The sequence below is a fragment of the uncultured Bacteroides sp. genome, from assembly GCF_937912035.1.
GTDB lineage: Bacteria > Bacteroidota > Bacteroidia > Bacteroidales > Bacteroidaceae > Phocaeicola.
Map to the genome: position 1 here is coordinate 1 of NZ_CALDPF010000031.1, position 230,686 is coordinate 230,686.

Annotated in this window: 196 protein-coding genes, 2 tRNA genes, 2 pseudogenes and 1 CRISPR repeat array; of the genes and pseudogenes, 126 read left to right on the plus strand and 74 right to left on the minus strand. The window is 39.0% G+C overall.

The window, feature by feature from the left end; translation table 11 throughout:
• Positions 1-206: 206 nt before the first annotated feature.
• The 7 genes from miaA to Q0486_RS05685 all read left to right on the plus strand — a co-directional run bounded on the left by miaA (position 207) and on the right by Q0486_RS05685 (position 9,634).
• Positions 207-1,121 carry a tRNA (adenosine(37)-N6)-dimethylallyltransferase MiaA gene (gene miaA, locus Q0486_RS05655; RefSeq protein ID WP_299231067.1) on the plus strand — a complete coding sequence of 305 codons (915 nt, stop codon included), beginning with the start codon at positions 207-209 and terminating at the stop codon, positions 1,119-1,121.
• 42 nt (positions 1,122-1,163) lie between these two features.
• Positions 1,164-2,096 (plus strand): YegS/Rv2252/BmrU family lipid kinase, encoded by a 933-nt coding sequence (locus Q0486_RS05660; protein WP_299231069.1) that lies wholly within the window; start codon positions 1,164-1,166, stop codon positions 2,094-2,096.
• A gap of 67 nt (positions 2,097-2,163) precedes the next feature.
• Positions 2,164-3,375, plus strand: a complete 1,212-nt coding sequence (locus Q0486_RS05665) for an OprO/OprP family phosphate-selective porin (protein ID WP_299231071.1) — start codon at positions 2,164-2,166, stop codon at positions 3,373-3,375.
• An 89-nt stretch (positions 3,376-3,464) separates the two neighbouring features.
• The gene (serS, locus tag Q0486_RS05670; RefSeq protein WP_299231073.1) at positions 3,465-4,739 is read left to right on the plus strand and encodes a serine--tRNA ligase; all 1,275 of its coding nucleotides are present in this window, start codon (positions 3,465-3,467) and stop codon (positions 4,737-4,739) included.
• A 243-nt stretch (positions 4,740-4,982) separates the two neighbouring features.
• The gene (locus tag Q0486_RS05675) at positions 4,983-6,926 is read left to right on the plus strand and encodes a glycogen debranching enzyme N-terminal domain-containing protein (RefSeq protein WP_299231075.1); all 1,944 of its coding nucleotides are present in this window, start codon (positions 4,983-4,985) and stop codon (positions 6,924-6,926) included.
• Between the two features lie 15 nt (positions 6,927-6,941).
• Positions 6,942-8,210, plus strand: coding sequence for a glycosyltransferase family 4 protein (locus Q0486_RS05680; protein WP_204393049.1), 1,269 nt, complete (start codon positions 6,942-6,944; stop codon positions 8,208-8,210).
• A gap of 20 nt (positions 8,211-8,230) precedes the next feature.
• Positions 8,231-9,634, plus strand: coding sequence for a glycoside hydrolase family 57 protein (locus Q0486_RS05685; protein WP_299231088.1), 1,404 nt, complete (start codon positions 8,231-8,233; stop codon positions 9,632-9,634).
• Positions 9,635-9,787: 153 nt separating this feature from the next.
• Here the strand turns inward: Q0486_RS05685 and Q0486_RS05690 are convergent, their stop codons facing one another.
• A complete protein-coding gene (locus Q0486_RS05690; protein ID WP_299231090.1) occupies positions 9,788-11,170 on the minus strand; it encodes a DUF4270 domain-containing protein in 1,383 nt (460 codons plus the stop codon).
• A gap of 69 nt (positions 11,171-11,239) precedes the next feature.
• Positions 11,240-12,061: a glycogen/starch synthase gene (locus Q0486_RS05695; RefSeq protein WP_299231092.1), complete on the minus strand. Its 822-nt coding sequence runs from the start codon at positions 12,059-12,061 to the stop codon at positions 11,240-11,242.
• Between the two features lie 289 nt (positions 12,062-12,350).
• On the opposite strand from Q0486_RS05695, the gene panC reads away from it, so the two are divergent.
• The gene (panC, locus tag Q0486_RS05700) at positions 12,351-13,196 is read left to right on the plus strand and encodes a pantoate--beta-alanine ligase (RefSeq protein WP_299231094.1); all 846 of its coding nucleotides are present in this window, start codon (positions 12,351-12,353) and stop codon (positions 13,194-13,196) included.
• Positions 13,197-13,209: 13 nt separating this feature from the next.
• Positions 13,210-13,560, plus strand: coding sequence for an aspartate 1-decarboxylase (gene panD, locus Q0486_RS05705; protein WP_299231096.1), 351 nt, complete (start codon positions 13,210-13,212; stop codon positions 13,558-13,560).
• A 78-nt stretch (positions 13,561-13,638) separates the two neighbouring features.
• Here panD and Q0486_RS05710 read toward each other — a convergent pair whose 3' ends face one another.
• From Q0486_RS05710 to Q0486_RS05735, 6 genes are all read right to left on the minus strand, one after another.
• Positions 13,639-15,630 carry a fructose-1,6-bisphosphatase gene (locus Q0486_RS05710; protein WP_299231098.1) on the minus strand — a complete coding sequence of 664 codons (1,992 nt, stop codon included), beginning with the start codon at positions 15,628-15,630 and terminating at the stop codon, positions 13,639-13,641.
• A 33-nt stretch (positions 15,631-15,663) separates the two neighbouring features.
• Positions 15,664-17,325, minus strand: a complete 1,662-nt coding sequence (locus Q0486_RS05715) for a putative transporter (RefSeq protein ID WP_299231100.1) — start codon at positions 17,323-17,325, stop codon at positions 15,664-15,666.
• Positions 17,326-17,640: 315 nt separating this feature from the next.
• Entirely contained in the window at positions 17,641-19,983 is a 2,343-nt protein-coding gene (locus Q0486_RS05720; RefSeq protein WP_299231102.1) for a glycoside hydrolase family 20 protein, read from the minus strand.
• A gap of 99 nt (positions 19,984-20,082) precedes the next feature.
• Positions 20,083-21,897: a RagB/SusD family nutrient uptake outer membrane protein gene (locus tag Q0486_RS05725; protein WP_299231103.1), complete on the minus strand. Its 1,815-nt coding sequence runs from the start codon at positions 21,895-21,897 to the stop codon at positions 20,083-20,085.
• Between the two features lie 13 nt (positions 21,898-21,910).
• Positions 21,911-25,108, minus strand: a complete 3,198-nt coding sequence (locus Q0486_RS05730; RefSeq protein WP_299231807.1) for a TonB-dependent receptor — start codon at positions 25,106-25,108, stop codon at positions 21,911-21,913.
• 372 nt (positions 25,109-25,480) lie between these two features.
• A complete protein-coding gene (locus tag Q0486_RS05735) occupies positions 25,481-26,089 on the minus strand; it encodes a tetratricopeptide repeat protein (protein ID WP_299231105.1) in 609 nt (202 codons plus the stop codon).
• A gap of 208 nt (positions 26,090-26,297) precedes the next feature.
• On the opposite strand from Q0486_RS05735, the gene Q0486_RS05740 reads away from it, so the two are divergent.
• The 10 genes from Q0486_RS05740 (at position 26,298) to Q0486_RS05785 (ending at position 35,252) form a co-directional block, all read left to right on the plus strand.
• The gene (locus Q0486_RS05740) at positions 26,298-27,377 is read left to right on the plus strand and encodes an aminoglycoside phosphotransferase family protein (RefSeq protein ID WP_299231107.1); all 1,080 of its coding nucleotides are present in this window, start codon (positions 26,298-26,300) and stop codon (positions 27,375-27,377) included.
• A gap of 339 nt (positions 27,378-27,716) precedes the next feature.
• Positions 27,717-28,145 carry a SoxR reducing system RseC family protein gene (locus Q0486_RS05745; RefSeq protein ID WP_299231108.1) on the plus strand — a complete coding sequence of 143 codons (429 nt, stop codon included), beginning with the start codon at positions 27,717-27,719 and terminating at the stop codon, positions 28,143-28,145.
• Between the two features lie 17 nt (positions 28,146-28,162).
• Positions 28,163-29,128: a Fe-S cluster domain-containing protein gene (locus Q0486_RS05750; RefSeq protein ID WP_287677970.1), complete on the plus strand. Its 966-nt coding sequence runs from the start codon at positions 28,163-28,165 to the stop codon at positions 29,126-29,128.
• Positions 29,129-29,164: 36 nt separating this feature from the next.
• Positions 29,165-30,502, plus strand: coding sequence for an electron transport complex subunit RsxC (gene rsxC / locus Q0486_RS05755; RefSeq protein WP_299231111.1), 1,338 nt, complete (start codon positions 29,165-29,167; stop codon positions 30,500-30,502).
• 24 nt (positions 30,503-30,526) lie between these two features.
• Positions 30,527-31,516, plus strand: coding sequence for an RnfABCDGE type electron transport complex subunit D (locus Q0486_RS05760; protein WP_299231113.1), 990 nt, complete (start codon positions 30,527-30,529; stop codon positions 31,514-31,516).
• Positions 31,513-32,154 (plus strand): RnfABCDGE type electron transport complex subunit G, encoded by a 642-nt coding sequence (locus Q0486_RS05765; protein ID WP_299231116.1) that lies wholly within the window; start codon positions 31,513-31,515, stop codon positions 32,152-32,154. Before Q0486_RS05760 ends, Q0486_RS05765 begins: the two co-directional genes overlap by 4 nt.
• A gap of 18 nt (positions 32,155-32,172) precedes the next feature.
• Positions 32,173-32,757 carry an electron transport complex subunit E gene (locus Q0486_RS05770; RefSeq protein ID WP_287677965.1) on the plus strand — a complete coding sequence of 195 codons (585 nt, stop codon included), beginning with the start codon at positions 32,173-32,175 and terminating at the stop codon, positions 32,755-32,757.
• A gap of 19 nt (positions 32,758-32,776) precedes the next feature.
• The gene (rsxA, locus tag Q0486_RS05775; RefSeq protein WP_235336935.1) at positions 32,777-33,376 is read left to right on the plus strand and encodes an electron transport complex subunit RsxA; all 600 of its coding nucleotides are present in this window, start codon (positions 32,777-32,779) and stop codon (positions 33,374-33,376) included.
• Positions 33,377-33,538: 162 nt separating this feature from the next.
• Complete coding sequence (galE, locus tag Q0486_RS05780) at positions 33,539-34,573, plus strand: UDP-glucose 4-epimerase GalE (RefSeq protein WP_299231122.1); 1,035 nt, start codon at positions 33,539-33,541, stop codon at positions 34,571-34,573.
• Positions 34,574-34,778: 205 nt separating this feature from the next.
• Complete coding sequence (locus Q0486_RS05785; protein ID WP_299231124.1) at positions 34,779-35,252, plus strand: DUF456 domain-containing protein; 474 nt, start codon at positions 34,779-34,781, stop codon at positions 35,250-35,252.
• A 491-nt stretch (positions 35,253-35,743) separates the two neighbouring features.
• Here the strand turns inward: Q0486_RS05785 and Q0486_RS05790 are convergent, their stop codons facing one another.
• Positions 35,744-35,977, minus strand: coding sequence for a hypothetical protein (locus Q0486_RS05790; RefSeq protein ID WP_299231126.1), 234 nt, complete (start codon positions 35,975-35,977; stop codon positions 35,744-35,746).
• A gap of 191 nt (positions 35,978-36,168) precedes the next feature.
• Here Q0486_RS05790 and Q0486_RS05795 point away from each other — a divergent pair, with 191 nt between their 5' ends.
• The 13 genes from Q0486_RS05795 (at position 36,169) to Q0486_RS05855 (ending at position 52,803) form a co-directional block, all read left to right on the plus strand.
• Positions 36,169-38,373: a sodium-translocating pyrophosphatase gene (locus Q0486_RS05795; protein ID WP_299231128.1), complete on the plus strand. Its 2,205-nt coding sequence runs from the start codon at positions 36,169-36,171 to the stop codon at positions 38,371-38,373.
• A 32-nt stretch (positions 38,374-38,405) separates the two neighbouring features.
• Complete coding sequence (locus Q0486_RS05800; protein WP_154044794.1) at positions 38,406-38,891, plus strand: ferritin; 486 nt, start codon at positions 38,406-38,408, stop codon at positions 38,889-38,891.
• Between the two features lie 195 nt (positions 38,892-39,086).
• Complete coding sequence (locus Q0486_RS05805) at positions 39,087-39,992, plus strand: WYL domain-containing protein (protein ID WP_299231131.1); 906 nt, start codon at positions 39,087-39,089, stop codon at positions 39,990-39,992.
• A 4-nt stretch (positions 39,993-39,996) separates the two neighbouring features.
• Entirely contained in the window at positions 39,997-40,530 is a 534-nt protein-coding gene (locus Q0486_RS05810) for a 3'-5' exonuclease (RefSeq protein ID WP_299231133.1), read from the plus strand.
• 23 nt (positions 40,531-40,553) lie between these two features.
• Entirely contained in the window at positions 40,554-42,449 is a 1,896-nt protein-coding gene (locus tag Q0486_RS05815) for a DUF262 domain-containing protein (protein ID WP_299231135.1), read from the plus strand.
• Between the two features lie 3 nt (positions 42,450-42,452).
• Positions 42,453-44,825 carry a DUF262 domain-containing protein gene (locus Q0486_RS05820; RefSeq protein WP_299231137.1) on the plus strand — a complete coding sequence of 791 codons (2,373 nt, stop codon included), beginning with the start codon at positions 42,453-42,455 and terminating at the stop codon, positions 44,823-44,825.
• A gap of 135 nt (positions 44,826-44,960) precedes the next feature.
• Positions 44,961-45,182, plus strand: coding sequence for a DUF6140 family protein (locus Q0486_RS05825; protein WP_258323406.1), 222 nt, complete (start codon positions 44,961-44,963; stop codon positions 45,180-45,182).
• A gap of 80 nt (positions 45,183-45,262) precedes the next feature.
• Positions 45,263-46,234, plus strand: coding sequence for a hypothetical protein (locus Q0486_RS05830; protein ID WP_299231140.1), 972 nt, complete (start codon positions 45,263-45,265; stop codon positions 46,232-46,234).
• Between the two features lie 10 nt (positions 46,235-46,244).
• Complete coding sequence (locus tag Q0486_RS05835) at positions 46,245-47,510, plus strand: RtcB family protein (RefSeq protein WP_299231142.1); 1,266 nt, start codon at positions 46,245-46,247, stop codon at positions 47,508-47,510.
• A 94-nt stretch (positions 47,511-47,604) separates the two neighbouring features.
• Positions 47,605-48,237 (plus strand): YqiA/YcfP family alpha/beta fold hydrolase, encoded by a 633-nt coding sequence (locus Q0486_RS05840; RefSeq protein ID WP_299231143.1) that lies wholly within the window; start codon positions 47,605-47,607, stop codon positions 48,235-48,237.
• A complete protein-coding gene (locus Q0486_RS05845; protein WP_299231145.1) occupies positions 48,222-49,526 on the plus strand; it encodes a PD-(D/E)XK nuclease family protein in 1,305 nt (434 codons plus the stop codon). Before Q0486_RS05840 ends, Q0486_RS05845 begins: the two co-directional genes overlap by 16 nt.
• Before the next feature lie 133 nt (positions 49,527-49,659).
• Positions 49,660-51,345, plus strand: a complete 1,686-nt coding sequence (locus Q0486_RS05850; protein WP_299231147.1) for a putative transporter — start codon at positions 49,660-49,662, stop codon at positions 51,343-51,345.
• Between the two features lie 81 nt (positions 51,346-51,426).
• On the plus strand, positions 51,427-52,803 hold the full coding sequence (locus tag Q0486_RS05855; protein WP_299231149.1) for an MFS transporter: 1,377 nt from the start codon (positions 51,427-51,429) through the stop codon (positions 52,801-52,803).
• A 159-nt stretch (positions 52,804-52,962) separates the two neighbouring features.
• Here Q0486_RS05855 and Q0486_RS05860 read toward each other — a convergent pair whose 3' ends face one another.
• The 4 genes from Q0486_RS05860 to Q0486_RS05875 form a co-directional block, all read right to left on the minus strand.
• Positions 52,963-53,682 carry a hypothetical protein gene (locus tag Q0486_RS05860; protein ID WP_299231151.1) on the minus strand — a complete coding sequence of 240 codons (720 nt, stop codon included), beginning with the start codon at positions 53,680-53,682 and terminating at the stop codon, positions 52,963-52,965.
• A gap of 73 nt (positions 53,683-53,755) precedes the next feature.
• On the minus strand, positions 53,756-54,148 hold the full coding sequence (locus Q0486_RS05865) for a hypothetical protein (RefSeq protein ID WP_299231153.1): 393 nt from the start codon (positions 54,146-54,148) through the stop codon (positions 53,756-53,758).
• 159 nt (positions 54,149-54,307) lie between these two features.
• Entirely contained in the window at positions 54,308-55,081 is a 774-nt protein-coding gene (locus Q0486_RS05870; RefSeq protein WP_299231155.1) for an inositol monophosphatase family protein, read from the minus strand.
• 55 nt (positions 55,082-55,136) lie between these two features.
• Positions 55,137-57,062 carry an AAA family ATPase gene (locus Q0486_RS05875; RefSeq protein ID WP_299231157.1) on the minus strand — a complete coding sequence of 642 codons (1,926 nt, stop codon included), beginning with the start codon at positions 57,060-57,062 and terminating at the stop codon, positions 55,137-55,139.
• A 657-nt stretch (positions 57,063-57,719) separates the two neighbouring features.
• Between Q0486_RS05875 and Q0486_RS05880 the strand changes: the two genes are divergently transcribed.
• Genes Q0486_RS05880 through Q0486_RS05895 form a run of 4 tightly spaced genes read left to right on the plus strand, consistent with a single transcriptional unit; the run spans position 57,720 to position 60,075 of the window.
• Positions 57,720-58,649 carry a CsgG/HfaB family protein gene (locus tag Q0486_RS05880; RefSeq protein WP_299231808.1) on the plus strand — a complete coding sequence of 310 codons (930 nt, stop codon included), beginning with the start codon at positions 57,720-57,722 and terminating at the stop codon, positions 58,647-58,649.
• A gap of 8 nt (positions 58,650-58,657) precedes the next feature.
• The gene (locus tag Q0486_RS05885; RefSeq protein WP_299231159.1) at positions 58,658-58,999 is read left to right on the plus strand and encodes a hypothetical protein; all 342 of its coding nucleotides are present in this window, start codon (positions 58,658-58,660) and stop codon (positions 58,997-58,999) included.
• Positions 59,000-59,020: 21 nt separating this feature from the next.
• Positions 59,021-59,386 (plus strand): DUF4810 domain-containing protein, encoded by a 366-nt coding sequence (locus tag Q0486_RS05890; protein ID WP_299231161.1) that lies wholly within the window; start codon positions 59,021-59,023, stop codon positions 59,384-59,386.
• Positions 59,383-60,075, plus strand: a complete 693-nt coding sequence (locus Q0486_RS05895) for a GNA1162 family protein (RefSeq protein WP_299231163.1) — start codon at positions 59,383-59,385, stop codon at positions 60,073-60,075. The genes Q0486_RS05890 and Q0486_RS05895 overlap by 4 nt, the downstream gene beginning before the upstream one ends.
• Before the next feature lie 55 nt (positions 60,076-60,130).
• On the opposite strand, the gene cas2 is transcribed toward Q0486_RS05895, so the two are convergent.
• From cas2 to Q0486_RS05950, 11 genes are all read right to left on the minus strand, one after another.
• Positions 60,131-60,433: a CRISPR-associated endonuclease Cas2 gene (gene cas2, locus Q0486_RS05900; protein ID WP_299231165.1), complete on the minus strand. Its 303-nt coding sequence runs from the start codon at positions 60,431-60,433 to the stop codon at positions 60,131-60,133.
• Entirely contained in the window at positions 60,427-62,757 is a 2,331-nt protein-coding gene (gene cas1, locus Q0486_RS05905; protein ID WP_299231167.1) for a CRISPR-associated endonuclease Cas1, read from the minus strand. The genes cas2 and cas1 overlap by 7 nt, the downstream gene beginning before the upstream one ends.
• Positions 62,758-62,783: 26 nt before the next feature.
• A CRISPR array of direct repeats spans positions 62,784-64,625; the repeat unit is 35 nt; unit sequence GTCTCAATACCGCCGTAGCAGTAGCTAATGTAATC.
• 456 nt (positions 64,626-65,081) lie between these two features.
• Complete coding sequence (gene cmr6 / locus Q0486_RS05910; RefSeq protein WP_299231169.1) at positions 65,082-66,428, minus strand: type III-B CRISPR module RAMP protein Cmr6; 1,347 nt, start codon at positions 66,426-66,428, stop codon at positions 65,082-65,084.
• A gap of 26 nt (positions 66,429-66,454) precedes the next feature.
• Positions 66,455-67,246, minus strand: a complete 792-nt coding sequence (cmr4, locus tag Q0486_RS05915; protein WP_299231171.1) for a type III-B CRISPR module RAMP protein Cmr4 — start codon at positions 67,244-67,246, stop codon at positions 66,455-66,457.
• A gap of 18 nt (positions 67,247-67,264) precedes the next feature.
• Positions 67,265-68,284, minus strand: coding sequence for a type III-B CRISPR module-associated Cmr3 family protein (locus tag Q0486_RS05920; RefSeq protein ID WP_299231173.1), 1,020 nt, complete (start codon positions 68,282-68,284; stop codon positions 67,265-67,267).
• A gap of 6 nt (positions 68,285-68,290) precedes the next feature.
• On the minus strand, positions 68,291-69,763 hold the full coding sequence (locus tag Q0486_RS05925; RefSeq protein WP_299231175.1) for a type III-B CRISPR-associated protein Cas10/Cmr2: 1,473 nt from the start codon (positions 69,761-69,763) through the stop codon (positions 68,291-68,293).
• Between the two features lie 16 nt (positions 69,764-69,779).
• A complete protein-coding gene (locus tag Q0486_RS05930) occupies positions 69,780-71,030 on the minus strand; it encodes a hypothetical protein (protein WP_299231177.1) in 1,251 nt (416 codons plus the stop codon).
• On the minus strand, positions 71,027-71,980 hold the full coding sequence (cas6, locus tag Q0486_RS05935) for a CRISPR system precrRNA processing endoribonuclease RAMP protein Cas6 (protein WP_299231179.1): 954 nt from the start codon (positions 71,978-71,980) through the stop codon (positions 71,027-71,029). The genes Q0486_RS05930 and cas6 overlap by 4 nt, the downstream gene beginning before the upstream one ends.
• Positions 71,981-72,271, minus strand: a complete 291-nt coding sequence (locus tag Q0486_RS05940; protein ID WP_299231181.1) for a hypothetical protein — start codon at positions 72,269-72,271, stop codon at positions 71,981-71,983.
• Between the two features lie 140 nt (positions 72,272-72,411).
• On the minus strand, positions 72,412-73,944 hold the full coding sequence (locus tag Q0486_RS05945) for a CorA family divalent cation transporter (RefSeq protein WP_299231183.1): 1,533 nt from the start codon (positions 73,942-73,944) through the stop codon (positions 72,412-72,414).
• Complete coding sequence (locus tag Q0486_RS05950) at positions 73,931-74,710, minus strand: hypothetical protein (protein WP_299231184.1); 780 nt, start codon at positions 74,708-74,710, stop codon at positions 73,931-73,933. The genes Q0486_RS05945 and Q0486_RS05950 overlap by 14 nt, the downstream gene beginning before the upstream one ends.
• A 190-nt stretch (positions 74,711-74,900) precedes the next feature.
• On the opposite strand from Q0486_RS05950, the gene Q0486_RS05955 reads away from it, so the two are divergent.
• The 17 genes and pseudogenes from Q0486_RS05955 to Q0486_RS06035 all read left to right on the plus strand — a co-directional run bounded on the left by Q0486_RS05955 (position 74,901) and on the right by Q0486_RS06035 (position 95,884).
• Complete coding sequence (locus Q0486_RS05955; RefSeq protein ID WP_299231185.1) at positions 74,901-75,596, plus strand: histidine phosphatase family protein; 696 nt, start codon at positions 74,901-74,903, stop codon at positions 75,594-75,596.
• 28 nt (positions 75,597-75,624) lie between these two features.
• The gene (locus Q0486_RS05960; protein WP_299231186.1) at positions 75,625-76,248 is read left to right on the plus strand and encodes an NYN domain-containing protein; all 624 of its coding nucleotides are present in this window, start codon (positions 75,625-75,627) and stop codon (positions 76,246-76,248) included.
• A 49-nt stretch (positions 76,249-76,297) separates the two neighbouring features.
• A complete protein-coding gene (locus Q0486_RS05965) occupies positions 76,298-76,723 on the plus strand; it encodes a DUF1810 domain-containing protein (protein WP_299231188.1) in 426 nt (141 codons plus the stop codon).
• 277 nt (positions 76,724-77,000) lie between these two features.
• Positions 77,001-78,278, plus strand: coding sequence for a pentapeptide repeat-containing protein (locus Q0486_RS05970; protein WP_299231190.1), 1,278 nt, complete (start codon positions 77,001-77,003; stop codon positions 78,276-78,278).
• A 313-nt stretch (positions 78,279-78,591) separates the two neighbouring features.
• Positions 78,592-79,665 carry an HNH endonuclease domain-containing protein gene (locus tag Q0486_RS05975; protein WP_299231192.1) on the plus strand — a complete coding sequence of 358 codons (1,074 nt, stop codon included), beginning with the start codon at positions 78,592-78,594 and terminating at the stop codon, positions 79,663-79,665.
• Positions 79,666-79,669: 4 nt separating this feature from the next.
• Complete coding sequence (locus tag Q0486_RS05980) at positions 79,670-80,767, plus strand: bifunctional class I SAM-dependent methyltransferase/HIT family protein (protein WP_299231194.1); 1,098 nt, start codon at positions 79,670-79,672, stop codon at positions 80,765-80,767.
• A gap of 49 nt (positions 80,768-80,816) precedes the next feature.
• Positions 80,817-81,620, plus strand: a complete 804-nt coding sequence (locus Q0486_RS05985) for a patatin-like phospholipase family protein (protein WP_299231196.1) — start codon at positions 80,817-80,819, stop codon at positions 81,618-81,620.
• The gene (locus tag Q0486_RS05990) at positions 81,617-82,831 is read left to right on the plus strand and encodes an exonuclease SbcCD subunit D (protein WP_299231198.1); all 1,215 of its coding nucleotides are present in this window, start codon (positions 81,617-81,619) and stop codon (positions 82,829-82,831) included. Before Q0486_RS05985 ends, Q0486_RS05990 begins: the two co-directional genes overlap by 4 nt.
• Before the next feature lie 15 nt (positions 82,832-82,846).
• The gene (locus Q0486_RS05995; protein ID WP_299231200.1) at positions 82,847-86,251 is read left to right on the plus strand and encodes an AAA family ATPase; all 3,405 of its coding nucleotides are present in this window, start codon (positions 82,847-82,849) and stop codon (positions 86,249-86,251) included.
• 45 nt (positions 86,252-86,296) lie between these two features.
• Positions 86,297-86,653 (plus strand): annotated as a pseudogene (locus Q0486_RS06000) ((deoxy)nucleoside triphosphate pyrophosphohydrolase); the annotation flags it as partial.
• Between the two features lie 57 nt (positions 86,654-86,710).
• On the plus strand, positions 86,711-87,757 hold the full coding sequence (locus Q0486_RS06005) for an alcohol dehydrogenase (protein WP_299231810.1): 1,047 nt from the start codon (positions 86,711-86,713) through the stop codon (positions 87,755-87,757).
• An 87-nt stretch (positions 87,758-87,844) separates the two neighbouring features.
• Positions 87,845-88,759 carry a DUF368 domain-containing protein gene (locus Q0486_RS06010; RefSeq protein ID WP_299231202.1) on the plus strand — a complete coding sequence of 305 codons (915 nt, stop codon included), beginning with the start codon at positions 87,845-87,847 and terminating at the stop codon, positions 88,757-88,759.
• Between the two features lie 219 nt (positions 88,760-88,978).
• On the plus strand, positions 88,979-90,658 hold the full coding sequence (locus tag Q0486_RS06015; RefSeq protein ID WP_299231204.1) for a glycogen/starch synthase: 1,680 nt from the start codon (positions 88,979-88,981) through the stop codon (positions 90,656-90,658).
• A 22-nt stretch (positions 90,659-90,680) separates the two neighbouring features.
• Complete coding sequence (gene glgP / locus Q0486_RS06020) at positions 90,681-93,248, plus strand: alpha-glucan family phosphorylase (protein ID WP_299231206.1); 2,568 nt, start codon at positions 90,681-90,683, stop codon at positions 93,246-93,248.
• Between the two features lie 134 nt (positions 93,249-93,382).
• On the plus strand, positions 93,383-94,060 hold the full coding sequence (locus Q0486_RS06025) for a response regulator transcription factor (protein WP_299231208.1): 678 nt from the start codon (positions 93,383-93,385) through the stop codon (positions 94,058-94,060).
• Positions 94,057-95,322: a HAMP domain-containing sensor histidine kinase gene (locus Q0486_RS06030; RefSeq protein ID WP_299231211.1), complete on the plus strand. Its 1,266-nt coding sequence runs from the start codon at positions 94,057-94,059 to the stop codon at positions 95,320-95,322. The genes Q0486_RS06025 and Q0486_RS06030 overlap by 4 nt, the downstream gene beginning before the upstream one ends.
• Before the next feature lie 124 nt (positions 95,323-95,446).
• A complete protein-coding gene (locus tag Q0486_RS06035; protein ID WP_204393803.1) occupies positions 95,447-95,884 on the plus strand; it encodes a PepSY-like domain-containing protein in 438 nt (145 codons plus the stop codon).
• A 74-nt stretch (positions 95,885-95,958) separates the two neighbouring features.
• On the opposite strand, the gene guaA is transcribed toward Q0486_RS06035, so the two are convergent.
• From guaA to Q0486_RS06080, 9 genes are all read right to left on the minus strand, one after another.
• The gene (guaA, locus tag Q0486_RS06040) at positions 95,959-97,512 is read right to left on the minus strand and encodes a glutamine-hydrolyzing GMP synthase (RefSeq protein ID WP_154042579.1); all 1,554 of its coding nucleotides are present in this window, start codon (positions 97,510-97,512) and stop codon (positions 95,959-95,961) included.
• A gap of 111 nt (positions 97,513-97,623) precedes the next feature.
• On the minus strand, positions 97,624-98,421 hold the full coding sequence (gene nudC / locus Q0486_RS06045) for an NAD(+) diphosphatase (protein WP_299231214.1): 798 nt from the start codon (positions 98,419-98,421) through the stop codon (positions 97,624-97,626).
• Positions 98,422-98,424: 3 nt separating this feature from the next.
• Positions 98,425-99,111 (minus strand): SGNH/GDSL hydrolase family protein, encoded by a 687-nt coding sequence (locus Q0486_RS06050; protein ID WP_299231215.1) that lies wholly within the window; start codon positions 99,109-99,111, stop codon positions 98,425-98,427.
• Positions 99,112-99,143: 32 nt separating this feature from the next.
• Positions 99,144-99,704 (minus strand): hypothetical protein, encoded by a 561-nt coding sequence (locus Q0486_RS06055; protein ID WP_299231216.1) that lies wholly within the window; start codon positions 99,702-99,704, stop codon positions 99,144-99,146.
• Positions 99,705-99,730: 26 nt separating this feature from the next.
• On the minus strand, positions 99,731-100,363 hold the full coding sequence (locus Q0486_RS06060) for a DUF1847 domain-containing protein (protein WP_299231217.1): 633 nt from the start codon (positions 100,361-100,363) through the stop codon (positions 99,731-99,733).
• A gap of 218 nt (positions 100,364-100,581) precedes the next feature.
• Complete coding sequence (locus Q0486_RS06065) at positions 100,582-101,628, minus strand: hypothetical protein (RefSeq protein WP_299231218.1); 1,047 nt, start codon at positions 101,626-101,628, stop codon at positions 100,582-100,584.
• 332 nt (positions 101,629-101,960) lie between these two features.
• A complete protein-coding gene (locus Q0486_RS06070) occupies positions 101,961-104,096 on the minus strand; it encodes a Tex family protein (RefSeq protein WP_299231219.1) in 2,136 nt (711 codons plus the stop codon).
• A gap of 28 nt (positions 104,097-104,124) precedes the next feature.
• Positions 104,125-105,402 carry a GTP-binding protein gene (locus tag Q0486_RS06075; RefSeq protein ID WP_299231221.1) on the minus strand — a complete coding sequence of 426 codons (1,278 nt, stop codon included), beginning with the start codon at positions 105,400-105,402 and terminating at the stop codon, positions 104,125-104,127.
• Complete coding sequence (locus tag Q0486_RS06080; RefSeq protein ID WP_299231223.1) at positions 105,395-107,059, minus strand: AMP-binding protein; 1,665 nt, start codon at positions 107,057-107,059, stop codon at positions 105,395-105,397. The genes Q0486_RS06075 and Q0486_RS06080 overlap by 8 nt, the downstream gene beginning before the upstream one ends.
• A gap of 149 nt (positions 107,060-107,208) precedes the next feature.
• Here Q0486_RS06080 and Q0486_RS06085 point away from each other — a divergent pair, with 149 nt between their 5' ends.
• The 3 genes from Q0486_RS06085 (at position 107,209) to Q0486_RS06095 (ending at position 109,603) form a co-directional block, all read left to right on the plus strand.
• Positions 107,209-107,514 carry a DUF4286 family protein gene (locus tag Q0486_RS06085; protein WP_289089760.1) on the plus strand — a complete coding sequence of 102 codons (306 nt, stop codon included), beginning with the start codon at positions 107,209-107,211 and terminating at the stop codon, positions 107,512-107,514.
• The gene (ruvC, locus tag Q0486_RS06090; RefSeq protein ID WP_204393176.1) at positions 107,511-108,080 is read left to right on the plus strand and encodes a crossover junction endodeoxyribonuclease RuvC; all 570 of its coding nucleotides are present in this window, start codon (positions 107,511-107,513) and stop codon (positions 108,078-108,080) included. Before Q0486_RS06085 ends, ruvC begins: the two co-directional genes overlap by 4 nt.
• A gap of 77 nt (positions 108,081-108,157) precedes the next feature.
• Positions 108,158-109,603, plus strand: coding sequence for an ATP-binding cassette domain-containing protein (locus Q0486_RS06095; protein ID WP_299231226.1), 1,446 nt, complete (start codon positions 108,158-108,160; stop codon positions 109,601-109,603).
• Here the strand turns inward: Q0486_RS06095 and Q0486_RS06100 are convergent.
• Positions 109,600-110,763: a dicarboxylate/amino acid:cation symporter gene (locus Q0486_RS06100; protein ID WP_299231228.1), complete on the minus strand. Its 1,164-nt coding sequence runs from the start codon at positions 110,761-110,763 to the stop codon at positions 109,600-109,602. The two genes, Q0486_RS06095 and Q0486_RS06100, sit on opposite strands and share 4 nt — an antisense overlap.
• An 18-nt stretch (positions 110,764-110,781) precedes the next feature.
• Positions 110,782-111,270 carry a pyridoxamine 5'-phosphate oxidase family protein gene (locus tag Q0486_RS06105; protein WP_299231230.1) on the minus strand — a complete coding sequence of 163 codons (489 nt, stop codon included), beginning with the start codon at positions 111,268-111,270 and terminating at the stop codon, positions 110,782-110,784.
• Between the two features lie 82 nt (positions 111,271-111,352).
• On the opposite strand from Q0486_RS06105, the gene Q0486_RS06110 reads away from it, so the two are divergent.
• The 7 genes and pseudogenes from Q0486_RS06110 (at position 111,353) to Q0486_RS06140 (ending at position 119,372) form a co-directional block, all read left to right on the plus strand.
• Positions 111,353-113,020, plus strand: a complete 1,668-nt coding sequence (locus Q0486_RS06110; RefSeq protein WP_299231232.1) for a formate--tetrahydrofolate ligase — start codon at positions 111,353-111,355, stop codon at positions 113,018-113,020.
• Between the two features lie 155 nt (positions 113,021-113,175).
• Positions 113,176-114,456 carry a TolC family protein gene (locus Q0486_RS06115; protein WP_299231234.1) on the plus strand — a complete coding sequence of 427 codons (1,281 nt, stop codon included), beginning with the start codon at positions 113,176-113,178 and terminating at the stop codon, positions 114,454-114,456.
• A gap of 97 nt (positions 114,457-114,553) precedes the next feature.
• On the plus strand, positions 114,554-115,444 hold the full coding sequence (locus tag Q0486_RS06120; protein ID WP_299231236.1) for an HlyD family efflux transporter periplasmic adaptor subunit: 891 nt from the start codon (positions 114,554-114,556) through the stop codon (positions 115,442-115,444).
• Between the two features lie 29 nt (positions 115,445-115,473).
• Positions 115,474-116,388 (plus strand): ABC transporter ATP-binding protein, encoded by a 915-nt coding sequence (locus tag Q0486_RS06125; protein ID WP_299231237.1) that lies wholly within the window; start codon positions 115,474-115,476, stop codon positions 116,386-116,388.
• A gap of 5 nt (positions 116,389-116,393) precedes the next feature.
• Positions 116,394-117,131, plus strand: a pseudogene (locus Q0486_RS06130) (ABC transporter ATP-binding protein); the annotation flags it as partial.
• A gap of 5 nt (positions 117,132-117,136) precedes the next feature.
• On the plus strand, positions 117,137-118,243 hold the full coding sequence (locus Q0486_RS06135) for an ABC transporter permease (protein WP_204508664.1): 1,107 nt from the start codon (positions 117,137-117,139) through the stop codon (positions 118,241-118,243).
• 7 nt (positions 118,244-118,250) lie between these two features.
• Complete coding sequence (locus Q0486_RS06140) at positions 118,251-119,372, plus strand: ABC transporter permease (protein WP_299231241.1); 1,122 nt, start codon at positions 118,251-118,253, stop codon at positions 119,370-119,372.
• Positions 119,373-119,499: 127 nt separating this feature from the next.
• Here the strand turns inward: Q0486_RS06140 and gcvP are convergent, their stop codons facing one another.
• Genes gcvP through Q0486_RS06160 form a run of 4 tightly spaced genes read right to left on the minus strand, consistent with a single transcriptional unit; the run spans position 119,500 to position 124,539 of the window.
• Positions 119,500-122,349: an aminomethyl-transferring glycine dehydrogenase gene (gcvP, locus tag Q0486_RS06145; RefSeq protein WP_299231243.1), complete on the minus strand. Its 2,850-nt coding sequence runs from the start codon at positions 122,347-122,349 to the stop codon at positions 119,500-119,502.
• Positions 122,350-122,378: 29 nt separating this feature from the next.
• The gene (locus Q0486_RS06150) at positions 122,379-123,017 is read right to left on the minus strand and encodes an MBL fold metallo-hydrolase (RefSeq protein ID WP_299231245.1); all 639 of its coding nucleotides are present in this window, start codon (positions 123,015-123,017) and stop codon (positions 122,379-122,381) included.
• Positions 123,018-123,020: 3 nt separating this feature from the next.
• The gene (gene rsmG, locus Q0486_RS06155) at positions 123,021-123,647 is read right to left on the minus strand and encodes a 16S rRNA (guanine(527)-N(7))-methyltransferase RsmG (RefSeq protein WP_299231247.1); all 627 of its coding nucleotides are present in this window, start codon (positions 123,645-123,647) and stop codon (positions 123,021-123,023) included.
• Positions 123,648-123,684: 37 nt separating this feature from the next.
• The gene (locus tag Q0486_RS06160) at positions 123,685-124,539 is read right to left on the minus strand and encodes a DUF3298 and DUF4163 domain-containing protein (protein WP_299231249.1); all 855 of its coding nucleotides are present in this window, start codon (positions 124,537-124,539) and stop codon (positions 123,685-123,687) included.
• A 174-nt stretch (positions 124,540-124,713) separates the two neighbouring features.
• Between Q0486_RS06160 and lipB the strand changes: the two genes are divergently transcribed.
• The 5 genes from lipB (at position 124,714) to Q0486_RS06185 (ending at position 134,343) form a co-directional block, all read left to right on the plus strand.
• Positions 124,714-125,364, plus strand: a complete 651-nt coding sequence (gene lipB, locus Q0486_RS06165) for a lipoyl(octanoyl) transferase LipB (protein WP_299231251.1) — start codon at positions 124,714-124,716, stop codon at positions 125,362-125,364.
• A 197-nt stretch (positions 125,365-125,561) separates the two neighbouring features.
• Positions 125,562-125,634: transfer RNA gene (locus Q0486_RS06170), tRNA-Lys, on the plus strand.
• Between the two features lie 921 nt (positions 125,635-126,555).
• Complete coding sequence (locus Q0486_RS06175) at positions 126,556-129,804, plus strand: helicase-related protein (protein WP_299231253.1); 3,249 nt, start codon at positions 126,556-126,558, stop codon at positions 129,802-129,804.
• A 10-nt stretch (positions 129,805-129,814) separates the two neighbouring features.
• A complete protein-coding gene (locus Q0486_RS06180; protein ID WP_299231255.1) occupies positions 129,815-130,807 on the plus strand; it encodes a virulence RhuM family protein in 993 nt (330 codons plus the stop codon).
• Positions 130,808-130,839: 32 nt separating this feature from the next.
• Positions 130,840-134,343, plus strand: coding sequence for an Eco57I restriction-modification methylase domain-containing protein (locus tag Q0486_RS06185; RefSeq protein WP_299231257.1), 3,504 nt, complete (start codon positions 130,840-130,842; stop codon positions 134,341-134,343).
• Here the strand turns inward: Q0486_RS06185 and Q0486_RS06190 are convergent.
• Complete coding sequence (locus Q0486_RS06190; protein ID WP_299231259.1) at positions 134,336-135,163, minus strand: TaqI-like C-terminal specificity domain-containing protein; 828 nt, start codon at positions 135,161-135,163, stop codon at positions 134,336-134,338. The genes Q0486_RS06185 and Q0486_RS06190 overlap by 8 nt on opposite strands.
• Positions 135,164-135,349: 186 nt before the next feature.
• On the opposite strand from Q0486_RS06190, the gene Q0486_RS06195 reads away from it, so the two are divergent.
• From Q0486_RS06195 to Q0486_RS06205, 3 genes are all read left to right on the plus strand, one after another.
• Entirely contained in the window at positions 135,350-135,949 is a 600-nt protein-coding gene (locus Q0486_RS06195; protein ID WP_299231261.1) for a master DNA invertase Mpi family serine-type recombinase, read from the plus strand.
• Positions 135,950-136,169: 220 nt separating this feature from the next.
• Positions 136,170-136,538 (plus strand): hypothetical protein, encoded by a 369-nt coding sequence (locus Q0486_RS06200; protein WP_299231263.1) that lies wholly within the window; start codon positions 136,170-136,172, stop codon positions 136,536-136,538.
• 311 nt (positions 136,539-136,849) lie between these two features.
• Entirely contained in the window at positions 136,850-137,506 is a 657-nt protein-coding gene (locus Q0486_RS06205) for a hypothetical protein (RefSeq protein ID WP_299231265.1), read from the plus strand.
• A gap of 174 nt (positions 137,507-137,680) precedes the next feature.
• Here the strand turns inward: Q0486_RS06205 and Q0486_RS06210 are convergent, their stop codons facing one another.
• Positions 137,681-138,304, minus strand: coding sequence for a hypothetical protein (locus tag Q0486_RS06210; RefSeq protein ID WP_299231267.1), 624 nt, complete (start codon positions 138,302-138,304; stop codon positions 137,681-137,683).
• Positions 138,305-138,549: 245 nt separating this feature from the next.
• Here Q0486_RS06210 and Q0486_RS06215 point away from each other — a divergent pair, with 245 nt between their 5' ends.
• The 4 genes from Q0486_RS06215 to eptA all read left to right on the plus strand — a co-directional run bounded on the left by Q0486_RS06215 (position 138,550) and on the right by eptA (position 144,037).
• Positions 138,550-139,857 carry an anaerobic C4-dicarboxylate transporter gene (locus Q0486_RS06215; protein WP_299231268.1) on the plus strand — a complete coding sequence of 436 codons (1,308 nt, stop codon included), beginning with the start codon at positions 138,550-138,552 and terminating at the stop codon, positions 139,855-139,857.
• A gap of 174 nt (positions 139,858-140,031) precedes the next feature.
• On the plus strand, positions 140,032-141,228 hold the full coding sequence (gene ilvA, locus Q0486_RS06220) for a threonine ammonia-lyase (RefSeq protein WP_299231270.1): 1,197 nt from the start codon (positions 140,032-140,034) through the stop codon (positions 141,226-141,228).
• Between the two features lie 68 nt (positions 141,229-141,296).
• The gene (locus Q0486_RS06225; protein ID WP_299231272.1) at positions 141,297-142,508 is read left to right on the plus strand and encodes a hypothetical protein; all 1,212 of its coding nucleotides are present in this window, start codon (positions 141,297-141,299) and stop codon (positions 142,506-142,508) included.
• Entirely contained in the window at positions 142,505-144,037 is a 1,533-nt protein-coding gene (gene eptA, locus Q0486_RS06230; protein WP_299231274.1) for a phosphoethanolamine--lipid A transferase EptA, read from the plus strand. Before Q0486_RS06225 ends, eptA begins: the two co-directional genes overlap by 4 nt.
• A gap of 107 nt (positions 144,038-144,144) precedes the next feature.
• On the opposite strand, the gene Q0486_RS06235 is transcribed toward eptA, so the two are convergent.
• On the minus strand, positions 144,145-144,957 hold the full coding sequence (locus tag Q0486_RS06235; protein WP_299231276.1) for a Cof-type HAD-IIB family hydrolase: 813 nt from the start codon (positions 144,955-144,957) through the stop codon (positions 144,145-144,147).
• A gap of 124 nt (positions 144,958-145,081) precedes the next feature.
• A complete protein-coding gene (locus tag Q0486_RS06240; protein ID WP_235328012.1) occupies positions 145,082-145,300 on the minus strand; it encodes a winged helix-turn-helix domain-containing protein in 219 nt (72 codons plus the stop codon).
• Between the two features lie 216 nt (positions 145,301-145,516).
• Here Q0486_RS06240 and map point away from each other — a divergent pair, with 216 nt between their 5' ends.
• The 21 genes from map to Q0486_RS06345 all read left to right on the plus strand — a co-directional run bounded on the left by map (position 145,517) and on the right by Q0486_RS06345 (position 163,435).
• Positions 145,517-146,371 carry a type I methionyl aminopeptidase gene (gene map / locus Q0486_RS06245; RefSeq protein WP_299231281.1) on the plus strand — a complete coding sequence of 285 codons (855 nt, stop codon included), beginning with the start codon at positions 145,517-145,519 and terminating at the stop codon, positions 146,369-146,371.
• A gap of 27 nt (positions 146,372-146,398) precedes the next feature.
• The gene (tsaD, locus tag Q0486_RS06250; RefSeq protein ID WP_299231284.1) at positions 146,399-147,424 is read left to right on the plus strand and encodes a tRNA (adenosine(37)-N6)-threonylcarbamoyltransferase complex transferase subunit TsaD; all 1,026 of its coding nucleotides are present in this window, start codon (positions 146,399-146,401) and stop codon (positions 147,422-147,424) included.
• Between the two features lie 28 nt (positions 147,425-147,452).
• Entirely contained in the window at positions 147,453-147,959 is a 507-nt protein-coding gene (locus Q0486_RS06255; RefSeq protein WP_299231285.1) for a CinA family protein, read from the plus strand.
• 99 nt (positions 147,960-148,058) lie between these two features.
• Entirely contained in the window at positions 148,059-148,319 is a 261-nt protein-coding gene (gene rpmB, locus Q0486_RS06260; protein WP_154042551.1) for a 50S ribosomal protein L28, read from the plus strand.
• A 19-nt stretch (positions 148,320-148,338) separates the two neighbouring features.
• Entirely contained in the window at positions 148,339-148,527 is a 189-nt protein-coding gene (rpmG, locus tag Q0486_RS06265; RefSeq protein ID WP_154042552.1) for a 50S ribosomal protein L33, read from the plus strand.
• 12 nt (positions 148,528-148,539) lie between these two features.
• Positions 148,540-148,695 (plus strand): DUF4295 domain-containing protein, encoded by a 156-nt coding sequence (locus Q0486_RS06270; protein WP_005841293.1) that lies wholly within the window; start codon positions 148,540-148,542, stop codon positions 148,693-148,695.
• A 123-nt stretch (positions 148,696-148,818) separates the two neighbouring features.
• A complete protein-coding gene (gene ftsY / locus Q0486_RS06275) occupies positions 148,819-149,781 on the plus strand; it encodes a signal recognition particle-docking protein FtsY (RefSeq protein ID WP_299231287.1) in 963 nt (320 codons plus the stop codon).
• Entirely contained in the window at positions 149,782-151,083 is a 1,302-nt protein-coding gene (gene rimO, locus Q0486_RS06280; RefSeq protein ID WP_299231289.1) for a 30S ribosomal protein S12 methylthiotransferase RimO, read from the plus strand. It begins immediately after the preceding gene.
• The gene (locus Q0486_RS06285) at positions 151,080-151,370 is read left to right on the plus strand and encodes an HU family DNA-binding protein (RefSeq protein WP_299231291.1); all 291 of its coding nucleotides are present in this window, start codon (positions 151,080-151,082) and stop codon (positions 151,368-151,370) included. Before rimO ends, Q0486_RS06285 begins: the two co-directional genes overlap by 4 nt.
• Positions 151,371-151,373: 3 nt before the next feature.
• Positions 151,374-152,375, plus strand: coding sequence for an HU family DNA-binding protein (locus Q0486_RS06290; protein ID WP_299231293.1), 1,002 nt, complete (start codon positions 151,374-151,376; stop codon positions 152,373-152,375).
• Between the two features lie 257 nt (positions 152,376-152,632).
• Positions 152,633-153,628, plus strand: coding sequence for a MoxR family ATPase (locus Q0486_RS06295; protein ID WP_299231295.1), 996 nt, complete (start codon positions 152,633-152,635; stop codon positions 153,626-153,628).
• Between the two features lie 19 nt (positions 153,629-153,647).
• Entirely contained in the window at positions 153,648-154,517 is an 870-nt protein-coding gene (locus tag Q0486_RS06300; RefSeq protein WP_299231297.1) for a DUF58 domain-containing protein, read from the plus strand.
• A gap of 40 nt (positions 154,518-154,557) precedes the next feature.
• Positions 154,558-155,628 carry a hypothetical protein gene (locus tag Q0486_RS06305; protein WP_299231811.1) on the plus strand — a complete coding sequence of 357 codons (1,071 nt, stop codon included), beginning with the start codon at positions 154,558-154,560 and terminating at the stop codon, positions 155,626-155,628.
• A gap of 19 nt (positions 155,629-155,647) precedes the next feature.
• A complete protein-coding gene (locus Q0486_RS06310) occupies positions 155,648-156,646 on the plus strand; it encodes a VWA domain-containing protein (protein ID WP_299231299.1) in 999 nt (332 codons plus the stop codon).
• A gap of 12 nt (positions 156,647-156,658) precedes the next feature.
• Positions 156,659-157,684, plus strand: coding sequence for a VWA domain-containing protein (locus Q0486_RS06315; protein ID WP_299231301.1), 1,026 nt, complete (start codon positions 156,659-156,661; stop codon positions 157,682-157,684).
• Between the two features lie 3 nt (positions 157,685-157,687).
• Complete coding sequence (locus Q0486_RS06320) at positions 157,688-158,392, plus strand: tetratricopeptide repeat protein (RefSeq protein ID WP_299231302.1); 705 nt, start codon at positions 157,688-157,690, stop codon at positions 158,390-158,392.
• 61 nt (positions 158,393-158,453) lie between these two features.
• A complete protein-coding gene (locus tag Q0486_RS06325; RefSeq protein ID WP_299231812.1) occupies positions 158,454-160,292 on the plus strand; it encodes a BatD family protein in 1,839 nt (612 codons plus the stop codon).
• A 21-nt stretch (positions 160,293-160,313) separates the two neighbouring features.
• The gene (locus tag Q0486_RS06330; RefSeq protein ID WP_299231303.1) at positions 160,314-161,063 is read left to right on the plus strand and encodes a tetratricopeptide repeat protein; all 750 of its coding nucleotides are present in this window, start codon (positions 160,314-160,316) and stop codon (positions 161,061-161,063) included.
• A 19-nt stretch (positions 161,064-161,082) separates the two neighbouring features.
• Positions 161,083-161,793: a phosphatase PAP2 family protein gene (locus tag Q0486_RS06335; protein WP_299231304.1), complete on the plus strand. Its 711-nt coding sequence runs from the start codon at positions 161,083-161,085 to the stop codon at positions 161,791-161,793.
• A 125-nt stretch (positions 161,794-161,918) separates the two neighbouring features.
• Positions 161,919-162,176 carry a DNA-binding protein gene (locus Q0486_RS06340; protein ID WP_299231305.1) on the plus strand — a complete coding sequence of 86 codons (258 nt, stop codon included), beginning with the start codon at positions 161,919-161,921 and terminating at the stop codon, positions 162,174-162,176.
• Between the two features lie 122 nt (positions 162,177-162,298).
• Positions 162,299-163,435: a universal stress protein gene (locus tag Q0486_RS06345; RefSeq protein ID WP_299231307.1), complete on the plus strand. Its 1,137-nt coding sequence runs from the start codon at positions 162,299-162,301 to the stop codon at positions 163,433-163,435.
• Positions 163,436-163,486: 51 nt separating this feature from the next.
• Here Q0486_RS06345 and Q0486_RS06350 read toward each other — a convergent pair.
• The 4 genes from Q0486_RS06350 to trxA form a co-directional block, all read right to left on the minus strand.
• Positions 163,487-163,560, minus strand: a tRNA-Arg gene (locus Q0486_RS06350).
• Between the two features lie 92 nt (positions 163,561-163,652).
• Positions 163,653-165,965, minus strand: coding sequence for a patatin-like phospholipase family protein (locus Q0486_RS06355; protein ID WP_299231309.1), 2,313 nt, complete (start codon positions 165,963-165,965; stop codon positions 163,653-163,655).
• Between the two features lie 186 nt (positions 165,966-166,151).
• A complete protein-coding gene (htpG, locus tag Q0486_RS06360; protein WP_299231311.1) occupies positions 166,152-168,197 on the minus strand; it encodes a molecular chaperone HtpG in 2,046 nt (681 codons plus the stop codon).
• Between the two features lie 250 nt (positions 168,198-168,447).
• Positions 168,448-168,897, minus strand: coding sequence for a thioredoxin (gene trxA, locus Q0486_RS06365; protein ID WP_299231313.1), 450 nt, complete (start codon positions 168,895-168,897; stop codon positions 168,448-168,450).
• Between the two features lie 295 nt (positions 168,898-169,192).
• Here trxA and Q0486_RS06370 point away from each other — a divergent pair, with 295 nt between their 5' ends.
• The 10 genes from Q0486_RS06370 (at position 169,193) to Q0486_RS06415 (ending at position 180,103) form a co-directional block, all read left to right on the plus strand.
• On the plus strand, positions 169,193-170,542 hold the full coding sequence (locus Q0486_RS06370; RefSeq protein ID WP_299231315.1) for a Na(+)-translocating NADH-quinone reductase subunit A: 1,350 nt from the start codon (positions 169,193-169,195) through the stop codon (positions 170,540-170,542).
• Between the two features lie 34 nt (positions 170,543-170,576).
• Positions 170,577-171,743, plus strand: a complete 1,167-nt coding sequence (locus tag Q0486_RS06375) for an NADH:ubiquinone reductase (Na(+)-transporting) subunit B (RefSeq protein WP_299231317.1) — start codon at positions 170,577-170,579, stop codon at positions 171,741-171,743.
• Positions 171,744-171,755: 12 nt separating this feature from the next.
• Positions 171,756-172,433, plus strand: coding sequence for a Na(+)-translocating NADH-quinone reductase subunit C (locus tag Q0486_RS06380; RefSeq protein ID WP_291564497.1), 678 nt, complete (start codon positions 171,756-171,758; stop codon positions 172,431-172,433).
• A 17-nt stretch (positions 172,434-172,450) separates the two neighbouring features.
• The gene (locus Q0486_RS06385) at positions 172,451-173,086 is read left to right on the plus strand and encodes an NADH:ubiquinone reductase (Na(+)-transporting) subunit D (protein ID WP_287679075.1); all 636 of its coding nucleotides are present in this window, start codon (positions 172,451-172,453) and stop codon (positions 173,084-173,086) included.
• 34 nt (positions 173,087-173,120) lie between these two features.
• On the plus strand, positions 173,121-173,744 hold the full coding sequence (gene nqrE, locus Q0486_RS06390) for an NADH:ubiquinone reductase (Na(+)-transporting) subunit E (RefSeq protein WP_204403049.1): 624 nt from the start codon (positions 173,121-173,123) through the stop codon (positions 173,742-173,744).
• A 19-nt stretch (positions 173,745-173,763) separates the two neighbouring features.
• Positions 173,764-175,032, plus strand: coding sequence for an NADH:ubiquinone reductase (Na(+)-transporting) subunit F (gene nqrF, locus Q0486_RS06395; RefSeq protein WP_299231322.1), 1,269 nt, complete (start codon positions 173,764-173,766; stop codon positions 175,030-175,032).
• 326 nt (positions 175,033-175,358) lie between these two features.
• The gene (locus tag Q0486_RS06400) at positions 175,359-175,721 is read left to right on the plus strand and encodes a hypothetical protein (protein WP_299231813.1); all 363 of its coding nucleotides are present in this window, start codon (positions 175,359-175,361) and stop codon (positions 175,719-175,721) included.
• A gap of 124 nt (positions 175,722-175,845) precedes the next feature.
• Positions 175,846-177,201, plus strand: a complete 1,356-nt coding sequence (locus Q0486_RS06405; RefSeq protein WP_299231324.1) for an MATE family efflux transporter — start codon at positions 175,846-175,848, stop codon at positions 177,199-177,201.
• 167 nt (positions 177,202-177,368) lie between these two features.
• Positions 177,369-178,520: a C1 family peptidase gene (locus Q0486_RS06410; protein ID WP_299231815.1), complete on the plus strand. Its 1,152-nt coding sequence runs from the start codon at positions 177,369-177,371 to the stop codon at positions 178,518-178,520.
• A gap of 14 nt (positions 178,521-178,534) precedes the next feature.
• A complete protein-coding gene (locus Q0486_RS06415; RefSeq protein WP_299231816.1) occupies positions 178,535-180,103 on the plus strand; it encodes a peptide MFS transporter in 1,569 nt (522 codons plus the stop codon).
• Between the two features lie 99 nt (positions 180,104-180,202).
• Here the strand turns inward: Q0486_RS06415 and Q0486_RS06420 are convergent, their stop codons facing one another.
• Together Q0486_RS06420 and uvrB are read right to left on the minus strand one after the other, a co-directional pair.
• Positions 180,203-181,324 (minus strand): TlpA family protein disulfide reductase, encoded by a 1,122-nt coding sequence (locus Q0486_RS06420; protein ID WP_299231326.1) that lies wholly within the window; start codon positions 181,322-181,324, stop codon positions 180,203-180,205.
• A gap of 44 nt (positions 181,325-181,368) precedes the next feature.
• The gene (uvrB, locus tag Q0486_RS06425) at positions 181,369-183,396 is read right to left on the minus strand and encodes an excinuclease ABC subunit UvrB (protein ID WP_299231328.1); all 2,028 of its coding nucleotides are present in this window, start codon (positions 183,394-183,396) and stop codon (positions 181,369-181,371) included.
• 142 nt (positions 183,397-183,538) lie between these two features.
• Between uvrB and bamD the strand changes: the two genes are divergently transcribed.
• The 4 genes from bamD (at position 183,539) to Q0486_RS06445 (ending at position 186,184) form a co-directional block, all read left to right on the plus strand.
• Complete coding sequence (gene bamD, locus Q0486_RS06430) at positions 183,539-184,381, plus strand: outer membrane protein assembly factor BamD (protein ID WP_299231330.1); 843 nt, start codon at positions 183,539-183,541, stop codon at positions 184,379-184,381.
• A 26-nt stretch (positions 184,382-184,407) separates the two neighbouring features.
• Positions 184,408-184,743, plus strand: a complete 336-nt coding sequence (locus Q0486_RS06435; RefSeq protein ID WP_154042789.1) for a DNA-directed RNA polymerase subunit omega — start codon at positions 184,408-184,410, stop codon at positions 184,741-184,743.
• An 87-nt stretch (positions 184,744-184,830) separates the two neighbouring features.
• Positions 184,831-185,280, plus strand: a complete 450-nt coding sequence (locus Q0486_RS06440; protein ID WP_299231333.1) for a DUF4293 domain-containing protein — start codon at positions 184,831-184,833, stop codon at positions 185,278-185,280.
• 127 nt (positions 185,281-185,407) lie between these two features.
• The gene (locus Q0486_RS06445) at positions 185,408-186,184 is read left to right on the plus strand and encodes a hypothetical protein (RefSeq protein WP_299231334.1); all 777 of its coding nucleotides are present in this window, start codon (positions 185,408-185,410) and stop codon (positions 186,182-186,184) included.
• Positions 186,185-186,207: 23 nt separating this feature from the next.
• Here Q0486_RS06445 and Q0486_RS06450 read toward each other — a convergent pair whose 3' ends face one another.
• From Q0486_RS06450 to Q0486_RS06470, 5 genes are all read right to left on the minus strand, one after another.
• Complete coding sequence (locus tag Q0486_RS06450) at positions 186,208-186,585, minus strand: VOC family protein (RefSeq protein ID WP_299231336.1); 378 nt, start codon at positions 186,583-186,585, stop codon at positions 186,208-186,210.
• A gap of 19 nt (positions 186,586-186,604) precedes the next feature.
• On the minus strand, positions 186,605-187,330 hold the full coding sequence (locus Q0486_RS06455) for an MBL fold metallo-hydrolase (RefSeq protein ID WP_299231338.1): 726 nt from the start codon (positions 187,328-187,330) through the stop codon (positions 186,605-186,607).
• Between the two features lie 120 nt (positions 187,331-187,450).
• The gene (locus tag Q0486_RS06460) at positions 187,451-187,756 is read right to left on the minus strand and encodes a hypothetical protein (RefSeq protein WP_299231339.1); all 306 of its coding nucleotides are present in this window, start codon (positions 187,754-187,756) and stop codon (positions 187,451-187,453) included.
• Between the two features lie 227 nt (positions 187,757-187,983).
• Positions 187,984-188,415 (minus strand): BT0820 family HAD-type phosphatase, encoded by a 432-nt coding sequence (locus Q0486_RS06465; RefSeq protein WP_299231341.1) that lies wholly within the window; start codon positions 188,413-188,415, stop codon positions 187,984-187,986.
• A gap of 9 nt (positions 188,416-188,424) precedes the next feature.
• Positions 188,425-189,693 (minus strand): DEAD/DEAH box helicase, encoded by a 1,269-nt coding sequence (locus Q0486_RS06470; protein WP_299231343.1) that lies wholly within the window; start codon positions 189,691-189,693, stop codon positions 188,425-188,427.
• Positions 189,694-190,039: 346 nt separating this feature from the next.
• Here Q0486_RS06470 and Q0486_RS06475 point away from each other — a divergent pair, with 346 nt between their 5' ends.
• Positions 190,040-190,534: a thioredoxin family protein gene (locus tag Q0486_RS06475; RefSeq protein ID WP_299231345.1), complete on the plus strand. Its 495-nt coding sequence runs from the start codon at positions 190,040-190,042 to the stop codon at positions 190,532-190,534.
• A 101-nt stretch (positions 190,535-190,635) separates the two neighbouring features.
• Here Q0486_RS06475 and Q0486_RS06480 read toward each other — a convergent pair whose 3' ends face one another.
• A complete protein-coding gene (locus tag Q0486_RS06480; protein WP_299231347.1) occupies positions 190,636-191,823 on the minus strand; it encodes a pyridoxal phosphate-dependent aminotransferase family protein in 1,188 nt (395 codons plus the stop codon).
• 174 nt (positions 191,824-191,997) lie between these two features.
• Between Q0486_RS06480 and Q0486_RS06485 the strand changes: the two genes are divergently transcribed.
• Entirely contained in the window at positions 191,998-193,047 is a 1,050-nt protein-coding gene (locus Q0486_RS06485; RefSeq protein ID WP_299231349.1) for a diacylglycerol kinase family protein, read from the plus strand.
• A gap of 96 nt (positions 193,048-193,143) precedes the next feature.
• Here Q0486_RS06485 and Q0486_RS06490 read toward each other — a convergent pair whose 3' ends face one another.
• Complete coding sequence (locus Q0486_RS06490) at positions 193,144-193,854, minus strand: methyltransferase (protein WP_299231351.1); 711 nt, start codon at positions 193,852-193,854, stop codon at positions 193,144-193,146.
• 149 nt (positions 193,855-194,003) lie between these two features.
• On the opposite strand from Q0486_RS06490, the gene lon reads away from it, so the two are divergent.
• The 7 genes from lon (at position 194,004) to xylE (ending at position 204,459) form a co-directional block, all read left to right on the plus strand.
• Complete coding sequence (gene lon / locus Q0486_RS06495) at positions 194,004-196,475, plus strand: endopeptidase La (RefSeq protein WP_299231354.1); 2,472 nt, start codon at positions 194,004-194,006, stop codon at positions 196,473-196,475.
• A gap of 23 nt (positions 196,476-196,498) precedes the next feature.
• Entirely contained in the window at positions 196,499-197,629 is a 1,131-nt protein-coding gene (tgt, locus tag Q0486_RS06500; RefSeq protein ID WP_235327249.1) for a tRNA guanosine(34) transglycosylase Tgt, read from the plus strand.
• Between the two features lie 43 nt (positions 197,630-197,672).
• Entirely contained in the window at positions 197,673-198,803 is a 1,131-nt protein-coding gene (locus Q0486_RS06505; protein WP_299231357.1) for an LptF/LptG family permease, read from the plus strand.
• Positions 198,804-199,255: 452 nt separating this feature from the next.
• A complete protein-coding gene (locus Q0486_RS06510; protein WP_299231817.1) occupies positions 199,256-199,987 on the plus strand; it encodes an NUDIX domain-containing protein in 732 nt (243 codons plus the stop codon).
• A 17-nt stretch (positions 199,988-200,004) separates the two neighbouring features.
• On the plus strand, positions 200,005-201,486 hold the full coding sequence (locus Q0486_RS06515; protein WP_299231359.1) for an FGGY-family carbohydrate kinase: 1,482 nt from the start codon (positions 200,005-200,007) through the stop codon (positions 201,484-201,486).
• Between the two features lie 61 nt (positions 201,487-201,547).
• Entirely contained in the window at positions 201,548-202,864 is a 1,317-nt protein-coding gene (xylA, locus tag Q0486_RS06520; protein ID WP_299231361.1) for a xylose isomerase, read from the plus strand.
• A 116-nt stretch (positions 202,865-202,980) separates the two neighbouring features.
• On the plus strand, positions 202,981-204,459 hold the full coding sequence (gene xylE / locus Q0486_RS06525; protein ID WP_299231363.1) for a D-xylose transporter XylE: 1,479 nt from the start codon (positions 202,981-202,983) through the stop codon (positions 204,457-204,459).
• Positions 204,460-204,615: 156 nt separating this feature from the next.
• On the opposite strand, the gene Q0486_RS06530 is transcribed toward xylE, so the two are convergent.
• Positions 204,616-205,416, minus strand: a complete 801-nt coding sequence (locus tag Q0486_RS06530; protein ID WP_299231365.1) for a M48 family metallopeptidase — start codon at positions 205,414-205,416, stop codon at positions 204,616-204,618.
• 195 nt (positions 205,417-205,611) lie between these two features.
• Here Q0486_RS06530 and Q0486_RS06535 point away from each other — a divergent pair, with 195 nt between their 5' ends.
• Genes Q0486_RS06535 through Q0486_RS06545 form a run of 3 tightly spaced genes read left to right on the plus strand, consistent with a single transcriptional unit; the run spans position 205,612 to position 208,938 of the window.
• A complete protein-coding gene (locus tag Q0486_RS06535) occupies positions 205,612-207,111 on the plus strand; it encodes a 4Fe-4S binding protein (protein ID WP_299231367.1) in 1,500 nt (499 codons plus the stop codon).
• Between the two features lie 16 nt (positions 207,112-207,127).
• Complete coding sequence (locus Q0486_RS06540; protein ID WP_299231369.1) at positions 207,128-208,504, plus strand: aldo/keto reductase; 1,377 nt, start codon at positions 207,128-207,130, stop codon at positions 208,502-208,504.
• Complete coding sequence (locus Q0486_RS06545; RefSeq protein ID WP_299231372.1) at positions 208,501-208,938, plus strand: DUF1893 domain-containing protein; 438 nt, start codon at positions 208,501-208,503, stop codon at positions 208,936-208,938. Before Q0486_RS06540 ends, Q0486_RS06545 begins: the two co-directional genes overlap by 4 nt.
• 5 nt (positions 208,939-208,943) lie before the next feature.
• Here Q0486_RS06545 and Q0486_RS06550 read toward each other — a convergent pair whose 3' ends face one another.
• Entirely contained in the window at positions 208,944-209,747 is an 804-nt protein-coding gene (locus Q0486_RS06550) for an MBL fold metallo-hydrolase (RefSeq protein WP_299231375.1), read from the minus strand.
• 184 nt (positions 209,748-209,931) lie between these two features.
• Between Q0486_RS06550 and Q0486_RS06555 the strand changes: the two genes are divergently transcribed.
• Entirely contained in the window at positions 209,932-211,278 is a 1,347-nt protein-coding gene (locus tag Q0486_RS06555; protein WP_299231377.1) for a cobyrinate a,c-diamide synthase, read from the plus strand.
• On the opposite strand, the gene bioD is transcribed toward Q0486_RS06555, so the two are convergent.
• The 13 genes from bioD to Q0486_RS06620 all read right to left on the minus strand — a co-directional run bounded on the left by bioD (position 211,267) and on the right by Q0486_RS06620 (position 226,048).
• Positions 211,267-211,920 (minus strand): dethiobiotin synthase, encoded by a 654-nt coding sequence (bioD, locus tag Q0486_RS06560; protein ID WP_299231379.1) that lies wholly within the window; start codon positions 211,918-211,920, stop codon positions 211,267-211,269. The two genes, Q0486_RS06555 and bioD, sit on opposite strands and share 12 nt — an antisense overlap.
• Positions 211,907-212,686 carry a malonyl-ACP O-methyltransferase BioC gene (gene bioC, locus Q0486_RS06565; protein ID WP_299231381.1) on the minus strand — a complete coding sequence of 260 codons (780 nt, stop codon included), beginning with the start codon at positions 212,684-212,686 and terminating at the stop codon, positions 211,907-211,909. The genes bioD and bioC overlap by 14 nt, the downstream gene beginning before the upstream one ends.
• Complete coding sequence (locus Q0486_RS06570) at positions 212,679-213,374, minus strand: pimeloyl-ACP methyl esterase BioG family protein (RefSeq protein ID WP_299231383.1); 696 nt, start codon at positions 213,372-213,374, stop codon at positions 212,679-212,681. The genes bioC and Q0486_RS06570 overlap by 8 nt, the downstream gene beginning before the upstream one ends.
• Entirely contained in the window at positions 213,371-214,558 is a 1,188-nt protein-coding gene (locus Q0486_RS06575; RefSeq protein WP_299231385.1) for an 8-amino-7-oxononanoate synthase, read from the minus strand. Before Q0486_RS06575 ends, Q0486_RS06570 begins: the two co-directional genes overlap by 4 nt.
• 2 nt (positions 214,559-214,560) lie before the next feature.
• Positions 214,561-215,847, minus strand: a complete 1,287-nt coding sequence (bioA, locus tag Q0486_RS06580) for an adenosylmethionine--8-amino-7-oxononanoate transaminase (RefSeq protein WP_299231387.1) — start codon at positions 215,845-215,847, stop codon at positions 214,561-214,563.
• Positions 215,837-216,793, minus strand: a complete 957-nt coding sequence (gene bioB / locus Q0486_RS06585; protein ID WP_299231389.1) for a biotin synthase BioB — start codon at positions 216,791-216,793, stop codon at positions 215,837-215,839. The genes bioA and bioB overlap by 11 nt, the downstream gene beginning before the upstream one ends.
• 29 nt (positions 216,794-216,822) lie before the next feature.
• Positions 216,823-217,200, minus strand: coding sequence for a hypothetical protein (locus Q0486_RS06590; protein ID WP_299231391.1), 378 nt, complete (start codon positions 217,198-217,200; stop codon positions 216,823-216,825).
• A 60-nt stretch (positions 217,201-217,260) separates the two neighbouring features.
• Positions 217,261-218,031: a LytTR family DNA-binding domain-containing protein gene (locus tag Q0486_RS06595; RefSeq protein ID WP_299231393.1), complete on the minus strand. Its 771-nt coding sequence runs from the start codon at positions 218,029-218,031 to the stop codon at positions 217,261-217,263.
• Between the two features lie 13 nt (positions 218,032-218,044).
• A complete protein-coding gene (locus Q0486_RS06600; protein WP_299231394.1) occupies positions 218,045-219,088 on the minus strand; it encodes a histidine kinase in 1,044 nt (347 codons plus the stop codon).
• Between the two features lie 9 nt (positions 219,089-219,097).
• Positions 219,098-220,009: an efflux RND transporter periplasmic adaptor subunit gene (locus tag Q0486_RS06605; protein ID WP_299231395.1), complete on the minus strand. Its 912-nt coding sequence runs from the start codon at positions 220,007-220,009 to the stop codon at positions 219,098-219,100.
• Between the two features lie 9 nt (positions 220,010-220,018).
• The gene (locus tag Q0486_RS06610) at positions 220,019-224,368 is read right to left on the minus strand and encodes a CusA/CzcA family heavy metal efflux RND transporter (protein ID WP_299231396.1); all 4,350 of its coding nucleotides are present in this window, start codon (positions 224,366-224,368) and stop codon (positions 220,019-220,021) included.
• A 225-nt stretch (positions 224,369-224,593) separates the two neighbouring features.
• Complete coding sequence (locus Q0486_RS06615) at positions 224,594-225,571, minus strand: SPFH domain-containing protein (protein ID WP_204393746.1); 978 nt, start codon at positions 225,569-225,571, stop codon at positions 224,594-224,596.
• Between the two features lie 42 nt (positions 225,572-225,613).
• Positions 225,614-226,048: an NfeD family protein gene (locus Q0486_RS06620; protein ID WP_299231398.1), complete on the minus strand. Its 435-nt coding sequence runs from the start codon at positions 226,046-226,048 to the stop codon at positions 225,614-225,616.
• Between the two features lie 122 nt (positions 226,049-226,170).
• Here Q0486_RS06620 and Q0486_RS06625 point away from each other — a divergent pair, with 122 nt between their 5' ends.
• Positions 226,171-226,956, plus strand: a complete 786-nt coding sequence (locus tag Q0486_RS06625) for an EFR1 family ferrodoxin (RefSeq protein WP_299231400.1) — start codon at positions 226,171-226,173, stop codon at positions 226,954-226,956.
• A 76-nt stretch (positions 226,957-227,032) separates the two neighbouring features.
• Entirely contained in the window at positions 227,033-227,476 is a 444-nt protein-coding gene (locus Q0486_RS06630) for a YhcH/YjgK/YiaL family protein (protein ID WP_235339764.1), read from the plus strand.
• Positions 227,477-227,558: 82 nt separating this feature from the next.
• On the opposite strand, the gene Q0486_RS06635 is transcribed toward Q0486_RS06630, so the two are convergent.
• The 3 genes from Q0486_RS06635 to Q0486_RS06645 form a co-directional block, all read right to left on the minus strand.
• Positions 227,559-228,212 carry a cation diffusion facilitator family transporter gene (locus Q0486_RS06635; protein ID WP_299231402.1) on the minus strand — a complete coding sequence of 218 codons (654 nt, stop codon included), beginning with the start codon at positions 228,210-228,212 and terminating at the stop codon, positions 227,559-227,561.
• A gap of 68 nt (positions 228,213-228,280) precedes the next feature.
• Entirely contained in the window at positions 228,281-229,117 is an 837-nt protein-coding gene (locus tag Q0486_RS06640) for a helix-turn-helix domain-containing protein (protein ID WP_299231404.1), read from the minus strand.
• A 1-nt stretch (position 229,118) separates the two neighbouring features.
• Positions 229,119-229,550 carry a transcriptional repressor gene (locus Q0486_RS06645; RefSeq protein ID WP_299231406.1) on the minus strand — a complete coding sequence of 144 codons (432 nt, stop codon included), beginning with the start codon at positions 229,548-229,550 and terminating at the stop codon, positions 229,119-229,121.
• A gap of 204 nt (positions 229,551-229,754) precedes the next feature.
• Between Q0486_RS06645 and Q0486_RS06650 the strand changes: the two genes are divergently transcribed.
• Positions 229,755-230,534: an HAD family hydrolase gene (locus Q0486_RS06650; protein ID WP_299231408.1), complete on the plus strand. Its 780-nt coding sequence runs from the start codon at positions 229,755-229,757 to the stop codon at positions 230,532-230,534.
• The last annotated feature ends 152 nt before the right edge of the window (positions 230,535-230,686 follow it).

A 230,686-nucleotide genomic window follows, 5' to 3' on the forward strand; every position in this document is an offset into this window, starting at 1 on the left:
ATGACAACGAAATCGGTTACTCTAACAAAGTATTGGATTTGATCGCTCACATGGCTTCTGTAAACTGCTAATAAGTAATACGAAACCAAATATGAAGAGCTACTCTGATTTTCAGGGTGGCTCTTTTTTTATGCTCATTTTGTATCTTTAAAGTAAAATAAACTATCTTTGTAGACATAATTTTCAAGAATAAATATAATTACTATATGAAATATGATTTTATAACCATATTGGGGCCTACCGCATCTGGAAAAACAAGTCTGGCTGCTTCTTTAGCCAAAGAAATTGATGCAGAGATTATTAGCGGTGACAGCAGACAGATATATCGTGGAATGGATATTGGTACAGGAAAGGACTTGAAAGATTATGTAATTGGTGGATATACTGTACCATATCATTTGATTGATATAGCTGATCCTGGTTATAAATATAATGTATTTGAATACCAAAGAGATTTCTTAAACGCATTCGGGAATATAACATCCAGAGGTAAGAATGTAATATTGTGTGGAGGTACTGGAATGTATATTGAGTCTGTTTTAAAGGGATACAAGCTTATACCTGTACCTGAAAATAGTGAATTAAGGGAGAAACTTGCTGGTAAATCGTTGGATGAACTAACGGAAATTCTGTCAAAATATAAGAAGTTGCATAATTCTACAGATGTTGATACTACTAAGCGTGCAATAAGAGCTATCGAAATAGAAGAATATTATTTGAAAAATAATGTAGAGGCACGCAGCTTTCCTGCTTTAAATAGTTTAATTATTGGGGTGGACATTGACCGTGAACTTAGAAGAAAGAAAATATCCGACCGTTTACGCCAAAGACTAGATGAAGGGATGGTAGATGAGGTTAGAAGATTATTGGATTCTGGAGTTCTTGCAGAAGATCTTATTTATTATGGATTGGAATATAAGTATCTTACTCTTTATGTGACAGGCAAAATAACTTACAACGATATGTATATGCAGTTGGAAACAGCAATTCATCAATTTGCTAAACGTCAGATGACTTGGTTTCGAGGTATGGAAAGAAGAGGATTTACGATCAACTGGATTAATGCGGAATTGAGTATGAAACAGAAAATTGAGGCAATTAGAAGTCTGATGAATGTATGATGGATATTAGGTAATTTATATTATAATAAAATTTTGAAATTTATGGCAGTTGAACCTAACAGATGGGGAGTAATTTACAATCCCAAGGCCGGAAGTAGAAAAGCTCAAAAGAGGTGGGCTAAGATCCGTGAATATATGGATAGTCAGAATGTAATGTATGACTATGTGCAATCTGAAGGTTTTGGTTCTGTAGAACGTCTGGCCAAAACGTTGGCTAATAATGGGTACAGGACTATTGTTGTTGTAGGAGGTGATGGAGCTATAAATGATGCTGTAAACGGGATAATGCAGTCGGAGGTAGAAAATAAGCATTCAATAGCATTTGGTATTATTCCTAACGGTATCGGAAATGATTTTGCAAAATATTGGGGGCTTGACTCTGACGATTATAAGGGGGCAGTTGATGTGCTTATTAACAGACGTCTTAGGAAGGTAGATGTAGGTGCATTGGAATATTTTAATGGGGAAACTCATGTCATCAGATATTTTTTGAATGCTGTATATATGGGCTTGGGAGCTAGAATAGTGATGATAACTAATGAAACAAAACGTTTTTGGGGAATTCCACTTATATCGTATTTGTCGTCTTTGGTTTTAGTGGCCTTCGAACGAAAATTGCATAGGATGCATATTAAACTTAATAATGAACATATTAAAGGACGAATTATGGCTGTTTGTATCGGCAGTTGTAGAGGGTATGGGCTTACTCCTAGCGCTGTTCCATATAATGGTTGGCTAGATGTATCAGTTATATACAGACCACAACTTAGGGAACTCATTTCCGGGTTGTGGATGCTTCAGCAGGGACGATTGTTGAATCATAAGATTGTTAAGCCGTACAGAACTAAATCGATAAAAATCCTTCGTGCCAGAAATGCAGAAATAAGCATTGACGGACGTATATGGACCGATAAGCATTATCCCTTTGAGGTTTCTATAATGCCTGAGGCACTTACATTGATAATACCACGATAGTCAAATTTTCTGTTGAACATTTTGTACTATACCATTGTTAATTAATAATAATAATCATTTATATTTTATGCTTAAAGTATTCTCTTCCGGTTGTAATTGTTTTTTAGTAATAGTATTGTTTTTGTTCAGTGGAGTAAATGTCGGTTTGAATGCTCAGGATTTTTCTTTAGTGCCTGCTGAAGAGAAAACATTACTTCAGCGTGTGACTGATGGCAGACGTGACATTGACTGGGCTAACATGAATATCCAGTTTTGCACTGCTGCTGATGCGGCATTTACCAATGGCTCATTCGATAATATGGCTTTTAAGGTACATCGTGTCAGATTGGAAGTTCTTGGAGCTTTCAGGGAGAAGTTTTCATATCATTTTAGACAGTCGTTCAATAAATATACAAATCCTAATATTCCGTTGGATAACCTTGCCGGTTCGGTGGAATTAGCTATGGTTGGGTGGCAGCTGAGTGATCGTTGGCATCTCACTGCGGGTAAGCAGCCTGTACAGTTCAGTGGATATGAATGTTGGGTTAATGCGATTAAAGTAAGGCATTATTCTGATTTCAATAATACCATACCAGCCTATCAGGTAGGATTGAATATGGCATATAGTATCAACCAAAATCAGATGTTGAATTTTCAGGTCACAAATAATAGAAATTCGACTATAGAAGATCAATTTATGTATAAACTACCAGTAGGGGTAGAGGATTCTAAAATTCCTGTTTTAGGCACAGTAAACTGGGAGGGTTTTTTTGTTGACCGCGCCATGCAGCTGAGGTATTCACTTTCATACGGACAATTGGCAAAGGGAAAGAATATTTTTTATTTTACTTGTGGAAACGTATGGGATAAAAAGCCTTTTCTCGGATATATTGATTTTATGTATTCTCGCGAAGGTTTGGATTCAAAGGGACTAGTGACATCTGTTTATGATACTGAAGATAATACTGCAGTTACAGCAAGGAATGTTGAGTATTTTACTACGATAGCAAATCTTGATTATAGGGTTTCTCCTCATCTCAACTTATATGTAAAAGGAGCATACGAACTAGGAAATATTTATAAATCATCTGAAGAATTTCAGGCAGGCAACTATCGAAGAACATGGAATGTACAGTTCTGTGCTGAGTATTATCCTATGTCAGACAGCGAATTGATAGTATATCTTCATTTGCTTCACAAAAACATTCATCTGACTGATATTGCAAGAAAGTATGGAGCAAATAGCTATAATCAGCAACGCATTTCTTTAGGATTAGTATATACTTTGCCTGTTTTCTGATTAAAAAGTTTGGTCTCTCTGTATAATTGATAAAAAAAATATATCTTTGCATATCTTTTTATATGGAACGTTTATAAAAGTAGAAAAATATGCTCACTATTAAACAAATTACAGAGGATACCGATAAGGTAATTCGTGGACTTGAGAAGAAACACTTTGCAAATGCAAAAGAAGCGATAGCAAAAGTTTTGGAATGCAACGATAGAAGACGTAACGCTCAGAATCAATTAGATAAAAATCTTGCTGAGGTAAATTCTCTTTCAAAGAGTATTGGAATGCTGATGAAAGAAGGCAAGAAAGAAGAAGCTGAAGCTGCAAAGAATAAGGTTGCCGAGTTCAAGGAAGCTAGCAAGACATTGCAGGCTGAAATGGATAAGGCTTCTGAAGAAATGCAGGAAATTTTATATACTATTCCTAATGTTCCTTACGATGAAGTGCCTGAAGGTTCATGCGCAGAAGATAATGTGGTTGTAAAGCATGGTGGTATGGAAACTGAGCTTCCAAAGAATGCGTTGCCACACTGGGAACTTGCAAAGAAGTATGATTTGATAGATTTCGATCTAGGTGTAAAGATTACAGGTGCTGGTTTCCCTGTTTATAAAGGAAAGGGCGCCAGATTGCAGAGAGCCCTTATTAATTTCTTCCTTGATGAAGCACGCGCTTCAGGATATGAAGAAATCATGCCTCCTACAGTTGTAAATGCTGCTTCTGGTTATGGTACAGGTCAGTTGCCAGATAAAGAAGGTCAGATGTATCATTGTAACCTAGATGATTTGTATTTGATACCTACAGCTGAAGTTCCTGTGACAAATATCTATAGGGATGTGATTCTAGACGAAAAGCAGTTGCCAATAAAGAATTGTGCGTATACTCAATGTTTCCGTCGCGAAGCAGGTTCATATGGTAAGGATGTTCGTGGTTTGAACCGTTTGCATGAATTCTCTAAAGTAGAGTTGGTAAGAATAGACAAACCTGAACATTCAAAACAGTCTCATCAGGAAATGTTGGATCACGTAGAAGGATTGTTGAAGAAGTTGGAACTTCCATATAGAATACTTCGTCTCTGCGGTGGTGATATGAGTTTTACAGCTGCAATATGTTATGACTTCGAAGTATATTCAGAAGCCCAGCAGAGATGGTTGGAAGTAAGTTCTGTTTCTAATTTTGATACTTATCAGGCTAACCGTTTGAAATGTAGATTTAGAAATGCAGACAAGAAGACTGAACTTTGTCATACATTAAACGGTTCGGCTCTTGCTTTACCAAGAATTGTTGCAGCTTTGTTGGAGAATAATCAAACTCCTGAGGGTATTAGAATACCAAAAGCTTTGGTTCCGTATTGCGGTTTCGATATAATAGATTAAAATATATAACATGATGAAATCCCGGTTAATCCGGGATTTTTTTATATTGGTACTTATTATAAATATGCCCGTTAACATATTTATAATAAGTATTTCAGTAATGATTTTTTATTTGCTGGAAAAAAGTAACTATTTTTGAAAAAAAACGTGTTTTACGTTTTGATTTGATTTTTTAATTACTAATTTTGGGGTGAGATTTATAACATATTTATTGAACTATTTAATAACCTTAATATAACATCTATGAGTTATTTACGTTTTGATAAAACTCTTATGACGAATTTGGAAGAATCTTTACCGCGTGAGATTCTTCGTACAAATCGTTCCGGGGCTTACCATTGTTCTACAATAGTAGATTGTAATACTCGCAAGTATCATGGACTGTTAGTTATTCCTGTACCTGAATTGGATGACGAAAATCATGTACTGTTGTCGGCAATGGATGAGACAGTAATACAGCATGGTGCTGAATTTAACCTGGGACTTCATAAATATCATGGAGATAATTTCAGTCCGCGCGGTCATAAATATATCCGTGAATATGAGTGTGAAAAAGTCCCTACAACATGGTATCGTGTTGGTGGAGTAATCTTGAAGAAAGAAAAGGTCTTCGTTCATCATGAAAACCGTATTCTAATAAGATATACTTTAGTTGACGCACATTCTGAAACAATATTAAGATTACGCCCTTATCTGGCTTTCAGAAGTGTAAGAGAATATACTCATGAGAATTCACAGGCTAGTAGGGAATATGATGTGATAGATAATGGAATCAAGACACGTATGTATCCTGGTTATCCTGAGTTGTATATGCAGTTCAGTAAGGAAAACGAATTCCATTTCATTCCGGATTGGTACAGAGGTATAGAATATCCCAAGGAGCAGGAACGTGGTTATGATTTTAATGAGGATCTTTATGTCCCTGGTTATTTTGAATTTAAGATAAGTAAAGGTGAAAGTGTTACATTCTCAGGTGGTATTTCTTCTGTAGATACTTCTAAATTGAATCAGCTGTTTGCAGATGAAGCAGAACAGAGAACTCCTAGGAAAGACTTTAAAAACTGTCTTATCAATGCTGCTCACCAATTTTTGAATAAACAGGATAGTGAATCATATATTTTGGCTGGTTATCCTTGGTTCAAGTGTCGTGCCAGAGATATGTTTGTTTCGTTGCCAGGTCTTACATTGTCTATTGGAGAGGTCTCAAAATTTGAGATGATAATGGAGACTGCCATAAAAGCTATATATGCATTTATGAATGGTGAGAAATCTACATTGAAAGTTTATGAGATTTATCATCCAGATGTCCTTTTATGGGCTGTTTGGACAATACAGCAATATGCAAAGATGGTTTCAAGAGATGCTGCTAAAGAAAAGTATCTTGGATTGTTGAAAGATATCATGACATATTTGCTTGATGGTAGACATCCTAATCTTGAAGTAAGAGATAACGGATTGGTATATGCAAACGGCAGAGACAATGCTATTACATGGATGAACTCTACAGTGAATGGTCGTCCTGTTGTGGGAAGAACGGGATATATAGTAGAATTCAATTCTCTTTGGTATAATGCATTGTGTTTCACCGCTGATATAATGGCTGAAGTTGGAGATAATGACTTCTCTTACCGTTTGAAATCTTTGTCTGAAAAATCCGGAAAATCATTTATTGATACATTCTTGAATGAATATGGTTATCTGTTGGATTTCGTTGATGGTGATATGATGGATTGGAGTGTCCGCCCTAACATGATTTTTGCAGCAGCGTTTGATTATTCTCCACTTGATGCAAAACAGAAAAAGGGTGTAATAGATATTGTTACAAAAGAATTGCTTACTCCTAAGGGACTTCGTTCGTTGAGTCCGAAAAGTGGAGGCTACAATCCTAACTATGTAGGACCTCAGATGCAGAGAGACTATGCATATCATCAGGGTACTGCATGGCCTTGGCTTGAAGGTTTCTACATGGAGGCTTACTTGAAAATATATAAGAGAAGCGCTATCTCTTTCTTGTGGAGACAGTTTGTTAGCTATGAGGATGAAATGACGTGTCACTGTCTGGGAACACTTCCAGAGTTGTTTGACGGTAATCCACCTTTTAAAGGTAGGGGAGCAGTTTCATTTGCAATGAACGTTGCGGAAATTCTTCGTGGCTTGTATTTGTTGGATAAATTTGAGAATCAATAAAGAAGGAGGAGTTTTATGAAAGTTTTAATGTTTGGTTGGGAATTTCCTCCAAAAATATACGGCGGTCTTGCTGTCGCTTCCTATGGTATAACCAAGGGACTAAGTTTACAAGGCGATGTTGAAACAGTGTTTTGTATGCCTAAACCGACTGGCGATGAGGAAGGATTCCTGAAAATAGTTGGTATGAATCAAGTGCCTATAGTATGGCGTGATGTGGATTACGATTATCTTAAATCTCGTCTGCATGCAAAAATGACGCCTGAGGAATATTATGCATACCGCGATAAGATATATGCTGATTTCTCATACATGAATGTCAACGATTTGGGATGTATGGAGTTTGCAGGCGGATATCCTGGAAATTTGCATGACGAAATAAATAATTTCTCAATCATTGCAGGTGTTGTTGCAAGACAGCAGCAATTCGATATTATTCATGCTCACGACTGGTTGACATACCCGGCTGGTGTTCATGCAAAAATGGTTAGCGGAAAGCCTCTATGTATTCATGTTCATGCTACAGATTTTGACCGCTCACGCGGAAAAGTCAATCCTACTGTTTATTCAATTGAAAAGAACGGTATGGATTATGCCGACTGTATAATGTGTGTGTCCGAGTTGACTCGTCGTACTGTCATTAACGAGTATCATCAAGATCCTAGAAAGGTATTTGCCGTGCATAATGCAGTTTATCCATTGTCGCAGGAATATCAGGATATACCACGTCCGGATCACTCTAAAGAAAAGATTGTTACTTTCCTTGGACGTATCACAATGCAGAAGGGACCGGAATATTTTGTTGAAGCGGCAGCTATGGTATTGAAACGTACACGTAACATTCGTTTCGTGATGGCAGGTTCTGGAGATATGCTGAATGCTATGATTAATCTGGTTGCAGAACGAGGTATTGCTGATCGTTTCCACTTCCCTGGATTTATGAAAGGTAAACAGGTATATGAGGTTTATAAAAACAGTGATGTTTTTGTTATGCCTTCTGTTTCCGAACCTTTCGGTATTGCTCCATTGGAAGCTATGCAGTGTGGAACACCTTCTATTATTTCCAAACAGTCAGGTTGTGGTGAAATCCTAAGTAAAGTTATAAAGACAGATTATTGGGATATTCATGCTATGGCAGATGCCATATATTCAATATGTACAAATCAATCACTGTTTGAGTATCTTCAGAAAGAAGGAAAGGCCGAAGTTGACGGAATCACTTGGGAAAAAGTGGGTCTGAAGGTTCGTTCTTTGTATGAAGATGTTCTGAGAAATTATAATAAGTAAAATATTAGTCTTAAGTTGATATGAAAACAATCTGTTTATATTTTGAGATTCATCAAATAATACATTTGAAACGTTACCGTTTCTTTGAAATAGGCTCAGATCATTATTATTATGATGATTTTGCCAACGAACAGGGTATTAATGAGATAGCTGAACGTTCTTACATTCCGGCTTTGAATACCCTTATTCAGATGGCAAAAGAAAATGAAGGAGCATTTAAAGTAGCTCTTTCCATTTCTGGTGTTGCCCTTGAACAATTGGAAATCTATGCACCGTCAGTAATAGAATTATTACATGAATTAAATAATACCGGATGTTGTGAATTCTTGTGCGAACCTTATTCTCACGGGCTTTCTTCATTGGCAAATGAAGATTGTTTCAAGGAAGAAGTTACCCGTATGCGCAAGAAAATCAAGGACTATTTCGGCCAGGAACCAAAAGTATTCCGTAACTCAAGCTTGATTTACGACAACGAGATTGGTGGTATGGTAGCCAATATGGGATTTAAGGGAATGCTTATAGAAGGAGCAAAGCATGTTCTTGGTTGGAAGAGCCCTCACTACCTTTATCATTGCGTAGAGAATCCAAATTTGAAACTTTTGATGAGAGACTTCAAACTTTCTGATGATATAAGTCTTCGTTTCTCTAACAGTGATTGGAGCGAATATCCTCTGTTTGCGGATAAATATATTGGTTGGATTGATTCTATGCCAGAAAGCGAACAAGTGATAAATATATTTATGGAATTGTCAGCTCTTGGATATTTCCAGCCATTGTCTTCAAATATCCTCGACTTTATAAAGGCTCTTCCTATCTGTGCTAAACAGAAAGGTATAACTTTCTCTACTCCTACAGAAATTGTGTCAAAACTAAAATCTGTAGATGCTATGGATGTTCCTTATCCGATGTCTTGGGTTGACGAGGAAAGAGATATCAGTCCATGGTTGGGTAACGTAATGCAGCGTGAAGCTTTCAACAAGCTTTATAGTGTGGCTGAAAGAGTTTACTTGTGTCAGGATAAGAGAATCAAGCAGGATTGGGATTATCTGCAGGCTAGCAATAACTTCCGCTTTATGACAACAAAAGATAGTGGAGTTGCTTTCAATCGTGGAATCTATGATTCTCCTTTTGACGCTTTCACTAACTATATGAATATTCTTGGTGATTTTATTAAGCGTGTAAATTCACTTTATCCTGTTGATATGGATAATGAAGAATTGGGCTCTTTGCTTACAACAATTAAGAACCAGGGTGCGGAATTAGTTCAGCTTAATGATGAAGTTGCAAAATTACAGAAGAAGCTAGCTGATGCTGAAAAGAAACTGGCAAAGTCAGATAAACCTGTTGCTAAGAAGACTGCTTCAACTACCACTAAAAAGACTGCCAAATCAACAGCAAAGAAAACAGTAGATTCTGGTAAGTGATTGTAATAGTGTTAAATGATATTTTAAGGCTGCCTATTTGGGTAGCCTTAATTTTTATGTTTTTACATTAGTAGATTATAATAAAAAAAACATGTGACACAATTTCAAATCTGATGTCACATGTTTTTTTATTATAAAGCTTTATTAAAGTAATTATTTTACAGGTCTTGTGTATATAACCTCAATTTTAAGATCTTCTTCGCTTTCTTCTCCACCAAATAGTCTTGCTGCATTTATTTCCATATCATGCGAAACACCTATGATATTTCCTTCGGCATCAGTTTCTGTAGTTACAGGAATTAGCATTACTTTATTTCTGTCTTCAGAGTCGTTCTCACCAGATCTGATTTCTGTGAAAATATTACTTATAAGACGGTTGAGCTTAGAGAATGTATATGAATTAGTGTTGCTGCTATATGTTCCAAGGAACGATGTCTTATTATCGTAAGTTTTGTTATTTTCAAAGAAGGTGTTCATATCTCCTTTTCTAACCATTAATACATTTTGAGGAATGCCCATTGGATAATTTCCTGAATTTTCATTTCCCGCAAATCTGTATTTTTTTATTGACAGAGTAACAGAATTAAGTGTGTCGTTTTGATGTGTATTATAAATTTCGTCAATAGGTAATTCTATTTCTGTACATAGTCCAGCTGGCGTTTTTAGATATGTATGTCCTTTTTCATTTGCCAGTTCATCAAGTCTTTCTGAATTTTCCAGTCTTGTAGACATCAGAATCTCTTTACTGGCTGCAAGTATAGAATTACCATGAGCTACAGAGTCTAATTCGCCAGTTGATTCTCTTTCAACAAGATAGTCAATATTCAATCTTAACCATATATCTTTTATATACACTACTGAACCGTCGCCCTGAATAGTGTGTACATAAAATCCTTTCAATACATTATTAATAAATGAATAAGCGTCTTTAAAATTATCTTTATTGGCTCTGTACTGGGTTTCTATGTATTTACCGAAATCTTTACCTAAATCTATGTTTATGCTAGGATAGTATGTATCGGTATTTCTTAATGAGTCACTTACCGACAAGTCAACGGCTGCATAAGATTTTGTAGCTAATGGAGTTTTTGTCTCATCGTAAAATCCTTTTGGATCATATGATGTATAGTAAAGTCCAGTATCACTATCTTCTATAATTTTATTCAGCGTATCTACTTGAACAGTAAGTGTAGCAAGTGAATCACCATAAAAATCTGTATAGTACAACTCAAGTGATGCTCCAGTAATTTCCTTCAGATGCTCTGGTAGTTCGAAGTTTTCCGGGCAATTGATTTGGGTTATGAAATCTGCAGAATATTGTCCAAAGTCAGAATCTGTATATTTACCCAAATATGCTTTATTAGTACGTGAATATACTTTTTCCAGTTTGTGAGTTTTCGAGGTAACCTTGTATGTGTCGGAATAAGCTTCTATTTTGTCAATGTTTGAAACGAAATCTCCAATACCTGTTGTGGAGTCATCGCAACTATAGAGTGCCGCTGTAAGAGATAATACAGCCAATAACTTGAATTTCATACTGTTATATATTGGTTATAAAAATGAATCAATGCAGCGTAAATCTACATTGATTCATTATGGATTAATTTATTCATTTTCTTCCAAAACCTTATCATACAGAGAGTTGCATGCATCAGCATAAGCTTCGAATCCCTGTTGGTTTTCCACCACCGGTTTGTTCAAACTTCTAGCATAATCCAGCAATTCAGGATTTACATTCTCACCATTTTGTATTACTCCATCTGAGTACGCAATAGCAAGTTTACATAGTTCTGTGTATGATACAGGATTATTTATCATGCTCAAATCATCGGATGTTATTTCCTTGAACTTTAGTTGTTCATTGAAATTTTCCACAAAGTTTGATTTGAATCCATCATCGTAAATAGAGAATACCACTTTTGAGTCACGGAATGAAGGTTCGTCGTAATACGCTTTTTTTATGTATAGTGGTACTACAGCACTCATCCACCCATGGCAGTGAATAACATCCGGACACCAACGTAGTTTCTTTACAGTTTCCAGTACACCTCTAGCGTAAAATATTGCTCTTTCTCCATTGTCTTCGTATTCATTTCCATTCTCATCTGTTGTCATAAGTCTATGCTGGAAATAATCATCGTTATCAATGAAGTATATCTGTCTGCGTGCTGCTTGTACAGATGCCACTTTTATAATAAGAGGGTGGTCTGTATCATCAATTATCAAGTTCATTCCAGACAGTCGGATTACTTCGTGCAATTGATTTCTGCGTTCGTTTATGATACCCCACTTAGGCATAAATGTTCGTATCTCACGACCTTTGTCTTGAATTGCCTGTGGAAGATTTTGCCCGATAAGCGAAAGCTCGCTTTCAGGTACGTAAGGAGTAATTTCTTGTGTAATGAATAAAACTTTCTTAGCGCTCATGTTATTATTTAATGCTCAAAAATGTTTTGCAAAGGTACAAAAAAAAGGGTATATTTAAAAATGCTGTTTCAAATAAATCCTTATAGTATGTTAATTAGCTTATTGTTTTAATGTAAATGGTATGTTTTTTCTGTGTTTTAAGTGTGGATAGATGATAAATACTGCACTTTTTTATGTTTATCTTTCATTATGTGGTAAATAATGGTTTACTTTGCACCCGATTTCAGGAACTATATAATAGCTCTGTGTATAGACTAATATAGAAGAATAGTATAAACTATAAGAAGAAATGAAGTTAATTCAGACAATCAGTGAACTGCGCAATGAGTTGCAGGCAGTTCGTAAGCAAGGAAAGTCAATAGGTTTGGTCCCTACTATGGGTGCTTTGCACGACGGTCATGCTTCTTTGGTAAAGCGTGCTGTTAAGGAAAATGATGTAGTAGTGGTCAGCGATTTCGTCAATCCGACACAGTTTAATGACAAAAATGATTTGTTGAAATATCCGAGAACTCTCGAAGCGGATTGTGCTTTGTTGGAGAAACATGGTGCGGCATTTGTTTTTGCTCCTTCTGTAGAAGAAATTTATCCAGAACCTGATACACGCCAGTTCTCTTATGCACCGCTTGATACAGTAATGGAGGGTAAGTATCGTCCTGGTCATTTTAATGGTGTATGCCAAATTGTTAGCAAACTGTTTTTGATCGTAGAGCCTGACAGGGCATATTTCGGTGAGAAAGATTTCCAGCAGCTTGCCATTATTCGTGAGATGGTTCGTAAGTATCCTTTCAATCTTCAGATTGTAGGATGTCCTATTGTGCGTGAGGTTGACGGATTGGCGTTGAGCAGTAGAAATGCTCGTCTTTCCTCGGAACAGAGAGTACAGGCTTTACAGATATCTAAAGCCTTGTTCAGTAGTCTTGAATTTGCCAAGAAGCATACATTGGAAGAAACCAGACTGTATGTTGAAAACTATATTGCAGAGGCTGACGGATTGCAGCTGGAATATTTTGAGATAGTTGATGGTAATACTTTACAACCTGTTACAGATTGGAATGATAGTGCTTACATTGTTGGATGTATTACAGTGTTCTGTGGCGATGTAAGATTGATTGATAATATAAAATATAAAGAATAAATTCTATGTAGTTATGATGATAGAAGTTTTAAAATCGAAAATACACCGTGTCACTGTTACTCAGTCAAACCTGAATTATGTTGGTAGCATTACTATTGACGAAGATTTGTTGGATGCTGCAAACATTATTCCTGGAGAGAAAGTACATATTGTTGATAATAATAACGGCGAAAGATTTGAGACTTATGTAATTCCTGGAGAGCGTGGTTCTGGTTGTATTTGTCTTAATGGGGCTGCTGCGCGTAGAGTACAGGTGGGAGATATTGTGATAATAATCTCATACGCTCTTATGGATTTCGAGGAAGCCAAGACTTTCAAGCCTTCGGTTATTTTCCCTGATACATGTTCTAACAAGCTTGTATAATTGTACTTATTGTTTTTATAAAAAGAAATGCGCTTTGATGTCTTTAAGATGTCAAAGCGCATTTTTGTATTTACAGAATCAGATAGCTCTCTCTTTAAGTATACCTGTTCTGTAAGCTATGAGTAGCTTTTTCAGATCTTCAATCTGTATTTTCAGTTCCTCGCCTTTGTCTGTGTCTTTTACCATCATACGCTGAGTGCTGAGCTCTACTATTTGTGTTGTCGATTTAATGTCTTTACCTTCTTCAATCGCAGTCTGAGTAGATGTGAAAGGTTCATGCTGTACAAGCTGGAATCCTCTGGAATGGTATACCAGTGTATATCCGGCAATACCTGTTTCTGGTTGATATGCCTTGGAGAATCCTCCGTCTATCACCATCAGTTTTCCATTTGCCTTAATTGGTTTTTCACCCTGAACAGCTTTAACTGGCACATGTCCGTTTATGATATGTCTATGTTCTCCTGTAACATTGAATTCGTCTAGAATCATATCACACACAGCTTCATCATCTCTTTTTGAATAGTAGTAGCCTTTGATTTCCTTATGTGTAGACTTATCGGTCAGGAAGTATCTTTCGAATGTAGCCATTTTGCTTTTGTCGAAGGCTGGAGAATCCTTACCACACCACAGGTACCAGATGTAGTCCATAGCAAAATCTTTTTCGTCATTGTCATTATCTGCAAAATATGCCGTGCGTATTAATTGTCCCACTTTATTAAGCAGTTCCTTACCTTTATATTTTTTGTCGCCAATACTTATTTCTTTCAGACTTCCATCCTCATTCAGTGGCATTGATGCGTGGAAAAGCAGATTCGAGTTGCATACATTGTACATACACCCGTATCTGAACAGGCATTTCATGTGCTTACGCAATTTTTCGCTTCTGGTGAATGAATCATAAAGCTTGCTCACCACATCAGCTTCTTCTTCCGTAAGTCTGTAAGGATCCATTGGGTCTACTGTTGGCATAAGGCAGTCTCTCATTTCATACTCTTTGTCTCCCAGTCTCAATACCTTTTTTTCGAAGTCTATATGATGAAGGAGCATTCTGTCTTCCATCTTGAACTCTGGTCTGCGTTTGATTATCTCGGCTTCAAGTTTGAATTGTATTATACTTATAGCCTTATGCATTTGAGCTATCATACGCAAAGTCTTGTCACTATATTGAGCGTCATATTCTTTAGGATAGAACTGTGTGCACGGATCGTTAGCGTATGATTCCATAGCAAATGTTGCCAACGGAAGCAGGTTGATACCGTAACCGTCTTCCAGTGCTGGCAGATTGCCATATCTCATAGCCAGACGCAGAACGTTGGCAATACTGCATTTGTTTCCAGCTGCAGCCCCCATCCATAGTATATCGTGATTTCCCCACTGGATATCGAAATTGTGATAGTTACAAAGTGTATCCATTATGATGTGCGGACCAGGTCCCCTGTCAAATATATCACCGAGTATATGCAATGAGTCGATAGTAAGCCTTTGTATCAGATTGCAAAGGGCTATGATAAAATCGTCAGCTCTGTCAGTTTCAATAATAGTACTGATGATAACGTTTATGTATGCCTGTTTATTCTGTGTGGTACTGCTTTCGTGAAGTAGCTCCTGTATTATATAAGAGAATTCTTCAGGCAATGCCTTTCTGACTTTAGAGCGTGTATATTTTGATGAAACGTTCTGGCATACACTAACCAATTGGTTAAGCGTTATCACATACCAGTCGTTCATGTCCTTTTCAATTTCTTTTACTCTTATAAGCTTCTGCTCAGGATAATATATCAGAGTACATAGCTCTTTCTTTTCTGTCTCCCGAAGTGTATTGCCAAAAATCTCGTTTACTTTTCTTTTTATGGCTCCTGACGCATTCCTCAGTACATGATTGAATGCTTCGTATTCCCCATGCAAGTCTGCTAGAAAGTGTTCTGTACCTTTAGGTAAATTTAATATAGCTTCGAGATTTATAATCTCGGTACTTGCCGCTGCTATTGTCGGGAAACTTAGCGACAACAGTTCCAGGTATCTTAAATCATTCTTGATTTCCTCTATTTTCGCCTTGTTTGTTACTGTCATGGCTTTTAGATTTATATTATAATTCGTTTTTTATTATAAAAATAGCATTAGTATTATTTGTATCATAATAACCCTTGTAAACATTCCCAATGGATATACAGTAGCGTAGCTTACAGCAGGGTTGTCATTTGGAATTATGTCATTGGCATAGTTAAGTGCCATAGGGTTTGCCATACTTCCGCACAACATTCCGCACGTACTTCCGAAATCAAGATTGAACACTCTTAGTGCTACTATTGCCATTATCACTACTGGAATAAATGTTATGGCAAATCCTATACCTATCCATAATGCTCCTTCTGGGCGCATTACAGTTTCGAAGAAATGTGCCCCGGCATCAAGTCCCAGACATGCCAGATATAATGAAAGTCCTATACCTCTAAGCATGAGGTTGGCACTTCGTGTAGTGTATGTCACAAGATGAAGTCTTGGTCCGTATGCGCCAATCAGTATACCTACTATAATCGGACCTCCCGCAAGACCTAATTTAACAGGTGAACTTATACCAGGGATGCTGATAGGAATTGCTCCTATTATAAGTCCTAGTACTATACCTATAAATATAGATGCCATGTTTGGGTCTTTCAGAGTTTTTACCGTATTACCTAGAACCTTTTCTACATTTTGTATTGCCGCAGCTTCACCTACAACAGTTAGTCGGTCACCCAATTGCAGCACAAGGCCCGGTGTGGCCAATAGCTGTACCCCGCTACGGGTCACTCGGCTGATGTTAATTCCGTATGAGTTTCTCAATCTTAGGCTGCCAAGCTTTTTCCCGTTTATTTCAGGGCGTGAAACTATTACATGTTTAGAAACTAGCTGGCTGTCTATTGCGTTCCAGTCGATATCTTCCTTATTCCAGTCCCTATTTTCTTGTTCGCCGAAAAGGATAGTCAGGGTAGGAGCATCCTTTTCTGTGGTGATGACCAGTATTCTGTCGTTTTCTTTCAGAATCTTTTCAGATGTAGGAATACTCACATTTCCGTCTCTCCATAATCGTGAGATAACGAATTTCGGGTAGCTTAGTTTAGCTATATCCTGTATGCTTTTGTTGAATATGGCAGGATTATGAACTTGAAATGTTGCGATGTACGTATGGTTTGTATCGTCATGGTCGTGACATTCCATATCTTTAGGTCTGACTATTATTTTTTTCAGTACTACTATTGCCAGAATTACACCTACCACTCCCAAAGGATATGTTATGGCACAACTCAGTGCTGCTCCACTGGTCGGTTCTCCCAACTGTTTCAGAGTCTGCTGTGCTGCACCTAGTGCAGGTGTGTTAGTTGTTGCTCCACACAAGATACCTGCCATGTCCGATAGTGGTATTGAAGCTGTTTTACTTATTATTACAGCCATGGCTGTACCTAGAAGTATCACGCCTAGTCCCAACATATTAAGTTTGTAACCTCCTTTATGGAAGGAACTGAAAAATCCTGGTCCTACTTGCAGTCCAAGTGAATAGACGAATAAAACGAGTCCGAAACTTTCGGCATAGATAAGCATTTGCGGATCAATGGAAAATCCAAGATGTCCGGCAAGGATACCGATAAAGAAAACAAATGTCACTCCGAGTGAAACTCCGAACAGGTGAAGTTTCCCGAATCCTAATCCTATAGCTGTAATAAGTGACAATATAATGACAGCCTGTAAGGCTGAATGCTCAAAAAATAAATCTGTAAACCATTCCATGCCGCAAATTTACACACTTTTTTTGAGGATTGTTTATTTTATGTTATTTTATTTTTCTGAAATCTGTTCTATTTCAATTTAGGCTATATCTTGATAAACTAAATTTATAGACCATTTAAACGCTAATTAAACACTGTTTAAATATCTTCTAAGATATGATTAATACTCTTCTGTCTTTACCGTTCCGGAATAAGTTTATGGGGAGGTTATTATCAATAACATATTTATATAAGCATACCAGAATATATAAAAATTGGGTTGTCCGGTAAATCCGAACAACCCGTATGTTTGTTGTTTTGACAAATTCCAATGAACTTATCTGACACCCAGCTCATCTACAAATATATAACAAGTATTTCCTGCACCACCATGCCATTTTGGAAGAACAGCTGTAGATTTTCCGACGATTCGCACAAATCTTGTTTTAATCTTATCGAAATCTACCGAATATTCTTTGGCTACATTGTTTTTACTTCCTTTTTCCAAAACAGGAAAATCCTTAGATATAACTTTATTAAATTTTTTTGCATCTATGGAAGTATATATGTCTATACCTTTAATACCGAAAATATAGTCACCAGGAACGAGATACGTGCTTATAAATGCCGAAGATATTTCTTTTTCGGACTGAAGGTCTATTGTCACGTCAAGGTCTTCTCCGTAAAAGCCCAGGTAACGTCCGGATCTGTAGTTCCCGTCACCATACAAACCGTCATTAATAATGGATTTACCTTTATATGTATAGTTTGGGGCAGGTGAAGTATTGAGGGTGATAGGGCGCATTGTTACTGAATTATATTTTATACTTTCTTCAGACACATCACTTATCCTGTCGCTTTTTCCTTCGGTATCACTAAAACTCTTTCTTACGGCAATTGCTTTAATTGTACAGTCTTTGTCAATAGGAAATGGCTTTTCGTATTTTAAGGACGTTTTGTTAGGTTCGGAGTTGTCTGTTGTGTAATAAACATCTGCATTGTCAAAAGTAGAAAAACTTATTTCAGCTGTTCCATCTTCTTTTGATTTAATCTCGATATTTACATCGTCAATATCTTTCTTATAGTTATAACCATAGGCTCTATAGATTTCAATCTGATGTCCAAGACGTTTCAAGAAACTGTCTAGATTCTTTTTTTCAGGTGATGTCCATTGGATTTCCGAGAGTGCGGCTATACGTGGCATCATCTGCCATTCCATTTTCACACTGTCTTTTGTCCATTCTGTCCATATACATCCTTGTGCTCCAATCAATTTTCCTTTCTGTTCTTCGGTTACTTCTTCAGGAACAGGTTCGAAGTTATATACTCGGGCTACGCTGCTAACCCCTTTAAGACGGTTGTATCCTGGATTGCTGAAATACAGATGAGATATAGGACATGCAATGGTATTGTGTCCTTGTTCAACAGATTTAATTCTGGCCTTAGGACCGGTCCATGCCATAACAGTCGTGCTTTTGGCGGGATCTCCTTCCAAGATTTCATCCCATGCAAGCATCTTTCTACCTCTAGCCTGAATTTCTTTCTCTACTTCTCCCATGAACCATGCCTGTAACTGGTTTTCCTTTGTATGTTGTTTTGTATCCTTCAGGCGAAGTTCTTTTATCTTACTTTGACATTTAGGGCAAGTTTTCCAGAATTTCTTAGGGCATTCATCTCCACCTATATGGATATAGGGTGAAGGGAAAATATCCATGATTTCGTTTACAACATCCTTTGCAAACTGTAACGTCTTTTCATTACCTCCACAAAGTACTTCATTGAATACACCGAACTTTGTTGCCACCTCGTATGGACCACCGGTACATCCAAGTTCCGGATAAGATGCAAGTGCCGCAAGCATGTGCCCCGGCATATCTATTTCTGGAATAACAGTAATATATCTTTCAGCAGCATATTCTACAATCTCTCTGGCTTCTTCCTGAGTGTAGAAACCGCTTACAGGTTTACCGTCGAACTCCTTGCTTCCAGGAGCTGTTATGGTTTCCTTTCTTTTAGAACCTATTTCAGTGAGTTGAGGATATTTCTTTATCTCTATTCTCCAACCTTGATCTTCGGTGAGGTGCCAGTGGAAATAATTGATATTGTGAAGAGCCAGCATATCAATAATCTCTTTCAGATATTCAGTTGTGAAATAATGTCTTCCCACATCAATCATGAATCCTCTGAATCCGAACCGTGGATAGTCTTTAACTTTTCCGCACGGAATAGCAGCCAGAGCACTTCCGTTTGTTATTGGCAAAGCCTTGTGAATGGTCTGTATGCCATAGAAGACGCCGGCCTCTGTGCTTCCTTTTAATACAATATTGTCTGAATTTACAGTCAGTTCATATCCCTCATTTTGTTCTACAGAAGTGTCAATTTTAAGTATAATGGAATTCTTGGTTTCAGATGTTGTAAGTTTTACTTTTACTCCTGTCAGTTTATTGATGTAAGATGCTAGGAACTCTGCATTTCTTTTCATCTTCTCATTGCCCTCAGGATATGAAATGGAGGTTGATGAGTTTATTACAAACGCTGAACCATTCTGATTCTCAACCACTTCCTGTGGCAAAGGGATAACATTAAGATTACCTATTATGGTCTCTTTTTGTGAGCATGAAGAGAAACAAAGCATTAGCATAGAACATAATGCTATTGATTTGATCTGATTTTTTCTCATACAATTTATGATTTGATATTTAAGAATAATAAAATAATTGAAGGTTTTCCATACCAAATTTGATATGGAAAACCTTGTTGGGTAATGTTTACAGGTTGATTACCATCCAGGATTCTGTTTCCACAGTCCATCCATTATTCCCAACATATCTTCCTTTATAGGCTGTAGATAATCCCTGTTAGGTTTGAATTGCCAACCCTGAGGCATTGAAGAAGGTTGAACAGGTAAAATATAGCGAAGAGCCTCTCCTGTATTTCCTGATAGATTAATTTTCAAATTATTCCCATAGTGCTCTGGTAAGTTGCTTCCAATAAACAATACTCCCATTGGACGTTTTCCTATGATTAGTTCTTCTGCGGCAGCCCAACGGAGAATATCCTTGAAGCGTTTTCCCTCCAAGGCTGTCTCAACTCTTCTCTCACGGCGGACAGCCTGAATATACTTGTCAAGACCGGCGAAAGGATAATTTGGATCATCATTATATTCTCTGTCGAAATCTACAGCGGGCATACCTGCACGGTCACGCAACGGTTGTAGAACTCTTACAATTTCCGCAGCGTTTGCGGCACCGTTCTGTTCTGCCAGCGCTTCCGCGTGATTTAAAAGTACGTCAGCATATCTGAACTGTATTGCCGGGGTTGTTCCTTTAAATTCACTGATATAATCACCCTCGCAGTCAATCTGTACATGCTTCAACATTACATAACCTGTAATATTAGTACCGAAAGCAGTTCCGTCTCCAGCCAGGGCTGGCCATTCCAATATATATGGGTTCTTGTCTCTTTCAGGCTTCATACGTTGGCCAGGGAAAGCTACTGTCTGAGCCAATCGTGGATCTCGGTTTGTGGGGTCTAACTCGTCAGGATAGTTTTTCTTAAGATTCAACAATTCCTCGCCATACAATGCCCTTCCATCTTTTGAAAGGTAATCGTCTACCAGTGAGGCACATATACCAATATTACCACCACCTGTATTCAGGTATCGTGTCACACTGTTACCAACTTTGTCTCCATCATACATTTTGAACCACAAGACTTCAGGATTTGTTGAAAGATTCTGAGTGTCGAACAATTTACGGTAACTGTCGGCTCCTGCTGAGGTATAAATCTTCCATACACCACGGCTTTCAATTTCCTCACAGGCTGTAATTGCTGTTTCAAGATACTTTGCAATTTTAGCGTTCAAATCAGACTCACTTAATGTATAATCGTAGAACTTTTCTGATTTGTCCTTTTCTTTTGCATAATGATAACGTTCCCATGTAGCCTCAAACAATGCGACTTCACTTATCAAAGCACGGGCTACATCTTTATGGAGTCTCATTGAAGAAGAATTGCTCTGTTCTCCCATAAGATCTCTGGCATTTCCCAAATCCTCCAGGATTTTATCTACAATGAAAGTACGACTCTCACGAGGAAGCATCATCACTTCCATATTGGGCTCCAAAGGTTTATCTACCCATGCCAACTCTCCATAATTGATAAGCATTCTATAATAATACCATGCACGGAAATACAGTGCCTCACCTTTTAATTGATTAAAATCCTTGCTTCCCTTTTCGGGACAATTGTCTATATTGCTTAGCAAAAAGTTTATATCCCTTACGTATGTATAGTTTTCAATTGAGACGGCATTGCTCAATGATGATTGCCCCATTAGTCTTGTGTTTGCAGACGGACCTGTCATATTATCACTGTCGTAATCCTGTCCTGCAATACCGCCGCCACCGCCGGCCATGAATCCCTGTCCAATCAGTCCGCTTTCATAATAACGGTCTACATAGTTTCTTATTTCACCGACGCTCTGAAATGGGTTTGATGTTGAAAGTACCCCTTCCGGCATCTTATCCAAATCGAAACATCCGGACAAACCTATGGTAAAAGCCATAGCTAAAAGTATATTTATTCTTTTCATATATGTCAAAATATTATAAGTTAACAATCAGACCTACAGATAATACCTTATTCATAGGATAGTTCTTACCACCTTCAACTGTATATGTGTTTGAAGTGAATATTGCCTCAGGATCAAACATTCCTTTCAATTTTGTGAATGTCAGCAGGTTCTCTCCTGAGAAGAACACCTGCACTTTCTGCAATGAAGCCTTTTTAACCCATGCCTCAGGCAAAGTATAGCTCAAAGTAAGATTCTTCAGTCTGCAATATGCGGCATTCTGCATATAGCGGTCGGTAGGCTGTATGTTCTTGTTCTGGAATGGTGCGACACCACCTGCACTGTTGATGTATGGTTTCGGATAGTATGCGTCTGTATTATCCGGTCTCCAGTAATCCATGTGTTCCTTGAACACAGTAACCTGTGCGAATGAACTGAATCCCCAGAAATATACACCGCTAGGCATCCAGTCGCGTTTACCCACTCCCTGAAACATCATGCTTAGGCTCAGACCTTTCCAGCTGATAGATCCGTTTACTGTATATTGATATCTAGGAGTTTTGTTACCGATTACAGTCATGTCTCCCATATCGCTAACCATGTTTGCTCCTCTGTCAATAACCTTTCTGCCGTCTTTACCAACTTTACCGTCAAGGTCAATGTATTTGACGTCTCCCGGTTCCCAAGGCTTTCCGCTTATATATGTCAAATCATATTCCTTGTTGTATGCGTCGGCCTCTTCCTGAGTCTGAATCAATCCATCTGTACGGTAGCCCCAGATTTCTCCGTATGTCTTGCCTGTGTACCAAGAACCATTAGGGTCAATCTTGTCTTTATTCGAGTATGCTGTTACTTTGGTTACAGCATCTGAGATTGAACCACCAATACTGTAGTTTATGTCACTGCCTATTTTACCTCTATAGTTCAGCGAAAGTTCCCAGCCTCTGTCACGAAGATTTGCATTATTCTCTTGAGGAGCTGCAGCACCGAAAAAATCAGGAAAATCGCGTCCCGGTCCAAGCATATCTCTTGTGTCTCTTTGGAAGACATCCACACTACCAGTCAATGCATTACCGAAGAATCCGAAATCAAGACCTATGTTCTTGCTCTCTACTTTTTCCCATGTTGTGTATGGATTTACTACTGCTGGTGGAAGAGTATACATGTGACGACCGTCATTGAAAATATACTGTCCCAGATTTTTATTTATACTCATTGTCGATGCGAATGTGTATAAGGCAGCATTAGCCTGGTTACCTAATAATCCGTATGAAACCCTCAACTTGAGATTAGACAGGAAATCTTCTGTTTTTTGCATGAAATTCTCACGATGAATGTTCCAGCCTAAAGATACTGAAGGGAAGAATCCCCAACGGTGGTCTTTTGCAAAACGTGAAGAACCGTCATATCGTCCGTTCAACTCTAACAGGTATTTACCATCGTAGTCATAATTTATACGTCCGAAGAAACCACGTGTCGCCCATCCGGTACGAGTATCTACAACAACCTTGTCTCCTGTACCCATACCAACATTAGGGTTTGAAGTAGAATACAACCCAGTGACTGAGTTTTTCATCCAACTATAATCATTGTTTTCTTCCTGATAACCAGCCATAACAGTGAAATTATGTTTGTCTGCCAGCGAGAATATATAGTTGGTATAAAGATTTATGCTCTGATATCTTGTTGTAGAATACGCACGTGTAAATTGACCGTCGGCGGAAACACCTAATTCCGAGCGCGCCACTTTGGTCATTGTAACACCGTCTTGTTCATAAATATATGGAGCTACATTCAATGCTTCATACTCCATATTATTTTGCTTGTACGTATAGTCGAAGAAAATGAACCAGTTTTTCACAGGTTGGAATTCAAGACCAGTAGTTATATTGAATCTGTCTCTTTGTGTATCTGTATAAGTCCCGCTTTGCAAATAAGGAACCAATGATAGTTCAGTAAAGTGCCCATTAGGATCTATAGGAGAAACGGTAGGGCGGAAACGAGCCAAACTGTGATAGAATCCTTCAGATAAACCACCATCAAGAGGAATACCGTTTATTGTACCTTGATTGAATGGTGTCTTATTATCCGAATGCATATATTTTGCATTGAATTTTACTTTCATCCATTTGGTTAGTTCCGAAGAAATATTGGCATTAAGAGTGTAACGTGAGTAGTCCATATCCGCGTATTTCAGAATACCGTCTTCATTATAATATCCGGCAGAAATATAATATTGAGCCTTCTTGTTACCACCGCTAAAACTTAGATTATGATTATGCTTGAAAGCGAAGTTCTTATAATGCAGGTCAAAATAGTTTGTATTACCCAAACCAAGTTCAGAATTTTCGAAAGCGGCATTTAGTGACTGTCCAGGTTTTAACTCTGCCCATGGGTTAAGGCTTGAAGGGTCGCGCATATACTGTTCCAACTGAGCTATTTTCTCTGCTGAATAGGCTCTGTTTCCTGCACCGGCATTAGTTACACCATCATTCCAAAATTTCACGAAGTCCAGTGAATTGACCATGTCAGGTAATACAGTAGGTGTACTCCAACCTACAGTTCCTTGATAATTAGCTCGCATTTTTCCTTCCTGTCCTTTTTTTGTAGTGACAAGTATAACACCGTATGCGGCACGTGCGCCATATATAGAACATGCTGCAGCATCCTTTAGTACGGAAATGTTCTCAATATCATTAGGATTAACATCAGAAAGTTCCATTTCTACACCATCTACCAGAACATAAGGATTAGCATTCCCTGACAGGTTTCCCTGACCACGCAGTGTCAATGTTCCTGATGCTCCAGGCCTTCCTGAACCACTATTGCTTACTGTCAAGCCTGGAACCATACCCTGAAGTCCTTGTGTAGCATCTACCACGGGACGGGTCTCGAATGCATCACCTTTAACAGAAGATACAGCACCCGTAAGATTAACCTTTTTCTGAACACCATAGCCGACAACTACTACTTCATCCAATACTTCGGTATTGGTCTTAAGAACAATTTTTAGATCTGCACCATTCCATACAGTCTCCACATCTTTATAACCGACATAGGATATAACGATGATATCTCCATTTTTTACGTTTGGAATTGAAAAATCACCATCCAAACCAGTAATGGTACCGTTTGTAGTTCCTTTAACCAATACTGAGGCACCGATAATAGTTTCACCGGCCTCGTCTACAACAATTCCTTTACATTGATTTTCTTGCTGGGATATAAACATCCTGACTGCCTCCGCATGCGTTTCCGCATGGATGTAACCTCCCGAAAAACCTGACAACAACATAGTCATCGTCAAGAACTTAAACTCTGTTTTTTTCATAACTGGTTATTAAAGTTAACAAATATGTAATCTAAGAGCTTTTGGGACTCTTTTGATTAAATTTTATCATTTATTTGTATGGAGGAATCTATTTACTCCCCCTACGTATGTATAATGTAGTTTCAAATATATATAATAAAAATTAATATTCCTATTTTGTTTGTAATGATTAACTGTAATTGGTTAATTTTTGGTTTTTTTGAATTTTCTGTCTTTGTGAGTGTAGTAGTAGAACGGCTAACGGGTGTTAATCAAATACAATTTGTACAGTTTTTATTTCTGTGACATCAGTCCCATAATGTTTGTCACTTTATCTGCTAGTTCTTCTGTTGGTACATATTGGATAAGTTTCATCATCAGGTCAGTAACATCAGCATTTTTGTCAAGGGAGATAACCTTGTTCAAGTCTTCAATAGCTTCTTCGTAGTGCTTTGTGTTTATATACATTTCGGCCCTTGTCTTGAAACTTTCAGCATCATTTGGATTCAGTTTGATTGATTCGCTCATGTCATTTATTGCATTATCCCATTTGCCAAGGTTACCCCAAAGAATACTTCTTGTATAATATGCAAATGAGCGATACTCTTTGTCGTCTTCAGGGATAAGTTCCAAACTTGAGTTTGCAGCTTTCATAGCCAGAACTATGTCGTTACAGGCATTGCAAATAAGAGACATATAGCAATGTGCATATCCGTTTTCAGGGTTCCTTTCTATTTCTGTATTGAGCAGACTATAAGCAGTTTCAATGTCTCCATTGTTGAGCGCTGTTACTCCGTTGATGTAATTTTCGGATTCAGGACGATTGAAATTTTTTGCGTATAAAGTTTCGCACGCGAACATTATAATTAATAATGTGATGATAGTTTTGCTAGTGGTTTTCATGTTGTTCTAAAATTTTAAAGTTTAGGCACAAAACTATAGAGTTTTATTTTACCGGCAAAGAAAAGCGGACAAAAAATACGATAATATATAAAAAACTTCTATCTTTGTCGCATCTAAATGAAATCTAAAACTAAAAATAAACCTTGTTTTGCTATCTGGTGATGGCAATCTAAATGTAGAATGAAAATTTTTTAAACTTGTTATAACCATGAATTCATTAAATCAAATCATTGAAAAATTTCCGGAAATTAAAAATGTAGAGTCTGTCAAACCTTTGACAGCGGGTCTGATCAACCAGACTTATCTTGTAACAACTCAGGAAGGTACTCCTAATTTTATTCTCCAGTGCATAAATCATAATATTTTCAAGAATGTCGATTTGCTGCAGAATAATATAGAGTGTGTAACTAATCATATACGTAAGAAACTTGAAGCAGCCGGTGAAAAGGAACTTGACAGAAAAGTCCTTCGTTTTGCTGTTGCAGACAATGGTAAAACTTATTATTTCGACGGCGAGAAGTATTGGCGCGCTTGCGTGTTTGTTGAAGGTTCACTCACTCTTGATGCTGTTACTCCTGAGTCTTCATATCTGGTAGGACTTAAGTTCGGTGAATTCGAAGCTATGTTGTCCGATCTGCCTTGTCAGCTTGAAGAAACAATTCCGGATTTCCATAATATGGAGTTCAGATTGAAGCAACTGCATGATGCTGTTGATGCTAATGCTGCCGGACGTCTTGATAAGGTAAGCGATCTGGTGGCTGAAATAGAAAAAGATGCGTATGATATGTGTTGTGCCGAAAGATATTATCGTGAAGGAAAGCTTCCTAAACGTATCTGCCACTGTGATACCAAAGTGAGCAACATGCTCTTTGATAAAGAGGGAAATGTTCTTTGTGTTATTGATCTTGATACTGTGATGTCAAGTTTCGTGTTCTCCGATTTCGGCGATTTCCTTCGTTCGGCTGCTAATACCGGTAAGGAAGATGATGAGAACCTTGACAACGTGAAGTTTAATTTCGAGATTTTCAAGTCCTTTGCAAAGGGCTATATTGAATCGGCAAAATGTTTCCTTACTCCGCTGGAAATAGAACTCCTCCCGTATGCTGTAACATTGTTCCCATATATGCAGGCTGTGCGTTTCCTTACTGATTATATCAATGGCGATACTTATTATCAAACCAAGTATCCTGAACATAATTATGTAAGAACTCTTGCGCAATATAAATTGTATAAGGAAGCAAAGGCTGCAATGGGGGATATGAAAGACTATATAAATTCACTTGTATAACTTTGCGTAACACGGGCGTGTTACGCGTGTGACACGTTGGTGTTACGACCGTTACACGGCCGTGTTACGCGCGTTACACCTTCGTGTAACAGTTTCTTTTTCTAAGCATCTTTGTATAGGACTGCTGATATTTAATATAAAAAGAGCTTTATCCTCTAAACGTACGGTATATTTGCCTGTTTGTTCATTGGATATAGTTCTTTTTTGTATTTTTTTATCATAATGCTCTGTACGTACTTCTGAATTGGATTTTTTTTACAAAAAAAATCCCGTTAACGATAACGGAAATTGAAAATTTGTTGTACATTTGCCGCATATTTGTAATGTGTGGTTTGCAAAATGAATAACAATATAAAACACCTTGGTATTGTGGAAAGCATAGACGGTTCTCATGTGAGAGTCAAGATTCTTCAGAGCTCGGCTTGTTCGTCGTGCAGCGTGAAAGGTCACTGTAATATTTCGGAGACCAAGGAAAAAATAATAGATATACATGATAAAGAAAGTGCGGAATGTTGTTCAGTAGGGCAGCAGGTGATGGTATGTGGTACAACTTCTATGGGCATGAAAGCGGTTTTTCTGGCATTTGTTCTGCCTTTTGTTGTGCTCTTGGCATCTTTGTTTGTTACTATGCGAGTCACAGATGGTGATGAGGCTACATCTGCTTTAGTCTCTTTATGCACCCTTATACCTTATTATATAATCATATATCTGTTGAGGAATAAAATCAGTCGCACATTCTCATTTACATTGGAAACAATAAATAATTAATAAACTAACTTTAATTTATGGATTTAATTTTAATTGCAGTAATTTCATTGGGAGCCATTGGCTTGGTTGCAGCAGTAATTCTGTATGCAGCATCAAAGAAATTCGCTGTGTACGAAGATCCGCGAATTGCTCAGGTAAGCGAAGTGCTTCCTCAGGCTAACTGCGGTGGATGTGGTTATCCGGGATGTTCTGGTTTTGCCGCTGCTTGCGTTAAAGCCGGTTCACTTGAAGGTAAACTGTGTCCTGTAGGCGGACAGCCTACAATGGAAAAAGTAGCTGCCATTCTTGGTCTTGAAGCTGCCGCTTCAGAACCTAAGGTAGCTGTAGTGAGATGTAACGGTACATGTGCCAACCGTCCTAAACTTACTAAGTACGACGGTGTACGCTCATGTGTAGTGGCTAACTCTACTTATGGTGGAGAGTCAGGATGTACATTCGGATGTCTTGGCTGTGGCGACTGTGTGTCGGCTTGTACATTCGGTGCCATCAAGATGAATCCTGAAACAGGACTTCCTGAAGTAGATGAAAGCAAGTGTACTGCCTGCGGTGCTTGTGCCAAGGCATGTCCTCGTTCAATCATCGAAATCCGTCCGAAAGGAAAGAACAATCGCCGTGTTTACGTTCAGTGCGTCAACAAAGATAAGGGTGCAGTTGCCCGCAAGGCTTGTACTGCAGCATGTATCGGTTGCGGCAAGTGTGTCAAGGTTTGTCCGTTCGAGGCTATCACTCTTGAAAACAATCTTGCTTACATTGATCCTGCAAAATGTAAGTCATGCCGTAAGTGCGAAATGGAATGTCCTCAGAATGCAATCATTGCTGTGAACTTCCCTCCTAGAAAGGCAAAACCTGCTGAAGAAACTGCTCCAAAGGCAGAAGCTGCTGCTCCTAAAGCAGAAACAGTAGCTCCAAAGGTAGAAAAACCTGCAACAGAGCAGCCAAAAGCAGAAACTCCTGCACAGGAAGCTCCAAAGGCAGAAGCATAATTAATCCGATTAATAACAATATTAAACGATATAAACGTGAAAACATTTAGAATAGGTGGAGTCCATCCGGCAGAAAACAAGTTGTCGGCAGGCAAGGCGATAGAAACGCTTGCCCTCCCCAAACAGGCTGTTTTCCCTTTGTCTCAGCATATAGGTGCACCGGCTACAGCCATCGTAAAGAAGGGTGACGTAGTTAAGGTTGGTACTAAGATTGCCGAAGCAGGCGGTTTCGTTTCGGCAGCTATTTACTCTTCAGTATCAGGTAAGGTGAACAAGGTGGACAGCGTTATTGATGCCAGCGGTTACCGTAAACCGGCTATCTTCATCGACGTGGAAGGCGATGAATGGGAAGAATCAATCGACCGTAGTACAGAACTGGTTAAGGAATGCAACCTTACTCCGGAAGAAATAGTAGCTAAAATCAAGAACGCAGGTGTTGTAGGTATGGGTGGTGCATGTTTCCCAACTCATGTCAAACTTACTCCTCCTCCTGGATGCAAGGCTGAATGCGTTATCATCAACGCTGTAGAGTGTGAGCCTTATCTTACTGCCGACCACCGTCTGATGCTTGAAAAAGCAGACGAAATTCTGGTGGGTGTACAGATCCTTATGAAAGCCGTAAAAGTTGACAAGGCTTACATCGGTATAGAGAACAACAAGCCTGATGCTATCAAGCTGATGACAGAAAAGGCTGCCCAGTACAAAGGTATTGAAGTTGTTCCTCTGAAAGTTAAATATCCTCAGGGAGGTGAAAAACAGCTTATCGATGCTGTTATCGGCCGTCAGGTTCCTGCCCCTCCTGCAATTCCTATCAATGTAGGTGCCGTAGTTCAGAACGTAGGTACAGCATATGCCGTTTATGAAGCTGTTCAGAAGAACAAACCGTTGTTCGAACGTGTGGTTACAGTGACAGGTAAATCACTGAAGAATCCTTCAAACTTCCTGACACGTATGGGTACACCGATGAGCCAGCTTATCGAAGCTGCCGGAGGTCTGCCTGAAGATACAGGAAAGGTAATCGGTGGTGGTCCTATGATGGGTAAGGCACTTGCCAATACTGAAGTTCCTATCTGCAAGGGAAGTTCAGGTGTTCTCCTGATGAACGACAAAGAAGCTGCACGTGCAGAGGCTATGCCATGTATCCGTTGTGCAAAATGTGTAAGCGCATGTCCTATGGGACTTGAACCGTTCCTTTTGGCTACATGCTCTGCTCATGGCGACTGGGAACGCGTTGAGAAAGAAATGATTATGTCATGTATAGAGTGTGGCTCATGTCAGTTCACATGTCCTTCACGCCGTCCAATGCTTGACTATATCCGTTTAGGTAAAGGCAAAGTAGGTGCGATTATCCGTGCACGCAATGCTAAAAAATAATTAATCGAAATTTATCGAATAACTATGGCTAATAAATTAATAGTATCTTTATCACCCCATGTACACAGCGGCGACAGCGTACAGAAAAACATGTACGGTGTAATCATAGCCTTGATACCTGCCTTGCTCGTGTCATTCTATATGTTCGGTCTTGGGGCTGTAATAGTAACGCTCACATCTGTTGCAGCGTGCTTGTTCTTCGAATGGGCGATTACCAAGTTCATTCTGAAACGCGAACGTACAACCATACTCGACGGCTCGGCAGCACTTACAGGTCTGTTGCTTGCCTTCAACCTTCCGTCAAACCTTCCTTTGTGGATTATCATCATCGGTGCCCTTGTTGCAATCGGTATTGGTAAGATGACTTTCGGCGGATTGGGATGCAACCCTTTCAATCCTGCATTGGTTGGACGTATCTTCCTGCTTATCTCTTTCCCTGTACAGATGACTTCATGGCCTGTAGCTGGTCAGCTCACAGCTTATACAGACGCTGAAACAGCTGCAACTCCGCTTGCCCTGATGAAAATGGCAGTCAAGGGTGATGCTACTGCTCTTGAGCAGCTACCTTCTACTATTGATCTGTTCCTTGGTAACAACCATGGATGTATCGGTGAGATCAGTGCACTTGCTTTGTTGCTCGGCTTGATATATATGTTGTGGAAGAAAATCATTACATGGCATATCCCAGTATCAATCATCGCTACAGTATTCGTTTTCGCTACACTGTTGAACTTGGTTGACCCTGCCAAATATGCTGACGGACTTACTCATCTGTTTACAGGTGGTCTTATGTTGGGTGCCATCTTTATGGCTACAGACTATGTTACATCGCCTATGAACCACAAAGGCATGATTATCTACGGTATTGCCATAGGTTTCCTAACAGTACTTATCCGTACTTTCGGTGCCTATCCGGAAGGTATGTCGTTCGCTATCTTCATCATGAACGCATTCACTCCGCTGATCAATACTTATTGCAAACCTAAAAGATTCGGGGAGGTAGTAAAGAAATGAAAAAGCTAGAATCATCATTGAAGAATATGGCTCTTGCCCTGACAGGCTTTTCTGTAGTGGCCGGAGCAATATTGGGCTGGGTGAACGAAGTGACTGCCGAACCTATAGCACAGGCTAATGCAAAGACATTGAGTGATGCTATAGCAGTAGTAGTTCCTGGTTTCGACAATAACCCTGCGGAAGCTCCTGAAACAATCGATGTTGACGGTGTTTCATATAAGATTTACAAGGCTACAAAAGGTGGCGAGTTTATCGGTGCTGCAGTAGAATCTTCATCTATGGGATTCGGTGGCGAGCTGAAAGTTCTTGTTGGTTTCGATGTTGAAGGAAACATCATCGACTATTCATTGTTGAGTCATGCAGAAACTCCGGGATTGGGATCTAAGGCTGCCGATTGGTTTAAGAAAGGTGCCAAAGGCGATATTACAGGCAAGAATCCTGGTAATGCACCTTTGACAGTATCCAAAGATGGTGGCGAGATAGATGCCATTACAGCTTCTACCATTACAAGCCGTGCTTTCCTTGCAGCTGTAAACAGCGCATACGGAGCTTATAAGAACCAGCATGTTGACGGTACTAGCGGTGCAACTCAGCAGACTGCTGACGAAGAGAAAACTGAAAATGTAGAAAACAATTAATAGGAGAGGAGTAAGATTATGAATAATTTTAAAGTATTAATGAACGGAATCGTTAAGGAAAATCCTACTTTCGTTCTCCTTTTGGGTATGTGTCCAACATTGGGTACAACATCTTCTGCCATCAACGGTATGGGTATGGGACTTGCTACAATGTTCGTACTTATCTGTTCAAACATTGTAATCTCTTCTATCAAGAAGCTTGTTCCTGACATGGTGCGTATCCCTATCTTCATCGTTGTCATCGCATCATTCGTAACAGTATTACAGATGGTAATGCAGGCATACGTTCCAGCTCTCTACGCAACTTTGGGTCTTTTCATCCCTCTTATCGTGGTGAACTGTATCCTTCTTGGACGTGCTGAGGCTTTTGCTGCCAAGAACAATCCTGTAGCTTCGTTCTTCGATGGTCTTGGTATGGGACTTGGTTTCACTATCGCCCTGACATTGCTTGGTGGTGTACGTGAATTCCTAGGAACAGGTAAGATATTCAATATCACAATTATGCCTGAACAGTATGGCATGCTGATATTTGTCCTTGCTCCTGGTGCTTTCATCGTATTGGGCTATCTGATTGCTATTGTAAACCGCTTGAAAAAAGCATAACCCTTAAAAGACTTTTTATATGGAATATATATTGATATTTATTACAGCTATATTTGTGAACAACATCGTGTTGTCACAATTCCTTGGTATCTGCCCGTTCTTAGGCGTATCAAAGAAAGTTGAAACAGCTATGGGTATGGGTGCGGCAGTAGCATTCGTGTTGGTTCTTGCAACTATTGTTACATACGTTATCCAGAAGTTCGTTCTTGATGCTTTTGGTTTGGGGTATCTTCAGACCATAGCATTCATCCTTGTCATTGCAGCATTGGTTCAGATGGTTGAGATTATTCTTAAGAAAGTTTCTCCATCGCTTTATCAGGCATTGGGAGTGTTCCTTCCACTTATCACAACAAACTGCTGTATCCTTGGTGTTACAATACTTGTAATTCAGAACGATTTTGATTTGCTTACAGGTGTTGTTTATGCATTTGCCACTGCGTTAGGTTTTGCGCTTGCACTTATAGTGTTTGCCGGAATTCGTGAACAGCTTAGTATGGTAAATATCCCTAAAGGTATGCAGGGAATGTCAATAGCTTTAGTAACAGCAGGTCTGTTGGCTATGGCATTCATGGGATTCTCAGGTGTTGACAAAGGTCTTGCGGCATTGTTTGGAATATAATAGGAAATATAATTTGATTTTCAGAAAATCCGGTATCATACTGATGCCGGATTTTTTTGTATAATTTCCATTAATTTGGTTGACTTTTGAATTTAATTTATTATTTTTGCTCGAAATAAGTCTAAAACTTTATTATACACAATAATATAAAAACCTTTAATTATGAAAAAAAGAATTCTGGTTGCCGGTGGTACAGGCTACATCGGTTCTCACACAGTTGTGGAATTGCAGAACAGCGGTTATGAAGTAATCATTGTTGATAATCTTTCAAACTCAAGAGCTGATGTAGTTGACAGCATCGAACAGATTACAGGCATTCGTCCTGCTTTTGAGAAAGTAGATTGCCTTGACTATGAAGGTATGGATGCTGTTTTTACAAAATATCCTGGTATAGAAGGTATTATTCACTTTGCAGCAAGTAAGGCTGTAGGCGAGTCTGTGCAGAAACCTTTACTTTATTATCGTAACAACCTCGTTTCTCTGATAAATATTCTTGAGCTGATGCCTAAGCATGGTGTAAAAGGAATCATCTTCTCATCATCTTGTACTGTATATGGTCAGCCGGACGTATTGCCTGTAACAGAAGCAGCTCCAATCAAGAAAGCAGAATCACCTTACGGTAATACAAAACAGATCAACGAAGAAATCATTGATGATACAATTGCCTCAGGTTCTCCTATCAAGGCTATCAAACTTCGTTATTTTAATCCTATTGGTGCTCATCCAACTGCACTTATCGGTGAGTTGCCTAACGGTGTTCCACAGAATCTAGTACCGTTCCTCACTCAGACAGCTATGGGTATCCGTGAAAAATTGAGCGTATTCGGTGATGACTACGATACTCCTGATGGTTCTTGTATCCGTGATTACATTTATGTAGTTGACCTTGCCAAGGCTCACGTAATAGCTATGAACCGTATCCTTGAAGGCAAGCAGAAACAGGCTTCAGAAGTATTCAATGTAGGTACAGGTCGTGGTTTGTCTGTTCTTGAGCTTATCAATGCTTTTGAATCATCTACAGGTGTGAAACTCAATTACCAGATAGCTCCTCGTCGTGCAGGTGATATCGTTAAGGTATGGGCAGATCCTTCGTATGCCAATAATGAACTTGGCTGGAAGGCTGAAACTTCAATCGAAGATACACTACGCTCAGCATGGAACTGGCAGGTACATTTGCGTGAAAAAGGAATCATGTAATTAAATCAAATATAAAATAATAAAACCTAATTATAAATGAAACTATCTGAATTGTGTGAATGTATGAGAATATATTCGTACAAGTCTGTGTAAACCACAGATATAGTAGTTTTGTCGTGTTTTATTTTGTGTTTGTGTTGTGGCTGTTCTTCGACGTGAGTCGGAGGGCAGCTTTTTTAATTATTCAATTTAAAAACTAGTATATATGGATATAGTATTGATTATTTTTTCGATATTGTTTATGGTTGTCGGTCTTCTTGGTTGTATTCTTCCGGCTCTTCCAGGTCCACCCGTTTCGTATATAGGTTTTCTGTTACTTCATTTCACTGATAGGGTTCAGTTTAGTACTGCACAGATTCTTATACTGTTACTTCTGGTTATAGTAGCACAGGTTATCGATTATTTTATTCCTGTCTTGGGAAGCAAATACAGCGGAGGAACCAAATGGGGGAGTTGGGGAGCCTTTATTGGTTCTGTGGTAGGATTGTTTTTTCTGCCATGGGGATTGCTTTTAGGACCTTTTCTCGGGGCGGTGGCAGGCGAACTTATGGGTGATGCCGATATGAAATCAGCATTGCGTTCAGGCACCGGTGCACTTGTAGGATTTCTTTTAGGTACAGTCTTAAAACTGGCGTTATGTATGTATTTTATAGTTCTTCTGATACATGCGCTCATTTAAAATGATATATTTACCGTTATCGCACACAATGTTTTTATGCTCAATAAATGATATAAATCAAGAAAAGCAGTTATTTTGTTAAAAACATGTTCTTAAACATTGTTTTTATCAATTTTACCCTTACCTTTGCATCGTGGTTGTGAAACCAGTAAGACTTATAAAACTATAAGTAACACAAAATATTAAGGTATTAGATTAGACTTAAGGTAATTATTTAAGGTATTAGGTTAAAGTTATTAGTTTAAAGGTAAAGAGGTTTTTCAAGGGATTAGTTTTTAAGGATTAAGGTTAAGAGAGAGAGATTTTTTAGTTTTCAGGATTTAGGATTAGGTTTTAATAGGTTTTAGGATTAGTTTTAGGTAAAAAGTAAGCAAAGGGATAACGTAAGACTTGAAAAACAAAGAGATGAAAAGAACCCTTAATTGGGGGGTTCTTTAGATGGTCGGCGGCATTCACAGACAACTGGATGGCGCCTTTTTTATTGTTTCTTCTCAAATGAGCCAGCTGATTATTGAAATAGTTATTAATATTAATGCTGTCCCTCGTAATATATTTCTTATTGTACTGTCATAGAACAGACTGAATAGTACAATTGCAAGTGAATATCTGAGAAGACTGTCACCTAAAGTAATGTCCGTTTGTACTATTGCAGCTATGATAACAGCTATTGCCGGTATCATAATCATGATAGCAGTTGCAATATTCATATCCTGTTTCTTCATCATTATATTCTTTATTGTTGTTACTGTCAGTAAATATGGAAATAATCTTAAGAATACTATCAGTTTATATCTGATATATTGTTATTCGGTGTATTATTTTACATTTTTTCTTTCTCATATTTCATGTATATTTCACTAAATAAAAAATAATCGTTATATTTGGGAAAAGCGATTAAACTTAAAATCATATTCTTATGGAAACAGGATTATTTTGGATAGTGCCTGTAGCCTCAATTCTGGCTTTGGTACTTGCCTGGTATTTCTACCGGCAGATGATGAAAGAAAGCGAAGGAACACCTCAGATGCAGAAGATAGCATTGCATGTTCGTCAGGGAGCAATGTCATATCTGAAACAGCAGTATAAGGTTGTTACTATAGTTTTCATCGCCCTGGTGATATTATTCTCCATTATGGCATACGGTTTCAATCTCCAGAACCACTGGGTTCCTGTGGCTTTTCTTACAGGAGGTTTCTTCTCTGGATTATCAGGCTATCTGGGTATGAAAACAGCTACATACGCTTCTGCACGTACTGCCAATGCCGCGCGTACTTCTCTGAACAGAGGTCTTAGGGTAGCTTTCCGTAGCGGTGCTGTTATGGGGCTTGTGGTTGTCGGCCTTGGTCTCTTCGACATTTCTTTCTGGTATATCCTCCTTGACAGAGTTATAGATGCCGATTCTGCAAATCCTACGGCTAAACTTTGTATGATTACCACCACTATGCTTACATTCGGTATGGGAGCATCTACGCAAGCTCTGTTTGCTAGAGTTGGAGGAGGTATATACACAAAGGCTGCCGATGTCGGTGCAGACCTTGTAGGTAAGGTGGAAGTGGGAATACCGGAAGATGATCCGCGTAACCCGGCTACTATAGCTGATAATGTGGGCGACAATGTAGGCGACGTGGCAGGTATGGGTGCTGATCTGTACGAATCATACTGTGGTTCAATCCTTGCCACAGCTGCTCTTGGTGCTGCAGCTTTTATCGGTACTGGTGATACTGAAATGCAGTTTAAGGCAGTAATTGCACCTATGCTTATCGCAGCCGTAGGCATTATACTATCTATAATAGGAATTTTTGCAGTACGTACACGCGAAGATGCCGGAATGAAGGATCTGCTCAACTCTCTTTCTGTGGGTACAAACCTCAGTTCAATACTCATAGTAATTGCCACATTCTTTATCTTATGGATGCTCGACATGAAAAATTGGGTAAACATTTCGTTTGCAGTAGTAGTAGGTCTGATAGTAGGTATAATCATCGGACGTTCCACAGAGTATTACACATCACAGTCTTATAAGCCAACCCAGAAACTTTCCGAAAGTGGAAAAACAGGTCCTGCCACAGTCATTATCTCAGGTATAGGTCTTGGAATGGTTTCCACTACTATACCTGTTATAGCAGTTGTGGCCGGAATTATATTGTCCTATTGGCTTGCTTCAGGATTCGATCTTTCCAACATTGGTATGGGCTTGTACGGTATAGGTATAGCAGCAGTAGGAATGCTTTCTACACTTGGAATAACACTTGCCACCGATGCATACGGACCAATAGCCGACAATGCCGGAGGTAATGCCGAGATGAGTGGTCTTGGAGCAGAAGTCCGCAAGCGTACAGATGCACTTGATTCTTTGGGTAATACTACAGCAGCCACAGGAAAAGGCTTTGCAATAGGTTCGGCAGCACTTACAGGGCTGGCTCTTCTTGCATCTTATATAGAAGAAATTAGAATAGGTCTTGAGAGAATAGGTAATACGGTTCTTGAGTTGCCAAACGGAATAAGTGTAGCTATACATGATGCTAGCTTCACCGATTTCATGATATACTATGATGTAACTCTCATGAATCCTAAGGTACTTTCCGGAATGTTTATAGGCAGTATGATGGCATTCCTGTTCTGCGGTCTCACAATGAATGCCGTAGGTCGTGCTGCAGCCCACATGGTTGAAGAAGTGCGCCGTCAGTTCCGCGAGATAAAAGGAATACTCGAAGGTAAGGCAGAGCCTGATTATGCGCGCTGCGTACAGATTTCTACCAAGGGAGCTCAGCGTGAGATGGTATTCCCTTCAGTATTAGCAATAGTAGCACCAATAGTTACCGGACTCTTGTTCGGAGTATCAGGAGTGATAGGTCTTCTTATTGGAGGATTGTCATCAGGCTTCGTGCTTGCGGTATTCATGGCAAATGCAGGAGGAGCATGGGACAACGCGAAGAAATATGTTGAAGAAGGTAATTTCGGTGGAAAGGGAAGTGAGGTACATCGTGCCACGGTAGTTGGCGATACAGTAGGCGATCCTTTCAAAGATACATCCGGACCGAGTCTGAACATTCTGATAAAGCTTATGAGTATGGTTGCCATAGTCATGGCAGGGCTTACTGTGGCATGGAGTTTGTTATAGGATAATCAACATATATATTAAATTTATAAACTATGATTTCAGAAAAACTACAGAACGCAATCAATGCGCAGATTACTGCCGAAATGTGGTCAGCTAATCTTTATCTTTCAATGTCTTTCTATCTTCAGAAAGAAGGTTACGACGGATTTGCTTCATGGATGAGAAAACAGTCACAGGAAGAACTTGATCATGCATATAATTTGGCTGATTACCTTATGAAGCGTGGTGGTGAGGCTAAAGTTGACAAAATAGATGTTGTTCCTCAGGGATGGGGTAGTCCACTTGAAGTCTTCGAACATGTTTACAAACACGAATGCCATGTATCACAACTTATTGACGATCTTGTAAACATCGCTTCCGAAGTTAAAGACAAAGCTTCACAGGATTTCTTGTGGGGATATGTTCGCGAGCAAGTTGAAGAAGAAGCAACAGCTCAGGGTATAGTTGATAAATTGAAACGTTGCGGCGATCACTCAGGTATTCTATATCTGGATGATAAATTGGGACAGCGTAAGTAATCTATAGACTACTCAGATAATTTCGGTGCTGCAATTTTGTCATAGTGACAAAGTTGCAGCACTTTTTTATTGTATATTAATAGAGAGAATTGTATTTTTTATAATTAGTTTGATATTTCTATATATATGACTAAATTTGGCATAGGCTATATTATAATTTTGTAGCAAAACATAAACTTAAAAAATACAATACTAATGGCAGCTAACAAATTTGGTCGATATGTATGGCTTGTGGACTTAATCAGATGCCATCCATATATCACATTCAAGGAAATAAGCGAAAAGTGGGAAAACTGTGGTCTTGGTGACGGTAAGCCACTTCCATGGAAAACATTCATGAACCATAAAGATGCAGTTCAGACAATCTTTGATATAATCATTTCCTGCGATGCCAAACGCGGATATGGATATTATATTGAAGATGCTGATTTATTGGAGGGAGATGCTTTCCGTTCATGGTTGATAGACTCATATGCCACATTAAACCAGCTTCAGGCAGATAGAAAATTAGAAAAACGCATTTCGTTTGAGAAAATCCCATCTGGGAATAAATACTTACAGATTTTGCTTCAGGCTATGCGGCAGAATTCTGTGGTGGAGATAAGTCATCAGGGATTCGGAAGGTTACATCCAACAACATTTCTGGTAGAACCCTACCATCTTAAGGTGTATAATCGTCGTTGGTATCTGATAGGATGGTCTGTCTATTCAGAGGATATGAGAACTTATGCACTTGACAGAATAAAGAGTGTGACCATAACAGATACGAAATTCGAGATTCCTAAAACCTTTGATATTAATAAATATTTTGATGGATGCGTAGGTATAATAACCGATGCAGAATATGATATAGAGCGTGTGGTTATTAAAGCATATGGATGGGCAAGAAAATATTTATGTACATTGCCCATACACGAATCACAACGTGAAATAACATCAGATGATGAGTCAATTACATTCGAGTTCAAAGTACGACCTAATTATGACTTTGTTCAAATGCTTTTACAGCAGACAGATCAGATAGAAATAATCGAGCCTCAGTGGCTTAAAGAGGGAATGTGTCAGATTGCGGAAAAAATATTATTGTATTACAGAAAATGATTAAATGAAAAGAAAATCAGATATAAATTTTATAGCAATAGACTTTGAAACTGCCAACTCCAAGCGTACGTCTATATGTGAGATAGGTATCTGTGTTGTGAGGAATGGAGAAGTAGCCGAAACTCGTTCCTGGCTTGTGCGCCCTGAAGATAACTATTATAATTATTATAATATAAAAGTGCATGGTATTCGTCCTCAGGACACAGTGAATGCTCCTGATTTCCGTCAGGTATGGGAAGAAATAGAACGTACATACCTTGACGAGTTCGATACTTTTGTTGCTCATAACGTATCTTTCGACAGAAGTTGCCTGCAGCGTTCAGCTGAACTTTATCGCATACATCTGCCTGAATTGAGATGGATATGTTCTTTACAGATTGCTCGCAAGCTTTATTCCTTTACATGTAACTCCCTTGATTATTTGTGTGGGCAGTTAGATATACCCATGGGAACACATCATCGTGCAGGGGCTGATGCCGAGATGTGTGCCAGGCTGTTTTTGAGGGAAATGTATGATGTAACAGAAAACTTAGAATAATAAAGAACTTTAATAAAAAAGCTATGAATCAAACATTTGAACGAAGTAAACTCAGTGACAACAAAATTGAACTTAAGAGTGTCACAGAACTTTGTGGGATGAACTTTTACATTCCAAATTATCAACGAGGCTACAGGTGGACAGACCAACAGGTTAATGATTTGTTGAATGATATCAATGAATTCAATGATATTAATGGCTTTTATTGCTTGCAGCCATTAGTTGTAAAACAACGTGGAGGAGATGTATTTAAAAAGATAAAAGAAGAAGCAAAAGATATCAATGATGTCTATGATTATCTCAAAGGGACATGGGAGGTGATAGATGGGCAACAACGATTGACCACTATTTTTATTCTTATGAAATGCTTGGGAATATCAGACAGAAATTATTCTTTGAAATATGAGACGCGATGTAAAAGTGAGGACTTTTTAAAAGGAAACTTGGATATCAACGAGGATAATATCGACTATTTTCATATATCAAAGGCAAAGCAAACTATTGAAAAATGGCTTGAAAAAAAAGACACTCAATTACGTATGTCTTTACAAAAGAAACTATTGAAAAGGGTGTATTTTATCTGGTACGAATCAGTTGATGAAGACCCGATAAAGGTATTTACTCGACTAAATATAGGTAAAATTTCACTCACAAATTCTGAACTAATCAAAGCTTTATTTTTAAATCGAATGAACTTTGATGCCAACAGAAACGAACATATAAAGTTACGTCAACAAGAAATAGCCTCAGAGTGGGACAAGATAGAATACACATTACAAAATAATGAGTTCTGGCTGTTTTTACATGAGAAAGGTTATAAACGTCCAACAAGAATCGATTTTATATTTGAGTTGATATGTGAGGCCAATGATCTGGATTTAAATGATTATAATGTAAATATCGGAACAGATGACTATAGAACATTCCGATATTTTTATGAATACTTTAAGTCTGATGTGCAGACAGAAATGAACGATAATCGGCAAAATTCTAAAATTACTAAATGCTGGAGTACAGTAAAAAGGTATTATCAGACTTTTGAGGAATGGTTTAATGACATTGAATTATTTCATTATATCGGGTTTCTCATAGACAGTAAAGGAAGTGATATAGTAAAAATACTTTTTCATGAATGGAACCAGCAGACTGAAAAGAAGTTGTTTGTCCAATATCTCAAGAAAGAGATAAAAACTATAATTGACAAATGTCCTGAATTGAATCATCTATATAATGAAGACGGAAGTAATAAAAAGAAGTGTAAGCCCATTTTATTATTTCACAATATTCAGACAGTAATCAACCAGAATCATACACAGCAGAATAATGAGAAATATGGACTTGGAACATTCTATAAATTCCCATTCCACCTTTATAAATCAGAAAACTGGGATGTTGAGCATATTAACTCAAATACAACCAACCCGGAAGATGATGTTGAATCTAAGAGAGAGTGGCTGCTGAATATTTATCTAAGCGTAGGGGACGAATTGCAAAAAAATATACAGGAATATTTTAATTCATCAGATAATAATAATTCATTGTTTGAAAAGATAAAGAAAGAAATCCCTTCTGTCAATGTAGAATGGACACAAGAAGAGAAAAATCAGCTTTGGAATTATTCTTTGCTTGATTCTTCCACAAACCGAAGTTATGGAAATTCTATCTTCTCTGGTAAGCGTAGGGTTATTATCGGTAAAGATAAGGGTAAACTTATAGCAATACCCAAACTGACAAAAGATGGCAAATTAACTATGACAGATGAGCAAAATAGTTCTTCATCGTTTGTTCCGCCATGTACCAAACAGGTTTTCCTGAAATATTATTCAGCAACAGCCGGTAATAATAACTATTGGACAAAAGAGGATGCACAGAGTTATTTAAAAGATATAGAATATTGTATAAAAAAGCTGGAGGAATAGTTTATGACAGACAATAAGACAACATTTTGGAACTTCCTTAAAGAGAATAAAATAGAGATGCCAATTATACAACGTGACTATGCACAGGGAAGACAGGGGAAAGAATATTTGCGCCAATGTTTTCTGTCAAGCCTGAAAAATGCCTTAGATGGAAATAACAATGACACGGAATTAAAACTTGATTTTGTATATGGTTCTGTAGAAAACGGAAAATTGCAACCATTGGATGGACAGCAGCGGTTGACCACATTATGGTTATTGCACTGGTATATAGCATTAAGAACTGGCAAATTGAAAGAAGTCGGAGAAATACTGAAGAGATTTACTTACGAGACAAGAATTTCATCTCGCGAATTCTGTGAGCATTTGTGCGATGGAAGCAATTTTGAATCATTTGATAATTCAGATGATGGTAAGCGGAAAGGCATAGTTGAGTTTATAACCAACCAAACATGGTTTTATTCTGCATGGAAACAGGACCCTACTATTCAGTCAATGCTAAGAATGTTGGGAGGTACAGAAATACGTAATAAAAAGGGTGAGGATATTATCGACGGTATAGAAGAACTCTTTAAAAATGTGAGTAATGAAGAGATGGGATACTATTGGTTAAAGTTAACGACAAACTCTCCAATCGTATTCTATTATTTACCTCTCAAAGAATTCGGTCTTTCAGATGATCTATATATTAAAATGAATGCCCGTGGAAAACAGCTGACGATGTTTGAAAATTTTAAGGCTGATTTAATAGGGTTTATTCAGGAACAAGTTATATGTGAACCCGACAATGTTTGGTGGAACAATCTAATGGATGGATCAAATGGAATACCAATTAAAATGGATACCACATGGACAGACATATTTTGGAGAAACCGTTCCAAATCAAAAAGAATAGATGAAATATACTTTGCATTTTTAAACCGTTATATATTAAATCATGTCGTATTAGGATTAGGCACCTCCGATGAAATTAAAGAAAATAAGAGTTTTACATATCTATATGGTAATCAAGGAAATGATACTGCACTTGAATATACAAGTTTTGAGGTATATAAGATTCAGTCATTTGGGGAAATACTGGATAGTTTGCGGACAACATTGGAACATTTTCATTCATTTTTATCAGAAAGAGAGAATCAAAGACTGGATGATATACAAAAAGAATTTTTACCAATATGGAATAGGCAAAATGATTTCCAATTTATCCCTGAATATAGGGAAGGTTCTATAACAGTTATAACGCAACCGCAAAGGGTTGTCTTTCATGCAATCTGTAGATATTTTGAAGAAGGAGCCTACGAAGAAAAAAGTTTCAAACAGTGGATGCGTATAGTTTGGAATTTAGTGGAGAATGGAAATGTCAACAGTATTGAAGCAATGATAGGTAGTCTGAGACTGATTGATGAGTTAAGCTCACATAGTCATGATATTTATAATTTCTTGGCTAGCGATGAGCAGACAAAATCAAATGCTGCATCAGAACAGCTGAATGAAGAGCGTGAAAAGGCAAAAAAAATTATTGAAGACATAAACTGGGAAAGTAAAATTATTTCATCAGAAAAGTATGCTTTCTTTAATGGAGCTATACGTTTTATGTTCCGTGATGAAAACGGTAATTGGAATTGGAACAGTTTTGACAAAAAGTCAGATAATGCCTTTCAGTATTTTAATCCTGATGGAGCCTACAAAAAAGACTCCCTATTGCTTAGGTATTTCATTAGTAGATTTACTGATTGGAGTTTATTCTGTGGTATGACTTTTGACAATGATGAAAATTCTTGGAGAAATCTCTTGTTGGATAACAAGTGGAAAAGACCTGTTCATGAAATATTGGTTGCTGACAATATTGAAGTTGATACTGATTATCATTCGTCATTGATGAATCTCGAAGCTAAAGTGCAGGAAGAACTTGTAACTACAAAACTTTTAGATGACATTGAAAAAGGATGTTATTTAAATTGGAAATACGACAATTATGTTTTATATCCATATAATGTGAAGGCTGATTGGAAAAAATATATAATAGCGAATAACCGAAATAATATGCTGTCTTTATTATATGGAGGAACGATATCTTGTAACGATAAGCAGGATGGTAGAATATACACCAATCAAAGACTAAATGGCTGTGATTTCTTTTGGGGGTGGAATATAAGGTTTGCATATATGTATGAATCAGTCTTATATGATTTTAGCTGGCAATGGTGTAAAAGAATCGATATGTATGAAGGAGATGTTTGTCTTACAGATATGAAAACACCTTTTACTGATAAATTGGTTATTGATGTTAATCAGATAAGTACACTTGAAGATTTGGTAATGGAATTGGAACGATGTATTAATGACTATAAAGAATATAAAAAGGTTTTATTATAATTTATTATACAATATTTGACTGTTATATAGGAAAGATTTTTTTTCACCCTATCCCTCGATTTGGCATATTCGCATATATACTTTTGGCAAATCAAAGATTAATAACAGAATGTATAACCTTTAAAAAATGAATTTATGTCAAGAGTATTCAGAGTAACTCCTAAGAGAGTAAAGAGAACAAACGGGACAGTACTGACACCTGAAATGGAAGTGACTGTAACTACCCAAACCCACACTTCAGATCCATTTTATAATGGAGCGAAAGAACTGAAGGAGGCTTATATGCGTATGTATGGCTTTGATTATCAGAAAGCCTGTTGCAGTAAGAATGATTTTGATTTCAAGAAATTAGATTAGTGTTGACACAGACATGATTGCAGTAGAAGAATATCAGTTCTTCTGCTGCTTTTCTGATTTTCAAATAAAGACATTTAAGCATGGAAGAAAATACAACTTCAACAAAGCCTTTCTATTTCCCAAAAGAAAATAAGTCCATTGTCTCTATAATTGGTATTGGAGGTGGAGCCGGAAGGATAGTAAATGAAATGCAGTCTTATGAATTCTTAAAACGATATTTATACGTGTTTGGCATGAACAGAAAAGAAATGGAAGAACTGTCATTGCCGCATAAATATCTTATAGGTACTGACGGACTGGGAAGTGGAAAAAATAAAAGATTTGCTGAGTCGGAATGTAAAAAGACATTACAAGGTTTGGATAAAATTATAAGTGAAATTGTATCATGTTTTATCGTATGTTTGGGAGGAGGTACCGGTGAGGGTTGCATAAAAACTTTTCTTCAGAAATCTGTTGAAATGGGAACCAAGATAAAATTGCTTGTTGTCACATTGCCTCATTCATCAGAAGGTATTGAGAAAAGGAGAAACGCTTTAGATTTATTACATAGTCTGGAAGAACTGATAGATGGAATCTTTGTGGTAGATTATGATGCTTTACCATGCGATACAATATCCGGATTGTTTAAGGAAGGGAATAGGAGAGTGATTGAGTTTGTTAAAAATCTTATAGGTTCAATCGTTAACCGTGGCATACTATGTTTTGATATTTATGATGTGGGTACATTTTTAAAATATAATTCCGATACCAGGTATGTCGAATATTTCTCACTATTAGGTGATATAAACTATTTAAGACAAGAGTCAAGTAATTTATCTAAGTATCTTCCTTCAAAATATAGTTCTGATGATGATATTTCAAATATGATTCTTTTGATCACTTTTAATAATAATGATACTGATGATGGTACGGTCGGAATTTTCTTGGATGAGACTGTTCATGGTATTATACAGAATTTGAGTAAAGAAAGCAATTTAAAATGGGGAATGTATAATGACTCCAATATAGAGAAAAATATTTTCCGACTTGATATATTCACCAAATGTAATTAGAGATAATCTTATGAAGATGATAGAAGGATATGATGTAAAGATATTCACAGAGAATATAGAAGATAATGCTATAGAACAAATCAGGCAGTTGCTGTCTATAGGTGTATTTAGTGATTGTAAAATTCGCATTATGCCGGATGTTCATGCCGGAGCAGGATGTGTGATAGGTTTCACAGGGAACCTGGGTGACAAGGTGATTCCTAACATAGTGGGAGTAGATATAGGATGTGGTATGATTGTCAAGCCATTTTCGTGCTGCAATCCTATAGACTTCCACGCTTTGAATGAATATATCCTCCATGCTATTCCTTCAGGGCGTGACATTAGGGATGAAAACTATCTGGCATTGCCTGGAAAGTATTCAGAACTGTATCAGAATGCAAAGCAATTGATATTGCAGCTACGCTGTTATCGTGAATTGAAGGAAGCTCGTAGATTATATAAATCCATAGGTTCGCTTGGTGGTGGAAATCATTTTATAGAACTGGACAAAGATGAATCCGGTCTTTATTACCTTGTTGTGCATACCGGAAGCCGCAATTTAGGGAAGCAGGTGGCAGATTTTTATCAGAAACTGGCTATTAAATGTCAGTCCGGGTGGGATAATCTTATTGAAGAGAAAAACCGTATAATTGAAGAGTATAAACTTGCCGGACGAAAAGACGAGTTGCAGGATGTTATCAGAAATCTTCATAAATCATTTAAGCCGCACAAGCTGATCATACCGGAGGATTTATGCTATTTGGAAGGTCAGTTTAGGGAAGACTATATGCATGATATGCATATCTGCCAGCGTTGGGCAATGATAAACCGGAAACTGATTGTAAGTTTGATTATGGATTTTATCATTGGAAAAGGTTTTGTTTCATTTGAAGAGCATTTTCAGTCTTTTGAGAGTGTACACAATTATATTGGTGATGATGATGTAATCAGAAAGGGTGCAATATCGGCAAGACTGGGTGAAAAATGTATCATACCATTGAACATGCGTGACGGTTCTTTGATTTGTATTGGAAAAGGCAATGAAGACTGGAACTTCTCAGCTCCTCATGGCGCCGGAAGAATAATGAGCCGTACAGATGCTATCAATAAAATCAGTTTGAGTGATTTCAGAGATTCTATGTCAGGCATCTATAGTGAGACTATAACTGAAAAAACAAAAGACGAATCTCCTATGGTGTATAAACCTAAAGATGAAATCATACAGAATATATTTGATTCAGTTGATATAGAGACTATTATAAGGCCGGTCTTCAATTTCAAGGCTTCTTATTAAAAGTTTTTTTTGAAAAAAGTTCCTGTAAAATGAAATTTATTGACCGGAATGAGTATAATTGTATAAAACGTGAAAATAATAAGATTGAAAGATTATGTTTAAAGAAAGTTTTATAAAGAAGAATTTGTCAGAAGAAAAGCCCTCCAAGAAACTTTTATACATACACGGACTGTCCTCTTCAGGTATGTCCGCTACAGCAGGAACTTTACGAAAACTTTTACCCGAATATGAGGTTTTATCTCCGGATCTGCCAGTAAATCCACAAGAAGCTTTTTCTATGCTGAAAGAACTATGCGAAATAGAGCATCCGGATATTATTGTCGGAACATCCATGGGAGGAATGTTCACACAGTTACTAAAGGGATATAAAAGGATATTGGTCAATCCAGCTTTCCATGTCTCTGAGTTTATGCGTACCATAATCGGCACACAGGAGTTTCTCAATCCACGTCAAGATGGAGAAACTCATTTTGAAATAACTCCTGAACTGTGCGATGCCTATCAGAAACTAGAATCCTGTCAGTTTGAGAATATTACGGACTTTGACAGAAAATATACCTATGCCTTGTTTGGGAAAAATGACACTCTCGTAAACGGGTTTGATGAATATACTTCTCATTATGATAATGCCATATGGTTTGATGGAGGACACCGTCTGGATAATACGGTTATAGAGAATATTCTTATACCATTGATAAAAGGAGAATCTGTATGGAAGACTTATTGAAACAAATATGCAAAATATCTGAAAAATATATTAACCGGGAGCTTCTATCCGGTGAGTATTATAATATATTTCAGGTAATTGATATGACATCAAATGAAACGGGCGTGCATTCTGCTTTTATCGCTGATCTTCTTAATCCTAAAGGAAGACACAGGATGGGAGATGCTTTTCTGAAGCTGTTTCTTGAAATGGATGTCTTTAAGAATATGAATTTCGAATCGGCTAATGCTATAGTTGAGCGTGAAAAGTATATTGGAGAAGTCACAGATGAAACAGGCGGTCGCATAGATATACATATAATGGATTCTTCCGGAAAATGTATAATTATCGAAAATAAAATTTATGCATCAGACCAGAATAATCAGATAAGGCGATATTATAATTATGCCGAAAGCCTGAAAACAGAGTATAGGTTGATATATCTGTCATTATTCGGTGACGTTCACGATGAAGATAAGACAACCGGTAATGATAAAAACAAGAAACAGTTAGTGCAAAGTGTAAACTATCATATCCTTTCATATGAAAAGGATATATTGCAATGGCTTGAGAAATGCAAGAGTAAGGTTGAGGTGTCCGGCAGGCCTATGATATGCGAAGCTATAAATCATTATATTAATTTAGTAAAATATCTTACCAACCAGACTATGCATAGTGAAATGAAAAAAGAACTTGAACAGTTGATACTTGGCAATAATGAGTATATCAGAAATATTTCTACACTGAAAAAAGCAATAGAACTAAGTGAAATATCTTTACAGAAACAGTTCTGGAATAATCTTAGGAAAAAGATGGAAGGTAAAGGCTATAAAGTAGCTCCTGCCCCTAAAAACAGCAATTATATTATTGCTTCTGATGATATGGTAGAAAACTATTATAGAAACAACAGGGACAATCACTACGGATTTGAGTTTAAAATAGGAGATTATAAAGATTCTGATATTTTATATGCTGTCAGAATGCATACTCCTGTAAAATGCGGCTTTCTTGCCAGAAAGAAAAATATTGAGAATACCGGAAATGGAAAGTGTGACTACGTTCCAATAACAGATTACAAGGACTATGATGATTTGATGGCGAACTTTAAAATGTCTTTTTATGAGAAAGACCAGCGTGGATGGTATCTGGCCTATGGAAATCTCCATAAGAAATTTAACTTTAGGAATATGGACAGCGAGACATTGGAGAATCTTATATCGCTGGATGAAAGTCTGGATAATGTAGTGGAAAGGATATGTTCTGACATTGATGCAATGAGCGAAATTCTTAATACACTTCGCAAATCATAAAATATCTGTCATTATCCCTTTTCACAAAAAGAATTCTCTCCCACAAATATTCTCTTTATAGAGATATTGTTATTACCTTTGCCCCCCGTAATTCAAAATCTATGAAAATTTAATACAATAAAAAACTATAATTATGGAATTGATTGAAAACCTGTTTATGGGTTATCCCAATTTATGGGGAGGGGGAGTGGCGCACTCCGTACTTATCTTGTCGCTGGTAATAACGATAGGTATTGCGCTTGGTAAGGTAAAGGTGGCCGGTGTTTCTTTAGGTATCACATGGATACTTTTCGTCGGAATTATCTTCGGACATTTCAATATGAATCTCGATGAACACCTGCTTCATTTTCTCAAGGAGTTCGGACTTATTCTGTTTGTCTATTCTATAGGTCTGCAGGTCGGTCCAGGTTTCTTTTCCGCATTCAAGAAAGGAGGCCTTACACTTAATATGGTGGCTATGACCGTTGTTTTCTCTGGTGTGATTCTTGCAATAGTGCTTCATTTTGTTTCAGGTGTACCAATTACCACTATGGTGGGTATACTTTCCGGTGCCGTAACAAATACGCCTGGACTTGGTGCCGCGCAACAGGCAAACAGCGACCTTAACGGTGTTGATGCTCCCGAAATAGCATTAGGTTATGCTGTGGCATATCCGCTTGGTGTAATAGGTTGTATCCTTTCTCTCTGGGGTTTGAGATATATTCTTCGCGTTAAGCTTGACACGGAAGAAACTGCTGCCAAACGCGGTTTGGGACATCTTCAGGAACTGACTGTACGCCCTGTTACTATCGAGATACACAATGAGTCAGTAATAGGAAAGAAACTTCGTGATATACATCCTCTTGTAAAGAGATATTTCGTTGTTTCACACATATATCATGCAGATACAGGAACAGTGGAAATGGCAGGTGCCGATACTGTATTGAATTTGAATGACAAGATTCTTCTTACATCTGCTCCGGTTGATATTGATGCCATAACAGTATTTCTTGGCTGTCAGGTAGAGATGAACTGGGACAATGAAGAAGCCGACCTTGTAACTAGAAGTGTCGTTATAACCCGTTCGGAAGTAAACGGCAAGATGCTTTCCCAGCTTAAGATAAGAAACAGTTTTGGAGCGAATGTTATCAGAGTAAACCGTTCAGGTGTGGATCTGGTGGCTTCACCTAATCTGCAGCTTCAGATTGGCGACCGTGTGATGATTGTCGGTAGCGAGCTGGCTGTAGGTCAGACAGAAAAGGTTCTCGGTAACTCCTTGAAGCAACTTAATCATCCTAATCTTATTCCTATATTCCTTGGTATAGCTTTGGGATGTATTCTTGGTAGTATCCCTTTTGTTTTCCCGGGTATCCCTCAGCCTGTTAAGTTAGGTTTGGCAGGAGGTCCGCTTATTGTGTCTATATTGATCAGCCGTTTTGGCCCTCAGTACAAGCTGATAACTTATACCACTATGAGTGCCAATCTAATGGTCCGCGAGATAGGTCTTTCATTATTCCTTGCCTGTGTAGGTTTGGGAGCCGGAGCCGGATTTGTTGACACTATAGTTCATCGTGGAGGATATGTATGGATAGGATATGGAGTCATTATCACTGTAGTGCCTTTGATTATTGCCGGACTTGTCGGACGTTATGTCTTCAAACTCAATTATTATACGCTGATAGGTGTCTTGTCTGGAGCTACTACCAATCCGCCTGCACTTGCATTTTCTAACGACCAGACGTCGTGCGATGCGCCGGCAGTAGGTTATGCCACTGTCTATCCGCTCACTATGTTCCTTCGCGTGCTAACGGCACAATTGCTTATTCTTTCTCTGGCATAAATGTGTATTTGTTTCCTAAATGCAAGAAAATGTGTATCTTTGCATAGTTTTTTCGAAAAATGATAAATAAATATACATAAAATGACACAACAGGTAAAGAAAAAGTTAAACGATTCGTGGGGCATGCGTTGGGGTGCTCTGGCAATTGTGGCCTTCACAATGATGGCTGCATATTATGTAAATGATGTGGTTGCGCCTCTTAAGAGTATGCTAGAGGCATCACCGTCTGAAAACGGTCTTGGATGGACCAGTAGTGATTTCGGTATCTACACTGGAGCCTACAGCTTTCTGAATGTATTCTGCCTTATGCTAATATGGGGAGGACTGATTCTTGACAGATTCGGTATACGTTTCACAGGAAAGTTGGCTACCATACTTATGGTGGTAGGTACCGGACTTGAATATTATGCCATGACAAGCATGGTTGGAACTGCCGATACAATCCTTGGTTATAAGGCCGATGTCTTTGTAGCTTCTGCCGGATATTCGGTGTTTGGAGTGGGAGCCGAAGTTGCAGGTATCACTGTTACAAAGATGATTGCCAAATGGTTCCGTGGTAAGGAAATGGCGACAGCTATGGGTGTTCAGGTCGCACTGGCACGTGTCGGTTCACAGGCCGCATACGCTGTAGCTATCCCTGTGGCACGTTCGTTCGAGCTTACAACACCGGTTCTTATTGGTCTTGTGTGTCTCGTTGGCGGTATGATAGCATTCTTCTCATTTTCTGTTCTTGACAAAAAGCTTGACACTCAGATGGAAGAAATCAAGGACGAATCTTCTGACGACGAAAAGTTCTCTTTCAAGGATGTGGCAACAATACTTTCAAATCCCGGATTCTGGCTTATTGCCTTGCTTTGCGTATTGTTCTATTCTTGTGTATTCCCGTTCCAGAAATTCGCATCAGAACTTATGATTACAAAATACGGTATCGATGAAAATGTAGCCGGATTCTTTGCTGGTCTTCCTGCCCTGGGTGCCTTGATTCTGACACCGGTATTTGGAGGAATGGTCGACAGACGTGGAAAGGCTGCATCAATCATGATGTTCGGAGCTGCTATGCTGATATTTGTTCATTTCGTCTATGCATTACCTTTCGTTACAGGTTCATATATAGCCATTATCCTTATGATAGTTCTGGGTATAGCATTCTCGCTCGTACCTTCAGCAATGTGGCCTTCGGTTGCAAAGATATTCCCGGCTCACCAGCTTGGAACAGCATACGCGCTTATCTTCTTTATCCAGAACATCGGTCTTTGGGGAGTGCCGACTCTTATCGGTTTTGTTCTTGATAATTATTGTATCACCGGAAAGACAGCTTCAGGCACTAATTTATACGATTACACACTCCCTATGTGTATTTTCACAGGTTTTGCCGTACTTTCTTTACTGGTAGCGTTTGCTCTTAAGATTGCCGACAAGAAGTTCGGATATAAGCTTGAAGAATCAAATATAAAATAATCTTCAGAATAAGTTCTGGAGTTTTACAAAATAAAATCCTGCTTCAGTTGTTCTTTATCCAAAAGAAACTGTAAGCAGGATTTTCTTTTTTCCGGTCAATAATGTTTGCCCGGAGATTTTTATTATAGTATTAATGTTGGGTGGTTTTTTCGCTTTTTGTTATTTTATTTCTATAATGCGTGAGTCATAGTAGCATAAAAACATTTCTCCGTCCGCTGTACGGTCGTTCTGTACAGTAGGAACAGACTTATATCTTCTGACAGTGAGTTTATATTTACCTTTTTCAGGCAAACTTTGGAATACGAATCCTTTTCCGTCTTCAGTCACTTCGCCAAAATGCTGCAGATACTGTCTTTTGTTGGCTTTTTCAAGCATAATCTCCATTGTCTCGTCAGCAGCTTTAGCAGCACCTTTCCAGTTCACCGCTTTTCCTGCCTCCAGAGTCTTTAGTTCCTCTGGCAATATCAGAGCCAGTGAATTGTCCTTTGCAAGTTTGTTGGTCAGTATCTTGTCCTTGAAACGAACAAATGAAAATTCGGCCTCTTTCACGTTGTTGTCCAGCTTTAAAGAATAACTGTATGCCACTGTATGGAATTTATCCAGTCTGTTATAGTTCATGTTTTTTCCGTTTACAGTGATTTTCTGTTCTCCTGTCATTTTCACAGGTTTCAGAAAGTCATTTCTCTCTTTTGAGAATGCGGCGTATGCCACGGTTTCACCATTATTACCCACTGCCAGCATGTAATTCTGAAACAGAGGAGCATCGCCCAGGTCTTTCGAATCTTCCTGCTCGCACGATGTCAGATTCAGCCCGGTAGTAGTTAATAAGCATAACATCATCACCGAGCTGAAAACTCTTTTGGTAATTGATTTCATCATAATTTAAATAGTTTAGTTAAGTCTGGTTTAGTTTTAAAAAATGCAGTTTAGTTAAGTTTAGTCTAGTTCCTTTTTATTTTTCGGTTCCTGTCTCAGGTTCCAGTTCCAGATTTATTATAGTATTATCCCATTTGAACATCTTTCCCGTACCAAGGTCAACCAGGAATCCGGGCCAGAAAAGAATGTTCCATAAAGAAGAAGGATTGAATGCCGTTTCCAGCATGAAAGGAGTAGGAGAGTATCCGGCTTTTCGTGCAATCAGCTGTTTGTCCGAAACCTTCTTTTTTATTTTAGTGGTCACCATGTTTTCTTTTTCCACTTCAGCAATTTTTATATTAGTCTCCGCATCATATATTTTGGTTCCGTTTGGAGCCATGAACGTGACGTTCTGTTTCGATGCGGTAAAAACAGTACAGCATGACGACAAAGCTGTAGCCGTAATAATAGTCAATAATGTTTTTTTCATGATTTGTTTGGCTATATTTTTGTTTCTTAGTGCAAAGATATATAGATTTTTCAGGATGATAATGACATTATAATGTACAATATGCGAGCGTTATATGCTGATTATCAGTGTTTTGATAATTTGTATGATGTACAAAACAGAAAATGCCTGTATTATCTTTTATCCGATGTGTTTCTGTATAATAGTGAAAAGCTCTTCCAGATTTTCAGAACTGTTTCCGGCTATTACTCCGCAAGGAGAGATAAAGTCAAGAGGTTTGCCGTCAAGACCTGAAATCTTTCCACCTGCTTCAGTAAGGATTAGTGATGCGGCTGCAAAGTCCCATGGGCTCAAAAGATATTCAAAGTACATTTCGCATCTTCCCATAGCCAGGTAGCACAATTCAGGAGCACAAGCACCGAAGCGGCGTATGTCGTTACATTTTTTGAATGTCTCGCGTATTATTTCCGAACATATTTCCGCATATTCCTTATGATATACAGGTAAGGCAGTACACATTATCGCATTACCGAAGCTACGATCTGAAACATGGATTCTCTGACCGTTAAGGTAAGCGCCTTTGCCTTTTTCTGCATAGAACATTTCTTTAGTCCTTGGAAGATATACAACTCCCATAATCATGTCCGAATAATGTTTCAATCCTACACAAATGGCGCATTCTGCTATTCCACGGCTATAGTTGGCCGTTCCGTCTATAGGGTCGATAATCCATGTGTATTCATGGCTCTCATCGTGCATGTCCTCTTCTTCACAAAGAAATCCGCTGTCCGGCAGTTCTTCAGCAAGCTGTTTGCATAAGTAATCCTGTACGGCTAAATCCGATGATGTAACAATATTTGAATATCCTTCCTTGCTTGAGATATCAAACCCTTCGGTAACCATTAGAGCCGAAGCATTCATTACTATGTCCTTAAGTTTATCCAGTGATATCATATTCTTTTATTTATTAATTCTGAATCAAAATTACTAAAAAAATAATATATATCACTCACGCCCTGAAACCAATAGGACGTGGTGATAATATTTTTGCTGTTTTCTGGCAGAGGAAGTTCTTTTCAGCTTCGAGTATGTCTGATTCTTCAATTACACACAGCATATCTATGCATATATTTTTTCCGGCCGAAGAGGACGTCATAACCCTTCGTGCCATACTTTTTATAATCCCCTGATTTATCAGATTATGTATCCAGCGTCCATTCCCGAAATATTCATCCTGGTCAGCGGTAGCCTTTTCTATCAGATTCTTCAGACATTTATGCGCATCTTCAGTCAGTTCGTAGTTGCCGGCCTTCAGCGTACGGCAAGCCATTTCCATGAGCTCAGGCGCTGAATAGTCGTCGAAGTGGAACGTGAGCGGGAAACGGTCTTTCAGTCCGGGATTTGTTCTCATCATATTCATCATCTTGTTTTCATATCCCGCCAGTATGACAATTATGTCAGGTTCCGGTTCGGACAACACAGTCAGCAGAGCGTTCAGTATCTCCTTTCCGAAATCCTTTGTGTCACTTTCGTGAGAAACAAGTGTATAGGCTTCGTCTATAAACAACACACCTCCGCGTGCCTCTTCAATTGCTTCCAGAGTCTTTTTCTCTGTCACACCTATATATTCACCCACCAGTTTGGAACGGTTCGTCTCCACAGTGTGTCCTTTACTGAGCAAGCCCATATTGTGATATATTTCTCCCACTAGTTTTGCCACAGTGGTTTTTCCAGTACCCGGATTGCCAAGAAAAAGCATGTGGTTCCGCTGTTCATTATTAGTTTGCAGACACATCTCGGCCCTCTTTTTGTTGAAAATAGCCATCATTCTGGCCTCCCTCATGTCGTCTTTCACTCTTTGCAGCCCGACCATGTCTTCCAGTTCCTTTTCGGCCTTTATTCCGGATATCCGGGATACTTCCTCGTCATTGGTATATCCGAATTTTTCATCCATAAGTTCCTCTACCAGTTTCTGGAAATCTTCATCTTCCTCATTATATTCATATTTCTGTCCGACAGACCTGTCCGACGACAACCGGAAAGTGGTTTCTTCTGTGAACAAGCCGTTCATCAATACGCATTTTTCCAACATCATGGCGATATCCTTATCTTTTCCGTGGAGGATGAATGTCGTTTCTCTGAATGTATTGTAGCGAATGATGCTTGCCATTAGATTTACTATATTTACGGTATGAGCATTATATTTCAGTTCGGGTACCTCCACAATCACCGCTCTGGCTTCTGCCACCTTATCTTCCATGTTCTTCCAGCCGTATGCTCCCGTAGTTATTTCCCCGAGCGACAGACTGTATTTCAGCGAAACATCGTCTCCCGTGATAAATCCTCCTAAAATCATAGAAGCCATAGCTTTGGCTCCACATGTTTCTCCTTCACCAGTTACAAGCAAATGAGGTAGTTTTTCTGTTCTTCTGTTTTCCATTTCGTTGTTGAAGGTGTGCAGTCTGTCTATCAGTAGCTGTATTAGCGGCTCCTTGAATCGTCCGCAGTACAACTTGTTCCACCAGCTTGTTAGGGCAAGTTTATCAGCGAAGAACATTTCCTGTGTATTTTCTTCTATAGGCTTCATTGTTTTCCGTGTCCAGCATACCGATGACAACGGCAGTTCCGGTTTGCAGAACCATTCCGGCTTTCCGTTTATATATACATATACGCGATACATTCCGGCATCCCATAAGTCGTCATTTGCCAGTTGGAAAGAAACTTTTTTCAGTATTTTCTCCGGATTGTGTGTGATACATCCTGTCCCCATAAGCCTATAGGAAGAAGAATAGATACGGACCGACATTTCTTTTACTCCCGTCAGTCCTTTTGGAGCCGAGAATTCCACGTCTAGGTAACAGTCGGCAAATTCAGGTGCAAAATTATTTGAGTTTGAATCGAAATTGCGTTTTAATCGTAAGAATAAATTTTTCATAAACAACATGTTTTAAAAGTTAGTTACCAGTTGATTAGTTTACGAGTCGACAAGTTTTGTTTGTATTACAGAAAACCTTGTTTTCTTATAACTTAAGCCTTGTCTACTTTAAAAAAAGAACCCCCTCTTCCCCGTTGAAGAGTCGGGTATGAACCCTCAAGTCAAAGAGCACAGCAATCCCTGCCGCATGATTTTTAGTAGCAGCCATAAGGAACGGATTCAGTCTGATGAATGATTTTGTTTAATCCATAAACCTGCTGTTTTGCGTCTTTGACATTGTTTTGTTGTTTATGAAAAGATTAAAAAAATTAAAAGAACCAATGACTCAGGATTTGATCCTGACGCCATTCAAAATACAAAGATAATATGTAAAATTGTGATTTGCAAGGGAAATAACATTTTTATGCGGATTTCATACAGTAAATGGCCTTGAAAAAAACGACAGTTCATTCGAGTTAAAATGACCTGTCATTTAAGATCGAATGACAGGTCATTTAATATTATGAGACCTGGGTAGTAAAAGGTAATTAGAGTTAATGTAAGCGTAAAATTACTAATAAAAGTTCTCTGGTGCCATATGTAATGTTTTTATTTAGTATATTTACGAATATAAAAGTGCAGTAATAATTTATATCTTAAAACATTAGCATTATGGTAATTTCAATTAGAAACATTATTGCCATCTGTTTGTTGCTGTATTCAGGTGCAATCATGGCACAGAGAAACACGGAGATTGTAGAAACACCGGCGCATGTCATGGATGAAGGAATGACTCTTAAGAAAAAGGTAGCTATAGGACGCTTTTCGAATGAAACGCAGTATGCCAAGGGAATCTTTTATGACAAGGAAAACGACCCAATGGGAAAGCAGGCCCTGGATATCCTCTCAGCCAAGCTAGCGGCATCCGGTAAGTTCCTGTTGCTGGAGCGCAGCGATCTTGCCAAACTATTGGAAGAGAGCAAAAAGTCCGGTGAAGGAATTTCAACGATTGATGCTGACTATATGATAATTGGTTCCATAACAGAATTCGGAAGGAAGAATACCGGTAAAAGCAAGGTCTTTTCATCGGAGAAGACACAGACAGTGGAAGCTGCCGTATCAGTCCGTCTGGTTGATGTGTCTACAGGCCTGATAATATATTCCGACGAAGCCAAAGGAGTGGCTGAGCTGACCACCAAGACTACTATGGGCCTTGGAGGAAAAGCCTCATTCGACGCTACTCTCAGCGACAAGGCTATATCGGAAGCAATAGGACAGCTGGTTGAAAATATAATAAACAAGTGTACGGATTCTCCATGGAAAACATATTTCCTGTCATACGAGCCTGATGCCGTCCTTATAGCAGGCGGTACGAGTCAGGGTATAAAGGAAGGGATGACATTCTCTATTCTCACCAAGGGAAAGAAAGTCAAGAATCCTCAGACAGGAATAATGATAACCCTTCCGGGAAAGAAAGTAGGCGAAGTAAAGGTATTGTCTACTGGCGGCGACACTCCTGAAACGGAATATTCTTACGTAGAGGTTAGTGGAACCACTGAAATCAACTCTGGAAACATGAGCAAATATATCATTGAAGAATCAAAATAATACTGAATATGAAAAGACAAATATTGAGACTCGTCTGTGCTTTTGCATTGCCTGTATTCTTCACGGCATGCAAGACTCCTGTAGCCCAGCAAAGCGGGAAAGAAGATATGGCCTATCTGCTATTTGTCAGTCCCGACGAATATGCAGGAAAAGAAGTGACAGTTTTTCTGGATGACCGCGCTCCTTTTACTGTGAAAGTTGTTAAAGAAAAAAAGTCAAATAGGAAAGGTACACAGTATGGAGTAAAGACAGGCGCCAGAAACATAAAAGTGACAAGTGGGGGTAAGACACTGTATCAGAAGAAAATATTTGTATCTACCCAGGAGGTCAAACAGATAATGCTTCCATAACCATAAAATGTGGAATGAAGTATGAGAATCATAAAATCGATATGCATATCATTGCTGCTGACACCGGCTATGTCGTTCATGACATCTTGTATCAGCACCTCCTCAACTTTATATTCATGGCATGGCTATGAAGATGTAACCTACAGGTACAGCAAGAAAAGTACCGAAGAACTTAAGGTGAAGCTGCTTGAAGAGTATGCCAGAGTGATAGACAGTCAGTATGGCTTGCGTGGCGTGGTTCCTCCCGGAATGTATGCCGAATACGGCTATATGCTATATCGTACGGGCAAACGTGAAGAAGGAATAAAATTTCTGAAGCAGGAAATAGCACTATATCCTGAGTCTGAAAAATACATATCCAGAATAATAAAACAATTGGAGAAATGAAAAGAACTATAAATCTGTTCATCGTGATACTGTCTGTCATTATGGTATCATCATGTTATACCACTAAGCCTCCTGTTACCTTGATCCAGCAATATCCGAAGATGTATGAAGAAAAACCTCTTTCGATTGCCATAATGCCTCCAATCAACCAGACTACACATGTTGAGGCTAAGGATTACTTTTATACCACACTGTATGTTCCCTTATGTGAAAAAGGATATTATGTTTACTCGCCATATCTTACAATGGAAATGTTTCAGCAGGAGAGTGCATACGATGCTGAAATGTTTCTTGAAGGAGATTTGACCGCTTTCAGGGATGTTCTAGGAGCAGATGCAGTTATGTTTACGGTTATCAAGAGTTGGGAACGTGCTAATGTAAGCGGAAAACTTACGGTACAGGTGGAATATATTCTCCGGTCGGCAAAGACAGGTGAGACCCTTTATAACAGAGAAGGCCGTGTGACGATAGACAAAAGTATAGACAGTGGGCAAGGCGGTTGGGCTATCCTGGTAGATATGGTGGCTACAGCCATAAATACTGCGCTTACAGACAAGATTGAGGCAGGCAGAAAGTGTAATGCCCGTGTGCTTTCCAATATGCCAGTAGGAAAATATTCTCCCCTTTACGGCAAGGACATGGAACAGACAGCAGGCGAGAAATATATTGAGGTCGTTATTGGGGAATAAGTTTCAGAACTTACGGGTTCTGTGTCCGTAAATTTTGAGGTTAGTTTGGTGCAAATTATACTACAGTTACAATTTCTGGTTTTCTTATGTGTTTCGTACTATAAATAATTTTACTATAGCAATTAACACAGAGTGGATAAAATATTATTTTATCTTCTGATAGATCTATCAGCTTAATGATTTTCTCTTGTAGCTTTTCTAATTGAGATTCAGTCAGCATACATTCGAAAACGCTGAAATTTACTCTTACTCCATGTTTTTCAATTATTTTTACAATTCTGGAACGTCTTAAGTCATCTGTTATGTCGTAAGCAATAACCCAGAATGTCTTATTCTTATTAGTTCTTTTCTTTACCATTTTGCTATATATGGTTTATATCTTATGTTATTATCAATATAGTCAGCTATTTCTTTTGTTTGCATATTTATTATATCACTGAGCTTATGCTCATTACCTCTGTATTTTTCGTATCTGTTCAGTCTTTCTGTTATGTTTTGTACTAACAGTTTTTTTGTATCATTATCTAGCAAACCTTGTTTAAGTTTTAGAGGCTCTTTTTTCTGTATTAATGAAATCACAACTCTGTCAATAGCTTGAGTCCTGAATAATTCGATTATATCGTATACGAATGTAGGTTTTCCTGCTTGCGGCTTATGTATCACACTGATTGTCGGATTCATTTTTTTAGACAATACTGCTTGCCATATTCGTGCATAAAGTATTGCGTATCCATAATTGAGCATACAATTGACAATATCTGTTGCCCCATGTCGTTCTCTGTGTGTGAAATTTATTTTATCATCTTTTGTTAATTCTCTGATGTATGCCCAGTATAATTCTGCTCCTTGTGCTTCTAAATTTATTATATTGTTTTCATAATTTTCATTCCCTTCCAACATTTTTAGTTCATTTAGTATATTTTTAATTTTGGGAATGACTTCGTTGTATTTACTGTTGAGGCTTTCGTAATATTCTTTATGGTATTTATGGAAATATTTTATCAGATTCATTTGGTTTTTAATTTTTCCAGATATAATTCTTGTTGCCAATATACTTTTCTTTTTGTTGTCAAGTTCTGCTTGTTTCTTCCATAGTGACGTATGAATGAAAGATGCCGAAAGAAAACTTCCTGTATGTTTTCCGGTAGCATTGAAAAAATCTATACCAATCTGTTTTTGCATGCAATATTCCAAAGCGTTGCTCGATATTGACACACCGTTGGTAAGGATTGTTATGTGATGCAGATTAGAAGAAGGTATATTTTGTTTATTTCCCATTATTTTTACGGTTATACCTTTGTTGTTCACCCCTATATATGCTCCGAAACTGTTTATAATGAGTTCGCTTGTCTCGTTTTCTTTATTTCTGTATTCTTTTTTTCTTTTGGCAATAAGTTTTTTGTTTATTAATTCGTTTTTTTGTTTTATCTCTTTCGATTTCTCCAGTAGGTATAGGTTTATTAGTTCAGACTTTAATTTTCTGTTCTGGATAATGTTATTTTCGGAAAAGAAAGGTATACTTCTTAATTCTCTTTCCAGAGTCGTTTTATTTGGTATATCTTTCCATTTTGTATGTATTAATTGTTTTAAATGAGAATATAAAATCTCGTCCAGATCATTTAGTATGGTTTGTGGAAGCAGATTTGCATAATAGTTTTGTATTCCACCGAGTGCGTCTAAACCTTCCTGACAAAATTTTGTTTTTCCCCATTGCAATAAAAGTATTTTTGATTTTAACTTTTCCCTTTTTTCTTGCGTTATTGATATGTTTTGATTGTTGACAAGTACTCCTAAGAACTCTATACCTTTTTGTGTTTTTGAGATGACAGGTTCATTTAACTTCAGTTTTAATCTTTCCTGTAGGAATGTAGAACATTCCGCAAGTAACTTTTCTGCTTCTTCTTGTGTTTTACAAAGAATGATGAAATCATCAGCATAGCGTACATACATTTTGGTACGTGACAGTACAAACTGATCGAATGAGTGTAGATAGAAATTAGCTAATAATGGTGATAATATTGCTCCTTGTGGTACTCCTTGCTCTATTTGTTCCCATTCCTTTTGCTTGTTTACCATTCCCATTTTTACACATAGTTGAACGAGGCGGAATACTTCATCATCAGGAATTAATGGAAAAACTCTCTTGAAAAGTATTTCGTGGTTTATAGTGTCAAAATAATTATCAATATCAAGTTTAAGAATGAAACTGTATTTTTGGTTTTGTAAACATGATTTTGTAAAACGTACTGCTTTGTTGTGACCTTTCCCCGGTCTATATCCATAGCTGTTGCTAATGAATATTTTTTCGAATTTGGGTTCTATTAGGAGTTTTATGGCTTGTTGGATTATTTTATCTTTTATGCATAACAAGCCTAATACTCTTCTTTCATTTTCTTTTTTGGGAATACTAATACGCAAATAAGGTTCTGGTTTCCATGTTTTAGAAATCAGTTCTTGCTTTATTTCTTTTAAATGTAAATCCATGTTCAATTCAAATAATTCAATGGAAACTCCATCAATACCACCGGCTGAACCTTTTTGCTTTACATTTTTCCATGCTTTTAATAGTGTATTGTCTTGGCATAAAATATTAAATAGACTCTTTTTCATTTTTATGTTTTTAGTATTGATTATAATATGTATTAATGGGGATGCTGTTCCAGTAGTAGCTAATTTAATCAAAAGAGTGAAAATATACAACAAAATAACGTTTTAATATTACTTGGTAATAGCTAATGTAATCATATTTATACTATGAATGCTGAAGAATTATTGTCTCAACACCGCCGTAGCAGTAGCTAATGTAATCATAGGGTTTGAGTGGTATTCCACTGAATCCAAGCCTTATAGTCTCAATACCGCCGTAGCAGTAGCTAATGTAATCTAAGATGTTCTACCCGCTATATGCCAAGTTAGAGTCTCAATACCGCCGTAGCAGTAGCTAATGTAATCTTTTTTTTCTCCGAGTATTAATTTAAAACAATATGATGTCTCAATACCGCCGTAGCAGTAGCTAATGTAATCACTTATAGATATTAAATTATTAACTCTAAAAGTCTCAATACCGCCGTAGCAGTAGCTAATGTAATCAAAATATATAAAATTATGAAAAAGATAATGCAAGTCTCAATACCGCCGTAGCAGTAGCTAATGTAATCAAAATACGATGATGAAGGTCCTTGGACGATATGTCTCAATACCGCCGTAGCAGTAGCTAATGTAATCAATTCCTATCTCAGAAGAAGTATCAACAAGTGTGTCTCAATACCGCCGTAGCAGTAGCTAATGTAATCATCGCATCTGCGATGAAAGCGGAAAAGTTATAAACTAGTCTCAATACCGCCGTAGCAGTAGCTAATGTAATCATTTAAATATAACAAAATTATGAAAACAAACAATTCTGTCTCAATACCGCCGTAGCAGTAGCTAATGTAATCATTTTATTGCAGCACTTCCACAAGGTGAATGATGTCTCAATACCGCCGTAGCAGTAGCTAATGTAATCGCTATGACTGCCACGGAAAAGATAAATATCCCTATCAATGTCTCAATACCGCCGTAGCAGTAGCTAATGTAATCTTGAGCTTCGTATGGTAGAAGAAGTTGACGAATGTCTCAATACCGCCGTAGCAGTAGCTAATGTAATCAAGAAATTTATTAATCAATAAAAAATAATGTCTCAATACCGCCGTAGCAGTAGCTAATGTAATCAAACTACAGAAGAACAACGAGAGATTCCAGAAATTTGGGTCTCAATACCGCCGTAGCAGTAGCTAATGTAATCTTTATGAATTAATTATCGTTATGGAAAATTTATTATGTCTCAATACCGCCGTAGCAGTAGCTAATGTAATCAAAATAATTATGGCACAGAGAAAATTTCAGATGAGTCTCAATACCGCCGTAGCAGTAGCTAATGTAATCTCTCAAAAATAATGGGGAGTTTTTTTAATTTTATTTTTTTGTCTCAATACCGCCGTAGCAGTAGCTAATGTAATCTTAAAATCATTCTTAACTGTAATTACAAAATGAGTCTCAATACCGCCGTAGCAGTAGCTAATGTAATCTACTAAATACATTTTTAAAGATGAACAAACTATGTCTCAATACCGCCGTAGCAGTAGCTAATGTAATCTTTTTCTGCCACTGATATTTGGCTCAGTAGGTCTCAATACCGCCGTAGCAGTAGCTAATGTAATCTGGCCGAAACCAAGATAGGTGTTAACTTCGCAGTCGTCTCAATACCGCCGTAGCAGTAGCTAATGTAATCACTAAGAAATTATTTTGTAAAATTTAAAATTATGTCTCAATACCGCCGTAGCAGTAGCTAATGTAATCTTTTTTTGTTGAATTAATTTAAATTTTTCAAATATATGTCTCAATACCGCCGTAGCAGTAGCTAATGTAATCAAAATTCTGGACTGAAGATGACAATTAAGTCGAAACAGGTCTCAATACCGCCGTAGCAGTAGCTAATGTAATCTTGCTATGCTAGGTATTAGCGTCGTGTTGTTGGTCTCAATACCGCCGTAGCAGTAGCTAATGTAATCATTCTGATTTCTAGTATTTTATAAAATGACTAGTAGTTTGTCTCTATTTATAATTGCCTGTTATTCAATCCATAGCATAATTAAATTTGATATTTTCGCAAATATAGCTAAAAAAATAATTAAAAACAAGTGTTTTTGGTGTATTACTTTTTGTAAGTGCTTGTATTACAGTATCTTATTTGTTCGTAAAAGTTCGCAAATGATTTATATGCCAGGCTATAAAATGACATTTGCGAAAAATATGAATAAGATGTTTTTTCGGACACTTGATAATCAGGCTATTGTAAATAAATCTATAACAGATTTTCGCAAATCCTCTTATTGATTTTGTAGAATAAAAGGTTCACGAAAATCTGTTTAAACGCTCCAATACTTCTCGAATATGCAATAGCCTGTAAATTAACAGTTTAATTGATATATTAATTTTCGCAAGTGTTTTCTGTACAATTCATTGAATTAGGCTTCCTCAAAATGTCCGTATCCTACATTTGTTTTGGCTCCAATACCAAAATCCTGAAGTATCTGCCTGTATAAATCTATCTTGTTTACCTCTATGTTTGTTTCCTTGTTTAAAATATAAGGTGTGAATTTGAAGAAGAATGTAAATTCTATGTCTGGTAATACTTTAATGAATTGTATAGGGTTTGGGTCTTTATATGGATTTTTATGTGGGGTTATATAGTCGTCACCGATAAACTTACCATCTTTAGGACCATTTGTTATGATAGCGTCCATAAAAATGTCATAGTTGTCTTTTTCATGATTGAATATATTTTCCGCCATGAGGAATATATCGTTGTCTGTACATTTAATTCCCTGTTCTGACAATAAAGAACGTATGTAGTCAATACGCATACGGTTGTATGTTTCATTCTTTTTTTTATCCGGGAAAGCACTGCGTAATACCCCTTTTACCGAAGATCCTGGTATTATTGGCAATCCGGTGGAATAATCAAACTGGAAACCACATTTAATATCGTTCTCTATAGGGGTACCATGACTTAACCCTGAACCTATAAGCAGGCCCGGATATGTGGTTTTTAGCTTTAAAGGTTTGAATCCGTTTTTTTGTAGGTTGTCTGAGATAAATTTATTATCATTGAGCATTCCGTTTAAGCGTGAACTGAATATAAAAGGGTTCTTTTTTTCCTTCAATATTATCTCCTGAAGAATAGCGTCTTGAGGCTTTGCGGATTTCTTATTATTCGTTTTATTGTAATAATATTGTATGTCTATTTTGTTTTTACTGTAATCATGATAATAATCCCTGTAATAAAGCCATCCTACATTGGATGATGCGTTAAAGCAATTCTTGTCAAGAGTATAGTCTGAAATATTGATTGATGGTTTATTAGAGTTTTTGTTCTTACTTTTTTTCTCTTTGTTGTCTTTTGTTTCTGATTTTTCGTCTGACTTTACAGGCTCATACATCCTGATAGCCATTTTTATTGCTGTAGTGGCTTTGTCTATGCTGTGTAGGAACCGTACCTTATCATCTTTGTCTGATAGCTTGCTATACATGTCGGACAATGACTTATATCCACTGACATTCTGTGGGATAAGGTCAAATTTTTTCATCAGCTCCATTATGGCCTTTGGCAACAGATGTCTTTGGGCAGCACTGTCGGAGTCTTCATTCTCATATATTATTAAAGCGGGGAGGAGTCCCGACTGTATGGCGGTGGCGGCAAAGGATGATATGTATCCTTTGAATTCTTTTGGGAAAGTATTATTGCATGTTACTATCTTGGTTTTAACCAAAATCTGGCATGCGTTTTCTATCCAGTTACTATCTGTTTTCATACGTCTATGAGTTAATTTTGGAGTATTTATTTTTCTACTGTAAGCTTGCAGTAGCCGTATCCCACTGTAGCGTTTGCACCTATCTGTACGAGTGATGAAGTTATGACAGATACGAACTTTTCATATATTCCGGTGTCTTGCGACATTAATACAGGAAAGTACATTCTGCTGAACCTGGGCAGAACCTGTTCGTACCAAAGGTTTTCGCTTTTCCCATTGTCAAGATGGTTTCTGGCTATTACTGGAAGATGATAGTTGTCGCATAACGTATTGAAATCATTATCGGGCAGCAGTACGCAATTCCTGCCGATTAAACTTGCCAGATTCTGAATGTTCTTGTTGTAATCTGCATATGTTTCCAAATCTTCAATGCGTGCCTTATTATATTTTTCTGAAACTACTTGCGGCTTGTTTGCCGTGAGTGAGTAAATCTGCTCTTCTTCAGGAGTAAGCGGAAGGCCGAAAGTACGGACTGTATCAAAATATTCTTTCAGTAGTGCCGGACATGTAGCCATGAGATACAGGGCCTTGTCGCTTCTTACAGGCATTGCAAGCAGACGTGCATCGAAAAACCTGTATTTCCCGGCTTCGCGTTTGGATTTGTCTTTCACATCACTGCCGAATATGTGTTCTATCAGTGAGCTGTCTTCCGACTTGAAGTGTTCTCTTAAAGCTCCTTTCAGACTGGATGAATTGATGACAGGAAATTGGGTGATGCTGTCGCGCTGGATGAGATTGTCTATTACGCTTTCGTTTGCTTCTCCACTACCTGCATGCAGGTTGCTTATGTTCTCTATTTTGATGATATGTGATTTCATAATTGCAGTTTTTAAAAATTAAATGAATATATTTAGTCCGACATTGTTCAGATATGGAGCCGCTTCGGGCTTGACATCTGTATATACTATGCCTCCACGGGCAAACAAATGAAACAGATCGCTTTTTTGTGGACGTTTCCAGTTATGTCCGTTTTGGCTTTCTGTTATTATATATCTGTTGTTCAGGCTCGTTCCCCATATAAAAGGGAATGCGTCTCTTTCCTTATCGGTGAAATATGTGTCGGATAGGAGCAGAAATCTTCCGTCTTTATGAAGAGCCTTGAAATAATCTTCAAAATACGTATCATTGGTTTCTGTTTTTTCTATGTTCATCATGAATGCGGAACGGTTTCCGCCTAAGAATACTATTTCGTCTGTCACTTCATTTATTTCCTGAAATGTTTCCAGCTTGAAGGCAAAATTATATTCCTTTTTAAGTCCTGCTGAAATTATTTTGAAGAATGCGTCAGATTCATTTTCGTTTCTGCCGTTTTTGGTTATTCCTATCTGTTCGTTCTGATAGAAGATTTCTTCTACTTTTTTATCTTTTAACTTGCCGTTTATCCAATATTGATATGTGTTGTATTCTTTAGGGTCGTATCCATTCATGATGACACCTTGTTTCTGTAAACACGATGATGAGAATGAACACTCTATGTCATCGCTTAACTTAATGTCAATTCCATAGTCTAATGGTTTCGGAGTGTAGAATGCCTTTTCTTTTTTGCATTCTATAAATACAGGTGATATTTTTTTGATTATTCCGTAAGACTCTATAGAAGTATTGTCAATAGAAAAGCTTTTTTCGCCTATTAATCCTTTAACCTTCGACAATGTTTCGCTGTCCTTGTTATAGGACAAAAGATTGTTTTGTCGGAGTATCTCGTATCGCATTAAACCAATCAAAGAGGAGACTTGCGGAAGCAGTGAAGACATGACGTAATAATTCTGTTTGCCTTCCTCTCCGAATGTAATCTCGCCTCCAAAGAAATAGCTTCCAAGGGGGGTGAGCCTAACCATATAGTGTGAAGTATTCATGGCCGTTTATTTTTTTATTAATAGTTCGATGTATCTCATTATTATGTGTAATTGCTTTATCCCTTCGTTTGAATTGTAAGTCAGAAGGTATCCTGATATTTTATCAAAGAAGTCTTTGCAATTTTCGTGTGGCGATTCGTTGAAACTGTTGTCAATGAAATTTCTCAGGCAACTTTTCCGCTCATTTTGAGTTTTATTCAGAATAGTGGTTAGCATGACTTCTTGCGATGTAAGCCAGTGGGTTACTGAATGAAGAAATGCCTCTTCCCTTACAATGGCTTCTGATATCAGATTTGTGTTTACTGACATTAATTCAGATTTACTTTTGTCTATTTCTCCCCCAAAGCTTTGTCCGCTATGTTTTCGTACGTTCCAATATATTTTGTTTTTCCCGTTTGGAGAACTTTTGGCCTTTTCAAGTAATTCTGCAGACATGTTTCTGGCCTCATACATAGGGAATTTATGGTATGAGACAGATATGCCATAAGAAATTGACGGCTTATGTTTCAAGCTTTGTATATGAACATTACTTCTTATGATTGTATCGAAGCTCGTATCTATATCTGTTATTAAACTGAATATGTCTTTCTTTTTTGAGGCATTGTATACAGGTGCGAAGAAGAGGATGTCGTCGCCACCCTGATAAATTATCTGACCGCCATAGTCGGATACTATTTCGTTTATTTTTTTGTTGTATCTGTCGAAAACATCCTTTACTTTTTTGCCCAATAAAGAAAGAGTCTTGCCGAAATTATCTCCGTCGGCAGAAACGAATGTGATATATTTCTGGTAAGGCTCCAGTTTTTCGTCCAGCTTTCCTTTTATTAAATCATTTAATGTGGCGTTAAGATTTCTTGCCGCGTTTTTCCCGGCCGAACATTCGATTATAGTATTGAAAAGACGTCCTTCCTTGTCATCACCAAAACCGTCGGTGTATAACAGTGATTTGGACGATGTGCTTTCGAAATATTCGGCAAGGTAGTTCCTTTTTTCCCTTGCACAGAATGTGTCACGACATTCCATTCCTGCCAGAGTATCTTGTAAGGATTCTATTATTTCTTTCTCATTCTTTTCTTCTGTGAATTTTTGCTTGACTATTATTATACGTAGTGTCTGTTTCAGGTAATAGAATATTCTTTGTTTCTCGTCGCACAGCTCTAATACCCGTTCTATATTTTCAGCCAGTTTCTCCAAAAGATTGTCACACTCGTTCCTTATGTCGTTGATACTCGTATCCTCGTCTGCCTGGAAAATGTATTGGTCCGGAAAACGTCCGACTCCATCTCGGAATTCAAACATATCTTTTGTGATTTTAGGCTTTAGAAAGTTGTATCCTTTCTTGTAGTATTTATCAATGATATGTTTTGCGATATATGAGAACATATAACTAGAGGCCCAAATGGCTCTGGTACTTTTTGAGTAATTCAGAATCCTGTCTATAGGACCTAATGTTATTCCTATGTATATTTTATTATTCATGGCTTATCCTGGTTATTTATACTTTTCTGAAGTTTGCGTTGTCTCCTTTGAAAGGCTTGAAAATTTCTTCTATTTCTTTGTTCTTGTAGTTCATTTTCTCACCTGTTATAGACAGACCTTTATTACCTACAAGATTCTTATACCGATTTTCTATATATGCGAAATAATTTTCCAAAGTAAATTTATCAAACACTTTTATACCGTATATATTAGTTTCTCTGTTTTTGGTACTTGTAATTTTGAATCTCTGTTTCTTGAGGTCTTCAATTGGACGTGAGTCTAAATGTATATATACAATACATTTATTCCCGATGATTGCCGGCCTGTATGTTATCGGAGACTTAAAGCGTGTAAAGCTTTTATTCTTATTTTCTTTATCTTCTTCTTTATTTATTGCAGCTATCTTTATGGTGTCGTTATAATCTTTCCATCGTTGAATACTGGAAAGTCCTAAAGCATCTCTGAATAACCATTGTGGTTTGTTCTTAGAAGACTTACATTCCTGGTATTCTTCAGCCATTTCTTTTCTGTGTATATATTCATTTCCTTTATTCTTGTATGTATTGTTTCCAATATATGGTTCAATACCACAGATGGATTTATATACATCGGTGTATAGCTGGAACTTATGTCTGATTATAGGTTTGTCCCACTGTAGTTTATTATCTTTGGCATAAAAATACATGAGAGACTTATAGTATACGTTTTTTTCGTTTATGCCGCTTCGTATCAGTTTATGGAAGTAATATATGTGATTGAATATGGAATCATAATCAGTAGTTGGAAGTGTAAACATATATTGGGCTCCAAAAGGATTGCTGAATTCTGACTGTGGAAGTTCTTTATCTTCAGGAAAGAAGAATCCGAATCCCTTATCCTGCCTGGTGCCAAAACTGTGGGTCCCGAAAAATTCGCATAGATGTTTCTTGATTGTCTTGATTAGCTCATCGTGGAATGAGAATATATGCATTCCTATGGGAGCTGTATAAAATATAAGTTGTTTCTGATTTCTCCAGTCTCCCATATTACCAAAAAACAGCGGAGTGTTATTGCTCATAACTTGATCCTTTGGTTTGGGGGCGACGAATGACAGCTTATATTCAAGTGCATTTCCTGCAAATATAAACTTTTTCAGTCCTGGCTCTTTCTCCAACAGGAATTTGTCAAGTTTGGGCTTGACTTCTGTGGCACGAAGGCAACATCCTGATTCATCGTGTTGGAAATGCCACATGGGTGTTTGTTGTTTTAGCTTAATAACTTCTTTCATACATTCATATCTCTTAAGTTGGTTTTATAATTTATTCCATAAGTTCCTAGTCCGAAATTGACGTCGGAACCGACACCTATGTTGGTGCAAAATTCCAGCAATGGTATAAAGTATGCTTCAACATTGTGGAATGACAGTTTTCCTGTATATCCGTCCATTACGTATACGCTGGATTTGCCAACTTTAGGAGTGCAGTATAATTTCTCGTATCGTATATTTGCTTCAGACAGTATGGCTTTCGATGACAAAGAAATATATTGTTCTATCCATTCATCCAACTGCTGGCGGTTTTCGAAGTCCGTGCATCCGGAGTATAATATACTTAATGTTATTGCCCGGTAGGTTATGGAACGCATGAACTGATAAAACGACGGAAAATTGTTTAATTTATTCTGAAATCCATTACCTGCTTCCTTTGGTAAGTGCATAAGGCATACCGGAGTCTTCAGATTCAATTCCAGGACTGTTTTATTCATTTCGTTATCTGTAGTAATATTAGGCAAACTGTAACTGTCGCTTTCTATTACATCAATAAGTTTCATTGGTTTTACAGGATGTCCTATGCCTCTGGATAACATGTTTTTTACGGCTTCTATCACTAATTCCTTGTTCTCGATAAAACTTCCTATTAATATCATTCTGAAGTTATATATATAGTTTGCCCTGAGCTTGAATCCGTCACCATATTTGGGTATATTGCTGCAGTCCAAAACAAATCCTTTTGGAAATCCATCTTTTAACTGTTTGTATAAAAAATGATTTTCCTGAATTGGTAATGTCTCTATTTTGCTTCGTAATGACACACTGTCTTTATCCGTTACAAATTCGGCCTCGTATAGAAATCTGTTTCTTAGTGCAGCGCCAATCCAGTGTCTCATGCTTATGATTTCTTCAGTAAAGAACCTGAATTCTATAGTTTTAATACGAAGTCCTGTGTTTATAGCTCTCATTTAATTCTCTAGATATTGTTTGATACTTTCATAAGATTGCTTTATGTTCTCTATACTTTTTTTCAGGTCTTCGTTAGAAATGCATTCTTTATTGCCTGAAAGAATAAGATTCATCAGAATTATTCTTCTTGTCTCATCTATTCTGCTCTGATTATGTTCTTCCTGCAATTTATTTACCTTATCTTCCAAATCTTCTTTTTCCTTTTTAAGGTCGTTATATTTTTTATTTTCCAGTTGTTCCCTTACGTATTTTTCCCATTCCATCTTTTGCGCAAATTCTTTGTCTTTCATGTTTGATTCATGATTATGCTGCATTTCCAGTATTTTGATTTTCTGCTTATTTCTGTCAATAAAAATATTGTATATTAACAAGATGATAAAACTTGACAGAAATAGTCCCCCAAATATTAGTGTAACAAAATTGTTCATAATTATTTCCTCCATTTCTTTATAAAATAAAATGCTATAACTGATATTATGAGTATAACTGCAGTGTGAATCCAAAAATCCATTCTGGCTTCGAGTTCACATGCTCTGTTCATGCCTAGGAATCCGCACAGTAGCGTTGCCGGCAGGAAAGCTGCTGCAAGCAGGTTCAGCTTTTCCCCATTCTCATTCCTGTTCTGGTCAACAAGTAGGGTGATATACTGATACAGCTCGCTGATTTCATCGTCCAGATCCTTTATCTGTTCTTTTGATGCAAATTGTTTCATTAACATATCGTATAATTCTATCCCCTGGTCCTGTACAGTCACATTGCGGAAATATATTTGATTTACAAAACGTATATATTCTTTATACAAAGAACTTATATGCATTGCTACTTCTTTATTACTATATCCTGTCAGTCCGCTGACTTTGGTTACTTCGCTTGAAAAACGGAGCATAGAAGCACGCTGGATGATTATAAGTTCGAACATACGTGAATATATAGTACGCATGTGCATAGCTAAAACGTTTGTAGCAAACCAGTTCCTGTCTGTGAGTAGTACAAGTGAGTATCTTGATGCACCATAAAGGCTTCCTAGTTTTTGCCATCTGAAATATGTTGATGTTTTTAAAAGTTCTTCTTTCATAGTTTCGTTTTGGCAAGTCTCGTCAAATGGATCGTCTCCATTGTCAATAAATACATATTTATACCAGAAATCACCTTTTACGAAATCATCTTTTTCATTTTTAGCATTGTTGACAACTTTTTTTGATAGCTCATTATTTCCATACCAGCAGTTTACAAGCATTCTATCATCAATAATAGAACTTGTATCCAACTCTGCAGACAAATCCTTAATCAGATTTTTTATGAACAATGCAGGTTGCCATATATGTGATAGTCCTCTCTCATAATCAAGCGCCTGTTCTTTATAGTTGAAACTATCTGTGTAGGATGAAGGATCACCGTCCAAACCTACTATAGATATTGATGTAGCGAGTAAACTGCGATTTTCCGGGTTGAATTCAGCGCTATGTGGCGGCATTATCCTTCTTCCAAACTGGTTTATGTCTCTTACGGAAAATTCGTCTTTCTGATTTTCTTCCTCGTTACTTAAATAGAATGACATGATACCCACTCCGGTAGAGTATAAATTTAAATTCAGAGCATCAAGTCTTAACTTATATGTTTTATCCTTTACCTTGATAATGTAGTATACATTCTTATTTTTGGGCTCTTTACGTTCGTAATGATGAATTAATGATGAATTATTTCCTTTTATGTCATATAATACTGGGTGGACAAATTCGAAGAAATACTGTTGTTCACCGAATAATTCTTTCGCTTCCTGTATTTCGGATTCGGATAAAGGAACTTGTTTATGTTGCAAGTCTAATTGTACTCTTTCCCACATTGACTTTTCTGAGAATGGTATTTGGCTTAGGTCACATTGAATGGAAAATGGTTTGTCTTTGTTTGATTCTAATGACCAACGAAATGGAAAATAAAAGATATGATAACTAAATGATTCCATATTCTATAGTATTAATAAATTGATTGATTTCCTGTTCTTCATAAATATTTTTTATACATCCTATATATCCATTGTCTCCACCACCGAAAAACAATTTTCCTTTCTGATATTCTTCATTGTAATATTCTTTTATGTGTTTTGATTTATATCCATAGTACATCCATTCGTTTTTTGTGTATATTAAGAGTGAATCATAGGGATATAGGCGGTCGCATATTGGAGAGAACTTATTATTGTATGCTTTTATGATTATTGTACCATTAGTTTTTCTCTGATTGTCGTTTATTGCTTTTTCTGCAAGAATCTCATCCTCATCAGTTATACCTTGCGCTTTACGATCCGATTGCCTTATAATTTTTATTTCACTTTCGGTAGCTCCTATCTTTTTCATTCCAGGTATATATGATTTATCGTTTGCAGAAACTAATGAATAGTATCTTGTAGTCTGTACATCAAGTAATGTCATTATTTGTTCTAATGCGCTTGGATTATTTGATTTATCATTGTGATGATCAATCTCAATATATTTTTCATTACTAAGCAAGAGATCGTTCTTTAGTTCAATTCCATAAATTATACCATTGGGGTTACATTTTTGGAAGATTTTGATTTCGTTTTTATAATTGCTCAATGAGGCGTTGTTCCACTTAAGATGTTTATCAGCATAGTTGCATGCTTTTTGTTCCAATATATCTTTTATGGTACACATTTCCAAATCATATCCACCTAATAGAAATAGTGTGTTGGGTTTATCTATATTACACATTTTTATTGCATTTTTGTTGATATAAAGTTTCTATTATATAATTTTGTGTACAATATATGATAAATTATTGGAAAATAGGATAAAAAAAGCATTAAAAATGTAATTTTATATGTTTATGCCAAATTTATTTGTGTGAGTAAATTGATTATTTAAAAATTAATATGATATTTGTGAACAGCTTATAAAAATAATGAAAGACCTGAAGCATTTGCGTATGAAACCAAACAGAATTATACTTATCCGTCATGGAGAATGTTTTGCCAATACTGATGAGAGCAAATTTGCTTCTGAACCTGACTATACAATAGAGCTGACGGAAAAAGGTGTTATGCAGGCGAGGGAGGCTGGGGTAAAGTTAAAGGAATTAGTTGGTAACGAAACTTTATATTTCTACATTTCACCCTTCTGGAGAACTAGATCTACATTCGAGAATATTGCCGGCTTTTTCCCTAGAGAACAGTTTGTATATAGTGAGGAGCCACGTCTTAGAGAGCAGGAGTGGGGATATCTTCGTTCTTATGAAGAACTGAGGAGACTTAAACAGGAAAGAAAGGAGTATGGTGTATTCTATTATAGATTCCCCGGTGGAGAATCTGGTACAGATGTGTATGATAGAATAAATGATTTGCTAGGGTCTTTACATAGGGATTTTCAGGAACCGGATTATCCTCAAAATTGCGTTCTGATTACACATTCCTTAGCTATCAGGCTTTTTATTATGAGATGGTTTCATCTTACGGTTGAGGAATTTGAAGAAATGTGTTCACCTAAAAATGCGGAATTGGTTATATTGGAATACGATAAATCTTCTGATGAATACAGGCTGATAACCCGGATTGAATGTAATAAGAATAATGTATTAAGAAGCAGACCGATAAGAATTTAGAAAATAATTGTATTAATATTTTTTAATTATGATAGATAAATACCAATCAATAGGTTTGTTTATAGATGGTGGATATTATGCCAAGATAAACGAAGCGCTAGAGGAAAATATGTCATTGAATATTAATGTAACCCGTCTCATTACTCTCATTAAAGAAGAGATTGCAAAGATTGTAGGTTGTAATGTTTCGGAATGTCATATAACTGAAAGCCATTACTTCCGTGGACGCTACAGAGTTAATGATGCAAATAACAAGCATCTTCTTTATAGTGAAAGAAAATTTGAAGATTCACTTATTGAAAATGATGTAGTCTTTCATTACAAGCATCTCAGAGAAGTGCAAAAAGGCAGTAATGTTACGGTAATTGAAAAAGGAGTTGATGTTTGGTTTGCCCTCGAAGCATACGAACTGGCAACAATAAGAAAGTTTGACTTCGTGGTACTTATTACCGGTGATGCAGATCATGAAATGCTTGTGAAGAAACTCAAAGCGCTTAAAATACATACTGTGTTGCTTACATGGGATGTGTCGGATGATGAAAATACATCTACTGCAAAACTGTTGAAAGATGAAGCATGTACTCATATAGAAATAAATAAACTGATATCCGAAAACAAAGAACTGCTGAGAACATTATGTCGGGCTGTATAGTCGAAGTTACTATGAAGTAATATTTTACATTATAATTCTGAAAAACAATGTGGAAGCAGACTTGCAGAGATTTCTTGATGCTCAAAATGAAGATTATAGGCTGGCACTCTCCGAAATTCGTCAGGGTATGAAGCGTTCGCACTGGATATGGTATATTTTCCCACAAATAAAAGGCCTGGGTTTCAGCTATAATTCGGAGTATTACGGCATTTCCTCGCTACAGGAAGCCATGGATTATCTTAATCATGAGCTTTTAGGGAAAAGACTTATTGAAATAACTGCAAGTCTGCTTCTTCATAGGGGAAAGAATATAGAACAAATCATGGGCACTATAGATGCTGTTAAGCTTAAGTCAAGCATGACATTGTTTGATGTAGTTCAGCCTGGGAGTGTTTTCGGAGAAGTTCTTGATGAATTTTATTCAGGAGAGAGATGTCGGAGGACACTGGAATTTATATATATATATCGTAACTGAAATTGGAGGCATTATATATAAGTAGCCCCAATGACCCTAAATTTTGATCCTTTTTTTGTTTTTCGATGTTGGAGTGGCTGTTCTGAAAATAAATATATTACTGTGTATAAAATCATATCTTATTCTTAATGCATGAAGGTAGAATAGATTAAATTATAAATTGAATCGTTTATTAAGTAAGACTGTGTCTGAAATCTTGCATTTTGAATATTTATTGATATTTTTGTATTTCATTTATACTGAGACTTATATAATAATATAAAAATATTAAATAGTTATGAATTGGGGTGAATTAATATTAGGAAATATCGAGGGGTTGTCTATTGTTACTGTATTATGTCTGACAGCTTTGTATTTTATAGTTGACAACCTAACTCACAGAAAGGAGAAAAATGAGGTTATGGAATCGTTTTCAAATACCGTAAATCTTCTTTCTTCAGATATACCTGAGTCACAACTGTCTGCAGCAATATTATTGCGTCGTTTTCTCAATTTAAAACTTGGTTTCAGAGGAAAGTTTTTATTTAATGATACTATAAATGTCATTTCTTCATTATTACGTACACTACCTACGGGTATTTATCAGAAGACATTAGGTGATGGTCTTGCCTTTGCCATTGATTTGTCGGAGAAAGATTTGCAGAGAACAAATATGCAGGATCTTTATCTTGGAAATAAAAAGGAAAAGATATTAATGACTTCTACAGATATGTTTATGGCAGATCTTTCATATGCATTGCTTGAGAATATAGAGGGGCATAAAGCTATATTCTACAATTCAAGACTTTTAAATACGCAGATAAAGAACTGTGATTTTACAAATGCTAATTTTGAAGGGGCTGACTTAACGAAATCTAGTATAAAGAATACTAACCTTTCTAATGCTAATTTTGTCAATGCTAATTTAGCAAATGTTCTTTTTGAAAATGTAATACTTGCTGGTGCTAATTTTAAGAATGCTTTAAACATACCAGAAGAAATTAAGACACATTTGGAAAATGGAGTATTTCATGGAGCCGAAAAGATAACAACAGTAAGGAAACTTAATGGTAAAAAGGTTTTCTTCAGTATGCCTGGTATATTGAAGAAAGAAGAGGAATTGATTATTAAAGAGTATCACCGTTTTCTTTCAGAAAAAGGATATGAGATTTTATGTTATTCTAGAGATAATTATCCAAAATATGGACAATTAAATAAAGTACGTCTGGATGTGATGAAATCATCTGGTATGATAGCCTTTGGATTTAAACAAATAAACATAATTGAAGGAAAATACAGACCAAATACCTGCGAAGAGAGAGCCCTCTCTTCACAATGGCTCACAACTCCATGGACAGATATAGAAGTAGGCATGGCTGTCATGTATGGAATACCTGTACTTTTAGTTCATGACAAAGATATATCAGAAGGGGTTTTTGACAGTAATATAAATGAATGCTATGTAGGAAAAATCTGTGCAGACATGGATATGAGGAATATTGAAAGTAATTATATTTTCAATAAATGGATGAAAAGATTAGAGGAGAATATAGACCCTGAAGATAAAAAGAACTGAGGCTTTTGATATAAATAAAAATTGATACCGCTTCCGGATTATGGATAGAGAGAGGCAGTTCTTGTTAGTACAAAGATAGTGATTTGAAAGCAATTCACAATTCTCTGATTTAATAGATTTTTCAAATCTCTATATAATAACTTAAAAATATACCACCATAATAATTAAAAAGTATACCACTGTCAGTACGTTGAAGATAGAGTAGTAGTATACTTTTAAATTATTATGCAGATGATAATTTGAAAACATTTTTATTTGACGGATAGTAAAAGTTTTTTGTTTACTTTTGTAATTGAAAAACATCTATCTGATCATGATTGAGTATTTTTATCATAACATACTATCCACCTACCGAATAGGAAAAATATTCGATAACACAGTAGCTACATACAAATATTTCTGGTTCCTGTCAATAATGCAGATTCATGCAAAGACGGGAAACTTAAATATAAATGTATGGGATATAGTTACGCGTATGGTGGCTAATGCTTGGTATCCGATACATTATTTTAGATTATCGTTTGGAAAAACAGATTCATTGTACGATATAGTTACACAACTGCATAAAGAAATAAATATTCCTATTGATGCAGGAGTGGAAGAAGTTATAAAAGATATAAAACCGTATAATGATATTCCTTTGGTAAAGAAGTTGTTACGTACGCTTACATTAAATGTTCCATACAGATTTTTAAGTCCTTGGATTAATACATCTGATGATAGGGAAATAGTAAGACGTTCGCAGATGTTTGAGAATGATTGTCTGTATTCCATTCATAAGGAAGGGAAAGAATTCTATATCAATATTAATCCTATTTGGGATGATTTTCTGCATAGGCATTATAAAGTGCTGATGGATTTTGCTTACTGGAATCTTACTTTATTTCTTCAAGCACGAAATCCGAATGTTCCAGCTATACCCAATAAGTTGATTAGACCGGAAACAAGAAATAGCTTGGCAATGCAACATCGTTATTGGAATGATATAATAATACTTGCAGGTCCTATTGATTGTATTTATACAGGGCGGAAGTTGTATATCAATGGATATGAACTTGATCATTTTATTCCTTGGAGTTTTGTTTCGCATGATTTGCTATGGAATCTAATTCCTGCTGATGGGGGTATTAATTCGTCCAAGAGTAATCGGTTACCGGATTTGAATATATACCTTCCGAAATTGGCTTCTATGCAATTACACGGACTTAAAATTTTTATAAAATCAGATAAAAGCTCGAAAATACTTGAAGATTTTATCTCTCTAGGTTATACTGCGAATGAATTGGTAAATATGAGTGATGTGGAATTTCTTAAAGTCTTTGAACGAACTTTTACTCCGATGAATCAGATAGCTTTAAATATGGGATTTGAAACCTGGAAATACTGATGTTATGGAAAAAATAAATCATCCTTATTTGACGGCAATAAAACGTACTAATTTGTCTGTTCCTACACGTTTCCTAAAAGATAAAAATCTGCTGAAGGGCAAAATACTTGACTTTGGCTGTGGATATGGTTTTGATACGGATGAGTTGTATAAGCAAGGTTATGACATTACTGGTTATGATTATTATTACAGACCGGATTATCCGGAAGGAAAGTTTGATACTATAATCTGCAATTATGTGCTTAATGTGCTTGAACCGTATGCACAGGCTGAAGTGATGATGAATGTAACTAATCTGCTTAAGCCTGATGGTACTGCTTATTTTGCGGTAAGGAGAGACTTGAAGGAAGAAGGATTCAGACTGCATGCTATCCACAGACAATATACTTACCAGTGTAATGTGAAACTTCCATTTAAAAGTTTGGAATGTAATTCCAGTTACGAACTGTATCAGTATAATCATTTCAATAAGTTACCCAGAATGGAGAATACTGTGTGCCCATTTTGTCGTTTGGCGAGACGCGTTGAAATTATATGTGAAACTGCAACTTGTGTGGCATTCTATGATGGCTATCCCGTTTCGGCTGGTCATGCGTTGATTATTCCAAAAAGGCATGTAGCTTCATATTTCGACCTGACAAATCATGAGAGGGAGGCAATGAATGTTATGCTCCAATTCGTTAAGCAGAAAATAGACGAAAGATTTCATCCTGACGGATATAATATTGGCATAAATGTGAATGAAGCTGCAGGACAGTCTGTTTTTCATGTGCACATTCATATTATACCAAGATATAAAGGTGATGTACCTAATCCTAAAGGTGGAGTCAGGGGAGTTATCCCTAATAAGCAGAGTTACAAAGCTTTGCCTGAAAAAGAAAGTATATCTGCTGCTATTAAGACTCAATACACAAAATCGTATACATTCGAAGACAAAAGAAAAGAACATGGTAATGCCTATATGCCATGGGACGATGAGGCCGACAGGTTGCTGTGCCGCATGTATGATGAGGGTAAAAGTGTCAGTCTACTTTCAGATATATTTGAACGAACCAAAGAGGCCATTAGAAAACGTCTGAAGAAATTGGGGAAATTAAAATGATATTATGACAATTTTTTTACCTTTGTAAAGTCTAGTAATACTAAAAAACATGGAAAACCAAATAGTGAGACAACACAAAACTGAAATAGAGAGATATGTGCCGTACAACATCGGCCTGGCATTGAGTGGTGGCGGTGCAAAAGGATTTGCACACCTTGGTGCCTTGCAGGCTTTGGAAGAGAGGGGTATAAAACCTGATATTATAGCCGGAACAAGTGCTGGGGCCGTGGTGGGCGCTTTTTACGCTTCGGGATTAAAGCCAAAAGAGATTCTGAAATTGTTTTTGGGACATGATTTCAGGGATTTTGTAAGTTTGACTTTACCCAAAGAGGCATTGTTAAAATATGACGGATTTATTAGATTCCTGGAGGAGAACTTGCCAGTGAAGCGCTTTGAGGAACTGAATATGCCCTTCTATGCTGTAGCTTCGGATTTTGACAAGGGGGAGTCGAAGGTCTTTACAGAGGGTGAGCTGGTGCCGAGGGTAATGGCTTCGTGTACAATACCAATAGTGTTCAAACCTATTATGATAGATGGAGTGAGGTATGTGGACGGTGGACTTTTCAAGAATTTTCCGGTTACGCCTATACGTGCGTTATGCCGTAAGGTGATAGGGGTGAATGTATGTCCCAAGCATCTGGAGGAATATGAAGATAATATTTTGCGTATTGCCATGAGGTCTTATCTGTTTTTGTTCAACCAGAATGCGGTGGAGGATTCCGGATTGTGTGACCTGCTGCTGGAAGTGGATTCTATGGACGAATATAATATCTTTAATCTGAAGAAAGCTCTTAAAATTTATAATCAGGGTTATATACAGATGAAAGAAATGCTGGAAAGGAATATTTTATGAAGATTATACATACTAGCGACTGGCATTTGGGGCACACACTGTATGAGCATGAGAGAACAGAGGAACATGCTGCTTTTTTGGCACAACTGAGGGATATAGTGGAGGTGGAGAGACCTGATGCTCTTCTTGTGAGTGGAGATATCTATGACCGTACGAACCCTTCTACTTCGGTTCAGAAAATGTATTACAGGGCTTTGCTGGAGATGCACAGGGCATGTCCGGAGATGACTATTGTGGTTACGGCTGGCAATCATGACAGTAAATCGATGTTGGAACTGGGACGCGAATTGTGGCTAATGGCCGGAGTGAGAGTGGTAGGACAGCCGGAAAGGAAGGATGGAAATGTGGATCTGGACAGGCATATTATAGGTGTAGAGGATGCCGGTGGAGAAATGAAGGGGTACGTGGTGGCTGTGCCGCATATCTTCGACCAGAATTATCCGCTAATGGAGGATACCGGTACGAAGGAGATGCGCAGAGAGGTTTTCTTTCGTGCTTTGCAGGAGAGAGTGAGCGTTGTAAATACGGACAGACTGCCTGTGGTGATGATGGCTCATCTTACGGTGACGAACTGTAACTGCGAGGGGCATGATCCGGACGTGATAGGTGGTATCAGCGAGGTGGACCTTGGCGAACTGGGGACGGGGTATGACTATATTGCTCTTGGGCATATACATTATCCGCAAACGATGAAGGGAAATGGAGTGGTGGCCAGATATTCAGGTTCGCCTGTTCCTGTAAATTTTGATGAGACTTATCCGCATTCGGTTTCTGTTGTGACGCTGGAAAAGGGATGCGAACCCGAAATTCGTGAAATCAGAATAAGGAATGTACGTCCCATGCTTACTGTACCTGCTATGCCTTCCGGTTTTGGCGAGGCGCTGGAGGGGATTTCGGAGATTGCGGATGATGAGGAATGTTATGTCCGTCTGAATATTCTCCTTACGGAACCTATGCCTGCCGACTATATGGAGCGTATTGCGGGTGCTCTGAAAGGCAAACGCGCGGCTTATTGCTATTGTAAAATCACCAGACCGGAGGTGGAGGCTGTGGCTGACGGTACGGCTGTTACTTATGATGAGTTCAGGGAACTTTCGCCTATTGATGTGGCACGGAGGTTCTATAAGTCGAAGTTCGGGACGGAGATGCCTGAACGTATGTCGGAGATGATTGGAGAGGCTGTGAAGAGGTATGACGGTGAGTGTAAATAATGGTTCTTGCATGGTATGAAACTTATAAAACTTATAATAGAGAATATAGCGTCCATTGAGACGGCTGAGATTGATTTCGACAGGGGGCCTCTTGCCGAGACCTCTGTGTTTCTGATAACGGGTGATACGGGAGCGGGCAAATCTACTATTCTGGATTCAATCTGTCTGGCTTTGTATAACACTACTCCCAGGCTGAATATGGCTTCGGGTACGAAATCGAATTTTGGAACTGACAATATCACTGCAAGAAATACTTCCAACTTGCTCAGGCATGGTGCACGTCAGGCTTCGGCTGTGCTTAGGTTTATAGGTACGGATGGAGTGGAGTATGAGGCTGTATGGCAGGTGAGACGTAACAGAAACAACAGGCTTACATCGCCGGAACAGACTCTGGCATGGGGGGATGTGACTGTGAAGAATGCTGATGCGGTGAAGAAGATAACGGAGGAGGCTGTAGGACTGGACTTCGAACAGTTCTGCCGTACAACGATGCTAGCACAGGGACAGTTTACGCAGTTTCTGAAAAGTAAGGATGACGAGAAATCGGAGATTCTGGAGAAGCTGACGGGTACAGGCATCTACTCGGAAATAGGAAAGAAAATAGAAGAAATAAAGAAGGAGAAGGAGGCGGAATATACGGCTCAGAAGAATCTTACTGCGGGAATAGTACTTCTGAAACAGGAGGAAACGGAGTCTCTGAAGGAGGAACTTTCTGTGGCAGATGCAAGGAAAAAGGCTTTGGATGATGAAGTGAAGCGGCTGGACTTGTGTGTCAGGTGGATGGAAGGAAGAGCAAAGATTGACGGTGAAGTGTCGGTGGCTGAACGTAACCTGAGGTTGTGTGAGGAGGTGATAAATTCGGATAGCTTCAAGGACGAGGCCAGACTTATCGCAGAAATGGACAGGACTGAATCTGTGCGTGGCAGTATAAGGATGCTCAGAAGTGCTGAAAAGAGAATAGCTGAATTGTCTGCTGAGGCGGACGGACTTAAACTGCGCTTTATAGGTTTGTGTAAGGGTAGGAATGGACTCAAGGACTGGATAGACCGCAAGAATGAGTATCTGGCTTCGCTGACAAGGAATATGGAGAATGCTGCAGGAAATGCGGCTATGTATGCCAATGCACAGAAGATTGAGACTTTACTGAATTCCGCATCGGAGGCTGCCGCCAGGATTAAGGTTGGCAGGGAGACGCTGAAGGGTATAGAAAACAGTTTGCCGGCACTGAACCGCAGTGTGGCGGATGCAGAAGGGGCGCTGGAAATGGCTTTGAAGGCTGTTGCACTGAAGGAAGAGGAATATGAGAAGGCTGACATGGAGCTGAAGATGCTGAGGCCTGATGAGGTGAACGCTGAGGCTGGCAGACTTGATGAGGAGAAGGATTCCTTGAATGCTTTGTCGGGAAATATTGCCGAACTTAAGAACGTTTTTTCTTCTATTGAGAAGATTGACCGTGAGATTGCTGCTCTCAATGCGGAGCATGAAAAACGTAATGAGGAGTATATTTTATGTAACCGGAAACTGGAGGAGGTTACTGCCGGATATAATGAAGCCAGGAGGGCGTATGACTGTGTGGAACTGTCGATTAAGGAATGGACTGTAAATCTCAGGGCCAGGCTTAAGGTGGGCGATACTTGTCCTGTGTGTGGGCAGAGGATTGACAGTCTTGTATCGGACGAAGAATGTAGTGAGAGACTGAAACCTCTGGAGGAGATGGTTGTAAGGTTGGAGAAGGAGTTGCGCGATACGGCTTCATTATGTAGCGGAACGGCCATGATAATTGAAAGGCTGGCAAAGGATAAGTCGGCAAAGGAGTATGAGAAGTCTGTTGCCGGTGACGCTGTCAGAAAGTTGGCAGATAAGGTACGTGAGAAATGTGTACAGGTGGGTTTGCCTCATTCTGATATGGACGGACAGGATGTTGCCGTATTGGAGGAAGGTGTAATCAAGAGAATGGAGCAACTGTCTGTTAGCATCAAAGAATTGAATGAAATACGGAAAAAGATTTATGAAGGAAATAAATACTTGTCCGGACTGGGACGCAATCTTTCATCGTTGAGAAAGGATGCCGACCAGGCCAGAATGGCTAGGGATAAGGCTAAGGACGCACTTACGGCTTCGGTAAAGGAACAGGAAAGAATAAATTCATTGTTAGATGTCGACGGACGGGGCATGGAAAAGGCTTTGGACGATGCTGCAGCGATGATTTGCATTGAAAACTGGAAAAGCAGATGGGAAGCTGACGCAAAGGCTTTTGTTTCTTCCATTACGGAGGCTGCCGCTCAGTATTATGGTTGGGAAAAGGAGATTGTGCAGACGGAAAAGAATCTGTCAAAGGCTTTGCCGGCACTGGAGAATGTGGAGAGGGTACTCGCCGAGGTAGTTGGTTACTGGCCTGACTGGGGAATGCTGGAAGTGACTGAGTCTGTTCCTACAGAGGGACTTAAGGATATGTGTGATGCGTTTGAAGGCAGTGTGAGAAGCTTGGTGGCTTCACTTTCGGCTGAACGTGAAAAGGCGGGTAAGGCCGGAGAGGAAATAGAACAGTTCGTTTCTGAAAATAAGGATATTGACCGTAGAAGGCTGGAATATCTGACTGATGTGACGGATCTGAACATGATAAGGGAAGCGCACAACAGGAAAATATCGGATGCCCGAAGTGCTTCGGGAATACTGGAGGCTAAGAAGAAGGAACTGGAGGTTCATCTGGCAGCACATCCTGAATCGCTTGCCGGTGACGACTCGAAGGAGAAGCTTGACGGTTTGCTGAAAGAGGCGCGTGCTGCGGTTGAGGAAATTGTGGCCGAAATGGGACGCATAGACCAGCAATTGAAGAGTGATGCGGAGAATGCGGCACGCTTCAGAGCTGAAAAGGACAGGGAAGAGGAACTTATGAGGGTGTTCACGGAATGGAATACTCTGAACAGTCTTTTCGGAGGCGGTGACGGTAAGATTTTCAGAAGGATTGCCCAAAGCTTTATACTGAATGATCTGTTGCAGCGTGCCAACGGGTATCTCATGAAGTTGAACAAGAGGTATAGGCTTGATTGTGAGCCGGGAACTCTGACTATCCGTATGATGGATATGTATCAGAATGATGCGCAAGGACCTGTGGATATCCTTTCCGGTGGTGAAGGATTTCTGGTTTCGTTGTCGCTGGCATTGGCTTTATCGTCGATGAACAGGAGAAATCTTTCTGTGGATACCTTATTTATAGATGAGGGGTTCGGTACATTGAGCAGTGAGGTGCTTAATACGGTGATGAATATGCTGGAGAAACTGCAAAGCCTGAACGGGAAGCGTGTGGGGATAATCAGTCACGTGGAAGGACTGAAGGAGAGGATTGCCGTACAGGTGAAGGTGAAACGTATTGATCAGACGAGGAGTACTGTGGAGGTTACTGATTGTAGGATGCAGTGACTTTGGAAATATTGAATTGTTGGACAAATATTAAGTATATACGAAATGAAACATATTGATGTTGTGGCTGCCGTTATAATAACCGATGAAGGTATTCTTGCCACTCAGAAAAGTAAGGGTGAGTTTGATGGTAAATGGGAATTTCCCGGAGGAAAGATTGAACCGGGAGAAACTCCTGAAGAGGCATTGAAGCGTGAAATAAAGGAGGAACTTGATGTGGATGTTGAAATAGACTCTTTTGTGGAAGCTGTTGATTATACTTATACGGATTTTGGAATAAGACTTTATGTTTTTGTCTGTTCGGTACATGCGGGTAATATGGCCCTGAGAGAACATAAGTCTTCGAAATGGTTGACAGCCGATGAACTTGATTCTGTAGAATGGTTGCCTGCCGATAAGGAGGTTTTACCGGCATTGAAAAGGTATATCGACAATGTGACTGTAGACCGTAAGAAAATGATGAAGGCGTATACTTATATTGAAGAAGGGCATTTTGCATTGACAGAGAAACATGTTCCGCATATTCTTAATCCTAAAGATGCAATTGTGCGTGTAACTATGGGAAGTATCTGTACGAGTGATTTGCATATCAAACATGGAAGTGTGCCGCGTGCTGTTCCTGGTATAACAGTTGGTCATGAGATGGTAGGTGTGGTAGAACAGACGGGCAGGCTTGTCTGCAATGTGAAACCGGGCGACCGTGTTACCGTAAATGTAGAAACCTTTTGTGGAGAGTGTTTTTTCTGCAAACATGGATATGTAAATAATTGTGAGGATCCTGATGGCGGCTGGGCATTGGGATGTCGTATTGATGGTGGACAGACGGAGTATGTTCGTGTTCCTCATGCAAATATGGGACTGAACAGGATACCTGACGGAGTTACTGACGAGCAGGCACTCTTCGTAGGGGATATTCTTGCCACTGGCTTTTGGGCGGCACGTATATCGGAAATCAAGGATGATGATACTGTTCTCATTATCGGTGCCGGACCTACAGGAGTATGTACATTGATATGTGCTATGCTGAAATGTCCACGCAGAATAATTGTGTGTGAGAAATCGGAAGAAAGAGTATCGTTCATACGTAAGCATTATCCGGATATACTGGTGGTTGGACCTGATGAGTGCAAGGATTTTGTAATGAATCATTCCGAACATGGAGGTGCCGATGTGGTTATTGAGGTGGCTGGAGCTGATGACACTTTCAGGCTGGCATGGGAGTGTGCGCGCCCTAATGCCACTGTTACGGTGGTGGCACTATATGATAAGCCTCAGTCGCTGCCATTGCCTGATATGTATGGCAAGAATCTGACTTTCAAGACTGGAGGTGTGGATGGATGTGACTGCGAAGAGATTCTGCGTCTGATTTCAGAAGGTAAAATTGATACAACACCTCTTATAACACACCGTTTTGCACTTGATGAGATAGAAGAGGCTTACCGTATCTTTGAAAACCGCCTTGAGGGGGTTATAAAGATTGCTGTAACAGGAATATGCAAAAATTGACGGATAAATATAAAAACTTATTATACTTTAGAGTGTTATTAAATCTATTTTTTACCTTTGCGTGCGAAAAAATATTAATTAAAAGATATGGAACGTAAATTAAAGGATTACGCAACACTGGTATTGAAAGGTATGGGAATGGGCGCTGCGGATGTTGTGCCTGGTGTGTCTGGCGGAACGATAGCTTTTATCGTGGGCATATACGACGAACTGATCAATTCTATCAAGAGTATTAATTTGAAAAACCTGAAATTGCTTTTTACCGGTAAGGTGGCAGATTTCTGGAAGGGAATAAACGGTAATTTTCTGCTTTCTATAATTCTGGGAGTAGGTATTAGTGTATTTTCACTGGCTAAAATCATTACATGGTTATTGACAGATCACCCTGTTTTGGTGTGGTCGTTTTTCTTCGGACTGGTTTTGGCGTCTACATGGTTTGTTTCGAAGGATATTAAGGAGTGGAATTGGAAAACTATATTGTCTTTTATAGTAGGGGCTGGTATCGCTTATTATATAACGGTTGCTACACCCGCAGAAACGCCTTCAAACTATCTGTTTATTTTCCTTTGTGGAGCTATCGCAATTTGTGCTATGATATTGCCGGGTATTTCCGGTAGCTTTATTCTGGTACTTCTGGGTAAATATTTCTATATAATGGAAGCGGTGAAAACTCTGGATATTGTAATTCTGATGATTTTCGGATGTGGCGCATTTATCGGAATTACGTCTTTTTCCAGAATCTTGTCGTATGCTCTGAAATATTTCAGAAACATTACACTTTCTGTCTTGACAGGTTTTATGCTGGGTTCTCTAAACAAGGTATGGCCTTGGAAAAGGGTGGTGGAATATTACACCGACAGTCATGGAGTGGCTAAACCTTTGATAGAGGAGAATATCTATCCTAATCAGTATGTGGTTGAAGCTGTGGTTTTGATGATTGTTGGCTTCCTGCTGGTATATTTCCTTGAGAAACTGTCAACAAAAAAACAAATAGAATCATAATAAATTATTGGTACAGAGATTTTTAATCTGACAGATTGGCAAATGACGGCTATATATACTTTAGAGGGGTATATATAGCCGTATTTTTTTTGTATTATTAATGTAATTTATTATGTTTTATTCAGTATTTAGACCGTTTTCAATGTAAAAAATGTTTGGATTTTTTGATTTTATGTATGTTTTCTGTATCTTTGCAAAAAATAAAGTTAAACTTATACGATGATGAAACAGCTTTTAACTCCTGATTATATTTTTGAGTCTAGTTGGGAAGTGTGTAATAAAGTTGGAGGCATTTACACCGTCTTATCCACAAGGGCAAAAACCTTGCAGGAAGCATTTAAGGATAAGATTTTTTTCATAGGACCTGATGTATGGTTGGGAAAAGAAAATCCTTTGTTTGTTGAGGATGAAAAACTGCTCAAAGACTGGCGCGAACATGCTTTGAGCTCGGAGAATTTAAGTTTTAGAGTAGGAAGATGGAATATCCCAGGAAATCCAATCGCTATTTTAGTGGATTTTACTCCTTTCTATGAACGGAAAAATGAAATCTATACTCAGGCTTGGATAGACTATCAGGTGGATTCATTACATGCATACGGCGATTATGACGAGGCTTCTATGTTCTCGTATGCGGCAGGAAAAGTAGTGGAAAGCTACTACAGATTCTTCCTTGGAGCGGACAAAAAGGTTATATATCAGGCTCATGAGTGGATGACCGGACTGGGAGCGCTTTACATTCAAAAGAATGTTCCGGAAATAGCTACAATTTTTACCACTCATGCCACTTCCATAGGACGTTCTATAGCCGGAAACAATAAACCTTTGTATGACTATCTGTTTGCTTATAATGGTGATCAAATGGCTAGAGAACTTAATATGGAGTCGAAACACTCTATTGAAAAGCAGACTGCACATCATGTAGATTGCTTCACTACTGTAAGCGAAATTACTAATAATGAATGCAAGGAATTGCTTGAAAAACCTGCTGACGTTGTTCTTATGAATGGTTTTGAGGATGATTTTGTGCCTCAGGGACGTTCTTTCACAGCTAAACGTAAAAAAGCAAGACAGGTAATGCTGAACCTTGCAAACAAACTGCTTGGTACTTCACTGGGTGATGACACTCTAATAATAGGTACGAGCGGAAGATATGAATTCAAGAATAAAGGAATCAATGTTTACCTTGAAACTCTAAATCGTCTGACAAGAGACAAGAATCTGAAAAAGGATGTCTTGGCCTTCATAAATGTTCCTGGTTGGGTAGGTGATGCCAGACAGGATCTTATCGACAGATTAAAAAGCAAGGAAAATTTCAATACTCCGCTTGAAGTTCCATTCGTTACACATTGGTTGCATAATATGAGTCACGACCAGGTGCTGGATATGCTCAAATACCTTAATATGTCGAATTCGGCAGATTCTAAGGTTAAGGTTATTTTCGTACCATGTTATCTTGACGGAAAAGACGGCATACTGAACATGACGTATTATGATCTGGTTTTGGGTAATGACCTTAGCGTATATCCTTCATATTACGAACCATGGGGCTATACTCCTCTGGAGAGTGTGGCATTCAAAGTGCCTACCATTACTTCCGACCTTGCTGGTTTCGGATTGTGGGTTAATTCGGTAGTGGGACACAATGGAGAATTAGCCGACGGAGTGAAGGTGATACACCGTACTGATTATAATTATTCTGAAGTGGCCGATGCCATAAAAGATACTATCAGCGAATTCTCGTCTTTTGATCAGAAACAGATAGACAAGATACGCAAGAATGCTGCCGCTATAGCTGAAAAAGCGTTATGGAAGCATTTCATCAAATATTATTACGAAGCATACGACGTGGCTTTGCGCAATGCTTCGATAAGACTGGAGAAAAATAAAAAAGAGAATTAATAATTTTAAGTATTTGAGAGATATGAAAATTAAAACAAATTATGCTAATGCTCCTGTATGGAAAGAGGTTACTGTAAAATCTCGTATTCCTGATTCACTGAAGATGTTACAGGAAATGGCCCGCAACATTTGGTGGTCATGGAATTATGAAGCAACAGATATGTTTAAGTCTCTTGATCCTGAATTATGGAGTGTAGTGGGACAGAACCCTGTTGCCTTTTTGGAACGCTTGAGTTATGAAAAACTTGAAGCTCTTTCAAACGATAAGAAAGTTCTTGATAAAATAAATAAAGTATATAAGAAGTTTACTGATTACATGAGCGTAGCTCCTAACAAGGAACGCCCATCTGTAGCATATTTCTGTATGGAATATGGTATGACTCACGTTCTGAAAATATATTCAGGAGGTCTTGGTATCCTTGCCGGTGACTATCTGAAAGAAGCTTCAGACAGCAACGTTGATATGTGTGCAGTAGGTTTCTTGTATCGTTACGGATATTTTACTCAGAGCCTTTCAATGGATGGACAGCAGGTGGCAAACTACGAAGCTCAGAACTTCGGTAGCCTTCCTCTGGACCGTGTAATCGGTGAAGATGGCAAGCCATTGGTAGTGGACGTTCCTTATCTTGACTACTATGTACATGCATACGTTTGGAGAGTAAACGTAGGTCGTGTGCCATTGTATCTGCTTGATACAGACAATGAAATGAACAGCGAGTTCGACCGTCCTATCACTCACCAGCTTTATGGTGGCGACTGGGAAAACCGCTTGAAACAGGAAATTCTTCTTGGTATCGGTGGTGTTCTGTTGCTCGAAAAACTTGGCATAAAGAAAGATATTTACCACTGCAACGAAGGACATGCAGCATTGTGTAACGTACAGCGTCTGTGCGAATTCGTAGAAAGCGGAATGACATTCGATCAGGCTCTTGAAGTTGTACGTGCTTCTTCATTGTACACTGTTCATACTCCGGTTCCTGCAGGCCACGACTATTTCGACGAAGGTCTCTTCGGCAAGTATATGGGTGGTTATCCACAGCGTATGGGTATCTCATGGCAGGATCTGATGGATCTTGGACGTATCAATCCGGGTGACAACAACGAACGTTTCTGTATGTCAACATTCGCTTGCAACACTTGCCAGGAAGTTAACGGTGTGAGCTGGTTGCACGGAAAAGTTTCTCAGGATATGTTCTCAGGTATATGGAAAGGTTACTTCCCGGAAGAAAACCATGTAGGATATGTAACTAACGGTGTTCACTTCCCAACATGGTGTGCTTCTGAATGGCAGAAACTTTACAGCAAATACTTCGACGCGAACTTCCTGAACGACCAGTCTAATCCTAAGATCTGGGAAGCTATCTACAATGTTCCTGATGAAGAAATCTGGAATACTCGTGTAGCATTGAAGAATAAACTTACTGACTATATACGTAATCAGTTCCGCGATACATGGTTGAAGAACCAGGGTGATCCTTCACGTGTAGTTTCATTGATGGACAAGATCAATCCTAACGCACTGTTGATCGGTTTCGCTCGTCGTTTTGCTACTTACAAACGTGCTCATCTGTTGTTCACTGACCTTGACCGTCTGGCTAAGATCGTTAACAACCCTAATTATCCTGTACAGTTCCTGTTCGCAGGTAAGGCTCACCCACACGATGGTGCTGGTCAGGGATTGATCAAGAAGATTGTGGAAATATCTAAGCGTCCTGAATTCTTGGGTAAGATCATCTTCCTCGAGAACTACGATATGAAGCTTGCACGTCGTCTTGTTTCAGGTGTTGATATCTGGATGAACACTCCGACACGTCCTCTTGAAGCATCTGGTACATCAGGTGAGAAGGCTTTGATGAACGGTGTAGTAAACTTCTCTGTACTCGATGGATGGTGGCTTGAAGGTTACCGTGAAGGTGCTGGATGGGCATTGACTGAAAAACGTACATACCAGAACCAGGAACATCAGGATCAGCTTGATGCTGCTACTATCTACAGTATCCTTGAAACTGAAATCCTTCCATTGTATTACGCTCGCAATAAGAAGGGCTATTCTGAAGGATGGGTTAGAACTATCAAGAACTCTATCGCACAGGTTGCTCCTCACTATACAATGAAGCGTCAGCTTGACGATTACTATTCTAAGTTCTATACTAAAGAAGCTAACCGTTATAAGATGCTTGCTGCAAACGACTATGCTAAGGCTAAGGAAATCGCAGCATGGAAAGAAGAAGTTGTTTCTAAGTGGGATTCAATTCAGGTTGTTTCATTCAGCAAGGATGAAGAACTTCGCGAAGGCAACGTAGAAAGCGGTAAGGATTACACAATCACTTGCGTAGTTGACGAGAAGGGATTGAAAGATGCTGTTGGTATCGAACTTGTTGTAACTTACAAGAATGCGGAAGGTAAGGAATACATATATTCAGTAACTCCTATGGAAGTTGTGAAAGTGGAAGGCGACTTGTACACATTCCAGCTTACTCACAGCTTGTCTAACGCAGGAAGCTTCAAGGTTTCATACCGTATGTATCCTAAGAATCCTGATTTGGCACATCGTCAGGACTTCTGCTACGTACGTTGGTTTAATGAATAATTAATACATTCTATTAATTAATATCGCCAATCATGTCGGTCTGGAGATCTTTTATAAGATTTTCAGACCGATTTTTTTATATTCTGTGTTTTTACTCTTATTTTTGTAGAAATACGATATTAATAAGACTGTATATGAAGATACTTGTAGTAGAAGACGATAAAGACTTGATGGAGATAATAACCAAGTCGCTTGAAAAGGAGAGGTATGTGGTTTCGCAGGCTCCTGATTACCGGACGGCAGTTATGAAGGCAGGTGATTATGATTACGACTGTATCCTGCTTGACATAATGCTTCCGGATGGAAACGGTCTTGATCTTCTGACCGAACTTCAGGACATGGGAAAGAAAGCCAATGTTATAATACTTTCGGCCAAGGACTCGATTGAGGATAAGGTAAAGGGGCTTGACTTGGGTGCCGATGATTATCTTCCCAAGCCTTTTCATCTGGCAGAGCTTCACGCACGCATCAAGAGTCTGCTAAGGAGAAATATGAGAGAAGGGGAAAAGAAAATTGTCTTCGGCAATATTGAAATTCAGCCTGAAAAGTTTGAAGTCCAGGTAGGAGGTAAGCCTATAGAGCTTAATCGCAAGGAATACGACATTTTGGTATATTTCATGCTCCGGCCTAACAGACTGGTGAATAAAAGCACTTTGGCAGAATCTGTTTGGGGAGATCATATTGATCAGGTTGATAATTTCGACTTTATTTATGCTCAGATAAAGAATCTTAGGAAAAGGCTTAAGGATGCCGGTTCCACTCCCGAGCTGAAAGCTGTTTATGGTATAGGATATAAATTCGTATTGGAATGAAACTGTTTCACAATGTGATGCTCCATGTGTCAGTGGCATCTGTATTCATAATGACTGCATGGGCCGTATTTTTCTATTGGGCTATAATAGACGAGGTGAACGATGAGGTGGATGATTCACTTGAGGATTATTCCGAGAGTCTTATCATCAGGTATCTTAACGGTGAGGACATGCCCTCGCTTAATAACGGCTCGAATAACCAGTTTTATATGTACGATGTGAGTCAGGAATATGCCGAGACATATTCTCAGATATCATATCGTGATGAAATGGTATATATTGATGAAAAGCTGGAGTATGAGCCGGCCAGAATCCTTATGACTATTTTTAAGACAGACACGGGATATAAGGAACTCGTGGTATATACGCCTACCATTGATAAACTTGATTTGCAAAGGTCTATTCTGGGATGGATAGTAGCGCTTTATGCAGGTATTCTGCTTATACTGCTGTTGCTGAACGTATGGATATTCCGTCGAAATATGAAACCGTTGTATGTCCTCTTGTCATGGTTTAATAACTACAAGATAGGCAGCGGATATAAGCCGTTATCGAATAAAACAAAAATCACGGAGTTCAAGGAACTGTATCATGCCGTTACTATGTCGGCACAGCGTAATGAGAAACTTTACGAACAGCAGAAAATGTTTATTGGCAACGCTTCTCATGAGATGCAGACGCCTCTTGCTATATGTCTTAACAGGCTTGAAATGCTGATGGAAGACGAAAATCTGACAGAAAAACAGATGGAAGAAATAGCAAAGACACATCAGACATTGGAGAATATTACCCGTATGAACAAATCGTTGTTACTGTTATGTAAGATTGAGAATGGCCAGTATGCTGATGTGAAGGAAGTGTCAGTCAATTCGTTGGTACGTCAGTATGTAGATACGTTCAATGACGTGTATTCTTATAAGAACATTACGGTCAAGGTAACTGAAATGTCATCTCTCAGCATGCAGATAAATGAATCGTTGGCCATAATACTGGTGTCAAATCTTCTGAAGAATGCCTATTTGCATAACTGTGAGAATGGTAAGATTGATGTAGTTATCTCCGAAAAGGATTTTACTGTTTCAAACACAGGTGAATCAGCTTTGGACTCTTCAAAAATATTCACCCGTTTTTATCAGGGAAGCAAGAAAGAGGGTTCTACAGGTTTGGGACTGGCATTGATACATACCATTTGCAGGGCTAATAACATCAGCATATCTTATGAATTTAGGGATAAGATGCATGTATTCAAGGTCTCTCTATAGAGAAAAGTGATATTATTTCAAAAAAAATCAGGAAAAGTGGATTTTTCCAGAATCTTTTCAGTATTGTGTATAATCTTTGCAATATAAAATTAAAGACAGTACTAACAATTAAAATTTTAAAGTTATGAAAAAGGTTATATTTTTATTCGTTTGTTTGTTTACAATGTCAATGATTGCTGTTGCAGATACAGATAAACCTATTCAGATTGGTCAGTTACCGCTAAAGGCTCAGACATTTATTTCAACTTATTTCAAGAATGCTAAAGTTGCGATGGCTAAGCAGGAAACGGATTTGTTCTACAAGAGTTATGATGTGATATTCACGTCGGGTGATAAAATAGAGTTCGATAAGTCTGGCGAATGGACAGAAGTAAAATGTATCAAGGATGGAGTTCCGTCGCAGATTATTCCTCAACAAATAAAGGATTATGTGAACACTAACTATCCTGATGACAAGATCTTGAAAATAGAGAAAAATTCAAGGGAATATGAAATCAAACTTTCCGGCAGATGGGAAATCAAATTCGACAAGCAGTTCAGAGTAATTGATATTGATGATTGATAATTGTAAATGATAAAAAAAAGCGGGACAATCAGATGAAAGTCTCGCTTTTTTATTTCTATTTTGTTTTGGGGTTATTCCCACTCTATTGTTGCAGGTGGTTTTGAAGAGATATCGTAGCAAACGCGGTTCACGCCTTTTACTTTGTTGATGATATCGTTTGAAACCTTTGCCATGAACTCGTATGGGAGATGAGCCCAATCGGCAGTCATCGCGTCAGTACTTGTTACGGCACGCAATGCAACGGCACGTTCGTATGTACGTTCGTCACCCATTACACCTACGCTCTGTACAGGCAACAGGATAACACCTGCCTGCCATACTTGGTGGTACAAAGATGTTTCGTTTCCTTCTGCATCCTTAGTCTTCCAGTCACGCAATCCCTGAATGAAGATATCGTCTGCATCCTGAAGGATACGTACTTTCTCGCGAGTGATATCGCCAAGGATACGTACTGCCAAACCAGGACCTGGGAAAGGATGACGTGTGATAAGATGTTCAGGCATTCCAAGTTCTCTACCTACACGGCGAACTTCATCCTTGAACAACAGACGCAATGGCTCGCAAAGTTTCAGGTTCATCTTTTCAGGCAGACCACCTACGTTGTGGTGACTCTTGATTACTGTACCTGTGATAGAAAGAGACTCGATGCAGTCAGGATAGATAGTACCCTGAGCCAACCATTTAACGTCCTGTATCTTGTGAGCTTCTTCGTCGAATACGTCGATGAAGCCTTTACCTATAATCTTACGTTTGCGTTCAGGTTCTGTAACACCGGCCAGTTCGCTGAAGAATTTCTCGCTTGCATCAACACCGATTACGTTAAGACCGAGGCATTCATAGTCGTGAAGCACGTTCTTGAATTCGTTCTTACGCAACATACCGTGGTCAACGAAGATACATGTTAAGTTCTTGCCGATAGCCTTGTTAAGAAGAACTGCTGCTACTGACGAGTCAACACCACCACTCAAACCAAGTACAACCTTGTCATCGCCAAGCTGAGCCTTAAGTTCGGCTACTGTAGTTTCGATGAATGAAGCTGCGCTCCAGTCCTGCTTACCGCCACAGATGTCAACAACAAAGTTTTTCAAGAGCAGAGTACCGTCTTCTGAGTGGAATACTTCAGGATGGAACTGCACTCCCCAAAGCTTTTCGTTCTTTGCCTGATAAGCTGCTACTGCTACCTTGTCGGTAGAAGCTATGATTTCGAAATTTTCAGGTATTGCTGTGATTGTGTCGCCATGACTCATCCATACCTGTGAATTCTCGCGGATTCCTTTGAGAAGAGGATTCTGATGATCGAACTTAGCCAGGTGTGCACGTCCGTATTCGCGTGTGTTGGCAGGTTCTACCTTACCTCCGTTGGTGTATGCCATGAACTGTGCGCCATAGCATATACCCAAGATAGGATATTTGCCACGGATGTCAGTAAGGTCTACCTTAAAGGCCTTTTCGTCATAAACAGAGAATGGACTACCTGAAAGGATTACACCAATAACAGACGGGTCATTGTGTGGGAACTTGTTGTAGGGAACAATCTCGCAATACATGTTCAGTTCGCGGACACGGCGACCGATGAGCTGTGTAGTCTGTGAACCGAAGTCGAGAATAATAATCTTTTCCTGCATATAAGTTTATTGGTTAAAATAATAACTTTTGCAAAGTTAATAAAAAGTAGGGATATTATTTTTATAAATCCCCATTAAATTGTGTTTAAGCCTGTATTATACCGGTTGGCATCACACTTTTCCCTCCAGCCATGCATCAATCATCTGTCTGGCTATACTGAGTTTCTTCGGAATTTCCGGCATATTGTCGCGAGAATAGAACTCTCCGGCGCTGAGTTCTTCGTCCTGAAGCTTGATTGTACCGCTTTCATAGTCGGCAATGAATCCAATCATTATACCGCTTGGATAAGGCCATGGCTGACTGCCGAAATATCTCAGATTCTTTATTTTCAGTTCTGTCTCTTCCATTACTTCACGGCGGATACATTCTTCCAGTGTCTCACCTGCCTCCAGAAATCCTGCTACCAGACCTTTGTATTGTCCTCTGAAGTTCTTTGCATGTACCAGCAGCACCTGGTCCTCCTTCTTTATGAGAACTATTACGGCTGGTGATATGCGCGGATAGAATTCCTGGCGGCATTCAGGGCAGCGCTTGGCGATAGGAGAGACTTGTACTGTAGGGACACCGCACATAGGACAGTAGCGGCTGTTCTTGTCCCAATTCAGTATCTGTGATGCCTTCCCGGCTCTGTAATATTCTTCAAACGGAAGTACGTCGTAAGATGCTCTCAGGTCTTTCATCATCATCTCACTGTCTTCATTCCCCGGAACCGGTGAATATATGGCATAAGTTTTTGCCGTGTGTCCGTAAATGTCTCCTATGGTATGTATTGTACTGCCTACCGGTACTGCTACAGGTGGTTCCTCGCCGTATGGTATATGATATTTACCCTCGGAATCTTTTACTATCAGAAGCTGTCCGGAGTTGAATACGAACCAGCCGAATTTTTCTTTTTTGTTTTGTTCCATTTTTTATTGAACTTTCTCTATAAATTCTGTAATCTGGTCATTAATCTGCTGCATACCTTTTATTGAAGGATGTCCCGATTGTTTATCAATGTCATGAAGTACGATGCATGGTACTGAATAGTGCCGGCAGATATTTTCTACAGATTCGTTTATTTCTTTTTTCAGGTCACAGTTCAGTATGAAATATATTTCAACATTAGGATATCTGTATTTTATATGTTCCAGCATGTATGCCATTGCTGGACGGAATGAATACAGGTCTTCTTTTGACCAATCAGAGTATTTATATTCTCCTATAGGTGCTCCTGCCCAGCTGTCATTTGTTCCACCAAATATGAATATAACGTCAGGACATCCCAGATTATTCATTCTTGTGATGAATGAACGGTCTGAAAAATCTTTTTTATTATATCCGGTGTTGCATATTGTAGCTCCGGAGAAAGAATTGTTCACGCAAAGTTTGTGTCCGTTTTCTTTTATGTACTTGTACCACCATGTTTGGCTTACAGACGAGACATCATTATTGGGCTTTGGCTTTTTGAAATACCACACAGCGTTTGTGTCCGGCTGCAAATAACTTTCGTATGTAGAATAAGAGTCCCCTAATATGGATATGGCTTTTCTGGTTTGTGATATACCTGTGCTAATTCCGATAAATAATGCAATGATAAATGTAAAAGTCTTTTTCATTTTCTTATTGAATTTGGTTATTATATGTTTATTCAGCAGTCACCAAGATTCACTTTTTCAAACTTATAACCCATTCTTTTGAGTTGTATTGCCGCTCCTGTTCTGTACATTACCCTTACGGCGCGTGCAAAAACATGGAAAGCTGTAGGACTTTGTGGCTCAATCTGTTCGTGACGGATAAGGTCTATTGCCTTTTGTGCGCATCTCCTGATTATTTCTTCAATATTTTTTGCGTCTTCACTCTCCAGAGGGATGCCTATGATATCGCGTATCAGATGTTCGTCCATGTCATCGAATCCCTGTTCGCCATAATAATCCTTGTATTTGGCTTTTGAGATAGTATTCCAGTCTATATCCCATCCGTAGGCTACTGCCATTCCCAGGTATGCTGCCCATGCCACTGAAACGGTAGGGTAGTCCTGAACCTGTTCTACTGCATCGGCTATGTATTCCGGAGCCAGTACCTCCCAGTAATTGTCTATATCGTCTGTTGCAAGCAATGTGCCGCCAAGAAACTTATAGTTTGTGCAGAGTCTCAGTATCTCCATTTGAAGTTTCTCTTCGAAACTGTCAAGATATTCTCTTAATTCCATGATTTATAATTTTTGTGTTATATTGTCTATTTGAAGAATTTCTTGTGATAATATGAATTTGCGGTATAAAGAGCAGCAACTGGATTATTGCCGGTTACGCGGTCTTTAGTGACAAGTGTCGTGACGTATGCGTCCGAATATTTATAGAACAGACTGTCGTGTCCCACACACAGACCGATTACTACGTTCAAGTCAGTCTTTGCATTGTTCAGTAGCCTGGCCTGCATTATCGGGTTACACATGGCAGGACCTATCTTCTCGCATTCTGCCGGTATTCCCATTGATGATTTGGCCTGACCGGCCACTTTACATATCACCGAGTAGACCTCGAAACCGTTGGCACGAAGTATTTTTGCGAAAATGCGTGCTTCGTTTATCAGACCGATGCAGTTGGCTATACCGATTCGTTTTGCGTTTATTTTCCGGGCAAATTCCATAATTTCCTGTACTCGTGTCCATTGGCAATAACCTTCGTATTCCACCTCGGCACTGGCAATCATTATTTCTCTGTTTCTGCCTTCGTCATATCTTTCCAGAGCCCATTCCTTATCTTCTTCTGTCAAAGAAGTGGTAAGGCAGAAATCGGGGTAGGTACGGTCCTTGAATTTGCAGTTCTGTGTGCCACAGTCCACACATGTGTGTATTGTTTCCTGTTCCATTATTATTCTAATTATGTTGTTATGATGTTGCAAAGATAATTATTTTTGTCTTAAAGGATATTGTTCTGAAACGCTTTGTCGTTTTGCTTAAAATGAACTGTCGTTTTGAATCGAATGACAGCTCATTTTATATATAACATTTAAGAGGTCGTATCACACTCTGTTTTGAGTAATGAAACGACCTCTTCTTTTATTATTTAGAATGTTCAAAAATCTATTTATTGATACGGCTCAGATACAAATAATATATGGTGGTCCATTTTTCCTTTTTCAATTAATGAGTTGTAGAATAGTATCAACTTTTCTTTTTCTTTATCGGACAGGCCTTCGCTACCAGCATTTTTTAAATATCTGCGAAGTGTTACCTGTTCGTAAGGATAAGGATAGTATAGACACATAGTCTCATAACCTTCAATAAAATTCAATGTTAAATATTTAATATTAGCATTATGATAGAACAAAGGCATTGTTAGATCTTCCCACCCAATACATTCATATTCGTAATTATAAGCCTGTTCATCATTGAATCTTAGATAAATAGTTCTTCCATTATCTAAATAACCAAGACTATATTGAAAGTTGGCTACTTGTTTAAAATTTTCTCCAGGCTTTTGTATCTGTATATCCACTGTTTCGTCAGCGTGGAAAGTTAATCCAATTGCGGCAGTTTCTTTTCCTACTCTGTCACAGATTTCATTCAATGTCTCTTCAACGAAATCCATTTTAGCAATAGTTTGCCCGTCCCACTCTAATGAGTCTACAGGAAAACTGATAAAATTCATACATCTATCATCAAATCTGAAAATATACTGATAATCTACTTTTAGCCAAAAGTCATTTATTTTATACTTACAGTTCAATTCTAATTCCCCAGGCTCTTCTAAATCCTCCGAAGGAGTATATACTCCTGTCACTTCCAAATCGTAAGGCTTTAGGTTTGAACTTCCTGAAAATACTATTTTATTATTATTAGATATAATGTTGGCTGTTAATTCCAAATCAATAGGACGGAATGCATTTAATCTCATATTCAACTTTGTACTGTCTGAGTTGTCAGGATAAAATCGTACTAACATACTATTCCCTTCTTTTTTAAAATCAACTGTGTCACCGTTCCATATTAAATTGATGTTGGGACTGTAAATATTCTTATCATAAAGTGTTTCCGTAGGTATGAACTTTATTGGATCAGGAGCACTATTTTTGTCGCATGAGATAATAGCAAAGCAAAAGATAATAAGCAATAAGGTATTAAATGTTTTCATGATTAAATTTATTTAGATATGAGTAGTTTCTCTGTCTTCTGTTTTCCAATCTTGCATTCGTGTTTTACTTTTACTTAGATTCCAGTAAAATTATAACATAGAATAATTTGTTTTTCATAATCGTTTATATTAATCTTTCTGCAATTTACAACTTTTATTCGATAAAACAAAGGGAAGTGTTATAAAATAAATGTTTGTTTTAGGAAATAAGTAAATTTTGAAACCTATTCCTACAAAATAATATCGATATATGATTATATAAAATAAAGAAGAGTTCATGAAAATAATAAACAAGATTTATTTTCATGAACTCTTCTTATGTGAATGTTTTTTTATCTCATTCCTTTCATAGTAAGCTGTACACGCTTTCTTTCATGGTCTATCCCAAGAACCTTGACACGTACATGCTGATGTATGCTGACTACCGTAGTAGGATCACTCACGAACTTGTCGGCTAGCTGGGAGATGTGCACAAGACCATTTTCCTTTATACCTATATCGACGAAACATCCGAAGTTGGTGATGTTTGTCACTATACCCGGTAGTTCCATACCTTCACGGAGATCGTCAAGTGTCTTTACGTTCTTGTCGAACTCGAATACCTGAATCTGCTGACGAGGGTCTCTACCAGGTTTGTCGAGCTCCTTCATTATGTCGTTCAGTGTAGGGAGACCTACGGTGTCGGTGACATATTTCTCTATATTGATTTTGCTTCTCAGCTCCTTATCCTTGATAAGGTCGGCTACAGTGCATTTCATGTCCTTTGCCATTTTTTCCACTATGGCGTAGCTTTCAGGATGCACGGCTGAATTGTCGAGAGGATTGTTCGCTCCCGGTATTCTAAGGAAACCGGCACACTGTTCGAAAGCCTTAGCTCCCATGCGGGGAACTTTCAAGAGTTCTTTTCTTGACGAGAAAGGTCCGTTTTCGGTTCTGTAGTCCACAATGTTCTGAGCCAGTGAAGGGCCCAGTCCAGAAACGTATGTCAGAAGATGCTTGCTGGCAGTATTGAGGTTAACTCCGACAAGGTTTACACAACTTTCCACTGTACGGTCAAGAGACTCTTTCAACTTGGTCTGGTCAACATCGTGCTGATATTGTCCCACACCGATAGATTTTGCGTCAATCTTTACAAGTTCTGCCAACGGGTCCATCAAACGGCGGCCTATGGATACTGCTCCACGCACAGTTACATCGTAGTCAGGGAATTCCTCACGCGCTGTTTTCGAAGCCGAATAGATTGAAGCACCGTCCTCGCTTACTACGAATACCTGTACCTCACGGTCGTATCTTTGGGAAGTTACGAAACGCTCTGTCTCACGGCTTGCTGTTCCGTTTCCTATGGCGATTGCCTCTATCTTGTATTGTTCAACGAGTTTTACAATCTTTCTTGCAGCCAGTGCCTCTTCCGATTTAGGCGGATGAGGGTATATGGCTTCGTTGTGAAGCAATGTTCCCTGAGCGTCCAGACATACCACTTTACAGCCTGTTCTGAATCCCGGATCGATACCCATCACACGTTTCTGTCCCAATGGGGGAGCAAGAAGCAGCTGTCTCAGGTTTTCGGCAAATACACGGATTGCCTCCTCGTCGGCTTTCTCTTTGCTGAGAGCTGAGAACTCTGTTTCTATAGCCGGTTTAAGCAGGCGTTTGTAAGCATCCTTTACCGCTTCCGCCACTTGCGAGGAGCATTCGCCATTACCTCTTACGAACTGACGCTCCAGTCGGTCGGTACATTCATCGTCTTCTTCAGGTGAGATTGTAACTTTCAGAATTCCTTCGGCTTCACCACGGCGGATTGCCAGCAGACGGTGTGATGTACAGCGTTTCAGTGGCTCGCTGAAATCGAAATAGTCGCGATACTTTGCAGCATCCTCTTCCTTCTCTTTGCCTTTCACCACTTTGGCCGTAATGATAGCCTGACGTGTAAATATATTTCTTACCTGATTTCTGGCTCTTTCATCTTCGTTCACCTGTTCGGCAATGATGTCGCGTGCACCTTTCAATGCGTCTTCCTCGTCCTTTACCTCACCCTTTACGAACTGAGCGGCCTTTGCCATAAGGTTGTTTTCGCGCTGCATCATCAGGATGATTGCCAGTGGTTCAAGTCCTTTCTGGCGAGCGGCTTCGGCCCTCGTTTTTCTTTTAGGTTTGAAAGGAAGATATATGTCTTCCAGCTCTGTAGAGTCCCAGCAGTTGTCTATTCTGTTCCTCAGTTCGGCAGTCATTTTGCCCTGCTCCTCTATAGTGGAAATGATGGTTTCCTTGCGTTTTGCAAGTTCGCACAGTTTCTCGTATCTGTCGTTTATTTCGCTTATCTGCACCTCGTCCATACCTCCTGTAGCCTCTTTTCTGTATCGGCTGATGAACGGTATGGTTGCCCCGCCCTGAAGAAGTTTCAGAGTGTTTTCCACTCTGTGTTCCTGTAGCTTCATGGCGGCAGCTATCATCTTGCTGAATTGTTCCATGTAATTGTGTGTGGATATTAGTTTAAGTTTATTCTTTTACAAGACATGAGTCAAGCTCTTTTATGAGCTGTTCCTTGTCCATATTTTTTCCTATGAATACTATTTTCTGCATTCTGTCGCCGTACTTTTCGTCCCAGTCTCTCATCAGGCCAGGTTCCTGTTCCAGCAGTCTTTTGATGTCTGCTTCCGGCAGGGTGGCATACCACAGTCCGGCTTCGGAAATCTGTTTCTGCTTGCCTGCCTGTTCAAACAGGTACGACATTTCAGGCTGGTCGCTGAAGTAGCATACGCCTTTGGCGCGTATTACGCTTTTCGGCCATCTTGACGAAATGAAGTAATCGAAACGGTTCATGTCGAATGCTGCACGTCTGAAGTAGAGTAGTGTGCTTATGCCATATTCTTCTGTTTCGCCACCTTCGTGGTGATGATGGTGTCCGCACGAACATTCTTCTTCGTGGTGATGATGTCCGCATGAACACTCTTCCCCGTTTTCGTGATGATGATGCTCGTCATGATTGCAGTGGCATTCCTCATCGTGATGGCAATGGCTGTCTGTGTCTTCTTCAGTTACATGCTTGCCAAGTTCCTGTACCCATCCTGCAGATGCTGCTACGTGTTCGTATCTGAACATTGAAGTTGATATTATCCTGTCAAGGTCAATATCTGCATAGTCGCATTCTATAATCTCTGCAGCAGGCTGGAGTGTCTTTACTATACGGTGTATGGTTTCAAGCTCTTCTGAACTTACTTCAGATGCTTTATTCAGTAAAACTATATTACAGAATTCAATCTGATGTATAAGCAGATTTTCAATATCGTCTTCAGAAAGATTTTTCTCTGTAAGGCTTTCAGCACAGCAGAATTCATCTTTCATTCGAAGAGCGTCAACCACTGTTACCACAGAGTCAAGGCGTGTGATGCCATATTTGGTATATGCACCTCCCAGTTGAGGTATCGAGCATATAGTGTTCGCTATGGATTCCGGCTCACATATTCCGCTTGCCTCTATAACTATATAGTCGAATTTCTCTGTTTTGAGGATTCCTAGAATCTGTTCTATGAGGTCAGTTCTCAGTGTGCAGCAGATACATCCGTTCTGCAGAGCCACAAGGCTGTCGTCGTTCATACCGACAACTCCCTGACGCTGTATCAGTTCGGCATCAATGTTCACTTCGCCGATGTCGTTTACAATGACAGCAAATCTGATGCCCTTTTTGTTGGAAAGAATTCTGTTGACGAGAGTGGTTTTTCCACTTCCCAGATATCCTGTAAGCAACAGTACAGGTATTTCTTTAATTTTATCCATCTATATTCTGATATAAGAATCTCTTGATGCTCTTCTTGGCAGTCTTTTCAAATTCTTCAGGATATAGTTTGACTTTTGAAATCTGCGAGAATGCAGGAAGAGTTTTGTTAAGTTCTATTCTGTTTTGCTCTATGGCTTCTTCCAGTTGTGTTAATGACAGTCCGTGCGCAAAAGCGTCATCGCTGTCAGGATATACCAGTGCGACAAGTTTCTCGCCCTTCAGTATGATAAGCGATTCGTTGACGTACGGCATATTGTTCAGCTTGGCCTCTATTTCTTCTGGATAGATGTTTTGTCCTGTAGATGTGAGTAGCATGTTCTTGCATCTTCCTTTTATGAAGATGTTGCCTTCCGCATCTTTTATAGCCATGTCGCCAGTGTGCAGCCATCCTTCATTGTCTATGGCCTGTGATGTAGCTTCCTCGTTCTTGTAATATCCCAACATCACGTTTGCGCCACGGCAGACAAGTTCGCCAGGCACTGTTTCCGGATTATCGGAAAGGACTTTGGTCTCCATATTTGCTACAGTCTTTCCGCATGACTGGTATTTTATTTCGTCCCAACGGCTGTGGCATATCAAAGGCGCACATTCCGTCATACCGTATGCAATGGTGTAAGGGAAGTTTATTTTTCTGAGGAAGGCCTCTACTTCGGCATTGAACGGAGCACCGCCTATGACTATCTCAATGAAATTGCCTCCGAATGCCTGCATTGCGTGATGACGTATCTGTTCTTTAATCTTGTCGCTGATGATAGGCAGATTAAGAAGCAGTTTTCCCAGTTTGTTGTCAACGTGCGGCAATATGTTCTTCTTTATAATCTTTTCTACTATAAGCGGAACACATGCGATAACTCTAGGTCTTATTTCTGAAAAAGACTCTGCTATAATCTTAGGACTTGGCATACGTGTCAGGAACCACAAGTGTGCTCCTACTGTGATGCCGTATAGAAAATCGAACACAAGACCGAATATATGTCCCAACGGCAACATTGAAACGATGTTGTCACCGGCCATAAGTCCTACTTTCTCGTGTATGTGGATGATGTTCGATTGAATAGCCCTGTACGGGAGCATTACACCTTTAGAATATCCCGTAGTGCCGGAAGTGTAATTGATTACTGCGAGCTCTTCCGGTTCCTCTTTTCTGTAGGAAACTTGTTCGGCTCTGAAACGGCACGGATATTTCTTTCCGAATTCCTCGTTAAGATGCTCTCTGGCGTATGTCAGCTGTTCTGAACGTGAAACCACCAGATCGAAATTCTTCAATTCTATAATACCTTCAAGCAGAGGCATACACGCTTCGTTCAGGTTCTCCCATATCTGGTCGCCGGCAAACAGCATTCTTGCTCCAGAGTGGTTTACTATGTGGTGTATGTTGTCAGGCTTGAATTCATGAAGGATTGGCACTGCCACACCGCCGTATGTGATTATTGCCAGAAACATTGCAGTCCAGTTTGCACTGTTGCGTCCGCACAATGCTATCTTGTCTCCCGGTTTTATTCCTGCATGTTGGAGCAGAATATGCATTTTCTCAATCTTTCTTGCTACATCCTTATATTGGAGTGTTATTCCCTTATAGTCAGTTAGCGCATTTCTGTCCCAGTTTTGTTTTATGCTTTTTTCTATTAATTCTATAAAGCTGTTGTTTAATTCCATGTCAAACAAAATATGTACACATTTCGTGATAATGTGTGCAAAAATAGTAAAAGTTAATTTAACGTAGGCATGGTATGTTTATTTATTTTTAATTATTCCTGCCATTTCTGTATAAATCCTTATATTTGCAGTGTTAAAGATTTACATTTATGCTTATTTACAATACTACATTTCATGTTGAGATGAATGATGCCAGAAATTTCGTAATCTGGTTGAACGAGTGTTATATCCCTGAAGCAGAGAAAACCGGGGAGTTGAAAAATCCGCGTATCTTGCGTATCCTGAGCCATAAGGAACAGGACAGCGAGTGTTTCTCGCTCCAGTGGGAGGTAGAAGACAGTGCAGCTCTTCACAGCTGGCATACCAAGTGTGGTGCCCGTATGAACGAGGAGATGGCAAAGATTTTCAAAGATAAGGTTATAGGTTTCCCTACTTTGATGGAGGTTATAAAGTGATTTGTCCCGTTAAGGAAAAGATAATATTAGGTATCGACCCAGGAACCAATATCATGGGTTATGGCGTAATAAAGGTTGTGGGTACCAAAGCTGAGGTTGTCACTCTTGGGGTGATAGACATGCGTAAGTTCACAGATCCGTATCTGAAACTGAAACATATCTACGAGCGTGTGCAGGGAGTGATAAACTCATATCTTCCGGACGAGCTTGCCATTGAGGCTCCTTTCTTCGGTAAGAATGTGCAGTCTATGCTCAAACTGGGCAGGGCTCAGGGTGTGGCTATAGTGGCGGCATTGTGCAGGGATATACCTGTAACTGAATATGCCCCGCTAAAGATTAAGATGGCCATTACCGGCAATGGGCAGGCAAGCAAGGAACAGGTTGCAGATATGTTGCGGCGCATGCTTAAAATCAGGAAAGAGGACATCGGACCTTTTATGGATGCCACAGACGCCTTGGGAGCGGCATATTGCCATTATCTGCAGATGGGACGGCCTGAAACCCATAAGGCCTATTCGGGATGGAAAGATTTTATAGCAAAGAATCCTGATAAGGTGGTGAAGTAGTTCTTAATTAATAATTAAAAATTAATAGTTAAGAATTGCTGCTAAGAACTAAAAGCTAACAACCAACAACTAAAAAAATGCAACAACGAGTTATTTCAGTATCAAATGGCGTTACCCGTCATCCTCTGTACAGAATGGGTAAGCCTGTGGACTTCTGCCTGAATGCAGGCGAGCAATTGGCTGTGGTAGGTCCTAACGGAGGAGGTAAAAGTATTCTTATTGATATCATTACAGGAAAATATCCTCTGTTGATGAATGAGGTGGCATACGATTTTTCACCTTCAAGTTCAGATCTTGTTTCGGATAATCTCAGATACATAACATTCCGCGATTCGTATGGCGATGCAGATGGCAGCTATTACTATCAGCAGAGATGGAACTCGCAGGATATGGATAATATTCCTGTAGTGGGCGATCTTCTTCCCCAGTGCAAGGATGAAAAGCTGAAAGAAAGTCTTTACACTCTGTTCAGAATAGAAGAAATGCTGCAGAAGCCTATCATACTTCTTTCCAGTGGAGAGTTGAGAAAGTTCCAGCTGACCAAGACACTGCTTTCTGGACCAAGAGTCCTCATCATGGATAATCCTTTCATCGGACTTGATGCCCGTACACGCGATTTGCTTAAGTCGCTTCTTTCAGAGCTTATAAAGGTTATAGGTCTTCAGGTTATCCTTGTACTTTCCAAATCGGACGATATTCCTGACTTCATCACTCATGTGATAACTGTTGAGAATATGATATGTGGCGAGAAACTTCCACGCTCCGAGTATCAGGGTGTCTGTGTACCGGAAAAGATGCTTTCCGACGAAAAGGTTCAGGCTATACTTGATATGCCTTATAAGGATAATCTGTATAAGGCAGCCAATGTGGTGAAACTGAATAAGGTAAGTATCCGCTATGGCGAAAGAACTATTCTCCGTGAACTTGACTGGACAGTGAAGTGTGGCGAGAAATGGGCCTTGAGCGGCGAGAACGGTGCCGGTAAATCAACACTTCTGAGCCTGGTTTGTGCCGACAATCCACAGAGCTATGCATGCGACATCACTCTGTTCGACCGCAAGCGAGGCAGCGGCGAGAGTATATGGGAAATCAAGAAACATATCGGTTACGTCAGCCCTGAGATGCACAGAGCCTATCTGAAGAATATTCCTGCCATAGATATTGTGGCAAGCGGACTTCACGATTCTATAGGACTCTACAAGCGTCCGAAAGAAGAGGACAGGGAAGTGTGTCTGTTCTGGATGGATATATTCGGAGTGAAGCAGTTGGCAGACAAGAGTTTCCTGCAGTTGTCGAGCGGCGAGCAGCGACTTGTCCTTCTGGCACGTGCATTCGTTAAAGACCCAGAGCTTCTGATACTCGACGAGCCGCTTCACGGACTTGACCTTTACAACCGTCGTCTGGTGAAAGATGTAATAGAAACATTCTGCCGCCGAAACGACAAGACCATGATTATGGTTACACATTATAAGGAAGAGCTTCCTGCCTGCATTACCGATTCATTGTATTTGGTGAGAAACTAAGATTTCTTTCTGAACCAGCGGTCTATAATGACAGCCAGCGCACCGTCGCCTGTCACATTGCAGGCTGTGCCGAAGCTGTCCATTGCAATATAAAGTGCTATCATCAGTGCTTGGGCGTTATCATCGAATCCAAGCATTGATGACAGTATTCCCAATGATGCCATAATCGCTCCGCCGGGTACACCCGGAGCGGCAACCATGGTTATTCCCAGCATGAATATGAATCCCGACATCATCTTGAAGTCGTAAGGTATGTCTTGCATCATCATCAGTGCAAGGGCACATGCCACAATCTTCATTGTACTTCCAGAGAGGTGTATCGTGGCACACAGAGGTATCACAAATCCTGCGGTATCTTCGTTCACTCCGTTCTTTACTGTCTGTTTCAGCGTTACCGGTATGGTGGCGGCAGATGACTGTGTACCCAGTGCTGTGAAATAAGCAGGCATCATGTTCGCAAGCATCCTGAAAGGGTTCTTGCCTGCTATCAGTCCTGCTATCACATATTGGAATATCAACAGAAGTATATGAAGGATGAAGATTATTCCGATAATCTTGATGAACACACTCAACACGTGGAACACCTGTCCCGAGTGCGTCATATTGAAGAATATTCCGAAGATATATATCGGCAGCAGCGGAAGGATAACCTTCTGGATGGTCTTTACGATAATATCCTTGAAATCGACGAAAGCATTTTTCAGATAGTTCGTATTGAGGTTAGCCATTCCCAGTCCAAGGGTGAAAGCCATGACGAGCGCCGTCATCACATTCAGCGGTTCGGGAATGTCGATGGTGAAGAACGGTACCACCCCGTTTGCCTCACTGATTTCCGAAAGCGGAATATCCCTTGTTATGAGCATCGGGAAGAAAGTCTCACCCACAGCGTATGAAGTAAACCCGGAGAAAAGTGTAGCTCCGTAAGCCAGCAGTGCAGTTACGGCAAGCATCTTTCCTGCTCCCTTGCCGATGTCAGCAATGGCGGGAGCCACAAGTCCCACTATTATAAGAGGAATGATGAATGCCAGAAATTCGCTGAACAGTCCGTTGAATGTAACGAAAAATCTTACAGGCAGGGCAGGTGATATGATTCCAGCTCCGATACCTAATACTATGGCTATTATAATCTGAGTAAGTAGTCCGGGTCTTTTAAGTTTCATGTTGTTGTGGTTTTAAGTTTAGAACATAGCTTTGCTTTTTCCGCTGATGCTTTCTATATCCAGTCTGATAATCTCTGTGCGGTGGAAAGATTTGTTGGCGTATTCCATACCCATAATCTTATGGTCGGGACAATACTTGCTTATGAACAGTGAAAGTGCCGACATACGTTCCGCTTCGTGCAGACTGTGATGTGCGGTACATTTCATCACTACACTCTCATAGCCGGTGGTAAATTTGTCGGGATGAATCTTAGTCTTTCCAACTACACAGAATGACACGTTAGGGTTCGCATCAATACATTTCAGCTTTCTGCCTACAGGAGCACAATGAATGTATATCGAGTTCCCTCTGTCCCAGACATAACTCAACGGTATACCGTAAGCACCGTCTGCGTCTTCACTCACCATTGACAAAATGCCATATTCACCATCTTTAATTATCTCCATTGCACGCTTTTCGTCAAGCAATCTGTCCTGACGGCGGACTTCTTTATTACTAAATTCCATAATTAGTGTATATTACTTTGTTGTTTCATTCACAAATATAAAGTTTTTTTTCTTACCTTTGCAAACATCTAAAAATAAGAATATGAAATCAGATATAGAAATCGCACGCAGTATTGAGTTAACCAAAATCAAACAGGTTGCAGCAAATTTCGGTATGCCATTGGAACACGTTACACATTACGGACGTTACATGGCTAAAGTTTCGGAAGAAATAATAGATGAAGAGAAAGTAAAAAACAGTAACCTAATTCTTGTTACAGCCATTACTCCTACAAAGGCAGGTATCGGTAAGACTACAGTGTCAATAGGTCTGGCATTGGGACTTAACAAGATAGGCAAGAAAGCTATCTGTGCCTTGCGCGAGCCGTCACTCGGACCATGTTTCGGTATGAAGGGTGGTGCAGCTGGAGGTGGTTATGCACAGGTCCTCCCTATGGAGAAAATCAATCTTCATTTCACTGGCGACTTTCACGCCATCACTTCTGCACATAACATGATAGCAGCACTTCTTGACAACTACATGTATCAGAACCAGGACAACGGTTTTGCCATGAAGGAAGTGTTGTGGAACAGAGTGCTCGACGTAAACGACCGTGGATTGAGATATATCGTTACAGGTCTTGGCGGCAAGACAAACGGTATCACACGCGAATCAAGTTTTGATATCACTCCTGCATCGGAAATCATGGCTATCCTTTGTCTTGCAAAGGATGAGGCTGACCTTCGCCGCAGAATAGAGAATATTCTCCTTGGCTTTACTATCGACAACAAGCCTTTCACAGTGAAAGATCTTGGAGTGGCTGGTGCCATAACAGTGTTGCTGAAGGATGCCCTTTCTCCAAACCTTGTACAGACTACAGAGGCTACTCCTGCATTCGTTCACGGAGGTCCGTTCGCCAATATCGCACACGGATGTAACTCTGTTCTTGCTACCAAGCTTGCAATGACTTTCGGTGACTATGTAATTACAGAAGCCGGATTCGGTGCCGATCTGGGTGCAGAAAAATTCTATGACATCAAGTGCCGCAAGGCAGGTCTGCAGCCTAAGCTTACAGTGATTGTTGCAACTGCTCAGGGACTGAAGATGCATGGTGGAGTTGAGATTGACAAGATTAAGGAACCTAACCTTGAAGGATTGCGCGAGGGAGTGAAGAACCTCGACAAGCATATCGAGAACCTTCAGTCGTTCGGACAGACTGTAGTTGTGGCATTCAACCGTTATGCAAACGACACAGAGGAAGAAATCAACTTCGTTCGTCAGCACTGCGAGGAAATGGGAGTAGGATTTGCCGTTAACAATGCATTTGCCGAAGGTGGCGCAGGTGCCGTTGAACTTGCAAACCTTGTAGTTGATACTATTGAGAACAAGCCGTCTGCTCCTCTCTCATTTGCGTACGATGAAGAAGACTCAGTAGAGGTTAAGGTCACTAAGGTGGCATGCGAACTTTACGGTGCTAAACAGGTATTGTTCGGACCTGCGGCAAGAAAGAAACTCAAGATGATAGAAGAACTCGGATTCAGTCACTTCCCTATATGTATTGCCAAGACACAGTATTCGTTCTCTACAGATCCGAAATTGTATGGAGTGGCATCAGGATTTAACTTTACAGTACGCGATATAGTAATCAATGCCGGTGCCGAGATGTTGGTAATCGTTGCCGGTGAAATGATGCGTATGCCTGGATTGCCTAAGGAACCACAGGCACTTCACATTGATATTGTTAACGGTGAAATAGAAGGCTTGTCTTAATCCGATAATATATAGTTAGAATATCATAGATTGTCTGCCATGGATGTTATGTCCGTGGCAGATTTTTTTTGTCTTATAAAAAATAAAGTATCGTATCTTGTTATACTTAAAATAAAATGATAATTTTAAGACACTAATTAATATTATGTTATAGAATGAAAAGACTATGTACTACCGCCATTGCAGTAGCCTTATCTGCATTGTGCTTCGGACAGACGAGTATAACCATCGAGGAGTGTTACAGCAAAGCCAGGGAGAATTATCCTCTAATCAGAAAGCTTGGTCTGGTGGAGAAGACTAAGGAATATAATATTGATAATCTCAACAAGGGTTATCTTCCTCAGCTGATGTTCTCATCTAAAGCCACATATCAGTCCGACGTTACAAAGATACCTATTGATCTTGAGGCTATGGGTTTTAAGGGAGTGGAGATTCCGCATCTCAGCCGGGATCAGTATGGTATATCGCTCGACCTTAATCAGACTATCTGGGATGGTGGGGCAATCAAATCATCTAAAGAAGCCGTGAAATCATCTTCCGAAGTGGAAAAGAACAATATTGAGGTCAGTCTCTATGCCGTGAATGAAAGGATTAACCAGATATATTTCGGAATATTGCTTGCCGATGCCCAGATAGAACAGAACAGACTACTGAAAAAAATCCTTACAGACAACTATTCTCAGGTGGAGACTTACGCTAAGAACGGAATTGCCAACCAGTCAGATCTGGATGCCATCAAGGTAGATATGATTAAAGCCGAGCAGAACGAAATAGACTTTGTGACGGCAAGGAACACATATATAACCATTCTAGCTAAACTGACAGGTATGGAGATAGATGGCGACACCAGATTAGTGAAACCTTTGCCGGAACGTCCAACGCAGAGCGATGCTTTAGGACGACCGGAGATGAGACTGTTCGATGCACAGGTAATGAAGTACAGAAACGATTATAACCGTATCAATTCAGGGCTATATCCCCGCCTGAGTGTTTTTGCCACAGGAGGATATGGCAAACCGGGACTTGATATGTTCGAAAATAAGTTTGCTCCATACTACATAGCCGGAATAAAGCTGAACTGGAATATAGGCAACTTCTATTCCCTGAAAAGTCAGAGAAAGCTGATACGCAACAATATTGATATGGTGGAAAACCAGCGTGAACTCTTTCTTTTCAATACCGATATAGACAAGACGCAGAAAGAGCTTGCAATAGACAAATACATGGATCAGATAAAGTACGATGACGAGATTATCCGCCTGAAGACTTCAATCAGAAAAGCATCTGAGGCAAAGATAGCCAACGGGACCATATCCGGTACCGATCTTATGCGTGACATCAATTCGGAGCATGCAGCCATACAGACAAAGATTCTGCATGAGATACAGCTTCTGCTTGCCATCTATGATTTCAAATATGTGATGAACGACTTTTAAATACCATTTAAACACCATTTAAATATCATTTAAACACTGTTTAAAAGCCTTTTAAAATACTTTGCAAAAACTTTTCAATTCATAAAAACAGGGAAATATGAGAAACATTCTTTCTATTATATCAGTAATGGCTATCCTTACAGCATGTTCGGGAAGCGACAGTAAGTACGATGCTTCAGGAGTATTCGAAGTGACAGAAGTAATGGTATCGGCAAGAGTGGCCGGTGAGATTATGGAACTTGATATAGACGAAGGTACGGAAGTTACGGCAGGTAAGCCTGTGGGATATATTGATACCGTACAGCTTTATCTTCAGAGGATTCAGCTTGAGGCCAATGTCAAGGCTACAGAAAGCCGTATATGCGATGTGGAGAAACAGACAGCAGCCATACGTCAGCAGATTGCCACACAGAAAAAGGAGCAGACCCGATTCGAAAATCTTGTAAACGCCAATGCCGGAAACCGCAAGCAATTAGACGATATCACTGCTGCCATCAATCTGTTGGAGAAACAGTTGGATGCACAGACCGAAACATTGATAAACGGCAATGCCAATGCCAAGGCTCAGGCAGAAGCCTTGAAGGCTCAGATAGCACTTATGAATGATATGATAAGCAAAAGTACTATAGCATCACCGGTTGACGGAACAGTTATGGCCAAGTATGTAGAAAAAGGAGAACTTGCCGTACAGGGACGTACTCTGTTTAAGGTGGCAAATATCAACGATATGTATCTGAAAGCTTATATTACATCAGGACAGATTACCGGTCTGAAGATTGGTCAGGAAGTAAAGGTGTTTGCCGACAGCGGTGATTCCGACAGAAAGGAGTATCGCGGGGTAATTTCATGGATTTCAGACAAGGCAGAGTTTACGCCGAAGACCATTCAGACACGGGATGAGCGTGCAAACCTGGTATATGCCGTCAAGATTAAGGTGCAGAACGACGGATATATCAAGCGCGGAATGTATGGGGAGGTTAGTTTTTAATTTTTAATTTTTAATTCTTAATTCAAAAAATGCCCTCAGTATCAGTAACACAATTATCAAAATCATATAGCTCAATCAAGGCTCTCGACGATGTCAGCTTTGATGTTCCGAAAGGCGAACTCTTCGGTATCATAGGTCCGGACGGAGCGGGGAAGACTACACTCTTCCGTCTCCTCACCACACTGATATTGCCGGACGGTGGCAGTGCCGTGATTGAAGGTCTTGATGTGGTGAAGGACTATGCATCCGTGCGAAGTATAATAGGGTATATGCCCGGAAAATTCTCGCTGTATCAGGATCTGACAGTAGAGGAAAATCTGAATTTCTTTGCTACGGTTTTCAATACTACTGTAAAGGAAAATTACCATCTGATAGAAGATATCTACAAACATATCGAACCGTTCAAGACTCGCCGCGCCGGGAAACTATCAGGTGGTATGAAGCAGAAACTGGCATTGAGCTGTGCCCTTATCCATAAACCGAAAGTCCTATTCCTTGACGAGCCTACAACAGGAGTAGACCCTGTATCAAGAAAGGAATTCTGGGAAATGCTCCTGAAACTGAAGAGCCAGGGTATAACAATTATAGTATCAACGCCGTATATGGACGAAGCCAGACTTTGTGACAGGATAGCACTGATGCAGAACGGAAAGTTCCTTAGGATAGACTCGCCTGAGAATATCATAGCATCCTATCCCCAAAGACTGTGGTCTGTCACAGCAGACAATATGCACGAACTGCTGAACGACCTGCGTTCCTGTCCATATGTGAAATCATCATTCTCATTCGGAGCAAGCTATCATGTCACTATGGTTGAAAGTGCTACTGCCGCTATGCTTGACGAATATCTGATTAATAAGGGATACGGAAATATTGAGATTACAGAGATTAAGCCTACAGTGGAAGACTGTTTCATGTTGATGTTAAAGGAGGAAGAGCAATGAAAGAAGAATACGTTATACAGGCCGAGAACCTTACCAAAAGCTTTGGCAATTTTACTGCAGTCGATCATATTACTTTCAACGTAAGGAAAGGAGAGATCTTCGGTTTTCTTGGTGCCAACGGGGCGGGCAAGACTACAGCTATGCGTATGCTTTGCGGATTGAGCCGTCCTACGGAGGGTAAAGGAACAGTGGCAGGTTTCGACATAGACAGGGAACCCGAAAAGGTAAAGCGCAATATCGGCTATATGAGTCAGAAATTCTCTTTGTACGAAGATCTGAAAGTATGGGAGAACCTGCGCCTGTACGGAGGCATTTACGGTATGAAAGATAAGGAAATAGCCGAAAAGACAGATGCTGTTCTCCGCAGCATAGATATGGAAACTGAACGCGATACCATGGTGTGCGACCTTCCTTTGGGCTGGAAACAGAAACTTGCATTTGCCGTATCCACTTTCCATAATCCCAAGATAGTATTTCTTGACGAGCCGACAGGTGGGGTAGATCCTATCACGCGCCGCCGTTTCTGGGAACAGATATACGGTGCGGCGTCAAGCGGTATCACGGTGTTTGTCACCACTCACTATATGGATGAGGCCGAATACTGCGACCGCGTTTCCATTATGGTGGACGGCAGGATAAAGGCGCTGGACAGCCCTATGGCGCTGCGTAATAAATTTGGCGTGTCGGACATGGACGAAGTATTCCGCATGTTGGCACGCGAAGCTACACGAAAAGGAGATTGACATTTATGAAACAGTTTATTACATTTGTCCGAAAGGAATTTCTTCACATATTCCGTGATTCCAGAACCATGCTTATCCTCCTGGGTATGCCCATGGTGCAGATGCTTCTCTTTGGTTTTGCCATTACCACCGAAGTGCGAAACACCAAGGTGGCAGTGTTCGACCCTTCACAAAGCATGGAGACCAGAGCCATAAAGGAACGTTTCGATGCCAGTGAATATTTTACCATTGCCGAGGAAATTCGGGATGTATCGCGTATAAACGATGTGTTCAAGTATGGCGAGATAGGCCTTGTCATGGTGTTCAGCGATGATTTCGAAAATGAACTCCATCAGGGAGGAGATGCCGCTGTGCAGCTTATTACCGACGGTACGGAGCCGAATCAGGCATCAATGATAACAGGCTATGCATCCAATATCCTCGCACAGAGCATGCAGGAATTGTCCGAAAGTAGCAGTGCCCCGTGCCGTATAATACCCGAGATAAGGATGCTTTACAATCCTCAGGCAGAGAGCGCATACAACTTCGTTCCCGGAGTAATGGGAATGATACTCATGCTTATCTGTGCCATGATGACCTCAATAGCCATAGTGCGCGAAAAGGAGAACGGTACAATGGAGATTCTCCTTGTCTCACCAATGAAACCGATATATATCATTCTTTCTAAGGTAACACCATATTTCACACTGTCACTGGTAAACCTTATAACCATACTACTGCTTTCGGTCTATGTACTCGGAGTACCGATTGCCGGCAGTCTGTCTCTGCTGTTTTTCGTATCGGTGATATTTATCTTCCTTGCATTGTCTCTCGGACTGCTGATCTCCAATGTGGTGAATACTCAGGTAGCAGCCATGCTCGTATCAGGAATGGGACTTATGATGCCGGTCATGCTCCTTTCCGGTCTGATATTTCCGGTAGAAAGCATGCCCATTCCGCTACAGTGCCTTTCTGCCATAGTTCCCGCAAGATGGTATGTCGATGCTATCAGAAAGATAATGATTCAGGGAGCAGAGATACAGTTCGTCCTGAAGGAGATAGGAATACTGCTTTTTGTCACAGTAGCCCTAGTGGCACTGAGTCTGAAAACATTCAAGAACCGTTTAAACTGAAACGTCTATGCTGAAATATTTGTTGGAAAAGGAATTCAAACAGATAATGAGGAACAAGTTCATTCCTAAGATGATAATAGCCATGCCTCTTTTCATGATGCTTATCATGCCATGGGCTGCAAATCAGGAAGTGACGAATATCCGTCTTACTGTGGTTGACAACGACCACAGCGTGACATCAGACGAACTGGTACGCAAGGTGGTTTCGTCAGGATATTTTATCTTCCAGTCGGTGTCCGACGGTAGTGAGGAAGCCCTCAGAGACGTTGATGCAGGAAAGGCAGATATAATACTCGACATTCCGGACGGATTCGAGAAAGATCTACAGACTGATAGAGTAGCAGGTGTGATGATTTCGTCAAACTCCGTAAACGGAACCAAGGGAATTCTAGGCAGTAGCTATCTTTCTAAGATAGTCAATGATTTCGCGACATCTATGTCCGAGGAAATGATGATGTCTCAACCGGCTGTAATAAGTTCCGTGGGAAAGTCATTCAGGATTATGCCCCAATACAAGTTCAATCCGCATCTCGACTATAAAGTATTCATGGTACCTGCCATAATGGTTATGCTTCTTACCATGATAACCGGATTTCTCCCTGCATTCAATATCGTGGGCGAGAAGGAAGCAGGCACAATAGAGCAGATAAACGTGACTCCTGCAAGCCGTATGCAGTTCATACTTGCCAAGCTGATACCTTACTGGTGTATAGGTCTTATAGTCTTTACCCTCTGTATGCTCTTGGCTGTGTTTGTGTATTCGCTTATACCTGTTGGCAGCCTTCTGACGATATATCTCTTTGCTGTGGTATATATTGTTGCCGTATCAGGTATGGGACTTGTAGTGTCCAATTATTCGGACACCATGCAGCAGGCCATGTTCGTTATGTTCTTTTTCATAATGATATTCCTGCTTATGAGCGGACTTCTCACTCCCGTAGCCAGTATGCCGGACTGGGCACAGTATATAACCATATTCAATCCGTTGAAATATTTTATCAGCGTCATGCGTATGGTATATCTCAAAGGCAGCGGTTTTGCCGAACTCGTCCCATATTTCCTGTCTCTATGCGGTTTTGCCGTGGTGTTCAATGCGTGGGCGATATTGGGGTACAGGAAGAGGAGTTGAGTATTAGTTGTTAGTTCTTGGTTGTTAGTTTTTAGAGAAAATTTGAAGTAAAATAATTATACAATTAAATAAAAAATGGCGAGACTATAATCCCGCCATTTTTTATTATTAATTATTCATTATTAATTCATTCAAACGACCCATACCGTGTTGGTAACAGCTTGCGGTCGCCCAGTGTATTGTCTATTCTTGCCACATTTATCCAGAACTTGTTCTGTCTTACGCTTTCCAGCGGATATACAGCTTTTGCGCGTGTGTAAGGATGATCCCATTCACCTTCCACCACTTCATATTCCGGATGAGGCGCGTTCTTCAGAACATTGTCTTCTGCAGAAGCGGTTCCGTTCTTCACTTCCTCAATTTCATTCCAGATACTCAGCATAGTATCTACGAAGTTGTCAAGCTCTGCAAGGCTTTCACTTTCTGTCGGTTCAATCATCAGAGTGCCGTGAACAGGGAATGAAAGGGTAGGAGCATGATAACCGTAGTCCATCAGACGTTTGGAGATATCGTTTTCGTCGATACCGCTTTCCTCATGTAGCCTTCTGCAGTCAAGTATCATTTCGTGTCCCACAAATCCGTTCTTTCCTCTATATACTATTCCGTAAGTGTCGTTCAGGCATGCAGCCAGGTAGTTGGCATTGAGGATAGCAGCCTTAGTCGCGTTCTCCAGACCTTCTGCACCCATCATGCAGATATATGCGTATGTGATAGGCAGGATTCCGGCACTGCCGTAAGGAGCTGCCGAAACCTCGTTCAGAGCATTGCCGGTTGAAGCATGTCCCGGAAGGAAAGGAACCAGATGCGATTTCACGCATACAGGACCAACACCCGGACCGCCACCACCATGAGGGCTGGCAAATGTCTTGTGCAGATTAAGATGACATACGTCTGCACCGATAGTACCAGGATTGGTAAGTCCCACCTGAGCATTCATGTTCGCACCGTCCATATAGACCTGTGCGCCGCAGTTATGTATGATATTGCAGATTTCCACTATATCGGCCTCAAAGATTCCGTGAGTGGAAGGATAAGTAATCATCAGTGCAGCCAGATGATCCTTGTTTTCCTCAGCCTTGCGTTTCAGGTCCTCCACATCCACATTGCCATGCTCGTCGCATGCACAAGTCACAGTGGTAAATCCGGCCTGAATAGCCGATGCAGGATTTGTTCCGTGAGCCGATGCAGGAATGAGAATGATATCCCTGTCGCCCTGACCTATGCTGTTCAGATAAGCCGCAATGACGCGCAGACCTGTATATTCGCCTGCAGCACCTGAGTTAGGTTGCAGAGTCACCCCGTCCATACCAGTGATAATAGCCAGCTGTTCCGACAGATTTGTTATCAGTTCCATATAACCTTCAGCCTGGTCAGCCGGAGCCAGAGGATGCATGTTCATCCAGCCCGCATTGCTGAGAGGGAGCATTTCGGAAGCCGCATTCAGCTTCATTGTACAAGAACCCAGTGAAATCATGGAATGAGCCAGAGAAATATCCTTACGCTCAAGACGCTTGATATACCTCATCATTTCAGTCTCAGTGTGATATTTGCAGAACACCTCGTGAGTGAGATATCCGCTCTGACGTTTCATATCCTTCTTGATAACCGATCCTTCAGGAATTTCAGCTGTTTCGGTGAAAGGTTTTTCTGCGGCAATGGTAAAAATACTTAACAGGAGATTTGCTTCGGTTACAGATGTAGTCTCGTTTACGCTCAGTCCCACATCACCATTGTCAAAATATCTCAGATTGACACCTTTGCCGACAGATATCGTCTTTATTTCGTCAGTCTTTACATGATCAGGCATCTGCAGTCTCAGAGTGTCGAAATAAACGGTATTCTTCTGTACATAACCAAGTTTTGAAAGCTGTTTAGCAAGCCATACCGTAGTGCTGTGAATACCCGAAGCAATATTCTTTATACCTTCCTGGCCATGATATACGGCATAGAATCCCGCCATTGTAGCCAGCAAAGCCTGAGCTGTACAGATGTTCGATGTAGCCTTTTCGCGTTTGATATGCTGTTCGCGTGTCTGCAATGCCATACGATAGCACAGATGTCCGTACTTGTCTTTCGACAGACCTATGATACGTCCCGGCATATTTCTTTTATATTCGTCCCTTGTGGCAAAATAAGCAGCCGACGGGCCTCCGTAGAACATAGGAATACCTAGTCTCTGAGTGCTACCGAACACGATGTCGGCACCCCATTCACCCGGCGGAACGAGCAGAGCCAACGACATGATGTCCGCATCCACAGCCACCTTACATTCAGCCTGATGAGCCTTTTCTGTGAACTCCCTGTAGTCTTCCGCGCTACCGCTGTTGTTAGGATATTGCACGATGCAGCCGAACACATCTGGAGTAAATTCGAAATCCTTGTATGAGCCGGTCTTCACGTTCATACCCTGAGGAATGGCCCTTGTCATGATAACGGCAAGGTTCTGTGGGAAAATTTCCTCATCCACAAACAGAGTACATGCCCCTTCCTTCTGCTGCTTGCGGCTTCTCAGCGCAAACATCATAGTGGCAGCCTCGGCAGCGGCAGTAGCCTCGTCAAGCAGAGAGCAGTTGGCAAGCGGCATAGCCGTAAGGTCGCACACTGCTGTCTGGAAGTTGATAAGAGCCTCAAGTCGTCCCTGAGAAATTTCAGCCTGATAAGGAGTGTATGAAGTGTACCACACAGGATTTTCGAATACATTTCTCTGTATCACGGCAGGAGTGGCAGTGTCATACCAGCCCTGACCGATATACGATTTGAATCTTGTGTTTTTCGCTGCCATGCGGTTTATATGGTCGGCAAACTCATATTCGCTCATGGCAGGTTTAAGTGGCAGTCTCTCTTTAAGTCTTATTTCAGACGGGATGGTCTTTTCTATAAGTTCATCCACAGACTTTACTCCGATTTTATTGAGCATAACAGGAATGTCCTGTTCCGAAATACCGATATGGCGGTCGGCAAATGAGAAACTTTTCATGGTAATATTAGTTTTAAGTTTTGATTTTTTTATCTGAAAAACGGATTATTCATCTTTTCGTTTCCTATTGTAGTAGGTTCGCTGTGTCCCGTATATACTTTTGTTGCGTCAGGCAGGGTGAACAGGCGGTTGCTTATACTGTCTATCAACTGTTTGTAGTTGCCACCGTCAAGGTCAGTTCTTCCTATACTTCCTCTGAACAGTACATCACCGCAGAACAGACAACCATCCTTCTCGTTATAATAGACAAGGCTTCCAGGCGAATGTCCCGGAGCCTGAATCACTTTCAGCGTTGTGCTTCCGAAGTGAACCTCATCGCCGTCAGCCAACTGCTTTCCAAGTGCAGGAACATCCTCGTTCATCGCTATTCCGAACATGCGGCAATAATCTTTTGTCTTAGGCAGCAGAAATTCATCGTCAGCTGAAGCTTCCGGCATAACGTCATACGTCCTACTTACAAAAGCATTTCCGAATATATGATCCAGATGTAGATGAGTATTAAGCAGATGCTTCACTCTGAGTCCGTTTCTTTCGATATACTGCTTCAGCATCTCCTGTTCGTCCTCGTAATAACATCCGGCATCTATTATCACCGCTTCGTTAGTCTCGTCCGAAAGCACATACGTGTTTACCGGAAACATATTGAATTCAAAGCATTTTATAGTCATAGATTATTTGTTTATAGTTACGTAAACCACTTTTTTGGTTTCAAAAAATTCCTCTTCGAAATAATCTTTCAGATCATACATCACTGTCTGGTGTTTCACCGGCATAACCTCGTTCTGAAGCTCACCGCCTTTCAGACAGATAAGTCCGTTAGGCAAAGCGTTTTTCTGCTCCTTCTTGATATTCTTTCTGATGATTTTCAGAAGATCAGTAAGTGGCATTACGGCACGGCTCACAACGAAGTCGAACAACTGTTTCTCCTCCTCAGCCCTGCAGTGGCGTGTAGTGACATTCTTCAGTCCTATGGCTGAAGCAATCTCAGTAGCCACTTTCACCTTTTTACCTATGCTGTCCACCAGATGGAAATGAGTGTCCGGAAACATGATAGCCAACGGAATTCCCGGGAAACCGCCGCCCGTTCCGAGGTCCATAATCTCAGTGCCCGGTCGGAAATTAATCACCTTGGCGATACCCAGCGAGTGAAGTACATGGTGTTCGTACAGGTTTGTAATGTCTTTTCTGGAAATCACGTTAATCTTGCTGTTCCAGTCGGTATATAAATCGTATAAAGCCATGAACTGTTCCTTCTGTGTGTCGGTCAGTTCCGGAAAATATTTCTGTATAATCTCCATTTATTGAGTTAATAATTAAGAATTAAAAAATTAAGAGCTATTCTCTGTTCAACATCGTTTCAATTTCTGCGTAAGGCACGTCGATTATGAATTCGCCCATAGAATAAGGAGCTATGTCATATCTGTTGTAAAGGAACGAAACTCTGTCTTCAAGCAGCAGGAAGTTGTCCGGGATATAAAGCTCCACATCAAGCAGTGCGCCGTTCTGTTTCAGTCCCTCCAGCGAAGTTATCGTATCAGTCTCCAGTCTCTGGTTAACCTCGTCAATCAGATGCTTCAAAATCAGATCGATGATTTCCTTTTCCTTATCTTTTCTGAACACTACATTCTTGGTGAGCACCTTACCCGATTTTGCCAGCAGGTTAGCCCATTTTATTGTAGTGTTAGGATGAGCTCCGCCCGTATCTGTGAAAGTAGAAACAGAGAAGTTCCAGATGCTGTCATTATTGAGCGACAGTTCCGAAGTTATCTCATATTCATAGTTATACCATGCAGGGATATCCTCCGGCTTGACTCCGTTATGAATGTCTGCCTCATAGAATTTAGTAAGTTTGTCTCTGTAGTCCTTAGTATATTTGCCCACAACTGCAGGGATAGCTTCTTTCGGGCTCATCTTTCCGTATGAATCACCAAAAGCAATACTCTGTATTCTGGAATTTATGATAGCTGAAATGGAATCTTTTTCGTCCCCCGCTTCGAGATACATATAATCTATAGAGACTTTACATTTCGGCGATGCCTTGTCCCCGTCTTTCAGGGCAACCAAAGTATCGGCCTGTATGCTTGACACCTTTGCAGGCTTAGCAGTTTCGGTGTTCTGACAAGACTGTATCGAAAGGCACGCAACCGCTCCACAAGCCAAGGCAGCATTAAGAATCGTTCTTTTTTTCATAATCTGTTTTTGTGATATTTCTATTTAATACAAATATAAACAAAGTTCTTGAAAGAGTTAAACGCAGTATTGCATTTTAATAGTTTTTTACTGTATCAGTGTCACCCATTATGCCATACATCTTGCAATATTAAGATAAAACCTGTATTTTTGTTATAAATAAAACCCATAACCATGAAAATAGAAAACTGGAAACACATCCCTTATTCCGAAGCCTGGGAACGGCAGACGGAATTGTTTGATTCGATAATTAAAGCCCGCAGAGAGGGACAAGCATACGAAAACCGTATAATCTTCTGTACTCATCCGCACGTATATACAATAGGCAAACACGGCAAGCAGGAAAACATGCTGATAAGCGATGATATGCTTTCGCGCATAGGAGCCGAAGTGTTCCGTATCGACCGTGGAGGCGACATTACGTATCATGGTCCCGGCCAGCAGGTGTGCTATCCCATACTCTGCCTGGAGGATTTCAAATTAGGTCTGAAAGGATATCTGCATCAACTGGAGGAAGTTGTAATCCGTACCTGTTCGCATTACGGCATAAAGTCCGGCAGGGTAGACGGTGCTACAGGGGTATGGATAGATATAGGTACTTCGCGCGAGAGGAAGATTTGCGCAATGGGAGTCAGGAGCAGCCATTTTGTAACCATGCACGGTCTGGCACTTAATGTAAACACCGACCTGAGATACTTCGATTACATCAATCCGTGTGGTTTTACCAATAAAGGAGTGACCTCGATAGAGAAGGAAACGGGGGTGCAGGTTTCTATGGATGAAGTACGTCAAATCTTGACTGAAGAGCTCCTGAAACTGTTCTGACACGTATCATGTATAACTTTTTTGTTAAAACATCATTTCCATTCGTAAATCGGTTTATCTGCTGATAATGTGTGTTTTGCATAGTCCAAGCAGGCTTTATAGATAATAAAAAGGATAAAATGCGGATAAAAATGTGCATGAAATGTTTTGTTAATTCAAATAAAAGTCATACATTTGCACCCGCAATCGAAAATGATGCACTCTTAGCTCAGTTGGTAGAGCAACTGACTCTTAATCAGTGGGTCCAGGGTTCGAATCCCTGAGGGTGTACGTGCACTGACGGTTTTTTGGATTGGGGAATCCATTGGCCGGAAAAAACGAATAAGGAGTCCTTTAGATTGTGAAGATTTGAAGGACTTTTTTATTTTCTGTCTTATTATGATTCTATAATGGTCAATTGGTGTTCTGCCGTATGTTAATTGTCATTTTGACAAATTGTAATTATTGGCTTCCGAGAATGGCTGTTTCGCCTGCAGTGGTGCGGCTGGTGGTGAAAATCGCAACTATGAGGATTTGTGTATTAATAAAGTGGCATTTGTTTTGATTATAATCTTTGCATATGTAAGTGATGTTGGTCTATTTTGAGAATAAGTTTTTCTAAATGATGTATTTATCTATTATTATGATGTTTTGTACAACCTTTCTCTTGTTGGTGAAATAGAATAAAATTTCCTGTTTTGCAATGAATTTTCAAATGTTTTGCAAGCCTTCTGAAAATGCTTTGTCATTTAAATTAAGATGTCAAAGCGTTTTGGTTGAAATTCCTTGTCGTTTTCTCTTGACTTTTTTGGCGAGTTAGTGTTAATTTATTTTGGGTGTTTAAGAATGTCGTTGGTTTTAGTTGATGATTTGTTGGGTATATGTGTTTGTGGGTTTAACTTTTCTTTCCGGAATGATGATTATTTTGATTTGTGGAGTAAGAGATGATTGTGGATTTGTGACAAAAAGTAATGTTTATACTGTGTTTGTTGACTGTTTAGTGAGTGTTTGCTGAAATAATAAAATATGAACTATCCTGAAAATCCGGATAGTTCAAACTTAATGTAGCGAGTTGTTTGGAATTACTGGACAACTCGATTTTTATTTATTAAAAGATGAATTCTCTATTCTTTTTATAACATAATAATAGATATCTTTATTAAGGAATTTTTATTATCTTTGCGATTAAGTGAAGTGTAAAATCACAAGAAAATGAGCAGTAACTTTATAACGAACAGAGATAAATTCTTATCAGATATTATAAACGGTATATTACCAAAGACTGACGCAGTAGATATATTAGTTGGATATTTCTATTATTCCGGTTATGTGCAATTGTCTGAAAAACTGAAGGATAAGCAGATTAGGATTTTGGTTGGACTGGATATTGACTTGCATATATCAAAGCGTATAAGCGAGGTGGAAAATGTCAGAAAAGGTTTTATTTCCCGCAATATCGTAAAAGAGGATTATTACAAACAATTCATAAATCTGTTCAATAATTCTGATTTCCTTGATTCGGCTGAGAAGTTGGAACAGTTCGGTATGTTTTATAAAAAGATACTTGATGGAACATTGGAAATCCGCAAAACACTCGACCCTTGCCATTCTAAGATGTATTTGTTCGCATACAATGATATGATGAACGAAAGTGGAGAACTGCCGGGAGTTCTTATTACAGGTTCAAGTAATCTTTCTTATCAGGGATTGAAAGGACGTCTGGAACTCAATGCACGTTTCAATGACAAACAGGATTATGAGGAAGGTAAAAGGCTGTTTGACGAACTTTGGGACAGTTCTGTAGTTATTGCAAGTAAAGACAATCTTGATGAATGGAACAACAAGGTTATGGCTCACACGTGGTATGAAAAGATATATTCCCCATATCTGATGTACGTCAGAGTGTTGAAGGAATACTTCAATATACCCACAAATAAAAATATCCTTACACCGCATGACATAACAGAAGGCAAATACTCAAATCTTAAGTATCAGACAGATGCCGTCCAGATGGCTCTTAATGCTTTGAACAATCATAACGGTGCGATAGTGGCAGATGTAGTAGGCTTGGGAAAGAGTGTCATTGCTTCTACCATAGCCCGTAATCTGAGATTAAGGACGATAGTAATTTGTCCGCCACACCTTTACAAACAATGGGAAGGGTATAGGGATGAATTCGGATTCACTGCAACGGTATTCAGTGCCGGAAAAATAGAAGATGCCCTGTTGCATTATCAGGAACTTGTAAAGGTTGATGAACAGTTCCTTATAATTATTGACGAGGCTCACCGTTTCCGCAATGAATACACTCAGGATTATGCCATGTTGCATAACCTCTGTTCAGGCAACAAGGTTTTGCTATTGACAGCCACACCGTTTAATAACCAGCCTGCCGATATTTACGCGCTGATAAAACTGTTTCAGATACCTACAAAATCAACCCTTAAAACAGTAGAAAATTTAGGGGCATCATTCAAGGACCTGATAGATAAATATAAGACATTACGTGATGACCAAAGGGCCGGAAAAGCATCAGAGAGCGAAGTAAAAGCTGAGGTAAACAGTATTGCAAAGAAGATACGTTCCATTATCAGCCCTTTGGTAGTGCGTCGTTCCAGACTTGACTTACAGGATATTCCGGAATATGCCGATGACCTGAAACAGCAGAATATACAGCTTGTACTTCCAAATGACCCGGAAGAATTGGAATACGATTTGAGCGGTTTGGAAGGACTATATCGTTCTACTCTTGAACGAATCAGCCCTTTGGAAGAAACAGACAACGCCACATACCATTTCAAGGCAGCACGTTATTCTCCTGTATCGTATATACATGAAGATTTGCAGGATAAATTAGCCAATGAACTTGAAGAAAAGACAGGAGTAAAACTTAATCTTTTGTTAGGACGACAGGTTAATATCGCAAAATTCATGCGCCGTTTGCTTGTGGCACGTTTTGAAAGTTCTGTAGCTGCATTCCGTGCTTCACTCGACTATATGATAAAGTCATCCGAGCATCTCTTGCGATGGATTGGAAAGAGAAACAAGATTCCTGTATTCAAGAAAGGAAATCTTCCTGATGTGGAAGCCTTTTATGATTCAAGCGAGGACGGAATGGGTGAAATAGAAGAACTCTTTGAAAAATACGAATCGAGAGGATTCTTCGAGATAGACATGAAATATGTTAAAAACGAGTTCGTCTCTGATGTTGAGGCAGATATTCGTCTGCTACAGAATCTCCGTGAGGAGTGGTTCGGAAAAGAAAATATTATCAAGTTCGACCCCAAACTGGATTCTTTTGTAAACATCATATGTGAGAAGATGGAAAAAGAACCGGACAGAAAGCTGATAGTATTTTCAGAGTATGCCGATACTGTCAACTATCTTGGTGAGGCACTTGCAAAAGCAGGATTGCCTGTAATGAAATATACTTCGGCAGACGCTACTCCAGCCAATAAAGACATTATCAGGGCAAATTTCGATGCCGGACTTAAACAACCGTTACAGCAGAATGACTATCATATCCTTGTTGCCACAGATGCCATATCCGAAGGTTACAACCTTCACCGTGCAGGAGCGATATTCAATTACGACATACCATATAACCCAACCCGCGTCATACAGCGAATAGGGCGTATAAACCGTATAAACAAGAAAGTCTTTGATGAACTCTACATCTATAATTATTTCCCTACAGATGTGGGCGAAGCCGAGACAAGAACCAAGGAAATATCAACCCTTAAAATGGCAATGATACATGCCATAATGGGTGAAGATACCAAAGCCCTGACAAAGGAAGAAGAAGTAAAGGCATTCTTCAAGGAACGCTACCGCAAAGAGTTTGCCCGAAGTGAAGAAGCCTCATGGGACACGCCTTACAGGAAACTGATAAACTCTATGAAAGGAACCAAAGATTACGATGCTGCAATGGATATGCCACATCGTGCCCGTACTGCAAGAAATATAGAAAAAACGAAGAAAGGAGTATTGATGTTTGGCAGAAAAGGCGATGATTTCGTTTTCAAGATTGGCGATACAGTAAATCCTCCGCTAATGATTTCGGCAGAAGAAGCCTTATCACTGTTTGAGGCAGATATAAATGAGGAGCCTGTTGCTTTGAGCAAGGATTTCGATTACGTTTATCAGAGAGTCAAATCATCACTGTTTAGTAGTGATGTAAAAGACAGAAACGAGAAAGACCAGATAAACGCGCAGGCGAAAATAAAGGTATTGATGAACAGACAGGCATTACCGAAAGACTATCTTGAAGATTTGATGCAGGTGGTAAAAGCCGACGCTTTGTCCGGATATGAAATAAGATTCATCAACCAGCTTGTAGTAAAGGATGCCGAAAAACTCCTAAAGAAAATCCCGATAGATTATATAGAACGTATAATCAATACCCAGAACAGGGTGGGTGATGGTGATGAAACATTGATTTTAAGTGAAGAACTTCAATAAAAGACTACTGATGGAAAGCAATATAATTTTATATACAAGCAATAACGGTGATGTAAGTATTCAGGTGCAGTATGAGGATGGAACATTCTGGCTTACTCAAAAAAGAATGGCGGAGTTATTTGGCGTTAATGTCAATACTATAAATTATCATCTGAAAGAATTATATAATAGTGCTGAAATACAGGAGGATCGAACTATTCGAAAAATTCGAATAGTTCAAAAAGAAGGTAAAAGAGAAGTTGAACGTGAAGTAACTTTCTATCATCTTGATGCAATAATTGCAGTAGGATATAAAGTCAACTCAGCTGAGGCGGTACAATTCAGACAGTGGGCGACAAGGACGCTTAATGAGTTTATCACTAAAGGATATGTATTGGATAAGGACAGACTGAAACAAGGCACTCAGTTCGGTCATGATTATTTTAAGGAATTGCTTGAGGATATCCGTGAAATCCGTGCAAGCGAACGTCGTTTCTATCAGAAAATAACGGATATATATGCTTTGTCCATAGACTATGATAAAGACGCTCCTGAAACAAAACAGTTTTTTGCAACTGTGCAGAACAAACTTCATTGGGCTATTTCCGGAAAGACAGCAGCCGAAATCATATACCATAACGCTGATGCGGAAAAACCACACATGGGACTTACTACATGGCGACATGCGCCTGATGGAAAGATAATGAAGTCAGATGTAAGTATAGCCAAGAATTATCTGGACGAGAAACACCTTAAAGCCATAAACAGACTTGTATCTGCCTATCTTGATTTGGCAGAAGACCGTGCAGAACAGGAAATCCCTACAACGATGAAGGAATGGAGCAAAATACTTGACGGATTCCTTACAGTAGCAGGTCGTCCGTTGCTTGAAGGTCCAGGAAGTATTTCAGCCTTGGAGGCGAAACTAAAAGCTGAACGTGAATATGAAATATTCCGTAAGAGACAGGACATTGAGTATGTTTCAGACTTTGATAGAGAGATTAAACGTTTAAAAGGGGAATAACCTTAGAATTAAAAAGAAAATAATTTAGTAGTATGGAATTTAACAAAGCATATAACCGACAGGATTTTGTAAAGTTTTTGCAGAACAGTTTTTTGCCTAATGATTATATCCCATCTGAGGAAGAAGTATTATTCAGAACCCAGATGAAATATTCCACTGAGGCAGTGAAATTAGGTACATGTGAATCACTTGATTTGGTAGTATATGAAGTAAAGCACAGTTCAAAAAATGATGCGCGTGTTTCACTTTCCAAAGAGGCTTTCAGAATGCTTGCAGATGAATCGAAAGACAGGGCATTGGTAGTATTCGTACCGGAAGACAGTAATGCCAATTATCGTTTTTCATTTATAGAGATAACGCTTGATATTAAGGAAGATTCTTCCAAAGTATCATACAATTACAGTAACCCACGCAGATACAGTTATTTCTTAGGTGAAGGAATAGCCTATTATACGCCAAACAAATATCTGAATGAAAAAGGCAGAGTGGTAAGCAAGGAAGACTTGTTAAGCCGTTTTTCTGTGGAAGTTCTGACTAAAGAGTTCTATCAGGAACTTAGCGACTGGTACGCTTGGGCTATCAAGATTATACGTTTCCCGAATGATATCAACGATAAGGAAGATGATGCCAAGTTCAATAATGAGGGTGCAATTCGTCTTATTACACGTCTTATATTCGTGTGGTTCTTAAAGCAGCGTAACCTTATCCCGAATGAATTTTTTGATGAAAAATATATTGCTGATAATCTACTGAATGATTTCGCTCCAAACAGGCAGACAGGGCTGTTTATGCAGAAGTCATTGGAAAGTAAATATTATAAGGCCATACTTCAGAATTTGTTTTTTGCTATGCTCAACAGTCCTATAACGGCAGAAGGAAGTAAAGAAATGTCTGAACGCCATTTCAGAAAAGGACAGGGTGACTATGACAATAACAAATTGATGCGCTATGAATATTATTTTCAGAATCCACAGCTGTTTGTTGACTTGGCTAACACAACTGTCCCGTTCTTGAATGGCGGTCTGTTTGACTGTCTTGATGATAAGGATAACGGTATGTATTACGATGGCTTTAGCGACCGTGAGACAGTCAGAAAATCGCTTGTAGTTCCTGATTTCCTTTTCTTCGGTGAAGAAGCTGGTAAAAACATAGACCTTTCAGAATGGTATGGTGATAAGAAAAAGAAGAAAGTTTCTGCCCGTGGTATCATAGATATATTGAAGCGTTATAACTTCACTGTAGAAGAAAATACACCTTTCGATAAGGAAGTTTCGCTTGACCCTGAATTGCTTGGAAAAGTATTCGAGAATCTTCTTGCATCATTCAATCCTGAAACACAGACCACGGCACGTAAGCAGACAGGCTCATTCTATACTCCACGCGAGATAGTGCAATACATGGTGGATGAAAGTCTTATAGCACACCTTAAACGTACTGTAGGTGAAGAACTTGAACCTCAGTACCGTCAGTTAATGCAATATTCTGATGATGAAGTGGAACTTTCTTCCGAACAGCGTAAAAACATTATGCAGTCATTGTATAACTGTAAGATACTTGACCCTGCATGTGGTTCCGGTGCTTTCCCAATGGGAATACTGCAACAGATGGTACATATTCTTAACCGCATAGACTCGAATAATGAAATGTGGAGGGAAATGATGTATCAGAGAGCTATCAGTGATACTTCTGATGCATATCGTAATTCTTCCGATGAAGAACGTAAAGAGTTGGTAAAAGATATTGAACGTAGTTTTGACGAAAGCATAAACCGTCCTGATTATGCCCGAAAACTATATCTGATAGAAAACTGTATATACGGAGTTGATATCCAGCCTATAGCTATACAGATAAGTAAGTTACGTTTCTTTATATCGTTGGTAGTTGACCAGAATACTAATACAGACCCTACAGATAATTTTGGCATACGTCCGCTTCCGAATCTTGAAGCGAAATTTGTAGCGGCCAATACTCTTATTGGATTGCAGAAAAAGGATGCTTCTCTGTTTGATAGTGAAGCTATAAAAGCAAAGGAGAATGAATTGAAGATTGCCAAACATAAGATATTTGGAGCAAAGACAGTCCGTACCAAGCGTAAATATCGCCAGATAGTAAATGATTTACGTCTTGAAATAGCCACTCTGTTAAAAGAAAATGGGGCTGTTGGAAATGATGAGGCAAGAGAATTGGCTTCATGGGATATGTTCGACCAGAATTCATCATCGCCTTTCTTTGATCCTGAATGGATGTTTGGGGTGAAGGATGGGTTTGATATTGTAATTGGTAATCCGCCGTATGTTCAATTACAGGCAAATGATGGAGCTCTTGGAACAATGTATGAAAAACTGAATTATGAAACATTTGTTAGAACAGGTGATATTTATTCACTTTTTTATGAAAGAGGATACCAACTTTTGGTCTGTAAAGGACATTTGTGTTATATTACATCAAACAAATGGATGAGAGCTGCATACGGAGAGAAAACGAGAAAGTTTTTTGCAGAGAAAACAAATCCAAAAGTATTAATAGATTTTGCCGGAGTAAAAATCTTTGAAAGTGCTACTGTTGATACAAATATATTGTTGTTTTCAAAGGAAAAGAATGAGGGTAAAACTATTGGTGTTTTAGCTAATAAGTTATCTAAAAATAGTATAAATAATTTGAGCGTTTTTGTTCAGCAGAATGCTTCTGAATACAATTTTAACAGTTTAGACTCATGGGTGATTTTATCTCCTATAGAACAAAGTATCAAGCGTAAGATTGAGGCTATAGGTACACCACTAAAAGACTGGGACATTAATATATATCGTGGAATTCTTACCGGTTATAATGACGCTTTTATTATTTCTACAGAAAAACGAAATGAAATATTAGATAATTGTCAGACAGAAGACGAACGAACTCGTACTGCTGAACTTATACGACCGATTTTAAGAGGACGTGATATCAAACGATATGGTTACGATTGGGCAGATTTATGGATTATCAATACCCATAACGGCATCAAAGGGAAATTGACACGAGTTGATGTTAATGAATATCCAGCTATAAAGGCACATTTAGACCAATATTGGGACAAAATTTCCAAACGTACTGACAAAGGTGATACTCCCTATAATCTGCGTAACTGCGCTTATATGGAGGATTTTTTTAAGCCCAAAATTATATTTCAAGAGATAGTACAGAGTAGTCAATTCTTTTATGATGAACACACTAATTATATGTGCAATGATACTGGAAGAATTATCGTAGGTGAACATTTACCTTTTATTCTTGGAATCCTTAATAGTAAGATTTTCTTTTATGCGGTAAAAAAGTATTATGGAGGAGGAATCTTAGGAGAACATGGTATAAGAATGAAACATACATTCTTTGGCAATTTCCCCTGTTTACCATATAATAAGAATATTGAGGATATTGCCAAAGAACTTTCGATACAATATAATAGTAGTCTTGCTGATAAATTAGAGGATATTATAAATTCTGCTTATTCTTTTACAAAAGATGAAATATTAGAAATACAAGATGAAATTATATAATATCCACAAAGCCAATCGCTTCTCGTTCTTCAGTAGTGAGGTTATATAAGTTAAAAAGCCGTTCATCTATTTGGATGGCTTTTTCTTTTGAGTACTCCCTTTGAATATCATAAACAAGCTCTACAAATTTTTCATTATCTTCATCATTAACCTGCAGAACAGGAATTCTGTCAAAAAAGATCTTACTCATTTCACGAGTTCCACCTTGTAATTCTGGGAATGATTCACGGAAGCAGAATTTAAATAATGAAGAGTTGAAAAAAGCTGTAAGATATGCTAGACTTTGACCTGTGATAATAAAACACTTTTGATTAGTATAATAGGCTTTGTTGTCATATACAAACGGCATATACTTTGTCATGTTTGGATAAATAATTTTTGGTTTCAAGAAATCCTCCCAATAGTTTGCACCCCATCTTTGCATAGCATACCATTCGTAACGAATACCCGTTTCTGCTTTATTACGTTTGGATAAAGGTTCTTTGTATTGAAGCATGTGTGTATAAACTGCAGGATATTGTTCCTTGAATGCTTCTTCTGCTTTCTCTGAAGCACCAGTTATTGTAGTGTCAAATTGAAGAGGGAAATGCCAAGGGATATATATAATATACAATCCTACCCATTCGTATGAATAGCGTTTTATATCCCTACCACGCAAAATCGGTCGTATAAGTTCAGCCGTACGACTGCGTTCCTCTTCAGTTTGGCAGTTGGCAAGAATTTCGTTCCTCTTTTCAGCACTAATGATAAACGCATCATTAAATCCAGTTTTAATACCATAATTGATTTGAATATTCCAGTCTTTAAGAGGTGTACCCACCGTCTCAATTTTCCGTTTTATACTTAGTTCTATTGGTGACAATATGACCCATGAATTGGAGTTACTGAAGATACATTCCACGCAATTCTGCTGAACAAAAACGCTCGTATAATATGGTATAATAAATCATATAATATTATTTGATGTATTTTTATATGATAAAGTTTATAATTAATAATTAGAGATATGATATACGGATACATTAGAGTAAGTAGTGACAAGCAGACAGTAGAGAATCAAAGATTTGAAATTAATAATTTCTGTAAGAAATCAAATCTGGAAATTGATGGATGGATTGAGGAAACAATCAGTGGTACAAAGAACTATAATAAAAGAGAACTTGGACGATTACTAAAGAGAATACAAAAGAATGATTTGATTATATGTGCAGAGCTTTCTCGTTTAGGTAGAAACCTGTTTATGATAATGGAAATTTTAAATATTTGTATGACTAAAGAATGTAGGGTATGGACTATTAAAGATAATTATAGATTAGGGGATGATATTCAAAGTAAAGTTCTTGCATTTGCTTTTGGCTTGTCTGCGGAAATTGAAAGAAATTTGATAAGTCAAAGAACAAAAGAAGCATTAGCAAGAAAAAGGTCGGAAGGTGTTGTTTTGGGAAGGCCTAAAGGTAGGAAAACTCAGCCGGAAAAGTATAAACTTTTTACAAAACACAATCTTATTCGTGAATTATTGGCAGCTCATGTCTCAAAACGAAAAATAGCAGATATATGTAAGGTCGATAGAAATACTCTGGCAAGATATATAGAGTGTTTTATGTGATATTTAAAGTTTATTTTTTATTGGATGTAATGATAATGTTGTATGTTAAAATGGTTTGTAAAATAAATATCTTTACAGTTTGGATATAAAGTAAAATGGAATATAATTAATACATAAAAATATATTATGATTGATTCCTCATAACTTTTATAGTATATTTGTGAATAATTATTTTGTTAAAAGTTGAAACTTTATTAATAATTTGAGAAATGCTTTTATAATGAAAGAATATAGTACAGATAACGAAAATATTATAGATCAGATTTCTGAGCCTTTGTCAAGATGGGGCGGACAATGGACTGAAGATAAACTTGATACATTTGCTAAATATGTTAATGCATATTTGACAATAATGAACAATAATCGCTATAGGTATAATTGGAAACTGATTTATTTTGATGGATTTGCCGGCAGTGGTTCAAGATATGAAGAAACAAATTCGACATCGGAATTGTTATTGGATTTGTTTGACGATGATGCTATAAACTGTGATGAAATTAATTTGTATCAAGGGGCTGAGGAACGTATTCTTTCTATAGAACAAGAAGGCTTTGATTATTACTATTTTATAGATAAAGATAAATCATGAATTAAAAGAAGCAGGATTTTTTAAATAAAAAATGGGGGTGCACTGTAAAAGGAACTTATTAATTCTGTCTATATGGCAAACCTCTTTTAATTTTTAAGATATTGAAAAATATAAAAGTATGAATGAATACATTTTGCAAATGTTTTTAATGACTATTGCAAAGTGTTTGCATATTGGCTGATAGGTGCTTAACGAACATATAAGTTCTATACCTTATAATCGGTTATTATAAGTTGTATTGCTTATAATATTTACATATGCAGATAGGGCTGATATATATGAATTGAAATGATAAACTATAAAAAAATAATATGACAGATATTTATATAAACAATAGAATCCGTCTGGATAGATTTGGATTAAGAGTAAAGGATTTGTCAAATCATTTGACGGAGTTACATAAAAGACAGGGTGATATTGATGGCGCGTGTGTAGTGTATAGCGTTATTATGTCTTTGTTATGCTTGGGGTATATAAACGGTAGTGATATTGATGTTTATGATTCATCTGCAAAGAATGGCAAGGAGGACAAAGATAAATTCCTAAATCATTTATTGAGAGAGCAAGGTTTTATTATTGATGGATATTATTTGTCTACAATGGCAAAGGAAATCAGAAAGTTTCTGCCGGACTTGAATGTTATGTACCATAGAAAGAAAAGTAATTTTATGGAACATATCTTTAATTATGTAGAAGAGGATAATCCAGTGATAATAACCGTTGTTAATTCTCAAATGAATCATGCTGTATTGGTAATTGGTGTGGAATGTGATGAGAATGATGATTTGACGAAATTGTTTTGCCTTGACCCAAGCGAACCATTGGATGGTATATCATACTGGAATTGTATAATAGATACGAGTAAAGGGATAGATGAAAATTCTGTTTGTTGGTACATTACGAATAGTGTAAAGAGTAAAGTGGAGATAAAAGAGATTATGGCATTGGAGGAGGGATTTCTCTATTAAAAGGTGTTTCAGATTTATTCTTCGAACGGCGTTTAAACGATGTTTAAATGTTATTTAAATGCTGTTTAAATAGCAAAGCCGGTCATTCGGAAAATCCGAACAACCGGCTCATTTTAAAGTAGAGAATGTATGAAAAAACTAATCTTAAATGATTGAAGTGGTATGTTAGTATGTTTAGAATTTGAAGCTTACACCGGCAGTTACGAATCCTTTAGTTCCAAGACCTGCTTCTACGAAACCGCCTACACGGTTGTTACCTACTCTAAGTGCGATAGGGTTTACCTGATATGCAAAGTCGGTGTTGAAGGTTGATTTGCCAGCTGTTGTACCCTTGGCAAGGGCTGTTTCTGTATGTCTTGACATGTTTACGCCTGCTGCAGCTGAACCGTAGAGTTCAACGAGTCTGCGCTTGAAGTAAACAAACTCAGCGGTAGGGAGAACCAGGAAACGCAAATCTTTCTCTTTTATCGAAGGTGACTTTTCACCTGCCAATGCGAGTTTGCTTGTTGTCATTCCGAATCCGAGGTCGGCACCCAATCTGAATCGGTTGATGCTGTAACGGTAGCCAAAACCGTATGTGAGGCTTGTTTTACTGTCTGAACGTTTTGTACCTAATACGGCATCAGCGATACCCATTCCCAAGATGTCTGATGTTCCTTGTGTGAGTCCGTCGCTTACTGACAGGCGGATATCATGCTTTCTGTCTTCGGATACGAAATCATTTGTAGAGTTCTGTGCGTTTACCATATTTACACCTGCTACCATTAATAAAGACAATGCTAAAAATTTCAGTTTCATAATTCAAATAGTTTAGTTAAGTTAGTATTTAATTTTTCTTCATTTCTTTGTTTCTTTCACTGGTATAACGCAGGTAAATGGAAAAACCCCTATCCGGTGAAGAAAAAAATTATTTTTCATGGTAATGGTATCAGACATATTGCATAAACGGAATTCTTTGTCTATTTTTGGCACTGTCATAATCGATGGATTAAAATACCTTGTTTACTATTTTTCACTTGCTAAACTTGATTAAATAAGCTTATATGTTATTACAGTTATTGATTGTTTTGATCGCAATAATTATCGGAGCCAGGCTGGGAGGTATAGGCTTGGGAGTGATGGGTGGTGTAGGTCTGGCCTTTTTGATATTCGTGTTTGGCCTTCAGCCTACGGCTCCTCCTATTGACGTAATGCTGATGATTGTAGCGGTTATTTCGGCTGCTTCTTGTATGCAGGCTGCCGGTGGGTTGGACTATATGGTGAAGCTGGCCGAAAAGGTTTTGCGTAAGAATCCTTCACACGTAACTATTCTGAGTCCGATTGTTACGTATCTCTTTACTTTCATTGCGGGGACAGGGCATGTGGCTTATTCTGTTCTTCCTGTGATAGCAGAAGTGGCGCGTGAAACCAAGATTCGTCCGGAACGTCCGTTGGGTATCGCTGTCATAGCTTCGCAGCAGGCCATTACTGCCAGTCCTATTTCGGCGGCTACCGTGGCCCTGTTGGGGCTTCTGCATGGTGTGACACTTTTTGATATTATGATAATTACTGTGCCGGCTACTCTTGTTGGTGTGCTGGTAGGGGCGTTCTGCTCTATGAAAGTAGGTAAGGAACTGCTGGATGATCCTGAATACCTGCGCAGAGTGAAAGAGGGGCTTATCAGTGATGAAAGTGTTAAGACTGCTGATGTGGCTAATGTGAACAAGGCTAAATGGTCTGTTATCATATTCTTGTTGGCTACGTTGCTGATTGTGCTTTTCGGCTCTATCAGTGAGATGCGCCCTACGTTCATGGTAGAAGGAAAGGCTGTATCAATGGATATGCCGGCTATTATCGAAATACTGATGCTGAGTGCTGCTGCACTGATTCTACTGGTTCTGCGTATTGATGGTATAAAGGCTGTGAGTGGTAGTGTGTTTCCTGCCGGTATGCAGGCTGTGATTGCTATATTCGGTATTGCATGGATGGGAGATACTTTTATTAAAGGTAACATCGGGCAGCTTACAGGTTCTATTGAAAGTATTGTGCAGAGTATGCCATGGTTATTTGGACTGGCTTTGTTTGTCATGTCTATTCTTCTTTACAGTCAGGCAGCTACTGTGCGTGCCATTGTTCCGTTAGGACTGGCATTGGGTATTTCGCCGTATCTGCTTATTGCACTGTTTCCTGCAGTAAACGGATATTTCTTCATACCGAATTATCCTACTGTGGTGGCTGCTATCAACTTTGACCGAACCGGTACTACCGGCATTGGAAAGTATGTATTGAACCACTCGTTCATGATGCCTGGATTGGTGGCTACAGGGGTAGCAATAGCTACGGGTATGCTGCTTGTTTCTGTCTATTTCTGACTTTGTCTTTTACGTGAGTATAACGCAGACTTATGGAAAAAACTCTATGGGGTGAATAAAAAAATATATGTTATGGCAATAGTATTATAAAAAGAAGTATTTTTGCGCCCGTAATGATAAAGTGATAGGTAAATAGTAATAAACTAGACAAAAGATTAAAAAGAAACAGTTTTTATGATAACATTAGACAGTATTTACAGAGCATCGTTTGCCCTAAAGAATATAATAAGAAGAACTGATCTTATATATGCGCCTCAGATAAATCCTGAAAGTCAGATATATCTGAAACCGGAGAATCTACAGTATACAGGTTCTTTCAAGCTGAGGGGCGCATGCTATAAAATTGCTTGCCTGACTGAGGAGGAGAAGAAGAAGGGAGTGATAGCATGTTCGGCTGGAAACCATGCACAGGGAGTCGCTTTGGGGGCGACCAAGAATGGGATAGACTCGCTTATATGTTTGCCGGCAGGAGCTCCAATATCGAAGGTGGAAGCTACGAAAAGGTATGGCGCAAAGGTTTGTCTTGTGCCTGGAGTGTATGACGACGCTTATCAGAAGGCTCTTGAACTGAAGGAGGAGAAAGGATATACGTTTATTCATCCGTTTGACGATGAGTGTGTGATAGCAGGACAGGGTACTATCGGTCTGGAACTGTTGAACCAGTTGCCGGATGTGGAAGCTGTGGTGGTTCCAATCGGTGGAGGTGGACTTATTTCGGGTATTGCATACGCTCTGAAATCATTGAATCCGGATGTGAAGGTTTATGGTGTGCAGGCTCAGGGTGCGGCAAGTATGCTTCGTTCTATTGAGAAGGCGCACCGTGAGTGTCTGCCTTCTGTCTCGACTGTGGCAGACGGTATAGCGGTGAAGGAACCGGGAGAACATACGTTTGAGATTTGCAGCAAGTATGTGGATGGAATAGTGACTGTGACCGAGGATGAGATCTGTGCTGCTATTCTTGCATTGATGGAGCAGCAGAAGCTTATCGCTGAAGGGGCGGGGGCTGTAGCTGTAGCGGCTGCTATGTTTAATAAGGTGCCTGTGGCAGGAAAGAAGACTATCTGTGTGGTGTCGGGCGGAAATATTGATGTTACTATCCTTAGCCGTGTAATCAGCAGAGGGTTGGATATGTCGGGACGTACTTATACTGTGACACTCGACTTGCACGACAAGCCGGGTGAGCTGAAGGGTGTGGCAGAAATTATTGCAAATCTTGGAGGGAATATCATTTCCGTGCTTCATGAGAGAAACAACAATACAAGTAATGTCACTGCTTGTTTCCTGCGTCTGGTAATGGAGACACGTAACGCAGAACATATAGCACTGATAAGGGGCGCACTGGAACAGGCGGGATATTCTATTGTGGGTTAACGGTTGTTTTATGGCAAAGAAAACTGTATATTTGCCGGACATTGACAACTCAAAATAAACTGGATATTATGAAAAGAATTTTTTGTAAAGCAGGTGTCCTACTGCTGAAGTTTGTAGGTGTAGTGTTTTTTATAGCTCTGTTTGCTATTGTTGTGACCAGCGTCAGTCCTGTGTATAACTTCAGCGAGGCGAGACCTTTCAGCGGACCGGATATTTTCAATCCATACGCATCGTTGGAAGGAGTGGATTCTATTCCCTGGAAGAGGGCAAACTTTCATACTCATACGCGTGTGAAGGGGATTTTCAACGAGTGTGAGTATTGGCCAGACCAGACTGACAGTGCATACAGAAAGTTCGGGTATGATATTGTTACTTTTTCAAATCATAATGAACTGACGGTACATCCGTATGACACCGCACTGCAGGTGAATGTGTATGAGCATGGGATTAACCTGTTCAAATATCACAAGCTTGTGTTCGGATGCGATAGGGTGAACCGATTTGACAATCTGCTGCCCCTGTTCGTGTTTCAGAAACAGTTTCAGCTGGATTTGCTTGGAAAGGAATCTGATTTCATGCAGATGAATCATCCTTTAAGAACGGGAGGTACTTCCAAATTCCAGATGAGAAGGCTGGAGGGATACAGACTTATGGAGCTGGATAGCGGAAAGAGTACGGAGAATGAGTATTGGGACTGGGCTTTGAGCGCAGGCAGATATAGTTTTGGACTTGCAAACGATGATTTACATTATCCGGACAGGTCAAGTAGAATGGCTGTGAGATGTAATTTCCTGTATTGTCCGTCAGCAAGGTATGAGGATATCAGGGAGACATTGCTTAGTGGTGGATATTATGCTATGCGTGTTCCTGATTATGGCCATGGAGACTGGGCGGTGAAATATGCCAGAAACAGAAATTTGCCTTCTGTGAAGGAAATCGGTCTGGACAGTACTACTGTATATATTTCTCTGTCGCAGAAAGCTGACAGTATTAAATTCACAGGGCAGAATCATACTACTCTTGCTCTGAACAGGAATGCAATGAAGGCTGAATATGATATGAAGCCGGACGATCCGTATGTGAGAATTACTGCATATTTCCCTGACGGTGAGGTGATATATTCAAATCCGTTTGCAAGATATGATGCTTCTGTTTCGGAGACTCCATACAGAGAACCGGCAAATACTGTGAACATTCCGCTTACTGTACTTTTTAATCTTGTTGTTCTGGTATTGAGTGGCGGGGTAATTGTATTGTTTTATAAAGTGTATTTTAAATGAGAAATTTTTTTAAGGAAAGAGTGTCTCTGGCTCGTGCGGCAGGAGAATTGAGTGTTTTTACGCTTATTGCGTATCACTGGCCGTTTTTCAGCCATGTGGTTGAAAATATCAAGGCGGATTTTAATGGGGTTCTGATAACTGTCGGACTTGTATTGATAATGCTTGGCTTGAATTATTTTTTCTATTATCTCGTGCTGTTTCTCGGACGTGTGGTGGGGAAATGTATTCTTGGTTTCCTTTTCTTGGGAAATGCTCTGTGTCTTTATTTTATAAATACTTATCAGGTGCTTGTCACGGACAAGATGATGGGGAATGTTTTCAACACACAATACTCTGAGGCTTCTGGGTTCTTCTCATGTCAGGCATTGCTGTATATTCTTCTGCTGGGTGTTTTGCCGTGCATTTATCTGTATAAAAGAAAGTTAGATTATGGCAAGCCGAAACGTTTCTTTGCAAATATCGGTGGTTCGCTTGGCATTGCCATTATTATCGCTCTTGTGAATATTCAAAACTGGCCATGGATTGACCGTCATGCAACGCAGTTGGGTAGTTTGCTGATGCCTTGGTCGTACACGGTGAACTCGATACGTTTCTATAATGCGGAGAAGAAGAGAAACCGCAAGGCTATTCAGTTGCCAGACGCAAAGATTGCAACGACTTCAAAGGATGTATGTGTGCTTATAATAGGCGAGTCGGCAAGAAGGGAGAATTTCTCGCTGTACGGATATGACAGACCTACAAATCCTTTGCTGGAGAAGGATAGTGTGACGGCGCTGGTGGCTAATTCTGCAGCTACTTATACTACGGCTGGTGTTAAAGCTATTCTGGACCATAAAGAAACAAACAAGCTTTATGAGATTCTTCCTAACTACCTGTTCCGCAATGGCGTTGATGTGGTGTGGCGTACAGCCAACTGGGGTGAACCTCCTGTACATATTGATAAGTATTATAAAATCAAGGATATAAAGAAAATGTATCCTGAAGCGGACGATAAATATGACGGTGCATTGCTTGCCGGACTGAAGGAGGATATACTTTCGTGCGATAAAGACAAGATGTTGGTGATTCTGCATACCAGCACAAGTCATGGTCCGACGTATAATAAGAAATATCCAGCAGAGTTTGAGGTATTCACTCCGGTGTGTACCACTGTGGAGATGGCAAAGGCGGACAAGCAGGAGCTGATGAATGCTTATGACAATACTATTGTGTATACGGACTATCTGGTGCATTCGGTGATAGATATTCTTCGCGGAATACCGGAAAGACGCGGATGTGTGATGTTCGTATCTGATCATGGTGAGTCTCTGGGTGAAGGAAATCTGTATATGCACGGTGTTCCAATGGCTGTGGCTCCTAAGGAGCAGGTGGAAATTCCTTTCATCGTGTGGACTACGGACAAGAATATGAAGATTGATGCAAGCCGTGAGGTGGGACAGTATCATGTTTTCCATAGTGTATTGTCTTTCCTTGGTATTGAAAGTCCGATATATGACAAGGAGAAGGATATTTTTTTCAAACGGCAGTAAACGGGTAGGGTAATAAGTTTATTTGAAATATGAAAAAAGAGTGCAAAAACGGGATTAGGTTATTCGGTTTTTGCACTCTTTTGTATTTTTATAATTATGAATCTGGATTAATCTTCATTCATGAATTTCTCTATGGCATACGCTGCACCATCTTCTTCATTGGTAAGTGTGATAAAGTCGGCGTTGTCTTTTACTATCTGCTGTGCATTGCCCATGGCTATTCCCATACCGGCATATTTTATCATTGAAAGATCGTTGAACCCGTCGCCTATAGCTATCATTTCGTCTTTTGTCATACCAAGCTCCTTTAGCAGTACGGCAAGCGACTGTGCCTTGTCTATTCCTTTAGGAACAAGCTCAAGAAAATATGGTTCTGAACGGAACACGCCCATACGGTCTTTCAGATGTTCATACATCTCTTTTTCGAGTTCAGCAAGGCGGGTTGGCTCGCCAACGATAAGGCATTTGGCTATAGGATGTTTTACCGCTTCGAGGAAATTGTCTACCTTCTTGATCTTCATTACATTCAAGAGGGCTTCCTTAAGTACATATTCATCGTCAGGATGTTCAGTAAGTACGTATTCGCCATCGTATGTCACTATGGCAAAATTGTTGTCCTTTGCGCATTGGTATAGGTATGGAAGAATTTCCTGGTCCAAAAGGTTTTTATACATAAGTTCGCCGGTCTTCCAGTCGATAATTTCACCTCCGTTGTAAGCCAGTATATAACCTTCATATTTTGAAAGCTGCAGTTTTTCTGCCAAAGGAACAATTCCGTAGGTTGGACGTCCTGATGCCAGAACAACTTTTATTCCCTGTTCCTGTGCGCGGATAAGGACTTCAAGCGTGTGAGGGGTTATTTCTTTTTTTGTGTTGGTGAGTGTACCGTCAAGGTCTAAAACGATGATTTTGTATTTCATAAAATGTTATTTGGTGTTTTGTTCTGATTTTGTTGCAAAGGTACAAATTTTGACATTAAATAAAAAGCCTCGTACGAAACTTAGCGTTCTGTACGAGGCGTGGAATTAAACTATTGACTGTATATCATCCAATGTAAACATTAACGTTCAGAAATAGTGTGTCGTGCTGATCGCTGATGTCAAAATCAATCTTGTCTTCTCTGGCCAGCCAGCCAATAGCAGCATTTAAATCTCTGTCTGTTAAACCTGTTGCTGCTTTCAGCTGTTTGTAATCCCAATGTGCATTGTCTTTCAATTTGTTCCAGACAATTCCGGCATTTCTGCCGATTTGATACTTGTCCATTTTGGTATGTTTTAAATTGTTATTAGAATAAGGTTATGACCTTTGATTACAAATATAGACTTATTGTATCAGAATAAAAAGATTTGTTCTTCTTTTGTTACTGTGTTAATTGTATTTTTAGCATTTTTTAATATAGAGGGAGAAAACTATTACATAATGGTTTCCTGTCTAAGTTGATTTTTACTAACTTTGCAATGCATTTTCAATATTGATTTTATGATAAGGAACAAAATAAACTGGAGGGTGCCTAAAGGCGCCGAACTGACTGAACTGGATAAGAAAGTTCTTTATTTTCAGAATAAAGGGCATCTGGTTCCTTCGAGAAAGCTGATTAAAACTCCTGAACAGATTGAAGGTATACGCCGAAGCGGACTTATTAACACTGCGGTTCTTGACCTGGTGGCAAGCGAGATTAAGGCTGGTATGAGTACGGCTGAAATTGACAAAATGGTGTATGATTTTACTGTTTCGCATGGGGCAATTCCTGCTCCTTTGAATTATGAAGGATTTCCAAAAAGTGTTTGTACTTCCATTAATGAGGTGGTGTGTCACGGTATACCGTCGGAAGATGAGATTCTTGAGGAGGGCGACATAATAAATGTGGATGTTTCTACTATCCTTGACGGGTATTATTCTGACGCTTCGCGTATGTTCATCATTGGGAAAACATCTCCGGAAAAAGAAAAACTGGTGAAAGTGGCTAAGGAATGTCTTGAAATAGGTATGCAGGCGGCTACTCCTTTCGGATTTGTTGGTGATATAGGTAATGCCATTGAGAAACATGCCAAGAAGAACGGTTTTTCTGTGGTGAGAGACCTGTGCGGTCATGGTGTGGGACTTGAGTTCCATGAAGAACCGGATGTGGAACACTTCGGAAGAAAGGGTACAGGAATGCTGTTGGTGCCGGGAATGGTATTTACAATAGAGCCTATGATTAATATGGGTACATATAAGGTTTTTGTTGATGAGGAGGATGACTGGACTGTGGTGACCGAGGATGAACTTCCGTCTGCACAGTGGGAACATACTTTCCTGATGACAGAAAACGGACTGGAGATACTTACTTATTGATTTCAAACTTTAATATTATAGATTATAATGGATAATGTCGTTATATTAGGTATAGAGTCGTCGTGTGATGATACTTCGGCTGCTGTGATACGTGACGGTGTGTTGCTGTCGAGTGTGATTGCCAGTCAGGCTGTACATGAAGCATACGGTGGGGTGGTTCCGGAGCTGGCTTCGAGGGCTCATCAGCAGAACATCGTGCCTGTAGTGCATGAGGCTTTGAAAAGGGCCGGGGTGCAGAAAGAGGAATTGAGTGCGGTGGCTTTCACCCGTGGACCGGGTCTTATGGGTTCGTTGTTGGTTGGAGTTTCTTTCGCTAAAGGTCTTGCCAGGTCGCTTGATATTCCTATGGTGGAGGTAAACCATTTACAGGGACATGTGCTTGCACATTTTATTAAGGAGTCTGGCGAGGATAATAACCAACCTAAGTATCCTTTCCTATGCCTGCTCGTTTCTGGTGGTAATTCGCAGATTATTCGTGTGAATGCTTACAATGATATGGAGGTGCTCGGTCAGACCATTGATGATGCTGCGGGAGAGGCTATCGACAAGTGTTCGAAGGTTATGGGGCTCGGTTATCCTGGAGGTCCGATAATTGACAGGCTGGCGAGACAGGGTAATGCTTCGGCTTATTCATTCAGCAAGCCTCATATCCCTGGATATGACTATAGTTTCAGCGGACTGAAGACTTCTTTCCTTTATTCGTTAAGGGAATGGCTTAAGGATGATCCTGACTTTATAGAACATCATAAGGAAGATCTGGCAGCTTCGCTTGAGAAAACTATCGTAGATATTCTTATGGATAAACTTCGTAAGGCCGTGAAGGATACAGGTATAAACGAAGTGGCTGTGGCAGGCGGAGTGTCGGCAAATAACGGACTGAGAAATGCATTCCGCGAACATGCAGCAAAATATGGCTGGAACATTTATATACCTAAATTCGGTTATACTACGGATAATGCAGCCATGATTGCCATTACAGGATATTATAAATTCCTGGATAAGGATTTCTGTTCTATAGATAAGCCTGCTTATTCAAGAGTGACAATAAAATAAATGTAACAATATAAAATATAAAGAGATTATGTCAGTAGAGGGAAAAATGTTAAGTCGAGATATAAGCGAAATTTTCTGGAGAGAGGAATTTTCGCTTGCAACTGCGGAAAGTTGTACGGCAGGTAATGTGGCGGCAAATATTACATCTATTCCGGGAAGCTCGAAATTTTATAAAGGAGGTATCGTGGCTTATTCAAATGAAGCTAAGCAGAATCTGCTGGGGGTAAGTGCCGAGACCTTGGAAACTCACGGTGCCGTGAGTGAAGAAACTGTTGTGGAAATGGTGCAAGGGGCTTTGAAAGCATTCAATGCAGACTATGCTATCGCTACATCGGGTATTGCAGGACCTACAGGTGGAACTCCGGAGAAGCCGATAGGTACGGTATGGATTGCTGCCGGAAATAAAGATAAGGTTATTACAGAAAAAATCTGCGAAGACAACGGAAGAGAGCAAAATGTACATAATGCGAGCATAAAAGCACTGTATTTATTGCGTGAATTGTGTCAAAATCAAGAAAATAACGAAGAAAAATAGAAAATGTCGCTCAAAAGTTTGCATGTTTGAAATAAAAACGCTTACTTTGCACTCCGTTTTAAAGAATGAACGAATTGAAACTATAAAAACTAGATAGAAATGTCAAAAATTTGTCAAATTACCGGAAAGAAAGCCATGATTGGCAACAACGTTTCACACTCAAAGAGAAGAACTAAAAGAACATTTGATGTGAACTTGTTTACAAAGAAATTCTACTATGTAGAACAAGATTGCTGGATTAGCCTGAATATCTGCGCTAACGGCTTGAGAGTTATTAACAAGAAGGGACTGGACGCTGCATTGAACGAAGCTGTAGCTAACGGTTACTGTGATTGGAAGAGTATCAAAATTATTGGTTAATTAAAAGGAGAGAAAGACTATGGCTAAGAAAGCTAAAGGTAACAGAGTACAGGTAATCCTTGAGTGCACAGAAATGAAGGAAAGTGGTTTGCCGGGAACTTCTCGCTATATCACTACAAAGAATAGAAAGAATACAACTGAAAGATTGGAACTTAAGAAATATAACCCAATCTTGAAGAGAGTAACAGTACATAAAGAAATTAAATAATAAGAGTAAACCATGGCAAAGAAAACAGTCGCAACCCTTCAGACAGGTAAAGAAGGACGTTCTTATACTAAGGTTATCAAAATGGTTAAGTCACCTAAGACTGGTGCTTACATCTTTGACGAACAGATGGTTCCAAACGAAAAAGTTCAGGACTTCTTTAAGAAATAATTTTAGCATTACAGCTATTAAATGATATTTTGAAAGTTCCCGCCAATAATAAACGGTGGGAACTTTTTTTATATCTAAGAAAATAGTTATATCTTTGTGTCATAAATAGATAAATATACAAGTATGGGAATTTTTAGCTTTTTCTCTAAAGAAAAGAAGGAAACTCTGGACAAGGGATTGTCTAAAACTAAAGAAAGTGTATTCGGAAAGATTGCCCGCGCCGTGGCAGGGAAGTCTAAGGTGGACGACGAAGTGTTGGATAACCTTGAAGAAGTGCTGGTGACTTCGGATGTAGGTGTAGAGACTACGCTTAATATTATAAAGCGCATCGAAGCAAGAGTGGCAAAAGACAAGTACGTAAACACTCAGGAGCTCAATAATATTCTTAGAGAGGAAATAGCAGCTCTGCTTACTGAAAATAATACGGTTGATACTGAGGATTTTACTTTGCCTGCAGACAAGAAACCGTATGTGATTATGGTAGTAGGGGTAAATGGTGTAGGAAAAACTACAACTATAGGTAAACTGGCATATCAGTTCAAGAAAGCTGGAAATTCTGTGTATCTTGGTGCGGCTGACACGTTCCGTGCTGCTGCAGTGGAACAACTTGATATATGGGGCGAAAGAGTAGGAGTGCCGGTAATAAAACAGAAGATGGGAGCCGACCCTGCATCCGTGGCTTTTGATACATTGAGCTCAGCTGTGGCGAATAATGCTGATGTGGTGATTATTGATACGGCAGGACGTTTGCATAATAAAGTAGGACTGATGAATGAGTTGACCAAGATTAAGAATGTAATGAAGAAAGTTGTGCCTGATGCTCCGCATGAAGTGTTGCTGGTGCTTGATGGCTCTACCGGACAGAATGCTTTCGAACAGGCGAAACAGTTCACTTTGGCCACTGAAGTTAATGCCATGGCAATCACCAAGTTGGATGGTACTGCCAAAGGTGGTGTGGTGATAGGTATCTCTGACCAGTTCAAGATTCCTGTGAAATATATTGGATTGGGTGAAGGTATGGAGGATCTTCAGGTGTTCCGCCGTCGTGAGTTTGTTGATTCGTTGTTTGGTACTGAAGGAAAATAAATGAAGAAAAATACAATAGATATTATAACTCTTGGCTGTTCGAAGAATCTGGTGGATTCTGAGAAGCTGATGAGACAGCTTGAGGCTAATGGATACAAGGTGACGCATGACACAGAAAAACCGCAGGGAGAGATTGCAGTGATAAATACTTGCGGATTCATTGGTGATGCAAAAGAGGAATCCATTAACATGATTCTGGAATTCTGTCAGGCTAAGGAGGAAGGAAAGCTGAAGAAGCTTTATGTGATGGGTTGTCTGTCTGAACGCTATCTTAATGAATTGAAGGTTGAAATTCCGCAGGTTGATAAGTTTTATGGTAAATTCAACTGGAATGAACTTCTTGATGATCTGGGAAAGATCTATCATTCGGAATATGCTATAGAAAGACATCTTACTACTCCTAAACATTATGCATATCTGAAAATTTCTGAAGGATGCGACAGAAAGTGTTCTTACTGTGCTATTCCTATTATTACAGGACGTCATGTGTCAAGACCTATGGAAGAAATTCTGGATGAGGTGAGACTGCTTGTGTCTGAAGGTGTAAAAGAGTTTCAGGTTATAGCTCAGGAACTTACATACTATGGTGTGGATCTGTATAAGAAACAGATGTTGCCAGAACTGATTGATGCTATGGCAAAGATTCAGGGTGTGGAATGGATTCGTCTGCATTATGCATATCCTGCAAAATTCCCTAGAAACTTGTTTCGTGTGATGAGGGAAAATGATAATGTCTGTAAGTATATGGACATTGCTCTTCAGCATATAAGTGATAATATGTTGACAAGAATGAGACGACACGTAACAAAAGAGGAAACATACAAATTGATTGAGGAATTCCGTAAGGAGGTTCCAGGTGTACATCTGCGTACGACATTAATGGTTGGTTATCCTGGTGAAACCGAAGATGATTTTGAACAGTTGAAGGATTTTGTCAGAATTGCCAAATTTGACCGTATGGGGGCTTTTGCCTATTCAGAGGAGGAAGGAACTTATTCTGCGGAAAATTATGAGGACGATGTGCCTGAAGAAGTCAAACAGAAAAGACTGGACGAGCTTATGGCTTTGCAGCAGGAGATTTCTGCCGAACTGAGTCACAGGAAAATAGGACAAACTCTGAAAGTTATTATTGACAGAAAAGAAGGCGATTATTATATTGGACGTACTGAGTTTGATTCTCCTGAGGTAGACCCTGAAGTACTTATAAAGTATGAGGGGAAAAAATTGAAAGAAGGCAGTTTCTATAATGTAACAATAGAAGATGCTGATGATTTCGACCTTTATGGGAGGATTGCAGAATGAATGGAGAAGAGTTTCTGAATTTATTGTCGGAGAAAATCAAATGTGATGGAAAGAAAACAGCACGGTTGGTTTCCTCTTTGACCGAGGTGATTATCGGAGAACTGCAGGACGGTAAAAGTGTGTCATTGCATGGCTTGGGTGCTTTTGAGGTTAGGAAAAAGCTTGAACGGATAGTAGTCAATCCAGTTACAGGAAAACGTACATTGTTTCCGCCTAAACTAGTTGTGGGATTCAGACCATCGGTAACTCTCAAAGATAAAGTTGGTATTTCCGGTGATAAAAAGTGACTAATGGATGATAAACTTACAATAGAAAAAATTGCTGCCTGTTTGGCAGCCAAATTAAATATGGAACAGACAGATGCGCAAGCATTTGTCTGTAGCTTTATAGCATTGATAGAAGAAGGACTCAGAAGGGATAAATATGTAAGGGTTAAGGGCTTTGGAACTTTTAAACTTATTGATACAGACTTGAATGAAGGTAGAATAGTATTTGTTCCTGAGGCTTCCATAAGAGATGCTGTGAATAAACCGTTTTCGCATTTTGAACCTGTTGAATTGGGGGAGAGTGTGCATTTTGATGATGTTGAGGAAGAAGAATCTATTTCTGTTGCGGAAGAAATAACAACAGCGACAGATAATGTAGAGGTTCATGATGAACCTGTTAGTGAAAAGCAATGTGAAGTGCAATGTGAAGTGAAATCTTCTGGTGACATTGTTGAAAATAATACTGCTGAGAAAACTGATGTGGTAGAGGAGATTTCGCAAAATGATGAGAAATCATTTCAGAGAAAAGGAGGTATGCATTGGTATTTGCTGGCTGCTATACTTCTTGTTGGAATTGTAATAGGATGCGGAATTATGTGGGGAGTTTTATCGCATAAGGTGAAATCTGCAAAAGTTATGGAAGTTGGAAATAATGTAACAGAAATAGAACCAGTTATTGGCATTATTGATACAATAGAAAAAGATTCGTCTCTCGTGATAAATGAAGAGATGCGTGATACGGCTTCGGCGACTAGAAAAACTATAGATTCCATTATAAAGGTTACTACTGAAAACAAGAATGAGATAAAATATTTAAGTGATGAAGTGCCCTATAAAATAAGTGGAACAATTGAAGAGTATACAATATCTAAAGGTAGTACTCTGTCGAAAGTAGCTTACCGTTATTACAAGAATAGAAAGTTGTGGCCATATATTGTTATGCACAATAAAGATGTTATACAGGATCCTAATAATGTTCCGATTGGAACAGTGTTGCGTATACCTGTACTTACTCCCGTAGATTAAGAATGTTATATGGATACAGCATCTGATGGATAAATGTCCTTCGTGATGCTGTTTCTTTGTTTTATATATTCTATTTGTTTTTAAATTCGGCAGAATAAGATAAAAAAGACTTAAATAGATACACTGGTATGATTTTTTAATAAATATTAGTTGTAGCTGTTAACTTAAAAACGTAATTTTGGGTGCACTAAAAAGGGGTTGGCCTTGATTAGTGTATAAAATATAGAGAATGAAATTAATAAAATAAACAAGAAGTTATGGCTGAAGCTATTGATATTCGTGCATTGAACGAATTGATTGAACGCCAGAGCGCGTTCGTTACAAACCTGATGACGGGTATGGATCAGGTTATCGTGGGACAAAAACATTTGGTTGAATCATTGCTGATTGGCTTGTTGGCAGACGGACATATATTGTTGGAAGGTGTGCCTGGTTTGGCTAAGACATTGGCTATTAAGACAATGGCATCGCTTATTGATTCAAAATATAGTCGTGTTCAGTTTACTCCGGACTTGCTGCCTGCCGACGTTATCGGTACAATGATTTATAGCCAGAAGGATGAGCAGTTTATCGCTAAGAAAGGTCCTATTTTTGCCAACTTTGTATTGGCTGATGAAATTAACCGTGCTCCGGCTAAAGTGCAGAGTGCTTTGCTGGAAGCGATGCAGGAACGTCAGGTGACATTAAGTAAGGAAACATTCCGTTTGCCAGAACCTTTCCTTGTTATGGCAACACAGAATCCTATTGAGCAGGAAGGTACATATCCGCTGCCTGAAGCTCAGGTGGACCGTTTTATGCTGAAGGTTATTATTGATTATCCGAAACTTGAAGAAGAAAAGAAGATTATCCGTCAGAATATCTCTGGAGAAAAAGTAGAAGTTAAACCTATTTTGAAAGCTGAGGATATCATTGAGGCACGTAAGGTTGTAAGACAGGTTTATCTGGATGAAAAGATTGAACAGTATATAGCTGATATAGTATTTGCTACACGTTATCCTGAAAAATATGATTTGAAGGAACTTAAGAGTCTTATTGGGTTCGGTGGTTCGCCTCGTGCTTCTATCAATCTGGCTCTTGCCGCACGCAGCTATGCGTTTATCAAACGCAGAGGTTATGTTATTCCGGAAGATGTCCGTGCTGTGGCTCACGATGTATTGCGCCATCGTATTGGTCTTACTTACGAAGCTGAAGCTACAAACGTTACTTCGGATGAGATAGTAAGTAAGATACTAAACAAAGTTGAAGTGCCTTAATCAGAAACCTTTTTGAAGAATGGAAACTACTGAATTATTAAAGCGTGTACGACAGATAGAAATCAAAACCCGTGGGTTGTCAAGCAATATTTTTGCAGGACAGTATCATTCTGCCTTTAAAGGTAGGGGTATGGCTTTCTCAGAGGTGAGAGAGTATCAGTACGGGGATGATGTGCGCGATATAGACTGGAACGTTACGGCACGCTTTGACAAGCCATTCGTAAAGGTATTCGAGGAGGAACGCGAACTGACAGTGATGCTGCTTGTGGATGTATCTAACAGTCTTGACTTCGGAACATCAAAGCAGATGAAAAAGGATATGGTGACGGAGATAGCTGCTACTATAGCTTTCTCCGCTATACAGAACAACGATAAGATCGGGGTAATATTTTTTTCTGATAAAATAGAGAAATTCATCCCGCCCAAAAAGGGACGCAAACATATTCTGTATATTATACGCGAATTGCTGGATTTCGAACCGGAGAGTTCGCGTACTGATTTGCAATGCGCAATTGAGTATCTTACGAATGTATTGAAGAAGCGTTGTACCGCATTTATGTTGAGCGACTTTATTGATGACAAGGATTTCAAAAATGCATTGACAGTGGCAAACAGAAAACATGATGTGGTAGCCGTTCAGGTTTATGATCGCCGAATGGAAGAACTGCCCGATGTGGGACTTATGTTGGTGCGTGATGCGGAAACAGGTCATGAAGAATGGATTGACACATCGTCAAAATCGTTAAGAAAAGCTCATCATGAATGGTGGATGGAACAGCAGAAAAAGTTGAACAATATATTCAACTTGTGTAATGTGGATTCTGTTTCTGTACGTACAGACCAGGACTATGTAAGAGCTTTGCTTAATTTGTTTGCTAAAAGAAACTAGTGGTCAGATGAAGAATATTTTATTTAAATACGGAAGGTTGATGCTTGGGGCTTTATGCTTAGCTTCTATGTCGCTGGTATCTCCACAGATCAAAGCGCAGCAGGTTACGGTAAGGGCAAGCATCGACTCTTTGCAATTGCTTGTAGGAGAACAGACAAAGGTGCACCTAGAAGTGAGCATGGATGCTGACAGAAAGTTGCAACTGCCTGTTATTAAAGATACATTGGTGAGAGGTGTTGAAGTGTTGGATATAGCAAAGCCTGATACCCAGAAACTTAATGATGACAAGAGATGGGTTATAAGTCAGGAATATACAATTACTTCGTTTGATTCGGCTCTGTACTATCTTCCTCCACTTGAGGTTATGGTGGATGACGAGAAGTACCGTTCGGAATCATTGGCACTGAAGGTGTATTCTATTCCGGTTGATACCCTACATCCTGACCAGTTCTTCGGACCTAAGACTGTAGTGGAAGTGCCAATAGAATGGCAGGATATAGACGGTATGGTTTATTCTATAATTCTTATGTTGCTTTTCGGAGCTGCATGTGTTTTCCTGGTAGTGAGATTGAAGAACAACAAGCCTATTATCAGGATTATAAAGATTGAACCTAAATTGCCGCCACATCAGGAAGCAATGAAGCATATTGAGGAAATAAAAGCCAACAAGAATGTGCAGAGAGAAGATCCTAAGTTGTATTATACCGAGTTGACAGATGTTATCCGTACATATATTATGGAAAGATTCGGTTTCAATGCCATGGAAATGACATCGTCCGAGATCATAGAACATCTGCTTCAGGTAAAAGACAAGGACTCGCTGAAGGATTTGAAATATCTTTTTGAAACAGCCGACTTGGTGAAGTTTGCGAAACATGCACCTATGATGAATGAAAATGACATGAATCTTGTGAATGCTGTGGACTTTATCAATGAAACGAAACAGGAAGAAGATGTCAATGCGAAGAAAGAACCTACAGAGATAAAGGTGGAGGAAAAACGTTCGAAACAAGGACGAATTGCATTGATGTGCAGTATTGGGGCTACGGGTGTTGGTGCGGCCGTATGTCTGTATATTGCAGTTAGATGCATTATTGATCTCTTCTTTTAATGTTTAAATGAATGAAGTTATGATTTTTGCTAATATTGAATATCTGTTTTTATTGATTCTGCTAATACCGTATATTGTATGGTATATTATGCGCAGAAAACGAACAGAAGCTACTCTGCAGGTATCAACTACGCGAATGTACATGAATGTGCGTAAAAGCTGGAAAGTGTATCTTATTCATGCACCATTTTTGCTCCGTTTGTGTGCTTTCGTTATGATAGTTCTTGTTCTGGCAAGACCTCAGACTACTGACAACTGGCAGAATACGGAGATTGAAGGTATTGACATTATGCTGGCTGTGGATATTTCTACAAGTATGCTGGCTGAGGATTTGAAACCGAACCGTCTGGAGGCTGCGAAACAGGTAGCTGCTGAGTTTATCAACGGTCGTCCTAATGATAATATCGGTTTGACGATTTTTGCCGGTGAAGCTTTTACTCAATGTCCTCTTACTGTAGACCACGGTGTCTTGCTTAACTTGTTTCACAGTGTTAGCTGTGATATGATATACCGTGGCATGATAGAAGACGGAACTGCTATCGGTATGGGACTGGCTAATGCTGTAACAAGATTGAAAGACAGTAAGGCTAAATCAAAGGTTGTCATCCTGCTTACTGATGGTGTGAATAACCGTGGTGAACTTTCGCCATTAACAGCCGCTGAGATAGCAAAACAGTTCGGTATAAGAGTATATACTATCGGTGTGGGAACTAACGGTACAGCTCCATATCCTATGCAGACATACGCCGGTGTTCAGTATATACAGACACCTGTTGAGATAGACGAACAGACTCTGACACAGATAGCTGCTGAAACTAACGGTAATTATTTCCGTGCAACAAGCAATTCCAAGCTGAAAGAGGTGTATCAGGAAATAGACAAATTGGAGAAAACAAAACTGAATGTAAAGGAATTCAGCAAGAGAGAAGAGGAATATGAGATTTTTGCTCTCGTTGCTTTCTTTTGTATCCTGCTTGAATTGATTTTACGTAACACGGTTTTGAAGAAAATACCTTAAAAGTGATTTGCTATGTTTAGATTTGGAGAACCGATATATTTATATTTGTTATTGATAATTCCTTTGCTGGTAGTATTCTATATATATACCAATTATAGAAGGAGGAAAAAATTACGCCAGTATGGAGATCCGGAATTGATGGCACATCTTATGCCTAATGTTTCAAAATACAGACCTGACGTAAAGTTTTGGCTGGTAACTGTAGCATTAGTTATGGTGATTTTCATGTTGGCACGTCCTCAGTTTGGCTCTAAGATGGAAACCGTGAAACGTCAGGGAGTTGAAACTGTGGTAGCACTTGATATTTCAAACTCAATGCTTGCGCAGGATGTCACGCCGAGCCGTCTTGAAAAATCAAAGAAACTGGTTTCAAGGCTTGTGGAGACTTTCAATAATGATAAGGTTGCTATGATAGTCTTTGCAGGGGAGGCTTTTACCCAACTTCCAATTACAAGCGACTATATATCTGCCAAAATGTTTCTTGAAACTATTTCGCCTTCACTTATAACTACACAGGGTACGGATATTCGTGGAGCCATAGATTTGGCGATGAAGAGTTTTACTCCAAATGAGGGAGTGGGACGTGCCATAGTCCTTATTACTGATGGTGAGAACCATGAGGGAGGAGCCGTAGAAGCAGCACAACAGGCTGCTGAAAAAGGAGTGAGGGTATTTGTTCTTGGAGTGGGTTCGCCTGACGGTTCGCCTATTCCAGTTGAGGGAACAAACGATTTCCGTCGCGATAAGGATGGTAATGTGGTTGTGACAAAGCTCAATGAACAGATGTGTCAAGAGATAGCAAAAGCCGGTAACGGTATGTATGTTAGAGTAGATAATACCAACAACGCAGAACGTGCTCTTAATGCGGAGATAAACAAACTGGCAAAGGCTGATGTAGAGACTCAGGTGTATACCGAGTTTGATGAGCAATTTGATGTTCTTGCATGGCTGGCTTTGATTCTGTTGGCTATAGACGTTATGTTGCTCAACAGGAAGAATCCTTTATTTAAGAATGTGAAACTTTTCAAACAGGATTGATTTATGTGGTGTAGTAAATTATATTTATTCGGAGTATTGCTCTTTACTTCATCAGTGGCATACGCGCAGAAAACAGAGAGAGATTATCTCAGAAGCGGAAATAAACTTTATAACGATAGTCTTTTTGTAAAGGCAGAGGTTGATTATAGAAAGGCTTTGGAGATTAATCCGAAATCTGCTGACGCCATGTTCAATCTTGGAAACTCGCTTCTTATGCAACAAAAGGCTAAGGAGGCTATGGAGCAGTTTGAGGCTGCATCACGTCTGGAAAAAGATAAGTCTAAGTTGGCTCATATATATCATAATATGGGGGTGATACTGCAGTCGTCAAAACAGCTTCCACAGTGTATAGAGGCCTACAAGGAATCTTTGAGAAATAATCCGAAGGATGATGAAACTCGTTATAATCTTGTTCTTGCTCAGAAACAGCTGAAAGATCAGCAGCAACAGCAGCAAAATCAGGATCAGCAGAAAGATCAGAAACAGGATCAGAAACAAGACGAGAAAGAACAGAACAAAGATCAGCAGGATCAGCAACAGCAACAACAAAACCAGAACCAACAACAACAGCAACAGAATAAAGATGAAATGTCAAAAGAAAATGCTGAACAATTGTTGAGGGCTGCAATGCAGGATGAAAAGGACGTACAGGACAAAGTGAAGAAGCAGATGCAAGTGAGCGGAAAGAAACTTGAAAAAGACTGGTAAAAATATGTCCTTATTTGACTTGATGTGTTTAATTAGTTGAAAAAAAATAAATTATATAATGATGAGAAAATATATTTTCTTGATATTGATGATAACCGTATCGTTAAAAATGTTTGCCGAGGAGGAGGTGACATTGAGGGCTGCTGCACCTGACGTGGTGGTTAACGGTGATCAGTTCAGACTTACATACACTGTGAACTCGCAGGATGTTAAGGATTTTCTTGCTCCCCAGGCCAAGGGGTTTGACGTACTTATGGGACCTAGCCGTTCGCAGCAGAGTAGTACACAGATTATTAATGGTAAGGTGTCTTCCAGCCGTTCCATTACGTATACTTATATTTTAATGGCTGTATCGGAAGGTACGTTTAATATCCCGGCTGCAAGTATTGAGGTGGACGGTAAAAAGATTTTTTCAAATCCACTTACTATAAAGGTCCTTCCAAAGGATAAGGAAGATGCTAATTCTAATCAAGGTCAGGGAAATAGTGGAATATCTTCCAGAAACCAGAAATCAAGCGGAAGAATTACAGACAAGGATTTGTTTGTACTGGCTACTGCAAGCAAGACTAAGGTTCATGAACAGGAAGCTATATTGGTGACATACAAGGCATATACTACAGTTGACTTACGACAGTTGCTTGGAAAGATGCCTGATCAGCAAGGTTTCTATGTTCAAGAGGTAGAATTGCCTACTCAGAAAACTTTCAAATTAGAACATTATAAGGGAAGAAACTATAACACAGTGGTTTACAGACAGTATGTATTATTTCCACAGAAATCAGGAAAACTCGAAATACCTGCTGTAACTTTTGATGCTGTTGTAGCACAGAGAGTTGCTGTTTCTGACGATCCATTTGAAGCTTTCTTTAACGGAGGAGGTTACGTAGAGGTTAACAAGAAAATTGTAGCTCCTAAGCTGGTTATCAATGTTGATCCGCTTCCTGCAAAACCGGAAGGATTCTCAGGTGGAGTAGGTACTTTCTCTTTGAAATCGGATATAAGCACTACTGAACTTAAGGCTAACGAGGCAGTAACCATTAAACTGACTATCAGCGGAACCGGTAATATGAAGCTTGTAAGTGCTCCTGAAGTCAAGTTCCCTCATGATTTTGAAATCTATGATCCTAAAATTGAAGATAATTATGAGTTGACAGCCAATGGTTTGAGTGGAACAAAAACTATTGAGTATCTAGCCATTCCTCGTCATGCTGGTAATTTTACCGTTCCTGCAATTGAGTTTAAATATTTTGATATTGCATCGGAAAAATATAAGACGCTTACTACTGAGGCATATGAACTGAAAGTTGCCAAAGGTGATGGAAGTGCTGCCAGCCAGCAGGTTATAGCAAATTTCACTAATAAGGAAAATGTTAAGGTCCTAGGTACTGATATTCTGTTTATTAAAACAGGAGATACAGCACTCAGACAGAAAGGCAATTATTTCTTTGGTACAACTTCTTACTATTTATGGTATATCATTCCTTTCCTTTTGTTTATTGTGTTTGTAGTGATATATAGAAAACAGGCTGTTGAAAGTGCCAATGTTGCTAAGGTTAAAACTAAAAAAGCCAATAAAGTTGCTACCAAGCGTATGAAACTTGCTGGTAAATTACTTTCTGAGAATAAGGTCAACGAATTCTATGATGAAGTCCTTAAGGCTTTGTGGGGATACATTAGTGACAAACTAAATATCCCGGTATCAAAATTGTCAAGAGACAATATAGAAGCAGAGTTGTCAAGTCATGGTGTTTCTGAGGATTTGATTAAAGAATTTATCAGTGCACTGTCTGAATGTGAGTTTGCAAGATACGCTCCCGGAAATCAGAATGAGGCGATGGATAAAGTTTATTCTGCATCTGTAGATGTGATAAGCAAGATGGAAAACTGTATTAAACGTTAAAACATATAGGAGATATATACAATGAATAGAATGTATGTTTTGGTAATGCTTCTGGCATGTATCCTGTTGCCAGCCAATGCTTCTTTAAAAACTGAAGCAGACAAGGCTTATCAGGAGAATGATTTTAAGGGGGCAATTGAGAAATATGAAGCTATTTTGGCTACTGGTCAGGAATCTGCTGATGTATATTATAATCTGGGAAACAGTTATTATAAGGATAAAAATATAGCAAAAGCTGTGCTGAACTATGAACGTGCATTGCTTCTTTCGCCTGGTGACGATGATATAAGATATAATCTGGACATGGCGAAAAGCAAAACAATAGATAAAGTAACTCCTAAAAGTGAAATTTTTATTGTGACATGGGGAAATTCCATTCGTGATATGATGAGTGAATCTTCTTGGGCTGCATTTGCTGTGACATGTTTTATACTGTTTCTGTTGGGGACATCGGCATATATTTTTTGTAGTAAGATAGTCATTAAGAAGACAGGCTTTTCACTGGCTGTTGTTTTTTTGGTTTTGACTATTGTTGCAAATATGTTTGCTGATTCGCAGAAAGATAAATTGGTCAATCGTACTGGGGCAATTGTAATGCAACCATCTGTTACAGTAAAGAGTACACCTGATGATAGTGGAACAGACTTGTTTGTTTTGCATGAAGGCACGAAAGTTTATATTAATGACAATTCCATGAAAGGGTGGAAGGAAGTCAGTCTTGAAGATGGAACCAGAGGTTGGCTTCCTACTGAAAGTATTGAGGTAATTTAATATTTAATATATATATAGTATGGACATACAGCAATTAATAGATGTTGATAAGCTACTGTTGTTAAAACTTAATGGCAGTGATTCTCTTTTCTGGGATGGTTTTATGTATATTGTTACTAAGACCCAAACCTGGATACCTGCAGCTATTGCATTGCTGTATGTTATTTTCAAGAATAATAATATAAGACGTAGTATTACTATTTTATGTCTTATTGCTGTTGTCATTACTCTTGCAGACCAGACTGCTTCAGGTTTGTGTAAACCTCTGTTTGAAAGATTCAGGCCAACTAAAGATCCTGAGTTTATGTATATGGTAGATGTGGTAAATAATTACCGTGCTGGAGGTATGTATGGCTTTATTTCGAGTCATGCAGCAAATACATTTGCTGTTGCTACATTCATTTCATTGCTGGTTAGAAATGGTATAATGACGTTTATGATGTACATTTGGGCTTTGATACCAACATATTCACGTGTGTATTTGGGAGTTCATTATCCGGGTGATGTATTCTTTGGTTTGATTGACGGTATTCTGTGTGGCGCTTTAGTGTATTTTATATATAAATTAGTATTAAAGAAATTGTCGTTAAAACAGCGTTTTATATCTAACCAGTATACTGAAAGCGGTTATGATGTGCAAAGCATAAATGTAGTAGTTCTTGTGCTGTTACTGACGTATTTTTATGCTGTAATATGCGGTATGGTTGTATCTAAGTCACTATATTTCTAGGAATACTGTTATAATCTGATGATTTTAAAATAAAAAACATTTGTTTCTTGCTCGTTATGTAATTTTTATATATATTTATCATCGAGATAATAAACATATTGTGAAATTCTTAAAACATGATTACTATGACACGAACAATTACATTTAACGAATTAAGAAATATAAAAGATTCTTTACCTGAAGGAAGTATGCATCGTATTGCCGATGAATTAAATATATCAGTAGAAACAGTTAGAAACTTTTTCGGTGGACAGAATTTCAAGGATGGCAAGTGTGTAGGAATACATTTGGAGCCCGGTCCTGACGGAGGTTTGGTAATGCTTGATGATACTGTAGTTCTGGACAAAGCTTTAGATATTCTTAGGGAGGCTTCCGATAGATAACTTTAGTTGAATAGCTATAATAGTTATGCAGATATGAATGGTAACTATTATAGCTATTATTGTTTATAATAGGATCATATCACTTATATCTGCGTTATATATTTACTAAAAACATTTATAGTATGGAAGAAGAAAAACTTGTTACTCTGGCAATCTTGACTTATTCTAAAGCTCAGATACTGAAGAACGTATTGGAGAATGAAGGAATTGAGTCTTATATACACAATGTGAATCTTATCCAACCTGTGATATCTTCAGGAGTAAGGATACGTATTAAGGAAAGTGATTTGCCACGTGCTCTGAGCATAATCGAAAGTTCAGCATGGTTGGCGGAAGACGTTGTTAAAGAGCATGTGAAAGAAACGGATAAGGAACGCAAAAAACCGATAATTCTTGTACCTATAGATTTTTCCGATAATTCATTAAAAGCTTGTAAGTTCGGTCTGAACTTTGCAGCACAGATTAAAGTAGAGGTGGTGTTGATGCATGTTTATTTCAGTCCTGTATATATGCCTAGCTTGCAGTATGCGACTGAAGGTTATGGCATGCCTTACGAAGCAGAATTGGGAATAAAAAGTATGTTGGATAATGTCCATAACCGCCTGAAGGAACTGACAGATTCTATAGACAAAATGATGGCTGAAGGAGAGATACCTACTGTAAAATATACATGTTTGCTTCGTGAAGGAATTCCTGAAGAGGAAATTCTGTCTTTCGCACGTGAAGAATCTCCATTGATGATAGTGATGGGAACGCGTGGAGAGAATATGACGGAATATGGATTGATGGGAAGTGTTACAGCTGAGGTCATAGAGCGTAGTCCGGTGTTTGTATATTCCATACCGGAAGAAGCTAAGCTGACAAACTTCAAGGAAATTCATAAAGTTGCTTTTATAACAAATTTTGACCAGCGCGATTTGATTGCATTTGATTCTCTTATCACTACATTCAAGGATTATAACTTTGAAATTTATTTTATCCATATTAATTCAAACGAAGAAAGAAGAATGTGGAATGAAATAAAATTGTCTGGTATAAAAGAATATTTCCATAAGCAATATCCAGACTTAAATATAAATTACAGTCTCGTGACGGATGACAGTTTCTTTAATAATCTTGATGATTATGTCAAGAGTGAGGAAATAGATGTGTTGTGCGTGTCGAATTATAAACGTAATGTTTTTGCACGTCTTTTCAATCCAAGTATAGCGAAGAAGATGATTTTTCACTCAAGGACACCTATTCTTGTTATTAAATGATATTCAAGTATAAAAAAATAGATGATGAATAAAATTCATCATCTATTTTTGTGACCGCGACAGGATTCAAACCTGTAACCGGCTGATCCGTAGTCAGCTACTCTATTCAGTTGAGCTACGCGGCCTTCTCTTTTTCTTAACGGGTGCAAAGGTATGGATTATTTTTTAATTGTGCAAGCTTTTCGGATAACTTTTTTAGTTTTTAGTAAAAAAGTTATTATCGCATGAACCTTTCTCCAAATATTTGCCATCCAAGTGATATTCCTGCATTCCAGTTCTTATCAGGAGAACTATAATAGTTCAGATAAGCGCTAATCGATCCAAAAGGTAATCTGACCACTACAGATAAATCGCCTAAATATTCAAACTTTGTGAACATTCTACCATAAGTTGCTTTATTCAACTCGTTGCAGTTTATGGGGAAGAACGGAACAAAACCATAAATGCCAAGCCTTGCATGTATCATACTGTTAAACTTGTATATAGGAATAATTCCTGCTCCTACGAACTGGTTTGCCCTGAAAGCTTCATTATATGTTATTTTACTATGAGTTGTTGGTGAAAACTCGCCAGCCTGCATCATAGTTGCACGGTAGTTGTTACTGAAATTACGTGACGAATAATAGGCATTCAGGTATGAACCTAAAGAAACTTTTTTTGCGATACGGAAATATTTTTCAAGTTCGTACGAAATCTGGAGCCAGGCCTGTGTATATTTGAATTCACCGTTATATGGATCTGTACCCATCCCCTGGCGAAATTTTTCAGTACCAAAATAAATATTTGCAGCAAGCCTTTCTTTTTTGCCGCTTACAGAATATAGTTTGCTGTCAAGGGTGTTCCCTTCAAGTGCAACCGACCCTCCGAGTATGTTGTATGTACTTTTGTCTCTGGCACTGTTTGTGAAATCTATTACGTTTGTCTGAAAATAGAGATCTGTAAGAGTTGCTGCCCCTAATCCGAATTCGGCTTTATGTTTGCTCAGAAAAGGCATGTTTATATATGCCTTAATGAACTTTTCATCTTTCTTGTTGAATACAGGGCTGTTTATTTGATTTATGAAATTTTTTGTTTGTCCTTTATAGTCAAATGATGATAATGACAGTATCATCTTATATGAGGTAGGAACTTCGGTTGGCAAATCAATTCTTCCTGTGACTTGCAAATTATTGTAAATCTGTCCTAATTGTCCTTCTATGGCAAATTCTTTAGAGTATTTTCCAAGATTGTGATATGATGCACCAAGATATATTTGGTTTGCACCATTTGAGCCTACATTACCACCTACTCTTACAGAGATGTCTTCTGCTATTTTTACATTAAGCACAAGTGTAAAAGTGCTATCGTTATAATCATATACAGCATGAGGAATAATTTCAGAAATCATATTGTCTGATAATAATCTGAAATATCCTTTCCTGAGGTCTTCCAATGTGAAAATATCATTTTCATTTGCATGAAATCCTCTCATTATATATTTTTTCTGCTGTTCGTTTGTTCCGTGGATTATAATCTTTCTGAATTTAAATTCAGGCATATCCCTTTTAAAATCGATACGTTTCTTTTCAAGAATCCTATAGTTTGTTCTTCTTGAAATCCTTTGTTTGATTGAGTCCATAATCTGTATGGTACGATTGTAACCTATATCATGAAGTTCATCATATCTGTCAAAATCCATAAGTCCGACATCAGTATATTTAAAAGTCATCATGATACCCAATGAGTCTGGAATAGAATAATCAGTTTTTTGCATTATCATATTTTCCAGTTGACTCATGATATCCCCTTCTTTAGGTTTACTTGGATTTGAGCTGACAACGCTTCCGATGATTATGTCTGGATTGAAATCCTTAATCATTGTAGAAACTGGGAAATTATCATAAATGCCACCGTCGTATGCAAGAACAGAATCTATCTCAATTGGTTTGAACATGCCGGGAAAACTCATAGATGCTCTTACTGCGTCTCCAAGGTCACCACTATTCATAATTAGAGGTTTTTTGTTATATACATCTGATGCCACACATCTGAAGGGAACAAACAGTTGGTCAAAATTTCCACGACATTTGGCCGTTGCTTGTGCATATAGTTCCACAAACACTATGTTCATGTGCATAGGATCTACTACACTCGATGGCAGAAATCTCGTCTTCACTTTCTTTGCCATCTTCATTTTTGAAAGTTGGATGTTTATGAATTCAGGTGTAGGAGGATTCATTTTGAAGTAATACATGTATTCTTCTTCTATTCCACCTGAAGAGTACCATTTTTTGAAGTCTGGTGACTTTATCATTTTCTCCATGTCGTCTGGCGAGTACCCCATGGCATATAGTGATCCAACTATGGCTCCCATTGATGTTCCGGTGATATAGTCTATTGGGATGTTATTTTCTTCCAATGCACGTATTATCCCTATATGTGTCATACCTTTTGCACCGCCACCACTTAGCACAAGACCTACTTTTTGGGCACTAGAAGGGAATATCATGTAAAAAATAAAGGATAATATCAGTACAAATGTTTTTTTCATACAATTTATTTGGGCTTTGTGATTGTCAGACTACCAAAGATAGTCAAAATTTATATCTGTATCTAATTTAATGATGATTTTTTCTTTTACCTGTTTATTTTCTTGATTCTATTAAAAAAACAAGGGCAATGTCAGCTCGTTTCCAGAGTGACATTGCCCTATATCTATGAATAATTAATATTATCTTTAAATCATTTCGATGCTTCTCTTTACAAAGTTAGTAAGAGCTTCACCTTTCAGCATTCCGTTTTGTAGTAATGCCAGGTCTATAAGCTGATGCACAACTTTGTTTCCGGCCGCATATTCGTTCAAAATGCTGTTCTTCTGATTTTTCTGTTCATCAAGTTTCTTCTCGACATCTTTCAGCTCGTCTTTTTCGGCAACAGGGATTTCTTCGTCTTTCTTGCCTTCGTGAGCTTTACGCAGTTCACTTTCTCTGAGTGACAGTATAGCTATTTCAGATTCTACAGGAACTAATTTCTCGGCGCATGCTGTTTCTGTGTCGCTCAAAACCTGTTTGATCAGTTTATGGTCGCTGTTCAGCACAAGGTTGTACATATCAGGCATTTCTCCATAGAAACTCATTCCCGGCTGAATGTTTGCCATTTCCTTCATACGGCGCATATATTCGGCCTGAGTGATGATTATCGGAGAACCGTTTTCGCCCATTGCCTGAGTTTCTACATGGAATTCAGTCTTCTGCAGTTTTGGCATCTGGCCGTTGAATACTGTAGAAAGTATGCTGCGCTTGTCTTCTTTCAACTCTTCGCCTTTCTGTTCGTCTTTTACAATCAGACGGTCTATAACATCGCTGTCAACACGTGTGAAACGGCTCTTTTCCAGTTTCTGTTCCAGCATGTTTATCATCGGAACGTCAAGCTGTCCGTCCATCATCAGTACGTTGTAACCTTTGTTTACGGCTGCATCAATATAAGCATACTGCTCGTCACGGTTGTTTGCATATAGGTAAATCAGGTTACCATCTTTGTCGGTCTGGTTTCCGCTGATAAGAGTCTTGTATTCTTCCTGAGTGTAATATTTGCCTTCTGTATCTTTGAAGAGTGCAAATTTGTCTGCTTTAGAATAGAAGTCCTCTTGAGTCAACATTCCGTAGTTGATGAAAATCTTCAGGTCATCCCATTTGTTTTCAAATTCTTTACGGTCGTTCTTGAAGATTGACTGAAGTCTGTCTGCTACTTTCTTTGTTATGTATGTAGAAATCTTCTTTACGTTAGAGTCGCTCTGCAGGTACGAACGTGATACGTTAAGCGGAATATCCGGAGAATCGATTACACCGTGAAGCAATGTCAGGAAGTCAGGAACGATACCTTCTACCGAGTCTGTTACATAAACCTGATTGCAGTATAACTGTATCTTGTTTTTCTGCAAGTCGATGTTGCTCTTTATTTTCGGGAAGTAGAGCACACCGGTCAGATTGAACGGATAGTCAACATTCAAATGTATCCAGAACAAAGGCTCGTCTGACATTGGGTAGAGGTCTCTGTAGAATTTCTTGTAGTCCTCGTCCTTAAGTTCGCTTGGCTTCTTTGTCCATATAGGGCATGTGTCGTTTATGATGTTGTCTTCGTCAGTATCTACCTGTTTGCCGTCTTTCCATTCTTTTTTCTTCCCGAATGCTACAGGCACAGCCAGGAAACGGCAATATTTGTTCAACAATCCTTTCAAGCGGTTTTCTTCAAGGAATTCCTTGCAGTCATCATCTACATAAAGTATGATGTCTGTACCACGGTCAGCCTTTTCAGTTTCCTCAAGAGTGAATTCAGGACTTCCGTCGCAAGTCCATTTTACAGCCTGTGCACCTTCCTGATATGATTTGGTTACGATTTCCACCTTCTTTGCTACCATGAAAGCAGAATAGAATCCTAAACCGAAATGACCGATGATTGCGTTTGCGTCGTCTTTATATTTCGCTAGGAAGTCATTTGCACCTGAAAATGCAATCTGGTTGATATATCTGTCTATTTCTTCAGCAGTAAGACCAAGTCCGCGGTCTGAAATTACGATAGTATCGTTTTCAGCTTTTACTCTAATGGTAAGGTCTCCCAATTCACCCTTAAATTCACCTTTCGAAGCAAGAGTTTTCAACTTCTGTGTTGCGTCAACAGCGTTTGAAACAAGTTCGCGCAAGAAAATTTCATGGTCACTGTATAAGAACTTCTTAATGATGGGGAATATGTTTTCTGTAGTTACCCCGATATTACCTTTTTGCATATCTGTTATGTTTTTTATTAATAAATCGTGATTTTATGATATTCGGAAATATCGACGTGAATTCTATAAGCAAAATAAATGCCATACGTTTGATAACTGACATTATGTCATGACTGTTTAGACGAATTGTGGATTGTTATTGGTGTATTTATAGCCTTATCAAAGGCTGAATTTATTAAAAATAAAATGCTTTGTCATTTTAGGTAAAACAACAAAGCATTTTAAGTAAAACGTCAAAGCGTTTTTTATGTCATTTCAACAGGAAATCGTTAATTGCTTTTTCCAGGTCCTCCTTAGGCAGTGCTCCTTGTGCAACCTGAGGCATTTTGTCCATTGGAATAAACAGCAGGGTAGGAAGGCTAGTTATGCAAAAAGCTGCAGCAAGTTCGCGCTCCTTGTCTGTATTCACCTTATATATAATAATTTTATCTTTATATTTTTTTGCAAGGCTTTCCAGGGTTGGAGACAGCATACGGCAAGGTCCGCACCAATCGGCATAGAAATCTATAATGGCAGGTTTATTACCGCCATAAATCCATTTGTCAGGATTCTTTTCATAATCGTATATTTTTTCTAAGAATTCAGTTTTTCCAATATGGATGACTTTGCCGCTATTGTCAGATATACTTGATTGGGCATTAGTGGAAAGTGTTATGATAACGACAGATGCCATAAAAAATAATAGTCTTTTCATATTCAATAAATGTTTTTAGTATGAATAATTTGTTTAATCAAATGATTTATTTTTTGCAAAAGTATCTGTTTTGTAATTGTTATACAACAGTCTTTATCTATTGACTTATAGATAAAAACTATAATGAAGATAAGTTCAGACACAATAAAAGATACATGTTTCTGATTAAATAAGCAAATGTTTATAATGTATCTTTTAAATAAGGAAAAAATTCCTTATTTATATGGCAAAAAAGTTCTTTTTTACTTATTTTTTCTTTAATTTTGCGGCAAAAATTAAAAACCATTTTTTATAACCCGATATGGCAAATGTAATTAAATTACGTAAAGGCCTGGACATCAACTTGAAAGGTAAGGCAGCTGCAGAAGTTGTGGCTGTAAAGGCACCTGGTTTCTATGCTTTAGTACCGGATGACTTTACAGGAGTAACTCCTAAGGTAGTCGTTAAGGAACAAGAGTATGTAATGGCCGGAGGACCCTTGTTTATTGACAAGAATCATCCTGAACTGAAATTTGTTTCGCCTGTAAGTGGCGTAGTGACAAGCGTAGAGCGTGGAGCTAGACGTAAGGTAATGAGTATTACTGTAGAGGCAGCGGCCGAACAGGATTACGAAGAATTCGGTAAGCAGAATGTGTCTGCCATGAGTGCAGAAGCTGTTAAGGAACTTCTTCTTAATTCAGGTATGTTCGCTTTCTTCAGACAACGTCCTTACGATGTTATAGCAGATCCGACAGTGGCTCCAAGAGCTATCTTCGTTTCAACTTTCGACACAAATCCGCTTGCTCCGGATTTTGAAGTAGCTCTGAAAGGCGAAGAAAACAACTTCCAGACAGGACTTGATGCTTTGGCTAAAATGGCCAAGACTTATTTAAGTATTAGTGTTAACCAGAAGTCAGCAGCTCTTACACAGGCTAAGAACGTTACAGTAACTGCTTTCGACGGACCTCATCCAGCAGGTAATGTCGGTGTACAGATCAATCACATTGCTCCTGTAAACAAAGGTGAAACAGTTTGGACTATCGATCCACAGGCTGTAATCTTCATCGGACGTCTGATGAATACAGGTCGTGTTGATATGACTCGTACAGTAGCTATCACAGGCTCAGAAGTTAAGAAACCGGCTTATTGCAAACTGAAAGTAGGTGCTCTGCTTACAGACATCCTTGCAAATAATGTAAACAAGGATAAGGAACTTCGCTACATCAGCGGTAATCCTTTGACAGGAAAACAGATTCCTGCTAACGGTTTCCTTGGCGCATTCCACAGTCAGGTAACTGTAATCCCTGAAGGTAACGATGTTCACGAAATGTTGGGATGGATCATGCCTCGTTTCAACGAGTTCAGTACAAGCCACTCATATTTCAGCTGGTTGATGGGCAAGAAAGAATATACTCTTGACGCTCGTATCAAAGGTGGAGAACGTCATATGATTATGTCAAACGAATACGACCGCGTACTTCCTATGGATATTCTTCCTGAATATCTTATTAAGGCTATCATTGCCGGTGATATCGACCGCATGGAACAGCTTGGTATCTACGAAGTAGCTCCTGAAGATTTCGCTATCTGCGAGTTCGTATGTTCTTCGAAGATGGAACTTCAGCGTATTGTCCGCGAAGGTCTTGACATGCTCCGTCGTGAAATGTGTTAATATATATAATGTGTATATAAGAATATAAATAATAATGAAAGCGTTAAGAAATTATATCGATAAGATAAAGCCAAACTTTGAAGAGGGCGGCAAATACCAGGCTTTCCGTTCTGTATTCGACGGTTTCGAAACATTCCTTTTCGTTCCGAATACAACATCTAAGACTGGTACGCACATCCACGACGCTATAGACAGCAAACGTATCATGTCTATCGTGGTTATTGCGCTTATACCGGCATTGCTGTTCGGTATGTATAACGTAGGTTACCAGCACTATGCTTTTGCAGGCATCGAAGGTAGCTTCATTCAGAAATTCGGTTACGGTTTTCTTGCCGTATTGCCAAAAATCATCGTTTCATACGTTGTAGGTCTTGGAATCGAGTTCGTTGTAGCTCAGTGGAAGAAGGAAGAAATTCAGGAAGGTTTCCTTGTTTCAGGTATGTTGATTCCTATGATTGTTCCTGTTGACTGTCCGTTGTGGATGCTTGCCGTAGCAACAGCCTTCTCTGTAATCTTCGCTAAGGAAGTATTCGGTGGTACAGGTATGAACATCTTCAACCCTGCATTGATTACACGTGCATTCCTGTTCTTCGCTTATCCTACTAAGATGTCTGGTGACACTGTATGGGTTGCTAGCAACAGCATCTTCGGTCTCGGTAAAGACATCGATGCTTTGACTGCTGCAACTCCTCTTGGTCAGGCTGCTACTGAAACTCCTATATCAGCTTCTTTGAGCGATATGATTTTCGGTTTCATCCCTGGTTCAATCGGTGAAACTTCAGTTATCGCAATTGCTATCGGTGCTGTTATTCTGTTGTGGACAGGTGTAGCAAGCTGGAAGACAATGATTTCAGTATTCGTAGGTGGTGCATTGATGGCTTGGATATTCAATGTTGCAGGTCCTGATACAGCTATGGCTAACATGCCTTGGTACATGCACTTGTGTGCAGGTGGTTTCTGCTTCGGTGCAGTGTTCATGGCTACAGACCCTGTTACATCTTCACGTACTGAGAACGGTAAGTTCATCTACGGTCTGCTTATCGGTATGATGGCAATCATCATCCGTGTGTTGAACCCTGGTTATCCAGAAGGTATGATGCTTGCTATCCTGCTGATGAACATCTTCGCTCCGCTGATTGACTATGTAATCGTTGAGAACAATATTTCACGTCGTGCAAAACGTGCTATGTCTAACAAATAAAAACCGAAAACAATGAATACTAATAGTAACTCATATACTATAATTTATGCTTCGGTAATGGTTGTTATCGTAGCATTCCTGCTGGCTTTCGTAAACTCATCTTTGCGTGACCTTCAGGGCAAGAACGTAGAACTTGATACAAAAAAACAGATTCTTTCTTCTTTAGGTATCACAGAAGTTAAGGATGCTGATGCTGAGTTCAGCAAAGTGGTTAAGTCTGATATGATTGTTGCAGAAGACGGTTCTTTGAAAGAATACGATGGCAAATTCGTAACAGCTTACGAAAAAGAATTTAAGGAAAACGGTCGTGCTCACGTGTTTGTATGTGAAATCGACGGTAAAACTAAATACGTGGTTCCTGTTTACGGTGCCGGACTTTGGGGCGCTATTTGGGGTTATGTAGCTCTAGATGAAGACAAGAACACTGTATTCGGTACATACTTCTCTCATGCATCTGAAACTCCGGGTCTTGGTGCAGAAATCGCTACTCCTCATTTCCAGACATCATTCATCGGAAAACATGTTATGGAAGGTGAAAGTGTTGCACTGAGCGTTGTTAAGAACGGTAAGGTGGCAAATCCTGAATTTGAAGTTGACGGTATCTCAGGTGGTACAATCACTTCAAACGGTGTAGATGCCATGCTTAAGAACTGCATGGGCCAGTACACTAAATTTTTAACTACTAAATAATAGGAGGGAAACGAACAATGGGAAAATTATTTTCAGCTAAGAATAAGGAAGTATTTTCTACTCCTTTAAACATGAACAACCCTGTGACTGTACAGGTTTTGGGTATCTGTTCAGCATTGGCCGTTACCTCTAAACTGGAACCGGCTATTGTTATGGGTCTTTCTGTAACTATCATTACAGCTTTTTCAAACGTTGTGATTTCTTTGTTGCGTAAGACTATTCCTAACCGTATCCGTATCATCGTTCAGCTGGTGGTTGTTGCCGCTTTGGTAACTATCGTTAGTGAAATGTTGAAGGCTTTTGCATACGACGTAAGCGTACAGCTTTCTGTGTATGTAGGTCTTATCATTACTAACTGTATCCTTATGGGACGTCTTGAAGCATTCGCTATGGCAAACGGTCCTTGGGAATCATGTCTTGACGGTATAGGTAACGGTCTTGGATATGCTAAGATCCTTATCATCGTAGCTTTCTTCCGTGAACTTCTTGGCTCTGGAACACTTCTTGGCTTCAATATCCTGAACTATCAGTGGCTTAAGGATGCAGGCTATGTAAACAACGGTATGATGTTGATGCCTCCTATGGCTCTGATTATCGTAGCATGCCTTATCTGGTATCAGCGTGCTAAACATAAAGAGTTGCAGGAAAAATAATAGGGTGTTGAATAAAAAATATTAATTGTATAATATGGAACATTTATTAAGTTTATTCGTCCGCTCTATATTTGTGGACAATATGATATTCGCGTTCTTCCTTGGTATGTGTTCATACCTTGCTGTTTCGAAGAATGTGAAGACTGCGCTCGGACTTGGTATTGCCGTAACATTCGTGCTTGTAGTTACACTTCCTGTGAACTATCTGCTTCAGACTAAGGTTTTGGCTGCCGACGGTATCCTTGGTATTGACTTGAGCTTCCTTAGCTTTATTCTCTTCATTGCCGTAATCGCTGCTATCGTACAGTTGGTGGAAATGATTGTGGAAAAATTCAGTCCTTCGCTTTATGCATCATTGGGTATCTTCCTTCCACTTATCGCTGTAAACTGTGCTATTATGGGTGCTTCACTTTTCATGCAGCAGCGTATTACTCTTGCACCATCTGATCCTAAGTTCATCGGTGGAGTAGCAGACGCTATCTCTTATGCGCTTGGTTCTGGTCTTGGATGGTTGCTTGCTATCGTAGGTCTTGCCGCTATACGCGAAAAGATGGCTTACTCTGATGTACCTGCTCCACTTAGAGGTTTGGGTATCACATTCATCGTTGTAGGTCTGATGGCAATGGCATTTATGTGTTTCTCTGGTTTGAACATCTAATAAAGAAAGGAATAAAACAATGGATATGAATTTTATTTTAGCAAGCATTGGAGTATTCCTCGTGACTATTCTGGTGTTGGTAATAATCCTTCTGGTTGCAAAGAACTTCCTCGTTGCCTCAGGTAAGGTGAAAGTAACTGTAAACGGTGAAAACCAGTTGGAAGTTGAATCTGGTTCTACACTGCTGAATACACTGGCTGTGAACAACGTGTTCCTTCCTTCAGCATGTGGTGGTAAAGGTTCTTGCGGACAGTGCAAATGTCAGGTTGTAGAAGGCGGTGGCGAAATTCTTCCTTCAGAAGTCAGCCACTTCAGCCGTAAGCAGCAGAAAGATCACTGGCGTCTTGGTTGTCAGGTTAAGGTTAAGGGTGATATGTCAATCAAGGTTCCTGAATCTGTAATGGGTGTTAAGGAATACGAATGTACAGTTATCTCTAACAAAAACGTGGCAACATTTATCAAGGAATTCAAGGTGCAGCTTCCTGCAGGTGCTCATATGGACTTCATTCCTGGTTCATACGCACAGATTAAGATTCCTAAATTTGAAATGGATTACAACAAGGATATCGACAAGAGCCTTATCGGTGATGAATATCTTCCTGCATGGGAAAAATTCGGTTTGTTCGGCTTGAAATGTAAGAACGAAGAAGAAACTATCCGTGCTTACTCTATGGCCAACTATCCTGCAGAAGGTGACGTGTTCATGCTGACTGTGCGTATTGCAACTCCTCCATTTAAGCCAGATCGCAGTGGTTTCATGGACGTAAATCCTGGTATCGCTTCTTCTTATATCTTCACTCTCAAACCGGGTGATAAGGTATTGATGAGTGGTCCTTACGGTGACTTCCACCCAATCTTCGATTCTAAGAAGGAAATGATTTGGGTAGGTGGTGGTGCCGGTATGGCTCCGTTGCGTGCACAGATTATGCACATGACACGTACTCTGCACACTACAGACCGTGAACTTCACTACTTCTATGGTGCACGTGCATTGAACGAAGTATTCTATCTTGAAGACTTCCTGGGACTTGAAAAAGACTTCCCTAACTTCCACTTCCACCTTGCACTTGACCGTCCTGATCCAGCTGCTGATGCTGCAGGAGTTAAATATACTTCAGGATTCGTTCATCAGGTAATGCTTGAAACATACTTGAAAAATCACGAAGCTCCTGAAGATATTGAATACTACATGTGTGGTCCTGGTCCGATGTCAAATGCTGTTGTCAAGATGCTTGACAGTCTCGGTGTTGAACCATCTTCAATTATGTACGATAACTTTGGAGGATAGTATTCTAAGAGTTATATATGGAGAAGAGCCCGATATGCTAATGTATCGGGCTCTTTTATTATTTATGTATTACATTAACAATAAAAATATATTATTGTTCAACTTTCTGTTAAAATATTGATTCATGTCAACAAATGACGGGTATTTTGAATATTTACTGTCATTTGTTTTTTCGTTACCGATAACATGCTTATCTTTGTATCGGTAAAAAGAAAAGGGCTTAAGCTAAATGAATGGTAGGCATATAAAAAACTACCAAAATGAGATTAAATTTAGGCAATCAAAGAAGATTGTATTTTAGGTAACAACAAAAATTAAACTTAGGTATTATGAAATCAGGATTAACATTTATTGCCGCTTTGGCATTTTCTGCAACTGTATTTGCAAACGGTAACCAAACAACTACTACAGAAAAATGGAATGGTTCTATTAACAAGACTCAGTTAGGAAAGTATCTTAAACTGTCTTCTGATCAAAGTAAAGAGGTAGCTGATATTTGTGATTACTTTGAAGCAGAGATGAAGATGGCGAATAGAGCTAAAGAGGGTCAGAACGAGAAGGTTCGTAAAGCTGTGTATGGTAATTTGAAGTTAATGAAAAATACTTTGAATGAAAAGCAGTACGCTGATTATTTGAAACTCATGGGTATGACTCTTCGTAACAAAGGAATTGATATCGAAAAAAAGTAATTTAAGATTAAAACTATATGAAGTCTCCGCAGCATTTTGTTTTGTTGCGGAGACTTTTTGTTGTACTTACGAAAAAATATATTTACTTTGCATTCCCGTAAAATTTAAGGAGAGTTGGTTTGATATGAGTTTTGGGAAGGAGGATCTGATAAACGGAAACATATTAGGGGCTATGTTGCGTTTTGCTTTTCCTTTGATGTTGGGAAACCTTTTACAACAGTGTTACAATATAGCTGATACGTTGATTGTTGGACGTGTCCTCGGCGCTGAAGCTTTAGCGGCTGTAGGCTCATCGTATGCTCTTATAATTTTCGTTACGTCGGTTTTTATCGGTTTGTGTATGGGGTGTAGCGCGGTATTCTCCATGCAGTATGGTTCTAATGATTTCAAAGAAATGCGCCGGAGTATATTTTCATCCATGGTGCAAGTAGGTATCATAACATTATTTATTAATGTTTGTTCCGTAGTTTTTCTTTTTCCTATAATACATATTTTGCAGATACCTTCCGAACTAGAGCAAATGGTGTATGATTATCTTCTCATAATTTTTTTAGGGATGATTCCGGTCAGTGTGTACAATTTTTATGCTTTTCTTCTTCGTGCGGTTGGAAATTCTGTAGTTCCGTTGGTGTTTTTAATTGTTTCGGTTGTCCTGAATATTGCCCTTGATGTCTTGATGATGGTTACACTGGATATGGGCGTTAAAGGAGCAGCTTTAGCTACGGTGATTTCTCAAACTATAGGTGCTTTAGGACTTTGTTTATATACATACAAACATTTTCCTGAATTGCGTCTGAAACGTACAGACTGTATTATCAGCAAACAGTCATTGGCTAGGATTACATCATATTCATTTTTAACTGGTGTACAACAGTCAGTTATGAATTTCGGCATTCTCATGGTTCAAGGTCTTGTAAACAGTTTCGGAACAGCCGTTATGGCAGCATTTGCGGCTGCTGTAAAGATAGATTCATTTGCCTATATGCCTGTGCAGGATTTCGGGAATGCCTTTTCTACATTTGTAGCACAAAATTTTGGGGCAGGACGTGTGGAACGCATCCGTAAAGGAATTCGTATTGCTGTGTGTATTACCACAGTGTTTTCTATATTTGTTTCATTCTTGGTATTTATTCTGTCCCCTTGGCTAATGGCTTTCTTTGTTTCGTCTGAAGAAATTGAAATTATTAATATCGGTGTGGAGTATCTTCGTATTGAAGGAAGTTTCTATGTAGGCATAGGCTATTTGTTCCTTCTTTATGGTTATTATAGGGCTGTAGCTTTGCCGTCAATGTCTGTTGTTTTGACCATTATTTCCTTAGGAACCCGTGTAGCGTTGGCATATTTCCTTGCTTCTTTCCCTTCCATCGGTTATACGGGTATATGGTGGTCTGTTCCTATTGGTTGGGTTTTGGCCGATATCATTGGAGGTTGGTTTTATCAGTACAAACACAAGAAAAGATTGATGACTTATAGGGCATAATTATGTGTCTCTGCATATTTTAGTTTGAAAAACTGTGTTTTTCGCTTGACTCAGCTCTCACCTTTGCGTATATTTGCAAACGAAAAATTCATTATGTAAATAAATATTATTTTTTGACATTAAAAAATAGAGAGATGAGAGTAAGAAACTTGACATTTGTAACATTAATGGCAGCAGCATCTGCCGTTATGGCACAGGAGGGTAATGGGTATCAGTTTACAGACATAGTTTCAAACAAGGCTACTTCAGTAAAGAATCAGGCAGCAACAGGAACATGCTGGTGTTTTGCAACTACATCTTTTATGGAGTCAGAGTTGCTTAGAATGGGGAAAGGTGAGTATGATCTGTCGGAAATGTTTATTGTCAGACAAAAGTATATGAATCAATTGGCTGATAACTATCTTCGTCGTGGAAGAGGAAATATAGGACAGGGTAGTATTTCACCAAGCTGGATGACCGCTTTCCAGCAGGTTGGTATTGTTCCAGAAGATGTTTATAGTGGAATAAATTACAACTCAAAGACTCATAATCATACTGAGCTTGAAGCTTATATGTCTGCAATAGCAGGTCAGGCTGTAAAAATGAAACACCGTAGTCCAGAATATAACGAGCTTATGAATACTTTGTTCGATATTTATATGGGTAAACTTCCTGAAACATTTACATATAATGGTAAGGAATATACTCCGAAAAGTTTTGCTGAGAGCCTCGGACTGAATATGGATAATTATGTTATGCTTACAAGTTTCATGCATAAACCTTATTATGAGAAGTTTGAACTTGAAATTCCGGACAACTGGGAACATGCTAAAATGTATAATCTTCCACTCGATGAGATGATGGATGCTACAGACAATGCCTTGAAGAACGGATATACTGTATGCTGGGACGGTGATGTAAGCGAGAAAGGGTTTTCATTTACCAATGGTGTAGCCATTAATCCAGAGGTTACAAAAATGGATGATTACAGTCAGACAGACAGGGCGCGTTTTGAGAATATGAAAACCGGTGAAAGACTTGAGGAGGTGTACAAATTTGAACATCCTTATCCTGAAGTTAATGTTACTCCTGAAATAAGACAAGAAGGTTACGAGTCATTTGTTACTACAGACGATCATCTGATGCACATTACTGGGTTGACAAAAGATCAGAATGGCACTAAGTATTATATAACAAAGAACTCATGGGGTACTGAAAGGAACCGTTTTGGTGGATATATTAATATGTCAGAAAGTTTTGTGCGTGCGAAGACTGTTTATGTAATGATGCATAAGGATGCTTTGAGTAAAGAACTGAAGAAAAAACTTGGAATAAAATGAGCAATTCGGAAGTGATAAACAATAGTAAAGGACATCCGAAAGGATTGTATCTTCTTTTTGTGACTGAAATGTGGGAACGTTTCAGTTACTATGGTATGCGTGCCCTGTTTATGCTTTATATGGTTCAGGCGTTGCTTTTCGATAAAGAGTTCGCCTCTCAGGTTTATGGCAGTTACACAGGGCTTGTTTATCTGACTCCTCTTATTGGAGGATATATTGCCGATAAATACTGGGGAAACAGAAGATCTATTGTGGTTGGTGCGTTGGTAATGGCTTTAGGGCAGTTTCTACTTTTTCTGAGTGCATGCTATTTTCATCAGGTTGATATGGCTAAATGGCTTATGTTCTGTGGGTTGGGATTGCTGATAATGGGTAACGGCTTTTTCAAACCCAATATATCTACCATGGTTGGCCGTCTGTATTCTGATGATGACAAGCGTAAGGACTCGGCTTTCACTATATTCTATATGGGAGTAAATGTTGGCTCTACTCTTGCTCCACTTATTTGCGGACTGATAGGAAACACTGGACATCCTGAAGATTTTAAATGGGGGTTTCTTGCAGCGTGTATCGGTATGATATTAGGAGCTGTTGTTTTTCAGTTATTCAAGAACAAATATATCTGCGATCCTAATGGAAATCCTGTAGGAATATCACCTAAAAATAAAGATGACAATTCGCAACCGGAGAAAACAGAAGGTGGATGGTTTTCAGTTAGAAGCATAGTAGCTATAATTGCAACATTTGCGCTGACATTTGTATTTTCTGTAAATTGGGATTGGATAACCTCTAGTCTGGCTTCTACAGGAGGGAGTATCTTTTCTGGAGCTGATTGGATAGGTTCACTTATATATGCTACTGTAATAGTGATGCCTATATTAATAATTACAGATTATAGTCTAAGTCGTAATGAAAAGATAAAGATTGGAATTATCTATATTATCGCGTTTTTTGTGATTTTCTTTTGGGCCGCATACGAGCAGGCTGGAGCTTCATTGACTTTTTTTGCAGATGAGCAGACTGATCGTAATATTGGTGGATGGGAGATGCCTGCAGCATATTTCCAATCATTCAACCCTATTATGCTGGTGATTTTGGCACCTGCCTTTGCCGGTTTGTGGTCTTTTTTGGGCAAGAATGGAATAGAACCTAGTTCTGTAAGGAAGCAAGCTATTGGACTTTTTCTTTTGTCAATGGGGTATCTGTTTATTGCCTTTGGTGTTAAGGATGTTGAGCCTGGAGTAAAAGTAAGTATGATATGGCTTACAGGTTTATATTTTATTCATACGATGGGTGAGTTGTGTCTTGCTCCCATAGGGTTGTCTTTAGTATATAAACTCTCTCCGGCACGATTTTCTTCACTTCTGATGGGAGTTTGGTATCTTAGCACATCTGCTGCAAATAAAATGGCTGGAATGTTGAGTGGATATTACCCTGAAGGTGGGGTTGCAAAAAGTTTTATGGGATATCATGTGGAGAATTTATATGATTTCTTTCTTTTATTCGTTTTTATGAGTGGTACTGCAGCTGTAGTGTTGTTCCTTCTATCCGGAAAACTGCAAGGTCTTATGCAGGAAAAATAAAAATATTCAGCCACAAAAGGATTCATTAATTTTGCTTTATGAATGTCATTTGTGGCTGTTTTTTATCAATATGAAGTCTTCGAAGTAAATTCGTTTTTTTTACTTGAATAATTCATCAAGTTTCTTGTACATCTCTTCAGATTCTCCTACGAAGACTTCAACTATTTTTCCTTCCGGGTCGACAAGAACTTTAGTCGGGTATCCTGATACAGCATAATCAATGACAATTTTATCGGAATTTCCGTTGTACAGGTTTGTCCATGGCAGTTCCAAATTCTTTACCCCTTTGCGCCATTTGTCCTCCGTATCTCTACAGCATATACCAACTATTTCCATTTTGTTCTTGTACTTGGCATAATACTTTTTCATGTTTGGCATCCCTTTTATGCACCAGCCGCACCATGTTCCCCAGAAGTCGAGCAAGGCGTATTTGCCTTTAAATGAATCCAGACTCATTTCTTCACCTTTCAAGTTTTTAAGTTTGAAATCAGGTGCAGCTTTGCCGGGTTTGATGTTTTCTGCAGCTTTTCTCATAGCTTCGAATTTTTTGTAATTGTTTGCTGTGGTCGAAATCAAACCTCCCAAAGCACCGTTCTTGACGTTTTCTCCAAGTAGTTTCTCAGCTTCGATTCCGTCTGAACTTTTCAATCCCTGGAACAAATATCCTGAAAGAATAGAGTTAGGATTGTTTTTTATGTAGTTTAGTTTCAAACTCCCCAACTGTGCATTCAGACTTCTGATAATCGTATTCAGAGAATCTATAGCAACTTTGTCCTGTACTTTATAAGCTTTACTGAGTTGTTCTATTATGCTCTTTATTTCGTTTTCCTTGTCTGTAATGTCTGTAGTTTCTCTGAGTTTGTCATATATCTCTGTTCCGGATGCATAAAGATTATCTATATTTCCTGAAATTCTCATTCTTTCACCCGGAAGGAGTATAAATGGTGGATTGGCAGACATCCTTATAGCGCCATTACCTGTAGGCTTCTCTATTATAGATAAAGCTATTAGTGATGAGTCAGGAATATTGACTGCAAATTTGTTTCCTTTAAGGGCTAAAGTGTCAATACCTAATGACTTTCTTGTAGTTGGATCACTTTTTATTACTAATATGGTATCGTTTTTTGTACCATTGATCTCACCTGTAAGATTGTAGTTGGATTGGTTTGTGCATCCGCAAACTAATAGTGATAATAGAATCAGTTTACTCTTATTTTTCATTTTTTGTCTTTGGTTAGTTTGTATGTATTTATTTTATAATATTTTTATTTTGTTTTCAGCATATCTTCTAGCTTGATAAGTTCATCTCTGTATTGTGCAGCTTCTATGAAATCTAGATTTTTTGCGGCATCCTGCATAAGTTTCCTTGTACGTTCGATGCTTTTCTTAAGCTGTTCTTTCGACATATACTGTACGATAGGATCCGCTGCAGCAAATAATGTTTCTGCTTGCTCTGTGTAAGCTTTAGGTACATTGTTTATATTCTCTGTACTATTATCTTTATCTACGAGAATTTGAGTTCTTACTTTCTTTATCTGTTGAGGGGTTATTCCATGTTCCTCGTTGTAGGCTAGCTGTTTTTCTCGTCGACGATTTGTCTCGTCTATTGTAAGCTGCATACTTTCAGTAATCTTGTCGGCATACATTATCACTTTTCCGTTTACGTTTCTTGCTGCACGTCCGGCAGTCTGTGTAAGTGAACGGTGTGAACGAAGGAAGCCTTCCTTGTCAGCGTCGAGTATGGCAACAAGTGATACCTCAGGTAGGTCAAGACCCTCACGAAGAAGGTTTACGCCAATAAGTACATCGTGAATTCCTTGCCTTAGTTCGTCCATAATCTTAACTCGTTCCAGTGTGTCAACATCACTGTGGATATAACTGCATTTTATTCCGTTGTTCAGAAGATACTCGGATAGTTCTTCTGCCATTCGTTTTGTCAGTGTTGTGACGAGTACACGTTCGTTTGCCTCAATCCTTTGTTGAATTTCTTCCATAAGGTCGTCTATCTGGTTCAGACTTGGACGTATCTCTATTATTGGGTCAAGCAATCCTGTAGGGCGTATTACCTGATCGACCACTATACCTTCGCTCTGTACAAGTTCATAATCGGCTGGTGTTGCACTGACGTATATAACCTGATTTATCATTTCCTCAAATTCCTCGAATTTGAGCGGTCTGTTATCCATGGCTGCAGGAAGTCTGAAGCCATATTCCACAAGGTTTTTCTTTCTGGCTCTGTCGCCTCCGTACATTGCCCTGATTTGTGGTACACTGACATGACTTTCGTCTATAACCAGGAGAAAGTCTTTTGGAAAAAAGTCAAGCAGACAGTAGGGGCGGGTACCGGCCTCACGTCCGTCAAAATATCTGGAATAATTCTCTATACCTGAACAGTGTCCAAGTTCTCTGATCATCTCCATGTCATACGTCACTCTTTCATATATTCTTTTGGCTTCCAGGAATTTACCGGACTCTTCGAAAAAAGCCACTTGTCTGGTCAGATCGTCTTCTATCTGATGAATAGCTCTTAAAGTACTTTCCTTGGTGGTCATAAACAAATTGGCAGGATAAATTTTGTACTCATCAAAGTCAGCCATTTTATGCCCGGAAACAGGATCGATTTCCTCTATAGCATCTATTTCGTCGTCCCAGAACATTACTCTTAGGATATTATCAGAGTATGCCAGATATATATCTATAGTGTCACCTTTTACTCTGAAGTTTCCACGGTTCAATTCTATATCATTCCTAACATAAAGGCTATCTACAAGACGTCGTAGAAAAACATTTCTGTCTATCAGCTTTCCACGCTTTATTTCTATCACATTGTCGTAGAAGTCAGACGGATTTCCCATACCATATATACATGACACTGATGAAACTACTATTACGTCTTTTCTTCCTGAGAGAAGTGCTGATGTGGCTGCAAGTCTAAGTTTGTCTATTTCGTCATTTATTGCAAGATCTTTTTCAATATATGTATCTGTTGATGGAAGATAGGCTTCCGGCTGGTAATAATCATAGTATGATACATAATACTCAACCGCATTGTTTGGGAAGAAATGTTTGAATTCACCATACAATTGCGCCGCTAATGTTTTGTTATGACTTAATATAAGTGTAGGTTTGTTTATTTCCTTTATGACATTGGCTATGGTAAATGTTTTTCCTGATCCGGTTACTCCAAGCAATGTTTGTGCTTTAGTACCGTTATTCAGGCCTTCTGTCAATTGTTTTATAGCTTCCGGCTGGTCGCCGGTAGGTTTATATTCTGATATAAGTTCGAAATTCATAGTTTGAATTATATTTATTGTGTAAAAGTACATAAATATTTGCTTTATCTGTCTGTTGTAGCTAAAAATATCATTAAAATTGAATTTCATGTTGTATTATTCGCAATAAAACAGTAATTTTGCACAACTATTTTTTATAAATATGAAAAAGTATATTGTAATGGTTCTTCTTTCCGCGGGGCTATTAAGTTCTTGTGGAGAGTATAATAACGTACTTAAGAGTACGGATTATGAATATAAATATGAAGCTGCAAAAGCTTATTTTGCCAAAGGACAGAATAGTAAGGCTGCTACTGTTCTGGAAGAACTTATTCCTATAATGAAGGGAACAAGATTTGGCGAAGAGTCTTTGTATATGTTGGCAATGACATATTTTAATCAGGGTGACTACGTTACTGCATCACATTATTTCAATACATATTACACAACTTATCCTCGTGGAACATATACTGAACTGGCAAGATTTAATTCAGGAAAGGCTCTTTATTTGGATACTCCAGAACCAAGACTTGATCAGAGCAGTACATATAAGGCTATACAGGAATTGCAGATGTATATGGAGTATTTTCCTGGTACAGAACGTCAAGAAATAGCGCAGAATATGATATTTGAATTACAGGACAAGTTGGTGGAGAAGGAATATCTATCTGCAAAGCTTTACTATGATCTTGGATCGTACACAGGAAATATGTCGCAGACAAGCACAGGTAATAATTATCTAGCTGCAGTAGTTACTGCACAAAATATTCTTAAAGAATATCCGTACACCAAACTTCGTGAGGATTTGTCCATACTTATTCTTCGTGCCAAATATGATATGGCCCGAGAAAGTGTGCTTGAGAAGAAGGAAGAACGTATGCGTGAAACTATTGATGAGTATTATGCATTTAAAAATGAGTTTCCTGAAAGTAAATACATAAAGGAAGTAGAGAATATATTTAAGGAAGCCAGCAAATTTGTAGGCTCTGTTGAAGAAGAATATTAAAAACATTTATAATTAAATATCGAATTATGGATTACAAAAAATCAAATGCTCCTACCAACACCGTAACACGTAACATGATGGAACTGTGTGAAGACACAGGTAATGTATATGAAACTGTTGCAATTATAGGCAAGCGCGCTAACCAGATTGCGGTTGAAATGAAGAATGATCTCTCAAAGAAACTTCAGGAGTTCGCATCTTATAATGATAATCTTGAAGAAGTTTTTGAGAACAGAGAGCAAATTGAGATTTCCCGTTATTATGAGAAACTTCCTAAGCCAACATTGATTGCAACTCAGGAGTATATAGAGGGAAAGGTTTACTACAGAAATCCTGCCAAGGAAATTGAAAAACTTAAATAAGAGCCGCGCGTAGTATTTCTGAGAGAATATAAGGCCGTTTCGAATAGGAGCGGCTTTTTTATTGTTAATCTGATAATTAATTGACTTATGATACAACGTATTCAATCAGTGTATTTATTGATAGTAGCAATTCTTTCAATAATTGTCATTTCAAATCCTATTGGAAGTTTTGTTGGAACTGATAATTCTATAACAGAATTTACGAACCTTTCTTTGGTTGCAATGGATGGCACAGAGGATTATAAGCCATGGGCTTTATTTGCAATACAGATTATTTCGGCTGTTATATCAATCATTACTGTATTCTTGTATAAAAAGAGAATGTTGCAGATAAGATTTACTCTTTTCAATATTATCCTGAAGATAGGTTACTATGTAGCAATGGTGTCATTTGTATTTATGTTGAAAGGAGAGTCTACATTTGTTCCTTCATGGATAGTGTGTCTGCCGTTTATAGGTATAATTCTTGATTGGTTGGCTATCCGTGCAATAGGAAAAGATGAAATGCTTGTAAAAGCATACGAGAGATTGAGATAAGAACCAGATAGAAATGTCATATCTAACCGACGGATCTAATACAGATCTGTCGGTTTTTTTATAGTATCGCACTTGTATATTTATAATATTTTTATTACATTGCATAAACTAATATGAAGGAGGCTTTATGCATGATACAAGTGTTCTTGATAAATTTAATTACGGTAGGACATCTGTAAGTGGGTTTTATGCAATAAGTATGGCTACAGATTTCAGACCATATTATGCTTTGTGGCGACTGTTTCCTAATGAGGAACCATTGTTTGTGAGGACTTTAGCAGTTACGTTTCAGACTGCTGCTGAACGAGCTATGGTAATGCTTCAAAATTGTAATATACGCTTGATTTGTTCTGATAATTCAGAATTTGAAAGTTGTTATGGGCGTACTGATGATATTATACCTTTTGGTAAGTATAGAGGAAAACGTTTGGCAGAAATTTATTACGTTGAGCCTTCGTATGTGTTATGGCTGGCTAATAAGTTTAGGCCTGAGACTGATCGCTTTGATAAGTTGATATCTTTGGCAAGACTGTTTTCTATAGTTCATTTTGAAATCACAGTTCATAAAAATAGAGTATCGTCAGTAAGTCAGTATGTAGGAGAAAAAGGAGAGAAGCTTAAAGGATTTTTTCTTAAAGTTATAAATGTAAGGAAACAAGTTGATGTATATAAAGCAGATTTTTATGTTGACCAAAATGTGCTGGCTGCCGATTTGGATGGTAACAGATATGTTTTTTTAATTAAAGCTGCAGGAAAAAGTCTCTCTCCCAACGAATTGAGTTGTCATTCTAAGGTGATTGAAATAGGTGAGGAATTGCATATTCTGTCGGCTAAAGTCATGTCTCATTATGAAAGTAAAGGCGTAAGATATACTAGGCTGGGTTATGTGAAACTTCAGAAGTAATGGGCGGTAGGCCGCCCTAATTTTTATTTTATTGGAAGTATTTCTATCCAGTAGTCGTCTGGGTCATTAATAAAATATAACCCCATAGATTCGTTTTCAAAACAAACGCATCCCATTTCTTTGTGGAATTTTCTTACTTCATCATAATCGCCCTCGACTCTGATACAAAGATGACTTTCGTTTTCTCCTAATTCGTATGCTTCTGTATGGTCTCTTAGCCATGTAAGCTCAAGTAAAAAGCTAGAGCATTTATCTGTAAGATAGACTAGAATAAATGATCCGTCTGAAGCTGTTTTTCTGCTTGTTTCGGTTAGACCTAATGCTTCTTCGTAGAATTTGAGACTTTTTTCCAGATTGGTTACGTTGATGTTAAAATGGTCAAAATGTCCTTTTACTTTCATATTCGTTTTTATTTATTGGTTATAATATATTGTGGAGTATTTGCCCTTTATGATTAATCTCAGGTGATTTTATTCCTTGTGAAATTACGTATTGCTGGAATCTGTTTGCTGATGTAAAGTCATTCCAGAAATGCATAGGTATGAATACTGATGTTTTTATTAAATCTATGAATTGTTTTCCGCCTCTCATATACTCATGTCCAAGACGAGGATCAATAGGAAAAAGTACGAGATCTATATTTCTATAATCCTTCGATATTGTTTCTACTTCTTTGAGAAATCTTTTTTCGTCTCTTCTCCATTCAATCTCAGGACTTTCATCCATCCAATGCCAATTATTAAGATCACCAGCATGGAAAATTGTTTTTCCTTCAGTCTCTATAAGGAAAGAAATACCTACATCCGTAGATCCGTAAGCTTTTACTTTAATAATGTTGTCATTATATTCTTCTCCCTTTTTCAGCCATATAGCCATATCCTTAACAATTCTCCGTTTTCTGTGTATGTCATTTGAAAGTATGTATGTAATGTTGTCATTTGTATTCTTCCATTCCAAGATCTGTTTATTGAAATGGTCTGAATGAAAATGGCTCGACAGTACATATATTTTACAATCTCTCTGTAATACTTTGTCATGTAAAATACCTGTATTTTCAGATAATGAGTCTTCGAAGTAATCTATGACAATTGCAGCATTGTTTGTCAAGATAACGAAACCACTATGGTGTAAATATATTAATTCCATACACAGAGTATATTATTTTCACTTTTTAGTGCAAAAGTAACATTTTAGGAAAAAAAATACCCATACTGACTAAAATTTATTGTCAGGATGGGTAACATTAGTACTTATATTTAGATTATGTCATTCCAATATTATTCCTTTTTCGTTGATGTATACTGTGTACTCAAAATTTTCAATGTCCAATAAAGTAATCTTATATATTTTTACTCCATTATATATTTTAACGTCGGCAGATTTTACAATATAATCTTTAAATTCAAAAAACAGGAGTTCTTGTACTTCTGATGGTAGCTCGTCAATATCTATGCTGGTGAAAACTTTATAAGTTTTTTCAGTTGTAGCTTTCTCGTTTTTATTTGGAGTGTTGTATGCAAATGTATTGCCTATTCCCAATACTATCATTATTACAGCTAATGTCATTTTCATATTTGTATAAATTTAATTTGTTATTATGCCAAATAATATTCAAATAACATGCCATAATATTGTATCCTGTTTAATATGTTGATTATTAATTAATTATAGGTTTCTTGTTAGAAGGCAGAAAAGTAATGTATGTGGAATTATTCTACAACGTATGTGGATTTATTAAACAATAAAAGCTTCTCAGTTTCTAATACCGGAAGCTTTTTCATTTTAATATATTGTTCTTATTATCTGAATATCCTGCCAAATAACCCACTTTTCTTTTTGTGGGGTTCATCATATTGGTTGTTTTGTTCGTTATATATGTCTTCGAATGATAGTTTTTCTTTTACCATTCTGTATATAGTACCCCAATCTGGCAAACCACCCAAATTCCTGTCATCTATGAACAAATCTGCTTTAAGCTTTCTGGAAAAATGGTCATGTGTTTTCTGTTCTTCAGGGTAATTGCTGTTTACAGCATAAAACTCCAATCCTCTTTCTTTGCAGAAATTTATTGCTTCATCAAGGAGCTTACCTTCTCTGACAGTCCAAAGAATTAGTGTATGTCTTTCTTCTTTTAGTCTTTTGAGCGTTTCTATAGCAAATGGTATTTCTTTTCCTATGTGCGGATATTTGTGTTCTACAATTGTACCGTCAAAATCTACTGCTATTATCATGGGCTACTTTTATTTTTCGTTTGAAGTTTTATTGTTATTTCTTATGTTATTTCTCTTATTATTATTTTTTCCTATTATTCTTTTCCCATTTCGTTTCTTTCTGTTCTTATTGTTGTTCGCGGTTTTTGGGGCATACTCAGGGCCTTCACCGATTTGGTCAGGGATTTGTAATTTGTATATTGTTTTATCAAGGAATCTTTCTATTTGATAGAATTTTGTTTGTTCAGTTTCACTGACAAATGTTATTGCACAACCGTCATTATTGGCTCTTGCTGTACGTCCTATACGATGCACATAGTCTTCACAATCATGAGGTACATCATAGTTGATTACCAATCGTATGTCGTCAATATCAATACCTCTTGCCACAATGTCTGTTGCCACAAGAATATTTACTTTTCCATTTCTAAATTCGTGAAGTATTTCTTCTCTCTGTAACTGTTCCAAATCGGAATGCATTTCTCCTACATTGAGTTTCATTCTCAATAAAGCTTTAGTGACTTCCTTAACTTTAACCTTTGAAGAGGCGAATATAATAACTCTTTCAGGCTGCTGTGATGAGAATAAGTCTTTAATTATTTCCAGTTTTTGTGATTCGTAACAGATGTATGCAGCTTGAATTATTTTATCTGCAGGTTTTGATACCGCAAGTTTTATTTCGACAGGATTGTTTAGAATATTATCTGCCAGTTGTCTGATTTTTTCAGGCATTGTAGCAGAAAACATTATTGTTTGTCTTTCTTTTGGTAAATATTTTACTATTTGCAGAATGTCGTCATAGAATCCCATATCTAGCATTCTGTCTGCCTCGTCAAGAATGAAGAATGAAACTTTTGACAAATCAACATAACCTAGGCTGAGATGACTAATTAAACGTCCTGGAGTTGCTATTACTACATCAGCTCCAAGAGTTAATCCTTTTTTCTCTTGCTCAAAACGTACTCCATCGTTTCCTCCGTATACGGCAACTCCAGAAACTGGCATGAAATACGAGAATGCTTCCATTTGCCTGTCAATCTGTATAGCCAACTCTCTCGTAGGAGACATTATTATGCAGTTTATGGAATCTTCAGGATATTCGCCACTACAGAGTTTGCTCAACACAGGCAACAGGTATGCTGCTGTCTTGCCTGTTCCGGTTTGTGCAACTCCTATCAAATCATGACCTTCTAAAAGAACAGGGATAGTGTGTTCTTGTACTGGGGTGCATTCTTTGAAGTTCATGGCGTCAAGTGCGCTTAAAACACTTTCATCTAAATTTAATTCTGAAAAATCCATTATGGTAATTATTCTTTTAATGAAAATTTATCATTTGAGTAATTTCACGCAAAGTTAATCAAAATATGCTTTACAAGCCATATAAACATGATTATTTATGTATTTATATATGTTTGGAAATATTTTATTTACATGGTTATTAGATAAAAATATGTTGAATAACATAAAAAGTGAAGTGATTTTTATCCTGTTTAGTAAAAAATACTTATCTTTGCATCGATTTCAAATTTATAGTATGCTGATTATAAGTAATCCGTGATGGATGCTCAGCGTAAAAAAAGTAATGTTCCGAGGTGAAATCACTGTAAAGGACAGTCTCGGATAGTATTAACCAAAATCACATTACATGATTAAAAGTGTAAAGCCGATTTTTGTTGTATTAGTATTCAGTTCCTTGATTTCTTTCTCTTTTATAGAGAAGAAAGATCCTACAGAGAAGTTGGTGCCTGGTGATGAAACACCGATGCCAGTTCTTGAATTTAAGACGCAGACACTCAACCTGCGTGCCGAGGATGGCAAATATACATTGTTGAGTTTTTGGGCGGGTTATGACGCCAAGTCTAGAATGAAGAATGCTGAGTTATGTCATGCATTACAGAATTCAGACCGTATAAAGATGATTTCTGTTTCAATGGACCGTTATGAGTCTGTTTTTCGTGCGGCTGTAGAGCAAGACCAGTTGAAGTCGGAGCTTTGTTATATTGAAACAGACGGTAGAACTTCGGAAATCTTTAAGGAATTTGGACTTAGAGATGGATTTGCCAATTATCTTATTGATAGTAACGGAGTGATAGTGGCAAAGAATGTTACTGCTGGAGAATTAACCTCTTATATTAATTGATTTATTACAATTGAGAGGCTTAAAGATGAAATAATTGAATACAACAAAAAGCAAAAGAGGCTGTCTTCAAAGGTTTTACCTTGAGACAGCCTCTAATTTTATTATTTTATGATTTCAAGTTCTTTGAAACATTTAAGCAGCTTGTCAATTGCAAAATCAATTTGTTCTTTGGTATGAGTTGCCATGAGTGCAAATCTTACCAGCGTGTCCTGAGGGGCACATGCTGGAGGTATTACAGGATTAATGAATACTCCTTCATCAAAAGCCATTTTTGTTACAAGGAATGTCTTATCTGTATCGCGAACGTACAAAGGAATGATAGGACTTTCAGTATCACCAATTTCAAAACCACACTCACGGAAACGCTTTAAGGCGTAGTTCGTAATTTTCCAAAGATTTTCCTGGCGTTCAGGTTCTGTCTTCAAAATGTGAAGTGCCTCGATTGCAGCTGCAGTAGCAGCAGGAGTACTGCTGGCCTGGAATATGTACGAACGTGCATTATGACGTAACCAGTTGATAATGTCTTTATCTGCCGCTACGAATCCACCGATTGATGCCAATGATTTACTGAAAGTACCCATTATTATATCCACTTCGTCTGTCAATCCGAAATGATCGCACACACCACGTCCGTTACGTCCGAACACACCAACTCCATGAGCTTCGTCAACATATACAGTGGCATTGTATTTTTTCTTAAGGCGGATTATTTCAGGTAGGTTTGCTAAGTCTCCTTCCATTGAGAATACACTGTCGACTACTATTAGCTTTATGGCATCCGGTTCGCATTTTTGAAGCTCTTTTTCCAATGCTTCCATGTCGTTGTGCTTATACTTCAACTGAGTAGCAAATGTCAGACGTCTTCCGTCTACAATTGATGCATGGTCACGGTCATCGCATATAATGTAGTCGCCGCGTCCAACAAGTTGAGGTATTACACCTTCATTAACAGTGAAACCTGTAGAGAAGCATAGAGCCTCGTCTTTGCCTATAAATTCAGCAAGCTCTTTTTCAAGCTGTACATGAATGTCAAGAGTTCCGTTAAGAAGTCTGGAACCCGCACATCCGGTACCGTACTTGCGTGTTGCTGCTATTGCCGCATCAATTATTCTTTGGTCGTATGTCAGACCCATATATGAGTTTGACCCGAACATTAACACCTTCTTGCCGTCCATCATCACCTCTGTGTCCTGGTGACTGTCTATTTCACGGAAATAAGGATAAACCCCCTTCTCCATATACATTTGCGGGAGTCTGAATTTACTTAACTTTTCTTGTAATAATCCCATATTTTGTTATTGATATATTTCTTTTTGCTTAACAGCCTGCAAAGATAGTAAAAAAACAAAAGAAGGTTACAATGTGGAACATTTTTTATCCTGAAGAATAAGATTTTGCATAACAAGCATATTTTTATATTCAAATATATATTACATTTGCGTAGACAACTAATCTATATAAATATGGACAATAGAGAGGATATAATATTCATTGTTAATCCTATTTCGGGTACTCAAGATAAAGAAGCTATATTGGAATATGTTGAGTCTAATATAAATCGTAATATATTCAATCCTAAAATTATAAAAACAGAATATGCAGGTCATGGCTATGATATAGCAGTAAAAGCTGTAGAAAATAAAGTTTCGTTTGTTGTTGCTATAGGTGGAGATGGTACTATTAATGAGATAGGACGTGCTCTTGTTCATTCTGATACTGCGCTGGGTATTATACCTTGTGGTTCCGGGAATGGACTTGCAAGACATCTGCATATCCCTATGAGTTATCAGAAAGCCCTTCAAGTAATTAATAAGGCGAACGTTCGTTCCATAGACTATGGTATGATTGCGGGGCATCCATTTTTCTGTACTTGTGGCGTCGGGTTCGATGCTTTTGTCAGTTTGAAGTTTGCCGGTTCAAAACGTAGAGGGCTAATAACATATCTTGAAAATACTCTTCAGGAGAGTCTTCATTATGAGCCTGAAACTTATGAAATAGAAAATTCGGAAGGAACTGTAAAATATAAGGCTTTTCTAATAGCCTGTGGTAATGCTTCACAATATGGTAACAATGCCTATATAGCTCCGCAGGCGTCACTTTCGGATGGTATGATGGATATTACAGTTCTCGAACCGTTTACGGTGCTTGATGTGCCTTCGCTTTCATTTCAGCTGTTTACCAAAACAATTGACATGAACAGTCGCATTAAAACCATGAAGGATAAAAAAATAACTATCCATAGGGCTAATGAGGGCGTTTTTCACTTTGACGGTGATCCTATGATGGGGCCTAAGGATCTTACGGTTGAGATTATTCCGTCTGCTCTGAAAGTTGTTTGTCCTCCAAAACCTAATCGTAGTATTTACGAACCACATAATATATTACAGCATATTACAGATTTTATTGAAGCTAAACCAGTTTCTGCCTCGATAGCTGAAAAACATAGGCAATTGTTGGAGATGAATCGTAATATAATGAAGAAGCTCGTCAAGAAGAATAGTGAAAAACAATAATAAGTATTAGAGCTCCTGTAAATACTTTTGAATTATTGCAATACGGTCAAGTAATGTCATCGGTTTTACTTGGCCGTATTGTTTTGTCTCTTAGTATTATAAATAGAAATCTGAAGTAAGGTTAAGATAATCTTGGCTCTTCATTCCATTTTCAGAAAGTATCAGAATTGAACTCTTTGTTGTATTAAAGCCAAAGGTATTTTTGCTGAATTCCATTATCACTCTTTTTGCCGGTGCTCCAGGTTTGGTTATTATATCGGTTCTTATGGTAAGGTTAAGTTTGTGCTTAATTGCTTCTGATATGAATTCTGTGGCTGATGTTGCCGGGATGATAACACAAAATCTTCCATTCTCTTTCAGCATAAACGACGCAGCTCGGGTTAGTGTGTCGAAGCCTAATCCTTCAGTATGTCGTGCTATATTCCTTCTTTCTGAATATCCTTTAGTGTTTTCCTTGAAAAATGGAGGATTTGAAACAATCAGGTCAAATTCCGATTTATGATTCAGATAATAGTTTTTTATATCATCTTGTACTACGGTCAATCTGTCTTTCCATAATGTACTGCTCATGTTCTCTTTTGCCTGCATTGCTGAATCACTGTCAATTTCTATTCCAATAATTGAAGCTTTGGATTTTTGTGCCAGCATTATTGCTATCAATCCAGTACCGGTTCCTATATCTGCAATCTTTAATGCGTTTCCTGTTTCGGTCCATGCGCCAAGCAATACTCCATCAGTACCTACTTTCATGGCACATTTGTCCTGATTTATAGTAAAAAACTTAAATCTAAAAAAATCATTACCCATATTGTGTTCTGTAAAGTTTGTGCAAAGATATGTAATTCGTGCGATAGGAACATGTCTGTGTGTAACATTTGAGATAAAATGTTTTATTATTATGTGTATAATCATTAACTTTGTAGCCGTTTGTTTAAACACATAATTCACGATAGAATATGCCGGAAGATAAAAAGAAAAAGAAGATTAAAGGTGATGAAGTGGCTTTAATAGCAAAAATAGATATAGATCAGGCAAGTATGCCTTTAGAGGAACTTGAAGGTGAAATGCCTGTATTGCCATTGCGTAATATGATTATTTTCCCCGAAATAGTCATGCCTGTTGCAATAGGTAGAAGAAGTACTTTGGAATTGATAAAATCCGCATATAAGAGAAAAATTCCTGTAATAATGGCAACCCAAAAGGATGCTATGGTGGAAGAACCGGAACTCAATGATTTATATCCACTTGGTGTAGTGGGAAGGGTAGTTCGTATATTGGAGCTTCCGGGTGGAACGACAAATGCTCTTATACATACTTGCGGTCCCAAAGTAAAACTTGACAGTATAATTTCAACCGACCCGTATCTGGTTGGTACGGCAACTCCTATAGAAGAAAATAATGTAGTTCCACGGACTAATGAGTTCAAGGCTATAATGAGTACATGCTTTGATGTTATGAAGAAGCTTCATGATAGCATGGAAGAGTTGGGGAATGATTTCCTCATGGCATTGAGAGATATGGAGGGAGATGCTGTCAGGATTAATTTTATCTGTTCTAATTTTCCTTTGGAGATAACATCCAAATACGAACTCCTTAAACATGATTCGATCAAGGATAGAGCGATACATCTTATTGGGTATTTGAATGAACAGTTGGAAATTGCCAAATTGAAACAGAATATTCAGATGCGTACGCGTGAGGAACTTGATAAGCAGCAGCGTGAGTATTTCTTACAACAGCAACTGAAAAATATCCAGGATGAATTAGGTAATGGCGCAGAGAGTGAGATAGACAATTTGAGAGCTCAAGGCAAGAAAAAACAGTGGTCTAAAGAGGTGGCCGATATTTTTGAAAAGGAACTTACAAAACTGGAGCGTATTAATCCTCAGTCTCCTGACTATAATGTTCAGTTCTCATATTTGCAAAATCTGTTGGCTTTGCCTTGGAATGTCTTTACTCCTCAGTCTTTTAATCTTAAGACAGCTGAGAAAACTCTCAATCATGACCACTATGGCCTTGAAAAAGTTAAAGAACGTATCCTTGAACATTTGGCAGTACTGAAATTAAAAGGTGATATGAAGTCGCCTATTTTGTGTCTCTATGGCCCTCCGGGAGTAGGTAAAACATCTTTGGGACGTTCCATAGCTTCGGCTCTTAAAAGGAAATATGTCAGAATGTCTTTGGGAGGTGTACATGATGAGGCTGAAATACGAGGTCATAGAAAAACATATATAGGAGCGATGCCTGGCCGTATAATCAAGAGTTTGATAAAGGCCGGCTCGTCTAATCCTGTGATAATTCTAGACGAGATAGACAAACTTGGAGCCAGTCATCAGGGTGATCCTTCGTCTGCAATGTTGGAAGTTCTTGATCCTGAACAGAACAGTACATTTCATGATAACTATATAGACATTGATTATGACTTGTCTAATGTAATGTTTATTGCTACAGCCAATAACCTTGGCAGTATACCTGCGCCCCTGCTTGACCGAATGGAATTGATAGAAGTGAGTGGGTATATCACTGAAGAAAAGATAGAAATTGCCAAAAGGCATCTTATCCCTAAGGCAATGGAAGCTAACGGACTGACAAAGGACAATATAAAGTTGTCGAAAGGAGCTATAGAGTTCATAATTGAAAACTATACGCGTGAAAGCGGCGTACGTGAGCTTGAAAAGAAAATAAACAAGGTGATGAGACGTACTGCCTTTAATATTGCTTCCGGTAAAGATATTCCAACGAGTGAATTGAAAGCAGAAGATATACCTGCTTGCCTTGGCCCAGTAGAGTATTCAAGAGATAAATATCAGGGAAATGAATATGCCGGAGTTGTTACCGGATTGGCGTGGACTGCTGTTGGAGGCGAGATACTGTTTGTTGAAACCAGCCTTAGCAGAGGAAAAGGAAGCCGTCTGACCTTGACTGGTAATTTGGGAGATGTGATGAAGGAGTCTGCCATGCTTGCGTTGGAATATCTCAAAGCACATAATGATTTGTTGGATATTCCTGATGAAGTGTTTGAAAACTGGAATATACACATACATGTGCCTGAAGGTGCTATACCAAAGGATGGTCCATCTGCAGGTATAACTATGGTAACATCATTGGCATCTGCTCTTACAAGAAGAAAAGTGAAGAACCGCCTGGCCATGACCGGTGAAATAACACTGCGTGGAAAAGTATTGCCTGTAGGAGGTATAAAGGAAAAAATACTTGCGGCAAAACGAGCCGGTATAGAGGAAATCATTTTGTGTAAGGAGAATAAAAAAGACATCGACAACATTCCGGAAATATATCTAAAGGGATTAACTTTCCATTACGTAAGTGATATTCGTGAGGTTTTAGCAATAGCATTGACTGATGAAGTAGTAGCTAACGCTCCAAAACTAACTGTACCTGAGACAAAGAAAGATAATGAGAATAATTAAAAACTGCTTATCAAAATATAAAAATGAAATTTGAATTACAATATACAGATTCCAAAACCAATGCCAGAGCAGGTCTTATCACCACTGATCACGGTCAGATAGAAACACCTATTTTTATGCCCGTTGGAACTTTGGGTACGGTTAAAGGTGTGCAGCTGCCGGAACTTAAAGATGACATAAAGGCACAGATTATACTTGGTAATACATATCATCTTTATCTCAGGCCTGGACTTGATGTGATTGAAGGAGCCGGTGGATTACATAAATTCAATGGTTTCGACCGCCCTATGCTTACCGACAGTGGAGGTTTTCAGGTTTTTTCTCTTTCTGGAATCAGAAAAATGCGCGAAGAAGGTGTGGAATTCCGTTCGCATATTGATGGTTCAAAACATTTGTTTACTCCAGAGAGGGTTATGGATATTGAGCGTACTATAGGTGCTGACATAATGATGGCTTTCGACGAATGTGCACCCGGTACTTCAGATTATAACTATGCCAAGAAATCAATGGAACTGACCCACAGATGGTTGGACAGATGTATAACGCGATTCAATGAAACAGAACCAAAGTACGGATATAACCAGTCTTTGTTCCCTATTGTGCAAGGATGTGTATATCCAGATCTGAGAAAACGTTCGGCTGAATATATTGCTTCAAAAGGTGCTGATGGCAATGCTATTGGTGGACTTGCTGTAGGTGAGCCTACTGAGAAAATGTACGAAATGATAGAAGTGGTTAACGAGATTCTTCCTACAGACAAGCCTAGATACCTTATGGGAGTAGGTACACCGGTGAATATACTAGAAGGTATAGAGCGTGGAGTTGATATGTTTGATTGTGTTATGCCGACCCGTAACGGTAGAAACGGAATGTTGTTTACCAAAAATGGTATAATGAATATGCGTAATAAAAAGTGGGAGAAGGATTATTCTCCTATTGAGGCAGATGGAGCATCGTATGTAGATACTCTTTACAGCCGTGCATATCTTCGCCATTTATTTCATGCAGAAGAACTGCTTGCATTGCAGATTGCTTCAATTCATAATCTGGCCTTCTATCTATGGCTTGTTAAGGAAGCCAGAGCACATATCATCGCCGGTGATTTCTCTACATGGAAACCTGCTATGGTAGAGCGTCTTTCCACACGCCTTTGATTAATGGCCTCGTGAATCCCATTAGAAACTCTATTTAATAATTATGAAGGAGAAACTGATAAAGCTTAGAGATAAATATCTGAAACGTTTTTGGTTGAGGCGTATAGATATATATATAATGAAAAAGTTCCTGGGCACTTTCTTTTTTGCTCTGGCTCTCATTCTGTCTATATCTGTGGTGTTCGACATAAACGAAAATATTGATAAATTTATCAATAACAATGCGCCTGTAGAGGCTATTATTTTCGATTACTACATGAACTTTGTTCCATATTATGCCAATCTTTTCAGTCCTCTGTTCATTTTTATTTCAGTGATATTCTTTACCAGTAAGTTGGCTGAGAATTCAGAGATAATAGCAATGTTTTCCACTGGTATGAGCTTCAAACGACTGCTTGTTCCGTATTTCCTGTCGGCTACCATAATCGCAATCGGCAGTTACATTCTTAGTTCTCAGTATATACCTAAAGGCAGTATCACGCGAATAGATTTTGAGGCTAAATACAAGAATAAGAAGAAGGTGAATTATGCAAGGAACATTCAGCTTGTGGTTGATACCGGTACTATAGCATATATGGAAAGATACGAAAACTATAATCTTACCGGATATAGGTTTTCTCTAGACAAATTCGAAGATAACAAACTTGTTTCTCATCTCACTGCAAAGCGTGTTACATACGATACAACGATGTTACACAAATGGATAGTCAGAGATTATATGATAAGGGAAATGAAGGGTATGAAGGAGGTTATAACAAAAGGTGACAGACTTGACACTATCATAAATATGGAACCTCAGGATTTTCTTATTACTCAAAGCCAATATGAGACACTTACAAGTCCTGAACTGAAAACATATATTGACAATCAGAAAAGACGCGGATTTGCCAATATTAAGGAATTTGAGGTTGAGTACTACAAACGAATCGCAACTCCGTTTGCAGCCTTTATTCTGACTCTTATAGGTGCGTCACTTTCTTCCAAGAAAGTCAAGGGTGGAATGGGTATGAATCTTGGAGTAGGTTTAGGCTTGAGTGCATCTTACATACTTTTCCAGACTATCTCTTCTACTTTTGCCATTAGTGGAAATGTTCCGCCTTTGGTTGCGGTCTGGATACCCAATATTTTATTCTTGTTTATTGCAATATATTTGTACATAAAGGCACCAAAATAACAGAATCTTATTTTTGAAATAAATTTGATGGCGCTTCGTAAAACGAAAAAAGTTTTATGAAGCGCCATTTTTAGTAAGTGTCTTATGCGAAGTTATATTTTTTTAACACTAAATCCTGTGTCAGTAAATATTGCTATAGATTCTCAGATTTGTGTAAGAAAATTTTATGTTATAAAATTACAATAACTCTATATTGAAATCTATCTGTATTTATAATGTAAATTCCTGTAAAATAAATAATTTCATGTAATTCCAGATATTGGTTGCCATGAGTGAATGTTTCAGTAAAATACATATTGTGTGTTATACGAAAAGGTTGTGGTGTGATATTGTAGTATTTATGATATGTATTTATCTGATAATTAGATATATAATGACGATTATTTTTGTTATTTATTTCTTGTTTAATAAAGAAAAATATCTTTTATTTGTATTCGGAAACAAAAAAACTTATAATTGATATGGAACATAAAATGCCTTTGGCCAACAATCATATTTCTGTTGACTGCGTTGTTGTGGGGTTCGATGGTGAACAGCTTAGAGTCCTTCTTCTCAGGCGAATAGGCGAGGATAGTGGCGAAGTTTTCCATGATATGAAATTGCCCGGTAGTCTTATATATATGGATGAGGATCTTGATGGTGCTGCATTAAGAGTGTTGAATGAACTTACCGGACTGAAAAACGTAAATCTTATGCAGTTCAAGGCATTCGGCTCTAAAGACAGAACAAAGAATCCAAAAGATGTTAGATGGCTTGAAAGAGCAGAAAAGGCGAAGGTAGAAAGGATTGTTACTATAGCATATCTTTCCCTTGTGAAGATAGACAGGGCATTGAATAAAAACCTGGAAGACTATCAGGCAGAATGGGTTCCGTTGAATGAAGTAAAAGACCTGGCATTCGACCATAATCTTATAATAGAAGAAGCCATGAAGTTTATACGTCAGTATGTGGAATTCAATCCTTCCTGTTTGTTTGACTTGTTGCCAAGAAAATTCACGGCTTTGCAGTTGAGGGTTCTTTACGAAGTACTGTATGGAAAACAGATTGATGTCAGGAACTTCCATAAAAAGATTATGATGATGGAATACGTTATTCCTATGGATGAATTCCAGCAAGGAGTCTCACACAGGGCAGCAAGATATTACAGATTTGACAAGAAAATATATAATAAAACAAGAAGATAATCTAAAACCATAATAACATGTATTTATTAGGATATGATATTGGTAGCTCGTCAGTCAAGGCGAGTCTGGTAAATGCCGTTACCGGTAAGTGTGTAGCTTCTGCTTTTTATCCTAAAACAGAAGCTGCTATTATAGCAGTTAGACAGGGATGGGCAGAACAGGAACCTGCAAACTGGTGGGAAAACCTCAAACTTTCCACTAAGGCAATAATGTCAGAGTCCGGAGTTAAGGCTGAAGATATCAAGGCGATTGGTATTTCTTATCAGATGCACGGACTTGTATGTGTAGATAAAAATCACAATGTTCTTCGTCCTGCTATTATATGGTGCGACTCAAGAGCTGTTCCATACGGACAAAAGGCATTCGAAACAATAGGCGAGGAGAGATGTCTGTCTCATTTGCTGAACTCTCCAGGTAACTTTACTGCATCCAAGCTTGCATGGATAAAAGAAAACGAACCGGAAATATTCGAGAAGATATATAAGATAATGCTTCCGGGCGATTACATCGCAATGCGACTGACAGGAGAGATTTGTACTACAGTATCAGGATTGTCAGAAGGAATGTTCTGGGATTTCAAGAACAACCGTGTGGCCGACTTACTTATGGATTATTACGGCTTCGACAAGTCAATCATTGCAGACATCAAACCAACTTTCTCAGAACAGGGCAGAGTGACTGCAGCTGCAGCACAGGAATTGGGACTGAAAGAAGGTATTCCTGTTACATATCGTGCCGGAGACCAACCTAACAATGCATTGTCACTGAATGTATTCAATCCTGGTGAGATAGCATCTACAGCAGGTACTTCAGGAGTTGTATATGGCGTAAACGGTAAAGTGAACTACGATCCTAAATCAAGAGTAAACACTTTCGCTCATGTCAACCATACAGAAGAACAGACTCGTCTTGGTGTGTTGCTGTGTATCAACGGTACAGGTATCTTGAACTCATGGATTAAGCGTACTGTTGTTCCTGAAGGAGTTTCATACGCAGAGATGAATAACCTGGCAGCCCAGGTTCCTATAGGATCGGGTGGTGTTAGTATATTACCTTTCGGTAATGGCGCTGAACGTATGCTTCAGAACAAGGAAACAGGATGCTCTATCAATGGTGTAAACTTTAATCTTCATACACGCAGCCATATTATACGTGCAGCTCAAGAAGGAATTGTGTTCTCTTTCAAATATGGTATAGATATTATGAAGGGCATGGGTATGGATGTACAGAAAATCCATGCAGGACATGCCAATATGTTCCTCAGCCCTATATTCCGTGAGACATTGGCTGGAGTGACAGGCGCTACAATTGAATTGTATGATACTGACGGTTCTGTAGGTGCAGCCAAAGGTGCCGGTATGGGAGTTGGTATCTATACTGATAATAACGAAGCATTTGCAACACTCGAAAAACTTCAGGTGATAGAGCCTAAGGTACAGGATGCCGCCGCATACGCTGAAGCATACGGACGTTGGGTGGAATATCTTGAGAAAATCTGAATAATTAAATAGAACGAAATAAATTTCAATTTAAATATTAACTTTATAAATATTGAATATTATGGCAACAAAAGAGTACTTCCCTGGTATTGGAAAAATCAAGTTTGAAGGTGTAGAAAGCAAAAATCCTATGGCTTTCCGTTACTATGATCCTGAAAAGGTAATTATGGGTAAGAAAATGAAAGACTGGTTGAAATTCTCTATGGCATGGTGGCACACACTTTGTGCTGAAGGTGCAGATCAGTTTGGAGTTGGTACAAAACAATTTCCATGGAAGACTAGTCAGGATAAAATTCAGGCTGCAAAAGATAAGATTGATGCCGGTTTTGAATTTATGCAGAAAATAGGTATCGAATACTACTGTTTCCACGATGTAGACCTTTGTGATGAAGCAGAAACAATTGAAGAATATGAAGCAAATCTGAAAGAAGTAGTGGCATACGCTAAACAGAAACAGGCTGAAACCGGAATCAAATTGTTGTGGGGTACTGCAAACGTATTCGGACACGCACGTTACATGAATGGTGCCGCTACAAATCCGGATTTCGATGTTGTAGCTCGTGCTGCTGTTCAGATTAAGAACGCTATTGATGCTACTATCGAACTTGGTGGTATGAACTATGTATTCTGGGGTGGACGTGAAGGTTATATGTCACTTCTAAATACAGACCAGAAACGTGAAAAAGAACATTTGGCTCAGATGTTGACCATTGCCCGCGATTATGCCCGTTCAAAAGGCTTTACAGGTACTTTCTTGGTAGAACCAAAGCCAATGGAACCTACTAAACATCAGTATGATGTTGACACCGAAACTGTTATCGGCTTTTTGAAAGCTCATAATCTTGACAAAGATTTCAAAGTTAATATCGAAGTAAACCATGCTACTCTTGCAGGTCACACATTTGAACATGAACTTGCAGTAGCAGTTGACAACGGTATGCTAGGTTCTATTGATGCTAACCGCGGTGACTATCAGAACGGCTGGGATACAGACCAGTTCCCAATCGACAATTATGAACTTATCCAGGCTATGATGCAGATTATCCGTGGCGGTGGTCTTGGAAACGGTGGTACTAACTTTGATGCGAAGACTCGTCGTAACTCTACAGACCTTGAAGATATTTTCATCGCTCACATCGCTGGTATGGATGCTATGGCTCGTGCTCTTGAAAATGCAGCTCGCTTGCTTGAAGAATCTCCATACAAGAAGATGCTTGCAGACAGATACGCTTCATTCGACAGTGGTAAGGGTAAAGAATTTGAGGAAGGAAAACTTACTCTTGAAGATGTTGTTGCATACGCTAAGTCTAACGGCGAACCAAAACAGACAAGTGGTAAGCAGGAACTTTATGAAGCTATTGTAAATATGTATTGCTAATATCTGATTGAGGAATAATCAGAATCTTGTTGGCGCATTGCTGTTGGCGATATTTGACTTAAGGCAGTGGTGTGCCGACTTCTTTTCCTTTTCTTAATTTATAAAATCTTGTTATTATGAATAATACAGAAAAAGGCAGTAAAGCCTATCTTTTTTCCATAGTCCTGGTTGCAGTTTTGGGAGGGCTTTTATTTGGATATGACACTGCTGTTATTTCCGGAGCAGAGAAAGGACTTCAAGCATTCTTTATGGGGGCAGGTGATTTTACATATACCGATGCCTGGCATGGCATTACTTCATCCAGTGCGCTTATAGGTTGTATCATTGGTAGTGCCATATCAGGTTTATTTGCTTCAAGGTTTGGACGTAAGAATTCATTGTTCATGGCAGGCGTTATGTTCTTCCTTTCAGCTTTAGGCTCATACTGGCCTGAATTCCTTTTCTTCGATTATGGAAAACCTACTTATTCTTTATTGCTTGCCTTTAATTTTTATCGTATCTTAGGGGGAGTTGGTGTTGGTCTGGCTTCGGCTATCTGTCCTATGTATATAGCGGAGATTGCTCCAAGCAATATTCGTGGTACATTGGTTTCATGGAACCAGTTTGCAATCATATTTGGTCAGCTGGTAGTGTATTTTGTTAATTTCCTCATTTTGGGGGATAATATAAATCCAGTAATCAAAGCCGTTGATGGTGTCAATCAGATTATTAACCCCGGAGAGTCGGTATGGGCAATCGAGACAGGTTGGAGATTGATGTTTGTTAGCGAGGCTGTTCCGGCTGGACTATTTACATTGTTGGTATTGCTTGTTCCTGAAACACCGAGATATCTTGCAATGGTTGGTAAAGATGAGAAAGCATTATCGGTACTTAGCAGAATTAATGGTATGAGTCAGGCAGAAATAATACTTCAAGAAATCAAGGCTACTGCTGAAGAAAAGACAGAAAAGTTGTTTACGTATGGTTGGACTGTGATTTTTGTAGGTATTATGCTCAGTGTGTTCCAGCAGGCAGTAGGTATCAACGCAGTGTTGTATTTCGCGCCTCGTATATTTGAAAGTATGGGTATGAGTAATCCAATGGTTCAGACAGTATTTATGGGTGTTGTAAACATATTGTTTACTCTGTTTGCCATATTCACAGTTGAACGTCTTGGAAGAAAGCCTCTTCTTATTTGGGGATCTATAGGTATGGCAATAGGAGCACTTGGTGTGGCATTAAGTAATGCGGTTACAGGTCTTCCTGCTATTGTTCCTGTTGTCAGTATCATGATATACAGTGCTTCGTTCATGTTCAGTTGGGGACCTATATGCTGGGTACTTATTGCAGAAATTTTCCCTAATACGATACGTGGTGGAGCTGTAGCGATAGCTGTAGCATTTCAATGGATATTCAATTTTATCGTTTCTTCTACATTCCTACCTATGTATAACATGAGTGCAGGTGATATGGGGGTTAAATTCGGTCACATGTTTGTGTATGGTTTATATGGAGTCATCTGTGTGGTTGCTGCTATATTTGTTTGGAGAATAGTACCTGAAACCAAAGGAAAGACTCTTGAGGATATGACTAGACTTTGGAGAAAGGACAGATAATAGTAATTAGTTGATGAATAAAAAATCCGCTTTGACAATGCCATAGCGGATTTTTTTATTCGTTTTCTATATTGCTGGAGTAACTTAGAGTTGTAAAAAAATATCCCTTTGCGAGATGCTCTGTCGTTTGAGATAAAATGTCTTGTTGTTTTATCTTTAATGCTTTGTCGTTTTATATTTCATAATTTCTGGCAATATCTTTTTTATTTCAGATATTCGGTGAGCATCGCTGGGATGTGTACTCATAAATTCTGGAATATTTCCTCCAGAACCTGCCGACATCTTTTGCCAGAAGTTGACAGCTACCTCAGGATTATATCCGGCAATTGTCATCAGTATAAGTCCCATGTAGTCTGCTTCCAATTCGTGTGTTCTAGAGAATGGCAACATTACTCCATATTGAGCTCCAATGCCGTAAACTGTTCCTGCTATGTTCTGTAACATTACACTTTTTTCTGATAATGCGGCAGAAAGAATTTGTGAGCCATATTGTGCCGCTATTTGTTGGCTCATTCTTTCATTGCTGTGTTTGGCTACAGCATGTGCCACTTCATGACCTATCACAACTGCCAGCTCATCGTCAGATGCTACGAGCTTCATAAGCCCTTCGTAAACTACAATTTTTCCACCCGGCATGCAGAAAGCGTTGACCTGCTTGTCGGCTACAAGATTGAATTCCCAGGAAAAGTTCTTGATTTCACCTGTCATACCGGCCTGTCTGAGGTACTCCTCTGTGGCTGTGGCTATTCTTTGGCCTACACGTTTGACCATAGCTGTTTGCGATGAAGACGTTGATTTCTTGGCAGTCTTGATATAATCATTGTATTGTGTAAGGCTTGATGACAGAACTTCTGAATCAGAGACAAGCAATAATTGTTTTCTGCCGGTCAGTGGAACAGAACCACAGCTTGTGAGCAGACACAATAAAGCATATATAAAGATGTTTCTTTTCTTCATAAGATTGGATTTTTAATATTTATAGGCAAATATCATAAAAAAAAACGATTATTCAAACTGTATGGATTGGAAACAGATTATCTATAATCATTCTAATTAGAACCTTTAGCTTACATATTGCTGGCTTTATTCTTCAAAAATATTCTTATTTTTTTCTACTTTTGTGTGAATGTATATAAATGACATTATTGTATTATGTTGAGAAAAGTTAGACAGATTCTAGCATTGGTGTTTTTCCTATGTATAACACTATTGTTCCTTGACTTTACCGGGACTGTGCATGCCTGGTTGGGTTGGATGGCAAAAATTCAGTTTATGCCGGCTTTATTTGCTGTAAATACAGTTGTATTGGTTTTCTTATTCCTGCTTACACTTATTTTGGGACGTGTATATTGTTCCGTTATATGTCCTCTTGGAGTTATGCAGGATGTTTTCTCCCGTTTTGGCGGAATGCGCAAGAATAAGAAAAATCGGTTTACCTATTCGCCGGCACTCTTTTATCTGAGATATGTAGTTCTGGCAATATTTATCGCCGCATTTTTTCTTGGAGCAGGTTCGGTGGTAGCTTTGCTGTCACCATACAGCTCATACGGAAGGATAGCTTCAAATATGTTTGCTCCTATATGGCAGTTTGGTAATAATATTCTGGCATATTTTGCAGAGCGTGCTGATAGTTATGCTTTTTATTCAACAGAGGTTTGGGTAAAGAGCCTTCCTACGTTTATTATAGCAATAGTTACTTTTATTGTAATATTTATTCTGGCATGGCGTAACGGGCGTACTTACTGCAATACTATCTGTCCTGTAGGTACAATATTGGGATTTATCTCACGATTCTCTATTTTCAGAATAGAGATAGATAAAGATAAGTGTAAAAACTGTCGTCTTTGTGCACGTCAGTGTAAGTCGTCATGTATTGACATTAAAAATCATAACATAGATTATACTCGTTGTGTGGCATGTATGAATTGTCTTGATTCATGTAAGCATGATGCTATACATTATGTATCGCGTTTCCGAAAGAATAAAGAAAACGAGGTGAAGAAAACAAGTCATACGGAAACAGATAAATCCAGAAGGGCATTTCTTACTACTGCCGCTGTGATTACAGCAGGAAGTGCGTTGAAGGCTCAGGAGATGAAGGTTGACGGAGGATTGGCAGAAATCATAGATAAGAAAGTTCCTCATAGGAATACTCCGATACTTCCTCCCGGAGCATTGAGCAAGAACAGTTTTGCCAAGCAGTGTACCGGATGTCAGTTATGTGTTTCTGTATGTCCTAATCAGGTGCTGCGTCCTTCAACTGATTTGATGCGACTCATGCAGCCTGAAATGTCGTATGAGAAAGGTTATTGTCGCCCGGAGTGTACCAAGTGTTCCGAGGTATGTCCTACAGGTGCAATAAATCTTATTTCACTTGCTGACAAGGCTTCCACGCAGATAGGGCATGCTGTATTTATTATGGAGAATTGTGTAGCGATTAGAGATGGAGTGGAATGTGGTAACTGTGAGCGTCATTGTCCTACAGCTGCCATCAAGATGATACACAGCAAAAAGGGTGATAAAACTTCACCTAGAATACCGTCGGTTAATGTTGAAAGATGTATAGGTTGTGGAGCGTGCGAGAACCTTTGTCCGTCACGTCCTTTCAGCGCAATCTATGTAGAAGGCCATGAACGCCATAGAATGATTTAATAATTAAGATTGTAGTATGGAAAAGAAAAATATAAATCGAAGGGATTTTATAAAGATAGTAGGGATAAGTACAGCTACGGTTAGCGGACTGTTTTATGGATGTGGAAAAGGTAAATCTGATGAAAATGTCTCTTCAGGCCCTACATCACCGGTTCCTGTGGATAAGATGACATATCGTACATCCGAACGTGGTGACAAGGTTTCATTGTTAGGATATGGCTGTATGCGCTGGCCTACACTTCCTTCTCCTGCTGGTGACGGTAATGTCATAGACCAGGATGCCGTAAATGAACTTATCGACTATGCAATGGCTCATGGTGTGAACTATTATGACACGTCTCCGGTTTATGTACAGGGATGGTCGGAAAAATCGACTGGTATAGCTCTCAAACGTCATCCGAGGGATAAGTTCTATGTCGCTACTAAACTGTCTAATTTTTCTAATTACACGCGTGAAAATTCCATAAAGATGTATAAGAGGTCGTTCGAGGAACTTCAGGTGGATTATATCGACTATTATCTGCTTCATTCTATCGGTAATGGAGGAATGAAGACTTTCCGTGCCAGATATATTGATAATGGGATGCTTGATTATCTGATAGAAGAAAGAAAGGCCGGAAGAATTCGCAATTTGGGATTTTCGTTCCATGGTACACAGGATGTGTTCGATGAGGTGCTAGCCATGCATGATAAGGTACATTGGGATTTTGTGCAGATACAGTTGAATTATGTTGACTGGCGCCATGCATCAGGCCGTAATGTAAATGCCGAATATCTGTATGCGGAGCTTGAAAAACGTAACATTCAGGCTATTATAATGGAACCGCTTTTGGGAGGACGATTGTCGAATGTACCTCAGCATATTGTTGACAGATTCAAGCAGCAACGTCCTTCGGACAGTGTCGCGTCTTGGGCTTTCCGATTTGCCGGGACTTGGGATAAGGTGCTTACTGTCCTGAGCGGTATGACATATATGGAACATTTGCAGGACAATATCCGTACATACTCTCCATTAGTCCGTCTTACTGATGAGGACAAGGAATTCCTTGAAGAGACAGCACAGCTTATAAAGAAATATCCTACAGTGCCTTGCAATGACTGCAAATACTGTATGCCATGTCCGTACGGTATAGATATTCCTGCCATATTGGTTCACTACAACAAATGTGTCAACGAAGGTAATGTACCGAAGTCAAGTAAGGACGAGAACTATGACAAGGCACGCAGGGCATATCTTGTAGGTTACGACAGAAGTGTTCCGAAACTGAGACAGGCAAGCCATTGCATAGGCTGCAAACAGTGTATAGAGCATTGTCCTCAGGATATAAATATTCCTCGTGAGTTGCATCGTATAGACAGTTTTGTAGAGTCATTAAAGCAAAATAAGTTATGATTCAATCTTGGGATGGTGAGATGTCGTCATTGAAAGACGAGTTGCAGAAAGGCGGCTGGTCGTGCGTCATAGGCAATGGCGCTGAGATGCGGACGTTCTCACGCAGAGGTGTAGCAGATTTGTATGATGTACTTATGACCGAGCCTGCATTACTTGAAAGGGCTTCAATAGCCGATAAGGTAGTAGGGAAGGGAGCTGCTGCACTTATGGTTTTGGGGAAAGTTTCAAGACTTCATACACATATAATAAGTACTCCGGCATTAGCATTATTGCGCAGTGCCGGAGTAATTACCCATTTTGATATAGAGACAGATTATATTATTAATCGTGACGGGACAGGACGATGCCCTGTCGAGACTTTGTGCGACGGATTGTCTGAACCGGAGAAAATGCTGCCTCTTATATCGGATTTCCTTTCTAAGGTACGTTCCTGAGACATTTACAGTTCAAATATTCCTGTAGGTGACATTCTTCTTAAAGGAACTACTTCCAAATCCCTGCCAACAATTATATCTTTTGATTTTAAAGCGGTTTCTACAGTTTTCAAAGCCAGCTCGGGATGATTGTTGTCTTTGCTTAAATGGCATAGCCACAGGTATTTCAGTCGTGAAGGGAAATTACATGAAATAAACTCTGCCAGTTCCTTGTTACATAAATGTCCGTTGCCGCTTGCAATTCTTTCCTTCAGGTGAGTAGGATAAGGACCAGTGTCAAGCATAGTCTTATCGTAGTTCGCTTCCATTACCAGATAGTCAGAAATGCTTACAAACTTAGCTACAGTAGGAGTGATGCGTCCTATGTCAGTTATGAACGTAAATATCTTGTCGCAAATCTTTATGCTATATCCGACATTGTCAGTCGAGTCGTGAGGAACCTCAAAACATGTAATTTCCAGATCATCCAGCTGAACAGTCTCTCCTTTGCTGATAAATCTTTTCATACTGTCTGCCAACTTTTCGGTCATGCAATAACTTCTTTTAATGCCTTCATGTACCTCGGCTGTCGCATATACCGGGATATTATGTTTTCCTGCAAGATGTCCTACTGCTTTTATGTGGTCTGCATGATCGTGTGTTACGAATACAGCCTTCACGTCACCCAGATTCAGACAGTGATCCTTGAAAATTTTCTTTACGGTACGTATTCCCAATCCACCATCGATGAGAATAGAAGTATTGCCGTTGCTCAGGTAATAACAGTTTCCGCTACTTCCACTTGCAAGGCTTAAAAACTTTATATTCATATTGTTAATTCGTATTTTGTGTTTCAGCTTTTCCCATTTTTGGAAAAGTTGTGCGAAATTACAAAAAATAGCTCTAAAAAACTATTTCTACTATGATTTTGTAGGCATAGATATCATTCAATACTATGCTGAAAGAATATTTTTTGTACTTTTGTATCCGCATTTTAAAGACTGTAATAACAAAATGAAACCACAATTTCTTATAGGAGGAGCCACATCAGGAAGCGGAAAGACAGTTTTCGCTTTAGGTCTGCTTCGTGCCTTGAAGAAACGTGGAATAAAGGTTCAGCCATACAAGTGTGGTCCCGGATTTATGGATACTCAGTTGCATGCCATATCTTCTGGAGTCGACTCTGTAAATCTTGATTCCTGGTTTGCGGGACGTACTCATTTGCAATATGTGTATAATAAGTATGGTGAGAAGGCAGATGTATGTATGATAGAAGGCAATTCTGCATTGTTCGATGGTTACAAAAGGATGCAGGGTAGCAGTGCTGAGATGTCACAATTACTTTCGGTTCCAGTAATATTGGTTGTCAATGCCCGTTCTGCCGCCTATTCTGTCGCTCCAATGCTTTATGGTTATAAGTTATTCCGTCCGCAGGTTAAAATTGTTGGAGTGGTATTTACTCATGTTTCTTCGCCTACACATTTCTCATACCTTAAAGATGCCTGTAATGATGCAGGTTTAAATAGCCTTGGTTATATACCTTACGACGAGAATCTTAAGCTCCCCCAGAGACATAGTGCCCTTACTCAGTCTGTCCGTTCGGAGATAGAGGGAGTGGCAGAAAAAGTTTCTGAATACGTAGAACAGAATGTGGATATTGATCGTATTATAAAGATGTGTACACGTATATTTCCGTGTAAATATACACTTCCTTATACATCAGATTTAGAGGAAACTGAAACGGAACTTGTTATCTCGGAAAAAAGATTTCGCATAGCTATTGCAAAAGATAGTGCATTTAATTTTTTGTATAAGGAGAATCTTGATAAATTATCATCTTTGGGAAATATTATGTTTTTCAGCCCGTTATATGCTAAGGAACTTCCGGAGGCTGATCTGATATATTTCCCCGGAGGTTTTCCAGAACTTTTTGCACGACAACTATACAGGAGAAAAGAATTTTTGCATTATCTTAAATCTTATGCAGAGAATGGAGGTAAAATTTTGGCAGAGGGGGGAGCTGTATTGCTATTGGCCCAAACTTTTACTGCTAGAGATGGAGGTACACCATACGAAATGAGTGGGGCTTTGCCTATACACTGTTTCGTAAACAAGTCTGGTGTTATTTCCGGATATAGGATGCTTCCACTTGATACCGCTAAATTTAAAGGATATGAGTCACGCTATTTGTCACTTGAAAGTGCTGATATGGATAATTATGATTCAGTTGTCTCAAAAGTAATTATAGAGAATACCAGAGGAGTGGATTCTGGCACTCCTCTGTTAAGATATAAAAATGTAATAGCAAGTTTTACTCATTTTTATTGGGGAGACACTGATATAATAAGATTATGGGATTGAGATTTCCGGAACTTCCAGAAAATCAGCTTCAGGAAACTCTTTTGAAATAATTTTCTTTATGTAGTCCTTGGTATCTTCTCTTATTATTTTGTCGTCACATTCAGGATATAGATTATAGATAAATGTGTGTAGTTTAATTCCTTTTTTTTTGATAGCTTCCAGACTCAGCAGTATGTGGTTAATGCTACCCAATCTGCCTGAAGCTACAAATACCAGCATATAATTTTTCTTTGCGATATAGTCAATAGTCAATAACTCTCGTGTGAGTGGCACCATCAGTCCGCCTGCACCTTCCACAAGGACAGCATCGTATTTTTCGCTCAGAGTATTTGTAGCCTTCTCTATTTTGTCAAAGTCAATTTCTCTTTTGTCAATCTCTGCAGCCAGATGCGGAGAACATGGGTATGTGAATATTTCGGGCATGGTCAGTCCGTTCAAGTCCTCTTCAAGGAGTCCAGTACACATTATTTTCCTGTGCAGTTCTATGTCTTCCGACATATCAGTATTGCCGGTCTGTATGAACTTCTGGGTAATAGTTCTGATACCTTTAGTATTCCATAACTTAGCCAAGAATCCGGTTGCATAACTCTTGCCTATATTGGTGTCTATACCGCTTACAAAATAAATGTTATTCTTTTTCATGATTTTTCTTTTTACAGATTATGTATATAGGATTATATGTCAGTGTTACCATGTCATTCTCAGTCGAGAACAGTTCCTTATATCTGGTGATAAAACTGTTCAGTTCCTTTCGTGTCCATTTTTCTTTCTTAATGCCATTCACGCCTGTTTTTTTGAGATGCCTCAAGACATCCTCAGGAGAGTTGAAATACAGACATATTTTTTCTTCTCCAGAGTATATTATATCGTAGTGTTCTGTCAGAGCATCTCGGATAGTTTCCACATCAATGTATCTTAACATTGAGGAATTGACCGAAGCTATTTCCCTGAAATTATCCGGAGCAAATGTACTTATTGCAAGAATACCGGAATCTGTAAGCTTTTTTCTGCATCCGTTCAGGAAGTCTATAGGATTTTCAAACCATTGGATGGCAGAACATGAAATAATCATATCCTGATTCTCTGGCAAATCTATACTTTCAGCATCACCGGGCAAGAAACTGCTGTTTTCATTCAACAGTTCATGTATCTGATACTCCATCTCCTCACATATATCGTTCATTATAAGTTTCTCTACAGCATTCTCCTTAAGGAAAATACGTGTGAACAGTCCTGTCCCACAGCCTATTTCCAGTACATTATTTTTCCTTGTTTGTGGGGCGAATCTCTTTATAATGTTGTTCATTTGCTCGGCAATGTGTCTTTGTATTACAGCATTGTCAGAGTAAGTATATCTTGCCTTTGAGAAACGTTGTCTGACCAGATCTTTATCAATGTAATTATTCATATTGGTAAAAATTTGATTTTTCGGGATTCAGAAGAAAGTGATTGAAAAACTCAGAGCAATAATGTTCCATATCTTCTAGGGTTACAACCTGTGTTTCTGTATCTTTCCACGATGCAATCTGGTTTTCCGGCGGAAATATCTTGTCAGACATACCTATTATAGCCATATCCCATTTCAGTGATTTTTCCTTCTCATCCTCGTGAACCATATTCCATAAACTCAAAAGTTCTTGTTTAAGGCTCTCTATGTCACGATATGGCATGTGTGAAAGGAATTCTTTTGTATTATCCGTGCTTCCACATATTCTTCTTCTGAATCTTGTTAGAGTCTTTTCGGAGAAATTTTCCATTGTGCCTTTGAAGATTTCTACAGGAATGCCATAAGTATCGTTTATTGGATTAGTGGTTCCATTGAAAGCCGTCTTTTGTCTTATTTTCAGATGACAGGCTTCTTCCCTTGAAAGAATATCTGTGGCAACCCATACACCCATTGACCATGCTAATACAGTAATACCTTTATATTGCATGACTGATGTATAGTCGAATTCAAGATTGCTGTAGTCAAAGCACAGCATATAGTCGTATCCCTCATTGATATCTCTGTTGAAGAGGTTCTCATCAGAGCCCCATCCGGCAAAGAACAATATAAGTTCAGGATTATTTTCTTTCTTTATGAATACTTGTTTCATATACTTTGTATTATGATTTCTATTTTTTCGTTCAGACGATTGATTTCATCCTCAGTAACAGCTGCAGTAAGCGAAAATCTCAGTCTTTCCGAACCGGCAGGTACTGTGGGTTGACGTATAGGCAGGACATAATATCCTTCCTTCTGCATCAGCTCTGAAGCCGCTATGGCCTTTTCATTGCTTCCGAGCATAAAAGGAATGATGTGACTGTCCGAAATACAGTCTATTCCCATGGACATGATTTTATCTTTGACCATACGCGATATGAGTGACAGATGTTTTCTTCTGTCATTCCATTCCTCCAGGCGACTGAATATATATCTGGTCCAGGCAATATTGACAGGAGGCAATGCTGTTGTAAATATAAACGGACGCATCTTGTTTATCAGATATTTCCTTACATCAGACGAACATACCACATAAGCACCTGCAGAAGCAAGAGCCTTACCTAAAGTGCCGCAAAGAAAGTCTATATTGTTTATGCAGCCTTGTTCTTCGGCCACACCGAGCCCTTTTTCTCCTCTTACACCTATGCCATGGGCCTCGTCTACGTAAAGCATTACGATAGGGTATTTCCTCTTTATTTCGCTTAACAGCTTTAAGTCAGCCACATCTCCATCCATACTGAAGATACTTTCTGTAACTATAATAATGCTACTGTAAGAATTGTAATATTTTTTTACAAGCATTTCCAGCTGTTCATAGTCCTGATGCCTGAATCTTATGCATTGGGAGCCTGTGAGTCTGATTCCGTCTATTATGCTGGCATGAACCAGTTTGTCTGCCAGAACAAGTGTGTTTTTATCTGTTACGGCAGGCAATATCCCAGTATTCATCTGATACCCGCTTCCGAAGAGGAGTGAAGACTCTCTCTCAAACTTCTTTGCTATCAGGTTTTCCGTTTCCTGATAAATCTGATAATTACCTGAAAGAAGCCTTGAGGAAGAAGAAGTGAACGGAATATCTTCAATTCTGCATTTTGTCAGGAAATCTTCCTGTATTTCTTTTTCGGATGCTATACCCAGATAGTCGTTTGACGACAGATTAAGCATAGGACTACTGTATTTGCCGTCTTTTATGGTCACAAATTTGCCGTCATGTATAATGTCCGGCAATTTTCTCAAACCTCCGGACCTTTCCAGTTCCTGAAGCTCGTTATGTATTCTTGTCTCTATATGATTCATGGTCAGTTCATTATGATTTTCAGAAGTGATGATGTAAGCTTGCTTAACTCTTCGGCGGTGATAATGAACGGAGGCATGATATAAACCAGTTTTCCGAAAGGACGTACCCAAATGCCTTCTTCCACAAAGCGTTTCTGGAGATAAGCCATGTCCACCTCTTTCTTCATCTCTATTACACCTATTGCGCCCAATACTCTTACATCCTCCACTTCAGGACATTCCTTTGCCGGTGCAAGTTCTATCTTCATCTGTTTCTCTATCATTTCAACTTTCTCTTTCCAGCCTGAAGATAGAAGCAGTTCGACTGAAGCCTTGGCTACAGCACACGCCAACGGATTCCCCATAAATGTAGGGCCGTGCATAAATACTCCAGGCGATGCGGAAGATATTCCGTGAGCTATCTTCTCGTTTGTAGCCACAGCAGAGAATGTCATGTATCCTCCTGTCAATGCCTTGCCGATACACATAATGTCCGGTACTATTCCTGCATGTTCGTAAGCGAAAAGTTTGCCTGTCCTGCCGAATCCTGTAGCAATCTCATCGAAGATTAATACCAGACCGTATTTTTTGCACAGTTCAGATGCTTCGATAAGATATTGCGGATGATAGAACCGCATACCTCCTGCACCCTGCACTACTGGTTCCAGTATCAGCCCTGCTATTTCATGGTGATGATTCTCGATAATATTTTTCAATGGCTCGATATCATCTGTCAGCCATTCTCCTCCGAAACGTGATTTTGGGGAAGGAGCAAAGAATCTCACCGGAAGTGAACTGCCGAACAGACTGTGCATACCGGTTACTGGGTCGCATACCGACATGGCATTCCATGTATCGCCATGATATCCCGAACGTATGGTGACGAAATTCGTCTTCTCTTTGTTGCCTTGCGAGTGCTGGTACTGTACTGCCATCTTCAATGCAACTTCCACAGCCACAGAACCACTGTCGGCATAGAATATATGTTCCATTTTATCCGGCAATATATCGAGAAGAAGTTTTCCAAGGTCTATTGCAGGCTGGTGTGTGAATCCGCCGAACATTATATGCGACATATTTTTCAGCTGGTTTTCTATAGCACTGTTCAGTACCGGGTGGTTGTAACCATGCACTGCACACCACCATGACGACATCCCGTCAATCAGTTCCGTACCGTCTTCCAGATAAATTCTGCATCCTTCCGCCCTTTTCACCTTATAAGTGGGTAGGGGATTGTTGGTTGATGTGTAAGGATGCCACAAATGCTTTCTGTCGAAAGAGTCGAAGTTTATATTTTCATTAGAGTTCATATCCGCTTTCTTTTATTCTTTTTATATCTTCATCTATACCTGAACCTATTGTAGTCAACAGATTGCCTACAATGGCCGAGTTTATTCCTGTGTAAAGAGCCTGCTTTACACCTTCTTCACTGATCTGACTTCTTCCACCCGCAAATCTGAGATATGCTTTAGGGTTTACCATACGGAATAAAGCTATAGTCCTCAGAATTTCCTCTTCAGTGAGCTTTTCTGTATTTTCAAGAGGAGTTCCCTTTATGGGCTGCAGAAGATTGATAGGAATAGACAATATGCCCAGGTCTCTCAGTATCAGGGCCATTTCAGCTCTGTCCTCCATACTCTCACCCATACCTATTATACCACCGCTACACACAGTCATTCCACATTTCTGTGCAGCCTTTATCGTCTCTATCTTTTGTTCCTGAGAATGTGTGCTACACAGTTTCCCGAACATTCCCGGTGATGTTTCAAGATTGCAATGGTATCTTTCTACTCCTGATTCATGGAGTTTTTGCAGTTGCTGGTAGTTGACAAGGCCAAGTGAGGCACATAACTTTATATTACAGTTCTCTTTTATTTTCCGATATATGCTGCATATCTTGTCCAGTTCTCTGTCGTTAGGTTTTTTCCCGCTTGTGACAAGAGAGAATCTTGACACTCCGTATCTTTCGTTCTCAGCAGCATGTTTCACACAAATATCTTCTGAAACTACTCCGTATTCTTCTATGTTTGTGGAGTAATGAACCGATTGTGCGCACCATTTGCAGTTTTCGGGACATCTTCCGGATTTTGCATTTATAATGGAGCACATGTCAAATTTGTTTGAGGCAAACTTCAATGTTATCTGGTGTGCTAACTCTATCACCTCGCTCAGAGGATAATGCTTCACTATATGAAGAATGTCTTCAACATTTACATAGTCTCCGTTTAGAATTTTTTGTCGAATTTCAGCTATCATATATCAATTGTAATAAAAAAAGAAGACCTTCAGCCAAAAAGGGTTATTTCTTTTTGGCTGAAGGTCTTCCTGTCAGTTTTATAATAATCTAGATTTTCAGGATTACAGTCCAGAGTTATAACAGAAGGTATATAGTTTCGTACAGACACATTTATCCCAAGAATATCGGACTGAATATCTATTTGCACTTCCTTATCGTTATACTCATCTGCTTCTTTCTTCTGGTTTATTTTAGGCAAACTTTCCCTATATTCTTTCTTGTCAAGTGCAGAATCTGCAATATCCTTACTTACATGTCCTATGTTCACCTGACAGCGAATACTTGCAAAAACAGCATAAGCTTTACGGCTCCATTTACGGAAACGTACACTTTTCTTGAAATAATATTTACTGTCTTTAAAGTTCATATTGTTTGGGAATTGCGTTGCAAACTTAAATAAAAAGATTTACAAATCAAAATATTCTTTTCAGAACCACTCTTTGAACTCTGAAGCCTTTGCCTTGCTTATGATAATCTTATCTTTCAGTTCGAACGGAATATTAAGGTTTATAACAAGCCGTCCGTTGAACCACAGGCTTATATCCTTTATGGCTTTTCTTGATATAAGGAACTGTCTGTTTGCTCTGAAAAAGAGTTTTGGATTAAGCATATCGGTAAGATCATCAAGAGACATTGTAAACGGATGTTGTTTTCCGTCTTCATCAACGGCTTTTACCATTCCGTCTGATATGTAGAAGAACAATATCGAATTGACGGACAAAGGAACGAACTTATCTCCTTTCACTGGAATCAGGAAGTGTGATTTATAGTTTTCTTCCTTGTTTAGCTTTTTTACTATTTCATTGATTATGTCGCTTTGTTTTTCGCTTTCACTTTTATGTGATACAAGCAAGTCCAGTTTTGCAAAAGCCTTTTTCAGATCTTCTGCATTAATAGGCTTCAGAAGGTAATCAATACTGTTTACCTTGAATGCCTTTAGTGCATATTCATCGTATGCGGTTGTAAAAATGATAGGGCAGAAGATTTTTATATGGTCGAATATTTCGAATGCGGAGCCATCTGCCAGATGTATATCCATGAAAACAAGTTCCGGCATCCCGTTGTTTTCCAGCCACTCTATACTTTCGTTTATGCTGTCTGCCTCACCAACTATTTCCGCTTCGGGACATACTTCGGCAAGTATTGCCTTAAGGTTTCTTAGTGCTGCCTTTTCGTCTTCTATGATAAATATTCTCATCTTGCCTGTAGTTTTATATAAGTGGTAGTATGACTGAAAATCGTTTCTCTGTTTCTATTATTTCTATATCTTTCTTATATAGAAGTTTATATCTGGTGCTTAGATTGTTCAGCCCTATTCCTGTACTGCTTACTGTTCCTCTTCGTAATTGTAAGTTGTTTGAAACCTCTATAAAGTCACTTTTGGTTGTGATGTCAATTTTCAAAGGATGACGGTTGCTTATCTCATTGTGTTTCACAGCATTTTCTATAAGCATTTGTATTGCCATCTTCGGTATTTGTCTGTTTACTGCGGTCTCGTCAATATTGAAATTGAATATCAAATTATCCTCATACCTCATTTTCAGAAGATATATGTATGAATGTACTAATTCCATTTCTTCGTTTAGTGTAATAGAATGCGAGTCGTTGTCCTTCTGTAAGGTATATCTCATGACTTTTGAGAGTTCGCTCAGATATTCCTGGGCTTTTTCGGGTGATTCCCTTATCAGTGAATATAGTGTGTTGAGAGAATTGAAAAGCATGTGTGGGTTCAACTGGTTCCTTAGTGCCTCAAACTGGTTGGCTATGTTCTCTATCTTCAGTTGTTGCATTTCCATCATCACTTTTCTGCTTTTCAGGCTTCTGTTCATCAGATAACAGCTCAGGGTGATTATTCCTGCTAGAAGGAAATCTCTCAGTGGATGTGTATATACGTGTACACTGGCTTCTATGGCCGGTATGCCGTATGTCCTGTGAAGAAGTACGAAACACTTTCCCATGATTCCGTTAAGCAACAGATCCAGGAAAAACATGATAAATACTTTTTTGGTACTTAATTCTATGCTTTCGCCATTGAATCTGAAAATTATTCTGTTGAGCCAGAACAATATGATAATGGACAGATAGGTGAACAGGACTTCACTGCCAACCTGTGTCCAGTCTAACCCGGGATATCCAGTGTTGGCCTCTTCGGGACTGAATAACGCTATCAGTTCCGGAAAATTCATGGTAAATGCCACGGTTATCCCAATGGCATTTACCAGCAAGTGATATTTGTTTCTGCTGAAATATTTCATTCCGCAAAGTTACATATTTTTATTCAGTTGCGCATTTACATACATGCCCGGGCGGAATAATTTGTTTGTTTCCTTCACCTTGGCATATACGTTTATTGATCGGTTTTCTGTGTTTACAGTCTGGTCGATAGATGTGATTTCTGCATTGAACGTCGTATCTTTTATACCATTTACTGTAAATGTAAGAGTTTCAGCGATGTTCAGATGTGCAAGGTCTTTTTCGTATGCTGTAAGGAGAAGCATTATTTCCGATTTGTTTATGATTTTACATACCGATTCTCCTTCACCTACATATGTTCCAAGATTTACATTCATATTTGTGACATATCCGCTTATCGGAGCCTTTACCTCAAGATACGTTTTGATACCGTTCTTCAGAAGTTCGTCCGTGTCAACATCCAGCAGTGTAAGTTTAGCTTTCGATGCTTCCAGCTGGCTCTTCATGGAAAGATATTCTGCCTTGCTCTGTTCGAATTTCTTTTCAGATGCAGCTTCTTCCGAGACAAGTTTTTCCTGTCTTTTGTATTCTTTTTCCAGGAATTCTGTCTGTGCATTGGCAGTCAGGAATTCCTGCTGCAGAAGAATGAAATCCGGATTTTTTAGCGAGGCTATTATTTCTCCTTTTTTCACGTAGTCGCCTTCAAATACGGATATTTCGTGTATTGAGCCGCCCATAGTCAGTGTAAGTGTGGAACTCATTTTAGGAGGCATTATTATTACTCCGTTGAATGACACAGGAGGCATTACCTGTGTAGCTCCGGTATTGGCGTCTGTTTCTTCTGATTCCGCATTGATATTTGCTGTTGTGTCTTCAATAGTGATGTTTTCACTTACTGTTTCATTTGATGAACCGTTTTCTCCCGAACAACCTATTATGATAAAGGCTGAGAATATGCTAATCGGTAAAAATATCTTTTTCATGTCTTGATGTTATTTATCTGTGTATAGTTCAAGTTCGAGTACTGATACGTTGTAGTTATATACAGTCTCAATATATGATTTCTTTATGTCTCTTGCTGAATTGATGCTCTGTACAAATTCAGTGATGTCTATCTCGTTTGCACCGTAACGTGACACTGCGCTGTTTTGTAACGACTCTGCTTCATTCAATGCTGCTTCGGTGAAGTACTGAAGACTTTCTTTCTGCTGTCTCAGTCTGCCTTTCAGTTCTTCCACCTTATTGTTGAGCATGGTCTTGTTGTTGTCAGCTTCCCATTCCGCTATCCTCAGACTGATTTTAGCCTGCTTGCTTCTGCTTTTCTGAGGAAAAAACAGTATAGGGAATGAAACTCCCACCATCCACGAATTAAGGTTTTTCAGAGGAGCGATTTTCTGTCGTGTATATCCGAATGAAAATTCTGGGAAGAACTTGCTCCTTTCTATCTGCAGGAGTTTCTTCTGTTCATCCACTTTTCCCAGGAAATAGTTCAGATGGTCTGCCGATGGCAATAAATCAGTGTCATTACTTTGGAATATTGCAAGAGAATCGTCAGAAGGCAATATCCGGGTGTCTGAATAGCATACCCATGTCAGCCTTTTCTTTGCCAATGAAACCTCTTCCTGCCAGTGGAGCAGCATTGTACGCATATTTGCCGCCATAGCAGAAATTATGTTTTTCTTTGTCAGGTCGATGTCTCCCTGCGAATAGCGCAAATCTCCACTCTGTTTCAACTTTCCTGCTATCTCGTCCTGATGCTTGTACAGACTGTATATGCTGTTGGCATACTGGTAATATGTCCATGCACGCTTAACTTCGGCTATGATTTCCTTTTTAACCATATTACGGTAGTATTCTCCTGTACTGACCTGCGATTTTACAAGGGAATTCTTATAGAAAGGCGTAAGGAATGAGCCGAGCGACTGCTCTATGCTCATTTCGTTGTCTTTGTTGAACTCACCGTTCAACTGTCCCCAGGCATAACTGAAGGAAGTGCTTCCTCCGTCCCATATTTCTCCTCTTGTTGCTCTCGATTTTTCTATCTCGGCAGTAGCGACTTTCAGTCTTGGGTGGTTCTGTAATGCAATCTCTATAGCTTCCTCCATGCTTACTCGTTTAGCCTCACTGTTCTGGGCATTGGCATCTACGGCAAATGACAGGATTATAGCTGTCATTGCTATGGTTCGTGCTGTACCGCTCGCTTTTCTGTTATTCTTTCTTCTCATAATAGAGTGTGAAATATTATTTACAAGTTTATAGAACACAGGAATGATAATCAGTGTCAGAACAGTAGATACAATCAGTCCGCCTATAACCACTGTAGCCAATGGTCTTTGTACTTCCGCACCAGCTGACGTAGCTATTGCCATAGGCACAAATCCCAACGAAGCCACAAGTCCGGTAAGGAATACAGGTCTCAGCAGATGTGGACATCCGTGTCTGATTATACTTCCCGTACACATGGTGTATTCGTTCTTCTTTCTTAAATCGTTGAAATGGTTTATCATAAGAATACCGTTTAATACAGCCACACCGAACAGAGCGATGAATCCTACTCCGGCAGAGATACTGAACGGCAATCCTCTAAGCCATAAAGCCACGATACCACCAATCAGTGACAACGGAACGGTAGAGAACACCACAAGCGAATAAATAACGCTTCTGAACGCAAAGAACAGCAACAGAAGTATGAGCAGCAATGCGATAGGTATAACCACAGTAAGAGTATCAATGGCATTCTGCAGATTTTCAAACTGTCCGCCATATTCAAAGTAGTATCCCGGCTTGAGTTTCACGTTCTTGTCCAGTGACTCCTGGATTTTTGAAACCACCTGCTTTATGTCGGCATTTCTTACGTTTACACCAATTACCACACGTCGTTTTGTGGCGTCACGGTTTATCTGGAGAGGACCGTTCTGGAAAGAAATCTCGGCTACTTCACTCAGAGGAATGCGTATTCCTTCGGCAGTACGCACAAACAGTCTGTTTATGTTCAGATCCTTCACCTTCTCGTTGTCAAGACGAACTACAAGGTCGAAACGTCTTTCGTTTTCGAATACCACTCCAGCAGTTTCTCCTGCGTATGCAGTACGGATAATAGTATTTAACTCTTCTATGTCTATACCATAACGCGCTATCTTGGCTCTGTCATAGTTCACCAAAAGCTGTGGCAATCCCATAGCCTGTTCCACAAGTACATCAGATGCTCCCGGAACCTGCTCAACGTATTTTGCTGCTTCCTTGGCTTTGTTGTATAGTTCCTCCATATCCTCACCATATAGCTTAATGGCAATATCGGCTTTAGCCCCTGTCATAAGTTCGTTGAAACGGAGCTGTATCGGCTGGCTGAAGTTGAATTCCACATTCTCAATACCTTCGAGTGCAGCTTTCATCTTCTCAACCATCTCAGATCTGCTGCTTGCTGATGTCCATTCAGAGAAAGGCTTCATCACAATCATTATGTCCGCATCTTCCACTGCCATAGGGTCTGTAGGAACTTCCGCTGTACCTATTTTTGCCACTACATGCTTTATCTCAGGGAATTTCTCTTTAAGAATCTTCTCTGCTTCAAGCGAAACCTGAATACTTCTGCTTAGAGAACTTCCGGCTGGCAGTGTCATCTGCATGGCAAAGTCTCCTTCGTCAAGCGTAGGGATGAACTCTGCTCCAAGTCTTGTAAACAGGAACAGCGATGCTATAAGAGCTACAAACGATGTCGCTATAGTTCCCCAGATGTGTTTCAGACAGTAATTCAATGTCTTGTGATAGTAGATGTTCAGGCCGGAGAAAAAGCGGTCGGCAAGTGTAGGCTTTACCGAAACAGTCTTTTTAAGGAACAGTGATGCCATCATCGGCACGTATGTGAGTGACAGCAGCAATGCGCCTATGATACAGAACACCAGTGTCTTTGCCATAGGGGTGAAGTACTTGCCTTCTATTCCTGTAAGTGTGAGGATAGGGAAGAACACTATCAGTATTATCAGCACGGCGAAAGTGGCACTTCTCACCACATTGTCCGCACCTTTTTCCACTTCTGCATCCATCTCTTCCTTGGTGAATGTCCTGCCCATCATGTTCTTGCCGTAGATATGTGCCAGGATTCCTTCAAGTATCACTATCGAACCATCCACCACAATACCGAAGTCTATCGCTCCAAGACTCATCAGATTGGCTGATACGCCGAATATCCTCATCATAATGAATCCGAAAAGCATGGCAAGAGGAATGACTGATGCCACGATAAGTCCTGCCCTGACATTTCCGAGGAATATGATAAGCACCAGGAATACTATTATGGCACCTTCTATAAGGTTCTTTATTACGGTAGATATGTTTCTGTTTACGAGTTCCGAACGGTTCAGATATGGCTCTACTGTTACACCTTCAGGCAACATCTTCTGTACCTTGGCTACACGTTTTTCAAGTTCTCCCGTCACGACATTGGCGTTTGCACCTTTGAGCATCATCGCTATACCGCCCACACATTCGCCTTCGCCGTCCTTTGTCATCGCTCCGAAACGCTTTGGAGCACCGAATCTCACCTTGCCTATATCTCCGACGTGTACCGGAATACCGCCACGGTTGGTTATAACTATCTGTTCTATATCCTTCACGTCCTTAATCATACCTTCCGAACGGATATAGTACGCGCGGTTCACCTTCTCTATATAGCTGCCACCGGTGTTCTGATTGTTCTTACTGAGTGCAGAGAACACTTCGCCGATAGTGATATTCAGTGAATACAGAGCGTCAGGGTCAACAGCCACTTCATACTGTTTCAGGTATCCTCCGAAACTGTTTATCTCCACTATACCTGGTATTCCTGAAAGCTGTCTTTTTACTATCCAGTCCTGAATGGTTCGCAGTTCCATTGCATCGTATTTGTCTTCATATCCCGGTTCAACCTTCAGCACGTACTGATATATCTCGCCCAGTCCGGTGGTGATAGGCATCATCTCCGGTGTACCCAGTTCGGGGGGAATCTCGCCTGCAACGGTCTGAATCTGTTCGTTAATCAACTGTCTTGCATCCAGAGTCGGTACGTTTTCCTTGAAAACCACTGTAACGAGCGAAAGTCCGAATCTTGACACAGATCTGATTTCTTCCACATTCATGATATTGCTCATGGCAATCTCTATCGGGAATGTGATGAGCTGTTCCACTTCCTGTGGAGCAAGGGTAGGTGATACAGTAACTATCTGCACCTGATTGTTTGTTATGTCCGGCACGGCATCTATAGGCAGTGTAAGCATGGAGTATATACCCCCTGCCAACAGCATTATTGTAGCCATTGCCACAAACAGTTTTTTTCTGATTGAGAAATGAACGATTTTCTTAAACATAGTTTTTGCGTGATTATGTTATTTCTGATAATAACGCAAAAATATGTATTATGTCAGTGTTCTGGTGTCGCTATCTTATGAGGCTGATTAAAACGGAGGTGAAGTGGCTTATTATGGAGGTGAAATATTATTCTGTTTTCACTGAAAAAAAACCGTGCCCGCATTCGAAATCAAATGCGGGCACGGTTAAAGTCAAACACGGGCACGTTTTGAATTAAACGTGGGTTATCCTTTAAGTATATCCTTAATGCCTCCCAAAGAGCCAAGTAGGGAAGTAGCTTCGTACGGTATATAGACTGTCTTGTTATCTTTTCCGCTTGTCATTTCTTTAAGCGTTTCGATATATTTCAGTGCAATCTGATATGATGCCGGATCAGAGCTTGTTCCCTTGATAGCCTCTGCCAGTTTCTCAATGGCCTCAGCCTCAGCTTTTGCCTGAAGGATTTTAGCTTCCGCTTCACCTTGTGCCATCAGAATCTGTGATTCTTTCTGTGCCTTTGCCTGGTTTATCTGCGCTTCCTTTTCGCCTTCGGAATAAAGAATCTTCGATGTCTTGTCTCCTTCAGCCTTCAGAATCTTTGCACGGCGTTCGCGTTCTGCCTGCATCTGCTGTTCCATGGCACGGCGTACACTTTCAGGAGGAGTGATGTCCTGCAGTTCCACACGGTTTACTTTAACTCCCCATTTGTTTGTTGCCTCGTCAAGAACCTCACGAAGACGGGAGTTGATTGTGTCGCGCGATGTCAGGGTTTCGTCCAGTTCCAGTTCACCGATAATGTTACGTAGAGTTGTCTGCGTAAGTTTTTCTATTGCGTTAGGCAGGTTTTCTATTTCATATACCGACTTGAACGGGTCTGTAATCTGGAAATACAGCAATGCGTTAATGCTGGTGGTTACATTGTCTTTAGTAATCACGCTCTGTTCCGGGAAATCGTAAACCTGCTCACGAAGGTCTATCACGTCCGACATCCTTATCAGAGTCTGTGTAGCTCCGTTCATTCTGGTTACCACATATCGTGTGTAAACTTTTCTTGGCCTGTCTAGTATCGGCCATATTATGTTTATACCGGAAGACAATGTGCTGTGATATCTTCCCAGTCTCTCAATTACTTTTGTTTCCCCCTGTCGGATAATCTTAAGCCCTTGCACTGCGAAAACTATTACAACAAGTGCCACAAGCCCTACAATAATCAAAGCTCCCATAATGAATGTGTGTTTTTAAGAAGTTTATAATAAAGATATTTATCATGCTTTTCTGACGGTGAGTATAATGCTGTCCACTTTAAGTACGACGACTTTCTCGCCTTTCATAATATTGTTTCCGTCTTCCGATACAGCCTTCCACCTGTCTCCGTCAATGGCTATGCGTCCGCTGTTTGTTTCCGGTACGATATCTTCCTCTACAATGGCGGTTCGTCCGATAAGGGCTTCCACTCCGCTTTTCGGCGAATCTTTCTTCCTTGAAAGAAACTTAAGCATGAACGGGCGTACATAGATGAATGATATTAAGGTGAAAACAGCAAATACCGTAATCTGCCAAACCAGAGAGTCGGTGAAACAAGATGCCACTGCTGCGCCTACTGCTCCAATAGCTAGACAGATTGCAGCAAAACCTACGGTGATTATTTCTATTATTACCAGTGCCAGTGCTATGGCAAGCCATATTTGCCAGATTTCCATAATTGATTAATTTAAGAGTTATTGATGTGAAATTATGAAAAGTTTTTCTGTTTTCAAAGCGTGAAAAGATGATTTTTCTTAATTTTGTAAATAAAAAGAAATTGTACTACAATTCTGATGATATGGAAATTTCAAAAGTTTATTCGGTTTTCTTCAGCGCTACATTTTCTACAAGGAAAATAATAAGGGAAATAGTGAAGAAATTGGGTTATGATAGTATTGAATATGATATAACTGATAATGCTCCAGAAGGAACTCTACAGCTTGGATCTGACGAGCTGCTGGTGGTTGGTGTTCCTGTATATTCCGGCCGTGTACCTGAGATGGCAATTGAAAGACTGAACCGTATTAAGGGAAATAATACTCCTGCCGTGATAGTATGCGTATTTGGCAACAGAGATTTTGACGACGCATTAATAGAATTAAGAAATATAGTCCGCGCTAATGGTTTTATTCCTTTCTCAGGAGCTGCTGTAATAGCACAGCATTCCATGTTGCCGCAAATAGCTGAGAACAGACCGGATGAAAAGGATATGCTTTTGATTGATGATTTTGCCGCTAAGGTTAAAGATATGATTGTTTCACTTGCTTCAGTAGATGCGTCTTTGAATTTACATGTAAAAGGAAACGAACCGTACAGGCAAAGACAGAATATACCAATACATCCTTCAGCCAATAATCTGTGCAATAAGTGCGGAACATGCGCCAGATTATGTCCAACCGGCGCGATATCCTCAGAATTGCCACAGAAGACAGACAAGAACAAATGTATTTCATGCGGTCGATGTATTGCGGTATGTCCGAAAAAAGCAAGAAACTTCAGAGGACTATTGTATAAATTGGCTTCATGGAAGTTCAAGAAGAGTTTTTCGGCAAGGAAAGAACCTTCTTTCTTTTATTTGAAATAGGTAATATCGCTTTAACTGCCAATAAAGATTTATATACATTGAATTAATATAATAACTCATTAAAAACATTACGATTATGATTATCGACAAACTAGAAAACATTGGAATGTATGCCTCTGTAAATCCGCTGTTTGCTCAGGCTATTGAATTTTTGAAATCAACAGACCTTAATGCTCACGAACTTGGTAAGGTCGTGCTGAAAGAAGGCGAACTGTTCGTTAACTTTGCAGCTGCAAGGCCAAAGACTAAGGATGATGCAAAAATCGAGACACACAATAATTTCATCGACATCCAGATTCCTCTTACAGGTACTGAACTAATGGGATATATGCCAAGAACAGACCTCGCTGAGGCTGAATACAATGCTGAAAAGGATGTAACTTTCTATCCTGGACATGCAACTGACTATCTGACAGTTAAGCCTGGTATGTTCGCTATTTTCTTCCCTGAAGATGCTCATGCTCCTGGCGTTACTGAAGTGGAACTGAAGAAAGTTATTGTTAAGGTTAGAGTGAAATAAGATATCGGTTTATATTAACTGATATTAGATAACGGAAGAATAGGCGGACATTTCTGTGGTCTGTCTATTCTTCCGTTTCTGTTTATAAAGATGTAAGGATTTTTCCTGTATCAAAAAGCAGATTTTTCGCCCAGCGTATTATTACGGCAGAACATACAACAGCCACCAGTGTGTCAATCCACGTAATATCCCATATCATCGCACATATCAGTCCGAATATAGCCCCAAGGCTTGTCAGTGCGTCAGCTACTACGTGCAGGTATGCCGAATGGCGGTTATAGTCTTCGTTCTGATGTCCCTTGCTGTCGTACAATACGAATGCGCATATTATATTTACCACCATTCCTATGGCTGCCACAATCATGGCTTCCGTATATTTTATCTCAATGGCAGGAGTGAAGAAACGTTCTGCCGCCTCTATTATGATGAAAATAGCGAACATCAATAAAAGAATTCCGCTTGTATAGGCCGAAAGCGACAGAACCTTGTCATTGTCAACATTATTTACCTGTTTCTTCTGTAATTTGCGTACTAATGCGTTTGCACCCCAGCTAAGACCTATTGCCAGTACGTGCGAGCCCATGTGAATGCCGTCGGCAAGCAGTGCCATTGAGTTTGAGAACAGTCCGAATATTATTTCAAGCACCATTGTCGTTGCCGAGAATATTACTACAAACGCCGTTCGTTTTTCACCTTGTGATTTTTCCGGTGATACTGATTCATGTTTATGTCCCATAACTTTATTGTTTTTATTTTGATGCAAAGATATGGAACGTATATAGTGATAGAATTACATAAAATATCTCATTTTTGGTACATTTTATTCATCATGTTTCTGAATTCTTGCGGTGTAGAGCCTGTATGTCGCTTGAAAAAGCGTGAGAAATAGGATAATTCATTAAATCCTAATCTATATGCTATTTCTGAAATGTCATTGTCAGTGCGGAGCAAGAGTCTTTTTATTTCTAATATCAAGCGTTCGTTTATCATCTCCAATGCGGATTTGTTAAAATGCTTCTTTGTCAGGATATTCAGATAGTTGGCACTGACTCCCAATTCCCCGGCATAATATTTTACCTGGTGCTCTTTTGCGAATGAACGTTCTATAAACGATTTATATCTGCTCAGAATCTCCGGAATGATTGATGAAGCAGAATTGTTAATACCTATTCTTTCAAGCTCCAATAGCAGTGTATGTATTTCCGACTGGATTATAGCTGTTGAGTTTACGAGATTCGATACAGACTCATTATATAACAGATTAAATAGAGTACGGATACGGATTTTTTCATCTTCGTTCAAATCTTTACAGACTGGAATCAGCTTTTGTAAATCAGTATAGTATGGTATCATGAAATCTTCTGTGAACTGTAATGCAGAATATTTCATCTTTCCTTCGGTACATAGAAAATGGACTTGCTCCGGTCTTATGAAGAAAATCCTGTCAGGTATTATCTGATACTCCTCAAAGTCTATGGTATGCGTTCCGTTTCCTTCGTGTATCCAGTAAACGGCATAAAAGAAATGACGGTGTGAGAATGTAACCTCAACTTTTTCGTCGTCCATTATCTCACGTTTAATATTGAATTCTTTATACTTCACGTGAGAATGTCCTATCTCCAGACTTCCTATTTTATCCATGCTAATTATCCTTATGTTTCTTGCCGCACTCGGGACATTCGCCCTTTATTACAAATGATACGGAATGCATGGTAAATCCTTGTTTCAGTTCAAACGCTGGAAACGGAATATCATCCATGCAGAATGATTTTCTGCACGACTCACAGTAGAAATGTATATGTGCGTCAGATTGGTTACAAACAGTTTCGCTTGTGCATAGCTCATAGTTCAGTATTCCCCTTCCGTCCTCGAATGAATGTACTATGTCATGCTCCAGAAACAGTGTCAGAACACGGAATATACTCGATTTGTCTATTGTGGCAAGAATAGCCTCAAGGTCTGTCATACTCAATGGATTAGCCTGTTCTTTGAGTGCTTTCAATACAAGGATCCTGTTTGCCGTGGGTTTTACACCTTTCAATTCTAAGCTTGTAGCCAAATCTTTAGATTCCATTGCTCTTTCTTATTTATCAGTTCGTTTTGCCACAAAGGTACGAAAAAATAAATCCACTTGTACATGTGTATGTTTTTATGCAACCTGGTTGCATTTTGAGCTTTAAGGTTGTTAATCGTATCACTTTCTCGCCAACTGGTAGTGGTAATAATCGTTTTTTTCGGAAATTTGCAGTGGATTTATATACGTAATTAAAATTGTGATATGATAAAAGCTATATTCTTCGATATCGACGGAACCTTAGTAAGTTTCAATACTCATCGTATTCCGCAGTCTGCTGTAAATGCTATTTCTATGGCGAAAGAAAAAGGTATTAAAATCTATATCTCCACCGGACGCCCTTTCTCGCTGATAAATAATCTTGACGAGATAAAGCATATGATAGACGGATATATCACTGCCAATGGAGCATTGTGCTTTTCTGGTGACAAGGTAATATCATGTACACCTATCTCTAAAGAAGATGTATTGACGGTGTTGAGGTTTTCAGATGATATGAAATTCCCGTGTATGGTGGTAGGAGAGAAAGACCTTACCATGTATAACAGTGATGATAGAACAGACCGGATATTCCGTCAGATGCTTAATGTCCATAATCTTAGGGAAGATAATAACGTGGAACTGATTCTACAGCAAAGAATACTGCAGCTTACGCCTGTCATTTCTGTAGCAGAGGAAGAACAGATTATGCCTCGCCTGGCTGGATGTGTTTCGTCACGTTGGTGTCCTGACTTTGCAGACATTACTGCAACTAATGCCAATAAAGGTAACGGGCTTCTGGAAGTTATATCGCATGAAGGTATCAACATAAATGAAACAATGGCATTTGGTGATGGAGGAAATGATTTGTCAATAATAGAAAAGGCAGGATTAGGTGTAGCAATGGGAAATGCTAATCAGGTCCTGAAAGAAGTGGCTGATTATGTTACCTCATCTGTAGATGAAGACGGGGTGTATAATGCTATTAAAAGTTTTGTACTTTAAGCCGGAATGAAATCCTGAACGACTTGACATTTTCTCTAAATACAGATTGTGTTTTTATAAATATAGATTGTTGATATAAAAATATAGCTTGTATTTATATAGATAATGTGTTATATTTAGAGAAAATGAAAGAGCTTTTGATATTTATTTTA

Excerpts from the sequence above, each read along its gene's own strand:
- Q0486_RS06465 (WP_299231341.1), bottom strand. The coding sequence starts at position 188,415 with ATGATAATAGCAGTAGATTTTGACGGTACAATTGTAGAACACAAATAT.
- Q0486_RS06075 (WP_299231221.1), bottom strand. The coding sequence starts at position 105,402 with ATGGATAAAATTAAAGAAATACCTGTACTGTTGCTTACAGGATATCTG.
- Q0486_RS06545 (WP_299231372.1), top strand. The coding sequence starts at position 208,501 with ATGATTCAATCTTGGGATGGTGAGATGTCGTCATTGAAAGACGAGTTG.
- Q0486_RS05995 (WP_299231200.1), top strand. The coding sequence starts at position 82,847 with ATGAAACTTATAAAACTTATAATAGAGAATATAGCGTCCATTGAGACG.
- Q0486_RS05790 (WP_299231126.1), bottom strand. The coding sequence starts at position 35,977 with ATGATGAAGAAACAGGATATGAATATTGCAACTGCTATCATGATTATG.
- Q0486_RS06610 (WP_299231396.1), bottom strand. The coding sequence starts at position 224,368 with ATGTTTAAGAAAATCGTTCATTTCTCAATCAGAAAAAAACTGTTTGTG.
- Q0486_RS05735 (WP_299231105.1), bottom strand. The coding sequence starts at position 26,089 with ATGAAAACCACTAGCAAAACTATCATCACATTATTAATTATAATGTTC.
- Q0486_RS05830 (WP_299231140.1), top strand. The coding sequence starts at position 45,263 with ATGGAAGAAAATACAACTTCAACAAAGCCTTTCTATTTCCCAAAAGAA.
- Q0486_RS05990 (WP_299231198.1), top strand. The coding sequence starts at position 81,617 with ATGAAGATTATACATACTAGCGACTGGCATTTGGGGCACACACTGTAT.
- Q0486_RS05945 (WP_299231183.1), bottom strand. The coding sequence starts at position 73,944 with ATGGAATCATTTAGTTATCATATCTTTTATTTTCCATTTCGTTGGTCA.
- Q0486_RS05750 (WP_287677970.1), top strand. The coding sequence starts at position 28,163 with ATGGATTTAATTTTAATTGCAGTAATTTCATTGGGAGCCATTGGCTTG.
- Q0486_RS05925 (WP_299231175.1), bottom strand. The coding sequence starts at position 69,763 with ATGAATAATAAAATATACATAGGAATAACATTAGGTCCTATAGACAGG.
- Q0486_RS06050 (WP_299231215.1), bottom strand. The coding sequence starts at position 99,111 with ATGAAAAAGACTTTTACATTTATCATTGCATTATTTATCGGAATTAGC.
- Q0486_RS06590 (WP_299231391.1), bottom strand. The coding sequence starts at position 217,200 with ATGAACTTTAAAGACAGTAAATATTATTTCAAGAAAAGTGTACGTTTC.
- Q0486_RS05810 (WP_299231133.1), top strand. The coding sequence starts at position 39,997 with ATGAAAAGAAAATCAGATATAAATTTTATAGCAATAGACTTTGAAACT.
- bioA (WP_299231387.1), bottom strand. The coding sequence starts at position 215,847 with ATGAACTCTAATGAAAATATAAACTTCGACTCTTTCGACAGAAAGCAT.
- Q0486_RS06455 (WP_299231338.1), bottom strand. The coding sequence starts at position 187,330 with ATGGAATTAATATATTTACACCATAGTGGTTTCGTTATCTTGACAAAC.
- map (WP_299231281.1), top strand. The coding sequence starts at position 145,517 with ATGATAAGGAACAAAATAAACTGGAGGGTGCCTAAAGGCGCCGAACTG.
- nudC (WP_299231214.1), bottom strand. The coding sequence starts at position 98,421 with ATGGAACAAAACAAAAAAGAAAAATTCGGCTGGTTCGTATTCAACTCC.
- rsxA (WP_235336935.1), top strand. The coding sequence starts at position 32,777 with ATGGAATATATATTGATATTTATTACAGCTATATTTGTGAACAACATC.
- Q0486_RS06505 (WP_299231357.1), top strand. The coding sequence starts at position 197,673 with ATGAAGGAGAAACTGATAAAGCTTAGAGATAAATATCTGAAACGTTTT.
- Q0486_RS06310 (WP_299231299.1), top strand. The coding sequence starts at position 155,648 with ATGATTTTTGCTAATATTGAATATCTGTTTTTATTGATTCTGCTAATA.
- Q0486_RS05950 (WP_299231184.1), bottom strand. The coding sequence starts at position 74,710 with ATGTGTAATATAGATAAACCCAACACACTATTTCTATTAGGTGGATAT.
- Q0486_RS06255 (WP_299231285.1), top strand. The coding sequence starts at position 147,453 with ATGTCAGTAGAGGGAAAAATGTTAAGTCGAGATATAAGCGAAATTTTC.
- Q0486_RS06285 (WP_299231291.1), top strand. The coding sequence starts at position 151,080 with ATGAATGGAGAAGAGTTTCTGAATTTATTGTCGGAGAAAATCAAATGT.
- Q0486_RS06435 (WP_154042789.1), top strand. The coding sequence starts at position 184,408 with ATGGATTACAAAAAATCAAATGCTCCTACCAACACCGTAACACGTAAC.
- Q0486_RS06315 (WP_299231301.1), top strand. The coding sequence starts at position 156,659 with ATGTTTAGATTTGGAGAACCGATATATTTATATTTGTTATTGATAATT.
- Q0486_RS05865 (WP_299231153.1), bottom strand. The coding sequence starts at position 54,148 with ATGAAAAAAACATTATTGACTATTATTACGGCTACAGCTTTGTCGTCA.
- Q0486_RS05895 (WP_299231163.1), top strand. The coding sequence starts at position 59,383 with ATGAAAAGAACTATAAATCTGTTCATCGTGATACTGTCTGTCATTATG.
- Q0486_RS05795 (WP_299231128.1), top strand. The coding sequence starts at position 36,169 with ATGGAAACAGGATTATTTTGGATAGTGCCTGTAGCCTCAATTCTGGCT.
- Q0486_RS06575 (WP_299231385.1), bottom strand. The coding sequence starts at position 214,558 with ATGAATCATATAGAGACAAGAATACATAACGAGCTTCAGGAACTGGAA.
- Q0486_RS06235 (WP_299231276.1), bottom strand. The coding sequence starts at position 144,957 with ATGAAATACAAAATCATCGTTTTAGACCTTGACGGTACACTCACCAAC.
- nqrE (WP_204403049.1), top strand. The coding sequence starts at position 173,121 with ATGGAACATTTATTAAGTTTATTCGTCCGCTCTATATTTGTGGACAAT.
- Q0486_RS05675 (WP_299231075.1), top strand. The coding sequence starts at position 4,983 with ATGAGTTATTTACGTTTTGATAAAACTCTTATGACGAATTTGGAAGAA.
- Q0486_RS06540 (WP_299231369.1), top strand. The coding sequence starts at position 207,128 with ATGGAAAAGAAAAATATAAATCGAAGGGATTTTATAAAGATAGTAGGG.
- Q0486_RS05890 (WP_299231161.1), top strand. The coding sequence starts at position 59,021 with ATGAGAATCATAAAATCGATATGCATATCATTGCTGCTGACACCGGCT.
- Q0486_RS06380 (WP_291564497.1), top strand. The coding sequence starts at position 171,756 with ATGAATACTAATAGTAACTCATATACTATAATTTATGCTTCGGTAATG.
- Q0486_RS06150 (WP_299231245.1), bottom strand. The coding sequence starts at position 123,017 with ATGACTATAAAATGCTTTGAATTCAATATGTTTCCGGTAAACACGTAT.
- Q0486_RS06330 (WP_299231303.1), top strand. The coding sequence starts at position 160,314 with ATGAATAGAATGTATGTTTTGGTAATGCTTCTGGCATGTATCCTGTTG.
- Q0486_RS06375 (WP_299231317.1), top strand. The coding sequence starts at position 170,577 with ATGAAAGCGTTAAGAAATTATATCGATAAGATAAAGCCAAACTTTGAA.
- Q0486_RS05960 (WP_299231186.1), top strand. The coding sequence starts at position 75,625 with ATGATAGATAAATACCAATCAATAGGTTTGTTTATAGATGGTGGATAT.
- panD (WP_299231096.1), top strand. The coding sequence starts at position 13,210 with ATGATGATAGAAGTTTTAAAATCGAAAATACACCGTGTCACTGTTACT.
- Q0486_RS06030 (WP_299231211.1), top strand. The coding sequence starts at position 94,057 with ATGAAACTGTTTCACAATGTGATGCTCCATGTGTCAGTGGCATCTGTA.
- tgt (WP_235327249.1), top strand. The coding sequence starts at position 196,499 with ATGAAATTTGAATTACAATATACAGATTCCAAAACCAATGCCAGAGCA.
- Q0486_RS06100 (WP_299231228.1), bottom strand. The coding sequence starts at position 110,763 with ATGAAACTTAAAAGACCCGGACTACTTACTCAGATTATAATAGCCATA.
- Q0486_RS06555 (WP_299231377.1), top strand. The coding sequence starts at position 209,932 with ATGAAACCACAATTTCTTATAGGAGGAGCCACATCAGGAAGCGGAAAG.
- Q0486_RS05685 (WP_299231088.1), top strand. The coding sequence starts at position 8,231 with ATGAAAACAATCTGTTTATATTTTGAGATTCATCAAATAATACATTTG.
- Q0486_RS05785 (WP_299231124.1), top strand. The coding sequence starts at position 34,779 with ATGGATATAGTATTGATTATTTTTTCGATATTGTTTATGGTTGTCGGT.
- Q0486_RS06270 (WP_005841293.1), top strand. The coding sequence starts at position 148,540 with ATGGCAAAGAAAACAGTCGCAACCCTTCAGACAGGTAAAGAAGGACGT.
- Q0486_RS06440 (WP_299231333.1), top strand. The coding sequence starts at position 184,831 with ATGATACAACGTATTCAATCAGTGTATTTATTGATAGTAGCAATTCTT.
- Q0486_RS05845 (WP_299231145.1), top strand. The coding sequence starts at position 48,222 with ATGGAAGACTTATTGAAACAAATATGCAAAATATCTGAAAAATATATT.
- serS (WP_299231073.1), top strand. The coding sequence starts at position 3,465 with ATGCTCACTATTAAACAAATTACAGAGGATACCGATAAGGTAATTCGT.
- Q0486_RS06320 (WP_299231302.1), top strand. The coding sequence starts at position 157,688 with ATGTGGTGTAGTAAATTATATTTATTCGGAGTATTGCTCTTTACTTCA.
- Q0486_RS06115 (WP_299231234.1), top strand. The coding sequence starts at position 113,176 with ATGAAAAGACTATGTACTACCGCCATTGCAGTAGCCTTATCTGCATTG.
- Q0486_RS06095 (WP_299231226.1), top strand. The coding sequence starts at position 108,158 with ATGCAACAACGAGTTATTTCAGTATCAAATGGCGTTACCCGTCATCCT.
- Q0486_RS06185 (WP_299231257.1), top strand. The coding sequence starts at position 130,840 with ATGGAATTTAACAAAGCATATAACCGACAGGATTTTGTAAAGTTTTTG.
- tsaD (WP_299231284.1), top strand. The coding sequence starts at position 146,399 with ATGGATAATGTCGTTATATTAGGTATAGAGTCGTCGTGTGATGATACT.
- Q0486_RS06605 (WP_299231395.1), bottom strand. The coding sequence starts at position 220,009 with ATGAAAAAGATATTTTTACCGATTAGCATATTCTCAGCCTTTATCATA.
- Q0486_RS05730 (WP_299231807.1), bottom strand. The coding sequence starts at position 25,108 with ATGTTTATATCCCAGCAAGAAAATCAATGTAAAGGAATTGTTGTAGAC.
- Q0486_RS06470 (WP_299231343.1), bottom strand. The coding sequence starts at position 189,693 with ATGGATTTTTCAGAATTAAATTTAGATGAAAGTGTTTTAAGCGCACTT.
- Q0486_RS05955 (WP_299231185.1), top strand. The coding sequence starts at position 74,901 with ATGAAAGACCTGAAGCATTTGCGTATGAAACCAAACAGAATTATACTT.
- Q0486_RS06405 (WP_299231324.1), top strand. The coding sequence starts at position 175,846 with ATGAGTTTTGGGAAGGAGGATCTGATAAACGGAAACATATTAGGGGCT.
- Q0486_RS05680 (WP_204393049.1), top strand. The coding sequence starts at position 6,942 with ATGAAAGTTTTAATGTTTGGTTGGGAATTTCCTCCAAAAATATACGGC.
- Q0486_RS06055 (WP_299231216.1), bottom strand. The coding sequence starts at position 99,704 with ATGGAATTAAGAGAATATCTTGACAGTTTCGAAGAGAAACTTCAAATG.
- Q0486_RS06295 (WP_299231295.1), top strand. The coding sequence starts at position 152,633 with ATGGCTGAAGCTATTGATATTCGTGCATTGAACGAATTGATTGAACGC.
- Q0486_RS06345 (WP_299231307.1), top strand. The coding sequence starts at position 162,299 with ATGGAAGAAGAAAAACTTGTTACTCTGGCAATCTTGACTTATTCTAAA.
- Q0486_RS06120 (WP_299231236.1), top strand. The coding sequence starts at position 114,554 with ATGAGAAACATTCTTTCTATTATATCAGTAATGGCTATCCTTACAGCA.
- Q0486_RS05970 (WP_299231190.1), top strand. The coding sequence starts at position 77,001 with ATGAATTGGGGTGAATTAATATTAGGAAATATCGAGGGGTTGTCTATT.
- cas6 (WP_299231179.1), bottom strand. The coding sequence starts at position 71,980 with ATGAGAGCTATAAACACAGGACTTCGTATTAAAACTATAGAATTCAGG.
- Q0486_RS05980 (WP_299231194.1), top strand. The coding sequence starts at position 79,670 with ATGGAAAAAATAAATCATCCTTATTTGACGGCAATAAAACGTACTAAT.
- Q0486_RS05840 (WP_299231143.1), top strand. The coding sequence starts at position 47,605 with ATGTTTAAAGAAAGTTTTATAAAGAAGAATTTGTCAGAAGAAAAGCCC.
- Q0486_RS06140 (WP_299231241.1), top strand. The coding sequence starts at position 118,251 with ATGCTGAAATATTTGTTGGAAAAGGAATTCAAACAGATAATGAGGAAC.
- Q0486_RS06450 (WP_299231336.1), bottom strand. The coding sequence starts at position 186,585 with ATGAAAGTAAAAGGACATTTTGACCATTTTAACATCAACGTAACCAAT.
- Q0486_RS06215 (WP_299231268.1), top strand. The coding sequence starts at position 138,550 with ATGTTATTACAGTTATTGATTGTTTTGATCGCAATAATTATCGGAGCC.
- Q0486_RS06420 (WP_299231326.1), bottom strand. The coding sequence starts at position 181,324 with ATGAAAAATAAGAGTAAACTGATTCTATTATCACTATTAGTTTGCGGA.
- Q0486_RS06210 (WP_299231267.1), bottom strand. The coding sequence starts at position 138,304 with ATGAAACTGAAATTTTTAGCATTGTCTTTATTAATGGTAGCAGGTGTA.
- Q0486_RS06240 (WP_235328012.1), bottom strand. The coding sequence starts at position 145,300 with ATGGACAAGTATCAAATCGGCAGAAATGCCGGAATTGTCTGGAACAAA.
- Q0486_RS05825 (WP_258323406.1), top strand. The coding sequence starts at position 44,961 with ATGTCAAGAGTATTCAGAGTAACTCCTAAGAGAGTAAAGAGAACAAAC.
- Q0486_RS05850 (WP_299231147.1), top strand. The coding sequence starts at position 49,660 with ATGGAATTGATTGAAAACCTGTTTATGGGTTATCCCAATTTATGGGGA.
- Q0486_RS05715 (WP_299231100.1), bottom strand. The coding sequence starts at position 17,325 with ATGGAATGGTTTACAGATTTATTTTTTGAGCATTCAGCCTTACAGGCT.
- Q0486_RS06015 (WP_299231204.1), top strand. The coding sequence starts at position 88,979 with ATGATGAAACAGCTTTTAACTCCTGATTATATTTTTGAGTCTAGTTGG.
- Q0486_RS06305 (WP_299231811.1), top strand. The coding sequence starts at position 154,558 with ATGCTTGGGGCTTTATGCTTAGCTTCTATGTCGCTGGTATCTCCACAG.
- Q0486_RS06600 (WP_299231394.1), bottom strand. The coding sequence starts at position 219,088 with ATGAAATATTTCAGCAGAAACAAATATCACTTGCTGGTAAATGCCATT.
- Q0486_RS06335 (WP_299231304.1), top strand. The coding sequence starts at position 161,083 with ATGGACATACAGCAATTAATAGATGTTGATAAGCTACTGTTGTTAAAA.
- panC (WP_299231094.1), top strand. The coding sequence starts at position 12,351 with ATGAAGTTAATTCAGACAATCAGTGAACTGCGCAATGAGTTGCAGGCA.
- Q0486_RS06480 (WP_299231347.1), bottom strand. The coding sequence starts at position 191,823 with ATGGGATTATTACAAGAAAAGTTAAGTAAATTCAGACTCCCGCAAATG.
- Q0486_RS06635 (WP_299231402.1), bottom strand. The coding sequence starts at position 228,212 with ATGGGACATAAACATGAATCAGTATCACCGGAAAAATCACAAGGTGAA.
- Q0486_RS05745 (WP_299231108.1), top strand. The coding sequence starts at position 27,717 with ATGAATAACAATATAAAACACCTTGGTATTGTGGAAAGCATAGACGGT.
- Q0486_RS05930 (WP_299231177.1), bottom strand. The coding sequence starts at position 71,030 with ATGAAAGAAGTTATTAAGCTAAAACAACAAACACCCATGTGGCATTTC.
- Q0486_RS06300 (WP_299231297.1), top strand. The coding sequence starts at position 153,648 with ATGGAAACTACTGAATTATTAAAGCGTGTACGACAGATAGAAATCAAA.
- Q0486_RS06385 (WP_287679075.1), top strand. The coding sequence starts at position 172,451 with ATGGGAAAATTATTTTCAGCTAAGAATAAGGAAGTATTTTCTACTCCT.
- Q0486_RS06070 (WP_299231219.1), bottom strand. The coding sequence starts at position 104,096 with ATGGAACAATTCAGCAAGATGATAGCTGCCGCCATGAAGCTACAGGAA.
- cmr4 (WP_299231171.1), bottom strand. The coding sequence starts at position 67,246 with ATGAAATCACATATCATCAAAATAGAGAACATAAGCAACCTGCATGCA.
- Q0486_RS05720 (WP_299231102.1), bottom strand. The coding sequence starts at position 19,983 with ATGAGAAAAAATCAGATCAAATCAATAGCATTATGTTCTATGCTAATG.
- Q0486_RS05695 (WP_299231092.1), bottom strand. The coding sequence starts at position 12,061 with ATGAGCGCTAAGAAAGTTTTATTCATTACACAAGAAATTACTCCTTAC.
- Q0486_RS06110 (WP_299231232.1), top strand. The coding sequence starts at position 111,353 with ATGAAATCAGATATAGAAATCGCACGCAGTATTGAGTTAACCAAAATC.
- Q0486_RS06225 (WP_299231272.1), top strand. The coding sequence starts at position 141,297 with ATGAAAAGAATTTTTTGTAAAGCAGGTGTCCTACTGCTGAAGTTTGTA.
- Q0486_RS06535 (WP_299231367.1), top strand. The coding sequence starts at position 205,612 with ATGTTGAGAAAAGTTAGACAGATTCTAGCATTGGTGTTTTTCCTATGT.
- Q0486_RS05870 (WP_299231155.1), bottom strand. The coding sequence starts at position 55,081 with ATGATATCACTGGATAAACTTAAGGACATAGTAATGAATGCTTCGGCT.
- lon (WP_299231354.1), top strand. The coding sequence starts at position 194,004 with ATGCCGGAAGATAAAAAGAAAAAGAAGATTAAAGGTGATGAAGTGGCT.
- Q0486_RS06445 (WP_299231334.1), top strand. The coding sequence starts at position 185,408 with ATGCATGATACAAGTGTTCTTGATAAATTTAATTACGGTAGGACATCT.
- Q0486_RS05860 (WP_299231151.1), bottom strand. The coding sequence starts at position 53,682 with ATGATGAAATCAATTACCAAAAGAGTTTTCAGCTCGGTGATGATGTTA.
- Q0486_RS06080 (WP_299231223.1), bottom strand. The coding sequence starts at position 107,059 with ATGGAATTAAACAACAGCTTTATAGAATTAATAGAAAAAAGCATAAAA.
- Q0486_RS06340 (WP_299231305.1), top strand. The coding sequence starts at position 161,919 with ATGACACGAACAATTACATTTAACGAATTAAGAAATATAAAAGATTCT.
- miaA (WP_299231067.1), top strand. The coding sequence starts at position 207 with ATGAAATATGATTTTATAACCATATTGGGGCCTACCGCATCTGGAAAA.
- Q0486_RS06060 (WP_299231217.1), bottom strand. The coding sequence starts at position 100,363 with ATGGAACAGGAAACAATACACACATGTGTGGACTGTGGCACACAGAAC.
- cmr6 (WP_299231169.1), bottom strand. The coding sequence starts at position 66,428 with ATGAAAACAGATAGTAACTGGATAGAAAACGCATGCCAGATTTTGGTT.
- htpG (WP_299231311.1), bottom strand. The coding sequence starts at position 168,197 with ATGCAAAAAGGTAATATCGGGGTAACTACAGAAAACATATTCCCCATC.
- Q0486_RS06595 (WP_299231393.1), bottom strand. The coding sequence starts at position 218,031 with ATGAGAATATTTATCATAGAAGACGAAAAGGCAGCACTAAGAAACCTT.
- Q0486_RS05800 (WP_154044794.1), top strand. The coding sequence starts at position 38,406 with ATGATTTCAGAAAAACTACAGAACGCAATCAATGCGCAGATTACTGCC.
- Q0486_RS06570 (WP_299231383.1), bottom strand. The coding sequence starts at position 213,374 with ATGAAACAAGTATTCATAAAGAAAGAAAATAATCCTGAACTTATATTG.
- Q0486_RS06475 (WP_299231345.1), top strand. The coding sequence starts at position 190,040 with ATGATTAAAAGTGTAAAGCCGATTTTTGTTGTATTAGTATTCAGTTCC.
- Q0486_RS05975 (WP_299231192.1), top strand. The coding sequence starts at position 78,592 with ATGATTGAGTATTTTTATCATAACATACTATCCACCTACCGAATAGGA.
- Q0486_RS05940 (WP_299231181.1), bottom strand. The coding sequence starts at position 72,271 with ATGAAAGACAAAGAATTTGCGCAAAAGATGGAATGGGAAAAATACGTA.
- cas2 (WP_299231165.1), bottom strand. The coding sequence starts at position 60,433 with ATGGTAAAGAAAAGAACTAATAAGAATAAGACATTCTGGGTTATTGCT.
- Q0486_RS06645 (WP_299231406.1), bottom strand. The coding sequence starts at position 229,550 with ATGGAATCTAAAGATTTGGCTACAAGCTTAGAATTGAAAGGTGTAAAA.
- Q0486_RS05985 (WP_299231196.1), top strand. The coding sequence starts at position 80,817 with ATGGAAAACCAAATAGTGAGACAACACAAAACTGAAATAGAGAGATAT.
- Q0486_RS06355 (WP_299231309.1), bottom strand. The coding sequence starts at position 165,965 with ATGAAAAAAACATTTGTACTGATATTATCCTTTATTTTTTACATGATA.
- Q0486_RS05690 (WP_299231090.1), bottom strand. The coding sequence starts at position 11,170 with ATGAAATTCAAGTTATTGGCTGTATTATCTCTTACAGCGGCACTCTAT.
- Q0486_RS06650 (WP_299231408.1), top strand. The coding sequence starts at position 229,755 with ATGATAAAAGCTATATTCTTCGATATCGACGGAACCTTAGTAAGTTTC.
- Q0486_RS06290 (WP_299231293.1), top strand. The coding sequence starts at position 151,374 with ATGGATGATAAACTTACAATAGAAAAAATTGCTGCCTGTTTGGCAGCC.
- rpmG (WP_154042552.1), top strand. The coding sequence starts at position 148,339 with ATGGCTAAGAAAGCTAAAGGTAACAGAGTACAGGTAATCCTTGAGTGC.
- rsmG (WP_299231247.1), bottom strand. The coding sequence starts at position 123,647 with ATGGAGATTATACAGAAATATTTTCCGGAACTGACCGACACACAGAAG.
- Q0486_RS05710 (WP_299231098.1), bottom strand. The coding sequence starts at position 15,630 with ATGACAGTAACAAACAAGGCGAAAATAGAGGAAATCAAGAATGATTTA.
- Q0486_RS06200 (WP_299231263.1), top strand. The coding sequence starts at position 136,170 with ATGAAAGAATATAGTACAGATAACGAAAATATTATAGATCAGATTTCT.
- Q0486_RS05815 (WP_299231135.1), top strand. The coding sequence starts at position 40,554 with ATGAATCAAACATTTGAACGAAGTAAACTCAGTGACAACAAAATTGAA.
- Q0486_RS06025 (WP_299231208.1), top strand. The coding sequence starts at position 93,383 with ATGAAGATACTTGTAGTAGAAGACGATAAAGACTTGATGGAGATAATA.
- Q0486_RS05665 (WP_299231071.1), top strand. The coding sequence starts at position 2,164 with ATGCTTAAAGTATTCTCTTCCGGTTGTAATTGTTTTTTAGTAATAGTA.
- nqrF (WP_299231322.1), top strand. The coding sequence starts at position 173,764 with ATGGATATGAATTTTATTTTAGCAAGCATTGGAGTATTCCTCGTGACT.
- eptA (WP_299231274.1), top strand. The coding sequence starts at position 142,505 with ATGAGAAATTTTTTTAAGGAAAGAGTGTCTCTGGCTCGTGCGGCAGGA.
- Q0486_RS05875 (WP_299231157.1), bottom strand. The coding sequence starts at position 57,062 with ATGAAAAATTTATTCTTACGATTAAAACGCAATTTCGATTCAAACTCA.
- Q0486_RS05760 (WP_299231113.1), top strand. The coding sequence starts at position 30,527 with ATGGCTAATAAATTAATAGTATCTTTATCACCCCATGTACACAGCGGC.
- Q0486_RS05920 (WP_299231173.1), bottom strand. The coding sequence starts at position 68,284 with ATGAATACTTCACACTATATGGTTAGGCTCACCCCCCTTGGAAGCTAT.
- Q0486_RS06160 (WP_299231249.1), bottom strand. The coding sequence starts at position 124,539 with ATGAAAAAAAGAACGATTCTTAATGCTGCCTTGGCTTGTGGAGCGGTT.
- Q0486_RS05855 (WP_299231149.1), top strand. The coding sequence starts at position 51,427 with ATGACACAACAGGTAAAGAAAAAGTTAAACGATTCGTGGGGCATGCGT.
- Q0486_RS06515 (WP_299231359.1), top strand. The coding sequence starts at position 200,005 with ATGTATTTATTAGGATATGATATTGGTAGCTCGTCAGTCAAGGCGAGT.
- xylE (WP_299231363.1), top strand. The coding sequence starts at position 202,981 with ATGAATAATACAGAAAAAGGCAGTAAAGCCTATCTTTTTTCCATAGTC.
- rimO (WP_299231289.1), top strand. The coding sequence starts at position 149,782 with ATGAAGAAAAATACAATAGATATTATAACTCTTGGCTGTTCGAAGAAT.
- lipB (WP_299231251.1), top strand. The coding sequence starts at position 124,714 with ATGAAAATAGAAAACTGGAAACACATCCCTTATTCCGAAGCCTGGGAA.
- Q0486_RS06370 (WP_299231315.1), top strand. The coding sequence starts at position 169,193 with ATGGCAAATGTAATTAAATTACGTAAAGGCCTGGACATCAACTTGAAA.
- Q0486_RS06640 (WP_299231404.1), bottom strand. The coding sequence starts at position 229,117 with ATGGATAAAATAGGAAGTCTGGAGATAGGACATTCTCACGTGAAGTAT.
- Q0486_RS05725 (WP_299231103.1), bottom strand. The coding sequence starts at position 21,897 with ATGAAAAGAATAAATATACTTTTAGCTATGGCTTTTACCATAGGTTTG.
- xylA (WP_299231361.1), top strand. The coding sequence starts at position 201,548 with ATGGCAACAAAAGAGTACTTCCCTGGTATTGGAAAAATCAAGTTTGAA.
- Q0486_RS06085 (WP_289089760.1), top strand. The coding sequence starts at position 107,209 with ATGCTTATTTACAATACTACATTTCATGTTGAGATGAATGATGCCAGA.
- Q0486_RS05770 (WP_287677965.1), top strand. The coding sequence starts at position 32,173 with ATGAATAATTTTAAAGTATTAATGAACGGAATCGTTAAGGAAAATCCT.
- Q0486_RS05765 (WP_299231116.1), top strand. The coding sequence starts at position 31,513 with ATGAAAAAGCTAGAATCATCATTGAAGAATATGGCTCTTGCCCTGACA.
- Q0486_RS06630 (WP_235339764.1), top strand. The coding sequence starts at position 227,033 with ATGATTATCGACAAACTAGAAAACATTGGAATGTATGCCTCTGTAAAT.
- Q0486_RS05885 (WP_299231159.1), top strand. The coding sequence starts at position 58,658 with ATGAAAAGACAAATATTGAGACTCGTCTGTGCTTTTGCATTGCCTGTA.
- bioD (WP_299231379.1), bottom strand. The coding sequence starts at position 211,920 with ATGAAAAAGAATAACATTTATTTTGTAAGCGGTATAGACACCAATATA.
- Q0486_RS06530 (WP_299231365.1), bottom strand. The coding sequence starts at position 205,416 with ATGAAGAAAAGAAACATCTTTATATATGCTTTATTGTGTCTGCTCACA.
- Q0486_RS06410 (WP_299231815.1), top strand. The coding sequence starts at position 177,369 with ATGGCAGCAGCATCTGCCGTTATGGCACAGGAGGGTAATGGGTATCAG.
- Q0486_RS06065 (WP_299231218.1), bottom strand. The coding sequence starts at position 101,628 with ATGAAAACATTTAATACCTTATTGCTTATTATCTTTTGCTTTGCTATT.
- uvrB (WP_299231328.1), bottom strand. The coding sequence starts at position 183,396 with ATGAATTTCGAACTTATATCAGAATATAAACCTACCGGCGACCAGCCG.
- Q0486_RS06460 (WP_299231339.1), bottom strand. The coding sequence starts at position 187,756 with ATGAAAATGACATTAGCTGTAATAATGATAGTATTGGGAATAGGCAAT.
- Q0486_RS06490 (WP_299231351.1), bottom strand. The coding sequence starts at position 193,854 with ATGGGTAATGATTTTTTTAGATTTAAGTTTTTTACTATAAATCAGGAC.
- galE (WP_299231122.1), top strand. The coding sequence starts at position 33,539 with ATGAAAAAAAGAATTCTGGTTGCCGGTGGTACAGGCTACATCGGTTCT.
- Q0486_RS06010 (WP_299231202.1), top strand. The coding sequence starts at position 87,845 with ATGGAACGTAAATTAAAGGATTACGCAACACTGGTATTGAAAGGTATG.
- Q0486_RS05805 (WP_299231131.1), top strand. The coding sequence starts at position 39,087 with ATGGCAGCTAACAAATTTGGTCGATATGTATGGCTTGTGGACTTAATC.
- glgP (WP_299231206.1), top strand. The coding sequence starts at position 90,681 with ATGAAAATTAAAACAAATTATGCTAATGCTCCTGTATGGAAAGAGGTT.
- bamD (WP_299231330.1), top strand. The coding sequence starts at position 183,539 with ATGAAAAAGTATATTGTAATGGTTCTTCTTTCCGCGGGGCTATTAAGT.
- Q0486_RS05740 (WP_299231107.1), top strand. The coding sequence starts at position 26,298 with ATGAATTCATTAAATCAAATCATTGAAAAATTTCCGGAAATTAAAAAT.
- Q0486_RS06325 (WP_299231812.1), top strand. The coding sequence starts at position 158,454 with ATGAGAAAATATATTTTCTTGATATTGATGATAACCGTATCGTTAAAA.
- Q0486_RS06625 (WP_299231400.1), top strand. The coding sequence starts at position 226,171 with ATGGAAATTTCAAAAGTTTATTCGGTTTTCTTCAGCGCTACATTTTCT.
- bioB (WP_299231389.1), bottom strand. The coding sequence starts at position 216,793 with ATGATAGCTGAAATTCGACAAAAAATTCTAAACGGAGACTATGTAAAT.
- Q0486_RS05820 (WP_299231137.1), top strand. The coding sequence starts at position 42,453 with ATGACAGACAATAAGACAACATTTTGGAACTTCCTTAAAGAGAATAAA.
- Q0486_RS06035 (WP_204393803.1), top strand. The coding sequence starts at position 95,447 with ATGAAAAAGGTTATATTTTTATTCGTTTGTTTGTTTACAATGTCAATG.
- rpmB (WP_154042551.1), top strand. The coding sequence starts at position 148,059 with ATGTCAAAAATTTGTCAAATTACCGGAAAGAAAGCCATGATTGGCAAC.
- Q0486_RS06180 (WP_299231255.1), top strand. The coding sequence starts at position 129,815 with ATGGAAAGCAATATAATTTTATATACAAGCAATAACGGTGATGTAAGT.
- bioC (WP_299231381.1), bottom strand. The coding sequence starts at position 212,686 with ATGAATAATTACATTGATAAAGATCTGGTCAGACAACGTTTCTCAAAG.
- Q0486_RS05660 (WP_299231069.1), top strand. The coding sequence starts at position 1,164 with ATGGCAGTTGAACCTAACAGATGGGGAGTAATTTACAATCCCAAGGCC.
- ilvA (WP_299231270.1), top strand. The coding sequence starts at position 140,032 with ATGATAACATTAGACAGTATTTACAGAGCATCGTTTGCCCTAAAGAAT.
- Q0486_RS05835 (WP_299231142.1), top strand. The coding sequence starts at position 46,245 with ATGAAGATGATAGAAGGATATGATGTAAAGATATTCACAGAGAATATA.
- Q0486_RS06550 (WP_299231375.1), bottom strand. The coding sequence starts at position 209,747 with ATGAATATAAAGTTTTTAAGCCTTGCAAGTGGAAGTAGCGGAAACTGT.
- Q0486_RS06125 (WP_299231237.1), top strand. The coding sequence starts at position 115,474 with ATGCCCTCAGTATCAGTAACACAATTATCAAAATCATATAGCTCAATC.
- guaA (WP_154042579.1), bottom strand. The coding sequence starts at position 97,512 with ATGCAGGAAAAGATTATTATTCTCGACTTCGGTTCACAGACTACACAG.
- Q0486_RS06175 (WP_299231253.1), top strand. The coding sequence starts at position 126,556 with ATGAGCAGTAACTTTATAACGAACAGAGATAAATTCTTATCAGATATT.
- Q0486_RS06005 (WP_299231810.1), top strand. The coding sequence starts at position 86,711 with ATGAAGGCGTATACTTATATTGAAGAAGGGCATTTTGCATTGACAGAG.
- Q0486_RS06485 (WP_299231349.1), top strand. The coding sequence starts at position 191,998 with ATGGACAATAGAGAGGATATAATATTCATTGTTAATCCTATTTCGGGT.
- Q0486_RS06135 (WP_204508664.1), top strand. The coding sequence starts at position 117,137 with ATGAAACAGTTTATTACATTTGTCCGAAAGGAATTTCTTCACATATTC.
- Q0486_RS06205 (WP_299231265.1), top strand. The coding sequence starts at position 136,850 with ATGACAGATATTTATATAAACAATAGAATCCGTCTGGATAGATTTGGA.
- Q0486_RS06615 (WP_204393746.1), bottom strand. The coding sequence starts at position 225,571 with ATGGGAGCTTTGATTATTGTAGGGCTTGTGGCACTTGTTGTAATAGTT.
- gcvP (WP_299231243.1), bottom strand. The coding sequence starts at position 122,349 with ATGAAAAGTTTCTCATTTGCCGACCGCCATATCGGTATTTCGGAACAG.
- Q0486_RS06620 (WP_299231398.1), bottom strand. The coding sequence starts at position 226,048 with ATGGAAATCTGGCAAATATGGCTTGCCATAGCACTGGCACTGGTAATA.
- ftsY (WP_299231287.1), top strand. The coding sequence starts at position 148,819 with ATGGGAATTTTTAGCTTTTTCTCTAAAGAAAAGAAGGAAACTCTGGAC.
- Q0486_RS06195 (WP_299231261.1), top strand. The coding sequence starts at position 135,350 with ATGATATACGGATACATTAGAGTAAGTAGTGACAAGCAGACAGTAGAG.
- Q0486_RS06105 (WP_299231230.1), bottom strand. The coding sequence starts at position 111,270 with ATGGAATTTAGTAATAAAGAAGTCCGCCGTCAGGACAGATTGCTTGAC.